This window comes from Dickeya sp. Secpp 1600 (genome assembly GCF_003049805.1).
Classification (GTDB): Bacteria; Pseudomonadota; Gammaproteobacteria; order Enterobacterales; family Enterobacteriaceae; genus Dickeya; species Dickeya fangzhongdai.
In genome coordinates this window covers 4,264,316-4,495,001 of sequence record NZ_CP023484.1, presented here as the reverse complement: position 1 = coordinate 4,495,001, position 230,686 = coordinate 4,264,316, and the positions used below count along the sequence as shown (strand labels likewise).

The window sequence follows — 230,686 nt, the reverse complement described above, 5'->3', positions numbered from 1 at the left end:
CGCCGCGTTAAGCGCCAGGATGTTGGTCTGGAAGGCGATGCCGTCCATGATGCTGATGATATCGTTGATCTTGTTGGAGCTGTCGGCGATGTGCTGGATGCGTTCGATCATCTGGCTAAAGTTGCTGGCATTTTTTTCCGCCAGCGCCGCCACGGAGTTGGTCAGTGTCATGGCTTTGCCGGTGTTGGCGGTGTTTTCCTGCACCGACGCGGTGATCTGCTCCATGCTGGCGGCGGTTTGTTCGACGGATGACGCCTGCGCTTCGGTACGGGCGGCGAAATCCCGGTTGGCGGCGGAGATTTGTTCCGCGCCAGCCGCCACGGAACCGGCCGAGTCTCTGACATCCAGCACGATTTTGCGGAATGCCTGCTGCATGTCTTTCAGCGAAACCATCAGCCCGCCCATCTCGGTATTGTGCTGAGGAGGAATATCCAGCGTCAGCACGCCTCGTTCCATCATGCCGAAATAGGTTCTGACTTTCTGCATCGGCGTCAGCACCACGGTGCGAATGAATTTCAGAGTGAACAGACTGATGAACAGCACCACTATCAGCGTGGAAATCAGGATAGTTAATGTCTGCTGATAGAAGCCGTCCGCATGCGCGATTTCTTCATGCCCGATACCTTTGGCGAAGGTGACAAACTGCGTCAGCTTCTGGCGGAAGGTCGCGCCTTTTTCCAGCGCATCGGGCACCAGGGTGGTGTAGAACCGATCAACGTTTCGGTCGCGCAGCGCCGTGAGCATAGGAGCGACGGCGTTGTTCATGTAGTCATTGAAGGCGTCGTCGATTTCACCGCGCAGCGCCCGGCCTTGCGACGTCAGCGCCGGAATACCGCGCAGTTCCGACATGGTGCTGTTGGCGGAAGCGATGTAGCCGTTCAGCCGTTCAAGACCGGCCTGAATGGTGGCGTCATCCTTTTTGCTCTCAATGGCCAGCGCGACGTTAATGCCGGCCAGCCTGGCATTCAGCATTTCCGAATAGGCGGAATAAAGCGGGATAAGCTGTTCTCCCTCGATGCTGCTGACCTTGCGGATAGACAGGTTGCTTTGCATGGAGGAATACAGACTGAACGTGCAAACAGAAAGTAATAGCAGCACAAATACGGCGATAACGCAGTAAAGCCCATTTTTTATTTTGATTTTTTCTAACATTCCCTATCTCCTTTAAACGACGGGTTTTCCCTGCCTGCCGCTATGGTTTCTTATGTCTTGATGACATGAAGTCAATATCGGTAAGGCGACTATTAAGCTGTGTTTTTCATCAGACGTGGCGTGCCGGCCCGATAGGGGGGACAGCCTAATAGTTTTATAACGAATGGTTGTTGATGTAGGTCAGGCTGTGCCCCGCAATGATTCGCGTCCCCTGTGCTGGTAATCTCCGCCAATTGTCTGCTTTGTCGTAAACCTCACATCACTTTTTCCTTATAAATCAATTTATCAGCGCTGGCCTGCGTTTTGCACCGCATGAGGGATATCAACAAACGCGGCGAGGGTGAGATGAAGGGAAGTGAGATTCTGGCGTTGTTCGACGAGCCAGCCTGTGAACATAACCACAAGCAAAAGTCGGGGTGCAGCGCGCCCAAACCCGGCGCCACCGCAGGCGGCTGCGCGTTTGACGGCGCGCAGATCACGTTGCTGCCGCTGGCGGACGTCGCCCATCTGGTGCACGGGCCGATTGGCTGCACCGGCAGTTCCTGGGATAACCGCGGCAGCCAAAGCTCCGGCCCGACGCTCAACCGGCTTGGTTTCACCACCGATCTCAGCGAGCAGGACGTGATCATGGGGCGCGGCGAACGGCGGCTGTTCCATGCGGTGCGGCATATCGTCAACCGCTACCGCCCGGCGGCGGTGTTTATCTACAACACCTGCGTACCGGCGATGGAGGGCGACGACATTGAAGCGGTATGTCTGGCGGCATCGGAGGCGGTGGGCGTGCCGGTGATCGCCATCGACGCCGCCGGTTTTTACGGCAGCAAGAATTTCGGCAACCGGCTGGCGGGCGAGGTGATGGTGAAAAAGGTGATGGGTCAGCGGGAACCGGCGCCCTGGCCGCAGGACACCCCATTCGCTCCCGAACACCGGCACGATATCGGCCTGATTGGCGAGTTCAACATCGCCGGCGAGTTCTGGAACGTGCTGCCGCTGCTGGACGAACTGGGTATCCGGGTGCTGGGCAGTCTGTCCGGCGATGCCCGCTTCGCTGAAATCCAGACGATGCACCGGGCCGAAGCGAACATGCTGGTGTGCTCGCGGGCGCTGATCAATGTCGCCCGGCAGTTGGAGCAGCGCTACGGCATTCCGTGGTTTGAAGGCAGCTTCTACGGTGTGCGGGCGATGTCCGACGCGCTGCGGCAACTGGCGGCGATGACCGGCGATGCGGACCTGATAACCCGCACCGACGTGCTGATAGCCCGCGAAGAGGCCGCCGTGACGCAGGCGCTGGCGCCGTACCGCGAACGTCTGCAGGGACGCAAAGTCCTGCTGTACACCGGCGGCGTCAAATCCTGGTCGGTGGTGTCGGCGTTGCAGGATCTGGGCATCACCGTAGTCGCCACCGGCACCCGTAAATCCACCGAGGAGGACAAGCAGCGCATCCGCGAGCTGATGGGCGACGACGCGCTGATGCTGGAAGAAGGCAACGCCCGCACGCTGCTGGATGTGGTTTACCGTTACGGCGCGGACATGATGATCGCCGGCGGGCGCAACATGTATACCGCGTACAAGGCGCGGCTGCCGTTTCTGGATATCAATCAGGAGCGCGAGCACGCTTTCGCCGGGTATCGCGGGCTGGTGGCGCTGGCGCAGCAGCTGTGCCTGACGCTCGATAGCCCCATCTGGCGGCAAACTCATCAACGGGCCCCGTGGCACTAAGGAGCAGCGATGGCACAGGTGATTCGCAGTAAAAAACCGCTGGCGACCAGCCCGATTAAAAGCGGTCAGCCGCTGGGGGCGATTCTGGCCGCTCAGGGCATCGAACACAGCATTCCGCTGGTACATGGCGCGCAGGGGTGCAGCGCGTTCGCCAAGGTGTTTTTCATCCAGCATTTTCACGAGCCGATTCCGTTGCAGTCCACCGCGATGGACCCGACCACCACCATCATGGGAGCGGACGACAACATCTTTACCGCGCTCGCCACGCTGTGCCAGCGCAATACGCCGAAAGCGATCGTGCTGGTCAGCACCGGGCTGTCCGAGGCGCAGGGCAGCGATATGGCGCGGGCGGTGCGGCAGTTCCGCGACGACTATCCGCGCTTTAAATCGGTGGCGATCCTGACGGTCAACACGCCGGATTTCTACGGATCGCTGGAGAATGGCTTCAGCGCGGTGGTGGAGAGCATTATCCAGCAGTGGGTGCCGGAAAAACCGCCGGTGGGGATGCGCAACCGGCGCGTCAACCTGCTGCTGAGTCATCTGCTCAATCCCGGCGATGTCGAGCTGATCCGCAGCTACGTCGAGGCGTTTGGGCTGCAACCGGTGATCCTACCGGATCTGTCGCAATCGCTGGACGGGCATCTCGCCGGCGGCGATTTTCAGGCGGTGACGCAGGGCGGCACGCCGCTGCGCGGTATCGAGCAGATGGGGCAAAGCCTGAGCACCATCACCATTGGGGCGTCATTCCAGCGCGCCGCCAGTTTGCTGGCGATGCGCAGCCGCGGTCAGTCGCTCAGCCTGCCGCATCTGATGACGCTGGAGAACATGGACTGCTTTATCCAGCATCTGCAACAGCTGGCCGGGCGCGAGGTCCCGGCGTGGATCGACCGTCAGCGCGGCCAGTTGCAGGACGCGATGATCGACTGCCATATGTGGCTGCAAGGTCGGCGGATGGCGCTGGCGGCGGAGGGCGATCTGCTGGCGGGCTGGTGCGACTTCGCTCTCAGTCAGGGCATCACGCCGGGCCCGGTGGTGGCGCCGGTCAACCAGCAAAGTCTGGCGGCGTTGCCGGTGGAACAGGTGGTGATCGGCGATCTGGAGGATTTGCAGGATCTCCTGTGCGACAACCCGGCCGACCTGCTGCTGTCCAATTCCCATGCCGTCGATCTGGCGGAACAGTTCGGCATGCCGTTGATCCGCGCCGGATTTCCAATCTTCGATAAGATCGGCGAGTTCCGCCGCCCGCGTCAGGGCTATGCCGGTATGCGCGACACCCTGTTCGAACTGGCGAACCTGATGCTGGCGGGCCATCACCACCAGCCGGTTTACCACTCGCCGCTCAAGCAGCAGTTTGCGCCGCCGCGGCGTCAGGAGGCGGACCATGCAGCATGTTAACCGGCATCTCAGCGCCATCAGCGCCGGCGTCTGGTCAATGAAAGTGGCGTTCGCCAGTTCTGATTATCACCATGTCGATCAACACTTTGGCGCCACGCCCCGGCTGGTGATCTACGGCGTGAAAGAAGATCAGGTCACGCTGTTGAAAGTGGTGGACTTCAACGTGCGCTACGGTCATCAGGAGGACAAACTCACCTGCCGCATCGACGCGCTGGAGGACTGCGTCACGTTGTATTGCGTGGCGATTGGCGATGCCGTATTCCGCCAGCTATTGCAGGTGGGGGTACGGGCGGTGCGCGTACCGACCGATACGCCGATCGCTCAACTGTTGCAGCAGATCCAGCAATGCTGGCATGACGGCGAGCCGCGCGTCACCCGCCGCCAGCGCGACCCTCACCGTTTCGAACGGCTGATCGCCGAACAGGAATGGAGCGAGGAGGATGATGTGTTGTGAGTGATGGTTGTGTAAGCTTCTGGGGACTCACGCGGTTGCCGCGTGACAAGGCTCGTCATGAGCCTTGCCCCTGAAGGGCCAACGTATGGCGTTGTTCAACACGCGATCGTGTTGTCCTGCAACTCGAATTATTTCGGGCATAGCTTTTCCTATTTCTTGACTGGTGAATCCGACCGTTGAACGCCGTGACCGAGGCGGTTAGCGGGTATCTGCGCGTATTCACATGCACGTCCCTGTTCCAGCCGTTTAGTGTCACCTCTCTGACAAAACCGACATAAACCGCGACATTGGTCGCGGTTTTGTTATCGGCTATCGCCACTATCTCGTTGATCTGCATTTGTTTCTGTGACTGGCATCACATTTGCTCTGACTCTGTTTACTCAGACCATGCAACGCGGGTGAGCGCCGGGCGGCTGGGTGCCCGGCGCTCACCCATTCAGTAGGGAGCAGAGCAGATGTGGAACTATTCCGAGAAAGTGAAAGACCATTTTTTTAATCCCCGCAATGCCCGGGTGGTGGCGGAGGCCAACGCCGTGGGCGATGTCGGTTCGCTCAGCTGCGGCGATGCCCTGCGGCTGATGCTGCGCGTCGATCCGGACAGCGAAACCATCCTTGACGCCGGCTTTCAGACTTTCGGCTGCGGCAGCGCCATCGCGTCGTCTTCGGCGCTGACGGAGCTGATCATCGGCCGCACCCTGCGGGAAGCGGAACAGGTCACCAACCAGCAGATCGCCGACTATCTCGACGGCCTGCCGCCGGAAAAAATGCATTGCTCGGTGATGGGACAGGAAGCGCTGCGGGTGGCGATCGCCAACTACCGTGGCGAAACGCTGGAGGACGATCACGAGGAAGGGGCGCTGATCTGTAAGTGCTTTGCGGTGGATGAAGGGCAGATCCGCCGTGCGGTGGTGGCCAACGGCCTGACGACGCTGCAGGACGTGATCAACTACACCAAAGCGGGCGGCGGTTGCAGCGCCTGTCATGAAAAGATCGAACTGGCGTTGGCGCAGATCCTGAGCGAGCACGAGGCGACGCCGGCGGCGGCGACGATCGTAGTGAAGGATGCGCGCTGGCAACAGGTGGCGGAGGCGGTGGCGGAGCTGCGGCCGCACATTCAGGCCGACGGCGGCGATATGTCGCTGGTGAATGTCAGCGAGCGTCAGGTCACTGTCAGCCTGTCCGGCAGTTGCAGCGGTTGCATGATGACCGACATGACGCTGGCCTGGCTGCAACAGAAGCTGGTGGAACGCACCGGGCAGTATATGGACGTGGTGGCGGCATAACCGTCAGGCAGACAGGCATGAGGAAAACAACCATGAACAACGTTTATCCGGACAAAAAAAGCGCTCCAGACAAAAAAATCTATCTGGACAACAATGCCACCACCCGGCTTGACCCGATGGTGCTGGAAGCGATGCTGCCGTTTCTGACTGAACACTACGGCAACCCGTCGTCGATTCACGATTTCGGCACGCCGTGCCGCGGCGCGCTGGAACGGGCGCGCCAGCAGGTCGCCAGCCTGCTGGGGGCGCGTTATGACAGCGAGATCCTGTTTACCTCCTGCGCCACCGAAGCCACCTCCACCGCGATTTATTCCGCGGTGAATCTGGCGCCGGAACGGCGCGAAATCATCACCACCGCGGTGGAGCATCCGGCCACGCTGGAGGTGTGCGAGCATCTGGCGCGGCAGGGCTATACCATCCATCGGCTGGCGGTGTCGCCGCAGGGCGAGCTGGATCTGGCGGCATACCGTCGTTTGCTGAGCGATCGCGTCGCGCTGGTCAGCGTGATGTGGGCCAACAATGAAACCGGGGTGCTGTTCCCGGTGCCGGAGATGGCGGCGCTGGCGCATGAGCACGGCGTATTGTTCCACTGCGACGCGGTGCAGGCGGTGGGCAAGATTCCGATCGTGCTCTCCGCTACCGATATCGACATGCTCTCGTGTTCGGCGCACAAGATCCACGGCCCGAAGGGCGTGGGCTGCTTGTATCTGCGTCGCAACACCCGCTTTCGTCCGCTGCTGCGCGGCGGGCATCAGGAACGCGGCCGCCGCGCCGGTACGGAAAATATCGCCGGTATTGTCGGCATGGGCAGCGCCTGCGAACTGGCGGAGGTGCATTTGCCGATGATGACGGCGGCCGTGGCGCCGCTGCGCGACACCTTGCAGCACGAACTGGCCCGCCGCATTCCCAGCGTGATGGTGATGGGCGACGGGCAGCCGCGCACCCCCAATACCCTCAATATGGCGTTCGAATTCATCGAAGGGGAAGCGATCCTGTTGCTGATGAACCATGTCGGCATCGCCGCGTCCAGCGGCAGCGCCTGCACCTCCGGCTCGCTGGAGCCGTCGCATGTGATGCGGGCGATGGACATTCCCTATACCGCCGCCCACGGCAGCATCCGTTTCTCGCTGTCGCGCTATACCCGCGAAAAAGAGATCGACTCTGTGATTGAACAACTGCCGCCGATTATCGCCAGGCTGAGAACGCTGTCGCCTTACTGGCAGCAGGACAAACCGGCGGCGCTGGCCGGGACGGCGTTCGCGCCGACCTACGGTTAAGGAGCGCCGACGATGGAGCAGGTGATCATCAACGACACCACGCTGCGCGACGGCGAGCAGAGCCCCGGTGTGGCATTTCGCGCCAGCGAAAAGCTGGCGATTGCCGAGGCGCTGGCGGAGGCGGGGGTGCCGGAGCTGGAGGTCGGCACGCCGGCGATGGGGGCGGAAGAACGTTCACGTATGGCGCTGGTCAGACGGCGGCTGCCGGGCATCGTGATGATGGCCTGGTGCCGGATGAACGAGGACGAAATTCGTCAGAGCGCCGATCTGGGCATGGACTGGGTGGATATTTCGGTGCCGTCGTCCGATCGGCTGCGGCAGCAGAAACTGCGCCAGCCGCTGTCCGTGCTGCTGCCCCGGCTGGCGGCGTTGATTACGCTGGCGCGTCAGTGCGGGCTGCGGGTGAGCATCGGGTGTGAAGACGCCTCGCGTGCCGGCGACGATGTGTTGCGCCAGCTGGCGCAGACGGCGCAGGCCGCAGGTGCGGAGCGGCTGCGTTTCGCCGATACGCTGGGGGTGCTGGATCCGTTCGCCACCTATGACCGGATTCAGGCGCTGCGCCAGTGCTGGCCCGGCGAGATTGAGATGCACGCCCATAACGATCTGGGGCTGGCGACCGCCAACACGCTGGCGGCGGTACGGGCGGGGGCCACCCACGTCAACACCACGGTGCTGGGGCTGGGCGAACGGGCGGGCAACGCGGCGCTGGAATCAGTGGCGCTGGGGTTGCAGCGCTGCCTCGGACGCTCAAGCGGCATCCGCTTCGCGCAGTTGCCGTCGTTATGCCATCTGGTGGCGAACGCCGCGCAGCGCGCCATTGATGTACAGCAACCGCTGGTGGGGGAGCAGGTGTTCACCCATGAGTCCGGGGTGCATGTGGCGGCGTTGCTGCACGATCGGGAAAGCTATCAAGGCATCGATCCGCATCTGATGGGGCGGGAGTTCCGGCTGGTGCTGGGCAAGCATTCCGGCCGCCAGGCGGTGGGCGGTGTGTTCGCCCGTCTGGGCTACGGGCTGGATGCGCAGCAGGTCGACGCGTTGCTTGATGCGGTGCGGGTGTTTGCGGAAAACGGGAAACGCAACCCGCGGGATACCGAATTGCGCCAGATCTATCAGGATCTGTTTGGCGACGATCGGGCGTTGCGCTGCCAGGGGGGATAAGGCGATGGAGTGGTTCTACCGTTTGCCGGGAGTGCAGGCGTTACAGGGCGCCGACGCTTTTTTTGCCTTTTTTGAGGTGCCGTACGACGCCGATCGGTTGAGCCGATGTCAGGTGCCGGTGCTGCGCGAGTTTCACCGTCGGCTGATGACGGCAGTGCCGCTGCGCAACGCGCTGGACGATGCGCCGAACGCTGACTGGCAGTTAGCGCGGCGGCTGCTGGCGGAGAGCTATCAACACTGGGCGAAGGGAGGCCGCGATGACGCCGAGGTTTGAATGCGGCGATGCCGTGCGGGTAGTGCGCGCGCTGCGCAACGACGGCACGTTCGCCGGGCGCGCGCGCGGCGAACTGCTGGTGCGGCGCGGCAGTGTCGGGTATGTGCGCGAGTGGGGGGTATTCCTGCAGGATCAGATAGTCTATCAGGTACATTTTCTCGATCGGGATCGGGTGGTCGGCTGTCGAGAGTCAGAGCTGATCGACGCGGATCAGCCCTGGCTGGCGGGTGATTTTCAGTACGGCGATCGGGTGTGCAGCATGCAGCCGCTGGCGATCAATGGCGACATCGTTGTGACGATGGGCCAGCAGGGCGAGGTGCTGGCGACGGCGCAGGGCGAACGGGGAGACAGCTGCATCGTCCTGTTCGGCGAGCGGCAGTTTCAGGTGCCGATATCGGCGTTGCATAGCCTGGAGGTGGACGAATGACGCCACCGGCCTGGCAGCGCTTCAGTCGCCTGCGGCTGGCGCAGACCCGTTGGCATTGTCTGCCGGAGCAACTGCCTGAGCCGGATCGGCCGCGCTTTGAGCGCCAGTTGCAGCGTCAGTTGGCGCTGGAGCACGCGGTGGTGACGGCGGCTCGTCGGCAATCGCTGGCGGCGACAGGCGCGCAGTTGCAGCAGGTGGCGCAGCAACTGGCGGAGGAACTGACCCGCACCGGCTTTTCCGCCGACGAGCAACAGGCTATCGTGTTGCACCACGCCTTGATGGAACTGCAACTGGCGAGCGTTGGCGCGCAGGCCGGCGAGCCGGAACAGGCCGAGATTCGGCGCTGGTATCGACAACACGCCGGGCGTTTTTGTCGCCCGGAGCAGCGGCTGACCCGCCACCTGTTGTTGACCGTCGACGATAATCGCCCGGCAGTCGGGCAGCAGATGGCCGAGCTGTTGCGTCAGCTGCGCGCCGACCCGGAGCGTTTCGAATCGCTGGCGCGGCGGCATTCTCACTGCCCAACCGCGCTGGACGGCGGGCTGATGGGCTGGGTCAGCCGGGGTTTGCTGTTTCCGGCGCTGGACCGCTGCCTGTTTGCGCTGACGGCGGGGGCGCTGAGCGAGCCGGTGGAAACCGAACTGGGCCTGCATCTGCTGCGCTGCGAGGCGATTCGCCCGGCCGCGCCGCTGCCTGAGGCGGAGGCGCTGGCTAAAGCGGGCGATTATCTGCGGGCGCAGCGTCAGCGTCAGCACCAGCGCCAATGGTTGCAGATGTTGTTGCCGTGCTGACGGCATAACGCCGCTCGTGCTCCAGCAGCCACTGCTTGGTCGCCAGCCCGCCTGCGTAACCGGTCAGCGCGCCGGAGGTGGCGATCACCCGGTGGCAGGGCACGATGATGGAAATCTGGTTTTTGGACGACGCCATGCCTACCGCCCGCGACCCGTTGGGATTGCCGACGGCGGCGGCGATTTGCTGGTAAGTACGGGTAACGCCGTAGCCGATGTCCAGCAGCCGGGCGTAGACCTGCCGGCGGAACGGCGTGGCGTCCTGATGCAGCGGCAGGTCGAAGGTGGTGCGCTGACCGGCGAAATACGCCTGCAACTGCTGGCAGCAGGCTTGCGTGACGGCGTCCGGCCGGGTGGGTTTTTGCTCATTGCTGAATAGCACGCTGGTCACGCAGCCGTCTGCCGCGGTGACGTCGGCGTAGCGCCAGGGAAAGCTGTCTGGGCAGTCCAGTTGTTGCGTCGCCATTTTCACACGATTTTCCTCCACAGGATGTTTTTTCACCACAGGTTGCATGTTTACAGCGTGTTCCACAGATGAAGGGTCAGATAGCTTTTCCACGGCGCCGCGCGTTGCGGGTCGATCTCCCCCAACTGACGCAAGGCGTTGCGGATCCCCAGATCGCCGCCCAGCCAGATATCGGGATCGTTGAGCGCTCGCAGTTTCAGATAATCGAGCGTCCAGCGACCGATGCCTTTCACCTCGGTGAGTCGATCGATGTCGCTGATGTCGTGGCGGCAGAACCAGTCAGCGACATTCGCCAGCGTGGTTTTTTTCGACCGCATGCTGCGCAGTTGCTCAACAATTTCTGGGGTGATGCGGTCCGGCGTTGGGAAGTAACGCTGGCCGTCTTCCTCGATGGCGCAGAGCGACACCAGTTGGTTTAGCAGCGTGGTCGCGGCACTGACGCTCACCTGTTGCCCGCAAACGGCGCGGATGGCGGCTTCAAACGGCGAGAACACGCCGGGAATGCGGATGCCGGAGGCGATCGGCAATGTCGGATAAGCCTGACGCAACTGATCCTCGATCGCGTCGATATTGACGTTAAGATCGAACATGTTGCGGATCCGCTCCAGCACCTGGGACAACAGCGTCAGGCGGCTTAGCGCGATCGTCACGTCAAACCCGCCGGTCGCCGGACGTATCTGAAACGATCCCTTCTCGCCGTTGAGGATAAAGCGGCGGCCGTAAGTCGCGCCGTCGATCCATTCCACGCCGTCGATCAACCGCCGGGACTGAAAAGCCAGAAAATAATCCCAATGGTAGCGGCCGCCGACCGGGAGGCGCAGCCTGATGTGTTCCGCCTTATCCCGGCTGTCCGGTGGCGACAACATCATCCGTTTGGGCGTAGTTTTCAGGTACTTGTCGATAAGCTGATAAAACCCGCTCAGGCCGTTAAACCCGCACGAGGCGGCGATGTCGGTGATGCTGAGGCTGGAACTCTGGAACAGCTTCTTGGCGAAAAAAATCTTCGCGATGTTCTGGTATTCCTTCACCGAACAGCCGTAATGCTCGCGGAACAGCCGGTTCAGGTAGCGGCTGGAGAGATGGTGGGCCGCGGCAATCTGCTCCACCTTCGACAGCAGATGTTCGCCGCTATCGATGGCGGCGGCGATGCGCACCGGCAGTTGTTGCTTGCGGTCCAGTTCGGCGAAACGCGGCGCGTATTCCGGCTTGCAGCGCAGACAGGGGCGAAAACCGGCCTGAATCGCCTCGGTGCGGGTGCGGTAGTAAACGACGTTTTTCTCCAGCGGCAACGGCGCCGGGCAGATGGGGCGGCAGAAGATACCGGTGGATTTGACGGCGACGAAAAAGGTGCCGTCAAAACGCGGATCGCGGCTGATTCTCGCCTGTTGCCATGTGGTCAGCACGGTATCGTTCATGTGGTTCTCCCCTGAATTCCGGCCTTCAGTAAACCGCAAAAGCGTTCCCCAATCTTCCGCGTTTCGGAACAGGATAGTGGTCTTGGTGAGGAAATGTGATTTTCGTCACAAAAAAAACGTGACGGATGTTTTTTGATTTTAAAAATCAAATAATTAGTGTTTTTGCGCAGGATGTACCCGACCTTTTCTCCGAGGTGCGGGAAAGGCCGGGTGGATATTGGGCGGGGAACCGAATGCGCGTTACAGGATGGCGGGCTTGATTTGCGCCAGCCAACTGTTGAGGCGCTGTTCCGTCAGGTCGTGCTGGTTGTCCTGATCCAGCACCAGGCCGACAAAGCGGTCTTCCTGCAATGCGGCGGACGTATTGAATTCGTAGCCGTCGCTCGGCCAGTCGCCCACCACGCGCGCGCCCAGATCGGTCATCACGTCGTAGAGCGGTTTCAGCCCGCTGGCGAAATTATCCGGGTAGCCCTGCTGATCCCCCAGCCCGAACAGCGCGACGATTTTGCCTTTCAGGTCGGTGCCGGCCAGCTCATCGGCAAATTCCAGCCAGGACGGATTTTCACAACCGGCGTCGATACCGGGTAGCTGGCCGTCGCCCAGCGTCGGGGTGCCCAGCAGCAGTACCGGGTAGGACAGAAAGGTTTCCAGCGAGGTGCGGTTGATGTTGACCGGCGCGTCCGCCGCCTCGCCCAGTTTCTGATGAATCAGTTTGGCGATCTTGCGGGTTTTGCCGGTATCGGTGCCAAAGAAAATGCCAATGTTCGCCATAGCGTTGCTCCTGATTACGTGATGAAAAAAACAGGTGATGAAAACAAAAACAGCCCTCCGTGAAGGATGCATCAGGCCGTTCATTCATTTGCCATTTGCGAATCCCGTGCCAGTTTTAGCCGGCATGCAATATGGATTTTTCTGCACATTGATGGCGCACCGCTGCACTTTTATTGTGCTTTTTTTGTACTGGCGAGCTGGCGGTTTTTCACGGTCAGGGCGCATGGAAACAGGGATGGGCGCTTTTGGGCGGTAAAACAGGGATCCGGATCAATGTTTAGTCGGCTTAATCAATAAAAGGTGCAGTGTTTGCATGGTTATTCTCCGTTATTCGCCAGCCGGACGGGGTGTTGCAGCCTGCGACAAATTGTCGACAAGCCGACATCCCCGCCGCCAAACCGTAAGGGAGTCACCCCATGTCCATGCATTTGATGACGGAATCTTTTCCGCTGGGCGAAATCGCCAGCCATTTGTCCCGGCAGCATCCGTCGCTGTTTTCCACCGTGGTGGAACAGTCGTCGGTGGCGATCTCCCTGACTGACCCGCACGCCCATATTGTGTACACCAACCCGGCGTTTTGCCGCCTGACCGGCTACAGCCTGCCGCAATTGCTCGGGCAGAATCACCGCATTCTCGCCAGCCAGCAGACCCCGACCGAGGTGTATCAGACGCTGTGGCAGACGTTGCTGCAGGGGCGCGCCTGGCGCGGTCAGCTGATTAACCGCCGCCGCGACGGCAGCCTGTATCTGGCGGAAATCGACATCACGCCGATTTTCAATTCCCACGGCGAGGTGGAGCACTACCTCGGCATGCATAAAGACATCAGCGCCGGTTATGCGCTGGAACAGCGGCTGCGCAACCACATGACCATGATCACCGCGGTGCTGAACAATATCCCGGCGGCAGTGGTAGTCGTGGACGAGCAGGATCGGGTGATCATGGATAACCTGGCCTACAAGACGCTGTGCGCCGACTGCGGCGGCCGCGAACTGCTGGCGGTGCTGGATTACCCGGCCAATAAGGCGGCGTTGCAGCAGGGAACGGCGCTGCCGGTCACCATTCGCGGCGCGGTGCGCTGGCTGACGCTCGGCTACTGGGCGTTGCCCGGCGTCAATGAGGAAGCCAGCCGCTATTTCACCGACACCGCGCTGCCGCGCACGCTGATCGTCATCAGCGACTGCACCGAACAGCAGCAGCAACAACAGCAGGGACGGCTCGATCGTCTCAAACAGCAGATGACCAACGGCAAGCTGCTGGCGGCGATCCGCGAGTCGTTGGATGCGGCGCTGATTCAGCTCAATTGCCCGCTCAACATGCTGGCGGCCGCCCGCCGGCTCAACGGCGCGGACCGCAGCAACGTGGCGCTGGAATCCGCCTGGCGCGAAGGCGAAGAGGCGGTGGCGCGGTTGCAGGCCTGCCGCCCGTCGCTGGATTTCGAACCGGCGGCGGACTGGCCGATCGGCGTGCTGGCCGAGGATCTGGCCGCGCTGTATCACACCCGTTTTACCGACGGCGACCAGCTGCGCTGCGAACTGGACACGCCGCAGCTGACCGGGTTCGGGCAACGTACCCAGATTCTGGCCTGTCTTAGCCTGTGGCTGGACCGTACGCTGGCGCTGGCGGGAGAAATCCGGCCTTTCGCGCTTTCGGTGCATCTGTTCGCCCGTCAGGACGGCGACTGGCTGGCGCTGTATCTGGAAGACAATGTACCGCTGGAGCAGGTGCGCTACGTCAGCACCCAGACCGCGCTCACCACGCCGGGCAAGGGCATGGAACTGCGTTTGATCCAGACGTTGGTGGCGCATCATCAGGGGGCGATAGACCTGACGTCCCATCCGGGCGGCGGCACCTGTCTGGTCCTGCGCTTCCCCCTATCTGCTGCACTCACGGCACACTCGGCTTCACTAACCAGACTCCCCACTTCACTGACAGGAGGCTCAAAATGACACAGGCACCCGATACGGGGAACGTCGTATGGCGTTTTGATTTGTCTCAGCAGTTTACCGCGGTGCAGCGCATTAGCGCGGCGCTGAGCCGGGCCACCGACATCGGGCAGGCGTTACAGGCGGTGTTGCGGGTGCTGCATGATGATGCCTTCATGCAGCACGGCATGATTTGCCTGTATGACCCGCAGCGCGGCGGGCTGAGAGTGGAAGCGCTGTACTGCGAGGATCAGCGGGTCCTGTCCAGCAGCAGCCAGGTGTGCTACCGGCCGGGCGAAGGGCTGGTGGGCACGGTGATGACCCAGCGTCAGCCGCTGACGCTGCTGCGCGTGGCGGACGATCAGCGTTTTCTCGACCGGCTTAATCTGTATGACTACGAGCTGCCGTTTATCGGCGTGCCGTTGTTGGGCATCGAACAACAGCCGATCGGCGTGCTGGCGGCCCAGCCGATGGCGCGTTACGAGGAACGCCTGCCGGCCAGCACCCGTTTTCTGGAAACGGTGGCCAGCCTGATCGTGCAGACGGTGCGGCTGATGCGCGCCCCCCGGCGCGACGGCGAATCACCGTCGGCGGCGAGCCGCCCGGCCGCCTGTAAAACGCCGCGGCCGTTCGGCTTTGACAACATGGTGGGGAAAAGCGCGGCGATGCGCCAGACGATGGAGATCATCCGTCAGGTGTCGCGCTGGGACACCACGGTGCTGGTGCGCGGCGAGAGCGGCACCGGTAAAGAGCTGGTGGCGAACGCCATCCACTACAATTCGCCGCGCGCGGCGGCGCCGTTCGTGAAATTCAACTGCGCGGCGCTGCCGGATAACCTGCTGGAAAGCGAACTGTTCGGCCATGAAAAAGGCGCTTTCACCGGCGCGGTGCGTCAGCGTAAGGGGCGCTTTGAACTGGCGGACGGCGGCACGCTGTTTCTGGATGAAATCGGCGAGAGCAGCGCCTCGTTTCAGGCCAAGCTGCTGCGTATCCTGCAGGAAGGGGAGATGGAGCGGGTGGGCGGCGACGAAACCCTGCGCGTCAATGTGCGGATTATCGCCGCCACCAACCGCCATCTGGAGGAGGAGGTGCGCGCCGGCCATTTCCGCGAAGATCTCTACTACCGGCTGAACGTGATGCCGGTGTCGCTGCCGCCGCTGCGGGAACGGCAGGAGGATATCGTCGAGCTGGCGCAGTTTCTGGTGAAGAAGATCGCCGCGCATCAGGGCCGGGCGCTGCGCATCAGCGACGGCGCCATCCGCCTGCTGATGGGGTACAACTGGCCGGGCAATGTGCGCGAGCTGGAAAATTGTCTGGAGCGGGCGGCGGTGATGACCGACACCGGGTTGATCGACCGCGACGTTATCCTGTTTAACCACCACGACGCGGCGCCGATGATGAACAAACCGACGCCGCCGGCCGCCGCCGAAGAGGGCTGGCTCGATCAGAATCTGGATGAACGCCAGCGGCTGATCGCCGCGCTGGAGAAAACCGGCTGGGTCCAGGCCAAGGCGGCGCGGCTGTTGGGGATGACGCCTCGGCAGGTGGCCTATCGCATCCAGATTATGGACATCAACATGCACCGTCTGTAACCGGACGACGGGATTGTGGCATGTGGCACATTGTCGGCCGAATGCCGCAATCCCGACAAACCGCTTTGGCAGTTTTTCTTATTATCACGTTGTTTTTTCAATAATAAATTTTTTGGCTATACGGTATGGCGCTTGCACTCTCCGGATATGATTCCATCCTTTGATAGGCCATAACCATGACATCCTGCCCTTCCGCATCCGGTTGCCGTTCCGACCAGACCGACCGTTTTACCCCCTTGCAAGCCAGCAAAGTGGCGCATCACCCCTGCTACTCGGTGAGCGGGCACCATCACTACGCCCGCATGCATCTGGCGGTGGCGCCCGCCTGTAACCTGCAATGCCATTACTGCAACCGCAAGTACGATTGCAGCAACGAATCCCGCCCCGGCGTGGTGTCCGAACTGCTGACGCCGGAGCAGGCGGTGGCGAAAGCGCATCAGGTGGCGGCGGCTATTCCCCAACTGTCGGTGGTCGGCATCGCCGGGCCGGGCGACCCGCTGGCGAATCTCGCCCGCACCTTTCGCACCCTGACGCTGCTGCGCGAACAGTTGCCGGATCTCAAGCTGTGCCTGTCCACCAACGGCCTGATGCTGCCGGAGGCGGTGGATCGGCTGCTGGATGTCGGCGTCGATCACGTTACGGTGACGGTCAACGCGCTCGATCCGGATATCGCGGCGCGGATCTACGCCTGGCTGTGGCTGGACGGCGATCGCTATACCGGGCGCGAGGCGGGGGCGATCCTGCTGGAACGCCAGCAGGAGGGGATCCGGCGGCTGACGGAGAACGGCGTGCTGGTGAAGATCAACTCGGTGCTGATCCCCGGCATCAACGATCGGCATTTGTTTGAGGTCAGCCAGCAGGCGCGGCGCTGGGGGGCGTTTTTGCACAACATCATGCCGCTGATCGCCCGGCCGGAACACGGCACGGTATTCGGCCTCAACGGTCAGCCGGAACCGGACGCCGAGGCGCTGGCGGCGGCGCGGACGCAGTGCGGCGCGGCGATGCCGCAAATGGCGCACTGCCAGCAGTGCCGGGCCGACGCTATCGGCATGCTGGGCGAAGACCGCAGCCAGCAGTTTCGGCTGTCGTCGCTGCCTGCCGAGCCACAGCCTTACCTGCCGTTGCTGCACCAGCGCGCGCAGGTGCACGCCAGTATCGCCTCGCGCGGCGAGTCCGAGGAGCCGGACGCCTGTCTGGTGGCGGTGGCGTCGTCCGGCGGCGAGGTGATCGACTGCCATTTCGGCCATGCCGATCGCTTTCAAATCTACAGCCTGTCGGCCGCGGGGGTGATTCTGGTCAACGAGCGTTTTGCGCCCAAATACTGCCGCGGCGGCGATGACTGCGAACCGACCGACAGCGAGGATCGCATGGCGGCGATGCTGGCGTTGCTGGCGGACGTGGAGGCGGTGTTCTGCGCCCGCATCGGCTACGCGCCGTGGCAGAAGCTGGAACAGCAGGGTATCCAGCCCTGTGTGGAAGGCGCCTGGCAGAATATCGCCGAGGTGCTGGGCCGCTGGTGGCGGCAACGTCAGCAAGCGCAACCCGTCGGGGAACGCGCGCAGGGAGCGGCCTGATGGCCGGGGCGGAGTACTGGCTGCGGCGGCTGCTGGCGTTGCATGACGCCGGCGCGGCCTGCTTCCCCCGGCAAATGGGGTTGGATAACGCCGCCTGGCTGGCGCTGCGACAGCGGCTGAACGGGCCCGCGCCGGGGGAGAACGCCGCGCGGGATCAACGCCAGTCGCTGATGAGCGAACTGCAACAAACCCGGCGGGAAGAACGGGCGCAACTGGCCGACTGGCTGTACGGCTATCTGGCGGCGGACGGCGCGCCGATGCATCAGATCATCGCCAGCGCTTCGCTGGGCTTCAATCACCTGTGGCAGGATCTGGGGCTGGATTCCCGCGCCGAGCTGCGTCTGCTGATGAGCGACTGCTTCCCTGAACTGGTGGCGCTGAACCACCAAAACATGCGCTGGAAAAAATTCTTCTACCGTCAGCGTTGCCTGCATCAGGACGGTGAACTGGTGTGCCGCTCCCCCAGTTGCGACGACTGCTGCGAATGGGCGCTGTGCTTTGCGCCGGAATAATTTCATCCGACGACGCCCTGCAATGAGGCGTAAATGATGCATTTATACTACGACTGGTCCTGCGGATGGTTTCCTGCCGTTTCCACTTTTATTCTCTTTCGTTCCTCCCGCGTTTAAAAATATATTTATTTTAAATATCTTTCTTACTTATCATTTTCGAGCCGCCGGTTAAATAAAAAGGCGGAATGGCCGATATAGCAGGCATCTCTGCTGCGATAAAAGGAGGCGGATAACAATTAATTAAAATGAGAACGAATCAATAGCCATAAAACCAATAATCAATCGCATGTACGAGAGGTATTAAATGAGTTTTATTTGTAACGTCAGGGTTAAAATTATGATGCTGGCTATCCTGATCATATTTACCTTGTTATGGGGCGGGGTGTCAGTTTTCTCTCTGTATTCACTGAATAGTCTGACCGGCGAGATTGGTCTGACGAATGTGCAGCAAACCAACGGCGATATTATTAATGGCGCCAGCGATAGTTACTACAAAGTTAAATTATCGATGGACGAAGCCGTTATTGCTGGAAATAACAGTGAGCGCGCTCGCACATTGCTCAACGACGCCACCGCGGACGTGGATTTTCTGAAAGGCGGACTGGCGCAGTTCAAAGTGACCGACCACGCCAATATCAGCAGCAATACCATTGATGATATTTACAATAGTTCCTATCAACTGTTCAGCGAAGCGATTGTGCCGATGCTGGATGCGGCCAAACAGAATAACCACGATGTCTATGACAAACTCGTCAGGGAGAAATACAACCCGCTGCGGGTAAAATTCACCGCCGCCATCAACGAATATAATCAGATTATTAAAAATCTGAAAACAGAAGCGCAGGCCCGCATTTCAGCCTGGGTATACTGGTGTAAGGTTACGCTGATCGTCGCCATGATTGTTGGGTTGTGCGTGGTGATATTAACCGACCGCTATCTCGCTATTCAGATGGGCCGCCCGCTGGAGAGGGTGAAAGCGCATCTGCAAATCCTGTCGAACGGACAACTGGATTCGACAATCGGCGAGATGGGACGCAATGAGATTGGGCAGTTAATTCCGTTTGTTCACACCATGCAGAATAACTGGATAAAGACGGTGACCGATATTCGCCGCAGCGCCAGCGAGATTTATCACGGCAGCAGCGAGATCGCCGCCGGCAACAGTGATCTGTCCTCCCGTACCGAAGAGCAGGCCGCCGCCCTGAGTGAAACCGCCGCCAGCATGGAACAACTGAGCGCGGTGGTGAAACAGAACGCGGATAACGCCCATCAGGCCAGCTCGCTGGCGCGGGATGCGTCAAAAGCGGCCAACAACGGCGGCGACGTGGTGAAAGCGGTAAGCAACAGCATGCAGAACATCACCCACAGTTCGCAGAAAATCGTCGACATCATCAATGTGATTGACAGTATTGCCTTCCAGACCAATATTCTGGCGCTGAATGCGGCGGTGGAAGCGGCGCGCGCCGGAGAAGCCGGTCGCGGGTTCGCAGTGGTGGCGAGCGAGGTCAGAAATCTGGCCCAGCGCAGCGCTCAGGCGGCGAAAGAAATCAAAACCTTGATCGACGAGTCGGTAGACAACGTCAAGAATGGCTACGAGCAGGTGTCGCTGGCCAGCAAATCGATGGAGGATATTCTGAAGTCGGTCACCAATGTGACGGATATCATGGGAGAAATCGCCTCGGCGTCCAGCGAACAGAGCAAGGGGATTTCCCAGGTGGGAACCGCCATCACGCAGATGGACAGCGTGACGCAGCAGAACGCAGCGCTGGTTGAACAGTCTTCGGCAACCTCGTCTTCGCTGGAAGAACAGGCGCATCAACTGAACGAGATTGTCTCGGTATTCAAACTGCCGGGCGTGGCCGACGCAACGGCGGCGCGTCGGGAACTCAAATCGGCCGGGAAGGTAGCCGCGCTGGCGAACCTGAGCCCGGCATCCCGACAGGAGAAGGCCGGCGACGACTGGACGTCGTTCTAATCCCGGCGGCGTCGGCTTCACACGGCACCTTTGGTACGAATCTTACAGCGGCGGCGACCTGCGGGTTGTCGCCGCTTTTTTGCCTCAGCGACGTGTTAAGCCATTGATGTGTTGAGCCGTAGATGTGCTAAACCATTGATGTGCTAAACCGTAGTAGTAGATGTGCTGTTGTCTGGCGAAAAACCAGAGCCAGCGTGCATGGCGCCGATTACCGGCAATAGCGCCGAAACAGTTTGGCTAATTGGGCGCCCATCGGCGACAACATGGTGTCCTTACGCTGAATCAGATAGAAGGTGGCTTTGGGCAGCGGCTGGTCCAGTTCCAGTACCCGCAGGCGTTCGCCGAGGATCGGGTCGCGGATGACATCCCGTGACAGGATGCTGACGAAGTCGGTTTTGGCGACCAGACTGACGCTGGACATCAGGGTTTCACAGGTGACGCTGACCCGGGGCGTGACCGGCAGCGTGGCGAACAGGTCAAACAGCTGTTTGTAGTAGCTGCCGCGCGGGGTGGGCATGGTCCACTCGTAGTCCAGTAAATCCTCCAGCGAATGCGCTCGTTGAATCGGGTGGTCACGCCGCACCACCACGCAGTATTCCTTTTCCATCAGTTTTTCGTATAACAGTTCGTTATCATAGGACGAGCCTGAGTAGGTATTGACGGTGAAATCCAGTTCTCCCTGCCGCAGCTCGTGGATCATCGCCACCAGTTGCCCTTCGGTGATGCGCAGTTTGACCTGCGGATAAAGCCGGTGAAAAAGGCTGACGATCTCCGGCATCACCGTGTGGGCGATGCTGGCGCCGACCCCGATATTGACCCGTCCGCTGGCCTGCCCAAGCCGCTGCTGGATGTCTTCGCGCGCCACGCGCAACTCTTCCATAATCAGGCTGGCGTGGCGGAAATAGGCTTCGCCGCAGTCGGTCAGCGCCATCCCCTGGCGGTGGCGCAGAAACAGGCGTGCGCCCAGACAGGCTTCCAGCTCCTGAATGGATTTGGTCAGCGCCGGTTGCGACAGATTCAACTGCCGCGACGCGGCCCGAATGCTGCCGTGGCGCGCCACTTCTACGAATGATTGCAACTGATGCAGCTTTACGTTCTGAGTCATCTGGTTCTCTGATCGCCGTTCTGGTGATAACTATGATTTATCACGCCAAAGATCCTGACATCTTATTCACACTGGTGGGTTTGTGTACATTTTTTTCAATTACGTGACAGCCCGTTGCACGGGCGTCGTCGATCAGGACACCACCAGAGAAAACAGGCTTATGCACTCAGACGTTCTTTATTCCGATTTGTCACAACGCGTGGAAAAACTCATTCCGTGGCTGCGGGAAACGCGCCGCGATTTGCATAAATATGCGGAATCCGGTTGGCTGGAGTTTCGTACCGCCACGCGGGTCGCCGAAGCGCTGCACCAACTGGGTTATCCGCTGAAGCTCGGGCGGGAGGTGATCAACGCCGACGCCCGCATGGGGCTGCCGCCGGACGAGGTATTGCAGGCGCAGGAGCAACGGGCGCTGGCGCAGGGGGCGCTGCCGCAGTGGCTGCCCTATTTCTCCGGTGGTTTTACCGGCATCGTGGCGACGCTGGACACCGGACGCCCCGGCCCGGTCATCGGCTATCGCGTCGATATGGACGCGCTCGATCTTAACGAACAACTGGCGGACGATCACCGCCCGTTCCGCGACGGGTTCGCTTCCTGCAACGCCGGCATGATGCATGCCTGCGGTCATGACGGCCACACCACTATCGGGCTGGGACTGGCGCAGGTATTGATGGCGATGCGCGAGCACCTGTGCGGCACCATCAAAATTCTGTTCCAGCCGGCGGAGGAGGGCACCCGCGGCGGCAAATCAATGGCGGAAGCGGGCGTGGTGGATGACGTGGACTACTTCACCGCCATTCATATCGGCACCGGCATTCCGAATGGGCATCTGGTGTGCGGCAACGACACGTTCATGGCGACCACCAAACTGGACGTCAACTACCGCGGCGTGGCCTCTCACGCTGGCGGCCGACCGGAAGAGGGCCGCAACGCCCTGCTGGCGGCGGCGCAGGCCACGCTGGGGCTGCATGCCATTCCTCGCCACAGCGGCGGCAGTTCGCGTATCAACGTCGGCGTGTTGCAGGCCGGTACCGGGCGCAACGTAGTGCCGTCGCACGCCGCGATGAAAGTGGAAACCCGCGGCGCCACCAACGAGGTCAACGAGTTTATTTATCAGCAGGCGCTGAAGGTGATCGACGGCGCCGCCGCCATGCACGGCGTTGAGGTGGATATCGCGTTGATGGGCGCGGCGCAGTGCAGCCAGCCCAGCCCGGAATGGGTGGCGTTCATTCGCCGTCAGGCGGAGCAGGTGCGGGAACTGACTCATATCATCGACCGCAAAGACGGCGCGGCCGGTTCTGAAGACGCCACCTACCTGATGGAGCGGGTGAAAGCGCACGGCGGTCTGGCGTCTTACGCGGTGTTCGGCACCGAACTCAGCGCCGGGCATCACAACGAGAAATTCGATTTTGATGAAAGCGTGATGGCGGTGGCGGTGAAAACGCTGGCGCTGCTGGCGCTCAATATCCGCGAGTTTGGGGAGGCGCAATGACCCAGACAATCGTCGGATTTGTTAACGACACGCTGGCGGCACGCGCGCAACAGCTGGCCGCCATCGCGGATGATATCTGGGATCACCCGGAAACCCGCTTTACCGAGCATTACTCGGCCGAACGGCTGGCCAGTGCGCTGGAGGCGGAGGGCTTTTGCGTGCAGCGCGGCATCGCCGGCATCGATACCGCGTTTGTCGCCAGTTTTGGCAGCGGTCAGCCGGTGGTAGCGCTGCTGGGCGAGTTCGACGCGCTGGCCGGGTTGAGCCAGCAGGCCGGTTGTGCTTCGCCGTCGCCGCTGACAGCGGGCGGCAACGGCCACGGTTGCGGCCACAATCTGCTCGGCACCGCCGGGCTGGGTGGGGTGCTGGCGGTGAAAGCCTGGCTGGAGCAACACCCGCAGGCCGGTACCGTTCGTTTTTACGGCTGCCCGGGAGAAGAGGGCGGTTCCGGCAAAACCTTCATGGCGCGCGAGGGCGTGTTCGATGACGTGGACGCGGCGCTGACCTGGCACCCGGAAACCTTCAGCGGCATGTTCTGTACCCCGACGCTGGCCAACATTCAGGCCGCCTTTCGTTTCAAAGGCGTGGCGGCGCATGCGGCGGCCGCGCCGCATCTGGGGCGCAGCGCGCTGGATGCGGTAACGCTGATGAACACCGGCGCTAATTTCCTGCGTGAGCACATCATTCCTGAAGCGCGGCTGCATTACGCCGTGACCGACACCGGCGGCCATTCGCCCAATGTGGTGCAGGCGGACGCCGAAGTGCTGTATCTGGTGCGCGCGCCGCAGATCGATCAGGCGCAGGCCATCTATGAGCGGGTGGTGAATATCGCCCGCGGCGCGGCGCTGATGACCGACACCACCCTGACGGTGCGCTTCGACAAGGCCTGTTCCAACTATGTGCCTAACCGGACGCTGGAACAGGCGATGTACGGTTTTGTCGCGGCGTTTGGCGTGCCGGCGTACAGCGGGCAGGAGCAGGAGTACGCCGCCGAGATAGCCCGGACGCTGAGCGCCGAGGATATCGCCAGCAATCTGGCGACCATCGCCCGCACCGGCGGCGCGGCCGGTCAGGCGTTCAGCCGCACGCTGAAAGGCCAGTCGCTGACCTCGCAGGTCGCGCCCTATGCGCCGACCGAATCGTTGCTATCCGGTTCCACCGATGTGGGGGATGTCAGTTGGCTGGTGCCGACCGCCCAGTGCTTCAGCCCCTGCTACGCGCTCGGCACGCCGCTGCATACCTGGCAGGCGGTGGCGCAGGGCCGCACTTCGCTGGCGCACAAGGGCATGCTGCTGGCGGCGAAAGTGATGTCCGCCACCGCGCTGGCGCTGTTGACCGACAGCGCGTTGTTGCAAGCCTGTCGGCAGGAATGGCGGCAGCAACGGCAGGAAACGCCGTACCGCTGCCCGATCCCGGCCGGTATCCAGCCGTCGCCGTTGCAAGGCTAATGCTCCCGGTTTGTTGACCGTAGTCCGGCAATCGTTTGCTGTCGTTGCGTCGTTCCCGCAACCGCCGCAAACGTCGGAGAAACCGAGCAGGGGAAGGTCGCTATTACCCGACGGCAGGGTTTGGGGGCGAGTCAACGATGTGTTCAGAGAGATACACGTGAATCACCGCCCGATACCTGACCGTGTTTTACCTATAAATCACAACAAAACAACCACATAAAAATTCAGTACAGAGGGGAAAACCATGAGTGTGACAGCGGAAAGCAGCCAGCCGCAGCCGGGCGGGCTATTTCAGTGGGTAGAGCGGGTGGGGAACAAAATCCCCAATCCGTTTCTGTTGTTCGTATACCTGATCGCCGCGCTGATGGCGGCCAGCGCGCTGTTTTCCTGGTTTGGCATCACCGCCACCAACCCGGCCAACGGCGAGGTGGTGCGGGTGAAAAACCTGCTCAGCGTAGAAGGGTTGCAATGGATTTTGCCCAACGTCATCAGGAATTTCAGCGCCTTTACCCCGCTGGGCGCCATTCTGGCGCTGGTGTTGGGAGCCGGGCTGGCGGAGCGCGTCGGCCTGCTGCAAACGCTGATGTACAAGATGGCCTCGCGCGTCAGCGCCCGCTACGCCAGCTACATGGTGCTGTTTATCGCTTTTTTCAGCCACATTTCGTCGGATGCCGCGCTGGTGGTGATGCCGCCGCTGGGGGCGCTGATTTTTCTGGCGGTCGGCCGTCACCCGGTGGCCGGTCTGCTGGCGGCGATCGCCGGCGTCGGTTCCGGTTTTACCGCCAACCTGCTGATCGTCACCACCGATGTGCTGTTGTCCGGGTTGAGTACCGAATCGGCCAAGGTCATCAATCCGGCGGTACATGTCAGCGTGATTGATAACTGGTTTTTCATGGCGGCGTCGGTGGTCGTGCTGACCATTACCGGGGCATTGCTGACGGACAAATTCATCGAGCCGCGTCTGCCGCCTTATCAGGGCGAACGCCACGAGCATCTGTCCCGGCTGACGCCGGAGCAAAATCGCGGCCTGCGCGCCAGCGGTATCGCCGCGCTGGCGTTCATCGCTATCGTGGCGTTGCTGGTGGTGCCGGAATGGGGGCCGCTACGCGATCCGGTCAAGCATACCGTGATGCCGTCGCCGTTTATTCAGGGCATCGTGCCGTTGATCATTGCGTTTTTCTTTGTGGTGTCGATTCCTTACGGCATGGTTACCGGCCAAATCAAATCCCAGAACGACCTGCCGCAGTTGATGGTCGACCCGATGAAGGGCATGGCCGGTTTCATCGTCATGGTGTTTCCGCTGTCGCAGTTCGTGGCGTTTTTCAACTGGAGCAACATGGGCAAGTTCATCGCCATCGGGCTGACCGACTTGCTGGAATCGCTGGGCATGACCGGGATACCGGCGTTTGTCGGGCTGATCTTTCTGTCGGCGTTCCTGTGCATGTTTATCGCCAGCGGTTCGGCCATCTGGTCGATTCTGGCGCCGATTTTCGTGCCGATGTTCATGCTGCTGGGTTTTCATCCGGCCTTTGCCCAGATTGTGTTCCGGGTGGCGGATTCGTCGGTGATCCCGCTGGCGCCGGTGTCGCCGTTCATTCCGCTATTCCTCGGATTTCTGCAGCGCTATAACAAAGAGGCGCGGCTGGGCACCTATTACTCGCTGGTGTTGCCGTATCCGCTGGTGTTTTTTACCGTCTGGCTGGCGCTGTTGCTGGTGTGGTATCTGCTGGGGCTGCCGATCGGACCAGGTGTTTATCCGCATTTATAATCGCCATACGGCATAACGTTGGCTGTAACCAGAGTTGGCTGTAACCAAAGTTGCCTGTAACCATAACTGACGGTCAACCGGCGGTGCTATCCGCCGGTTTTTATTTGTTATCAATGTATTAGGATTTTCTTTTTGGTTTTTGTCATTTTTTAATCTAAATCGTTTGCTATTTAATTTTGAGCGATGTAGAGTGGCGGCCATGAACAGAAAAGATACCGACACCAAACCGACTCTGAGTGATGACGCCCTCCGGCTGGACGGCCAACTCTGCTTTGCGCTCTACTCGGCGAATCTGGCGATGAACAAGTTGTATCGCCGCTTGCTGACCGAGTTGAACCTCACCTATCCCCAGTATCTGGTGATGCTGGTGCTGTGGGAGCGCGACGGAATAACGGTATCTGAACTGGGTGAACGTCTGTTCCTGGATTCCGCCACCCTGACGCCGCTGCTCAAGCGCCTGCAAACCGCCGGGCTGGTGACGCGCCGCCGCGGTACTGAAGACGAACGTCAGGTGCTGATTGAGCTGACCGATGACGGTCGTGGATTGCAGAATAAGGCGAAGGCGGTGCCGGAAGGCGTGTTCTGCGCGGCGGAATGTAATATCGAGCAGTTACGCGCCATCAAGACGGATCTGGAAACGCTGCGCGCCAGTCTCATCAGACATATTTGATGATGGAGGTAGCGGGACGCGCGGTTGTTGATTATGTTTTTTTATATCCAATTAAGTAGTGTGCGATTTAATTTTTATCGATTTAAATCGCCAACCCAATCCACTCAAAAGGAGTCACACCATGTCTATTGAAAAAGTTCTCTATGTTGCTCATGCCCAGGCTAACGGCGGTCGTGACGGACGTGCGGTCTCTTCCGACCAGCAGCTGGACGTCAAACTGACTACCCCGCGCGAGCTGGGCGGCGCCGGCGGCGAAGGCACCAATCCGGAGCAGCTGTTTGCTGCCGGTTACTCCGCCTGTTTCCTGGGGGCGCTGAAGTTCGTCGGCGCACGCGACAAAGTGTCGATTCCGGCGGCGACCACCATCAATGGCAGCGTGGGGATCGGCGCGATTCCGAACGGTTTCGGCATCGAAGTCGAATTGAAAATCTCTCTGCCGGGTCTGGACCGTGCGGTAGCGGAAGACCTGGTACAGAAAGCGCACATCGTTTGCCCGTACTCCAACGCGACGCGCGGCAACATCGATGTAACACTGACCGTTATCTGAGTCAGTGAGAAGTAAGTGTAAATAAATAAAAAATAAACTCTTTTTCACTTAACACCAGGGTAATTCATCATGAGAAAATGTCTTGTCGCGGCCTTGCTGGCCGCTGTAACGGGAAACGCCTCCGCCGCGGATAACAACGCGCCGTATGCCGAACGTCATGTGCAGGCGTTTCTGGATAAACTGAACGCGGGCGGCGGCAAGCCGATCGAACAGCTGTCGCCGGCGGAAGCGCGCGAAGTGCTGGTGGCGGCGCAGGCGGGCGCGAAACTGCCGGCGGCCGACGTCACCCAGAAAACCATTACCGTCGACGGTCAGAAAATCCCGCTGATCATCGTCAAGCCGGCGGGCAGCACCGGGGTTTTGCCGGTGTTCATGTTCTTCCACGGCGGCGGTTGGATTCTGGGGGATTACCAGACGCATGAGCGTTTCGTGCGGGATCTGGTGGTGCAGTCCGGCGCGGCGGCGGTGTTCGTCGATTATTCTCCATCGCCGGAAGTGCATTATCCGGTGGCGATTCGTCAGGCGTATGCCGCGACCCGCTGGGTGGCGGAGCATGGTAAAGACATCGGCGTTGATGGTTCACGACTGGCGCTGGCGGGCAACAGCGTGGGCGGCAACATGGTGGCGGCGGTGGCGCAGCAGGCCAAACAGGCGGGTACGCCGCGTATTCGTTATCAGGTGTTGTTCTGGCCGGTGACCGACGCCAACTTCAACACGGCGTCTTACCAGCAGTTCCAGAATGGCTACTTCCTGAGCCGCAACATGATGAAATGGTTCTGGGACGCCTACACCACCGACAGCAAACAGCGTCGCGATATTCTGGCCTCGCCGCTGCAGGCGACTCGCGAACAACTGACCGGCTTGCCGCCGGCGTTGATTCAAACCGCCGAACTGGATGTGTTGCGCGACGAAGGTGAAGCCTACGGCCGTAAACTGGATGCCGCCGGGGTGGATGTCACCGTCACACGCTATAACGGCATGATCCATGACTTCGGTCTGCTCAATGCGCTGAGCGACGTGCCGGCTACCCGCGCCGCGCTGTTGCAGGCGTCCACCGAACTGCGTGAACGACTGAAATAACCCTCTATCTCCCCGGCGTCAGCCGGGGAATCGGGACACAATCTATAGCACCTTGTTTAAAGCTAGAGCACCTTGTTTAAAAAGCTGGCGGTGCGCGGATGGGCCGGATGGTTCAGCACCTGATGCGCGTCGCCGCTTTCCACGATTTTGCCGTCCACCATAAACACCACCCGATCCGCCACTTCGCGCGCGAAGCCGATCTCATGGGTAACGATCACCATCGTGACGCCCGATCGCGCCAGATCCTTGATCACGTCCAGCACTTCGCCCACCAGTTCCGGATCCAGCGCCGAGGTCGGTTCGTCAAACAGCATCACTTTGGGGTTGAGCGCCAGCGCGCGGGCGATGGCGATGCGTTGTTGCTGCCCGCCGGACAGGTGGCGCGGGTAAGCGTTCGCCTTGTGGCGTAATCCGACCCGGTCCAGCAGCGCCAGCGCCACGCTCTGCGCCTGCGCGCGGCGATACAACCGATGTACCCGCGGCGCTTCGATAATGTTCTCCAGCACCGTCAGGTGCGGGAACAGGTTGAAGTTCTGGAATACGTAGCCGACGCCGAGGCGCTGGCGCAGGATCTCCCGTTCTTTCAGTTCGTACAGCGTATCGCCTTCGCGGCGGTAGCCGATGTAATCGCCGTCGATGCGGATGGTGCCTTCGTCCACCCGCTCCAGATGGTTGATGGCGCGCAGCAAGGTGGATTTGCCGGAACCGGACGGCCCGATAATCACCGTGACCGAACCGGGCGGCAGCGTCAGGCTGATGTTATCCAGCGCCCGGTGCGCGCCGAACCACTTGCCGACCCCCTGAATATCGATCCGGCCTTGTTCGGTCACGGCGCGTGGCGCGGTACGTGGGATGGAATAGAGATCAATGGCTTCAGACATGGTGCTTCTCCCTGAAAATCAGTGTCGGCGGCGCGCGCTCAGGCGCCGGAATAGCCGCTGCAGCGGATGAGGCGTTATTTCCCGCACCGCGCCGCGGGCGACGTAGCGCTCCACGAAATATTGCAGCACCGACAGCACGCTGGTGATCACCAGATACCAGACGGTGGCGACCATCAGTAGCGGAATCACCTGCTGGGTGCGGTTGTAAATCACCTGCACGGTGTAAAACAGCTCCGGCAGCGCCAGCACGTACACCACCGAGGTGCCTTTGGCCAGGCTGATGATTTCGTTGAAACCGGTCGGCAGAATCGAACGCAGCGCTTGCGGCAGAATAATCCGCCAGGTGCGGCGGTAGCCCGGCAGGCCGAGCGCGGCAGCGGCTTCAAATTGTCCGGCGTCGACGCCGAGGATGCCGCCGCGGATGATTTCGGCGGTATAGGCCGATTGCACCAGCGTCAGCCCCAGCACCGCCACGGAGAACGGGCCGAGCACATCAATGGTCGGATAGCGGAAAAACTCGATGGACGTGAAGGGGATGCCCAGCGCCAGCGCGTCGTACAGGTACGAAAAGTTGTAGAGGATAATCAGCACCAGAATCAGCGGCAGCGATCGGAACAGCCAGATGTACAGCCAGGCCAGCGTGCTGAGTAACGTGGACGACGACAGCCGCGCCAGCGCCAGCCCGGTGCCGGCGATAATGCTGAACAGGGTGCCGAGCAGCGTCAGCAGCAGCGTGCGCCCCAGCCCTTCCAGAATCACCGGGTTAAAGAAATAGCTGGCGAACACCGACCATTCCCAGCGGCTGTTGAGCGCCACCGACTCGGCGATGCCGGCGAAAATAAACAGCGAAAACAGCGCGCCTGCGATACGCAGCGGATAACGCGCCGGCACCACGCGCAACGGAGCGGCAGGGATATCGGCCGGGTTCTGGGACAGTGAAGGATGGATGGATTGCGTCATGAGCTTATACCTTTACCCGTTCCTGTTGCGCCGCCCGGTTAGGCACCGGGCCATACAAGGGTTTGCGAAACGGCAAGCGGCCATCGTGCGGCGGCAGGCTGTAGTATTCCGGGTCGACCTGGGTATCGAACTGCGGCTGATAGCCTTCGCTCAGGTACAGGCCGACCGCTTCCGGCTGACGGAAACCGGTGGTCAGGAATAAATCCCGGTAGCCCAGCCGACGGGCGTGCTGTTCCAACTCATGCAGCACCCGTTTGGCCAGCCCCTGACGGCGCAGGGTTCTGTCGGTCCAGATCCGTTTGAGTTCAGCGGTGGTGGCGTCGTAGCGCTTGAACGCGCCGGTGGCGATCGGCCGCTCATCACGCAGCAGCACAATGAAGATGCCGTCCGGCTGCAGATAGAGTCCTTCCGGTTCCGGATCCCGATGGGCGAAGTAATCGCCGTAGCGCTGGCGGTATTCGGCGAACAGGCCGTCCAGTACCGGTGCAATGCGGGCGTCTTCCGGGTAGGTGATAATAAAGCGTTCGTCAGACATGGTGTCCTCCCTGTTCAGCCGGATACGGGTTACAGCGGCGTGTCGCCCAGGCCCGGCGGGTTGATCTCCGAACGGCTGATGCGTTCTACGCTTTCTCCCCAGCGGTTCAGCACCCGGTCGTATTCGCCGCTCTGAATCACGCCGTTGAGCGCGGTATTGAGGGCAGTCACCAGCCCGTTGCCTTTGCGGGTGGTCACCGCGATGTGCGCCACCTGCGGCCAGCCGCCGTTGACCGTGCCCACCAGCCGGGTTTGGCCGTTCAGCGCCGCTTTGTACGCGCCGGTGACGTTCGGGCCGAACGTGGCGTCGGCGCGGCCGGACTGAATGCTCAGGTTGGCGGCGGCGGCATCGGTGACGTAGACCGGCTGAAACGGCGGCAGGCCGGCGGCGTGGTTTTGCTTGTCCCAGTCGAGCAGGATAGCCTCCTGATTGGTGCCGGAGCCGACGATGATCCGCAGCCCGGCGATGTCTTTAGCGCTTTGGATCGATTGGATCTTGCTGCTGGATTTCACGTAGAAGCCCAGTGTATCGGCGCGGTAGGTAGCAAAGTCAAAACGCGCTTTGCGCGCTTTGGTCACCGTGACGTTGGTGATGGCGACATCGTACTTGCCGGAAGCGACGCCCAGCGGCCAGTCTTCCCACGACGTCGACACCAGCTTCAGCTCCAGCCCGAGGCTGTCGGCTACCAGCCGGGCGATGTCCGGCTCGCTGCCGATGACGCTTTTGTTGTCGTCCGCCAGAAAGGCCAGCGGCGGCGAGGAACCCAATGCCGCGACCGCGACGGTGAGTTTGCCCGGTTCGACAAAGGTAAATCCGGCCGGAATCTGGGCGATGGCCTGCGGGTTTTTGGGCGCATGGATCGGTTGCTGATTAGCCTGGAGGTCGATGCCGGCGGCGTGTGCGCTGCCGAGCAACAGCCAGCCGCCGAACAGCGTGGCGGCCAGACGGTAAAACGGACGAACGGTGAGAGTCTGCATAGCGTATTCCTTGAACATAAAAAATCGACGGTCGGCGCGAGCCGGGTTATTCGTCCAGACCGCGTGGATTGATGTCGGAGCGTGTGACTTTTTCGTCATTCTCGCCCCAGCGATCCAGCACCTGCGCGTATTGCCCACCGGCGATGACGCCGTTGAGCGCGGTGCTGATTGGCTGCGCCAGCCCGTTGCCTTTGCGGGTGGTGACCGCCACCGGCGCCACGGTGGGGCCGATGCCCACCATCCGCGTCTGGCCGGTCAACGCCGCTTTGTAGGCCCCGATGGAATGCGGGCCGAAAAAGGCGTCCACCCGGCCGGACTGAATACTCAGGTTGGCGGCGGCATCGTCGGTCACGTAAATCGGCTGTACCGGCGGCAAGCCCTGAGCGCGATTCTGGCGATCCCAGCCCAGCAGGATGTTTTCCTGATTGGTGCCGGAACCGACGATCACTTTCAGCCCCGCCACGTCCGCCGGCCCGCGAATCGCCTGAATCCGGCTGGTGGATTTGACGTAAAAACCCAGCGTATCCACGCGGTAGGTGGCGAAATCGAATCGCTCCTTGCGCGCTTTGGTCACCGCGATATTGATGATGGCGGCGTCATAGCGGCCTGAGGCGATACCCAGCGGCCAGTCTTCCCAGGCAGTCGGCACCAGCTTGAGCTTCAGCCCCAGCGCGTCGGCAAGCAGCCGGGCGATGTCCGGATCGCTGCCGATGCGCGTCTTGTTGTCCTCCGCCAGCAGCGCCAGCGGCGGGGAACTGTGGTTGGAGATCGCCACCGTCAGCGTGCCGGGTTCGGCAAAGGTAAACCCGGCCGGGATCTCGGCGATGGCCTGCGGGTTGCCAGGCGCGCGCACCGGCAACTGGTTGGCCTTCAGGTCGATGCGGCCGACGGTGGCGGGTTCGGCGTGCCCACCGGCGCTGAACAGCAGTGCGGCAAGCAGCAGCGGCGTGGCGTGGCGCGCGTTCACTGTGCCGTTTCCTCTGCCGGTTGGCGGGTGGCGGCGTAGCGATTGGTCGGATAATCCAACGCCAGGCTTTCCCGCAGCGTGTAGCCGGGGTATTCCCGGCGGAACAGGCCGCGCTGTTGCAGCAATGGCACCACCTGATCGACAAAGCGGGTGAAGTTGTCCGGCGTGGCGCTCTGGATAATGAAGCCATCGGCGGCGCGCTGTTCAAACCACAGTTGCAACCCGTCCGCCACCTGTTGCGGCGTGCCGCTGAATAGCGGACGCGGGGTGGTGGCTTCCAGCGCCGCCTGACGCAGCGTCAGTCCGCGCTCGCGGGCGTTGCGCTTGATTTCATCGGTGGTGCTGCGAAAACTGTTCTGGCCCAGCGCGCCGATATTCGGGAAGGGTTCATCCAGCGGGTGCTGCGAGAAGTCGTAGTGTTCGAAGTAGCGGCCGAGGTAATTCAGCGCGTCTTCTATGGTCACCAGCGCGGCGGTGTCCTGATACTGGCGTTCCACGTCTTCCGCGCTGTCGCCTACCAGTACGCTGACGCCCTGAAAGATGTGCAACTGGTCTTCGCGTCGCCCTTGTTCCACCAGCTGTTGCTTAACGTCGCGGTAAAACGCCTGCGCTTCCGCCAGCGTGTGCTGGTGGGTGAAGATGGCATCGGCGTGGCTGGCGGCCAGTTTCTTGCCGTCATCCGACGCGCCGGCCTGGAAGATAATCGGGCGGCCCTGCGGCGTGCGGCCGATATTCAGCGGTCCGGCGACCGAGAAAAATTCCCCCTGATGATTCAGGGGGTGCAGTTTCTGCGGGTCGAAGAAGCGGCCGCTGGCCTTGTCGCGGATAAACGCGTCGTCTTCCCAGGAGTCCCACAGTCCTTTCACCACCTGCAAAAATTCATCGGCGATGCGATAGCGCAGAGCGTGTTCCGGGTGCTGGGCGCGCGAGAAGTTTTTCGCCGATCCTTCCAGCGGCGAGGTCACCACGTTCCAGCCGGCGCGACCGTGGCTCAAATGGTCGAGGCTGGCGAACTGCCGCGCGGTGGTGAACGGCTCGCTATAGGAGGTGGACAGGGTGCCGACCAGGCCGATGTGATGGGTTGACGCCGCCAGCGCCGACAGCAGCGTCAGCGGTTCGAACCGGTTGAGAAAGTGGGGAATGGACTTCTCGTTGATGTACAGGCCGTCAGCCACGAAGGCGAAGTCGAATTTCCCCTGTTCGGCTTTTTTCACGGTATCCAGCACAAAACCGAAGTTGATGCTGGCGTCCGGCACCACATTGTTGTGCCGCCAGGCCGACATGTTTCCGGCCGCGCCCTGCAATATCACGCCCAGCCTCAGCTGACGCTGGTCAGGACTCGTCTTTTGTCGGGAAATCGTTTTTTCACTCATCAGCATGCTCCCTACAGCGAAATTTGGCGAAAAGAAACCCGTCTCCGGCACGGATAAAGCGCTGGAGAAACCTCATGTTCATGTGGTTAATGGAGAGTTAAGAAAATTGAAAAATACTATTGATGAGAGGCTACAGGATGTAAAACAACAAAATTGAATATGACAAAGCAAAAAAACGTCTCAGGGGGTTTTGTGATTTGTTTATTCAGGAATTGAAATTGACGCTTATGGCGTACGCCTATTTTTCGAACGCGAGCAGAATAAAAATTAAGTTAGGAAAGTATGCAGTTCACTACGCTGATTATTGTGATTCTCATTTTATTTATAGTGCGGATTTGTACTAACCAAACCCTGTTTTGTTATTTATGGATTTTTCCAGGCTATGAAAATATGCGGGAAATTTAGGCTGGATCACAGAAGGGAAATATATGAGTTATCGTCTTGGCTTATTGGATCAAAGCCCGATTGCGGAGGGGATGACCGCCGCCGATGCGCTGGCCCGGACCGTCGAGCTGGCCGGCCTCGCCGAAGCGTCGGGGTATTCCCGTTTCTGGGTGTCTGAGCACCACAACTCCGATGCACTGGCGGGATCGTCGCCGGAAGTGTTGATTGCCTGGCTGCTGGCCCATACCCGCCATATCCGGATTGGTTCCGGCGGGGTGATGTTGCAGCACTACAGCCCCTATAAGGTGGCGGAGAATTTCCATGTTCTGTCGTCGCTGGCGCCGGATCGGGTCGATCTGGGCGTCGGCAAAGCGCCGGGCGGTTTTCCCCTGTCGACCCGTGCGCTGCAACAGGAGGTTGACCCGGCGCGTCAGGTGTCGTTCGCCGATAAACTGCGGCAATTGCATGAACTGCTGGAACCGGGAGCGACACAGGATGCCGACTTGCGCGCTACGCCGTCGCCACCGGCGCCGCCCACGCGTTTTCTGCTGGGCGCCAGTGCGGAAAGCGCGCGTCTGGCGGCGTCGCTGGGCTGGAATTTTGTGTTCGCCGGGTTTATCCAGCCCAGTGAAGCCCTGTTGACGGAAGCATTGTCGACCTGGCGCGAGTACCAGCCCGAGCAGGCGCAGGCGCTGTTGTCGCTATCGGTGATCGTGGCGGATAGCCATGACGAGGCGAAAGCGCTGGCGGGCGAGCGGTATAACTACAAGGTGTATATCGGGGACCGGGCGCCGCTGAACGTGCTGTCGCAGGAACAGGCGGATACGCTGGTGCAGCAGTCCGGCAGCGCGCAGTTTCGTATCGAGAAGCAGGCGCAGAACATCCTGTATGGCACGGCGGCGGAGGTCCACCGCCAGTTGCAGCACTATCACCAGCGCTTTGGCGTCAGCGAGTTCATTATTCATACCCCGGTTAACGACCCGGCAGCGCGGCTGACGTCAATCAGAGGGTTGGCCGCCGGGCTCAAGGCGCAGGATTGACGGTAGCCGTCGACATTTCCCGTCTGGGGCTGTCCTGCCGGATGGCAAGCAGCATTTCCAGCAGGCTTGGGTAATCAGCCAGACCGGAAAAGTCAAAGGGGTGGGTCCCGTCGCGATTGGGCAGCAGGTGACATTGCAATTCCCGTTCGTAGTAACGCGGGTATTGCGCTTTTTCAATCGCCGACAGCGCCCGGTAGTTTTTCAGAACCTCGGTAAAAAAGCGTATTTGCCACTGAGGATGGCGGTAGTTCAAGCGGGCCTGCGTGACGACGTGCTGTCGCCAGGCTTGATCCTGGGCGTAGGCTTCACTCCAGGCGGCCCGGCGTTCATTCAGGGTAAACACACCGCTTTCATCGTAGACAATCAGCGATAGTTGCTGGTAAGTCAGGCCGTTGAACGGGTTTGCGCCGTAGTCGTTGACAAAGGCGGAGGCCTGCCGGGCGCGCGCCAGCCGTTCAGGGGCATCGTCAGCGGGTTGCCCGGAGCGGTCATCCTGATAACTATCGTCGTTGTCTATACCGGTGAGCTGGTCGAGCAGCGCACGGGCTTTTTGATGCAATTCCTGACGGCTCAACGCTTCCGCCCGGGCGCTGGCGCGCCTGGCGGCATCATGTAATTGCCGTTCGAGCAGGGAAGAAAAAAATATATTGATATCTGGCATACGCGTTCTCTCCAGAAATGAGCCAGCAACCTGCTTCTCAAAAGCCTGCATAAAAGAAGAATGAAATAGTGGTTGTGGTGTTGTCGAGTAATAACGCTATGTGAAATTAACGGCTTTATTTTTAATTCATGACATCAACAGTGATTGATGCGCCATTAGATGTCGATTTAATTTGCCAGAATGCCAGCGTGTGCTCAATCAGATTTTATATCTACCGCATCTTATTCATTTCACTCGCCAGATATTACCGATAAACCCACGTGATGGCGAGCGTTCTAAAATGACAGTTATTCCACAGCGATATTATGACGCTGCGCAATAGATGGTAATGATTGGAGAAAAACTAAAATACGGAGAGTTGTTGCGCTGAATAACCATCTTGCCTGACAGATGGAAACCGGGAAGGCGTTGGCGTGGCCTCGGCCGCGTCGGTGTCATCCTGAGAACGGCGCCGAGGGCGGGAAAAGGGCGCGGGCGGCATTGCCGCGCTGTATCGCCAGCCGGGGGATGCGCAGTAACGGATTGTCGATATTATAAACAAACGAAACTAAAGGCACGAAAAAGCACTTGCCATAGTGGGCGAACCGGTCCATAATCAGCGCCATTCCAAACGCCTTAAAGTGTTAAAGCCTTTTTAATCAGTTGGTTACAAAGAATTAGATGCTTCAAGGCGCTTTGAATAACCATCCTACGCGGGAATAGCTCAGTTGGTAGAGCACGACCTTGCCAAGGTCGGGGTCGCGAGTTCGAGTCTCGTTTCCCGCTCCAAGTTTTCTCTCTGTTTTTTCTTATTTTCTTATCGTTTCCCAAACAGCCTCAGTCATAAGCCACTGCTATTTGGCGCTATCTCGATTTCATATATTATCGTCGCATGAGTTTTTCATAGACGACGAACATGACATCCATTCTGCTGTTGGACTCCCGTGCGGATGAGCTACGGGACGTGCTGCGTGAAGCGGCGCCGGACTTACCGTTGCTGATTGGCTCAGGTGAGGTTGCTCAGGCTGCGACCTGTGATATCTGGGTGGGCGAGCCGGATAAGGCTGCCCAGTTGCTGGCTCAGGGGGCGAAACCTCGTTGGTTACAATCGACCTGGGCCGGCTATAAACCTTTACTGGCAGCGGGGTTGCCGCGTGATTATCGGCTGAGCAGGGCTGTCGGGGTGTTTGGGCAGCCTATTGCTGAATACGTGCTGGCCTACTTGTTGCAACATGAGCTTCATTTATCACAACGGTTGCGGAGTCAGCAAAGCGGCGAGTGGAAAAAGATATTGCCGGGGTCGCTGTTCGGGCGTCGGGTGCTGATTGTCGGCGCGGGGGATATTGGCCGGGAGGTGGCGGCTTTTTTGCAGCCTTTTGGCGTGGAACTGTTCGGGGTTGCTTATTCACCGCGAGAGATGCCGATGTTTGCACGGGTAGAAGGGTTGTCATCGCTTGAGCAAGCGGTAGCGTCTGCGGATTACGTCATCAACATTTTGCCGGATACGCCGGCGACAACGGATATCTATCACGCCGGCGTGTTTGCTGCGATGAAGTCTTCGGCGTTGTTTATCAACGTTGGTCGTGGCACCGCGGTGGTGGATACGGATTTGTGCGCGGCCTTGCACGAAGGGCAGATTGCCGGGGCGGTGCTGGATGTGTTTCGGCAGGAGCCTCTGCCGGGCGATCATCCGTTCTGGCGGACGCCGAACCTCACCATCACGGCGCATGTCGCCGGGCCGCTGGTACCCGCTCGGCTGGGGAAACTGTTTCTGGACAACCTGCCGCGCTTCCGACAAGGACAGACGTTAGCGGGAGAGGTGGATTTCGATAGAAGTTACTGATGGTAAGGCAGGAAATCAGGCATCCTTGCCGCCGGAAAAGGGGATGACTATACGTGCTCTCTATGCAGAAGCTTTTTGTAAAGATTGACGTAGTCATTCACCATTTTTTCAGCCGTGAATAACTCATGGAATCGTTTTTGGGCGTTTTGGCCCATTTCCTGCGCTTTTTCCGGGTTAATCCACAGATATTCCATCGCTTCACGCAGTTTTGCCGGATCCGATGGCGGCACGACAATTCCGGTTTGGCCATCAATGTTAATAAAAGATGTGCCTGTGCCAATCTCACAAGAAATCAGCGGTTTACCATACATTGCCCCTTCCAGCAGGGTGATTCCAAATGCCTCTGTTCGTAATTGAGACGGAAAAACAATGCCGGAGCACAGCTCAAGTAATGTGTTCTTATCGTTGTCAGGCAGTGCGCCAAGAAAATAGACATTTTCAATGTTTTTTCTTGAGACTTGCTCTTTTAGCTGTTTTTCCTGAGGCCCGGACCCAATAATAACAATGTTTATTTCCGGATTATTTTCTATGGCAGCTAAAAGTGTGCCCAGTCCTTTGTAATACCTTAGATTTCCGATAAAAAGCAGAAAGCGTTCAGGTAGGATTTTCTGCCATTTCAGCTTATTGTCATTATCAATAACCTGATGAGCACGGGAATCAAGCCCAATGGGAATCACCGAGGTTTTATGGCTGAATTTTTGCAGCGTCTCACTTGTTGCCAGATAGTTTGGCGACGTTGCCACAATTGATGTCACCGACTCCAAAAAATTGTACATCAGCGGCTTATACAATTTCAGCAGATACTTTTGTTTCAGGATATCAGAGTGATAGCTGACGACTGTCGGCTTTTTAATTTTGCAGATAAAATGCAGCATATCAGCAAAAGGATAAGGGAAATGGTAGTGAATGATATCTGCGGATTCTGCCAGCTTTTTGAATTTTCTTATAGAGGATAGGGAAAACGGGGTCGAAGATATTTCGAAAAGTTTATGGTCACAGGTAACGTTATGGTGGTGAAACTTTTCTATACCGCTGTCTTTACCAGGAGCAATATATTCAACCGTTGAGTTAACGTCATGATGAGCCGCACCCTCACAAAGCTGAAATATAACCTGCTCAATTCCACCATAAGTATAGGGATAGTAAGTTTTATAAAAATGCAGAACGTTAATCATGTTTTTCCCAGAAGATAACGAGCCGCCTCATAAAGAGACGGCTCTTTCGCTTTATTCTGTTGACAGCTTGATATAAAGCTCAGCCTGAGACTGAAGAGTATATTTCTTCTCTCCAGATGATGGTTTTTTGGGCTTGGCAGGAATAAAACGTGTTGTTTTGGTTGCCAGTTCCAAATAGTTACCGATATCGAATCGAGAATAGTTGCTGTAGTCTGGAATCAGACGGAATAATTCATCAAATGCAAATGACGAAGAACACAGCACTTGTTTGGATACGTCCATACAAATGGAGGCGATACCGGAACCATCCTGGCCGTTTTCCACATATGGCAACCAAACGTAGTCAACCGATCCTGCAAGGTTGATAAAATCTTCGTTATCGTATTCACCCATGAAGAAGACGCGGTCCGCGACTTTATCGCAATGAATCTGATGCTGAAGTGATGAAATGTAATGGTTAACCAGTTCGTTATTCTTGATCGTCTGAGGGTGCTGTCTGCCAAAGATCATTAATTTATAACCTTTCGGCATGCAGGATAACGTCTTGATCGCCATTGAGTGGCCTTTGTATTCATTCACAAAGCCAAACATACCGATGATTTTATCATTCTCACGGAATTTATATTTTACTCTAATCGCCTTCAGGAGATCCGGCGATGTTTCATGTGATTCATCAACGATTTTCAACGGATGTACATGAACGTTATCGTAATTAAAGAATAATTCAATTTGCTCCTTCGCTCTTAAGGTATGAGCGATAATATTGATTCTTCTTTTGATAAGGTTCTTGATAATGGTCGCGTTCAGGCGGGTCGATACATTACGTCTGAGTTCGGCGAAATACATTCTGATGGCTGTTTTGACGCGCAGCTTGAGAGCCTGTTTAATGGCTTCACGCTGTGACGCGCTATCGCTAACCAGTCTTGGGCTATGCAGCGTCACACTGGTGTGCGGGTTGGCGGAAACCAGTTTTAATGTGCGCTTGATGATATCGGACGGGATAGTGCCATAGAGTCCGGCTTCAAACTGAATATTCACACCGTCAAACTGTTTGAGTTTTTCACACAGATCGTCGATATGTTTGTCGGCTTTCTTTCTGATATCAGGGTTAACAGACTGAGTTAACAACAAGTTTAAGCTGAGACACTCAACATGAACGCCAGCATCTGTCATGGAGTCCATTAAAATCTTTGTAAAATAAGCATTGCCACAGCTTTCGGAGAAGCTGGAAATTATAGCTATTTTTTTCATTTTCTTATCCTGGAAACATTGTTCTCATACCAAGAAATTGTATCTGAGATTTGCAGGTTTAAATCAAACTCTGGCTGAAAGCCTGAATCATTCAAGCGTTTTATTGATACACTTCTTTTCGGAATTCCGATCGGAGCATTCGCGTCCCACACTGCCGTTATCTTGTTATCATAATAACGGGCAATCGCGTTAACGATATCTCCCATTGACGTTTCTACGCCGCTGGCAATATTGACCACACCGCTCAGGTTATTCATGACGTGTAGTGCTGCCAGACCAGCCTGCTTATTGTATAAGAAATCTCGTGTCGTTTCAGGTCTACCCCATACTGTCAGTTGATTATCACCGCGTTGCAAACTGTTGTATGTTTTATCGATCAATGAAGGAATGACGTGTCCATTGATTGGATCAAACTTATCGTTTGCGCCAAACAGGTTGGTGAACAGGGCATAACAATAATCAACATTATGATACTGGTTCAATATTTTGAGATAGGCCAGGGCATGCCGTTTGGACATGGCATACCCATACTCGCCTCCATGAGGCTCGCCCAACATCAAGTCGTCTTCATCCAATGGTAGCTGAACATACGGGAAAGGATAAGAGGCGACGGTACCAGCAAAGAAGATTTTTTTTACGTTAAACTTATGGCAAGCCAGAATAACGTTCTGGTTGATAATGGTATTGTTGGATATCGATTTTAGCTGGTTATCCAGATTTCCTTTCAAACCGAATACAAGCGATGCCAGATGGAAAACATAATCAGGTTGGTGCTGATTAAAATAATCATCAACACTTTCCTGACTCAGGCAGTTCATCTCATTTCTATTCGGTGTGAGTACATTATCATAACCATTTTTCGCCAGCGCATCGATTAAGCCATATCCTAAGACACCGCCTGCACCAGTGATTAAAATCTTGCTCTTCCTTTCCATTTATTCACCATTATAGATAATTATCTATCTCAGAGAGTGCCAGTTCTGTAATAGTTCCGTTCTGTAGTAAGAAGAACTTATTACAGTATTTTTTGATAATATCTTTGGAATGAGAGGCCAGTACCAGGACAGATGTATTGTTGATCATCTCTTCCAGTTTTTTCCCCATTTTTTCTCTGAAATAGGTATCGCCAACGGTCAGCCATTCATCCATCAGCAGAACACTGGGTTTCAGGATAGAGATGATGGAGAAGGCAAGGCGTAACAGCATACCGCTGGAATAGGTTCTGACGGGGAGATTGATATAATCACCGAGTTCACTGAATTCGATAATGTAATCGATATGCTTGGAGATTTCTTTTCTTCTCAAACCAAGCAGGATTCCTCGTATAAAAATATTCTGGTATCCCGTTGCCTCACTGTCCATTCCCATTGCCATATCGATGAGGGAGACAACTTCCCCCTCAATATTGATAGCGCCGGAAGAAGGGTGATAGACACCGGCCAGAACACGTAACAGCGTAGTTTTCCCTGCGCCGTTATGCCCTATCAGCGCGACCCGTTCGCCTTCATGTATATCAAAGGAGACATTATTCAGGGCCTTAACCGTGACATAACTTGTGCTATCGTTGAATCCACCCCCGACGGTACGCTTGAAAAGCATCTTTTTCAGGCTTCGCTGGGATGATGAATATATCGGAAACTCAACGCTGACGTTTACCGCCTCAATTATTTTCTTCATATATTAAAGCCAGTACGCAATCTTGGTTTTAGTCTTATTGAGAGTTATCATTGACAGTATAAACAGAACAACAGTTATCGCGGTCGCGATAATTATTGAGTTCTGGTCTGGCAAATGACCAAGCATGGGCTCACGGATAATGTTAAAGAAATGAACTAATGGATTGAATTGTACCCAATAAAGCCATTGTTCATTCAGCTGATCTGTTTTCCACATGATTGGAGTAAAGTAGAAACTGACGAGCAGAATATTTTGAATAATCATCTGCATATCTCTGAATCGGGTACATATGATACCTAAGATCAGAGAGCTTGAGACTAATGCCACTGATAGCAATACAAACCCTATAATGGATAGCAGGGCGGTAACAGTCCATCCTGGGCCGACAAAGGTAATAACAAAGATAATAATAATGAAGTTATGAAGGAAAACAATAATGTTTCTACTTAATATTCTTAACATTATTGATGTGAAAGATATTTTCGACTGACGGATTATATAATCAAACTGAATAAAACCATTGCTGGCTTCTGTCAGTTGGGTAGATATATATGTCCAGAATACCTGACCAATACAGAAAAAAGGAAGGTAATCTTGTACATCCAACTTAAAGAGAGTTGACCACAATAAGCTCAACATCCCTACCAGAATAGCAGTACTGATCGTTACCCAAAAAGGGCCTAGTGTTGAACGTTTATATCTCTGCTTTATATCATACCAGGATAAAACGACCCACGACTCTGGGTTTTTTAACGCTGATTTTAAGTCATTTAACATGTAGGAAATGCCCAAATTAATAAAAGAGCTGATTAACACAGCTCTTTTAATTTGTTGTATCGAGTTATTCTACGCTTACGCTTACATCGTAACCGTTGGATTTCAGCAAAGCGAATTGCTTGGCTTTTTCCAGGTCATAAGCGACCATTTCATCGATCATTTCTTCCAGTGTTGTTTCCGGTACCCAGCCCAGTTTGTTTTTGGCTTTGCTCGGGTCACCCAGCAGCGTATCTACTTCAGCAGGGCGGAAGTAACGCGGGTCGACAGCCACGATCACATCGCCTACTTTCAGTGCCGGCGCATTATTACCGGTGATTTTGGATACTACTGCTTTTTCGTTGACGCCAGTACCGGTGAATTCCAGTTCGATACCCAGTTTGGCCGCAGACATTCTGATGAAATCACGTACGCTATACTGAACGCCGGTCGCGATGACGAAGTCTTCCGGTTTTTCCTGCTGCAGCATCATCCACTGCATTCTGACGTAGTCACGAGCATGACCCCAGTCGCGCAGAGAATCGAGGTTGCCCATGTAAATGCATTTTTCCAGGCCCTGTGCAATGTTGGACAGGCCGCGTGTGATTTTACGAGTCACAAACGTTTCGCCGCGACGCGGAGATTCATGGTTGAAGAGGATACCGTTACAGGCGTACATGCCATAGGATTCTCTGTAGTTTACTGTAATCCAGTAAGCGTACATTTTAGCTACGGCGTACGGGCTTCTCGGGTAGAACGGCGTGGTTTCTTTCTGCGGGATTTCCTGCACCAGACCATACAGTTCGGAGGTGGATGCCTGATAGAAACGGGTTTTTTCGGCCAGGCCCAGGAAACGGATGGATTCCAGCAGGCGAAGCGTACCGATAGCATCAACATCCGCCGTGTATTCCGGGGATTCGAAGCTGACTGCAACGTGTGACTGGGCGCCCAGGTTGTAAATTTCGTCAGGCTGAACTTCAGCAATAATACGAGTCAGGTTGGAGGTATCAGTCAGATCGCCATAATGAAGGTTGAATTTTACATTCTCTTCATGGGGATCCTGATACAAATGGTCAACACGCTGTGTATTAAAGAGTGATGAACGGCGCTTAATACCGTGAACTTCGTAACCTTTTTCCAAAAGGAACTCAGCAAGATAAGAACCATCCTGCCCTGTTACACCGGAAATCAAAGCAACTTTCTTCATCTATAATTCTCCAATATTATTTTACTGTCTTGATATTAAGATTTAATAATTTTATCTAGCTTCTCAACTTCGGCACGCAGTAACTCGCTGCTGTTGTTGGTCTCTACATTCAGTCTCAGAAGCGGTTCGGTGTTGGAAACTCGGACATTGAACCTAAAATCCTCGTATTCAATACTCACTCCATCAACATATTCTGCGCGCTTGGCATTACCTATATAGGCTTCTTCAATCCGGGACAGAACTTCTTTTGAATTCTCAACGCGATAATTTATTTCTCCGCTGCACGGGAATAAATTTACTCTTTCATTCAGGGTTTCTGAAAGCGTGGTTTTTTTAATACACAGTAACTCTGCAACCAACAACCAGGGGATCATACCGCTATCGCAGTAGGCGAAATCTCTGAAGTAGTGGTGTGCGCTCATTTCACCGCCATAAATAGCGTTTTCGCTACGCATCCGTTCTTTGATGAACGCATGGCCGGTTTTTGACATGACGGGAACGCCGCCGGCTTTCTTAACGATATCAATCGTATTCCAGGTCAGGCGTGGGTCATGGATGATTTTTGCGCCAGATTCTTTCTGCAGAAAGGCTTCGGCGAGCAAGCCGACAATGTAGTAACCCTCGATAAACTTGGCATGGTTATCATAAAGGAAGCAGCGATCAAAATCTCCGTCGAACGCAACGCCCATATCCGCATTGTGCTTGAGCATGGCATCAGAGGTATCTTTGCGGCATTCAGGCAGCAGAGGGTTAGGGATACCATTAGGGAAATTACCATCCGCCTGATGGTGTACCTTGATAAATTCAACCGGGGCGTTGGCTTGTTTGAATCGTTTCTCGATCTCATCGATAACGTGACCAGCGGCGCCGTTGCCAGAGTTGATGACCAGCTTGAGCGGTTGCGTGAAATTGTTGAGATCGATGTAGCTCATTAGATGGTCGACATACGCATTCAGTATGTTGATCTTCTTATAAGAACCGCGCTTTTGCGGATCAACCGCAGGGAAATTGTTTTCTTCCGCAAGCCGCTGAATATCTCGTAACCCAGTGTCGCCGCTGATCGGCTTTGCATTATCCCGGACTAACTTCATGCCGTTGTAATTCATCGGGTTATGACTGGCTGTGACCTCAATGCCGCCATCGAGGTTCAGGTGGAAAGTGGTGAAATACACTTCTTCCGTGCCGCTTAATCCGATATCCAGCACATCGGTGCCAGAGTCCATCAACCCGTTTGCCAGCGCCATTTTTAGGGATTCGCTGGTTAGACGAACATCGCCGCCTACGACTACCGTTTTGGGTGAAAGGAATTGCCCGTAGGCTCGGCCGATGCGATAAGCGATATCCTCATTCAACTCTTTGCCTAATTCGCCGCGAATATCGTAGGCTTTGAAACACGTTAATGCTGACATATATCCCTTCTGAAATTTTGATTATCAGTTTATTTCAATAAAATCATCATCACCCAAATAGGAACCAGATTGGATTTCCAGCATTTCCAGCGGGATCTTCCCAGGATTCTCAAGCTTATGCATAGCGCCAATTGGGATAAAAGTGGATTGATTTTCAGTTAATAACTGGGTTTTGTCCTGAATGGTCACCTTGGCTGTACCAGACAGAATGACCCAATGCTCGGTGCGGTGATAATGCATCTGCAATGGGAATGATTCGCCGGGTTTTACGGTAATGCGGTTAACATTAAATCTGTCAGTGCGTACAATCAGGTCGCAGCGTCCCCAGGGCCAGTAAGTTTCCCGGTGACGGCGGTATTCGCGGCGGCATTTTTCTTTCAGGAATTCAACCACCCGTTTTACATCCTGAACCTGATCTTTCTGGACCACCAGCACTGCATCCTTGGTATTTACAATTACCAGGTTATCAACGCCGATTGCGGCAACCAACTGATCATCGGTATTGATATAACAGTTCTTGGTGTTATGCAGGAAGGTATCGCCTTTCAGGGAGTTGCCGTCGTCATCTTTGTCATTGACTTCCCATAGCGCCGACCAGGAGCCGACATCGCTCCATCCTGCGTCCAAAGGAACAACAACGGCGTCTTCCGTTTTTTCCATTACAGCGTAATCGATGGACTCATCCGGGCAGGTAATAAAGTGCTCGGTCTGGACATTAATAAAGTCCCCTTGCTGACTAACGCCATCAATAGATAATTGGCACGCTTTCAAAATATCGGGGCGGAATTTTTCCAGTTCCTGCAAATAACGCTTGGCACGGAACATGAACATACCGCTATTCCAGTAATATTCGCCCGATTGCAAATATTCCTCTGCAATCTCAAGGCTTGGTTTTTCAACAAACCGTAAAACCTTATGAGGCGCAAATTCGTCACCGGGTAATTTTTCGCCGCGCTGAATATATCCGTAGCCGGTCTCAGGGCCGGTAGGGACGATACCAAACGTGACCAAACTTCCTTTCTGGGCGTAAGCGATGGCTTTTTTGATGGAGGAGTGAAAGGCGGCTTTATTTTCAATGATGTGGTCGGCGGCCAGCACCAGGAGGAGAGGGTCTTCTCCCTGCCTGATCGCATTCAGTGCGGCTAACGCGATCGCCGGAGCGGTATTACGCCCCGCAGGTTCCAGAATGATATTGTTGGATAGCTGGTTAATTTGTCTCAACTGTTCTGCAACCAGGAAGCGATGTTCTTCGTTACAGATAACTACAGGCGCTCGTGTTTCAATACCACTCAGACGGTTAACCGTTTCCTGCAGCATGGAATTCTGACCGTGGAGACAAATGAACTGCTTGGGATAAAGTTCACGTGAAAGCGGCCACAGGCGACTACCTGTACCACCAGCCATGATTACGGGGAGTAACATCTTGTAATAACCTTGATTGTTTTCCGTTCGAAAAAGGGTTTTTCGAATCGCTTGGGGATATATTAATTCAGACAAGCTACCGCCCTTGGCTCACAGTTGCCAAAGCTCTGAATTGTATGGGTTTTATATATATCAAGCAGATGCGCCTGCATCGTCTATGTTCAGTACCTATCTTTTACTGCGCCGATTTTACAGGTTAAGTCACTATTTTACAGCAATGACAGACTTTTTTTAGTGGTGATTTTCCTATTTGCTATTTTCGATAATAAGAATCTTTATCGTTTACTACCTTATATAGTAGAGTGTTCTGAAATAGGACAGCGCTTCCTTACTTCAAAAGTAAGGCTGGATAAGTTTTTGCGTCATCGGCAGAGTACGGAGGTGCTGCGATGGCTGGCGGATAAAATCATTTATCGGGTGTCTGCGCGGCGCAAAGAAAATTGTTTTCCCCCCTTGTCAGAATGGGCGGATTGGTTCATAATGCTGCCCTCTTTGCGATACAGCTTTTAAAACACAGTTAAATCAATAAGTTAGCTGTGATGCAATAAAAGTAGCGCAAAATGTGATCACGTTAGTTTGCGTTTGGCGGAAAAGCGTCGATACTTAAGCGTTGCGTGTGCGGGAATAGCTCAGTTGGTAGAGCACGACCTTGCCAAGGTCGGGGTCGCGAGTTCGAGTCTCGTTTCCCGCTCCAGTTTTACACTTCTTCATCTCTTCATTTTCATACAACTTTTCTGCATATGTTCATACTTTTCTGAACAGACTTATCCACAGCCTGAAAATGGGTTGCGTGCGTCTGTCTGGAAATGTCATGAAAAAGACGTCATTTCAAGATATTGAAATAAAAAGATAAATTTATGATAAAAAACGCTATCCAGATCACTTGTACTTTTTGTGATGATTGATTGACAACGCTTTTTTAAAATTATCCACAGATGGATGGTTCAGGATCGTCAAACAATCGCAACGCAAAATTTCAGGCGTCTCTCGGCAAACCTTTCTCTATCGCGCGGATTAACCGCTTTTTTTGCGGCGGCTGAACATCAATAGGCTGAACGTCGATAGATTGCTGGCTGCGTCGGGTTAGCTGTTGGTCGATGGCCCAATGAATATGTTCATCCAGCAGGGCACTTTCTCCCAGCCTGCTCTGCAGCGCCAGGATGATCTTATCTTCGTAGGGCGCGTTGCCCAGTGCGACGGCGATATTACGCAGCCAGCGTTCGTGGCCGATGCGCCGGATAGCGGAACCTTCAGTTACCCGCAAAAAACGGGTTTCATCCCAACTAAACAGCGCCAGTAATTCTGGTGTATGCAAGGCCGCCCGCGGGCTGAAATCGGGTTCGTCGGTAAGTTGTGAGAAGCGATTCCAGGGGCAAATCAACTGGCAATCGTCACAGCCGTAGATGCGGTTTCCCATCAATGGACGCAGAGGCTCCGGAATTGCGCCTTCCAGCTCAATGGTCAGGTAGGAAATACAGCGGCGGGCATCAATAGTGTAAGGCTCGACGATTGCGCCGGTAGGGCAGGTCGTCATGCAGGCTACGCATTTACCACACTGCTCTTCAACCGGCTGGTCTACCGGCAAAGGCAGGTCAATAAGCAGTTCCCCCAGAAAGAACCAGGAACCCGCTTCCCGGTTCAACACCAGTGAGTGCTTGCCAACCCATCCAAGCCCAGCTTTAGCGGCCAGTGGCCGTTCCATGATCGGTGCGGAATCGACAAAGGGACGAAACTGTAATTCGCCGCAATGCTCCTGAATTCGGTCGCCCAGCTTTTTCAGCCGTTGGCGCAGTAACTTATGATAGTCGCGCCCCAGAGCGTAGCGGCTGACATACCCGAGATGCGGGTTTTTCAGCGTGCTGGCAAATGCGGCTTTGGTCGGCAGATAATTCATGCGCACGCTGATGACGCGTAACGTTCCGGGCAGCAGTTCATGCGGGCGGGCCCGCATCATGCCGTGGCGCGCCATCCATTCCATTTCGCCGTGATACTGATTGTCGAGCCACGCCTGAAGGCGGGGTTCTTCATGAGACAAATCCGTGTCGCAAATCCCCACTTGCTGAAAACCCAATTCAAGCCCCCATTGCTTGATGAGCTGTGCGAGTTCGTTGAGATCGTAGGGGTATGTCATGCGTAACCATCAAGAAGAAATCGGGCGTCTGATTTTATCACATTGTCCCGGCATCGTTCGCGGCGAGTCGGTGGTAGCGCAATTAACAAATAGACATAATTATTAATATTTTCCCACAAGGTGTCGATAACTTGAGCGAATTGGCGGTTTTCGTCATGACTCTGGGAGGAGATGAAGTGGAAACAGTAGCGCTTTCAGCCTATCGGCTGGTGAATCAGGATCTGAATTTGCGTATTGACCCCAATCAGCCACAGGAGACGACGCTGGCGTATGTGACGCGCGCGGAGAAACCGATGGTTGAATACGTCCAAATCAGCAATGAGGGACGCCAGCTGGCAGAGGGCGATATTGTGGACTCGCCGGCGCGGTATTATTTTTCTTCGCAGATCGATAATGGGGTGTCGGCGGCGCTGGCCGATCAGCCGGAGCAGGTTTCGCAAGCCATATACCGCCTGATTGACGACAACTTCGTGAATGCGGCTGAGCTGGACGACGAGCAGCGTCAGCTGGCGCTGGAGCTTGGTTTGTCGCAGGCCGGCTATTTCGCCGAGCGCTATCTGAGCGGCAATAAGAAAACGGCGTTTATGGAAAGCATGAACCTGCTGGCATCGGTAGTGAAAACACGCCAGGTCGATGACAACGGCAACATTTCTTATCTTACCTTGCCTGAGCGTGTTCCCGGCACGAACGAGTATAAAGTGGATGTCGCCGAACTGATGAAGGAAAAAGATCCTGGCCGCTATCAGGCATATCTGGGTGCGCTGGAAAGCGGTGGCGACTGGTTTACGCCTTATCTCGATTTTGTGAAGCAATTTCCCCAGCACCCCGAATGGATTAGTGAATATCAGGAGAATGCCGGGAAATTGTTCCAGTCGATTGCCGGCGACCAGGTAGCGAACCGTTTTGCCTCGGCGGATCTATCTTCGTCGACGACATTGATTAACGATGTGCGTGAAACGTTGCTGATGAGCTACGACGAACAAACCGTGCAGACGCATGTACAAGCATTAAGGCAGTTTGTCGACGTGCTGGAAGGATCGCTACGCTGAATTGCGTTCAGCGTATTGTTATCCTTATTCCGTTTCTCCGCATATGGCGCTTCCCGGCAGAGCTTGCTAAGTTGAGGCGCACTATCCTGCTACCGACGGAGGGATGACATGCATCAAGACCATCGCGTGTATCAGCCCGGCGGATCATTACCCGACCTGCCTCATACTGTTTTTTTACCCGACTGGCTGCGTCGTGAGGAGCCTTATGCCGCGCGTTATGTCGGCGTCTCATTAAATACGCTGATGCAGCGTGCGGGCGATGCCGCTTTTCGCATAGCGCAACAGCGATACCCTACCGCCCGGCACTGGCTGATTCTGTGTGGGCAGGGCAACAACGGCGGCGACGGGTATGTGGTCGCCGCTCTGGCGCGCGGCGCAGGAATTGCGGTCACGGTGGTTGCGGGGAGCGGCGATCGGCCGCTGCCGGCAGAAGCGCATCTGGCGCGTCAGGCATGGTTCGATGCCGGGGGCAGCGAGCAGCATGTCGATGCGCCGTGGCCTGATGATGTCGACCTGATCATTGACGGCCTGCTGGGAACCGGGCTGTCGTCCGCTCCCCGCGCGCCTTATGACGCCCTGATCGCTCAGGCCAACCGCCATCCGGCACCGATCGTCGCGCTGGATATTCCTTCCGGATTGAATGCGCAAACCGGCGTCTGCGCAGGGGCTGCGATCCATGCCGCTCACACGGTGACGTTTATTGCGCTGAAGCCCGGTTTATTAACCGGCCAGGCACGGGATGTCGTCGGACAGCTTCATTACCATGATTTAGGGCTTGGCGACTGGCTGGCGCAACAATCGGCGCCGATCGCGCGTTTGACCGCGGCGTCGCTAACACAATGGCTGAAACCACGGCGTGCGGGCGCGCATAAAGGCGAGCACGGCCGTTTGTTGATTATCGGCGGCGACGAAGGCACCGGCGGTGCGATTTTCATGGCGGGAGAAGCGGCGTTACGCAGTGGCGCAGGGCTAGTGCGAGTGCTTACTCACAAAAGCTATCTGGCCGCCTTGCTGGTGGCTCGCCCGGAACTGATGGTACAGGAGCTGACCACCGATTCGGTCAAGGCTGGTGTCGAATGGGCGGATGTAGTGGTGATCGGGCCGGGGCTGGGGCAGCGCGAATGGGGAAAAAACGCACTGCGAATCGCAGAAAATTGTAACAAATCCATGTTATGGGATGCCGATGCGCTCAACCTGCTGGCAATCAGCCCGCATAAACGTCAGAATCGCGTTTTAACGCCTCATCCCGGCGAAGCCGCCCGTCTGTTGAACTGCCGGATTGCCGATATTGAAAGTGATCGCTTACTTGCTGCACAACGCCTGGTGAAACGCTATGGCGGCGTGGTAGTGCTAAAAGGCGCCGGTACGGTGCTGGCTGGCGAGCAGGGCGAATTGGCGATCGCCGATGTGGGAAATCCCGGCATGGCGACCGGCGGTATGGGGGACGTGCTGGCAGGCATGATTGGGGCGATGCTGGCGCAAGGGCTGTCGTTGTACGACGCCGCCTGCGCCGGTTGTGTAGCCCACGGAGCGGCAGCGGACTGGCTGGCGCAGCGGCAGGGCACACGCGGGATGTTGGCAACCGATTTGATGGCGGTATTGCCGCAGTATGTAAATCCTGAGCGGATATCCTTAGAAAACACAGAATGAAGACGCTTTTGTTACCTTTGCCGGACGAGGCAGCCACGATTGCGCTGGGAGCGGCGTTAGCCCGAGCCTGCGAGCGCGCCACCATTATTTATCTGCTGGGCGATCTGGGGGCGGGTAAAACCACGCTGAGCCGCGGATTTCTGCAGGCGTTGGGGCATCAGGGCAATGTGAAAAGCCCGACCTATACGCTGGTAGAGCCCTATGCGCTGCTGCCGCGTCCGGTGTATCACTTCGACCTTTATCGACTGGCGGATCCTGAAGAACTGGAGTTCATGGGCATTCGTGACTATTTGTCGCAGGACGCCCTCTGCCTGATTGAATGGCCGCAACAAGGCGCAGGCTTCTTGCCGCAAGCCGATGTTGAATTACATCTTGGCTATCAGGGGGCGGGCCGACAGGCGGAGATCAAGGCCCGTACGCCGCAGGGCGAGCAGATCGTAGCGGCGCTGGCCGCCTGGCCGGAGCAGGAAGCGCCATGACTGTGCGGTTGATGAAGGCCCTGCTGGGGCTACTGCTGATGTTGTCATGGCCGCTGTGGGCGAGCAGCCTGACCGATATCCGGGTGAATAACGCCGCCGGCGAGGCGGTCGTTACGCTGAGTTTTAGCGGTCAGCCGGTGTATGAATACTTTTCGCTGAATAATCCAAACCGGGTGGTTATCGATATCAGCCAGTCCGGCATGATGAAAGGGCTGCCGCTAGCGTTTAACGGCCAGAATCTGATTGCCCGCATTCGCACCAGCAACGCCAAAGACCCGAAAAGCCTGCGTCTGGTGCTGGACCTGACCCAGAAGGTGCAGGTTCGGGCCGTGAAAGAAGGCAATGGCGCCGTCTTTACCCTGACTGGCGAGCGCAAAACGGTGGCCCGCAAACCTGTGGCCCAGCCCGTACAACCATCGGCGCAGGCCGGGCGTAATCCTCTGGTTCCCCAGACATCGGCCACGGCGGTAGCGGCTGCGCCGACCCGGGTATCGGGACGGGCGGGCAGCGGCGAGAAAATCATTGTCGCGATTGACGCCGGCCACGGCGGTGAGGATCCGGGCGCCACCGGGCCGGGCGGGCTACATGAAAAAAATGTCACCATCTCGATAGCCCGTAAACTTCGCGCCATTATGAGCGCCGATCCGGAGTTTAAACCGGTGCTGACCCGCGACGGCGACTATTTTATTTCGGTGATGGGGCGCTCCGACGTGGCGCGCAAGCAAGGGGCTAACCTGCTGGTATCGATTCACGCGGACGCGGCGCCTAACCGCGGTGCGACCGGCGCATCAGTATGGGTACTGTCCAACCGGCGCGCCAACAGTGAAATGGCCAACTGGCTGGAACAGCATGAAAAACAGTCCGAATTGCTGGGGGGCGCGGGCGATCTGCTGGCCAACAGCGCGGCCGATCCGTACCTGAGTCAGGCGGTGCTGGATCTGCAGTTCGGGCATTCACAGCGGGTGGGGTATGATGTGGCGGTGAAGGTGCTGCGCGAACTGCAGCGTGTCGGCAGCCTGCATAAGCGCCGGCCGGAACACGCCAGCCTGGGCGTATTACGTTCACCGGATATTCCGTCGTTGCTGGTGGAAACCGGGTTCATTTCTAATCCGAGCGAGGAACGGCTGCTGGGCAGCAACGAGTATCAGGAAAAGATTGCCAACGCCATCTATCAAGGGCTGCGCAGCTATTTCCAGACTCATCCGTTACAAAATATCCCAAAGCAGGAAAACCGTCCGCTCGGCTCGCAGACGGTGAAAAACGCAGCAGCCCCTGAGCCGGCTCAGATCGCAACAGGAGCAACGGTACGCCATACTGTCGCGACCGGCGAAACATTATCGGGGATCGCCGCGCATTATGGCGTCAGTATGAACGCCATTCGTGAAGCAAACCGCCTGAAAAAAGACGTGGTCTGGGTGGGGCAACGGCTGAGGATCCCGTCCGGCGCCTCACCGGCGGTCAAGACGGCTTCGGCGACGAAGAGCAAACCCGTTGCGGCCGCGTTGTCTTCGAGCGTGAAGAAAAGCGCAACCGTGATAAAACACAAAGTGACGCGGGGCGATACGCTGAGTGCCATCGCCAGCCGGTATGGCGTGAGTATGAAAGCGATCCAGCAGGCGAACAACATGTCTTCCGGAACCGTGCAGTTGGGGCAAACGCTGATTATCCCTTCTGCCTGATCAGGGTGATAAAACGAGGAGAGTCCATGCCGATTCAGGTGCTGCCGCCCCAGTTGGCGAACCAGATCGCTGCCGGCGAGGTGGTGGAGCGGCCTGCTTCCGTCGTCAAGGAACTGGTTGAAAACAGCCTGGATGCCGGAGCGACGCGGATCGATATCGAAATCGAACGCGGCGGCGCGAAGCTGATTCGCATTCGGGATAACGGCTGTGGCATCGGTAAGGCGGATCTGGCGCTGGCGCTGGCTCGTCACGCCACCAGCAAGATCGCCACGCTTGACGATTTGGAAGCGATCGTCAGCCTGGGATTTCGCGGCGAAGCGCTGGCCAGTATCAGTTCGGTCTCTCGCCTGACGCTGACTTCCCGTACCGACGCGCAGGCGGAAGCGTGGCAGGCCTACGCCGAAGGGCGAGAGATGGCGGTGACCGTCAAACCGGCGGCGCACCCGGTTGGCACGACGCTGGAAGTCCTTGATCTGTTTTACAACACCCCGGCCAGACGCAAGTTTCTGCGTACCGAAAAAACGGAATTCATGCACATCGATGAAGTGGTGCGCCGCATTGCGCTGGCGCGCTTCGATGTGGCGATCACGTTGCATCACAACGGTAAGCTGATCCGGCAATATCGCGCGGTGTCGGAGCCCGCCCAGCGCGAGAGGCGGCTTGGCAGCATCTGTGGCGCGGCGTTTCTGCAGCATGCGCTGGCGATTTCCTGGCAACATGGCGATCTGAAAATTCACGGCTGGGTGGCGGATCCGGCTGGATCGCGCCAGTTGCCGGAAATGCAGTATTGCTACGTCAATCAGCGCATGATGCGTGACCGCTTAATCAATCATGCGATTCGTCAGGCGTATCAGGATCAGTTGCGCGATGAACAGCAACCGGCTTATGTGCTGTATCTGGAGGTCGACCCTCATCAGGTGGATGTCAATGTGCATCCGGCCAAGCATGAGGTTCGCTTCCATCAGGCCCGGCTGGTACACGACTTTATCTATCAGGCGGTGATAACGGTATTACAGCAGGCGGCATCGCCGGGGTTGACCGGCGTCGGCGATACGCAGACGCCGGCGACGACATGGCAGCCGGAAAACCGGACTGCCGCCGGTGAAAACCAGTTTGCCCGGCCGGCAGAACCAACGCCGGAGACGCCGAGAGCGGTATCGTCGGGTAGCGCGGGGCGTCACGTAGAGAGTCACCATGCTCGTGAGCGCCAGCCTGCCCGGACCGAGACGGCCGGTTATCAAAAGAAACAGGGCGAGCTGTACCAGCAGTTGCTGCATACTGAGTCATCGCGGCAGCAAACGGTCGCCCGAGAGATGTCGCCGGTCAGGGATGTGCCTGCGGCGCAGCGCGATGTGACGGTAAAGGCGGCGGTAGTTGGCGAAGCGCCGCTGGAGAGCCATGCGTTAGGGCTGGGGCGTGTGTTGACGGTGTATCCGCCCAGCTATGCGCTGGTGGAATATCAGCAAGGTCTGGCGTTGTTGTCGTTGACTGTGGCGGAACGTTACCTCAGGCAGGCGCAGTTGACGCCGTTGGACGCCGGCGAGGGATTACGACCGCAGCCGTTGCTGATTCCGCAACGGCTGACGCTGAACCCGTCCGAGCTGGCGGTCATGCAGCAGCAACAGCCGCTATTGACCCGTATGGGAATCGAGGTGGAACTGGCGCCGCCGCGCGCTACGCTGCGGGCGGTACCTTTACCATTGAGACAACAAAATTTACAAAACTTGATTTCTGACCTGCTAGGCTATCTTGCTGATTCTCATGACGCGAAGCCTGATGCGGTGGCGGCGTGGATAGCCGGGCGACTTGGCAGCGAGCGTGAAAACTGGACGCTTGCTCAGGCCGTACAGCTGTTGTCCGATGTAGAGCGTTTATGTCCTCTGCACGTGAAAACGCCGCCGTCAGAATTGTTATATGTGATGGATATTGAATCCGCCATCAAGGCGTTGAAGAAGCATGAATGAGTTTAAAACGGCGCAGCATCCGCCAGCTATTTTTATCATGGGGCCGACGGCGTCCGGGAAAACCGCGCTGGCGATGGCATTGTGCGAGCAACTTCCCGTTGAGTTGATTAGCGTGGATTCGGCGCTGATTTATCGCGGTATGGATATCGGTACCGCCAAGCCTGGTCCGGAAGAGCTGGCGCGAGCCCCGCATCGCCTGCTTGATATCCTTGATCCGGCCGAGGCCTATTCCGCCGCGGATTTTCGGCGCGATGCGCTGCAGGCGATGGCGGAGATCACCGCCGCCGGGCGCATTCCGCTGCTGGTGGGCGGTACCATGCTGTATTTCAAGGCGCTGCTGGAAGGGTTGTCGCCGCTGCCGTCGGCGGATGCGCAGGTACGGCGGGAAATCGAAGAACGCGCACGGACCGAGGGATGGGAAGCGTTGCATCGTCAGTTGAGTGCCATCGATCCGGTGTCGGCGGCTCGGATTCATCCAAATGATCCGCAGAGACTGTCTCGGGCACTGGAAGTTTTTTTCGTTTCAGGTAACACTTTAACCGAGTTGACAAAGACATCCGGTGAAGCGTTGCCCTATCGTGTTCATCAGTTTGCGATTGCTCCGGCAACGCGCGAGTTGCTGCATGAACGGATAGCGTTGCGTTTCCGTCAGATGTTGGAATCAGGTTTTGAAACAGAGGCTCGGGCGCTGTTCGCCCGGCCGGATTTGAATCCTGCGTTGCCGTCAATCCGTTGTGTCGGATATCGCCAGATGTGGTCATATTTGTCGGGCGAGATCGATTACGATGAGATGGTGTATCGTGGCATCTGCGCCACCCGGCAGCTGGCGAAGCGCCAGATGACCTGGTTGCGTGGCTGGGAAGAAGTTTGCTGGCTTGACAGCGACCAGCCCGGAGAGGCGTTACGCAAGGTGATTCAGGTTGTTAGTGCATAGGTTAGACGATTGTGTACAATTGCCTGTGTCTACAATTGACTGATTCTCGGCACAAATTTTTATAACGTTATTTTAGGGCCGCAGGGTTCTTTGTTACAAATAACAAGCAAATAAGGAAAATATAGAATGGCTAAGGGGCAATCTTTGCAAGATCCGTTCTTGAACGCTTTGCGTCGTGAACGTGTTCCGGTTTCGATTTATTTGGTTAATGGCATCAAGCTGCAAGGCCAGATTGAGTCTTTCGATCAGTTTGTGATTCTGCTGAAAAACACGGTTAGTCAGATGGTGTACAAACATGCCATTTCTACGGTAGTTCCGTCTCGCCCGGTGTCGCATCATAGCAATAATCCCGGCTCAAATAACTACCATGCCAATAACCAGTCTGCGCAGCAACAGCCGCAGCAGGAAAGTGATGACGCTGAATAACGCGTCCTTACCAGTTTACCACGGCGGGAAAAGCGCTGATTGCAGCGACTTTCACTGCCGTGGTCGCTTTTTTCTGAGAGGGTGCCCGGTTGTTTGACCGTTATGAAGCCGGTGAACAGGCCATACTAGTTCATATTTACTTTTCGCAAGAGAAAGATACTGAGGATCTGCTGGAGTTTGAATCTCTGGTGTCTTCAGCCGGAATAGACGCGTTGCAGGTGATTACCGGCAGCCGTAAGGCGCCGCACTCCAAATATTTTGTCGGCGAAGGCAAGGCGGAGGAGATCGCGCAGGCGGTCAAAGCGACCGGCGCCTTTGTCGTGTTGTTCAATCATGCGTTGACGCCCGCGCAGGAGCGTAATCTGGAACGGCTGTGCGAATGCCGGGTTATCGACCGCACCGGGTTGATTCTGGATATCTTCGCTCAGCGCGCCCGCACCCATGAGGGTAAGCTGCAGGTTGAGCTGGCGCAGTTGCGCCATCTGGCGACGCGTCTGGTGCGCGGCTGGACCCACCTTGAAAGACAGAAGGGCGGGATTGGTTTGCGCGGGCCGGGTGAAACCCAGTTGGAAACCGACCGGCGTTTGCTGCGTAATCGTATCAGTCAGATCTTGTCCCGCCTTGAAAGGGTGGAAAAGCAGCGTGAACAGGGGCGTCGGGCGCGAACCCGAGCCGAAGTGCCGACGGTTTCGCTGGTGGGGTACACCAACGCCGGGAAATCGACCCTGTTTAACCGCATGACATCGGCGGATGTGTATGCCGCCGACCAACTGTTTGCCACGCTGGATCCGACCTTGCGACGCATCAATGTGGATGACGTCGGGGATACCGTACTGGCGGATACCGTCGGCTTTATCCGTGAGTTGCCGCATGACCTGGTGGCGGCGTTTAAAGCGACGCTGCAGGAAACCCGGGAAGCGACCTTGCTGTTGCATGTGGTTGATGCTTCTGACGCTCGCATCGATGAAAACATTGATGCCGTGAATGAGGTATTGGCTGAAATCGAAGCGGACGATATTCCGTTTCTGCTGATCATGAACAAGATCGACCGGTTGGAAAACATTGAACCGCGTATCGACCGTGATGAAGAGAACCGACCGATCAGGGTATGGCTTTCTGCCCAGACCGGAGAAGGGATTCCATTATTATTCCAGGCGTTGACTGAACGGCTTTCCGGAGAAATTGCGCATTATTCTCTGCATCTTCCTCCGCAGGCCGGGCGTCTGCGAAGTCGTTTCTACCAGCTTCAGGCAATAGAAAAAGAATGGATTGAGGAAGACGGCAGCGTAGGGTTGGTGGTCAGAATGCCCATTATCGACTGGCGGCGCCTGTGCAAGCAGGAGCAGAAATTGCAGGATTATATTGTCTGAGCGACACAGACAGTCTCATAACTCTGGGACATTGACCCCGAAAAATACCTATCATAATGAATGGAGCTAAACATGGCGTGGAATCAGCCCGGTAACAACGGACAGGACCGCGACCCGTGGGGGAGCAGCAATAACAATAGCGGCAACTCTGGCGGAAACAATAAAGGTGGACGGGATCAGGGACCGCCTGACCTCGACGATATCTTCCGTAAGTTGAGCAAAAAGCTCGGCGAACTGGGTGGCAAGTCGTCTGGTTCCGGTACCGGTTCTCAGGGCGGTGGCGGTAACGGCGGCCGTATTCTGGGGCTGGTTGTGGCGGCTGCCGTGGTGGTCTGGGGCGTCAGCGGTTTCTATACCATCAAGGAAGCCGAGCGCGGCGTGGTCACCCGTTTTGGCAAATTCAGCCATCTGGTTGGTCCGGGCTTGAACTGGAAACCGACCTTTGTTGATTCGGTGCGAGCCGTAAACGTTGAGTCCGTCCGCGAACTGGCGACGTCCGGCGTTATGTTGACGTCCGACGAAAATGTGGTGCGGGTGGAGATGAACGTCCAGTACCGCGTTACCCAGCCGGACAAGTATCTGTTTAGCGTCACCAATGCCGATGACAGCCTGCGTCAGGCCACCGACAGCGCGCTGCGCGGGGTGATCGGCAAATACACCATGGATAAAATCCTGACCGAAGGGCGCACCATTGTGCGTACGGATACCCAGCGCGTGCTGGAAGAAACCGTGCGTCCTTATGACATGGGTATTACCCTGCTGGACGTGAACTTCCAGACCGCTCGTCCGCCGGAGGAAGTCAAAGCCGCGTTCGACGATGCGATCGCCGCTCGTGAAAACGAGCAGCAGTACATTCGTGAGGCGGAAGCTTACGCCAACGAAGTCCAGCCGCGCGCCAATGGTCAGGCGCAGCGTATTCTGGAGGAATCCCGCGCCTATAAAGACCGCACTGTGCTGGAAGCGCAGGGTGAAGTGTCCCGCTTCTCGCGTCTGTTGCCGGAGTATAAAGCCGCGCCGGAAATTACCCGCGAGCGTCTCTACATAGAGACGATGGAGCGCGTGCTGAGCCACACCAACAAGGTTCTGGTGAGCGACAAGATCAACAATCTGATGGTCCTGCCGCTTGATCAAATTATGCGTGGTCAGGGGGGCGTTTCGACCAGTTCGCCGACGAGCGGCAACGCCGCCAATCCGGCGCCGTTGCGTCTGCCGTCAACCTCATCAAACAGTAGTGGTGTCGGCTATGCGCCGCGTTCTTCCGGCAACAACGGCAACATTATGGATCAACGCCGCGCCAACGCGCAGCGCGACGAGAACATTCGCGTAGGGAGAGAATAATCAATGCGTAAGTCAGTCCTCTTTATTCTTGTCCTGTTACTGCTGGTGGTCTATGCCTCGCTGTTTGTGGTGCAGGAAGGTCAGCGCGGTATCGTGATGCGCTTTGGCAAAGTCCTGCGCGACAACGAAAACAAGCCGCTGGTGTATTTGCCCGGTCTGCATGTGAAGATTCCGTTCCTTGAGTCGGTAAAAATGCTGGATGCCCGCATCCAGACCATGGAAAACCAGGCCGATCGCTTCATTACCAAAGAGCAGAAAGACCTGATTGTCGATTCTTATATCAAATGGCGTATCAGCGATTTCAGCCGTTATTACCTGGCTACCGGCGGTGGCGATGTGTCTCAGGCGGAAGTCCTGCTGAAACGTAAGTTCAGCGACCGTCTGCGTTCCGAGATCGGTCGTCTGGATGTGAAAGGCATCGTGACCGATTCCCGCGGCCAGTTGATGTCCGATGTGCGTGAAGCGCTGAACGCCGGTACCGGCGAGACTACGGAAGCGGATAACGCCATTGCCTCGGCGGCGGCGCGTGTGGAACGCGAGACTTCCAGCGGTGGTCCGCGGATCAACCCTAACAGTATGGCGGCGCTCGGGATCGAGGTGATCGACGTGCGTATCAAGCAGATCAACCTGCCAACCGAAGTATCGGACGCGATCTACCAGCGTATGCGCGCCGAGCGTGAAGCGGTTGCTCGCCGTCATCGCTCTCAGGGTCAGGAGCAGGCCGAGAAAATCAAGGCGGCGGCCGATTATGAGGTCACTCGTACGCTGGCGGAAGCTGAGCGTCAGGGTCGAATCCTGCGCGGTGAAGGGGATGCCGACGCGGCTAAACTGTTCGCCGGTGCGTTTAGTCAGGATCCGGCTTTTTATGGTTTTATTCGTAGCCTGCGAGCCTATGAGAATAGCTTTAACAGCACCAATCAGGATGTGCTGGTGCTGAGTCCCGACAGTGATTTCTTCCGTTATATGAAATCGCCCGAGAAAAGCCTCTCTACTCGTTAAGGTTATTTACCGCCACTATCAAGCCCGTGTTTACGGGCTTTTTTCTGTCTGGAGTTTTTTATGAATGTGAGCATCTGGCTGGCGCTGGGGTTGGTGCTAATCATGGAAGGGTTGGGGCCGTTGCTGTTTCCACGTATCTGGCGGCGGATGATCCTGACCATGGCACAGTTGCCCGATAATGTTTTGCGCCGGTTTGGCGGGGGTATTGTGGTTGCCGGCTGTGTGATCTACTACATGTTGCGTAGTCGGGCAGGCGGCTGAAATTTCCGCTAAAAATGTGCGCAAACGTGTGCTAAAAGTACTGAAAGCCGCAAGATGAGATGCTAGAATCCTTTTTTAACCAATCTGGTGATTCTTGAGATGGGTAAGAACGTTGTCGTACTGGGCACCCAATGGGGTGACGAAGGTAAAGGCAAGGTCGTAGACCTGCTGACTGAACGGGCCAAATATGTTGTGCGCTACCAGGGTGGTCACAATGCTGGTCACACGCTGGTTATCAACGGTGAAAAAACCGTTCTCCATTTAATTCCCTCAGGTATTCTGCGCGAAAATGTCATCAGCATCATCGGTAACGGTGTGGTGCTGGCGCCGGATGCGCTTCTGAAAGAAATGACCGCACTCGAAGCACGTGGCGTGCCGGTGCGTGAGCGTCTGTTGCTTTCCGAAGCCTGCCCGCTGATTCTGCCTTACCATGTCGCGCTGGATAATGCCCGTGAAAAAGCGCGCGGCGCTAAAGCGATCGGCACCACCGGTCGTGGTATCGGCCCTGCGTATGAAGACAAGGTTGCGCGTCGCGGTCTGCGCGTCGGTGATCTGTTTGACCGGGAAAACTTTGCCGTCAAGCTGAAAGAAATTATGGAATACCATAACTTCCAGCTGGTGCATTACTACAAAGCAGATGCGGTGGATTACCAGAAAACGCTGGACGACGTGTTGGCGGTTGCCGACATCCTGACCGCGATGGTCGTGGATGTTTCCGATCTGCTGCACAAAGCGCATCAGCGTGGCGATCTGGTGATGTTCGAAGGCGCGCAGGGCACGCTGCTGGACATCGACCACGGTACTTATCCGTATGTAACCTCTTCCAACACCACCGCCGGCGGTGTGGCGACCGGTTCCGGTCTGGGGCCGCGTTATGTGGATTACGTGCTGGGTATCGTTAAAGCCTATTCGACCCGCGTTGGCGCTGGTCCGTTCCCGACCGAGCTGTTCGATGACGTTGGCGAGCACCTGTCGCAGAAGGGCAACGAGTTCGGCGCAACGACTGGCCGTCGCCGTCGTACCGGCTGGCTGGATGCGGTCGCGGTGCGCCGCGCGGTGCAGATTAACTCTCTGTCCGGTTTCTGCCTGACCAAGCTGGACGTTCTGGATGGCTTGAAAGAAGTGAAAATCTGCGTCGGCTACCGTATGCCGGATGGCAGCGAGGTGGATGTGACCCCGCTGGCTGCTGAAGGCTGGGAAGGCATTGAGCCGATTTATGAAACGCTGCCGGGTTGGTCTGAAAGCACCTTTGGCGTGAAAGAGTACAGCAAATTGCCGCAGGCTGCGCTGAACTACATTAAACGCATCGAAGAAGTGACCGGTGTGCCGGTGGATATCATTTCCACAGGCCCGGACCGTGAAGAAACCATGATTCTGCGCGATCCTTTCGACGCGTAATCACAATGGTGACTGCATGAAAAAGGACGGGCTTGCCCGTCCTTTTTGCTATCCGCTTGCCGGCAAACATGTTGCCGGCGATGTACGCAGCCTGCGATAAACCCGTTAGTCTTCGTCGTTCGTCGCCTGCGCTTTGGCGTTCAGCGCATCCAGCAGTTTGTTGTGAATATTGCCGAAGCCGCCGTTGCTCATGACCAGAATATGATCGCCAGGTTGAGCGGTTTTGCTGATCATCTCCACCAGCGTGTCGATATCCGCGCTCCAGTAGGCTGGCTGAACGCAGGCGTCAGCCACTTCAGCCACCTGCCAGGGAATATGTTGGGGCTGGAACAGGAAGACACCGTCAGCGCGGCCCAGTGCCGGTGCTAACTCGTTTTTGCAATGACCCATTTTCATGGTGTTGGAGCGAGGCTCCAGCACGGCGAGAATCCGCGCGGTGCCTCCCACCTTGCTGCGTAGTGCGGCCAGCGTGGCGAGGATCGCGGTCGGGTGATGGGCAAAATCGTCATAGACCGACACGCCGTGCGCGGTGCCGCGTAGTTCCAGCCGGCGACGGGCGTTAATGAAACCGCCCAGCGCGCGGCAGGCTTCTTCCGGCGGGACGCCGACATGGCGCGCCGCGGCGATCGCCATCAGGCCGTTATGCATGTTGTGTTCGCCCACCAGATTCCAGGTGACTTCCCCGACCAGTTGGTCGTTGAGGTACACCTGAAACACGCTGGCGTCGGTGGTGACCTTTTTCGCTTTCCAAATGCCTTCCTCACCCACCAGTTCCTGTTCGCTCCAGCATCCCATGCCCATCACCTGTTTCAAATGCAGGTCGTGAGACGGAACGATGATGCGGCCCTTGCCCGGAACCAGACGCACCAGATGGTGGAACTGTTTCTGGATGGCCTTGAGGTCGTCGAAGATATCCGCGTGGTCAAATTCCAGATTATTCAGAATTAGCGTGCGCGGGCTGTAGTGCACAAACTTGGAACGCTTGTCGAAGAAGGCGCAGTCATACTCGTCCGCTTCCACCACGAAGAACGGGCTTTCGCCCAGACGGGCGGAGACGGTGAAGTTGCCCGGCACGCCGCCGATGACGAATCCCGGCTGGTAGCCGCAGTCTTCCAGAATCCAGGTCACCATGCCGGCGGTGGTGGTTTTGCCGTGGGTGCCGGCGACGGCGATAACCCAGCGTTCGCGCAGCACGTGATCATGAAGCCATTGCGGACCGGACATATAAGGGATATTTTGTTCCAGCACCGCCTCAACGCAGGGATTGCCACGGGTCATGGCATTGCCAATGATGACCAGATCCGGAGCCGGGTCCAACTGCGCAGGGTCGTATCCCTGGATAAGGGTAATCCCTTGTTCTTCCAGTAAGGTACTCATTGGCGGATAGACGTTAGCATCCGAACCGGTTACCTGATGTCCTTGTGATCGGGCCAGCAACGCCAGTCCTCCCATGAAGGTGCCACAGATTCCTAAAATATGAATACGCATACGTTTTCCATCTATATTCAGAGAGTCTGCCGTCCATTCTAACGCCTGGAATACGTCATAAGAAATGGATTTGCTAGGTACTCGCTTTCTCTTTGGGCTACACTGCAGACGCAAACGCTGGCGGTACAAAAATGAAACCGCTTTTCATTCGTAGATTCTGGAATAGTGTTATGAAAACGTTAGGCGAATTTATCGTCGAAAAACAGCACGATTTCTCTCACGCCACTGGTGAGCTGACTGCGCTGCTGTCGGCCATCAAACTGGGTGCGAAGATTATCCACCGCGACATCAACAAAGCTGGTCTGGTGGATATTCTGGGCACCAGCGGCGTTTCCAACGTTCAGGGCGAAGTGCAGATGAAGCTCGATCTGTACGCCAATGAAAAGCTGAAAGCGGCGCTGAAAGCACGTGGCGAGGTGGCTGGGATTGCTTCCGAAGAAGAAGACGAGATCGTTATCTTCGACGGTGAGCGCGCCGAAAACGCCAAATACGTGGTATTGATGGACCCGCTGGACGGTTCCTCCAATATCGACGTAAACGTCTCTGTCGGAACCATTTTCTCTATTTACCGCCGCATCACCCCGCTGGGTATGCCGGTGCGCGAAGAGGATTTCCTCCAGCCCGGCCACAAGCAGGTGGCTGCCGGTTATATCGTGTACGGCTCTTCCACCATGCTGGTGTACACCACCGGTCATGGCGTGCATGCCTTCACTTATGACCCGTCGCTGGGGGTATTCTGCCTGTCTCACGAACGTGTGTGTTTCCCGGAGAAAGGCAACATGTACTCCATCAATGAGGGGAACTACATTAAATTCCCGCAGGGTGTGAAGAAGTACATCAAATACTGCCAGGAGCAGGATGAGGCGACTCAGCGCCCGTATACCACCCGTTATATCGGTTCGCTGGTGGCGGATTTCCACCGTAACCTGTTGAAAGGCGGTATTTATCTCTATCCGAGCACGGCCAGCTATCCGGAAGGGAAACTGCGTTTGCTGTACGAATGCAACCCGATGGCGTTCCTGGCGGAACAGGCGGGCGGCAAAGCCAGCGATGGTAAAAACCGTATTCTGGACATCACACCGAAGAAACTGCATCAGCGTGCGCCGTTCTTCGTCGGCAACACGTCGATGGTGGAAGATCTGGAAGGGTTCCTGCGCGACTATCCGGACGCGTAAATTCACGCCAGCAGTTTAATTCAGGCCCGCCAATGCGGGCCTGAGTCGTTTATGGCGTTGATAGCATCAGGAAAGGACGTGGTGTGAAACACTGAGCCTGATTTACTGCGGCCTGTCGAGTTGCTGCTCGAACCAGCTTTCCAGAATAATCACGGCGGAGGCGGCGTCCACACTGCCTTTGTCCAGCGCCCGAAACCCGCCGCGCTCGAACAGGTCTGCCCGCGCTTCTACGGTACTGAGCCGCTCGTCGTGCAGCTCAACCTTGACGCTGAAACGGCCATGCAGGCGCTGGGAAAACTTGCGCGCCCGGGCGGTCAGTGGTTGCTCGGTGCCGTCCATGTTCAGCGGTAAGCCGACGATAACCAGCGCGGGCTGCCACTCGTTGAGCAGTTTTTCCACTTTCTGCCAGTCGGGCACGCCGTCCTGCGCTTTCAGCGACGTCAGCGGGCGAGCGGTGCCGGTGATCTCCTGACCGATGGCGACGCCGATGCTGCGGGTGCCGAAGTCGAAAGCCAGCAAAGTACGATTTCCCATCAGGCGTGCCCCGCTTCGGCGGCGATATTATGAATGTCCACGCCCAGTTTTTTAGCGGCAGCGCGCCAGCGCTCGGCAATCGGGGTGTGGAACAGCAGATGATGGTCCGCCTGCACCGTCAGCCAGGCATTTTCCAGCAGTTCGTTTTCCAACTGACCGCTTTCCCAGGCGGAATAACCCAGCGCCACCAGCGTATTGCGCGGTTGCTCCGGCGTGCCCAACGTTTCCAGCACATCTTTTGAGGTGGTGATCATGGTTTCGTCGGAAATGCTGATGCTGGACGCGAAGCCAGGAAGCGGCGTATGCAGGATAAAACCACGATCGTCCGCCAGCGGGCCGCCGGAAAAGACCGGTTTGTCGAGGCGAATCGCCGTATCCCGCGGGTTAGGCGTGATTTTCAGCTTTTTGAGGATATTTTCGACGGTGAACTGTTCCATTGGCTTGTTGATGATAAGGCCCATGGCGCCGTCCTCATTGTGCTCGCAGATGTAAATCACCGTCCGCCTGAACACGGGGTCCAGCAGAGAGGGCATCGCAATCAGAAAATGGTGCTGTAAATTCATCGTCTTATTATCGCTTCTCTGTCGGAGTAGATGTTTCCGGTTCGCCGCCGGGCAGCGAACCGGGCAGGGATACATCACCGACCGGGATACGGTCCGTGTATCGTTAACGCTGAGCCAGCCGGCGCTCAATGGCGTCCATCAGCATGCCGGTAATAGAGACATCTGGATAAGCCGCTTCAATTTCACGCACGCAGGTCGGGCTGGTGACGTTGATTTCAGTCAGGCGGTCGCCGATGATGTCCAGTCCGACGAAGATCAGTCCCTTCTGTTTCAGCACCGGCGCTACGGTACGGGCAATCTGCCAGTCGCTTTCGCTGAGCGGGCGGGCTTCGCCGCGGCCGCCGGCCGCCAGGTTGCCGCGGGTTTCACCGCTTTTCGGGATACGGGCCAGACAGTAGGGCACCGGCTCGCCGTCCACCACCAGCACGCGCTTGTCGCCGTCTTTGATGGCGGGCAGGTAATTCTGCGCCATGCAGTAACGACTGCCGTGTTCGGTCAGGGTTTCGATGATCACTGATACGTTGGCATCTTCCGGTTTCAGGCGGAAAATCGACGCGCCGCCCATGCCGTCGAGCGGCTTGAGGATCACGTCGGTATGTTGCTGATGGAACGCACGCAGTCGGTCGGCGTTGCGGGTCACCAACGTGTCCGGCGTTAGTTGTGGGAACCAGGCGGTGAACAGTTTCTCGTTGCAGTCGCGCAGGCTCTGCGGTTTATTGACGATTAGCGTCCCTTTCTCTTCCGCACGCTCCAGAATATAGGTGGCGTAGATGAATTCGGTGTCGAACGGCGGGTCTTTACGCATCAGCACCGCGTCCAGTTCATGCAGGGCGATGTCCTGCGTCGCGCCGAAGTCGTACCAGCCGTTGTAGTCGTACTGAACGCTCAGAATACGGGTCGTAGCGCGAGCTTCACCCGCATGCAGGTAGAGATCGCCCATTTCCATATAGTGCAGTTCCCAGCCGCGACGCTGCGCTTCCTGCAACATTGCAAAGCTGGTGTCTTTCTTGATATTGATGGACGAAATTGGGTCCATCACGATACCGAGTTTAATCATTGTTATCTCCTTTACCCCAGATCGCCGAATCGTACCTGCAGCGCGGTGATTGCGGTGAGCGCGGTGGTTTCTGTTCGCAGAACGCGAGGCCCCAGCAGAATATCAGTAAAACCCTGGGTTGCGGTCATGGCGATTTCGTCCGCCGACAACCCGCCTTCCGGGCCAATCAGCAGCCGGATGCGCGATACCGGCAACGGCAGCGTGTTGATACTGTTCGCCGCCCGCGGATGCAGATTCAGTTTTAACCCATTGTCCGGTTCCGCGCACCAGCTTTCCAGCGTCTGGACGGGGCGAATTTCCGGCACGCGGTTTCTGCCGCATTGTTCACAGGCGGCAATGGCGATTTTCTGCCACTGAGTGATTTTCTTCTCCAGCCGTTCGCCGTCCAGTTTGATGCCGCAGCGTTCGGAGAGCAGCGGGGTGATGACATTTACCCCCAGCTCAATGGATTTTTGGATGGTGAACTCCATTTTCTCGCCGCGCGACATCACCTGGCCCAGGTGCAGGTGCAACGGCGATTCCCGATCTTCGGTCTGCCCGGCGGCATAACGGACCCGCACGCTTTTTTTCCCTGCCTGCAAAATCTCGGCGTCAAATACCTGATTGCTGTCGTCGAACAGCTGCAGCGCCTGTCCGGCGTTCATGCGCAGCACTCGGCCCACATGGTTGGCGGCGTCTTCGCTCAGGTCCGTCTCTCCCCCCTGCGGGGCAAGCGTATCGGGATGAAAAATACGCGGTATTCGCATGAATAATCTGGCCTTACGTGGTTATCAGTCGGATGGGCGAATGGCCCGACGGACGTCAGCCACCGTGCGGCGACGGTGGCGACAGCGGCAGGCAATCATTATAAGAGACAAGCCGTTATAGTAGGGAGCGGCGTCAGGGCTGGCAAGCCTGTTGCACGTACGGGTTGTGGTTGCCCTGTACGGCGGCGATGCGTTTTTCGCGGGTGCACTCCCACGCGGTGACCGGATACTGCTTGTTCCAGGCGTCAAACAACTGGGTTTGCTGGCGGGACAGGTTCAGGTTGTAACGGTCGCGCATATAGAAGTAGGTGCGGGCGATCGCGCCGCGGGCGCGTTCGGGCGGCTCCGCCAACTGATTTTTAAAATCAATCTTCATCTCGCACTGGCCGTACTGGCGTTCGCCGCCATTCCACTGGCTGTACATAAAGTTGCCGCGATCGCCGTTCACTTCGCCAATCGCCGGCTGCAGGTTGTGTAAGTCGGTTTCTATCTGGCGGTAAACATCGTCTTTGGTGCAGTTTTTGCGGCCGCCGTCCTGCCAGCATTGGCGCTGATGACCAAACTGCCACGCCGGCACCACGTGTTCCCACTCAATGCGGCTGGCGCGGTTGGCGTCTTTACGCACCTGATAACCGCAGGAAGCCAGGTCCGGCGTCCCTTTTTTGCCCTGCCAGTTGATCTTACAGCCGCAATAGAAGGTACCGGGCGCATCCTGATGGATTTTGGCGGCGGCGGCCTTGGCCTGCGTAAAATTGTTGATGTTCTGACCGGCGGCGGCCAGCGTCGTCAGGCCCGCGCCTAACACAGCGAAAATGACAAGATTGCGAAGCATATTCCAGAATCACCAGCAGGGTTGAAAGTGGGCAGCGTACCTGAAGAACACCATGCAGGCAAACGCAAAAAAGGCAGCATGAAACGCTGGATTTATGGTTTAAACAGAGTTTGTTACGAGGGCGCGTAACCGCTCGCCGCAAGACCGGCAGCGGTATTCCGACTCGCCCCGAACGACCCGGTTATGGCGGCGCAGCGTCAGTTCATGCCGGCGGCAGGCGCACTGATAAGGGAAGGTTTTGCCCTGCACCGAGGCGAGCGCAAACTGGTGGGTCCGGCGGGCGGGCACGTTCAGTACGTTTTCCATCATCCAGCGCCATTCCCGGCCATGCGGCGCGGTTTTGCCGAAACGGGCGTATACCAGCAGATGCGCCAGCTCATGCGGGACGACTTCATCAATAAACGCCTGCTGGTTTTCCTGCAGCAATACCGGATTAAGGCGGATTTCCCACGTTTTTAGCCAGGCGCTGCCGGCGGTGGAGCCGCGTTGCTGATAATTGATGACGGGTTCGGGGTAATCACAGCCCAATACCGTGTTGGCCTGCTGAAGTTTTTCCCGCAAACAGCGCATCACCGCTTGCTGCAGGGCGATAGGGAGTCGTGGCGTGTTCATGCTGGCAGCTTACGGTCTGGGCGGGCCGGATGCAATAATGCCCGCGGCGGCTCTACAATAAAAAACGGCGAAGCAGAGGCTTCGCCGTTTGGCATGACAGCGCGGGTCGATTATTTCAGACCGGCGGCGTCACGCAGTTTTTCTGCCACGTCGGTTTTTTCCCACGGGAATTCCGCACGGCCGAAGTGGCCGTAAGCCGCGGTTTGCTGGTAGATCGGGTGCAGCAGGTCCAGCATCTGGATCAGGCCGTACGGGCGCAGATCGAAGAACTGGCGGACCAAATCGACCAGACGGTCGCTGGACACTTTCTCGGTGCCGAAGGTTTCCACCATGATGGAGGTCGGCTCCGCTACGCCGATAGCGTAGGACACCTGAATTTCACAACGATCCGCCAGACCGGCGGCAACGATGTTTTTCGCCACATAACGGGCGGCGTAGGCAGCGGAACGGTCCACTTTGGACGGGTCCTTGCCGGAGAACGCGCCACCGCCGTGACGTGCTGCGCCGCCGTAGGTATCGACGATGATTTTACGACCGGTCAGGCCGCAGTCGCCCATCGGGCCGCCGATCACGAAACGGCCGGTCGGGTTGATGAAGTATTTGGTATTGGCGGAGAGCCATTCAGACGGCAGAACCGGCTTGATGATCTCTTCCATCACCGCTTCCTGCAGATCTTTCTGCGCGATGGATTCCGAATGCTGGGTAGACAGCACCACCGCATCGATACCGACGATCTTGCCGTTGTCGTATGCGAAGGTCACCTGGCTTTTGGCGTCCGGGCGCAGCCACGGCAGGGTGCCGTTTTTACGCACTTCGGACTGACGCTGTACCAGACGGTGCGCGTAAGTGATCGGCGCCGGCATCAGCACGTCGGTTTCGTTGGTCGCGTAACCGAACATCAGGCCCTGGTCGCCCGCGCCTTGTTCCAGCGGGTCTTTACGGTCAACGCCCTGATTAATATCCGGAGATTGTTTGCCAATCGCGCTCAGTACGGCGCAGGAGTTGGCGTCAAAACCCATCTCGGAGTTGACATAACCAATTTCGCGGACGGTGCGGCGCGTGATTTCTTCGATATCAACCCAGGCGCTGGTGGTAATTTCGCCACCAACTAACACCATACCGGTTTTTACGTAAGTTTCGCAGGCAACCCGCGCTTTGGGGTCCTGCTCCAGAATCGCGTCAAGGACGGCGTCGGAAATCTGGTCAGCGATTTTATCAGGATGTCCTTCGGAGACCGACTCGGACGTAAAAAGGTGTTTAGCCATGAGTTTCTTTACCTTATAAGCTAAAGCCGTTAAGCAATATATACCCGTCGTACTTCAAGTTGCAGGTGTGTTGGCCTTCCTGCAACTCGAATTATTTGGGGTATTAAGTTAATCAGTATAGATGGATTAACATCTGGACGGCTATTCTAGGTCACACTGTAGCCCCATGCCAGCAGTTTTTATGCCGCACGGGCCGGTTGAAGATGTTCATCGGCATCTTTTGCAGAAATGATAGGGTTTTTTACCATTTTCATTTTGCTTTTCCGGGGCCGGATAGGTATAAACGGCGGGCGGTTTTGTTGTCCGTAATTCGGGCGATTCCGGCGCGCTGCGCGACGCTTATCCAGGGTGATGCGCGAGCGTTGGCGACGGGGTTCGGCCCGATACTGTTTGACCATTTTCCTGATGGTTTTTCGTGATAGCCTGACCGCATCATCTGCGGCGAGCGTGGAGGTGATAGGATTAATGATCCGTTGTTTATTGAGTGAGTTGCGCCCGCTGCGCTTTTCTTCTGACGCCATCGCGTCACTGACTCAATCCTTTCCGACATTTGCCCGAAGTTGCCTGTCCCGCAGCGCAACGCAGGACTCCCGAGCTGGCTAACCTGCTTTTTTCTCCGCGCCAGTGAATGCGTTTGCATTCTTCCTGGTGATGTTTTCCCTGGTTTTCACCGACCCGAACCTCGGAGTCTGACATCGTGTTTTACACTAATAAGAGTCATAAAACGGCGGCATACTACTGCCCGTCGGGTTTTTCACTGCCGACGTCGCGCGCTTTTGCCGTGCCGCCGGTGTTTGTTGCGGGAAAAAATGTGATTATTCATCAAGAAGTGGAAGAAGGGGATCGCCATGTCTGACGATATGATTCAACCGTACTCGTCAGCGGCGGGTAAACACGATCATCTGCGCTCCATGCAGGAGGTAGCCATGAATGACCGCGACGCCAGCGAGATGCTGAGAACCTATAATATTGCCTGGTGGGGCAATAACTATTACGACGTCAACGAGCTGGGACACATCAGCGTGTGCCCGGATCCGGATGTGCCGGAAGCGCGCGTTGACCTGGCCAAGCTGGTGAAAACCCGTCAACAGGGCAACCAGCGTCTGCCGGCGCTATTCTGCTTCCCGCAGATTCTGCAGCACCGTCTGCGCTCCATCAACGCGGCGTTTAAACGCGCGCGTGAGTCCTTCGGCTATGAAGGCGGCTATTTCCTGGTATATCCCATCAAAGTTAACCAGCATCGCCGCGTGATTGAATCGCTGATCAATTCCGGCGAGCCGCTGGGACTGGAGGCGGGTTCCAAAGCCGAACTGATGGCGGTGCTGGGCCACGCCGGTATGACCCGCTCCGTAATCGTCTGCAACGGCTATAAAGATCGCGAGTACATCCGTCTGGCGCTGATCGGCGAAAAGCTGGGCCACAAGGTGTATCTGGTCATCGAAAAGATGTCGGAAATCAACATGGTGCTGGAAGAAGCCGAGCGGCTGAACGTGGTGCCGCGTTTGGGCGTGCGCGCTCGTCTGGCATCGCAGGGCTCCGGCAAATGGCAGTCGAGCGGCGGCGAAAAATCCAAGTTCGGCCTGGCGGCGACGCAGGTGCTGCAACTGGTGGAACTGCTGCGCAAGGCCAATCGCCTCGACAGCCTGCAACTGCTGCACTTCCATCTCGGCTCACAGTTGGCGAACATCCGCGATATCGCGACCGGCGTGCGTGAATCGGCGCGTTTCTACGTCGAACTGCACAAGCTGGGCGTCAACATCCAATGCTTTGACGTGGGCGGCGGTCTGGGCGTCGATTATGAAGGAACCCGTTCGCAGTCCGATTGTTCGGTCAACTACGGCCTGAACGAATACGCCAACAACGTCATTTGGGGTATCGGCGACGCCTGTAACGAATACGGCCTGCCGCACCCGACGGTGATCACCGAATCCGGACGCGCCGTCACCGCGCATCACACCGTACTGGTGTCCAACATCATCGGGGTGGAACGCAACGAATTCAGCGAACCGGTAGCGCCGGATGAAGACGCGCCGCGCGCGCTGGAAAGCCTGTGGAATACCTGGCAGGAAATCAAGGAGCCGGGCAACCGTCGCTCTTTACGCGAGTGGCTGCACGACAGCCAGATGGATCTGCACGACATTCACACTCAATACACCCACGGCATGCTGGATTTGACCCAACGCGCGCAGGCGGAGCAGCTGTATCTCAATATCTGTCAGCAGATTCAGCAGCAGCTTGATCCGAGCAACCGCGCTCACCGGCCGATTATCGATGAACTGCAGGAACGTATGGCGGACAAGCTGTACGTTAACTTCTCGCTGTTCCAGTCGATGCCGGATGCCTGGGGGATCGACCAGTTATTCCCGGTGCTGCCGCTGGAAGGGCTGGACAAGCCGCCGCAGCGTCGCGCGGTGCTGCTGGATATCACCTGTGATTCCGATGGCGCCATCGACCACTATGTCGACGGCGACGGCGTCGCCACCACCATGCCGATGCCGCCGTATGACCCGGAAAACCCGCCGCTGCTGGGCTTTTTCATGGTCGGCGCTTATCAGGAAATTCTCGGCAACATGCATAACCTGTTCGGCGACACCTCCACCGTGGACGTGTTCGTATTCCAGGACGGCACCGTCGAACTGGAAGAGTCGGACGAAGGCAACACCGTGGCCGATATGCTGGAATATGTGCAGTTGGACCCGGACGTGCTGATGTCCCGCTTCCGCGATCAGGTCAAGGAAACCGATCTGGCGCCGGAACTACAAGCACAATTCCTTGAAGAATTTGAAACCGGCTTGTACGGTTATACGTATCTGGAAGACGAATAATATTTCGTACGGAAAGGTTGAGTACTGACGAGGTACTCAACCTTTTTCTTTTTCAGGGTGGCAGAATAGCCGGTTCTGATTGCTCTGCGGAATCGGGTTCCAGTTAGTATGTTGTTGCATACGGCTTATAAATACTTTGATGATAACGTTGTGGCGCAATACCGATACTGAATGTGGTATGGCATTGCGCTTTTCATATTTGATGACAGGAAAGGGTATATGTCTGATCTGAATCGTCAGCGGCTATTTTTTACCAGCTGCTTTTCCTATGCGTTGACCGGTGCGCTGGTTATCGTGACCGGTATGGTCATGGGTGATATCGCCCAGTACTTCAATGTTCCGATAGCCAATATGAGCAATACCTTTACGTTTCTGAACGCCGGTATTTTGCTGTCCATTTTCCTCAATGTGTGGCTGATGGATATTTTCCCGCTGAAAAAACAGTTGGTCTTCGGTTTTGTCCTGATCGTGCTGTCGATCATCGGGCTGTTCGTGGGTAAATCGCTGGCTGTCTTTTCCGTCTGTATGTTTACGCTGGGCGTGGTCAGCGGCATTACCATGTCGATCGGCACCTTCCTGATTACGCAACTGTATTCCGGCCGCCAGCGTGGCGCCCGCCTGCTGTTCACCGATTCGTTTTTCAGTATGGCCGGCATGATTTTCCCGATTGTGGCCGCGGCATTATTGTCCCGCCATTTCGGCTGGTACTGGATTTACGCCTGTATCGGGCTGCTGTACGTGGCGATTCTGGTGCTGACGCTGTTGTCTGACTTCCCCGCCATCGGCACGGATAAAACCAGCGCTCAGAAAACGGCTGTCGAGACGGAAAAATGGGGCATGGGCGTGGTATTTCTGTCGATCGCCGCGCTGTGCTACATCCTGGGACAACTGGCGTTTATCCAGTGGGTGCCGGAATATGTGACCAAATCCTTTGGCATGAGCATCGGCGATGCCGGCGAACTGGTCAGCAGTTTCTGGACGTCATACATGATCGGCATGTGGGTGTTTAGCTTTGTGCTCAAGTTCTTTGATTTGCAGCGCGTCGTTACCGTACTGGCTATTCTGGCCGCCGGGGCGATGTACCTGTTCGTGAGCAGCGATCAGCCCCAACTGCTGAAATACTTCATCTTCGGCCTGGGCTTTATTTCCAGCGCTATCTACACCACGCTGATTACGCTGGGTTCCCAGCAGACTAAAGTGCCGTCGCCGAAACTGGTGAACTTCATTCTGACCTGCGGAACGGTCGGGACCATGCTGACCTTTATCGTCACCGGGCCGATCGTACAACACTTTGGCGTGCATGCCGCACTGGTGACCGCCAACGGCCTGTATTTTGTGGTGTTCGTGATGTGCTTCCTGCTGGGGCTGGTGACCCGTCACCGCCTGCACGGGCATGAGGCCGCCGCGCATTAATCGGGGATAAACTCCGGCCAGTAACACCAAAAGGCATCCCTGGGGATGCCTTTTTTTATCAATCTTTCTGATGGATGCCGCGTGATTGTTTAGCGGACGCGATCGCCCCGAGCCAGACGAACCGCCGCCCCGGTGAGTGCTGCGATTATATCCGTGCAAAATTATACCGCCCAAATGTAATGAAAAATCGCGGGCGTAAACAGGCAAAGCTGCTACATCGTGTGAGCTGGAACGAATAAAACCGCCCTGATAAAGCGAAAAGCCTGCTATCCGGCCTGCATGTCAGCAGATCCGTGCGTTTTTTCCGCTTGCTGTTCCATGTGCAATCGGCTGGGTTTTCATGTACATTTGTGGATATCTTTTCTTTGCCTTTTTGAGCTAACACATTGATTAATATGTTTTATGTTCGACAGGCAACTGTTCAATCCGATCTGGAGTAAAGCATGTCCTCTCGTAAAGAACTTGCCAATGCTATCCGTGCGTTGAGTATGGATGGCGTGCAGAAGGCCAAATCTGGTCATCCGGGCGCACCGATGGGTATGGCGGATATCGCCGAAGTCCTGTGGCGTGACCATTTGAACCACAATCCGGCCAACCCGCACTGGGCCAACCGTGACCGCTTCGTGCTGTCCAACGGCCACGCATCCATGCTGATCTACAGCCTGCTGCACCTGACCGGTTACGATCTGCCGATTGAAGAACTGAAAAACTTCCGTCAGCTGCACTCCAGAACGCCGGGTCACCCGGAAGTGGGTTATACGCCGGGCGTGGAAACCACCACCGGCCCGTTGGGCCAGGGGATCGCCAACGCAGTCGGTATGGCGATTGCCGAGCGCACGCTGGCGGCGCAGTTCAACCGTCCGGGTCATGACATCGTTGACCACCACACCTATGTGTTCCTGGGTGACGGTTGCATGATGGAAGGGATTTCCCATGAAGTCTGTTCGCTGGCCGGGACCCTGAAACTGGGCAAACTGGTCGCCTTCTACGATGACAACGGCATTTCCATCGACGGCCACATCGAAGGCTGGTTTACCGATGACACCGCCGCCCGTTTCGAATCCTACGGCTGGCATGTGGTGCGCGGTGTTGACGGCCACGACGCCGACGCTATCCAGCGCGCCATCAAAGAAGCGCAGAGCGTGACCGACAAACCGTCGCTGCTGCTGTGCAAGACCGTGATCGGTTTCGGTTCGCCGAACAAGGCCGGCACCCACGATTCCCACGGTGCGCCGCTGGGCGACGCCGAAGTGGCCGCCACCCGCGAACAGCTGGGCTGGAAATACGGTCCGTTTGAAATCCCGGCTGATATCTACGCCGCCTGGGATGCCCGCCAAGCCGGTCAGAGCAAAGAAGCGGCCTGGCAACAGGCGTTCAACGCTTACGCCAGCGCTTATCCGGAACTGGCTGCCGAATTCACCCGTCGCGTTAGCGGCGAACTGCCGGCTAGCTGGCAGGCGGAGTCGGCTAAGGTGATCGAACAACTGCAGGCCAATCCGGCCAAGATCGCCAGCCGTAAAGCCTCGCAAAACGCGCTGGAAGCCTATGGCAAGCTGTTGCCGGAATTCCTGGGCGGTTCCGCCGACCTGGCGCCGAGCAACCTGACCATTTGGTCCGGTTCCAAAGCGTTGAATGAAGACCCGGCGGGCAACTACATCCACTACGGCGTGCGCGAATTCGGCATGACCGCTATCGCCAACGGTATCTCGCTGCACGGCGGCTTCGTGCCGTACACCGCGACCTTCCTGATGTTCGTTGAATATGCCCGTAACGCGGTGCGTATGGCGGCGCTGATGAAAGTGCGCAGCATCTATGTCTACACCCACGACTCTATCGGTCTGGGCGAAGACGGCCCGACCCACCAGCCGGTGGAACAGCTAGCCAGCCTGCGCGTGACGCCGAACATGAGCACCTGGCGCCCGGCGGATCAGGTAGAAACCGCGGTGGCCTGGAAATACGCCATTGAGCGCAAAGACGGCCCGACGGCGCTGATCCTGTCTCGTCAGAACCTGGCGCAGCAGGATCGTACCGCTCAGCAGTTGGCGGACGTCGCCAAAGGCGCCTATGTGCTGAAAGACAGCGGCGGCCAGCCGCAGCTGATTCTGATCGCGACCGGTTCTGAAGTGGAACTGGCGGTTGCCGCCTGGCAGAAACTGACCGACGAAGGCGTTAAGGCGCGCGTGGTGTCCATGCCGTCTACCGATGCGTTCGACAAACAGGATGCGGCCTACCGTGAAGCGGTACTGCCGTCTGCTGTGGCTGCCCGTGTGGCGATCGAAGCCGGCATCGCTGACTACTGGTACAAATATGTCGGTCTGAATGGCGCGATTGTCGGTATGGAAAGCTTTGGCGAATCCGCGCCGGCAGAAAAACTGTTCGACGTATTTGGCTTCACCACCGACAACGTGGTTGCGAAGGCGAAAGCATTGCTGAAATAAGCACATCGCTTTGTTAGCCTCTCATGCAAGGCCGGGATCGTCTCCCGGCCTTTTTTGATCCCGTCAGCTTTTTGGTAGCAAACCGTGCGGTAATTTTTTGACGCAGATCACTCTTCTGGCATCCACCCTGTCGCCATATTTCCTTTGACCGGCAATTCGTTTATGCTAGCTGAAGCGTTTCAGTTGTTGGTGTGACAGCATTTGGCCGTCGGGATCCCAATCGGATCCGGTTCGCAGCCCACCGCGCGCAACAAGCGGTTTATTCCTGACGACGTACTGATTATTCTATGATGCGCGATGCTTTTATCACTACACAGGGAATTTCATGACAATCCGTATTGCGATAAACGGTTTTGGTCGCATAGGTCGTAGCGTACTGCGCGCGTTGTATGAGTCCGGTCGGCGGGCCGAGATTGCGGTAGTGGCGATTAACGAACTGGCCAACGCCGAAGGGATTGCCCACCTGCTTAAATACGACAGCAGTCATGGCCGCTTTTCGTGGGATGTGCGTCAGGAATGCGATCGTTTGTCGGTAGGGGATGACACTATCCGCCTGTTGCATGAGCCGGACCTTCGTTCCCTGCCGTGGGGGGAGCTTGGCGTCGATATCGTGCTGGATTGCAGCGGGGTATATGGCAGTCGCGCCGATGGCGAAGCCCATCTGACGGCGGGGGCGAAGAAAGTGTTGTTCTCCCACCCCGGCGCGCCGGATCTCGACGCCACCATCGTGTACGGCGTCAACCATCCGGATTTGCAGCCGGTTCACCGTCTGGTGTCCAACGCGTCCTGCACCACCAACTGTATTATTCCGATTATCAAGCTGCTGGACGATGCGTACGGCATCGAGAGCGGCACCGTCACCACGATCCATGCATCGATGAACGACCAGCCGGTGATTGACGCTTATCACCATGACCTGAGGCGCACCCGTGCGGCCAGCCAGTCGATCATCCCGGTGGACACCAAACTGGCGGTGGGCATTACCCGTTTCTTTCCGAAATTTGAAGACCGTTTTGAGGCGATTTCGGTGCGGGTGCCGACCATCAATGTGACGGCCATTGACCTGAGCGTCAGTGTGAAAAACGCGGTAAACGTAAGTGAAATCAATACGCTGTTTCGTCAATCAGCGCAGAATACATTTCGTGGTATAGTTGACTATACCGATTTGCCGTTGGTTTCCGTGGATTTCAACCATGACCCGCATAGCGCGATTGTGGATGGAACGCAAACCCGGGTCAGCGGAGGGCATCTGATCAAGACGCTGGTCTGGTGCGATAACGAATGGGGCTTTGCCAACCGGATGTTGGATACAACTCGGGCGATGGCGGCCTGCGGTTTCTGATAGGCGGCGCCGGGAGACCGACGCCTCACTCAAGCAACTTTAAAGAGAATCAACAAGAGGATTCACCATGGCTGTAATTAAGATGACCGACCTGGATCTGGCTGGCAAACGCGTGCTGATCCGTGCGGATCTGAACGTGCCGGTTAAAGATGGCAAAGTGACGTCTGACGCCCGTATCCGCGCTTCCCTGCCGACCATTGAAATCGCCCTGAAGCAGGGTGCCCGCGTGATGGTGACATCCCACCTGGGCCGTCCGACCGAAGGTGAGTACAACGAAGAATTCTCCCTGCTGCCGGTCGTGAACTACCTGAAAGATCGCCTGTCTTCACCGGTGCGTCTGGCGAAAGACTACCTGGACGGCGTTGACGTAGCGGAAGGCGAACTGGTTGTGCTGGAAAACGTCCGCTTCAACAAAGGCGAGAAGAAAGACGACGAAGTCCTGTCCAAAAAATACGCCGCGCTGTGCGACGTGTTCGTGATGGATGCGTTCGGTACCGCGCACCGCGCCCAGGCTTCTACCCACGGCGTGGGCAAATTCGCGCCGATCGCCTGTGCCGGTCCGCTGCTGTCCGACGAACTGGAAGCGCTGGGCAAAGCGCTGGGCAACCCGGCCCGTCCGATGGTCGCTATCGTGGGCGGTTCTAAAGTTTCCACTAAACTGACCGTGCTGGACTCGCTGTCCAAAATCGCTGACCAGCTGATCGTCGGCGGCGGTATCGCCAATACCTTCGTGGCCGCTCAGGGCCATAACGTCGGTAAATCGCTGTATGAAGCAGAACTGATTCCGGAAGCGAAGAAACTGCTGGAAACCTGTGATATTCCGGTACCGAGCGACGTTCGCGTTGCTACGGAATTCTCCGAAACTGCCACGGCGACATTGAAATCCGTTGCCGCCATTAAAGATGATGAACAGATTCTGGACCTGGGCGATGTGTCCGCAGAGCGTCTGGCTGAAATTCTGAAAAACGCCAAAACTATTCTGTGGAATGGCCCGGTCGGCGTATTCGAATTCCCGAACTTCCGTAAAGGTACGGAAATCATCGCCAATGCCATCGCCAACAGCGACGCGTTCTCCATCGCTGGCGGCGGCGATACGCTGGCGGCGATCGATCTGTTCGGCATTGCCGACAAGATCTCCTATATTTCTACCGGTGGCGGCGCTTTCCTGGAGTTCGTGGAAGGTAAAAAACTGCCGGCGGTGGTAATGCTGGAAGAGCGCGCTCGTCAGTAAGCGGTTTTAATCCGTTATCCGAAGCGGGAAACACGCCCGCTTCCGGTTGCCCGGTCAGCGGCCGGGCAACCAGCAAGTAAATCGTGCAGTAAAGCGTAATGATGCCGGCACAATCGCGGTTATGTCGGTAAGTAGCAACAGACAAATCTCTAACCCTCCACGGCCAACGAAACAGGACACGTGACATGTCTAAAATCTTTGATTTCGTAAAACCTGGTGTCATCACGGGTGATGACGTTCAGAAAGTATTCGCAATTGCCAAAGAAAACCACTTTGCATTGCCGGCGGTTAACTGTGTCGGTACCGACTCTATTAACGCCGTTCTGGAAGCCGCAGCCAAAGTGCGCGCGCCGGTAATCGTTCAGTTCTCCAACGGCGGCGCTGTATTTACCGCTGGTAAAGGTTTGAAAGCTGAAGGTCAGCAGGCGGCAATTCTGGGTGCGATTTCTGGCGCTCACCATGTACATCAGTTGGCTGAGCATTATGGCGTGCCGGTGATTCTGCACACTGACCATTGCGCGAAGAAACTGCTGCCGTGGCTGGACGGCCTGCTGGACGCCGGCGAGAAGCACTATGCCGCCACGGGTAAACCGCTGTTCTCTTCCCACATGATCGACCTGTCTGAAGAATCTCTGGAAGAAAACATCGAGATTTGCAGCAAGTATCTGGCGCGTATGGCCAAACTGGACATGACGCTGGAAATCGAACTGGGTTGCACCGGCGGCGAAGAAGACGGCGTGGACAACAGCCATCTGGACAACTCCGCGCTGTATACCCAGCCGGAAGACGTGGCTTACGCCTACGAAAAACTGAACGCCATCAGCCCGCGTTTCACCATCGCGGCGTCCTTCGGCAACGTACACGGCGTGTACAAGCCGGGTAACGTTCAGCTGACGCCGAAAATCCTGCGCAACTCTCAGGAATTCGTGTCCAAAAAATTCAACCTGCCGCACAACAGCCTGGATTTCGTATTCCACGGCGGTTCCGGTTCTTCTGCGGAAGAAATCGCCGAAGCGGTCAGCTACGGTGTGGTGAAGATGAACATCGACACCGACACCCAGTGGGCGACCTGGGAAGGCATCCTGAACTACTACAAGAAAAACGAAGGCTATCTGCAGGGCCAGCTGGGCAACCCGGAAGGCAGCGACAAGCCGAACAAGAAATACTATGACCCGCGTGTCTGGCTGCGTGCCGGTCAGGCGAGCATGGTAGCTCGTCTGGAAAAAGCGTTTAAAGAACTGAACGCGATCGACGTGCTGTAATTTTCTCAGTATGGTTTGACTAAGGCTCCTACGGGAGCCTTAATTTTATCTGCGCACAGATGACGCTAATAACGCTAACAGGAGCGAACAGATGGAAGAACTCAACGTAGCCGAAAGCATGGGTCGCCTGCAGTCATGGCTGGTAAACAACCAACATATCTTGCTGCAGTACGCGGTAAATATTGTCGCTTCGCTGGTGATCCTGTGCATCGGGATGCTTATCGCCCGCATTATGTCGAACACGATAAACCGGCTGATGGTGGCTCGCGGCATCGACGTCACGGTGGCGGATTTTCTGTCCGCGCTGGTGCGCTACGGTATCATCGCTTTTACGTTGATCGCGGCGTTAAGCCGGGTCGGGGTGCAGACCGCATCGGTCATTGCCGTACTGGGCGCCGCCGGCCTGGCGGTCGGTCTGGCGTTGCAAGGCTCGCTGTCGAACTTTGCCGCCGGGGTGCTGCTGGTGGTGTTCCGGCCGTTTCGTACCGGCGAATCGGTGGATCTGGGCGGAGTCGCCGGTACGGTGACGCAGGTGCAGATTTTCTCCACCACGCTGCTGACCGCCGACGGTAAAGTCATCGTGGTGCCGAACGGCAAGATTATCGCCGGCAATATCACCAACAGTTCCCGTGAGCCGGATCGCCGCACCGAAATTATTGTCGGCGTGGCGTATGACGCGGATATCGATGTGGTGAAAAAGGTGCTGGGCGACATTGTGGCGGCGGATACGCGCATCCAGCAGGATAAGGGCGTCACCATTCGTTTAAATGAAATGGGCGCTTCCTCGCTCAATTTCGTCGTGCGGGTATGGACCACCAACGGCGATGCGGCGGCGGTGTACTGGGACCTGCTGGAAAGCTTCAAACGCGCGTTGGATGAACACCGTATCGGTATTCCCTACCCGCAGATGGACGTGCACCTGCATCAGACCGCTTCTTCGGCGCAGACGGGCTCCCAGGGCGCGCCTACGCTGTAACAACACGCCTCCGGTCGGCACCTGATGACGGTGCGGAGGCGGTTTCCTCTATTGCATCACATAAAATGCTGTTTCATGATGGTCCCCGTCCCGTCAGAGGTTGATGTCCTGACGGGCGTTATGATGAGGAAGATCAGACGTGATAAATGAACATAGCATTGATGAAGAGGGGAAGGCGGAAAAGCCGCTGGGTAGCCAAAGCCTGTTTCGCGGTTTGCAGTTGATCGAAATACTGAGCGATTACCCCAACGGGTGCCCGCTGGCGCGGATTGCCGAGTTGTCCGGCATGAACAAAAGCACCGTCCACCGTTTGTTGCAAGGGCTGGCCGGGTGCGGTTATGTCGCGCCGGCACGGCAGCCGGGCAGCTATCGTCTGACCACCAAGTTCATCGCTATCGGGCAGAAGGCGCTTTCGTCGCTGAATGTGTTGCACGTGGCGGCGCCGCACCTTGAAGAACTCAACCTGACGGTGGGCGAGACCGTCAATTTTTCAACCCGTGAAGACGACCACGCCATCCTGATTTACAAGCTGGAACCCACCACCGGCATGATGCGTACCCGTGCTTATATCGGCCAGCATATGTCTCTGCACAGTTCGGCGATGGGCAAGATTTTCATGGCCTATGGCGCAGATGACTACCCGGCCGAATACTGGCATACCCATCAGGACAGCATTCGTCCGCTGACCGACAATACCATCATCGAACTACCCGACATGGAGCGGGAACTGGCGGAGATTCGTCGCCAGGGGCTGGCAATGGATCGGGAAGAGAATGAACTGGGCGTCTCCTGTATTTCCGCGCCGGTGTTTGATATTCAGCACCGGGTGGTTTATGCCGTTTCCATTTCGCTGTCGATGGCGCGTTTGCAGCAGATTGGCATTGATGCGCTGGTCGCGCCGTTGCAGGAAACCGCCCGGAACATTTCCCACGAGCTGGGCTTTACGCCGTCGGCGTAAGCGTCTTCGTTCGGTTTTCATCCGGTTACGTCATTCTTAACCGGTATTCGGACATTCGCCTATATTGAATGGAGCCTGCCCGCGGTAGGCTTTGTCATTCACTCACATGCAAAGGGGATAACGTGAAGCTGAAAGTTCTGGCACTGACCACTCTGCTTGGTATTGGTCTGTCGTCGATGACGGTTCAGGCCGGCAATGAATTACCCAGCGGGCCGCACATCGTGACTTCCGGCACCGCCAGCGTCGATGCGACGCCGGATATCGCCCGGCTGGCGATAGAAGTCAGCGTTTCATCCAAGGATGTGGCCGACGCCAAAAAGCAGGTGGATGAGCGGGTCGCGCAATATTTTGCTTTTCTTGATAAAAGCGGTATCGATAAAAAAGATATTAACGCCGCCAACCTGCGCACGCAGCCGGAGTACGACTACCTGAAAAACGGCGGTTCGGTGCTGAAAGGCTACCGGGCGGTGCGCCAGGTGGAGGTGACATTACGCCAGTTGGACAAACTCAACGAACTGCTGGACGGCGCGCTCAAGTCCGGTCTTAACGAGATTCGGGCGGTGGATCTGGGCGTCGCCAATCCGGACGCCTACCGCGAGCAGGCGCGCAAAAAAGCGATAGAACAGGCAACGCAGCAGGCGCAGTCGCTGGCTAGCGGGTTTAACGCCGCGCTGGGGCCTGTTTACAGCATCCGCTATCACGTCGCCAATTATCAGCCGGTGCCGGTCGCCCGCATGTTTAAAACGGCCGACATGGTGGCGCAAAGCGAAGTCTCTCAGACCTACGAACAACAGACTATTCACTTTGACGATCAGGTGGATGTGGTGTTTGAACTGCAACGCGCCCCCTGAGCCGGGCGCGGCGCAGCCCTAAAATAGACTGAATAGGGCTGCGGTTTTTAACGTCAGGACTGGCGCAGAACCTGACGCCCATGCGTGAGCAGGGCGTCGGTGACCTGCCGCATCATCCGGCTTTCCGGTGCAAAACGATGCCAGTACAGCATGCGGCGCTGGAACAGTCCCGGCGTCAGGTCGATCAGCTCGCCATTGGCCAGTTCTCTCTCGATTTGCAAATGGGGGATCATACAGCAGGTGGTGCCCTGACGAGCGAGCTGAACGAAGGCTTCGGACGAGTTAACGATGTGGCAGGGTACGCTGCCGGGCGGCAGATCGAAGTTCTGCTGCAAAAACGCCTGATGCATGTCATCCAGATGGTCGAACGCCACCACCGGCGCGCGCAGCAACGCGGAGCGGGTCACGCCGTTCGGGAAGTAACGGTTGGCGAATCCCGGCGACGCGACGAACAGGTAGTCCAGCGCGCCCAGTTTATCCACCAGACAGCTTGGCAACGGCTGAGGCTGAATACTCACCGCGCCCACCACTTCACCCCGGCGCAGGCGCTCCTGGGTGCGGGTTTCATCTTCCACCTGCAGATTCAGCCGGATCGGCGAATCCACCAGCACCGGTTGCAGCGCGGGCAGCAGCCAGGTCGCCAGGCTGTCGGCGTTGACCGCCAGCGACAGCAACAGCGGCGTTTCGCTGCTATTTTCGTTGCCCAGCCACTCTTCTTCCAGCAATTCCACCTGATGCAACAGCGCCAGTAGCTTCTGCCCTTGCTCGGTCGGACGCGGCGGAATCGTTCTCACCAGCAGCGGCTGGCCGAATAGGTTCTCCAGCTGTTTGATGCGCTGCGAGACGGCGGACTGTGTAATACAGAGTTTTTGTGCGGCGCGTTCAAAGCCTCGCTCACGGATCACGGCGTCCAGCGCCTGAAGGGTGCGATAGTCCGGGCGTTTCATGAAGGTGAAGATTCCTTTGCGTAAAAACCATTTCGGCAATATGCCACATTTTTGTGATGCACCGCCGAAAAAAATCGCCTGACTCTGCGCGCGAAGACTGAAATATTGCCGCGCTCAGGGTACAAGCCTCTGCTTTTGAGCATGCCATGCCCTATAATACGCACACGTTTTCGTAGCTACAGGCACAAGCACACCATGACGCAGGATGAACTGAAAAAAGCCGTTGGCTGGGCCGCACTCGACTATGTTCGCCCCGGTACTATTGTTGGCGTGGGCACCGGCTCCACCGCCGCCCACTTTATTGATGCGCTGGGTTCGATCAAGCATCAGATCGAAGGCGCAGTTTCCAGCTCGGACGCTTCCACCGCCAAGCTTAAAAGTTTGGGTATCCCGGTCTTTGACTGCAATGACGTCGATGTGCTCGATGTCTACGTGGATGGCGCGGATGAAATCAACCCGCACATGCAGATGATCAAGGGCGGCGGCGCGGCGCTGACCCGGGAAAAAATCGTGGCGGCGATCGCTCGTCAGTTTGTGTGTATTGTCGATGCGTCCAAACAGGTGGATGTGCTGGGACGTTTTCCGCTGCCGGTGGAAGTGATCCCGATGGCGCGCGCCTACGTGGCCCGCGAACTGGTCAAGCTGGGCGGGCAGCCGGTATACCGCGACGGGGTGATTACCGACAACGGCAACATCATTCTGGATGTGCATAACATGGATCTGTCCGATGCGGTGGCGATGGAAAACCGTATCAATGGGCTGGCCGGCGTGGTGACGGTAGGATTGTTCGCCAATCGCGGCGCGGATGTCGCGCTGGTAGGCTCATCCGACGGGGTGAAAACGGTTCGCCTGAAATAACTCGTTGTTGTTTCTTGCCCACATCCGGTGACGCTAACGGCGGCCGGATTTTTTTATCTAAAAAATCCGGCTATTCTTAACGGCTCATTTTTGGTACTTAATATCAGTTTTTCTTATTTCGCATCATCCCTGTGTGGTCCGGCTGGTGGTTGGCAGTATTTTTTGCCATGAAACCGTCTGAGCGAGGTGGCGCGAAAAAATGGGCAGGCAATCGTTTGTATTGCCGCTTGCGTATTTTTTGTTATGTTTGCAGAGACCGGTTTGCAAACCGTCATATCTGAAGTCTGAAAATAAGGTCGGGAAATGGCAAAGGTATCACTGGAAAAAGACAAGATTAAGTTTCTGCTGCTGGAGGGTGTACACCCGAATGCGCTGGAGAATCTGCGCGCTGCAGGTTACACCAATATTGAATACCATAAGGGGGCGCTTGACCCGGAAGCGCTGAAAGCATCGATTCGCGATGCGCACTTTGTGGGGATTCGATCGCGCACGCATCTGACGGAAGAGGTTTTCGCCGCTGCCGAGAAACTGGTGGCCGTTGGTTGTTTCTGCATCGGCACCAATCAGGTTGAACTGCCGGCCGCGACCAAACGCGGTATTCCGGTCTTCAACGCGCCTTTTTCCAATACCCGTTCCGTGGCCGAACTGGTGATCGGCGAATTGCTGCTGCTGCTGCGCGGCATTCCGACCGCCAACGCCAAAGCTCACCGTGGTATCTGGCACAAACAGGCGGTTGGCTGCTTTGAAGCGCGTGGTAAGAAACTGGGCATTATTGGTTACGGTCACATCGGTACCCAACTGGGTATTCTGGCCGAAAGCCTGGGGATGCACGTTTATTTCTACGATATCGAAAGCAAATTGCCGCTGGGCAACGCCCAACAGGTACGTCATTTGTCCGATCTGCTGAACATGAGCGATGTGGTCAGCCTGCATGTGCCGGAAACCGACAGCACCCAGAATATGATCGGCGCCGAGGAACTGGCGCTGATGAAGCCGGGTTCTATCCTGATCAACGCATCGCGCGGCACCGTGGTGGACATTCCGGCGCTGAGCAATGCGCTTGCCAGCAAGCACCTCTCCGGCGCGGCTATCGACGTGTTCCCGCAGGAACCGGCGACCAATAGCGATCCGTTCCTGTCGCCGCTGTGCGAGTTCGATAACGTGCTTCTGACGCCGCACATCGGCGGCTCTACTGAAGAAGCACAGGAGAACATTGGTGATGAAGTCGCCGGTAAGCTGGTGAAGTATTCCGACAATGGCTCCACGTTGTCTGCCGTCAACTTCCCGGAAGTGTCGCTGCCGACGCACAGCGACCGCGCCAGCCGTCTGCTGCACATTCATGAAAACCGCCCGGGTATCATGACGCAGATTAACCACATTTTTGCCGAGCAGGGCATCAACATTGCGGCGCAGTATCTGCAGACCAGCCCGGAAATCGGTTATGTGGTTATCGATGTGGAAACCGACGGCGCCGACACCGCGCTGCAACTGATGAAATCCATCCCTGGCACCATTCGCGCCCGTTTGCTGTACTAAGTGCGAGTGCCGGCCGGTTGTAACCGATAATTCGGCTTGATGAGGAAGCCAGCCCACCGGGCTGGCTTTTTTTACGCTGGTTTGGCGCTACAGCGTGATCACGACCTTGCCGCGCATATGACCGGCCAGTACGGCATCGTGCGCTTGTTTCAGCGTTGTCGTCGTCAGTCCGTTAAACGTCTGACTGAGGGTGCCCTGCAATTCGCCGCTATCCACCCGTTGCGCCACCTCGCGCAGGATTTCTCCCTGACGCGCGATGTCCGGCGTAGTGAACATGCTGCGGGTAAACATGAATTCCCAGTGCAGCGCCGCGCTTTTCAGCTTAAGTTGGTTCTGGTCCAACGGCCGGGTGTTTTCCACGATGGTGCAGATGTGCCCCATCGGTGCGATTAACCGGCTGATGGCATCCCAATGGCCGTCGGTGTCATTCAGGCAGAAAATGTAATCGACCTGCTCAATATTCTGCTTTTTCAATTCATCCACCAGATGGCGATAATCCACTACCAGATGCGCGCCCCGGTCGCGGCACCATTGTGCGGAGTCGGGACGGGAAGCGGTAGCAATGATCGTCGCTTCGCTGCGCTGCGCCGCCAGAGAAATAGCCAGCGAACCGACGCCGCCGGCGCCGCCGATAATCAGCAGCGTTTTACCTTTAGCCGCGTCCTGAATTTTCAGATGCTCGAATAATCCTTCCCAGGCGGTTAGGGCCGTCAACGGCAGGGCGGCTGCTTCAGCCCAGTCCAGCGTGGCGGGTTTATGCGCGGCTATACGCGCATCGACCAGTTGGTGCGTGCTGTTGCTGCCGGGGCGGGTGATATCGCCCGCATACCAGACTTCGTCCCCAGGTTGAAAACCGCTTACCGCTGAGCCGGCTTTGATCACCACGCCGCTGGCGTCCCACCCAAGAATGCGCGGATGTTGCAGGCCGTCCCGACGCAACCCGGCATGAACTTTGGTATCTACCGGGTTAACCGATACCGCTTTTACGGCTACCAGCAGGTCGTGCTCGCCGGGTTGCGGTAATTCGGCGGTGATTTCTACGAAGTTCTCGGGTTGTCTGGGGTCAACGGCTATTGCTTTTACTGTCATGATGCGTTTTTCCATTGTTACGTGTTGGACTGCATAACAGTGTAGAACCTGTCGATAGTGCTGATAAGATGGACAATTACTAACGAAGTGTTCGGCTATGAAGAACAATTATGTTCAAACAATTACAGGATATGGCGCTATTTACGCTGGTGGCGGAATGCGGCAGTTTTACCGAAGCCGCCAGACAGGCGGGCATGGCCAAGTCGAGCCTTAGCCTGCGCATCAGCCAGTTGGAGCAGTCGCTGGGGCTACGGCTGTTTAACCGCACCACCCGCAAGCTCAACCTGACTTTTGCCGGCGAACGCTATCTGGTGCATTGCCGGGAGATGCGGCAAGCCAGCGAACGCGCCGAGATGGCGATGCAGCATTTGCGCGATAACCCCAGCGGGCGTTTGCGGATCACCAGTCCGGCCGGCTTGGGGGCCACCCTGCTGGCGCGCCTGACCGCGGAGTTTCAGTCGCGCTTTCCGGCGGTCTCGCTGGATATCATTGTTGCCGACCGGGTAATCGATCTGGTGGAGGAAGGGTTTGACGCCGCGCTGCGCACCGGCAAGCCGCAGGATTCTTCGCTGATTGGCCGCTCGCTGGGGCGGGTTCCGCATTATCTGGTCGCGTCGGCCGGGTATCTGGCTGGCTCCGCGCCGATCGCGCATCCGCGTGAATTGCAGTCGCACCGGTGTATTGCACATCGAGCCTGGCCGGAGTGGGGATTTCACCATGAAGCGGAGTATTTCCTCTGGCGGCTGCCGCAGTCGCATATTACCGATAATTTGCTGTATGCCCGAGCCTGCGCGCTGGCCGGCGGCGGCATTACGTTGTTGCCGGAGTTCCTGTGCCGAGAGCAGTTGGACCGTGGCGAGCTGGTCTGCCTGTTGCCTGGGTGGCGGGCGGATACCAACGATCTGTATCTGATTTATCCCGGACGCAAACTGAATTCGCCCGCCCTGAACTGCTTTATTGATTTTGCCCTGAGTTTTGAGGCATTGTGTGATTATTCTGCTCGTTAAGCTGTATCTCGTTCTCCACGGAGCCGGAGATTTGATCACGCGTGATTACACGCTGCCCGTCCGCCTCGTCAGAGAACGTTATTGCTTGCCTTAATGGCTTCAAACCTGGTGGTTTTAAACCTCAGCGGTTTGAAACCGTGAAACCTTAATAACTTCATAGCTTCAAATCTTGCATCTTCTGGCTGCAAACGCGGTTTTTCCGGTTTATGTCCCTGCCACGCATGAATAACTCGGCCAGAAAAAGGAACCTGACCGTTTCTGTTGACCACTTATCAGCAGAGCATGCTACAGTCATCACGGTTTTTCTTTTTTAAAGAAACAACAATGCAATTAAATTAAAATGTTGTTTTGTTTTCCTGCTCCTGTGTGACGTCTGTTGCCTTTTTAGGCGCTTACGTGCAGTGGTCGGTGTTTGTCAGGAAAGAGTGAATGGCGCAAAGCTATACGTGCTTCTGCTGTTGACGCGGCGGAAGTGATCAGCATCCTGTAGTGAAAGTGAGAAATCGGAATGGCAGAACAAAAAGGGAATATCTCTTCCATAAATAACATTCGTCTTGTGACGCTCTTTATCACGCTGTTAACTATTATTCTGATTCTGTTTGCCCTCTCAATTGGTACTGCCAGTTATTTTCTCAAACAGAGTAATGCCTCTCTGGGGCGGGCTAATCTGGTGTCCGAGATCCGTGCCGGGATCAGCAGCAGCATGGACAATTTCCGTGTTTCCCGCCAGTTGCTGGTGCAGGCTGTAGCCGCATCGCGTATTGGTGATAAGGATTCCTACAATCAGGCTTTCAATGAAGGCATGGAACGCATCAAAAGCTCTCAGAAACGCTTTGATGACTATATGGCTCGCACCGATAAGTCGGATGAAGAGAAGGCGCTGGATGCTGACCTGACCACCAATTACACCGCCTATCGGGACAAAGTAATGGTGCCGATGGTGGAGTTTGTGCGTAACGGCGAATTCGAAAGCACCATTGAGCTGGAAACCTCGCTGGCGCGCCAGCTGGATACCAGTTATGCCGTGCAGGTACGAAAGGAAGTGAAATACCTGACGGACCATGCGAACAATATTAATACGCTGGCTTCTGATAATGCTCGTCTGGGGAATATCCTGATGGGCGTGTCGTTCATTCTGTCTATTCTGCTGGCAGCGTTGACTTATCTGGTGATCCGCCGGGCGATTCTGGTGCCGGTCAATGTGCTGATTACCCGTATCCAGAAAATTGCGCAGGGTGACCTGACGCAGCCGGCCGAAAATCTGGGGCGTAACGAAATCGGTATTCTGGGCCAAAACCTGCAGCATATGCAGGAGTCGTTGACCAACACCGTGACGGTGGTTCGTGAAGGCGCTGACTCTATTTATCAGGGCGCTTCCGAAATCAGCGCCGGCAACGTCGATCTTTCTTCCCGCACGGAACAGCAGGCGGCGGCGCTGGAGCAGACGGCGGCCAGCATGGAAGAGTTGACCTCCACGGTGAAACAGAACTCGGATAACGCCAACCATGCCAGCCAGCTGGCGCGCAACGCCTCCGGTAAGGCGGAGCAGGGCGGCAATATCGTTCAGGATGTGGTGAAGACGATGGGGGATATTTCGTCCAGCTCGAAGAAAATCTCTGAAATCACCAGTGTTATCAATAGCATTGCTTTCCAGACCAACATTCTGGCGCTGAACGCCGCCGTAGAGGCTGCACGCGCTGGCGAGCAGGGCCGGGGCTTCGCGGTGGTTGCCGGAGAGGTGCGTAGTCTGGCGCAACGTAGTGCGCAGGCGGCGAAAGAAATCGAATCTCTGATTGGCGAATCCGGCAGGCTGGTGGATACCGGTTCGGAACTGGTTGCCAGAGCCGGGAGTACGATGGAAGAGATTGTGAAAGCGGTAGTCAGCGTGACGGATATCATGGGGGAAATTGCTTCAGCGTCTGATGAGCAAAGCCGGGGCATCGGTCAGGTGAATCAGGCCGTGCTGGAGATGGAAGGCACAACCCAGCAGAATGCCGCGCTGGTGCAGGAGGCTTCGGCCGCCGCCGTCTCGCTGGAATCACAGGCTGAACGTTTGACTCAGGCGGTGGCGGTCTTCAAGCTGAGACACCACAAGGAAAACGAGCCGGTCCGCGCCTCGTTGCCATCCCGGCCGGTCGCTCAGCCGGTGCCGGCGGTAGCCGCTCTTGGTGCGGGCAGATCAGGCCGTAACGACCAGAACTGGGAAACGTTCTGATTGCAGTGATGTGTGGCGGTCATCAGCAGGCCACACATCTGATGGAATCAAATGCGATCGAATGAAAATGGTCAAAACAGTTACCACCTCTCAGGAGGTGGTTTAACGCTGACAATGATAAAGCCCGCCGGTTGGCGGGCTTTTGCTGTCACGGCGTCTTGACCGTGACAGGTGGCAGACGGACTGTCACGCCATTTTCTTGTACTTGATACGATGCGGCTCCAGCGCTTCCGCACCCAGAGTACGTTTCTTGTACTCTTCGTATTCTGTGAAGTTGCCTTCAAAGAATTCCACCTTACCTTCATCCTGATAGTCGATGATGTGGGTGGCGATACGGTCCAGGAACCAGCGGTCATGGGAAATCACCATGGCGCAACCGGGGAATTCCAGCAGGGCGTTTTCCAGCGCGCGCAGGGTTTCGATATCCAGGTCGTTGGTCGGTTCGTCAAGCAGCAGCATGTTGCCGCCAACCTGCAGTAGTTTTGCCAGGTGTACGCGACCACGTTCGCCGCCGGAGAGTTCCCCGATACGTTTGCCCTGATCGACGCCTTTGAAGTTGAAACGGCCGACATAGGCGCGGCTCGGAATCTCGAAATTGCCGATACGCATGATGTCCTGACCGCCGGAGACTTCTTCCCATACGGTCTTGCTGCCGTCCATCTTGTCGCGGAACTGATCCACCGACGCCAGTTGCACCGTTTCGCCCAGCGAGATCGTGCCGGAGTCCGGTTGTTCCTGAGCGGACAACATACGGAACAGGGTCGATTTACCGGCGCCGTTGGGGCCGATAATCCCGACGATGGAGCCTTTCGGGATGGCGAACGACAGGTTATCAATCAGCACCCGGTCACCGTAGGATTTGGTGAGGTTCTGCACTTCCAGCACTTTGTCGCCAAGGCGCGGGCCAGGCGGAATGAACAGTTCGCTGGTTTCGTTGCGTTTCTGGTATTCGACGCTGTTGAGTTCGTCGAAACGAGCCAGACGCGCTTTGCCTTTGGCCTGACGGCCTTTCGGATTCTGACGCACCCACTCCAGCTCTTTCTCGATGGATTTGCGACGAGCGGCTTCGGTGGAGGCTTCCTGTGCCAGACGCTGGTCTTTCTGTTCCAGCCAGGACGAGTAGTTGCCTTCCCACGGAATCCCTTCGCCGCGGTCCAGCTCCAGAATCCAGCCGGCAACGTTATCGAGGAAGTAACGGTCATGGGTGATGGCAACTACGGTGCCTTCGTAGTCGTGCAGGAAACGCTCCAGCCAGGCGACCGATTCCGCATCCAGGTGGTTGGTGGGTTCGTCGAGCAGCAGCATGTCCGGTTTTTCCAGCAACAGGCGGCAGATTGCGACGCGACGGCGTTCGCCCCCGGAGAGGTTGGCGATTTTCGCTTCCCACGGCGGCAGGCGCAGCGCATCGGCGGCCCGCTCAAGCTGGTTATCAAGGTTGTGGCCGTCGTGGGCCTGAATAATCGATTCCAGCTCGCCCTGTTCTTTCGCCAGCTTGTCGAAGTCGGCATCCGGGTCGGCATAGGCGGCATAGACTTCGTCCAGACGGGTCAGTGCGCGTTTCACTTCGCTGACAGCCTCTTCAACCGCTTCACGGACGGTATGTTCCAGATTTAACTGGGGTTCCTGAGGCAGATAGCCGATTTTGATCCCCGGCTGTGGGCGGGCTTCGCCTTCGATGTCTTTATCAATCCCCGCCATGATGCGCAGCAGGGTGGATTTACCCGCCCCGTTCAGACCCAGCACGCCGATTTTGGCGCCCGGGAAAAAACTGAGGGAAATATTTTTCAGGATATGACGCTTCGGCGGAACAACCTTGCCGACGCGGTGCATGGTGTAAACGTATTGAGCCACGTTGCTCTGAGCCTCTTTCTGTCCAGTTTAGCGTTATGCCATTAAAGCATGGCGCCTGTAGGGGCATGATACCGGAAGCGCGCTGACGCCCCGCCGGCAAAAGGAATTTACTGTTGACGGAGTTTAGCTGTTTTCGCCGCATGATCCCAGCCATCCCGTCATCGTGTTGTTGACTCTGCGAGGTAGCTTCCACCCATGATGGAACCATTGGGACGAATATCAGCCGAAACTGCGGGCGCTCTGGTAAAAGGATGTTAACGCTGCGAATTTCGTTCTGTTTTAAGCTGCTTTCGGCGTATCGTTGCCGGGCAGGATATGCCACACTGATTTAGTTTGAAAAAACCAACGTTAGTCAATGCAATGCAGCCGTCACGGGTATGAACGATGGCCGTGAACATTAATGACGGCGTTCGGCGGTAATGGCGGAAACGATAACGAGTGAGGTCAGGGCAGTTATGTTCAAATTAGGGTATTGGCGATATGTGGCCGCCGCACTGTGTCTCATTGGGGTATCGTGCCAGGCGTTGGCGGATTCTCTGGATGAGCAGCGGCAGCGTTATCAGCAAATAAAGTCCGCGTGGGATAATAACCAGATGGATGTGGTTTCCCAATTAATGCCGACGCTACGTGATTACCCGCTTTACCCTTATCTGGAATACCGAGCGCTGACGCAGGATTTATCGACGGTCAGCGAGGCGCAGGTCAAACAGTTTATGGCTTCGCACCCGACACTGCCTGCGGTGCGTACGCTCAATAACAGCTTTATCAATGAACTGGCTCGTCGTCAGGACTGGAATGGGCTGCTGGTGTTCAGCCCGGAGCAACCCAAGCCGGTCGCCTCTCTCTGCAACTATCTGTATGCCAAAGTCATGGTGGGGCAACCGCAAGGCGTCTGGGAGCAGACCCGCGAAATCTGGCTGACCGGTCGTTCATTGCCGCCGACCTGTGACAAGCTATTCTCTGCCTGGCAGCAGCAAGGCGGATTGACGTCGTTAATGGTTCTTGAACGGATGCGACTGGCGATGGATGCGGGCAGCGCAGGTCTGGTGAATCATCTTTCCAGACAATTGCCGGCAGATTACAAGACCATCACCGATGCGTTGCTGAGATTGCAAAGCAATCCTAAAACGATCGAGCGCTTCGCCCGCTCTGTCGGCCCGACGGATTTTACCCGGAGAGCGGTATTATCGGCGTTCAGCCGCATTGCCCGTCAGGATCCGGATGAGGCGCGGGCATTGCTGCCGCAGTTGATTCGCCTGCAGAAAATGCGCCCGCAGGAACGCCAGAGCATGGAAGATGACATCGCCTGGCGTCTGATGGGCAGCGATACCACCGAGGAGCAGGCGCTCTGGCGTGATGCCGTAATTCTGCGCAGCGCCTCGGCGCCGCTGCTGGAACGACGCGTCCGTATGGCGTTGGGTCAGGGGGATCGGCCCGGGCTGAAGCAGTGGATGGCGCGCTTGCCGGCCGACGTGCAGCAAAAGGATGAGTGGCGCTACTGGCGAGCGATACTGCTGATCGAACAAGGGCAAAAGCAGGAAGGTGAGAACCAACTGCGCGAATTGATGACGATTCGCGGTTTTTACCCGATGGCCGCCGCGCAGAAGCTCAATGTGAACTATCCGCTGACCATTATGATTGCCGCCAAACCGGAGCGCTCGATTGGGCAGTTACCGGAAGTGGCGCGGGTACGCGAGCTGATGTTCTGGGGACTGGAAAGTCTGGCTCGTTCCGAATGGGCGGGACTAGTGGCTAGCCGGGATCGTCCGCAGCAGGAAGCGCTGGCGCGTCTTGCGTTCGAACAGCATTGGTATGACCTGAGTGTTCAGGCCACGATTGTGGCGAAACTCTGGGACAATCTGGAGGAACGCTTCCCGCTGGCATGGAATGACGATTTCCGCCGGGCGACGCAAGGTAAGGGCATCAGCCAGAGTTATGCCATGGCGATTGCCCGTCAGGAAAGCGCCTGGAACCCGCAAGCGCATTCCGCCGTGGGGGCGGCCGGCCTGATGCAACTGATGCCCGCCACCGCGCAGCACACTGCCGAAATGTTTAATATCGCCAGCTATACCAACAGCAGTCAGTTACTGGATCCGCAGATGAATATCCAGCTTGGCACCAGCTATCTGGATTATGTTTATCAATCGTTCGGTCAGAACCGCATTCTGGCATCCGCTGCCTACAACGCCGGGCCATCGCGGGTGAGTAACTGGTTGAAAGACAGCGACGGTCGGATCGACGCCATCGCGTTTGTGGAAAGTATTCCGTTTTCCGAGACGCGGGGATACGTCAAAAATGTACTGGCCTACGACGTTTTCTACCGTAGCCTGATGCAACAGCGCCCGACGACGTTGCTGATGGACAACGAGTGGCAGCGGCGTTACTGACCGTTAGCGGGGATTGCACGATATACGCATTCCCCGCCTTACGCAGGTGAAGAAAAGTCTCATCATGCTGGCAGTCGTTACCTCACGCCCGTCTCGTTAAGGCGGGCGTTTATCCTATTTGTTACGCTTTTTTTCATCATGAAGAGTATGTTATGCTGATGTACTAGTTAAATAGTATGGCGGCCGTTATGACATCACCTTCACTTCATGATCCGGTATTTTCCGAACAAGACGATGAAAACTGGCAGGCGTTTGTCAGCCTGTTCCAACAGGCGATGGCGGAAGGGCTGGAGCAACCGCTGCTGCAACTGCTGTTAACGCCGGATGAGCGAACCGCGCTGGGAACTCGGGTACGTATTATTCAGGAATTGATGCGCGGCGAGATGAGCCAGCGTGAGCTGAAAAATGAGTTGGGTGCGGGCATTGCGACCATCACCCGAGGTTCCAACAGCCTCAAATCCGCCCCGGCCAGGCTGAAAGTCTGGCTGGAGGAGCAATTGCTACCGGAGAAGAAGGGCTAGCGTTCGGGAAGCAATCAAACGGACGGCGCATGAATCGGGTGCTGATAAACCGGATTATGAAACGGCACTAGCGCCAGCAGCAACGCCTGATAATACACGCTGGTTCTGGACAGTTTGCCATCCGTGAATACGCCAATCGCGCCACCCTGACGTTTGATATCCTGAATGCCGGTCAGACGGGCCATTTCATCACCCAGTTCGCGGCCTTCGCCAATTCCCTGCAGAATGCTTTCCGGCAATACCAGACTGGCTGAACGGGATTCGCCGCGGATGACTGCATTTTCAATCACCATCCAGGCGAACGTCATGCTTTCTTCAATGCCGGCTTCCACGCCTACCCAGAAATCAGCTTCCGGACGGACCTGCCGCGCTCTCATCACCCGATTCCTGGCGCCCGTTCGGGTTTCGACGGAACCTAACGGTTGACTGGGAACTCCACTATCTACATCAACCCCTTCGATGCGGCAATTATCCACACCAAAAACGTCGGCAAATGCTAAAGTGATGGCGTTAATCTTGGCCGGGTTGGTCGTAGAAGCGACAACATGGTACATAATGTTTCCCTACCTTGTAGTTAATTTGACGCAGTATAACGGAAAAAAATCATGTTACAGGTATATCTTGTTCGCCATGGTGAAACAGAGTGGAACGTGGCGCGACGCATTCAGGGGCAGTCGGACAGTCCGCTGACCTCGGGTGGCGAGCATCAGGCCCGGCTGGTTGCTGCAAGGGTCAGGAAACTGGGGATTACCCATATTTTTACCAGCGATCTGGGGCGGACCCGCCGCACTGCCGACATTATCTCGCAGGCTTGCGGCGACTGCCCGGTGATCATGGAGCCGGCTTTGAGAGAGCTGAACATGGGCGTGCTGGAGGAAAGGCTGATTGATTCGCTGAGCCTTGAAGAAGAGCGCTGGCGTAAACAGTTGGTGGATGGCACCCGCGATGGCCGTATCCCCAACGGCGAGTCCATGTCGGAATTGGCTCTGCGTATGCAGAGCGTGCTGGCAAAGTGCCTGGCGTTGCCGGAAGGCAGCCGCCCACTGCTGGTGAGTCACGGTATTGCGCTGGGCTGCCTGCTGAGTACGTTGTTGGGATTACCGGCCTGGGCGGAGCGCCGCTTGCGGCTGCGCAACTGTTCATTGTCTCGTGTTGATTATCAACAGAGCCCCTGGCTGGCGCCTGGATGGATAGTAGAAACCGCCGGAGACGTCTCCCATCTTGACGCTCCGGCGTTGGATGAATTGCAGCGTTAACGCTGAATTGGAATCAGGTATTCGCAGCGGATGATTTTGGGCGGTTCAGCTTCTTTGTGGCCTTTGGGGTAAAAGCGTTCAGCATCAAAACCTTTGCGGCGTGTCAGTTTATAAGTCGGCAGGCAGGTGTCGTAGAGGGTGATGATGAAATCCTGCAAATCATCCGCCGGGCCTTCATAAATAAACATGGCATAGTCGCCGCTCGGTAATACCACCGGTTCGCCGGGATGCACGCCCTCCGGAACATGGTGTGGTTCCAGCGCGGTGGTATACAGCACTTCATGTTCATCATCCTTCTCCTTGCTTGGGCGAGAATGATGCAGACCGTACAGCACCGGCGGGACCTGTTTCACTTCTCCCAAATACTGCCGCCAGAAATGGACGCGTATTTCGGTACGAAAACAGGTAATTTGCTCCAGATTACAGGTATAGCTCTGGGTCAGACCAACCAACTGCGTTTCCGGCAAGGTGACGAAGTGCGGTTGCGGCATGGTAAAAGCGCCGAGACGAATCGGTGGGTGGATACCGAAAGTATTCCAGTCATCCGCCCGACGATAGGATGCCGGCGTCTGGGCAAACTGCTTTTTGAACGCCCGGGTGAACGTCTGTTGTGAATCGAAACGGTACTGCAAGGCGATATCAAGAATCGGGCGACTGGTCAGACACAGTGCGACAGCCGCTTTGGTGAGCCGACGGGCACGAATGTATGAACCGATGGCATGACCCGTTACGTCCTTGAACATTCTCTGCAAATGCCACTTGGAATAGCCGGCCTTGGCTGCGACATTATCCAGCGATAAAGGCTGGTCAAGATGACCCTCCAGCCAGTTGAGCAGGTCACGTATGATACTGGCTTGATCCATAGATCGTCCTCATAGAACACACCGAGAGCTAAGCGTATAAGCCCGGCATAATAGCAACTTTTTCCCTGGGGCACTTACCAAGATTTTTGTGCCTGATGAATAAAGAATCTGATTAACATAGGCTGCTAAAGAAATCTATCCGACAAACGGTCTTTGAACCACAGAAACTACGCCATGGCGGCGACAAAGTGAGAGAAAGGCAATGATGAAAAGACGAATTGTGTTGATGGCTGCGGTCCTGCTCTGCGGTGCAACGTCAGTCTGGGCTGAGGAAATCGGATCGGTGGATACGGTCTTTAAGCTGCTGGGACCAGACCACAAAATCATCGTGGAAGCGTTTGACGATCCGGATGTGGCAAACGTGACCTGTTATCTGAGCAGAGCTAAAACCGGCGGCATCAAAGGGGGGCTTGGCCTGGCGGAGGATACATCGGATGCCGCCATTTCCTGTCAGCAAGTGGGGCCGATTACCCTGAGCGATAAGATCACCAGCAGCAAGGGAAAAGGCAGCGTGGTGTTTCAGCAGCGCACGTCGCTGATTTTCAAGAAACTGCAGGTGGTGCGTTTTTACGATGCAAAACGCAATGCGCTGGTTTACCTGACCTATTCCGATCGTATAGTGGAAGGGTCGCCGAAAAACGCGCTCAGCGCGGTGCCGATTCTGCCCTGGAGCAAGTAACGGCGATCTATCCCGGAAATAAACAACATCTCAGAAATAAAAAAGCCGGGGCAGACCCGGCTTTCTACATATTGGATATTGGCGCGTGATGACCGCGCCGGGAATCAGTCTTCCAGATCGCCGCAGAAGCGATAACCTTCGCCGTGAATGGTGGCGATGATTTCCGGCGTATCGGCAGTGGATTCGAAATGTTTGCGGATACGGCGGATGGTGACGTCTACCGTACGGTCATGCGGCTTCAGCTCGCGGCCGGTCATTTTCTTCAGCAGTTCGGCGCGGGACTGGATTTTTCCCGGGTTCTCGCAGAAGTGCAGCATAGCGCGGAATTCGCTGCGCGGCAGTTTGTACTGCTCGCCGTTCGGGCTGACCAGCGAACGACTGTTGATATCCAGCTCCCAACCATTGAAGCGGTAGCTTTCCACCAGACGACGCTCTTCGGTGCCGCCGCCCAGATTCATGGTGCGGGACAGCAGATTGCGTGCGCGGATGGTCAGTTCACGCGGGTTGAACGGCTTGGTGATGTAGTCGTCTGCGCCGATTTCCAGGCCTAGAATCTTGTCGACTTCGTTATCGCGCCCGGTCAGGAACATCAACGCCACGCTTGCCTGCTCGCGCAGTTCACGCGCCAGCAACAAGCCATTTTTGCCCGGCAGGTTAATATCCATAATGACCAGATTGATGTCATGTTCGGACAGGATGTTATGCATCTCGGCGCCGTCGGTGGCTTCGTGAACAACGTATCCCTCGGCCTCAAAAATGCTTTTGAGGGTGTTACGAGTTACCAACTCGTCTTCGACAATAAGAATGTGGGGGGTCTGCATGTTTGCTACCTAAAATTGCCAACTAATATAGAGATTCGAAAGTACAGAAGTCCTGGTTCTCTCGGGCGCTTTGGGAAATCGTGTTCACCGTTTTTTCGCCGACTGACTCAAGTACGTAAATACGTTTTGAAGCACTTGTTTCCACCCGACGCGAGCCTGATAACAGGTGGCGATGAGGTTTTGCAACAGAGCCTATTGTGGCGCACAGTTTAACCTTATTAACAGCAACATAACAGTGAGCACTGATTTCGCCGACTGGCAAATCTACGGTTCCATTGACATATATCAAATTTCATTGTAGCACGTTAGCAATTTGTGGAAAACGCACCACGAATACCGCTATCTATCACAATTTAACATTTTTATATTCACCACGGCATAATAAATGCTGATAGCTGAAGCGTTTCCATTTCCGTCGCGTCATTCGGCGGCGCGTCAATGCGGCTACGATTTCAGGCCATCTGGCGGGATGCGTCAAATCCCGGTAGGGACTTATTTTCCAGCGTAAATCATCGCTACATTTTATTCGTCAGCGCACCTGCCAGGTGCGTGCTGGGAGGTTGTGTGCAGTTTTATATCATTTTGGTGGCGCCCGCCCGGGCCGAAAACGTCGGTGCGGCGGCGCGCGCCATGAAAACCATGGGGTTTGGCCGGTTGCGGATTGTCGACAGCACTGCGCATCTTGAGCCGGCGGCGCGTTGGGTGGCGCATGGCTCCGGCGATATTCTTGATGGGGTCGACGTTTTCCCGACGCTGGCCGACGCGCTGGCGGATGTTGAGTTCACGGTAGCGACCACCGCCCGCAGCCGCGCCCGTTTTCATTACTACTGTGAGCCAGCGCAGTTGCTGAGCGTGCTGGAGGAAAAGCGGCAATGGGTCAGTTCTGCAGCGCTGGTGTTTGGCCGCGAAGATTCCGGGCTGACCAATGAGGAACTGGCGCTGGCGGACATCCTGACCGGCGTGCCGATGGCGGCGGATTATCCGTCATTGAATCTGGGGCAGGCGGTGATGGTGTATTGTTATCAACTAGCGTCGTTGATGCAGGTGACCGCGGCCGAGCCGACGCAGGCTGAGTCCGGACAACTGGCGGCGTTGCGCGAGCGGTTTGCGCGTTTGCTGGTTCGGGTCGGCGCGCAGCAGGACGAAAAACTGCGCGACTGGCTGCAACAGCGGCTCGGATTACTGGAGCAACGTGACAGCGCTATGCTGCATAGGCTGCTGCATGATGTGGAAAAAGCGCTATCGGCAGAAGATCAGGGAAAATGAGGATTCTCTGGCGAATCATCACGACTGGCCGCTTTTTCTGAATCATTGTTTGGGTTTTTTGTTTTTCCATAGTGACTTTATCCGCCGTCACCGGCGTAAAGTGGAGGGAGGAATGAAGAAATCCGTTGACTTAGCAGGGCGATTGCCCTAACTAATAGGGCAGATAATTTTTCGCTCTACGAGAACGTTACGCAATGCATCACATCAGCCTGGTTACCACCACCATTATTATTACCACCGGTACGACGAGTAACGGTGCGGGCTGACGCGTACAGATGAATCCAGAAAAAGCCCGCACTTCACAGTGCGGGCTTTTTTTTTACCGTTATCGCGGGCTTATTGCTGCCCGCCAACCTTATAAGGCCGTTGCAAATGGCTTTCAAAAACGCTCCCGGCGTTTTTGGCAACTGAAAATTCAGGAGAACAGACAAAAATGCGAGTGTTGAAATTTGGCGGGACCTCGGTAGCCAACGCAGAACGATTTGCGCGTGTTGCCGATATCATCGAAAGCAATGCACGTCAGGGACAGGTCGCTACGGTGCTGTCGGCACCGGCGAAGATCACCAATCACTTGGTGGCCATGATTGAAAAAACCGTGGCTAAACAGGATATCCAGCCAAATATCACCGAAGCGGAAGTCATTTTTGCCGATTTGCTGCAGGGACTGGCGCAATCCCAGCCTGGTTTTGCCTATGACCGGCTGAAAGCGCGGGTGGACGAAGAGTTTTCCCAGCTCAAACAGGTGCTGCATGGCATCGCTTTGCTGGGGCAGTGCCCGGACAGCGTTAACGCCGCTATCATTTGTCGTGGTGAAAAGCTGTCCATCGCCATCATGGAAGCCGTATTTCAGGCGCGCGGCTATCAGGTATCGATCATCGACCCGGTGCGCAGCCTGCTGGCGCAGGGCCATTATCTGGAATCCACGGTAGATATCGCTGAATCCACCCGCCGCATTGATGAGCAGGCGATCCCCGCTGACCATGTGATCCTGATGGCGGGCTTTACCGCCGGCAATGATAAAGGCGAACTGGTGGTGCTTGGCCGCAACGGCTCTGACTATTCGGCGGCGGTGCTGGCCGCGTGTCTGCGGGCCGACTGTTGTGAGATCTGGACTGACGTCGACGGCGTGTACACCTGTGACCCGCGTCAGGTGCCGGATGCGCGGTTGCTGAAGTCGATGTCCTATCAGGAAGCGATGGAATTGTCCTACTTCGGCGCCAAAGTTCTCCACCCCCGCACTATCGCCCCCATCGCCCAGTTCCAGATTCCCTGCCTTATCAAGAATACCGAAAATCCCCAGGCGCCCGGCACGCTGATCGGTCTGGAAAGCAACGATAACCAGTATCCGGTCAAAGGCATCACCAACCTGAACAATATGGCGATGATCAACGTTTCCGGCCCTGGTATGAAAGGGATGGTCGGGATGGCGGCGCGCGTGTTCGCCGCCATGTCCCGCGCCGGTATCTCGGTGGTGCTTATCACCCAGTCCTCTTCCGAGTACAGCATCAGTTTCTGCGTGTCTCAGAGTGAGTTGCCGCGCGCGCGCAAAACGCTGGAAGACGAATTCTATCTGGAACTGAAAGAAGGCGTACTGGAGCCGCTGGACGTGGTGCAACGGCTGGCGATCATTTCCGTGGTGGGCGACGGTATGCGTACGCTGCGCGGCCTGTCGGCCCGTCTGTTCACCGCGCTGGCCAGCGCCAACATCAATATCGTAGCGATTGCCCAGGGCTCGTCCGAGCGCTCGATTTCGGTGGTGGTGAACAATGACGTAGCGACCACCGGCGTGCGGGTGGCGCATCAGATGCTGTTCAACACCAATCAGGCGCTGGACGTGTTCGTGATTGGCGTCGGCGGCGTCGGCGGCGCATTGCTGGAGCAGATTCAGCGCCAGCAGCCGTGGCTGAAACAAAAACACATCGACGTGCGGGTATGCGGCATCGCCAATTCCAAAGCGATGCTGACCAACGTGCACGGTATTCCAATGGATCGCTGGCGCGACGAGCTGGCGCGGGCGCGTGAACCGTTTAGCCCGGCTGCGCTCAGCCGTCTGGTGAAAGAGTATCACTTGCTGAACCCGGTCATCATCGACTGTACCTCCAGTCAGGCGGTTGCCGATCAATACGCCGATTTCCTGGCGAACGGCTTCCATGTCGTCACGCCTAACAAGAAAGCCAACACGGGCACGCTGCGTTATTACCACCAGTTGCGTCAGGCGGCGGCCAAATCCCGTCGCAAGTTCCTGTACGACACCAACGTCGGCGCCGGTCTGCCGGTGATCGAGAACCTGCAGAACCTGCTGAACGCCGGCGATGAGCTGATTCGCTTCAACGGTATTCTGTCCGGTTCGCTGTCCTTTATCTTCGGCAAGCTGGATGAAGGCATGTCGCTGTCCGCCGCCACGCTGCTGGCGAAAGAAAAAGGCTTTACCGAGCCGGATCCGCGCGACGATCTGTCCGGTATGGACGTGGCGCGCAAGTTGTTGATTCTGGCGCGTGAAGCGGGTTATGAACTGGAGCTTGAAGACATTCGGGTCGATTCCGTGCTGCCGCCGGAATACGCGCAGGGCGATGTCGCCAGCTTCCTGGCGCGCCTGCCGGAGCTGGACGCCGAATTCGCCCGTCGGGTTGAAGCGGCGCGGGCGGAAGGTAAAGTGTTACGCTACGTCGGTAAGATCGACGACGGCAAGTGCCAGGTGACGATCAGCGCGGTGGGCGGCAACGATCCGCTGTTCAAGGTGAAGGACGGCGAGAACGCGCTGGCGTTTTACAGCCGTTATTACCAGCCGCTGCCGCTGGTGTTGCGGGGTTACGGGGCGGGCAATGATGTGACGGCGGCCGGGGTGTTTGCAGACCTGTTGCGTACGCTGTCGTGGAAGGTGGGAGTGTGAGAATGGTGAAGATTTATGCCCCGGCATCCATCGGGAATGTGAGCGTGGGGTTTGACGTGCTGGGCGCGGCGGTATCGCCGGTGGACGGCACCCTGCTGGGCGATTGCGTAACCGTGCGGGAAGCCGAACTGTTCAGCCTGCACAACGAAGGGCGTTTTGTCAGCAAGCTGCCGGACAACCCGAAAGAAAACATCGTTTATCAGTGCTGGGAACGTTTCTGTCAGGAAATCGGCAAGACCGTGCCGGTGGCCATGACGCTGGAAAAAAACATGCCGATCGGTTCCGGGCTGGGGTCCAGCGCCTGTTCGGTGGTAGCCGGCCTGATGGCGATGAACGAATTCTGCGGCAAACCGCTGGACGACACCCGCCTGCTGACGCTGATGGGCGAACTGGAAGGGCGCATTTCCGGCAGCGTGCATTACGACAACGTGGCGCCGTGCTTCCTGGGCGGTATTCAACTGATGGTGGAAGAGATGGGCATCGTCAGTCAGCCGGTGCCGGGATTTGACGACTGGTTGTGGGTGATGGCCTATCCGGGCATCAAGGTGTCCACGGCTGAAGCGCGGGCGATCCTGCCGGCGCAGTATCGTCGTCAAGATTGCATCAGCCACGGCCGCTATCTGGCGGGCTTTATCCACGCCTGCCATACCGGCCAGGCGGCGCTGGCGGCGACCCTGATGAAAGATGTCATCGCCGAGCCTTACCGCACGCGTCTGTTGCCCGGCTTTGCCGAAGCGCGTCAGGCGGCCAACGAGTTGGGCGCGCTGGCCTGCGGTATTTCCGGTTCCGGGCCGACGCTGTTCTCCGTGTGCAACAACATGGGCTCGGCAGAGCGTCTGGCAAGCTGGCTGCGGGAAAACTATCTGCAGAACGACGAAGGTTTTGTTCATATTTGCCGTCTGGATACCGCAGGCGCGCGACAATTGGGATAACGCATGAAACTGTACAATCTGAAAGATCACAATGAACAGGTGAATTTCGCCGAAGCGATCCGCAAAGGGCTGGGGAGCAATCAGGGCCTGTTTTTCCCGCTGGAGCTGCCGGAATTCGACCGCACGGCGATTGATGAACTGCTGGAACAGGATTTTGTCACCCGCAGCAGCCGCATTCTGTCGGCGTTCATTGGCGATGAGATGTCCGATGAAACCGTCTACCAGCGCGTTAAAGCGGCTTTCCGCTTCCCGGCGCCGGTAGTGCCGGTGAGCGAAGACATCGCCGCGCTGGAGCTGTTTCACGGCCCGACGCTGGCATTCAAGGACTTCGGCGGCCGCCTGATGGCGCAGATGCTGGCGGAAGTCGCGGGCGATCAGCAGATCACGATCCTGACCGCCACCTCGGGCGATACCGGCGCGGCGGTTGCGCATGCGTTCTACGGCCTGAAGAACGTGCGGGTGGTGATCCTGTATCCGAACGGCAAGATCAGTCCGTTGCAGGAAAAACTGTTCTGTACGCTGGGCGGCAACATTCACACTATCGCCGTCGACAGCGATTTCGATGCCTGTCAGGCGCTGGTGAAGCAGGCGTTTGATGATGAAGAGCTGAAACGTGCGATAGGGCTGAATTCCGCCAACTCCATCAACATCAGCCGTCTGCTGGCGCAGATCAGCTACTATTTCGAAGCGGTGGCGCAGTTGCCGCAGGAAGCTCGCAATCAACTGGTGATATCGGTACCGAGCGGCAACTTCGGCGACCTGACCGCCGGCCTGCTGGCGAAATCGCTGGGCCTGCCGGTGAAACGCTTTATCGCCGCCACCAACGCCAACGACACGGTGCCGCGTTTTCTGCAAAGCGGCGCCTGGCAGCCGAATCCGACCGTGGCGACGTTGTCCAATGCGATGGACGTGAGCCAGCCGAACAACTGGCCGCGTGTGGAAGAGCTGTTCCGCCGCAAGAACTGGCAACTGAAAGAGCTGGCGTTCGGCGCGGTGAGCGATGAGACCACCAAAGCCACCATGCTGGAACTGGCGGCGCTGGGCTACACGTCCGAGCCGCACGCGGCGATCGCTTACCGTCTGCTGCGCGATCAGTTGCAGCCGGGCGAATACGGCCTGTTCCTGGGCACCGCCCATCCGGCGAAGTTCAAGGAGAGCGTCGAGGCGATTCTCGCTAAGACATTGCCGCTGCCGGCGGCGCTGGCCGAACGCGCCGATTTGGCGCTGCTGTCGCACCACTTCGCGCCGGACTTCGCGCAGCTGCGTCAATTCCTGATGGAACTGCCGCGCTAATTCTGCAACGTATTACTCCTGCAACGTATTACTTCTGCACGTATTACGGCCGGAAAGGGGGAAACCGCTTTCCGGCCGTGTTCGTTTATGGAGCGGATAACCCGTTTTGTCAGGCGTCGCGTTCGCGGCGCTTGAAGATCAGTTCGTCTGCCGAGGAATTGGCGGCGTCAAAGTAATAGCCTTCGCTGTCAAAGTTTTTCAGTTGCTCCGGCGTGGTCAGGCGGTTCTGAATGATGAAGCGGCTCATCAGGCCGCGCGCTTTCTTGGCGTAGAAGCTGATCACCTTAAACTTGCCATTCTTCTCATCGAGAAAGACCGGTTTTATCAGCCGCGCCTTGAGTCTGGCCGGTTTGACGGATTTGAAGTATTCGTCGGACGCCAGATTGATCAGAATATTGTCGTTCTGCGCTTTCAGCGCCTGATTGAGCGTGTCGGTGATGGTATCGCCCCAGAACTGATACAGGTCGTTGCCCGCGTCGTTTTTCAGCCGGATACCCATTTCCAGCCGGTAAGGCTGCATCAGGTCCAGCGGCCGCAGCACGCCGTACAGGCCGGACAGAATACGCAGATGCTGCTGGGCGAAATCGAAATCCGCCTCGTTGAAATCCTCCGCCGCCAGCCCGGTGTAGACATCGCCTTTGAACGCCAGCAACGCCTGACGCGCGTTATCCAGCGAAAATTCCGGGTGCCATTCCTGAAAACGGGCTGCATTCAGGTCCGCCAGCTTATCGCTGATACCCATCAGCGAGGCGATATTCGCCGGGGTCAGCTGTTTGCAATGCCGCATCAACTGCTGGGAATACTCCAGCAGAGCGGGTTGCGTGTAGCGTTGCGTGGGCAGCGGGCTGGTGTAATCCAGCGTTTTGGCAGGTGAAAGGGTGATCAGCATAAACGTATCCCGTTGGTGTCTTGAATGGCCTTACTGTAGCAAAAGCCGGTAAAAAAGGGGCGATGGCTGTGACAGGCGTGATAAATCAGCGTGGTTTAGGCTCTCGTGTGATTTTTCATCAAAAACAGGGGTAAAAGAAAAATGAATGATGTTTATTCTATTGATTTTTAATTGAAAAAAGGTGTTGTTTCCTGCGTGCGGTTTTTTTCTGGTCCGCTTGCGCGGGCTTGGGCGCGTGTTATTATCAGGCTCTGGCGACAGTTCCTGCCACCAGTTCATGCACAAACAATGAGAAAGGCCAACATGACGGATAAACTGACTTCCCTACGCCAATTCACCACTGTGGTGGCGGATACCGGCGATATCGCGGCAATGAAGCTTTACCAGCCGCAGGACGCCACCACCAACCCTTCCCTGATTCTGAATGCCGCGCAAATCCCGGAATACCGTGCGCTGATTGATGACGCTGTGGCCTGGGCCCGCGCGCAGAGCGACAAACGCGAGCAGCAGGTTGTCGATGCGACGGACAAACTGGCGGTTAATATCGGTCTGGAAATTCTCAAGTTGATTCCGGGGCGCATCTCCACCGAAGTGGACGCCCGTCTTTCCTATGACACCGCAGCCAGCGTCGCCAAAGCGAAACGCCTGATCAAGCTGTACAACGATGCCGGCATCAGCAACGACCGTATCCTGATCAAACTGGCGTCCACCTGGCAGGGGATCTGCGCCGCCGAGCAGCTGGAAAAAGAAGGCATCAACTGTAACCTGACCCTGCTGTTCTCGTTTGCTCAGGCGCGTGCCTGCGCCGAAGCGGGCGTGTTCCTGATTTCCCCGTTTGTGGGCCGTATTCTGGACTGGTACAAAGCCAACAGCGACAAGAAAGAGTTTGCGCCGCACGAAGATCCGGGCGTCATCTCCGTTACCGACATCTATAAATATTACAAACAGCACGGTTATGAAACGGTAGTGATGGGCGCCAGCTTCCGCAATGTCGGCGAGATTCTGGAACTGGCTGGTTGCGATCGCCTGACCATTGCGCCGGCGCTGCTCAAAGAACTGGCGGAAAGCCAGGGCGACGTGGCACACAAACTGTCTTACAGCGGTGAGGTGAAAGCGCGTCCGGCCAGACTGACCGAGTCCGAATTCTACTGGCAGCACAATCAGGATCCGATGGCGGTGGACAAACTGGCCGACGGTATCCGTAAGTTTGCGGTAGACCAGGAAAAACTGGAAAAAATGATCGCCGCGCTGTTGTAAGACGCGACGTCTTTTTCGTGTGGAAAACGGTCAGCTGGCGCTGGCCGTTTTTGTTTCTGCGTCGCCTTGCAGAGGCCGGGCGAGCGGGGTGGTGATCGTGCAGTTGCGGGTTCTTTTCGCCAGATACAGGTTAACGTCGGCGCGGCGGATGATTTCATCCAGCCCTTCATCCGGCGACTCGACGGTCACCAGCCCGATGCTGACGGTAATTCCCGGCGACATGGATGTTGAGGCATGGCCGAGCTCATGGATTCCCTCTCTGACGCGCTCCGCTACGCGCACCGCATTTTCCTGCGAGATGTTGGGCAATATGACGGCAAACTCGTCGCCGCCCAGACGGCAGAGGATGTCATGACGGCGAAACGAATGTCGAATAACGTCCGCCACCGCTTTCAGCGCTTCGTCGCCCGCCGCGTGTCCCAGCGTGTCGTTGACCTGCTTGAAGTGATCGATATCAATCAGCATGGCGCACAGCGGCTTGTTTTCATGACGCGCCGCTTTCAACGCGCGGTTGGCTGACTGGTAAAACGCATCCCGGCGCAGAAAGCCGGTCAGATCGTCGTAACGGGCGGTGGTCGGCAGCTCAATCAGATATTTTTTTGCGACCAGCGACAGCAGGCTGCCCATGACGGCAACCATCAGGCTGATGCAGGCCAGCGTGATGACTTCCGCCGAGGTGGTGGCAATGTTGCCAAAGCCGGGCGAGGAGCCCAGCGTGGTGACGCGTATGCGTAAGCCGATCAGTTTGTCGGTGGGCGAGAGAATCGGCATGACGGTGGTGAGCTGCTCCTTTTCCGGCGGGTTACCGGCGGACGGCAGCAGATTCTGGCATACCCGAATGATCGCCATGTCGTTGAGGGAAAGATTCAGTTCTGACAGGCGGTTGATGCATTCGTGGCCGACGTCGCGGGTGTTGAACGCCATAATGCGCACCCGGGAAAACATCGAGTTACCGACCTTGTAGAAATGGTCGCTTTCAGCGATTTCGCCGCTGGTGTTATAGGACTCGTACAGACGGATGATGCTGTCGAAATTGCGTTTTTCCTCCTGCCAGTCTTTCTGGCGGGAGTTCAGCAACAACAGGCTGGTTAGAGCAACCGAGAACAGGCCAAACAAAACAAAAGCGGAAACCGGATTGGCAAGCAATCTGACAATGTGATTTTTAATAAAATTCATTCACTTTTCCTGCATTTCCCGATGATGCGCCGTTGCCCGGCAATCGGTCTTACTTACCGAGTCTGCTCCGCTCGGAGATTTCGCTTACCGGGTTGAACCGAATGGTGCCCGGAATTCGCACAGTCGTGATTAACGTTGTGGTTTCCGTTCACTTTCCTTGTTCAATCTGGCTGCGACAATCACGCTGGCTGAGGTAGACTCTTAATTATTGTTATTGTCAGAAACATTAATCGATGAGCGAGAATTAACTCGTTGAATCGTTAGATATTGTGCACGGTCATAACGTATTTTCTTGTGGAACCGCGCAGATTTCGAACATTGTCGCATTAGCGAGCGGATTTTTGAACGGATTTAACGCTTCGGATTATTAATCAGACTGATAGAATAAATTTTTTGATAAACAAGAGGTGCTTATGAACAGTCTATGTGTTGGTTTGGTATCCATTTCTGATCGCGCATCCAGCGGTGTCTATCAGGATGAAGGCATTCCGGCTCTGCAGGCATGGCTGGCGGAAGCACTGACCACCCCCTTCGACGTGCAAACTCGCTTGGTGCCGGATGAACAGCCGCTGATTGAGCAGACGCTGTGTGAACTGGTGGATGAGTGCGGTTGCCATCTGGTGCTGACCACCGGCGGCACCGGCCCGGCGCGTCGGGATGTGACGCCGGACGCCACGCTGGCGGTGGCCGATCGGGAAATGCCGGGATTCGGCGAGCAGATGCGGCAGATCAGCCTGCGGTTTGTTCCCACCGCCATTCTGTCGCGTCAGGTTGGCGTGATCCGTAAACAGGCGCTGATCCTCAACCTGCCGGGGCAGCCGAAATCCATCCGCGAGACCCTGACCGGCCTGAAAGATGCGTCCGGCCAGGTCATCGTACCGGGGATTTTCGCCAGTGTTCCCTACTGCATCCAACTGCTGGAAGGACCTTATATCGAAACCAATCCGGACGTAGTAGCAGCTTTTCGCCCCAAGAGTGCGATACGCGATATAAAAAGCTGAAGTTAACGCAATTTGTTGATAACCATCGCTCGGTGCTGGTGTGCCAAAAATCTGCCGCTATAGTAAGGTTTCATTTACACAGCGATTTGAAATTATTTTCTTATTGTACTGGCATTGTGCGGTGATTTATGGCTGGCGAACAACACCGTCGATTGAATCGACACGATTATCAAACCCTTTCATTGGCGGCGCTGGGCGGCGCGCTGGAGTTTTACGACTTCATCATCTTCGTTTTTTTTGCCGCTGTTATCGGCGATCTGTTTTTTCCGTCGGATATTCCTGAATGGCTGCGGCAGGTTCAAACCTTTGGCATCTTTGCCGCCGGCTATCTGGCTCGCCCGCTGGGCGGTATCGTGATGGCGCATTTTGGCGATCGGGTCGGTCGCAAAAAAATGTTCAGCCTGAGCATTTTACTGATGGCCCTGCCCACGCTGGGAATGGGGATGCTGCCGACCTATGCTTCCATCGGCATCGCGGCGCCTTTGCTGCTGCTGTTGATGCGGGTGCTGCAGGGCGCGGCGATCGGCGGTGAAGTGCCGGGTGCCTGGGTGTTTGTCGCGGAACACGTTCCCCGCTCTCGTATCGGCATCGCCTGTGGCACGCTGACCGCCGGGCTGACGCTGGGGATTTTGTTCGGTTCGATGATCGCCACGCTGCTTAATACCTTGCTGCCGCCCGCGCAGATCGTCGCCGGCGGCTGGCGTATCCCATTCTTTATCGGCGGTATCTTCGGACTTATCGCGTTGTATTTGCGCCGCTGGCTGCAGGAAACGCCGATTTTCCGCGAGATGCAGGCGCACAAAGCGCTGGCGGACGAACTGCCGCTCAAGACAATCGTGTTACGTCATAAGAAAGCGATACTGGTCAGCATGTTGCTGACCTGGATGTTGTCCGCTGGAATTGTGGTAGTGATTCTGATGGCGCCGGTGTATTTGCAAAAATTGCATGGTATCCCGGCGGCGTTGACGTTACAGGCCAACAGTCTGGCCACCGTTGCGTTAATGGTCGGCTGTATCGTCGCCGGGCTGGCGGCGGACCGGATTGGCGTGGGGCGCACCTTCATCATCGGCAGTCTGTTGTTTGCGACGTGCAGCTGGCTGTTTTACTCCCATGCCGCACAGAGCCATAGCCTGCTGTTTATCAGCTATGCGCTGGCGGGATTGAGCGTCGGGGTGGTGGGCGCGGTGCCTTACGTGATGGTGCGGGCGTTCCCGGCGGCGGTGCGTTTCTCCGGCATTTCCTTCTCGTATAACGTGGCATACGCCATTTTTGGCGGCATGACGCCCATTTTCGTTACGCTGATGATGAAGTGGACGCCGCTGGCGCCGGCCTTCTATGTGCTGGCGTTGTGCGCGTTGGGGCTGGTGCTGGGCGTTTATCTGCAAAGCCAGACTCACCGCGAGGTGGAAGCACAGGCTGAGCAGGTCGGTTCTCCGGCCGGAGTGTAGACTCGCGCGGGCATCCGGACAAAAAAAGAGAGGCGCCTGATGCACCTCTCTTTTTGCGTTGATTTGCGTTGGTGCCGCTCTACACGGTTTTCCGTCAGTGCGCGCCGCGAGCGCCAATCGGCAGTACGGTACGGCCGTACTGTTCGTTGAGCACTTCGGCCATCGCCAGGTAGATAGCGCTGGCGCCGCAGATAATGCCTTCATAACCGGCGAAGGTCAGCAGCGCGTGGTTGCCGGTGATGTTGCCGATCGCCAGCAGGGCGAACAGCACGGTCAGGCTGGCGAACACGAACTGCAGTGCGCGGTTGGCGCCCAGGGTGCCGAAGAACATGAACAGGGTGAAGATGCCCCACAGCGCCAGGAACACGCCGAGGAACTGCGCGTCGGCCGCTTCCGCCAGGCCCATTTTCGGCAGCATGATGATGGCGACCAGCGTCAGCCAGAACGCGCCGTAGGAGGTAAAGGCAGTCACGCCAAAGGTATTGCCTTTCTTATACTCCAGCAGACCGGCCAGGATCTGGGCGATGCCGCCGTAGAAGATTCCCATGCTCAGAATAATGGAAGTCAGTGGGAAAAAGCCTGCGTTGTGCAGGTTTAACAGAATGGTGGTCATCCCGAAGCCCATCAGTCCCAGTGGGCCCGGATTCGCCAACGTTTTCGCGTGCATACATCCTCTGCAATAACAAAATGGTCAATGTGTTGTTGTGTCTCAAGGTTTGCCCGGCGGGCGTTCCCATGAGGTAAACGGAGCGTCGCCGGTACCCGCTGTCAGGCCGGGTCAATCCCTTTTCTGCGGCGAGCGCGGCATCATAGCGGGCGGGAATGGGCGATACAACCAGATAGGATGCGAATACTTTGATCAAAAACCGGGAAGATGCAGTTTTTTTTGGTTAGTGCCCCTTGATGCAGGAATTGTCGTCCCCATCTTAGAGTCATCAAAGCGGTTTGACCGAAAAGACAAAGACGATTTCGGGGTGTTGAAAAGCAACATTTCGCCCGCATAGTAGGTTAAACCACCACACCGGATATGACTTTTAAGTGGAGATGTTTAGATGGGTAAGATTATTGGTATCGACTTGGGTACAACCAACTCTTGTGTAGCGATTATGGACGGTACGCAGGTTAAGGTACTGGAAAACAGCGAAGGCGATCGCACCACGCCTTCCATTATTGCCTATACGCAAGATGGTGAAACTCTGGTTGGCCAACCGGCTAAACGTCAGGCGGTGACTAACCCGAAAAATACGCTGTTCGCCATCAAGCGTCTGATTGGTCGTCGTTTCCAGGATGAAGAAGTACAGCGCGACACCAACATCATGCCGTACAAAATCCTGCCGGCCGACAACGGCGACGCCTGGGTGGAAGTGAAAGACCAGAAACTGGCTCCGCCGCAGATTTCCGCTGAAGTCCTGAAAAAAATGAAGAAGACGGCGGAAGATTATCTGGGTGAAACCATCACCGAAGCGGTCATCACCGTACCGGCATACTTCAACGACGCCCAGCGTCAGGCGACCAAAGACGCCGGCCGTATCGCCGGTCTGGAAGTCAAACGTATCATCAACGAACCGACGGCGGCTGCGCTGGCTTACGGCCTGGACAAAGGCGTCGGCAACCGCACTATCGCTGTATACGACCTGGGCGGCGGTACGTTCGATATCTCCATCATTGAAATCGATGATGTCGACGGCGAGAAAACCTTCGAAGTACTGGCGACCAACGGTGATACTCACCTGGGCGGCGAAGACTTCGACAGCCGTATGATCAACTACCTGGTCGACGAATTCAAAAAAGAGCAGGGCTTTGACCTGCGCAACGACCCGCTGGCGATGCAGCGTCTGAAAGAAGCGGCGGAAAAAGCGAAGATCGAACTGTCTTCCGCTCAGCAGACCGATGTTAACCTGCCGTACATCACGGCGGACGCCACCGGCCCGAAACACCTGAACATCAAGGTAACTCGCGCCAAACTGGAATCGCTGGTCGAAGATCTGGTAACCCGTTCCCTGGAGCCGCTGAAAGTGGCGTTGCAGGATGCCGGGCTGTCGGTTTCCGAAATCCACGACGTGATTCTGGTCGGCGGCCAGACCCGTATGCCGCTGGTGCAGAAGAAAGTCGCCGATTTCTTCGGTAAAGAACCGCGTAAAGACGTGAACCCGGACGAAGCGGTGGCGATTGGCGCCGCGGTGCAGGGCGGCGTGCTGGCTGGCGACGTGAAAGACGTGCTGCTGCTGGACGTTACTCCGCTGTCTCTGGGTATCGAAACCATGGGCGGCGTGATGACTCCGCTGATTACCAAGAACACTACTATCCCGACCAAGCACAGTCAGGTGTTCTCGACGGCGGAAGACAACCAGTCCGCGGTGACGATCCACGTATTGCAGGGTGAGCGTAAGCGCGCCCACGATAACAAATCGTTGGGACAGTTCAACCTGGACGGTATTCAGCCGGCGCCGCGCGGTATGCCGCAGATCGAAGTCACCTTCGACATCGATGCCGACGGTATCCTGCATGTTTCCGCTAAAGACAAGAACAGCGGTCGCGAGCAGAACATCACCATCAAGGCGTCTTCCGGCCTGAACGAAGACGAAATCCAGAAGATGGTGCGTGAAGCTGAAGCCAACGCCGAAGCGGATCGTAAGTTTGAAGAGCTGGTGCAGGCGCGCAACCAGGGCGACCACCTGCTGCACAGCACCCGCAAACAGCTGGAAGAAACCGGCGACAAACTGGCCGCTGCCGACAAGACCGCTATCGAAGAGGCGCTGAAAGCGCTGGAAACCGCGCTGAAAGGCGAAGACAAGGCGGACATCGAAGCGAAGATCCAGAAGCTGGCGGAAGCGTCTACCAAACTGCTGGAAGCCGCTCAGCAGCAACAGGCTCAGGCCGGTGCTGCCGGCGCCGACAATGCAGCCCGTCAGGATGATGATGTCGTTGACGCCGAGTTCGAAGAAGTCAAAGACAAGAAATAATCGCCCTTAAGCGGGCGCAGTAGCGGTAGCTCATACTGTTGCTGGCAACCAGCACGGGCGTCGGGGAAACTCTGCGCCCGTGCACGCATGTTGAGGGCAGGAAAAAAGAATGGCGAAGCAAGACTACTACGAGATTCTGGGCGTTGCGAAAGACGCGGATGAGCGCGAAATCAAAAAGGCTTACAAACGGCTGGCGATGAAATATCACCCGGATCGCAATCCGGGCGACAAAGACGCCGAGGCCAAATTCAAGGAAGTCAAAGAAGCCTATGAGATTTTGACCGATGCTCAGAAACGCGCGGCCTACGATCAGTATGGACATGCCGCGTTTGAGCAGGGCGGTATGGGCGGCGGTGGCGGCGCAGGTGGTTTCGGCGGCGCTGATTTCGGCGATATTTTCGGCGATGTTTTCGGTGATATCTTTGGCGGCGGTCGCCGTCAGCGTGCGAGTCGCGGCTCTGATTTACGCTACACCATGGAGCTGACGCTGGAAGAAGCGGTACGCGGCGTCACCAAAGAGATCCGTATCCCGACGCTGCAGGAATGCGACGTTTGTCATGGCAGCGGCGCCAGACCGGGCAGCAACGCGGTGACCTGTCCAACCTGTCACGGCAACGGACAGGTGCAGATGCGTCAGGGGTTCTTCACCGTGCAGCAGACCTGTCCGCACTGTCATGGCCGCGGCAAGATCATCAAAGATCCTTGCACGAAGTGTCATGGTCACGGGCGTGTTGAGAAAAGCAAAACGCTGTCGGTCAAGATTCCGGCCGGCGTGGACACTGGCGATCGCATCCGCCTGGCGGGTGAAGGGGAGGCGGGGGAATTTGGCGCCCCGGCCGGCGATCTGTACGTACAAGTGCAGGTGCGCGAGCACCCGATCTTCCAGCGCGAAGACAACAACCTCTACTGCGAAGTGCCGATCAACTTCGCTATGGCGGCGTTGGGCGGTGAAATTGAAGTGCCGACGCTGGACGGGCGCGTGATGCTGAAAGTACCGGCGGAAACGCAAACCGGCAAACTGTTCCGCATGCGCGGCAAGGGCGTGAAATCGGTACGCGGCGGCATTCAGGGCGATCTGCTGTGCCGGGTGGTGGTGGAAACCCCGGTCAATTTGAGCGATCGTCAAAAACAGCTGTTGCAGGAATTGCAGGAGAGCTTTGGCGGCCCGACTGGCGAAAGCAACAGTCCGCGCTCCAAAAGTTTCTTCGACGGCGTGAAGAAATTCTTTGACGACCTGACGCGCTGATCCTGATTACCACCGTGACGCGGTGATAAAAACCGGCCGGTTTATCCTGGCCGGTTTTTTTATTGCCGCCATCCACCGATTCGGTTTTTTCGAGTATTAATCCAGTTTAAAACTGCTTTTAACGATGAGTGGTGTGGCTTAACCTTGCTATCCATTATCGGGCAGTGATGAGTGATGCCCGCCGATGTTTTGTAAGGGAGAAGAAACGTGATAAAGCTGTTCCGCTATCTGACCGGGCTGGAAGCGGCCGCCGGCATGATTTTGATTGCCGCGACTCTGCTGGCGCTGCTGGTCGCCAACATACCGGCCACATTGCCGTGGTATCAGTCCTTTCTGGAGATACCGGTGGTGATGGGCATTGGCGCGCTGGAAATTAACAAGCCGCTGCTGTTGTGGATCAATGACGGCCTGATGGCGCTGTTTTTCCTGCAGGTCGGTCTGGAAGTGAAACGCGAACTGGTGGTCGGCGCGCTGGCGAGCCGGCGGCAGGCGATACTGCCGGTGGTGGCGGCCTTTGGCGGGATGCTGGTTCCCGCGCTGTTTTTCCTGTTGTTTAACGCCGCTGAAGCGGAAACCCGTTCAGGCTGGGCGATTCCTACCGCGACGGATATCGCTTTTGCGGTCGGCATTCTGGTCCTGCTGGGTAAACGAGTGCCGGCAGGGTTGAAGGTGTTCCTGCTGGCGCTGGCGATCATTGACGATCTGGGGGCGATCGTGATTATCGCGCTGTTCTATACCCAGCAATTGCACTGGCTGGCGCTGTCGGGCGCGCTGGCGGCGATCGCTTTACTGGCGTACATGAATCACCAGCAGGTGATGAAAACGTCTGCTTATCTGCTGGTCGGGATTGTGTTGTGGGTCTGCATTCTGAAATCCGGCGTGCATGCCACGCTGGCCGGCGTGATTGTCGGTTTCTTTATTCCGCTGCGCGCTCCGGCGGGCCACCCCTCGCCCGCCAGTACGCTGGAACATGGGCTGGCAAGCTGGATCGCGTTTCTGGTGATCCCGCTGTTTGCCTTTGCCAATGCCGGCATTACGCTGCAGGGCGTCGCCGTTGAACACTTGCTGTCGCCATTGACGCTGGGCATCGCCAGCGGGTTATTGCTGGGTAAACCGATTGGCGTGTCATTGTTTAGCTGGCTGGTGATCCGCTTTGGGCTGGGCAGGTTGCCGGGCGGCGTGGATTTCCGTCAGGTGATGGCGGTATCGGTGCTGTGCGGCATCGGGTTCACCATGTCTATCTTCATTACGTTGCTGGCGTTTGGCGAGGTGGCCGCGCAGGACATCCTGTACGCCAAACTGGCGATCTTGCTGACGTCGCTTACGACGGCGGTGCTGGGCTACCTGACGTTGCGTTCGGTATTGCCTGCCGCGCAACGCTAAGGCGTGCATGAGAGAGAAGGGGAACGATCGTATGTCGCACATCAACTTCAATCATCTCTATTATTTCTGGCAGGTGTGCAAGACCGGTTCGGTGGCGGGCGCCGCCGAACGGTTGTTCCTGACGCCGCAGACCATTACCGGGCAGATCAAGTCGCTGGAAGAACGTTTGCAGGGCAAGTTATTCAAACGTAAAGGGCGCGGTCTGGAGCCGACCGAACTGGGGCAACTGGTGTTCCGCTATGCGGACAAGATGTTTGCGTTGAGCCAGGAAATGCTGGATATCGTGAATTACCGCAAGGAGTCCAGCCTGCTGTTTGATGTCGGCGTTGCGGATGCCTTGTCCAAACGGCTGGTGAGCCGGGTGCTGGAAACGGTGGTGAATGAACAGACGCCGATTCACCTGCGCTGTTTCGAGTCCACCCATGAGATGCTGATCGAGCAGTTGAGTCAGCATAAGCTGGACATGATTCTGTCGGATTGCCCGGTCGATTCCGGCCAGCAGGCGGGGCTGTTTTCCCGCAAGCTCGGCGAGTGCGGCGTGAGTTTTTACTGTCGCCGACCGGAGCCGAGTCTGCCTTTCCCCGACTGTCTGTCGCAGCGTAAGCTATTGATCCCGGCGCGCCGCACCATGCTGGGCCGCAAGTTACTCAACTGGTTCAGCGAGCAGAATCTGCCGGTGGACATTATGGGCGAGTTTGATGACGCGGCGCTGATGACCGCTTTCGGTATGAACCATGACGCGGTTTTCGTCGCGCCGTCGCTGCATGTCCGCGAGATGGCCGCACAAGACGACATTATGGAAATCGGTCGCCTCGACAACATTCAGGACGAGTATTACGTCATTTTCGCGGAACGTATGATTCAGCATCCGGCGGTGCAGCGCGTCTGCAATGCGGATTTCTCTTCCCTGTTTTGCGAATGAAACAATTTCACTTTCGAGCAGGCACAAAAAAACCGGCCTGAGCCGGTTTTTTCAGCGATTCATCACGTAAACGTGATTATTGCATCGCGTTGATCTGCGCAGTCAGATTGGATTTATGACGAGCAGCTTTGTTTTTGTGGATCAGACCTTTGCTGGCCTGACGATCCACGATCGGTTGCATGTCATTAAATGCTTTCTGTGCAGCTTCTTTATCGCCACCGGCGATGGCCGCATACACTTTCTTGATGAAAGTACGCATCATGGAGCGACGGCTTGCATTGTGCTTGCGGCGCTTCTCAGACTGTACGGCGCGTTTCTTAGCTGATTTGATATTAGCCAAGGTCCAACTCCCAAATATATTCTATCGAGGACAATTCAAAGGCCGAGGAATATGCCCTTTTAGCCTTCTTTTGTCAATGGATTTGTGCAAATAAGCGCCGTTTGTACGCCAGCGCTTGTTACGTTGTGATGGCGCGGGATTTTAACAGCTTAAGCGTCGGGAATACAGCCTTTCGCGTCATAAATTCACCGTTTGCCGCCTTTGTGGCGTCAAGCGTTTGATTACGGGTTAAAAGCCGCACGCCCGGCGATGCGCCCGATTTTCGGTATATGAAAAATTCTCATCGAAGCGGGATGCTGAAATCCGCCGGGCCGGCACAAAAGGCATGAATCGCGGGTTAACCTTGCTCGCTGTACAAGGTATAATCCGCCGATTTCCACTGTTTTGAGCCAGTTATGCAGCTAATTCGCGGTATACACAATCTTCAGGCCTGCCATTACGGCTGTGTGCTAACTATTGGTAACTTTGACGGTGTCCACCGCGGACATCAGGCATTGCTTGAACGCCTGAAGCAGGAAGGGCAGGCACGCGGGTTGCCGGTGATGGTGATGATTTTCGAACCTCAGCCGCTGGAGCTGTTTGCCGCTGAGAAAGCGCCGGCACGGCTGACCCGCCTGCGCGACAAGGTGAAATATCTGGCGCAGGCCGGCGTGGATTACCTGCTGTGCGTGACGTTTGACGCCAGCTTTGCCGCTAACCATGCCAATACCTTTATCTCCAGTCTGCTGGTGGAAAAACTGGGGGTGAAGTTTCTGGTGGTGGGGGATGACTTCCGCTTCGGGGCTGGCCGGGAGGGGGATTTCCTGTTATTACAGAAAGCCGGCGCCGAACAGAATTTCGAGGTGATCAGCACCACCACTTTCTGCAGCAGCGGCAAGCGGGTGAGCAGCACCGCGGTGCGCGAAGCGCTGGCGCAGGACGATCTGATCCTGGCGGAGGAATTGCTGGGACACCCGTTCAGTATTTCTGGTCGGGTGGTGCACGGCAACGAGCTGGGTCGCACCATCGGTTTTCCAACGGCCAACCTGCCTCTCAAGCGCCAGGTATCGCCGGTCAGCGGCGTGTATGCGGTTCAGGTGTATGGATTGGGCGACGCGCCGTTACCCGGCGTGGCCAATATCGGCACCCGCCCGACCGTGACCGGAGACAAACGTCAGCAGTTGGAAGTGCATCTGCTGGATGTAACGCTGGATCTGTATGGCCGACATATAGATGTGGTGATGTGTAAAAAATTACGTAGTGAGCAGCGGTTTGCTTCGCTGGATGCGCTGAAGCAGCAAATCGCCAACGATGTGGTGGCCGCCCGTGAGTTCTTCGGGTTGAAGGCGCCGGTCTAATTTTTCTCTAGCCGAAAACGAAATCGAGAAGCGAATGAGTGACTATAAAACTACCCTGAATTTGCCGGAAACAGGGTTCCCGATGCGTGGCGATTTGGCCAAGCGCGAACCTGACATGCTGAAACGTTGGTATGAGCAGGATTTGTACGGGATTATTCGTGGCGCCAAGAAGGGTAAAAAAACCTTTATCCTTCACGATGGCCCGCCGTATGCGAACGGCAACATTCACATTGGTCACTCGGTTAACAAGATTCTCAAAGACATTATTATCAAGTCCAAAGGGCTGTCCGGCTATGATTCGCCGTACGTGCCGGGCTGGGACTGTCACGGTCTGCCGATCGAACTGAAAGTAGAACAACTGGTGGGCAAGCCGGGCGAGAAGGTGAGCGCCGCGCAGTTCCGCGAAGAGTGCCGCAAGTATGCCGCCGAGCAGGTTGCCGGGCAGAAGAAAGACTTTATCCGTCTGGGCGTGCTGGGCGACTGGGATCGTCCGTACCTGACGATGGATTTCAAAACCGAAGCCAACATTATTCGTGCGCTGGGCCGCATCATCGAAAACGGCCATCTGCACAAGGGCGCCAAGCCGGTGCACTGGTGCGCCGACTGCGGTTCCGCGCTGGCGGAAGCGGAAGTGGAGTATTACGACAAAACTTCTCCGGCGATTGATGTGGCGTTCAACGCGGTCGATCGCGCGGCGGTGCTGGCGAAATTCGGCCTGACCGACGATGCGGTAAACGGCGATGTCGCGCTGGTCATCTGGACCACCACCCCCTGGACGTTGCCGGCCAACCGCGCCATTGCCCTGAACGCCGAGATTGACTACGTGCTGATTCAGGTGGCCGGCAAAGCCATCATTGTTGCCGAAGGGCTGGCCGACGCGGTCGCTAAACGCATTGCCGGGAGCGACGTCAGCGCCCGTCTGGGTCACACCGTCAAAGGCAGCGATCTGGAACTGCTGCGCTTCCGTCATCCGTTCATGGGTTTCGACGTGCCCGCCATCCTGGGCGATCACGTTACGCTGGACGCGGGTACCGGTGCGGTACATACCGCCGGCGGCCACGGCCCTGACGACTATGTCATCAGCCAGAAATACCAGTTGGAAATCGCCAACCCGGTCGGGCCGAACGGTTGCTACCTGCCGGGCACGTTCCCGGGGCTGGATGGCCTGTTCGTGTTCAAAGCCAACGACAAGATTGTCGAGCTGCTGCGTGAGCGCGGCGCGCTGCTGCATGATGAAAAACTGCAGCACAGCTACCCTTGCTGCTGGCGCCACAAGTCGCCGATCCTGTTCCGCGCCACGCCGCAGTGGTTTGTGAGCATGGATCAGAATGGTCTGCGTAAGCAGTCGCTGTCCGAAATCAAGGGCGTGCAGTGGATCCCGGACTGGGGTCAGGCGCGCATTGAATCCATGGTGGCGAACCGTCCTGACTGGTGTATCTCCCGTCAGCGTACCTGGGGCGTGCCGATGTCGCTGTTCGTTCACAAAGAGACGCAGGCGCTGCATCCACGCACGACCGAATTGATCGAAGCGGTGGCAAAACGCGTCGAACAGGACGGCATTCAGGCATGGTGGGATTTGAACCCGGCTGACCTGCTGGGCGCGGACGCCGCCGATTATGAAAAAGTGCCGGATACGCTGGATGTCTGGTTCGATTCCGGATCGACCCACGCTTCGGTGGTGGATGTGCGTCCGGAATTCAGCGGCCATGCGGCGGATATGTATCTGGAAGGTTCCGACCAGCATCGCGGCTGGTTCATGTCCTCGCTGATGATTTCTACCGCTATCAAAGGCAAGGCGCCGTACCGTCAGGTACTGACCCACGGCTTCACCGTGGACGGTCAGGGCCGCAAGATGTCGAAATCCATCGGCAACACCGTTAGCCCGCAGGACGTGATGGATAAGCTGGGCGCCGATATTCTGCGTTTGTGGATCGGTTCTACCGATTATTCCGGCGAGATCGCGGTGTCCGACGAGATCCTCAAGCGTTCCGCCGACGCCTATCGCCGTATCCGTAACACCGCGCGTTTCCTGCTGGCCAACCTGAATGGCTTCGATCCGGCGCAGCATACGGTGAAACCGGAAGACATGGTGGTGCTGGATCGCTGGGCGGTGGGCTGCGCCAAAGCCGCGCAGGACGAAATTGTCGAAGCCTATGAGAGCTACGATTTCCACCGTGTGGTGCAGCGTTTGATGCAGTTCTGCTCCATCGAGATGGGGTCATTCTATCTGGATATCATCAAGGACCGCCAGTACACCGCGAAGCACGACAGCGTGGCGCGCCGTAGTTGCCAGACCGCGCTGTTCCATATTGCCGAAGCGCTGGTACGCTGGATGGCGCCGATCCTCTCCTTTACTGCGGATGAGATCTGGGCTTATCTGCCGGGCGAGCGCGCGCAGTTTGTCTTCACCGAAGAGTGGTATGACGGTTTGTTCGGGCTGGCCGATAGCGAGCCGATGAACGATGCCTTCTGGGCCGACATGCTGAACGTGCGCGGCGAAGTGAACAAGGTGATCGAGCAGGCGCGTAACGACAAGCGCATCGGCGGTTCATTGGAAGCCGCGGTGACGTTATATGCCGACGACGCACTGTTTACGCAGCTCAACAGCCTGCAAGGCGAACTGCACTTTGCCTTGTTAACCTCCAAAGCGCGTCTGGAACATTACGAAAATGCGCCGGCGGATGCCCAGCAGAGTGAATTACCCGGCCTGAAAGTTGTCCTTAGTAAGGCCGACGGGGAGAAATGCCCGCGTTGTTGGCACTATGAAACGGATATCGGCAGCGATGCCGCGCATCCAGAGGTGTGTGGTCGCTGTGCGACCAATGTTGGCGGCAATGGCGAAGAGCGTAAATTTGTCTGATGAGTAAATCTATTGGAGCAACGGGTCTGCGCTGGCTGTGGCTGGCCGCACTAGTACTGGTGGTCGATTTGGGCAGCAAACAGTGGGTGATGACCCACTTTCAGCTGGGCGAATCGGTATCGCTGGTGCCATTCTTCAATTTTACCTACGCCCATAACTATGGCGCGGCGTTCAGCTTCCTGGCGGACAAAGGCGGCTGGCAGCGCTGGCTGTTTGCCGTGATCGCGTTGGTGATTATTGTGGCGCTGCTAGCGATGATGCATCGTTCCAGCGCCAGCCAGAAGCTGAATAATATTGCGTATTCGCTGATTATCGGCGGCGCGATCGGCAATCTGGCCGATCGACTGGTACATGGTTATGTGATCGATTTTCTGGATTTTTATGTCGGCAACTGGCATTACCCGACGTTTAATCTGGCGGATAGCGCGATTGTGGTCGGCGCACTGCTGATTGTGTTGGAGGGGTTTCTGGCTTCTCCGCAAAAAAAGCAGGCGGAAGGTAAATAACGCATGACGGAATTCGTGACAAACGGCGGTGAAGTGCTGGTGCATTTTACGCTGATGCTGGAAGACGGTTCCGTGGCGGAAGCGACGCGCGAAAGCGGCAAGCCGGCGATGTTCCGGCTGGGCGACGGCAGTCTGTCGGCAGCGCTGGAGGCCCAGTTGCTGGACCTGCGGGTCGGCGACCGGCGCCAGTTTAGTCTGCCGCCGGAGTCGGCGTTCGGTCCCTCGAATCCGGACCTGATCCAGTTCTTTTTGCGTCGCGACTTTGCGCAGACCGGGGTGCCCGAAGTGGGCACCATCATGCTGTTCAGCGGCATGGCCGGTAACGATATGCCGGGCATTATCCGCGACGTGACGGAAGAGTCGGTAACGGTGGATTTCAACCATCCGCTGGCCGGGCACACCATCACGTTTGATGTGGAAGTACTGGAGATTCATCCCCCTTCAGACGGAGGCAACGCATGAAAATCCTGCTGGCTAATCCCCGTGGATTTTGCGCTGGCGTCGATCGCGCCATCAGCATTGTCGAGCGGGCGCTGGAAGTCTACGGCGCGCCGATTTACGTCCGTCATGAAGTGGTGCATAACCGCTATGTGGTGGAAGGGCTGCGCGAGCGCGGCGCCATCTTCATCGAGCAAATCGAAGACGTGCCGGATGGCGCTATTCTGATTTTTTCCGCGCATGGCGTATCGCAGGCGGTGAGGGCGGAAGCCAAAAGCCGGGAACTGACCGTTTTCGACGCTACCTGTCCGCTGGTGACCAAAGTGCATATGGAAGTGGCGCGCGCCAGCCGCAAGGGAACGGAAGCGATCCTGATCGGCCATGCCGGGCATCCCGAAGTGGAAGGCACCATGGGCCAGTACAACAACCCGAACGGCGGTATGTATCTGGTGGAAGGTCCCGAGGATGTCTGGGCGCTGCGGGTGAAAGACGAATCCAACCTTTGCTTCATGACCCAGACCACCTTGTCGGTAGATGATACCTCAGCGGTGATCGATGCGCTGCGGGCGCGTTTCCCGCAGATTGTCGGGCCGCGCAAGGACGATATTTGCTACGCCACCACCAACCGTCAGGAAGCGGTGCGTAATCTGGCGGCGGAAGCCAGCGTGGTGCTGGTGGTCGGCTCGAAAAATTCCTCCAACTCCAATCGCCTGGCCGAGCTGGCGCAGCGCGTCGGTAAACCGTCTTATCTGATTGACTCCGCTGATGATATTCAGGAAGAGTGGCTGAAGAATGTCGTCTGTGTCGGGGTTACGGCTGGCGCTTCCGCGCCGGACGTGCTGGTCCAGCAGGTGATCAAACGCCTGCAGAACATGGGCGGACAGATCGCGATGGAGATGCAGGGGCGCGAAGAGAACATCGTGTTTGAAGTGCCGAAGGAACTGCGTATGGACGTTCGTGAAGTGGAATAACACGTTCGCCTTATCATTATGAGAAGATGCCAGACGATGAAAATCGCCTGGCATTTTTTTGGGAGCAAGCTCATGAACCGAATCCCCATTATTCTGGATACCGACCCGGGCATTGACGATGCCGTTGCTATCGCCGCCGCCTTGTTCGCGCCTGAACTGGAGCTGAAGCTCGTCACCACGGTGGCGGGAAATGTGGATGTGGAAAAAACCACCCGCAATGCGCTGCAACTGCTGCATTTTTGGGGTTCGACGGTGCCGGTCGCACAAGGCGCGGCGACGCCGCTGACGCGCGCGTTGCGTGATGCGGCCTACGTCCACGGCGAGTCCGGGATGGCGGGGTACGACTTTGTGGCGCATGACCGGGTAGCGCTGGAAAAGCCCGCCGTGCAGGCGATGTATGAATGCCTGATCAGCAGCGCCGAGCCGGTAACGCTGGTCACCATTGGGCCGCTCACCAATGTCGCACTGCTGCTGACCCAATACCCGCAATGTAAAAACAACATCAAGCGTCTGGTGATGATGGGCGGTTCGTCAGGACGCGGTAACTTTACGCCGAATGCGGAATTCAATATCGCGATTGACCCGGAAGCGGCAGGGCGGGTATTCGACAGCGGAATCGACATTGTGATGTGCGGTCTGGACGTCACCAATAACGCGGTGCTGGCGCCGGATTATCTGGAAACGTTGCCGGGGCTTAACCAAACGGGCGCCATGCTTCATGCGTTGTTCAGTCACTACCGCAGCGGCAGCATGGCGACCGGTTTGCGTATGCATGATCTATGCGCTATTGCTTATCTGGTGAAACCGGCGTTGTTTACTCTGGAACACTGTTTTGTGGCGGTGGAAACCCGGGGCGAGTACACCGCGGGCACCACAGTGGTGGATCTTCAACATCGGCTGAATCGCCCGGCCAACGCACAGGTGGCGTTAGCGCTGGATGTGGACGGTTTCCGCGTCTGGGTGGCGCAGGTGTTGGCGCTGGCGCCTTAAGCAGCCTCGCGTAACGATGCGCCGTCGGCTAGCGTCATGAATAGGCGCTGGCGATATGAATACTTGCGGGGTTTAGTCTACTCGCCGGCGGCGGATAACCGCGGCGGCCGGGAGGCTCTGGCTAATCGATAGCTTTTACTGATATCCCCGCTGTTTTGTCATAAATTTCTAATTATTGGTGTTTTCGGCTGGCAGCCCTTGGCCGGGCTGGTTAACCTGATAACGTTTTCTCATTTATCAACAAATAAAGAGTACGAATATGCGTGATGCACAAATCCGCGTCGCCATCGCGGGAGCGGGTGGCCGCATGGGACGGCAGTTGATTCAGGCTGCGTTGCAGATGGATGGCGTAGTGCTGGGCGCTGCGCTGGAACGTGAAGGTTCGTCGCTGCTGGGCAGCGATGCGGGAGAACTGGCCGGCGCAGGTAAAACGGATGTCACCGTACAAAGCAGCCTTGAGGCGGTCGTTGACGATTTCGATGTATTTATCGATTTCACCCGTCCGGAAGGCACGCTGAGCCACCTGGCTTTTTGTCGTCAGCACGGTAAAGGGATGGTGATTGGCACCACGGGGTTTGACGATCAGGGCAAAGCCGCGATCCAGCAGGCCGCCGCCGACATTGGGATTGTATTTGCCGCCAACTTTAGCGTTGGGGTGAACGTGTTGCTCAAGCTGCTGGAAAAAGCGGCCAAAGTGATGGGCGACTACACGGACATTGAAATCATTGAAGCGCACCACCGCCACAAAGTCGATGCGCCGTCGGGCACCGCGCTGGCGATGGGCGAAGCGATCGCCGGGGCGCTGGGCCGCGATCTGAAGCAATGCGCGGTTTATGCACGTGAAGGCTATACCGGCGAACGTGAGCCGAAAAGCATCGGTTTTGCCACCATTCGGGCCGGCGATATCGTGGGCGAACATACCGCTATGTTTGCGGATGTCGGTGAGCGTATAGAGATAACGCACAAGGCTTCCAGCCGAATGACGTTTGCAAATGGCGCAGTCAGGTCCGCATTGTGGGTAAGCTCTCGTAATCATGGTCTTTTTGATATGAGAGATGTGCTTGGGCTTGATGATTTATAACGGGAAAATATTTTCCTTTTTTTAATCTATTGATTTTAATGGCGCTAAAATTAGCGCCATTATTTTTATGTAAAAATATTATCTTGGTCTTTAATTTTTATCAAAACCGATTTTTATCGGTGTTATCTGTCTTTTTCTCAGGTGTGTGTTAGCCATTTACGATTCCAGTTGCCGTTTTTGGCGTGATTTTAATCATTTCATTACTCATTGGCGCTGGCAACCGTTTACTTCCGATAGTTGATGTGTGTTTTTGCGGGTATTACCGCATATTGCCTCCTGAAGCCATAAAATAGTGAAAAAAAATCCGGTTTGGCTAGACAACGGTCAGGGGCCTCATTAAAATGCGCGCAATTTGCCAAAAATTTGCCTTACAGGTGGTTTTTGCATTGATTTAGTACGTCAAATCTGAATTAATATGCAAATAACATGATTTTTTATTCCTTGGAGGGTGTTTTGATTAAGTCAGCGCTATTGGTTCTGGAAGACGGAACCCAATTCCACGGTCGGGCCATTGGGGCAGAGGGAACGGCAGTGGGGGAAGTGGTTTTCAATACGTCAATGACCGGTTATCAAGAAATCCTCACTGATCCTTCCTATTCCCGCCAGATTGTCACTCTTACTTATCCCCATATCGGTAATGTCGGCGCCAATAAAGCCGATGAAGAATCCCCCGCCGTTCATGCTCAGGGCCTGGTCATCCGCGATTTACCCCTGATTGCCAGCAACTACCGCAGCGAAGAAAGCCTGTCTGATTACCTCAAGCGCAACAACATCGTGGCGATTGCGGATATCGATACCCGCAAACTGACGCGACTGCTGCGTGAAAAAGGCGCGCAGAACGGCTGCATCATCGCGGGCGATGCGCCGGATGCGGCGCTGGCGCTGGAAAAGGCCAAAGCCTTCCCCGGCCTGAAAGGTATGGATCTGGCGAAAGAAGTCACCACCCGTTCCAGCTATAGCTGGCTACAGGGCAGCTGGACGCTGGAAGGCGAGCTGCCGGCGGCGAAAGAAGAGAGTGAACTGCCGTACCACGTGGTGGCGTACGATTATGGCGTGAAGCGCAATATCCTGCGTATGCTGGTGGATCGCGGCTGCCGCCTGACCGTCGTGCCGGCGCAAACCCCGGCGGAAGACGTGCTGAAACTGAATCCGGACGGCATTTTCCTGTCCAACGGCCCCGGCGACCCGGAGCCGTGCGATTACGCCATCAACGCGATCAAAGCCTTCCTGGAAACCGAGATTCCGGTGTTCGGCATCTGTCTGGGCCACCAGTTGCTGGCGCTGGCCAGCGGCGCGAAAACCATCAAAATGAAATTCGGCCACCACGGCGGCAACCATCCGGTCAAAGATCTGGACGGCAATCGGGTGATGATCACCGCACAAAACCACGGGTTTGCGGTAGACGAAACGTCTTTGCCCACCACGCTGCGCGCGACGCACAAATCGCTGTTCGACGGTTCGCTGCAGGGCATTCACCGCACCGATAAAGCGGCGTTCAGCTTCCAGGGACACCCGGAAGCCAGCCCCGGCCCGCATGACGCCGCGCCGCTGTTCGATCACTTCATCGAGCTGATTGAGTCTTACCGTAGCCATACCAAATAATCAGAACCCGTTTAGTCACGCTGCGATAAAAGTACAAGGCGAAAACGCCGACGCGGCGGTGAGTAAACGGGTTCGCAGGAGCGAAAAATGCCAAAACGTACAGACATAAAAAGTATCCTGATTCTCGGTGCCGGCCCGATCGTGATCGGTCAGGCGTGCGAGTTTGACTACTCCGGCGCTCAGGCGTGTAAAGCGCTGCGCGAAGAAGGCTACCGCGTGATTCTGGTGAACTCCAACCCGGCCACTATCATGACCGACCCGGAGATGGCCGACGCCACCTATATTGAACCGATCCACTGGGAAGTGGTGCGCAAAATCATCGAAAAAGAGCGTCCGGATGCGGTGCTGCCGACGATGGGCGGCCAGACGGCGCTGAACTGCGCGCTGGAGCTGGAACGTCAGGGCGTGCTGGAAGAATTCGGCGTGACCATGATCGGCGCTACCGCCGATGCCATCGATAAAGCGGAAGATCGTCGCCGTTTCGACATCGCAATGAAGAAAATCGGCCTGGAAACCGCTCGTTCCGGCATCGCGCACACGATGGAAGAAGCGCTGGCGGTGGCGGCGGACGTGGGCTATCCCTGCATTATCCGCCCGTCCTTCACTATGGGCGGCACCGGCGGCGGCATCGCTTACAACCGTGAAGAGTTCGAAGAGATTTGCACCCGCGGTCTGGATCTGTCGCCGACCAAGGAACTGCTGATCGACGAATCGCTGATCGGCTGGAAAGAGTATGAAATGGAAGTGGTGCGGGATAAAAACGATAACTGCATCATCGTCTGCTCCATCGAAAACCTCGACGCGATGGGGATCCACACCGGTGACTCCATCACCGTGGCGCCGGCGCAAACCCTGACCGACAAGGAATATCAGATCATGCGTAACGCCTCGATGGCGGTACTGCGTGAAATCGGGGTGGAAACCGGCGGTTCCAACGTGCAGTTCGCGGTTAATCCGAAAACCGGCCGTCTGATCGTCATCGAAATGAACCCGCGCGTGTCCCGCTCTTCGGCGCTGGCCTCCAAAGCCACCGGCTTCCCGATCGCCAAGATCGCCGCCAAGCTGGCAGTCGGCTATACGCTGGATGAGCTGATGAACGACATCACCGGCGGCCGCACCCCGGCGTCGTTCGAGCCGTCCATCGACTACGTGGTCACCAAGATCCCGCGCTTCAACTTTGAAAAATTCGCCGGCGCCAACGATCGCCTGACCACGCAGATGAAATCCGTGGGTGAAGTGATGGCGATTGGCCGCACCCAGCAGGAATCGCTGCAGAAAGCGCTGCGCGGTCTGGAAGTGGGCGCCACCGGCTTCGATCCGAAAGTGGATCTGGACGACCCGGAAGCGCTGACCAAAATCCGCCGCGAGCTGAAAGACGCCGGCGGCGACCGTATCTGGTATCTGGCGGATGCGTTCCGCGCCGGGATGTCGGTTGACGGCGTATTCAACCTGACCAACATCGACCGTTGGTTCCTGGTGCAAATCGAAGAGCTGGTGCGTCTGGAAGAGCAGGTAGCCGAGCAGGGCGCCAACGGTCTGACGAAGGAATTCCTGCGTCTGCTGAAACGCAAAGGCTTTGCCGACGCCCGTCTGGCGAAGCTGGCCGGCGTGTCTGAAGGTGAAATCCGCAAGCTGCGTTACAAATACGACCTGCACCCGGTCTACAAGCGCGTGGACACCTGCGCCGCCGAGTTCGCCACCGATACCGCCTACATGTACTCCACCTATGACGAGGAGTGCGAAGCCAATCCGAATCAGGATCGCGACAAGATCATGGTGCTGGGCGGCGGTCCGAATCGTATCGGCCAGGGCATCGAGTTCGATTACTGCTGCGTGCACGCGGCGCTGGCGCTGCGCGAAGACGGCTATGAAACCATCATGGTCAACTGCAACCCGGAAACCGTATCTACCGACTACGACACCTCCGATCGCCTGTATTTCGAGCCGGTAACGCTGGAAGACGTACTGGAGATCGTGCGTATCGAACAGCCGAAAGGCGTCATCGTGCAGTACGGCGGCCAGACCCCGCTGAAACTGGCGCGCCAGCTTGAAGCCGCCGGCGTGCCGGTAATCGGCACCAGCCCGGACGCCATCGACCGCGCGGAAGACCGCGAGCGCTTCCAGCAGGCGGTCAACCGTCTTGGCCTGAAGCAGCCGGCTAACGCCACCGTCAGCACCATCGATCAGGCGGTGGAAAAAGTGGTCGGCATCGGCTATCCGCTGGTGGTGCGTCCGTCTTATGTACTGGGCGGCCGCGCGATGGAAATCGTTTACGACGAAGTCGATTTGCGCCGTTACTTCCAGACCGCGGTCAGCGTGTCCAACGATGCGCCGGTACTGCTGGACCGTTTCCTGGACGACGCGGTGGAAGTGGACGTTGATGCTATCTGCGACGGCGAGCGCGTGCTGATTGGCGGCATCATGGAACATATCGAGCAGGCTGGCGTACATTCCGGCGACTCCGCCTGTTCGCTGCCGGCCTACACCCTGAGCAAAGACATTCAGGACGTGATGCGCCGTCAGGTAGAAAAACTGGCGTTCGAACTCTCCGTGCGCGGCCTGATGAACGTGCAGTTCGCGGTGAAGAACAACGAAGTGTACCTGATTGAGGTTAACCCGCGCGCCGCCCGTACCGTACCGTTCGTTTCCAAGGCGACCGGCGTGCCGCTGGCGAAAGTGGCGGCCCGCGTGATGGTTGGGCAGACGCTGGCGCAGCAGGGCGTCACCAAAGAGGTGATCCCGCCGTACTACTCCGTCAAGGAAGTGGTGCTGCCGTTCAACAAGTTCCCAGGCGTAGACCCGATCCTCGGGCCGGAAATGCGCTCCACCGGCGAGGTGATGGGCGTGGGCCGTACCTTCGCCGAAGCGTTTGCCAAAGCGATGCTGGGCAGCAACTCGCCGATGAAGAAAACCGGCCGTGCGTTGCTGTCGGTGCGCGAAGGCGACAAGGCGCGCGTGGTGGATCTGGCGGCTAAACTGCTCAAGCACGGTTTTGAACTGGACGCGACCCACGGCACCGCCGTGGTGCTGGGCGAAGCCGGTATCAACCCGCGTCTGGTGAACAAGGTGCATGAAGGCCGTCCGCACATTCAGGATCGCATCAAGAATGGCGAATACACCTACATCGTCAACACCACGGCCGGCCGTCAGGCGATTGAGGATTCCAAACTGATTCGCCGCAGCGCGCTGCAGTATAAGGTGCACTACGACACCACCATGAACGGCGGTTTCGCCACGGCGATGTCGCTGAATGCCGACCCGACCGAGCAGGTGATTTCCGTTCAGGAAATGCATGCCCGTATTCAGGGGTAACGGTACAAAAAAACCGTGCCGGTTCCGGCACGGTTATGTGAAAGATAAAACCGGTCAATTGCGTCTGACCGGTTTTTTTTCGTCTGTATACAGGGGCGCGTTTAGCTTAAGGCGACTTTGATACCGAGGGTGATCAACACGCCGCCAAGCAGTTTGTCGATCAGCTTCTGGGCTTTGGTCAGGCCGCGACGTACCGGCTCGCTCTGGATCAGGATAACCAGCAGCGGCCACCAAATCAGCGTCAGTCCCCAGATGATCCCGGCGTACCACAGTTTTTCGCCAAAGCTGGAATTCAGGCTCAACACCTGGGTAAACACCGCCAGGAAAAACAGCGTGGCTTTCGGGTTCAGCAGGTTGCAGAGGTAGCCCTGAATAAAGGCTTTCCACAGCCCGACGCGCTGCGGCGCCAGACCGGACAGGTCCAGCTTGTTGCCGCCGCGCGAGCGCAGCGCCTGAATGCCCAGCCAGATCAGGTAGGCGGCGCCGACGTATTTCAGCAGGCTGAACAGCCAGGGCGTGGTGGTGATGACCACCGCCAGCCCGGCGACGCAGTAGGCCATGTGGGTGGCGACGCCGGCAATGACGCCGACAGCGGTCATCATGGCGGCCAGACGCGGGTAGCGGACCGCATTTTTGATCACCAAAAAGAAGTCCGGACCGGGAGAGATCATCCCCAGCGCGGCGATGGTCGCAACGAATAAAGAGGTTTCAAGCATGATGGATTCAGAATGACAATCAAGGAACCGACGGAAAAAGGTGGGCATAATACCGCCGGTGGCATTTTTTCGCACTATCAATCATCGATTTGAAATGTTAATAAACTTATAAAAACCGCGCTTATAGTGGTTGTATTCGGGCAGGGGACGGGAAAGTAAATGGTAAATGAAACCACACAGCAGCGGGATATCACCCGGTTGTGTATTCAGTGCGCGCTGTTGCTGTTGCAGCATGGCGCGGAAAGTATGTTGGTCGAGCAGCTGTCGTCGCGGCTCGGCGTTGCGCTGGGGATGGACAGTGTGGAAAGCTCGATTTCGGCTAACGCGATTGTGCTGACCACCATCATGCAGGGGCATTGCCTGACATCCACCCGTAAAAATGTGGATCGCGGCATCAATATGCACGTGGTGACCGAGGTGCAGCATGTGGTGATCATGGCTGAACATAAGCTGCTGGATGTGGACGGGGTGGCAAAGCGTTTTAGTCATATCAAACCGTTGCGTTATCCGCGCTGGCTGATGGTGACGATCGTGGCGCTGTCGTGCGGCTGCTTCAGCCGTCTGAACGGCGGCGGCTGGGATGCGTTTCTGGTCACGCTGATTGCCAGCGGCATGGCGATGTATGTACGGCAGGTGCTGACCGGCCGGCATCTCAATCCGTTGATTAACTTCTGTATTACCGCTTTTGTGGCGACGTCGGCGTCCGGGTTGCTGATGCGAGTTCCTGGGCTGGAGCACAGCTCCTCCGTGGCGATGGCCGCCAGCGTGTTGCTGCTGGTGCCCGGCTTCCCGTTGATTAATGCGGTGGCGGATATGTTCAAAGGCCATGTCAACACCGGGCTGGCGCGCTGGACGATGGCCAGCCTGCTGACGCTGGCGACCTGTATTGGCGTGGTAACGGCAATGGCGGTATGGGGGCTGCACGGATGGGCATTGAACTGATTTGGGCGCTGATTCAGGACATGGTGCTGGCCGCGGTGCCGGCGGTGGGGTTCGCCATGGTATTTAACGTGCCGGTGAAGGCATTGCCTTACTGCGCGTTGCTGGGCGGGCTGGGGCACAGCGCGCGTTTTCTGATGATTCACTTCGGTATTCCCATCGAATGGGCGACCTTCGTGGCATCGATCATGGTGGGCATCATCGGTATTCGCTGGTCCCGCTGGTTTCTGGCGCACCCCAAAGTGTTTACCGTCGCGGCCGTAATCCCGATGTTCCCCGGTATTTCAGCCTATACCGCGATGATTTCGGTGGTGCAGCTTTCCCATCAGGGGTACAGCGAAGCGTTGATGCAAACGCTGATCACTAACTTCCTGAAGGCCAGTTTTATCGTCGGCGCGCTCTCTATCGGGCTGTCGTTGCCGGGGATCTGGATTTATCGCAAACGGCCGGGGGTATAAGGATTCGGTGTTCTCTTAAATATTGGGCGGCGACCCGGTAATCATATCGACGCATGAACGGGCTTTCCGTATAGTGGCACCAATTTTGTAGCCTGCAGGGTTTTACCATGGTGATTAGTTTGATTGCCGCACTGGCAGTGGATCGTGTGATCGGTATGGAGAACGCCATGCCGTGGCATTTGCCGGCCGATCTGGCGTGGTTTAAGCGCAATACACTCAGCAAACCCGTGATTATGGGGCGCAACACGTTCCGCTCCATCGGTCGTCCGCTGCCGGGACGGCTGAATATTGTGGTGAGCAGTCAACCGGGCGACGATGACCGTGTGACCTGGGTGGCTTCGCTGGACGCGGCCCTGGCGGCGGCTGGCGACGTGGACGAGGTGATGGTGATCGGCGGCGGCAGTATCTATCAGCAGATGCTGTCGCAGGCTAGCCGTCTCTATCTGACCCACATTGACGCCGAGGTGGAAGGCGATACCCATTTTCCGGATTACGAGCCGGACGAGTGGGTTTCCACCTTCAGCGAGTTCCATGACGCGGACGAACAAAACTCCCACAGCTATTGCTTCGAGATCCTCGAACGCCGCTGATTGCCGCTGCTTTTCCGATATCAAACCCGCTCATCGAGCGGGTTTTTCTTTTGTTATCCTAATGTATCCACATGTAACTAATTGGTCACAATCATTGCGTAGTATCTGCTTTGGTTTTTTATCATCGCCTCAGCACCGGACGGTAACGGCGCTGGAACCAGAACGAAAGCAAGAGGACGTAGTCGAACATGACCGACAAGATTGAGCACCTGAGCACTGATGAGCTGAATGTCGACCGCCTGAGCAATCCTGCCCGCCGCAAACTGCTGGGCAATGCGGGGGCGCTGGGACTGGCCGGTTTCCTCGGCGGCGGTATCTGGTCTTTTCCGGCAACGGGGCTGGCGGAAGGTCAGCCGACGGGTAGCAAACTGTTGGGTTTCAAGGGCATTGCCGCCTCTGCCGATGATCATATCGCCATTGCCCCCGGCTACCGGGCCGAGGTGCTGATTTCCTGGGGCGACCCGCTGGTGGACGGCGCGCCGGCGTTTCATGCCGAAGGCAAGAACAGCGCCATCGATCAGGAAAAGCAGTTTGGCGACAACAACGACGGCATGAGTTTTTTCCCGATTGATGACCGTCACGGCGTGATGGCTATCAACAACGAATATGTGAACGAGCCATACCTGTTTGCGCACGGCGGCGCCAAAGCAGCCAGCCTGGAAGATGTGCGTAAATCTCAGGCGGCGCACGGCGTGTCGGTCGTGGCGGTGAAACGCGTAGCCGATTCGGCGCGCTGGGAAGTGGAACGCCCCTCACGTTATAACCGTCGTATTACCGCCAATACGGTTATGACCTTCAGCGGCCCGGCGGCGGGTCATGCGTTGCTGAAAACGGCGGCGGATCCGCAGGGTATGAACGTGCTGGGCACCTTCGGTAACTGCGCCAACGGCAAAACGCCGTGGGGCACCTATCTGACTTGTGAAGAGAATTTCGATACCTATTTCGGCACCCGGCAGGCTGATTACCACACCACGCCGGAACAGAAGCGCTATACGCTGAAAGTGCATGAACCGGAACGCAACTGGGTGGATTTTGACGAGCGTTTCGATGTGGCGAAGCACCCCAATGAATTTAACCGGCATGGCTGGATTGTGGAAATCGACCCGCTGAATCCGGCATCGACCCCGGTAAAACGTACCGCGCTGGGGCGTTTCAAGCATGAGAACGCCGCGGTGACGGTGGCGAAGAATGGGCATCTGGTGGTGTACATGGGGGATGATGAGCGCGGCGAGTTCATCTACAAATACGTTTCCAACGGCAAGGTGGATCACGCTAATCCCTCGGCCAACGCACGTCTGCTGGATGACGGCGTACTGTATGTGGCGCAGTTTGACGGCGATGCGGGCGGCACGCCGCTTAAAGGCAAAGGACGCTGGGTAGCGCTGGAGTTCGGCAAGAACGGGCTAACGCCGGAAAACGGGTTCCGCGATCAGGCGGAGGTGTTGGTTTTTGCCCGCAAAGCCGCCTCGCAAGTGAACGCGACGCGGATGGATCGCCCGGAGTGGATTGCGGTCAACCCGCATGACGGCCGCGCCTATTGTACCCTGACCAATAACAGCAAGCGCGGCGAGGAAGGTATGCCGATCAATGCGGCCAATCCGCGGCCGAATAACGTCTACGGCCAGATCATTCGCTGGAACGAAAACGGCGATGCGACGGCGGACGTATTCGACTGGGACATGTACGCGCTGTGCGGTAATCCGGTGGCGCATCCGGATGGCATTAATCGCGGTACGCCGAACATCACGGCGGAAAACAGTTTCAACAGCCCGGATGGATTGGGGTTCGATCACGACGGGCGTCTGTGGATCCTGACCGACGGCAATTACAGCAACAAGGGCGATTTTGCCGGGCAGGGGAATAACCAGATGCTGGCGGGCGACCCGACCAGCGGCGAGATCCGTCGGTTTATGGTCGGCCCGAAATCCTGCGAAATGACCGGCATTGCGTTCACGTCCGACTACCGTACGATGTTCGTCAATGTGCAGCATCCCGGAGAAAAAGGGGATTCGCATTTCCCGAATAACAGTGTGCGGCCCCGTTCCTCAGTCATCATGATCACCCGTGAAGACGGCGGCGTGATCGGGGCGTAACGGCGCGAGATACACGCGAGAGGCAATATGACCGGCGGCAGAACCGCCGGTTACATCAGATGGCGAAGGCTTCCGTATCCGGCGCCATCAGCGACGGTTGGGTGAAGTAGCGTTGGTCTTCCCAGCGCAGGCAGGTGAGAACGCCGCCCCAGCAACAGCCGGTATCCAGCGCGTAGATGCCTGCCGGCGTGCCTTTGCCTTCCAGCGACGCCCAGTGGCCGAACGCAATCGCGTATTCGGCCGCTACCGGTCCCGGCAGGTCAAACCAGGGTTTCAGCAACGACGGCGCCTGTGTCGGCGGCTCCTTGCACAGCATGTCGAGCTGACCGCCGGAGAAGCAGTAACGCATGCGGGTAAATACGTTGGTGCTGAACCGCAAACGCGCCAGCCCGCTCAGTTCCGGACTCCAGTGGTTCGGCATGTCGCCGTACATCGCGTCCAGAAACAGCGGGTAACTGTCGCTGCTGAGGATCGCTTCCACTTCCCGCGCGCACATTTTCGCGGTGTCCAGATCCCACTGCGGCGTGATGCCGGCATGAGACATCACCAGTTTGCGCTCGTCGTCCACCTGTAACAGCGGCTGACGACGCAGCCAGTTGATCAGGTCGTCCGCATCCGGCGCCGACAATAGCGCGTCCAGACGATCTTTGGGTTTGTTGCGGCTGATGCCGGCGTACACCGCCAGCAGATGCAAATCGTGGTTGCCGAGCACCATGCGCACCGCATCGCCCAGCGAACGGACATAGCGCAGCACGTCCAGCGAATCGGGGCCGCGGGCGACCAGATCGCCGGTCAGCCATAACGTGTCATACTCGGGGTCAAAGGCGACTTGCGCCAGCAGCGCTTTAAGTTCGACGGCGCAGCCGTGAACGTCGCCAACAAGATAGGTAGCCATAGTCTTTCAGTGTATCAGTGAGGGAATGGCCAGGCGGAATACCGTAATGGGGACCTGAAATGTTTCACCTTGATGGTCAATCATCTGGTAATGGCCTTCCATGGTGCCCATCGGCGTTTCCAGAATGGCGCCGCTGGTGTACTGGAATTCATTGCCCGGTTGAATCACGGGCTGCAGGCCGATCACGCCTTCGCCCTGTACTTCGGTTTGTTTGCCGTTGCCGTTGGTAATCATCCAGTAACGGCTGAGCAGTTTGACGTCATGACGACCCAGATTGCGGATAGTGATGGTGTAAGCGAACACGAAGCGCCCTTCCTCTGGCTGGGACTGCGCTTCTACATAGAAGCTCTGAACCTGTATACACACTCGGGGCGCGTTCATCATGACGACAACTCCAGCTTATTCCTGCGATGTGGGGTGCGCGGTCAGCCATTCGGCCAGACGGCAGTATTGCGCAATAGTGACGTTTTCCGCCCGGGCGTTCGGGTCCACTTCCAGCGCGGTCAATTGCTCCGGCGTGAACAAGTTGCCCAGACTGTTGCGCAGCGTTTTACGTCGCTGATTAAAGGCTTCCGTGGTAATCCGGCTCAACATACGGGTATCCACCACCGGATAAGGCGACGTGGTATGCGGCACCAGACGAACCACTGCGGAATCCACTTTCGGGGCCGGTTTGAAAGCCGTCGGCGGCACTTCAAGCACCGGAATCACCTGACAATAGTACTGCGCCATCACGCTTATACGGCCATAAGCCTTGCTGTCCGGCCCCGCCACCAGCCGGTTTACCACCTCTTTCTGCAACATGAAGTGCATGTCGCGAATAGCCTGAGTATAGCCGAACAGGTGGAACATCAGCGGTGTCGAAATATTATACGGCAGGTTACCAAAAACCCGCAGCGGTTGTCCCGCCTGTTGTGCCAGCGCGGCGAAATCCACCGTCATCGCATCCTGCTGGATGATGGTCAGCTTGTCCCTGAGCGTCGGGTGAACCTCCAGCCGGGCGGCCAGATCGCGGTCCAGTTCCACCACGGTAAAGCGGTCGATACGCTCGCCGACCGGAATGGTGAGCGCCCCCAGACCGGGGCCGATTTCCACCATTGCCTGACCCGGCTGCGGGTGGATGGCGGAAACAATACTGTCGATCACAAACTGATCGTTGAGAAAATTTTGGCCGAAACGCTTACGGGCGAAGTGGCCTTGATGGACGCGATTATTCATTACGGTTAGCAATCATGTGGATAGCGAGATTTAATGCGGTGCGGAAGCTGCCCGGATCGGCCTGACCGCTGGCGGCAAGCTCCAGTGCGGTGCCGTGGTCGACGGAAGTACGGATAAACGGCAGCCCCAGCGTGATGTTGACGGCCCGGCCGAAGCCCTGATATTTCAGCACCGGCAGGCCCTGATCGTGATACATCGCCAGTACGGCGTCGGCGTGTTCGAGATACTTGGGTTGGAACAAGGTGTCGGCCGGCAGCGGGCCGACCAACTGGATACCGGACTGACGCAGTTCATCCAGCGCCGGAATAATGACATCCAGTTCTTCACGTCCCATGTGGCCGCCTTCGCCGGCGTGCGGATTCAGGCCGCAGACGTAGATGACCGGTTGGGCGAGGCCGAACTTGCGCTGCAAGTCCTGATGCAGAATGGTGATCACTTCATGCAGGCTGTCGCGGGTGATGGCGTCCGCGACGTCTTTCAACGGCAGATGCGTGGTCGCCAGCGCGACGCGCAGCTCCTCGGTCGCCAGCATCATCACCACACGCCGGCAGTGGCTGCGCTCGGCAAAAAACTCGGTGTGGCCGGAAAACGGAATCCCTGACTCGTTGATGATGCCTTTGTGCACCGGCCCGGTGATCAGTGCGGCGAAGTCGCCGTTCAGGCAACCGTCGCAGGCGCGGGTCAGCGTGTCCAGCACATAGCGGCTGTTCGCCACGTTCAGTTGCCCCGGCACCACGGTGGCGTCGGCGGCGACCGGCAGCAGCGTCAGCGTCCCGGCGGCCTGCGCCTGCGCACTCTGGTGCGGCTGGTATTCACGTAACGTCAGCGGCAGTTTCAGCGCCAGCGCGCGGCTCAACAGCAGCTCTGCGTCAGCGCACACCACCAGTTCCACCGGCCAGTTTTGCTGGGCCAGCGCCACCACCAGGTCAGGACCAATCCCGGCGGGTTCGCCGGGGGTGATCACTACTCGCTGCACCAGCGCTTCAGTCGGCATCAGTTCTGCCCATTCAGGATTTTCACGTAAGCCGCGGCGCGTTTTTCCTGCATCCAGGTTTGCGCTTCCTCGGCGAATTTACGGTTAAACAGCATGCGATAGGCGCGATCTTTCTGGGCGGCGTCGGTCTTGTCCACCTGACGGGTATCCAGCAACTGAATCAGATGCCAGCCGAAGGAGGAATGCACCGGCGCGCTGATTTCGCCTTTCTTCAATTGGGTCAACGCGTCACGGAATGAGGGGTCATACATGTCCGGCGATGACCAGCCCAGATCGCCGCCCTGATTGGCGGTGCCCGGATCCTGCGACAGCTGTTTGGCGGCGTTGGCAAAGCTTAACTTGCCGCTTTTGATCTGGCTTGCGATGTCTTCCAGTCTGGCTCTGGCCTGCGCATCGTTCATTACTACCGAGGTACGCAGCAGAATATGACGGGCGTGTACTTCGGTCACCGATACGGACTGATCGCCGCCGCGGGTGTCGTTGACGCGCAGAATATGGAAACCGACGCCGGAGCGGATCGGCCCGATAACCTGGCCTTTCTGCGGATTGGTCAGACGTTCGGCGAACAGCGACGGCAATTCCTGCGGACGGCCCCAGCCCATTTGTCCGCCTTTCAGCGCCTGTGGATCGGCGGAGTAGGTGATGGCCAGTTTGCCGAAGTCGGCGCCCTGCGAGGCTTCTTTCACCAGACGGTTAGCCAGGCTTTCCGCTTTGTCGACCTGATCCTGCGTCGGGTTTTCCGGCAGCGGGATCAGAATCTGGCTCAGGTTAACCTCGGGGCCGCTCGCTCCCTGGCTGGCAATCTGCTGGGCCAGCGAATCCACTTCCTGCGGCAGCACGGTGACGCGACGGCGCACTTCGCTGTTGCGCACTTCGGCAATGACCATGTCTTTGCGAATCTGGTTGCGGTAGGTATCAAAGCTGACGCCTTCGGCCGCCAGACGGCTACGCAACTGGTCCACGCTCATGCGGTTCTGCGCGGCGATGTTGGCGATGGAACGATCCAGTTGCTCGTCGGTTACCTGAACGCCCATCTTCTGCGCCATCTGCAGGATGATGTTATCCATGATCAAGCGCTCCAGAATCTGGTGACGGAGCGTGGCGTCGTCCGGCAACTGTTGACCGGCTTCTTGCGCGTTCAGCTTGACGGACTGCAGCAGGCTATTGATATCGCTTTCCAGAACCACACTGTTGTCGACGACCGCGGCGATCTTGTTGACCTCCTGCGGCGCCGCAAACGCCATGTTGGCACTCAGTGCCAGCCCCAGAACAAGCGCTCTCCAGTTCTTCATACCTTTCCCGTTAATTTTATCCGCCAGGGCGGGTTAAATGTTTAATCGCTACCGGTCATTAGACGTTTATTGCCGCCAGAGTTCCCGGCGTTACCTCATCAGAACGCGCGCTGGTAAGGCAAAATACCGTTTTTCAGCATTTTTTCCGTACCCAGACCGTAATTGCTGCTCAGGCCGCGCAGTTCAAAGCTGAAGCCAATCTTGTTGTCGTAAACGCTTTGATTGGTGTTGCTATCCCACTTGGTGATTTTGCGCTCATAGCCGACGTTCACCGCCCAGCAGCAGGTATTGTATTGCAGGCCCAGCAACTGGTCGGCCGGTTGGTTGGCCTTGGTATCGTAGTAGTAAGCGCCCACGATAGCCCAGCGATCCGTCAACGGCCAACTGGCGGTGGCGCCAATCTGGGAAATGCCTTGCTGGAAGCCAGGGTTGGTCACGGTCGGCAACATAGCCTGAATATATTTCGAGCTGGCGAAACGGTAGTTCAACTGGAACATACGTTCGCCGCCGCCACGGTATTCCAGCACGGCGTCGCCGAGCGTGAAATCTTTCAGGCGTTGGTCATACTGCGCGCCGCCCCGGATACCCCAGTTGTCGGCGAACTTCCAGTAAGAGTCCCCCGCCCAGCTCAGGCTGCCGCGGTCATCGTTCTGGTCAATGGTGGACGCAGTCCCGGTACGCGGACGTTCAAAGTAATAAATCTGCCCCAGCGAGGCGTTGAAACGTTCTTCCAGCGTGCTGTCGTACAAACGGGTGGTGACGCCGGTCGAGACCTGATTGGCGGACGCGATGCGATCCAGACCGCTGAAGGTGCGATCGCGGAACAGGCCGGCGTAATCCGCCTGCAGCAGCGTGGAGTCATAAGCGCGGATCGTAGACTGGTCGCGGTATGGCACATACAGGTATTGCGCCCGCGGCTCCAGCGTTTGGGTGTAGCCTTTGGCCCAATCCATGTTGCGTTCAAACACCATCTTGCCGTCGGTTTTGAACTGCGGCATCACACGGTTGACGTTGTCTTTCAGTCGTTGCGATTCTAATCGTTGCTCTGCTGAATTATTGGGGTTGTTTCTATAAGTATCCAGATTTTCCTGCTGATAGTGGGTGGCCATCAGCTTGGTTTCGGTATTCAGGCTGGCCCAGCCGTTGGAAAGCGGCAACGACAGCGTCGGCTCAATGTGGAGCCGCGTGGCGTCCGGCATGTTCGGGTTGACGTTGGTAAATTTCGCCGCCTGACCGTAAAGGTATAAATCGAAGGGGCCGATATCATTCTTGGCAAAGTTGATATCCAACTGCGGCATGGCACGGTACACGTCCCGATTAGCCAGGTTGCTGAAGATCTGATACTGGCGGGTCGACAGCGTGGCGTCCCAGTTGCGGGTGGCGTAACCCAGGCTGAACTTCTGGGTGGCGTAACCGTCGGTGGTGTTACCGTAGACCGAGTCCAGGTCGGTGAAATAGTTCTGATCGCTGACCTTGGTGTAGTCGACGTTGATACGCCAGACCTGATCGACAACGCCGCTGTGCATCCAGTGGAACAGCCAACGGTTGTAATTATCATCAGCCGCGTAGCCTGACTTTCCAGACAGCACATCGCTTTTATACTGTCTGTCGTTTTGCAGCCAGTCGAATTCGACCACGCTGAAACCGAAGCGGGACAGATTACGGAACTCGTTCTGCCACTGAATGCCGCGGTTGGTCTGCACATGCGGCGTGATGGTGGCATCGTAGTTGGGGGCGATGTTCCAGTAGTAAGGGGTGATCAGTTCAAAGCCATTACGGTTACCGTATTTGGCATTGGGGATCAGGAAACCGGAACGGCGCTTATCGCCGATAGGCAGTTGCATGTAAGGGCTGTAGAACACGGGTACGCCGGCGATGTGGAAGCGGGCGTTCCAGATTTCAGCCACTTCTTCCTGCCGGTCCTGGATCACTTCCGAACCGACTACACTCCAGCTATCATCACCGGGCAAACAGGATGTAAACGAGCCGTTATCCAGAATAGTGTAACGGTTATTTTCACGCTGCTTCATCTTGTCGGCATCGCCGCGCCCCTGACGGCCCACCATCAGATAGTCGCCGTTTTCCACGTCGGTATCTTTGGTGTTGAGATTGGACCAGGCTCGCGGACCTTTCAGGATGACCTGGTTGTCATCGTAATGCACGTTGCCGATGGCGGTGACGGTGCGGATAGGGTCGGCCTGACCGGGCTGCGGCTTCTGATGCAGCTGTACCTGATCGGCGGTGAGCACGCGGTTGCCCTGCTCGACGTTGACGTTACCCGTAAAAACGGCGCTATCCGGGTAATTAGCCTGTGACTGATCGGCTTTGATGTGCACCGGCAACTGGCTGGTGTCGCCATTAACCAGCGGACGATTATATACGGGGACGCCCGACATACACTGAGAGGCGAGATCGGCCAGCGCGTGCTGGCTGTACAGCGCCGACCAAATTAATGAGGCCAGCAGGGTTGGAAAACTTTTTTTCATACGCGGTATCTGGTGTTCCGTCATCAAGGGCATCATGCCGGCAAACGGTCAGAGACTATATCAGCCACCGGCGTGGCGCCAGTGCAAAATCCCCGCCATTTTCTATGCGTTGCCGTTAGGAGCAAAGATAAATGACGGGTATGATAAAGCAATTTTTGGCCGACGGCATGGGGATTTGAGGAGTATATGCGGTATTGGGGAAAGTTGCTGGGGCTAGCGCTGGGGATTGCGTCCAGCGCCGGTGTCGGCGGGTTGATAATCGGACTGTTGTTGGGTCATTTGCTTGACAGAGCCCGTGCATCCCGTCAGCGCGACTTTTTTTCCGCGCAAGCCACCCGCCAGGCGCTGTTTTGTCTGACAACCTTTCAGGCGATGGGGCATCTGGCCAAGTCGAAAGGCCGGGTGACGGAGTCCGATATCCGTATCGCCACCACCATGATGGACCGGCTGGAACTGCATGGCGAGGCGCGCAATGCCGCGCAACAGGCGTTTCGCGAAGGCAAAGCCAGCCAGTTTCCGGTACGCGGCAAACTGCGCAAACTGCGTGACGCCTGTATCGGCCGCTTTGATTTGATCCGGATGTTTCTGGAGATTCAGCTGCAGGTGGCGTTTGTGGACGGCGCGCTGCACCCTAGCGAGCGGCGGTTGCTGTATCTGTTCGCCGATGAACTGGGCGTGACCCGCGAACAGTTCGAGTTGTTTATGCGTAATATGGAACGCGGCAACCACCAGTCATCAAAACAGAACAACAGCAGCGGTTACCAGTCGCGGCAGGGCAACAATTATCAATCACGACAGGGCAGCCATCAGTCGCGGCAGAACAGTAATTATCAGTCCCGACAAAACAGCAATCAGTCATCGCGTCAGGGCAACAAATCTTACCAGCGGCGAAACCAGTCGTATGGCGGACAGTCTTACGGCCAGCGGCCGCCTGTGTCGTCGCACGGGCCGACGGTTGAGAGCGCCTGCCGCACGCTGGGAGTGCGCAGCAGCGATGACGCCGCCACGGTGAAACGGGCTTACCGTAAACTAATGAGCGAACACCACCCCGATAAGATGATGGGCAAGGGCCTGTCGCCGCGCATGATTGAAATGGCCAAGCGCAAAGCGCAGGATATTCAGGCCGCCTATGAGTTTCTCAAAATCAACAAGTTTTCCCGCTGATCCTCTTCCCTTTGTCCTCTGACCGTCTCCTGTTAGCACTTGTTTGGCAGGAATCGTCGTTTTCTGTGAACCCGATTTAGCGCCCGGGCACGTGCGCTAGAAATCCGCTTCGCAGCGAAAATGCATCGGCGTGTTAAAAGCCGGATGGGTGATCGCCAGTTCCTGCGCGTGCAGCAGCAAGCGGGGCGCCATGGATTTTGCCTGCGGGTGGGCGTAGAAGCCGTCGCCGAGAATCGGGTGGCCCAGCGCCAGCATGTGGACGCGTAACTGGTGTGAGCGGCCGGTGATCGGCATCAGCTTCACGCGGGTGGTGCCGTCGCCGTCCCGTGATAACACGGCATAACCGGTCTGAGCGGGTTTACCCTGTTCAAAACAGACTTTTTGTTTTGGGCGGTTCGGCCAGTCGCAAATCAGCGGCAAATCCACCAGCCCGTCATCCGACGCCAGATGGCCCCAGACGCGGGCGATGTAGGATTTCTTCGGTTCCCGTTCGCGGAACTGGCGTTTCAATTCCCGTTCCGCCGCTTTGGTCAGCGCCACCACCATCACGCCGCTGGTTGCCATGTCCAGACGATGGACGGATTCGGCTGCGGGAAAGTCGGCCTGAATGCGGGTCATGATGCTGTCCTTGTGTTCCTCGGCGCGGCCGGGAACGGAGAGCAATCCGCTGGGTTTGTTCACCACCATGATGTGCTGATCCTGATACAGGATGTGCAGCCAGGGATCGCGGGGCGGGTTGTAGGGTTCCATGAATGGCTCCGGCATCGCGGCAAGAAGATCTTGCCGCGAAGTATATAGACAACCGATGGGGCTTACTGGTGCGCCACCACCACCAGACGGATGGCATCCAGACGCCAGTTGGCCTGCTGCAGGTTGAGCAGCACCTGTTCGCGCTGTTCTGCCAGCGCCTCCAGTTCGTCGTCACGGATGTTCGGGTTGACCGCCTTGAGCGCTTCCAGCCGCTCCTGTTCGCGGCGCAGCTGCGTTTCGGCGTTGCGCTGCGCTTCGGCGATCAGCGCTTGCGCCTGCGCTTCCACCAACGGTTGGGCTTTCTGCAGCATGTCATGCACATCGTCCTGCACCGCATTCACCAGTTTGCTGGAAGTGTGGCGATTGACCGAACTCAGTTGGCGGTTGAAGCTCTCGAATTCCACCTGCGCCGCCAGATTGGTGCCTTTGCGGTCCAGCAGCACGCGAATCGGCGTTGGCGGCAGGAAGCGAGTCAACTGCAATTTCTTCGGCGCCTGCGCTTCCACCACGTATACCAGTTCCGCCAGCAGGGTGCCGACCGGCAGCGCCTTGTTTTTCAGCAGCGACACGGCGCAACTGCCGGTGTCGCCGGACAGGATCAGATCCAGACCGTTGCGGATCAGCGGGTGTTCCCAACTGACGAACTGCGCGTCCTCGCGGGACAGCGCCTGATCGCGGTCGAAGGTGATGGTGCAACCGTCCTGCGGCAGGCCGGGGAAATCCGGCACCAGCATATGATCGGACGGCGTTAGCACGATCAGGTTATCGCTGCGGTCGTCCTGATGAATACCGATGATGTCGAACAGGTTGAGGGCGAAATTCACCAGATTGACGTCGTTATCCTGCTCGGCGATCGCTTCGGCCAGCGCCTGCGCTTGTTCGCCGCCGTTGGAATGCATCTCCAGCAGGCGGTCGCGGCCTTGTTCCAGTTGGGTCTTCAGCGCGTCATGCTGCTGGCGACAGGTGTGGATGAACTCGTCCAGCCCCGTCTGTTCGGACGGTTTGGCGAGCAGGTTGATTAATTGCTCGTAGTGGCTGTCGTAAATCGAGCGGCCGGTCGGGCAGGTGTGCTCGAACGCATCCAGCCCTTCGTGGTACCAGCGTACCAGCAGCGCCTGAGCGGTGTTTTCCAGATAGGGCACCAGAATCTGGATATCGCGGCTCTGGCCGATACGATCCAGTCGACCGATGCGCTGTTCCAGCAGATCCGGGTTGAATGGCAGATCAAACATGATCAGGTGACTGGCGAACTGGAAGTTGCGGCCTTCGGAACCGATCTCGGAACAGATCAGCACCTGCGCGCCTTCCTCTTCGGAAGCGAAGTACGCAGCGGCGCGGTCGCGCTCCAGAATCGACAGCCCTTCGTGGAACACCGCGGCGCGGATGGCTTCGCGGGTGCGCAGCACCTGCTCCAGCTGCGGCGCGGTGGCTGCTTTGGCGCAGATCACCAGCACCTTCTCGTCGCGGTGGCTGGTCAGAAAATCCAGCATCCATTCGACGCGCGGATCGAAACTCCACCAGGTGGCGTTGTCGTCTTCAAATTGCTGATAGATCTGCTCCGGATAGAGCATGTCGCGCGCGCAATCTTCAGCGGATTTGCGGGCATTCATGATGCCGGACACGCGGATCGCCGTCTGGTACTGCGTCGGCAACGGCAGCTTGATCTGATGCAGTTCGCGTTTCGGGAAGCCTTTCACCCCCTGACGGGTGTTGCGGAACAGCACGCGGCTGGTGCCGTGGCGGTCCATCAGCATGGTGATCAGTTCCTGACGCGCCGCGGCGCTGTCGTCGCTGCCGCTGGCGATGGACTTCAGCAGCGGCTCGATATCCTGCTCGCCCAGCATGTCGCCGAGCGCGTTGCGATCGCTGTCGTTGATGCTGTTGCCGCTCAGCAACAGGGTGACCGCGTCGGCCACCGGGCGGTATTGCTGTTGTTCGGCGATAAACTCGTGGTAGTCATGGAAACGGTTCGGATCGAGCAGCCGCAGACGGGCAAAGTGGCTCTCCTGACCCAATTGTTCCGGCGTCGCGGTCAGCAACAGCACCGCGGGGATGGCGCGCGCCAGACGCTCGACCGCCTTGTATCCGGCGCTGGGCGCGGCTTCGCTCCATACCAAATGGTGCGCTTCGTCCACCACCAGCAGGTCCCAGTCGGCGTCCAGCAGTTGTTCGAAACGGGACGGGTTGCGGCGTACAAAATCCAGCGAACAGATGATCAACTGCTCGGTTTCAAACGGGTTGTCGCTGTCAAGGCGGGCTTCGGCGTAGCGCTCGTCGTCGAACAGCGAGAACAGCAGGTTGAAGCGGCGCAGCATCTCCACCAGCCACTGATGCTGTAATGTTTCCGGCACCACGATCAGCACGCGTTCCGCCCGGCCCGCCAGCAACTGCTGGTGGATAATCATGCCGGCTTCAATGGTTTTGCCCAGCCCCACTTCGTCCGCCAACAGCACGCGCGGCGCATGGCGCTGGCCCACTTCGCGGGCGATGTGCAACTGGTGCGGAATCAGGCTGGCGCGCATGCCGCGCAGTCCGCCCCACGGCTGCAACGCCTGTTCGAGCTGGTGACGGTGCGCGCGGTAACGCAGCGCAAAGCGATCCATTCGGTCGATTTGACCGGCGAACAGCCGATCCTGCGGCTTATTGAACGTCAGCTTGCTGTCGAGGAACACTTCCCGCAGTTCGGCGGGTTCATCGGTGTCCAGCCGCTGGCCGATATAGGTGCGCAGACCATTCTCGTCACGCACGTCCTCCACCCGTAACTGCCAGCTTTCGTGGCTGGTGACGGTATCGCCGGGATTGAACATGACACGGGTAATGGGGGCGTCATTTCTTGAATAGAGACGGTTTTCGCCACTGGCCGGAAACAGCAGAGTGACCATGCGGGCATCCATCGCCACTACCGTACCCAATCCTAAATCGCTTTCTGTATCGCTGATCCAGCGTTGACCAAGTGTAAAAGGCATAAATTCTAAGCTCGATACTCGTCGTTGTCGGAGAATGTCTGAACAGAGGGCCGCCGACCCCTGCGTCCGGCAATACCTGACCCGCCCTGCGCGACAGTGGTGATGTCGGGCACAGCCTGTGATGCGGGTGTGGGGAACGCCCCGGGTATTCCGGTTATAACCGTCATACTTCAAGTTGCAGGTGCGTTGGCTTCCTTGGCTCATCCCGGTCACTTACTTGAGTAAGCTTCCGGGGATTCGCTGCGTCGCCGCCTTCCTGCAACCCGAATTATTTAGGGTATATTTAATTGACCGCTGTCTAACAGACAGACGTGGACTCACGCCTGATATTTTTGAAAGGGCGCTATGGTACTGGATGGTAGCCTGTTCGTCACCTGTCAGGCACCATCGGATTGTTAAAATAGCCCCATCTGTCCGGTAATCAGTGTAGCAAAATCATCGTGAATGAAAGGCAGTATCGCATCGGCCACCGGTTGTAACTGCTTTTCCACGTAGTGACTGTAATCCAACGGCGAGCGGCGATTCTCCAGCGGTTCCGGACCATTCACCGTGATGACGTAGCTTATCCAGCCGCCGCTTTGGTATTGCAACGGCCGGTCATGCTGGCGGTTGTAGTCGTCGGCCATTCTGGCGGCGCGAACCTGCGGCGGCACGTTGCGCTGGTAGTCGCTCAGTTTGTGACGCAGACGTTTGCGGTACACCAGCAGGTCGTCGTGTTCGCCGTTCAGCGTCTTCGCCACGTACTCCCGCACCCATTCCTGATACGGTTCGTGGTGGAAGATGCGCTGGTAAAGTTGTTGCTGGAATTGCTGCGCCAGCGGCGTCCAGTCGGAACGCACCGTTTCCAGCCCTTTGAACACCATCTGCTCGCCTTGCCCGGTAATGGTCATGCCGGCGTAGCGTTTTTTGCTGCCCAGTTCGGCGCCGCGGATGGTGGGCATCAGAAAACGGTGAAAATGGGTTTCGTACTCCATCTCCAGCGCGCTGTTCAGCCCGTGCTGCTGGTGGAGGTGCTGTTGCCACCAGTCGTTGATATAGGCCACCAGTTCACGGCCGATAGCATCCGCCTCATCTTCGCGGTGAGCGCGCTTAAGCCAGACGAAGGTAGAGTCGGTATCGCCGTAAATCACCTGATAGCCTTTGGCTTCAATCAGAGAGCGAGTCTGGCGCATGATCTCATGGCCGCGCAGGGTGATGGAGGAGGCGAGACGCGGATCGAAAAAGCGGCAGCCGCTGGATCCCAGCACGCCGTAAAATGCATTCATGATGATTTTCAGCGCCTGCGACAACGGTTTGTTGTTTTCCTGCTTGGCGAGGTCGCGCTCATGCCAGATGCCTTCCACGATGGCGGGCAGACAATGGTGCCGGCGGGAGAACCAGGCGCCGCGAAAGCCTTCCACCGCATGTTGCTCATCCGGCTGCTGTAAACCGGTTACCAGACCGACCGGGTCGATCAGAAAAGTGCGGATGATCGAGGGATACAGGCTTTTGTAGTCCAGCACCAGCACCGAATCGTACAGACCGGGGCGGGAATCCATCACGTAGCCGCCGGGGCTGGCTTCCGGCGGCACTTCGCCGAGATTGGGCGCCACAAACCCGGCCCGGTGCATACGCGGCAGGTACAGGTGGGTAAACGCCGCCACTGAACCGCCGCTGCGGTCCGCCGCCAGCCCGGTCACGCTGGCGCGCTCCAGCAGAAAAGGCATCAGATGGGTTTTCTCGAAAATGCGCGTTACCAGTTCGCAGTCTTTCAGGTTGTAGCGCGCCAGCGCGGGCTTGTCTTGCTGAAAGCGTTGTTCAATCTCTTCCAGCCGCTGATAGGGATTGTCGCTGGCCTTGCCTTCGCCCAGCAGCGATTGGGAAACAAATTCCAGGCTGAACGAGGCAAAGTTCCAGGTGGCGGATTTTAGCGCTTCGATACCGTCCACGATCAGCCGGCCCGGCGCGCCGGCGAAGAAGTGCCCTTGCCGGTAGCCGTGTTCGCGCCATTCCAGCTCCTGGCCGCCGCGCCCGAACCGTAGCGGAATGCGGTAGCGCTCGGCGTGCTGTTGCAGCACCCGCAGGTCAAACTGCACCAGATTCCAGCCGATGATCACATCCGGGTCGTGGGTTTGCAGCCACTGGTTGAGTTTTTCCAGCAGTTGCGGGCGGCTGGCGACGTATTCCAGCGTCAGATCGCCGGCATCGTCGACGTTGCCGTTCTCCGGCCCCAGCATAAATACCTGACGCTGGCCGCAGCCTTCCAGACCGATGCAGTACAGCTCGCCGTGACGGCTGGTTTCGATATCCAGCGACACGGTTTTCAGCGGCGGGCGATAGTCGGGCGCCGGCTTCAGCCTGACCTGGTCGATCAAACCATCGGCGCTTTCTTCGCCGCTGAACCAGACCGGGGCGGTAATAAAGCGCTCCATCAGAAACCGTTCCGGCGGGCGGATATCCGCCTCGTACACCGGAATCCCCGCTTCCTGCAGTTTCTTTTCCAGACGCAGCAATTGGCGATATTGCAGGCAGTAGAGCCCGAGTTGCGGTTCGTGGTGGAAGTTTTTCAGCGCCAGCGGCCGCAGTTGCCAGTTCCTTTCACCGCTCAGTAGCTGGGTAATCTGTGCCTGATGCCGCATCGGCACAAACACCACGGCCTGCTGCGGCGATAGCCTGACCCGGCAGGGGCCGTTATCGGTCGCCAGCCAGCATTCGACCTGAACCCCGGCTGGCGTGTCCTGCCAGTGGCGGGTCAATACGAATCCCTGACGCGGTGGTGAAAGGGTCATGGCGTGTAGTCAGATGGATAAATGAAATAATGCAGTAAATTATGTATATGCATACAGTATTTGTCCAGCGCTATTCCCCTGCATCGTGATGGCTGGCCTGGCGCGTTGCGTCATTGTTAAAAACGTTTATTTATTTAACCTGAGCGTATTCCATTCAGAATAAAACAACTCAGAATAAAACGACGAAAACGAAATTATTCCAGAAATAATCGCTGAAACCGGCAGGCCGAAAAAGGATAAACAGAGAATAATACATTTATGGGGAAATACATGAGCACCAATATGGCATGTTTTGCTATTGGTTGATTTATCTGTGAAAAATTACGCCGTTTTCGCACTAATAAAAAGCATGGCGGTGACGAATTGGTGCATGAGCGTTAACGGTTAATCAGCTGAGCTGGAAATTATTCATATCTTTTTCTTTTACGTTTTGATTATTAATACATTAATTATTTTTGTGTATTTGGCATATTTATTGCTGCCTCTTCCCCGGTGAACAGCCTGGATATCCTGTCACACAGATCTTCTTTTTATCACCCTGTATACAGCGTCATTTCATAGCTGAAATGTGATGTTTATTTTTGAAGAGGCGATCATGAAGAACAAATTTTTCAGATTTACTGTCGCAGCGGTAGCCGTATCGTCTTCACTGGCTTCAGTGGGGGCGTGGGCGGATGACATCAAGATTGGCGTGGTATTGCCCCTGAGCGGTGCATTGAGCGGTTACGGTCAGCCGTCCCTGAAAGGACTGGAGCTGATTAACGGTATCGAAACCAAACTGAAGAATGGCGACACCATCAAGCTGGTGGTGATTGACGACAAGAGCGACAAAGTGGAAGCGGCCAACGCCATGCAGCGACTGGTGTCCAGCGATAAGGTGGACGCGGTGATCGGCGAGGTAACCTCCACCAATACTATGGCGATGACCAAGATGGCGGAAGATACCAAAACGCCGATCGTCTCGCCGACCGCCACCAACGACCGGGTGACCAAAGGCAAAGAGTACGTCAGCCGCGTCTGCTTCTCCGACAGTTTTCAGGGCGTAGTGGGCGCCAACCTGGCGACGCGCGATCTGAAAGCGAAGAAAGCCGCCATCATGTTCGATAGCAGTAATGACTATTCGGTCGGGCTGGCCAAATCGTTCCGCACCCAGTTCCTGAAAAACGGCGGCACCATTCCGATTGAAGTACAGGCGCCCGGCGGCAGTAAGGATTTCAAAGCCCAGCTCTCCACCATCAAATCTCACAATGTGGACGTGATCTATATGCCGATTTACTACACCGAAGGCGCGCTGATCGCGGTGCAGGCCAAACAGCTCGGGCTGAAGGTGCCGGTGGTCGGCGGCGATGGTCTGGCGGCGGACCCGGTGTTCTTCAAAATGGGACAGGACGCGGTGGAAGGGTGGATGACCACCGACTACTACTCGCCGAACGCCAAAGAGCAGACGCCGGAAGGGGAAAAGTTCATCAAAGCCTGGACCGCCAAATACAAGGAACCGACCCACACCTGGGGAGCGATGACGGCGGATGCCTACAAGATGATCGTCAACGCCATGAACACCTGTAGCGATCCGCACGATCGCGTTTGCGTCAACAAGGCGATCCGCGCCACCAGCAACTTCACCGGCATCACCGGCACCCTGACCCTGAAAGACGGCGACGCCATTCGTCCGGCGGTGATCAACGAGGTGAAAGGCGGCGAGATGGTGTTTAAAACGGTGATCAATCCGTAATCGGCGGTGCCCGCGGCCGACATGCCGCTATCAACGCGCAGGACGCGGGTTCACAGGAGCCGATGGACAAGCCCGATAATGCAGAAAGCGGATGCCCTATTTTTTCCGCGCCGCTGCGTGACTCGCCGCTGGTCTGGTCTACCACACTTCACGGCTGGCGCCCTGCCGCGCGGAACCCTCGCCGCCAGCGGCATCCGCGAATAAAAAGGCGGGGCGCCGCCTAACAGTAAAGGATGACATGATGGATCTTGCCGTTTTCTTACAGCAAGTGGTCAATGGCATGAGCCTTGGCAGCATGTACGCGCTGATCGCTATCGGCTACACCATGGTGTACGGCGTGCTGCGGCTGATCAACTTTGCTCATGCCGATATCATGATGGTCGGGGCTTTTATGGCCCTGCTCGGTTTTACTTCCCTCGGGCTGCCTTTCGGGGCCGCCGTGATTCTCGCCATTCTCATCGCCGCGCTGCTGGGGATCGCCATCGATCAAATCGCTTACCGCCCGCTGCGGCAGGCGTCGAAGATCTCGATGTTGATCACCGCCATCGGCGTCAGCTTTTTTCTGGAGAATCTGTTCAATGTGGTGTTCGGCGGTAGCCCGCGCTACTTCGAGTCGCCGCCGTTCTTTAATCAGACCATCAATCTCGGGCCGATCGTCGTCACCAATGTGGCCTGGATCGTACCGTTGATGACGCTGGCGCTGCTGGCGGTGATCCTGTGCATTCTGTATCGCACCCGGCAGGGGATGGCGATCCGCGCGGTGGCGTTTGACGTCAACACCGTGCGGCTGATGGGTATCGACGCCAATCAGATCATCGCCTTCGTGTTCGCCCTCGGCAGCGCGCTGGCGGCGCTGGGCGGCGTGTTCTACGCCATCAGTTATCCCTCAATCGATCCGCTGATGGGGGTATTGATCGGTTTGAAAGCCTTCGCGGCGGCGGTGCTGGGCGGCATCGGCAGCGTCACCGGCGCAGTGATCGGCGGTTTTATCCTTGGGTTCACCGAAGTGGTGGCGGTGGCGATGTTTCCGGAACTGGGCGGCTATAAAGACGCCTTTGCCTTCATGTTTTTGATTCTGGTGCTGCTGTTCCGACCGGTGGGCATCATGGGCGACGAACGACTGGAAAGGAGCCGTTTCTGATGAGAATGCCGCGGACTTCCCCGACGATGTGGCTGGGGTACCTTGCTGTGTTTGCGCTGGCTTTGCTGGCGCTGACCGGGTTGGATACGCTGTTCGACGACTATATCGTGCGCATCTTCTGTAACATCTTCATTTTTATGATTCTGGCGGTCAGCTATAACCTGATTAACGGCGTGACCGGGCAATTGTCTCTGGAGCCTAACGGTTTTGTGGCGATCGGCGCTTACATTACCGCGCTGCTGTTGCTGAGCGCAGACGCCAAAATCAACATGTTCGAGATGACGGCGCCCAGCCCGCTGATTCTGGCGGTGCATGCGTCGTTTCTGCCGGCGCTGATCATCAGCGGCGTATGCGCGGCGGCGGTGGCGGTGTGCCTGTCGTTTCCGGTATTTCGCGTGCGCGGCGATTATCTGGCGATCGTCACGCTGGGGTTCGGCTTCATCATCAAGATTTTCGCTATCAACAATCCACAATTCACCAACGGCGCCATCGGCCTGAACGAGATCCCGCAGGTCAGTCACATTCTGTACTGGTGCGGTTTCATTGCGCTGGCGGCGGTGTTGTTCATCCTGCAGGTGGTGTACTCCAAATACGGCCGCGCCATGAAAGCGGTGCGTGACGATGAAGACGCCGCCATTGCGATGGGCATCAATACCTTTCGCATCAAGACCTGCGCTTTCGCCACCAGCGCCTTTTTTGAGGGGATCGGCGGCGGGCTGCTGGCGTCGCTGTTGACCATCATCTCGCCGGATCTGTTCGACTTCATGCTGACCTTCCAGTTGCTGATCATCATCGTACTCGGCGGGCTGGGCAGCACCACCGGCGCCATGCTCGGCACGATCATTGTGATCGGCAGCGGCGAGTGGCTGCGCTTCCTCGATCAACCGCTAACGCTGTTCGGCCAGGATCTGGGCGCACATCCGGGGCTGCGCATGGTGGTGTTCTCGCTGGTGCTGCTGGTGATCATGCTGTTTGCCCGTGAAGGGCTGCTGGGCAAGCAGGAAGTCTGGGATATCCGCAGGAGAAGCGCGAATGGAAAATAACCCGTTATTGCGCGTTGAGGGCGTCACCATGCAATTTGGCGGCCTGCGCGCCATCGATAGCGTCAGTTTTACTATCAACCCGGCGGAGATCTTTGGGCTGATCGGCCCCAACGGCGCCGGTAAAACCACGATGTTCAACGTGATTACCGCCAACTATAAACCGACCGGCGGCGCCGTCTGGCTGGACGGGCAGACGCTGGCCGGGCTGAAACCCAATCAGGTGGTCAACCGCGGTATCGCCCGTACTTTCCAGAATATCCGCCTGTTTCCGTCGATGACGGTGCTGGAGAACGTACTGATCGGTCTCGATCGCTTTATCCCGTACTCGTTTCTGGAGGCGGCGCTGCGTATCGGCCGCTTTTTCCGCGCCGAGCGACAGGCGCGGGAAACCGGCATGGCGTTGCTGGAATACATCGGCATCGCCGAACACGCGCATTCGCTGGCCACCAACCTCAGCTACGGCAACCAGCGCAAGGTGGAGATTGCCCGCGCGCTGGCGACCTCGCCCAAGCTCTTACTGCTGGACGAACCGGCGGCCGGCATGAACCCACGAGAGACGGCCGAGCTGGCGCAGCTGATTTTCCGCATGCGCGCCGACTACGGCCTGACGGTGCTGCTGATCGAGCACGATATGTCGTTCGTCAACACACTGTGCGAACGGGTGATGGTGCTGGATTACGGCAAACCGCTATTTAGCGGCACGCCGCAGGACGCAGTGAATCACCCCGAGGTGATCGCCGCCTATCTGGGGGACATCGATTATGCTTAAAGCCAGCGATCTGCAGGTGTTTTACGGGCTGATTCAGGGGCTAAAAGGCATCGATCTTGAGGTTAACAACAGCGAAATCGTCACCCTGATCGGCAGTAACGGTGCTGGGAAAACCTCGACCCTTAACGGCATCATTAATCTGGTGAAATCCACCGGGACGGTCGGTTTCCTCAACGAGGATATTTCCCACAGCCCAACGCATCAGATCGTGCGTAAAGGGCTGGCGCTGGTGCCGGAAGGGCGCAAGGTGTTCACCAATCTGACCATTGAGGAAAACCTGCGCATGGGCGCCTACAACAACCCGGTCAATTTCGCCTATCTGCGCGACAAAATGTATGCGCTGTTCCCGCGTCTCAAAGAGCGGCGCAGCCAGATGGCGGGCACCATGAGCGGCGGCGAACAGCAGATGCTGGCGATCGCCCGCGCGCTGATGAGCGAACCGGTGTTGCTGATGCTGGACGAGCCAAGCCTGGGGCTGGCACCGAAGGTGGTAGGCGAATTATTTTCAACCATCAAGCAGTTGCAGAGGGAAGGCATCACCATCCTGCTGGTAGAACAGAACGCCACCGCCGCATTGAAAATCGCCGATCGCGCCTATGTGCTGGAAAACGGACGTATTGCATTGCACGGCCCGGCGCAGGACATTCTCGCCAATCCAGAGGTGAAAAGGATGTATTTGGGGGGATAGATGATGGTGTGCCGATGACGCTTACACGGGACCCTGCTTTGCATAAAGCGGGGAAACCTGGATTAATGCGTCGTCGATAGGGCAATTTTTATTGATTAGACTTATGGATAGATAAGATAAATTAAATTATTATAATTGCCTTATTGCTTTGCTTATGCTTTACACCATCAATTATATTGAATTAAAGGGAATTTTATGGCCAATATCATTTATCTGAAAATAGAAGGCAAAAACCAGGGGCTGATTTCTTCAGGATGTGGATCTTATGACTCAATGGGGAACAAATGGCAAAAAGGTCATGAGAATGAAATTTTTGTCTATGAGTTAAACAATGCGGCAGAGCGCATCGATAATGTTGCATATCAACCTGTTGAAATTAGAAAACCAATCGATAAATCGACGCCGCTATTGCTGAGCGCGTTAAACGAAAATGAATACTTAACTTGTACCTTCATTTTCTACCGAACCTCAGAAAATGGAGGGATGGAGCAATATTTTTCAATGAAACTGACTGATGCAAAAGTAAAAAATATCAGAATGCATTATCCCAGTTCGATAACACACAACGAATATCAACCAGAAGAATTTATCTCTTTTACTTATAAAAACATGCTGTGCGAACATATCAAAGCCGGAACCAGTGCATATTGTATATGGGAAAGTCAGTCGTTTTAATTAGCGGATTATTCCTGTGTTATTATCTGGCACCATCGTGTGGTATTAGGTGCCAGATAATTAATTTTAAATTTAGTGTTTTTAGCTTTTCACAGCTTGCGGATTTTCTTCAAGATATTTTTTAAGATCAATGATGCTTTTCTTTTCAGAATAAAACTGTAGCTTTTCAATTGTATTGCTTACATCGGTTATTGTTTTTCTTTCTTTATCTAATTCAAGTAAGAAATAGTTTTGCGATGTTCTGTCGCGCAATGCTACGGTATAAACAAAACCAATGAACGTTTTTCCTTTAACTTCAATTTTTCCTACCGCATCGAGACTCAGGCAGGTTACTGTTTCAAAAAACCCCCGACCGATAGAAATTTTTATATCTGAGATGTTTTTATTATCTGAAGACCATCCAATGAAACAGAGTGGTTCAATGTTGTTGTAATATCCTTCTGCAGGTACGATAGTGCCTATGTATTTCCCGTTTTCGCTGATGTCGAAAGTCTGATCTTTCTGTATTTTTATACGGCTGATTTCTGATGATTTCCCCTTTTTTATTAAATTATTCAATATGCTACTATCATCATTTTGAGTTAGTCTAATAGTAGAGTATGAATTCAATGGAATTATCAATATGAGTATTGTCAACAGAGCTTTCATTCTTTCTTTTCCATCATTTTTTTAAGATTTTTTCTGATTGCAGAAATACTTTTTAATCGATGCATAAGATTGTAATGAAATTATCATTGTGAATATCACTAATGTTGCTCTCACTCTTGTCTTTCCTTGAAATTTTCAAGATATTTTCGTAGCGTTGCAATGCTTTTTTTCTCACCATTATTTTGTAGAGTATCAACAATTGTACTTTTATCTATGATTGTTCTTTTCTCTTTATCTAACTCTAGCACGAAATAGTTTTTCGCTCGTCTATCTCTCAAACCAACTGTGTAAACAAATCCTATATATGTTTTTTCTCTAACTTCTATTTTTCCAACAGCATCAAGGTTTAGACAGATTGAGTTTTCAAAATCACCCTGGCCAATAGATTGAACGATATTACTAATGTCTTTTTTGTCTACAGACCAACCAATAAAACAAATCGGGTTGTATTTTTTATAATATCCTTTAGCAGGAATTAATGTACCTATATATTCCTCATTTTCAATGATGTTAAAAGATTGACCCTTATGTATTTTTATCTGGTCTATTTCCAAGAGCTGAGATTTTAGAGATACTAATGATAATAGATTATTGCTATCAATCGGCATTAATGTAATTGATGCATACGCTTGAAGTGATATTGATAATATCATTATTACCAGTAATTTCTTCATGCTATTTCTCATCGATTTTCTTTATATCTCTTCTGAGATCAGCTATACTCTTTTTTTCTGAGTCATTTTGAAATTTTTCAATAAGTTGACTTTTATCTTCTATAGTTGTTTTTTCTTTATTCAGTTCGATGAGAAAGTAGTTTTGAGCATACCTGTCTCTCAACCCTACAGTGTATACAAAACCAATAAAGGCTCTTCCTTTTTCCTCTATTTTTCCTATTGCATCAAGTTTTGAACAGAGGGAAAGCTCAAAATACCCTTGCCCTATTGATGGGATAATTTTTGATATTGTTTTTTTATCAGTTGACCAGCCAATAAAGCATAATGGATCATAATTATTATGAAACCCTTTTGCAGGTATTATTGTTCCGATGTATTTTCCATCATCAGTAATATCAAACTGTTGATTGTCTTGAATGCTTATCTCAATAATTCCCTTGCTATTTCCTTCTTTTATTATTTCACTTGATAAAGTTTTATCTTCATTTTTTATTAAATTAATAGTTGCATTCGAATGGAACGAAACCAGTAGTGCCATTAATAGTGAAGCTAATGCTATTTTCTTCATATAATATTACCTATTAGTTAATCTTTGATAATTATTTGCTATTTTAACATCGTAGTGCTTTTCTGCGTAGGACACACCATTATAAGATCGTGCAAATTTTACCCAGTCTTTATGCCTTAATGCAGAAAGTAGAATAGGGGTATTTTTTACATGATTAATGAAAGCGAACACCTGACCGTCAATACTTCTCATTGCAGAAACGAAACTTTCGATATCATCAAAGCCTGCGGTTCTATAATTCTCCCCCATAATCTGGAATGCCCCCCATGAGGCTGACATCCACGCTGCTCGTCGATCCAGTATCATTGCTGTTTCAAGTCGTTCATATTGTTGGCTTTCTAAACCATAGGATGTATAACGAGAACCCGATATATCCGGATGTGACCGGTCGTATCTACCTTGTGTCAGACGACGAAAGTAGTGTCGTTCATAAAGTATCTTGGGTTTTCCCGGACTGAGAAACGCGCTATTTAGCGCGGTTTCGGTCATCACAACCGCTTTAATTGCCGCCACTTCACAGTTCAGCTCTCTGGCTGCATTCAGGTAGAACTCTTCGGAAACGCTGTCGCCAGAATTGTCAGAGAAAGAGGGCTGAGAGGTTGCCGGGCGTCGGGTGTGAAGATGGTTTAATTTTCTCAGTGTGGGTCCGTGCGGGGAGACGATGCCGTCAGGCGTACCCATTCCTAATATCTGGCGTTGAAATTGAGTAATCGCGGTTTGTGTTCTGATGCCGACAATACCATCAACGCTCAGTGTTCCGTTTGACCGGCTATTTAGCAACTGTTGAACGGTTTTTACGTCTTCAGCCCTGTTAACCTGCCCCTTGCCAACAGGAAAAGCAATCCTGGCTTCTTCCATGAATCAATCCATTTATTTTCTTAAAGTGATGCTTTTATAACAACAAAATGGCGCAGCTTCAAGGAAGTGGCCGTCCGGTAATGATGAACCTCGCGTCAGTTGCGTTTTTACTACTATCTGCCATATTCCCGCCGTTTCCTGCTATCATCCCGTTATCTTTGTTCATAAAAAAGCAGAAATGTAGAGATTTATGGAAGCCTGGCTGGAGCATCTGATCACTCAATCGTTAGCGTATTCGCTGACGGCGGTACTGCTGGTGGCGTTTCTGGAGTCGCTGGCGTTGGTGGGGCTGTTGTTGCCCGGCACGCTGATGATGGCGTCGCTGGGCGCATTGATCGGCAGCGGCAATATGGGGCTTTACCCGGCCTGGGGCATGGGCATTATCGGTTGCCTGCTGGGAGACTGGATTTCCTATTTCATTGGCTGGCGTTTCAAGGATCGGCTGCATAACTGGTCTTTCCTGCAAAAGCACCGCGCTTACCTGTATCGCACCGAAAAAATGCTGCATCAGCACAATATGGCGACCATTCTGATTGGGCGGTTTTTTGGCCCGACTCGTCCGCTGATCCCGATGGTGGCGGGAATGCTGGAGTTGTCGCCCCGGCGCTTTGCGTTGCCGAACATCATCGGCTGTCTCACCTGGCCGCCGGTTTATCTGATGCCCGGCATTTTGGCCGGAGTGGCGATCGATATCCCCAAGCAGGCCGACAGCGGCAGTTTTAAATGGCTGCTGTTAATCACGGCTATCCTGCTGTGGGGAGCGGGCTGGTTGGTGTGGCGTCTGTGGCGTGCGCGTCGTGGCGCAAAAGCCGAATCAACCGGTTGGTTGACGCCTGCCCGTTTGTACTGGATGGCGCCGCTGGTTTCGGTTATCGCCGCTGCCAGTCTGTGGCAGTTGTGGCAGCATCCGTTGATGCCGGTGTACCGTCGCCTGCTGTGGCAAATTCTGATTGGTTGAATCCGGGTCGAGGGCCATACCAGGAATCGGTATGGCCCCTGCGGCTCAGCGGTAAAACTCCGCGACCTGATCAAAGATACGCATCTCTTCGCCGTGGCGGGTCACCTGCAATACATCTTCCAGCTTTTCTACCTGACTGATCATCTGCGGTAGGCGCTGATCGTCTTTCACCAGCAGCCAGATGCGGCTCTGCTCGTTGCCCGGCAGCGGCATACACATGATGCCTTCCACGTTGAAAGCGCGACGGGCGAACAGCCCGCACACGTGCGACATCACGCCCGGATGGTTGCGTACCGATAGTTCCAGCGTGACCTGTGCGGTAATGGATGGGGTCTGCATGATTTAATCTCCAATCATCTCAATGTTGGCGGCACCCGGCGGTACCATCGGGAACACTTTTTCGTTGATATCGATAGCGGCGTGGATCAACGTCGGGCCGGGTCGTTGCAGTGCGTCGCGCAGGGCGGCTTGCGGATTATCCGCCGCGTTCAGATCGCAAGTGGCGAAGCCGAATCCGGCGGCAATCGCCAGAAAATTAGTCTGATAGCGGTAGTCGGACGCCACAAAATTCTGCTGGTAGAACAGATCCTGCTGCTGGTGCACCAGCCCCAGCGACTGATTGTTCATCAGCACGATTTTGACGTTCAGGTTCTCTTCCACGGCGGTAGCCATTTCCTGAATGTTCATCATCAGACTGCCGTCGCCGGAAAAACAGACCACGGTTCGCTGTGGTTCCGCCAGCGCGGCGCCGATAGCTGCGGGCACGCCAAAACCCATCGTGCCGAAACCGCCGGAGGTCAGCCACTGGCGTGAGCGTCGCAGCGGATACGCCTGCGCCACCCACATCTGATGCTGACCGACGTCGGTAGTAATGATGGCCTGATCGTCCAGTTGCTCGGCCACGGCGCGGATCAACCCGTAGTGACTGAGCGGGTCGTCGGCGTTTGGCATGCTGAATGGGAATTCACATTGCAGCGCGCGCACCTGAGCGAGCCAGTCGGCGCGTGGTTGACGGTCAACCAGCGGCAGCAACTGATCCAGCGCCTGCGCCACATCGGCGTGGAGCGCCACGTGCGGCTGACGGATCTTGCCGAACTCCGCCGGATCGATATCGATATGGACAACGCGGGCATCCGGGCAGAACTCTTCCGCTTTGCCGATGGCGCGATCGTCAAAGCGGGCGCCCAGTACGATCAGTAAGTCCGATTGTTGCAGGATCATATTGGTGTAACGGGCGGCGTGCATGCCGAGCATGCCAAGCGACAGCGGATGATCCACCGGCATGGCGCCCAGCGCCATCAGCGTCATGGTGGTGGGCAGCCCGGCGCGTTCCGCCAGGTCGATAGCCTGCTGATGTGCGCCGGCGCTGATGATGCCGCCGCCCAGATACAGGATCGGTCGCTTGGCCTGATTGATCATCGCGGCGGCGGCGCGAATGGCATCCTGATCCACTGCTGGCGCAGGGGTCAGTTCGGCCGGCGCGGGCAGCTCCGCCAGTTCGATGGTGGCCGTTTGCACGTCTTTGGGGATGTCTACCCAGACCGGGCCGGGGCGACCAGACTGCGCCAGCCGGAAGGCGTCATTGATGACCTGCGGCAGTTCGCTGATGTCACGCACCAGATAGTTGTGTTTGGTGACCGGGATCGAGATGCCGTAAGTGTCTACTTCCTGAAAGGCATCGGTGCCGATCATGCTGGACGGCACCTGGCCGGTGATGCACACCAACGGAATGGAGTCGAGTTTGGCGTCGGCGATGGCGGTGAGCAGGTTGGTGGCGCCGGGACCGCTGGACGCCATGCAAACTGCTGCCTTACCGCTGGCACGCGCCATACCCTGCGCGATGAATCCGGCCCCTTGTTCATGGCGGGCGAGTACGTGGCGAATGGTACGGCTTTTTCCCAACGCATCGTACAGCGGCAGCGCCGCGCCGCCCGGAATACCACTCACTGTGGTGATGCCTTGCTGCTCCAGCAGACGGATGATCAGCTCAGCTCCTGTATAACGCATAGTCATATCCTTTATCAGAGCCGGTGTCAGGAGGAGCGGGGAGGGTGGAAAAAAGAAACCCCGCTCGGCTTGCGCCGGCGGGGTTTGGGAATCTAGGCTTGATTCGGAACCCGTTACGGCGCGCTGCCGACCACGACCACCACGCGCACGACGACGACCGCGTCAAGCAGCGCGGTGTTGTTTAGTAGTGCGAAAGTAGAGGCGGCGTGTTTCACGGAGAACCTTATATTCGTTTGGGTTAATCAGCGTCTTCATCTAACCATGAGTGCGGAAAATCAGACAAGGCTCCGTTACGCTGAAAAAGCAAAATCGTGCGGAAGATCACATTTTTTTGGTAAGGGTTTCACTTTGTCATTTCAGACCGAACTGTCATCCCAGACCGAGCACCCGCGCCGCATCCGGATGGCTAGCCAGTTCGTTGGTCGGGCCGTCATGATAGATGCGGCCGTCCACCACCAGCACGCTGCGCGGCGCAATACGCGCGGCGTCTTCCAACTGGTGAGACACCATCAGCAGCGTCAACTGGCGATCCCGGCAGATCTCGTCCACCAGCGATAACATCTCCTGACGCAGCGCCGGGTCGAGCGCCGAGAACGGCTCGTCCAGCAGCAGGATCGGCTGCCGGCGGATCAGGCAGCGTGCCAGCGCCGCCCGTTGCCGTTGACCGCCGGAAACCTGCGACGGCAGGCGCTCCAGCAGCTCCGACAGTCCCATTCGGCTGGCGATATCGCGCAGCGTATCTCGCTGTTCCGCATTCAGTTTCAGCCCGGGGTGCAGGCCGAGCGCGATATTCTGCGCCAGCGTCAGATGGGGAAACAGGTTGTTTTCCTGAAACAGGATCGACACCGGGCGTTTTGCCGGCGGCGTGGCGCGGTGATCCTGTCCATTAAGCTGCAAGCGGCCGCCGTCGGCCGGCAGAAAACCGGCGATCAGGCTGAGCAAGGTACTTTTTCCCGCGCCGCTTGGGCCCAGAATGGCGATACGCTCGCCGGGCTGCGCCTGTAAATCGAAGCGCATCGGCAGGTGTTGGTAGAGATAGGTCAACTTATCGAGCGCGATCATTAAGGCCTGCCAGTTTTTCAATCAGGGTAAACAGCATAAAACACAACATCAGCAGTAAAAGCGCCGTCACCGCGCCGTCGGCGCTGCGATAAGCGCCAATCTGCTGATAGAGATAAAACGGCAGGGTGCGAAACTGTTCGTTGCCGAACAGGGCGATGATGCCGAAATCGCCCACCGAGAGCACGCTGGCAAAGGCCAGCGCCTGGGCGATGGGCGCGCGCAGCGCCTTTAGTTCCACCACTCTGAGACGGTGCCAGCCGCGGATATCCAACGACTGGCACAACAGACTATAACGCGACGCCGTGTCATACATCGGGTTTTCCAGCACTTTCATCGCATAGGGGATTGCCAGCAGCGCGTTGGTCAACACCACCAGTCCGTAGGGAGAAGCCGGTAATCCGATGGTGCGGTTAAACAGCAGGAAAAAACCGGACGCCAGCACAATCCCCGGCATCGCCAGAATCAGCATCCCGCTTATATCCAGCAACTGGGCGGAGAGCCCCCGCCGGCGCAGTTTCAGTTCCCGGCTGCTCCACAGCAGCATCAACGTCAGCACCACGCTAAGCGCGCCGGCGGCCAGCGCGATGCGCAGCGACGTCCAGAGCGTTTGCCATAACGCGGGCTGACGCAAGACATCCGGCAGCGAACGGTTCAGGCCGTCCGCCACCACCGCCAGCAGCGGCGGCAACAGCAATAGCAACGCTGCCGCAATCAGCAGCGTATCGGTAACGCGGCTGAACCCGCTGTCCTGCGGATCGCGCCAGCGCAGGCGGCTACTGGCTCCCACCGCCAGCAGCCGGCTCAGCCGCTGACTGAACAACACCAGCCCAAGACAGCACGCCATCTGCAACAGCGCCAGCAGCGCGGCGCGCGCCGGGTCATAATCGAAGCTCAACGCCTGATAGATCGCCAGTTCGATGGTGGTGGCCTGCGGGCCGCCGCCCAGCGCCAGTACGGTGGCGAAGCTGGCGAAACACAGCATGAAAATCAGCGCGCCGGCGGGCAACAACTGACGGCGCAGCCACGGCCACTCCACCAGCCGGAAAAAGTGCCAGCCGCGCAGGCCGAGCTGGGCCGCCAACTGGCGCTGCTCAGTGGCGATGCCTTCCAGCGCCTGCACAAACAGCCGGGTCGCCAGCGGCAGATTAAAAAAGACGTGGGCCAGCAGAATGCCCCGCAAACCATAAGGCGAAAAACGGTATTCGATACCGAATTGCATCAGCAGGCGCGCCAGCCAGCCTTCGCGGCCGTAGACGCTGAGGATGCCGAATACCGCCACCAGCACCGGCAGCACCAGCGTCATCGCGCACAGGCGCAGCAGCAGGCGATGGCCGGGAAAGCGGCGGCGGTACAACGCCCGCGCCAGAAACAGCGCGGGTAGCGTGGAAAGCAGCGCCGACAGCAGCGCCTGCCAGAAGCTGAAGCGAATGACATGCCACAGGTAGCTGTCATCCCACAGCGATCGCCAGGGCGTGCCGGGCGCGTCCAGCCACAGCGCGGCGAATGCCAGCGCCGCGGTGCCGGTCAGCAGCGCGGCCGCCAGCAGCCCCGGCCACAGCCAGCCGGGAATCAGCGGCTGACGGCGCGTTGCCATGCCTGTACCCAATTCGCGCGCTGCTCGGCCACCTGTTGCGAGGTGAACTCCAGCGCGGTAGCCGGCAACGACAGGGTGTTATAGCCCGCGGGCAGCTCGGTTTTGACAACCGGATACATCCAGTTGGTGGTCGGGATGATCTGCTGGAAGGTCGGGCTGACCATAAACTGCAGGAAGCGCGCTGCCAGTTGCGGATTTTTGCTGCCGGCCAATTGCGCGGCTACTTCGACCTGTAGATAGTGGCCTTCGCTGAAATTGGCCGCCGCGTAGCTGTCTTTCTTCTCGGCGATGAGGTGGTAAGCCGGGGAGGTGGTGTAGCTCAACACCAGATCGGCTTCGCCTTTCAGGAACAGGCCGTAGGCTTCGCTCCAGCCTTTGGTGACGGTGACGGTTTTGGCCGCCAGTTTCTGCCAGGCTTGCGGCGCCTTGTCGCCATAGACTTTCTGCATCCACAGCAACAGGCCCAGACCCGGCGTGCTGGTGCGCGGATCTTCATAGATCACTTTCCACGGCTGCTCGCTTTCCACCAGTTCGCGCAGGCTCTTGGGCGGGTTTTTCAGTTTGTCCTTGTTGTAGACGAAGGCGAAATAGCCATAGTCGAAGGGCAGGAAGGTGTCATTATGCCAGCCGCCGGGCACCGTCAACTCGCTGGTGTTGACACCATGCGGGGCGAACAGGCCGGTCTGCGCTGCCGCCTGTACCAGATTGTTATCCAGCCCCAGCACCACATCCGCCGGGGTATTTTTGCCTTCCATACGCAGGCGGTTGAGCAGAGCGACGCCATCTTCCAGCGCCACGAATTTCAGCTCGCAGTTGCACTCTTTTTCAAACGCGGTTTTGACGCCCGGACCGGGGCCCCATTCCGAGGCGAACGAGTCGTAGGTATAGACCGTCAGGGTCGGTTTGGCGAACACAGGGGCGGACAGCAGTAACAGGCAGGACAGTAATTTCTTTAACACTTTGCGCTCCAATTGTTGAAGGCGGCAAAGGTCTTTGAGCAAGCGGGATGCAGTCTCAAATCCCTTCGCCGGTATTAACCGGATCAGGTTCGACGGGTATTTTCTCAGCGATGCAACGCCTATGCGCGTTGACCGCACCCCGTTGAGAACGGCGGTATTGTAAAGTGTTTGTCACATCAGGAAAAGCGCCATGACCGGCGATGAGCAGTCATGGCGTCGGGTTCGGCGGCGCAAACCAGGCGGATTTGAAATCGAACCAGCCCAGCGTGTTCATGCGTAGCCCCCGCATGCTGGCCTGCCCCTGCAACCGCAACCAGTGGTGGAACAACGGGTGGAGTTGCTGGCGGCTGACCAGCGACTGGCACCATTCCGCCAGCGACAGCTCGCTCTGACGCCACTGACGCGCGGTGTGTTCCAGCTCGTCATCGCCCAGACAGTGCCGCAGCAGCGGCAGCTCGTACAGCATCGCGAACAGCGAAAATTCCAGCGGTAGATAAAAGTTGGCGCTGCCAAGCCAGAGATCGCTGGCGTCGTCGCCCTGACACCAGGCATCGAACTCCAGGCAGCGTAGCGTCAGCGTGACGCCGTGCGACGCCAGCAGGCGGCTCATGATGCTGCTTATCACCGCGTATTCGGGATGGTCACGGTAGCAGATGAGGGTGAGGTGGGTCAGGCCAACCGGTTTTTCCCGTACCGCCCGCGGTGGGCTGTGATGCCAGCGCGGCAGCAGGCCATAGGCGGGGGACCAGTCGCTCTGGTACGGGCTATCGGCCAGGCCAAGCATCGCCACCGGGCTTAACACCTGACACAGCCAGTGACGGATCTCCGGATCCGCCATCTGCGGCGAACGGCGGTCGAACAGCAGGAAATAGCAGCCTTCTTCCAGCCGGTTCTCCAGTTCATTGTCCGTGGTGTCGTCTCCCTGCAATGTAACCGTACAGGCGGGAATGATCGGCGCGTCCGGCAGCACCCAGATACTGACTTCGTCAATCAGCGCCCGGTAGCCGAAGTAGTCGTCAAACGCGGCGATTTTCAACTGGTTGGGCGAGTTGCGCACCACCTGATACGGCCCGGTGCCGATGGGCTGGCGCATAAAGTCCGGCAGCGTTTGCCACTCTTTGGGCAAGATCATCGCCGGTACGCTGCCGAGCAGCCACGGCAGCCAGTCATCCGGCATGCTGAGCCGGATATCCAGTACGAACGGCGTAGGGGAGGAGATGTCGCTCAGGTGTGAGAACAGCGGCAGCGCCGTCAGCCGGGACAGCGAGGCGATCACGTCCTCCATGGTCAGCTCCCGACCGTGGTGAAAACGGATGGCCGGGCGCAGATAGAAACGCCAGTGCAGCGGCGACAGCGCCTGCCAGTGGTGAGCGATATCCGGCAACAGTTCCCCATTTTCCTCATTTAGGCTGGTCAGCCCGCTGAAAATCTGACGGGCGATGTGGGTTTCCGAACGCCGCAACGCGCTGCCGGGCAACAGATTATGCATCGGCCGGTAGTACAGGATACGCAGCAGATGGCGCCCTTGCCGCACGCTACGCCCGAGGTGGGACAGCAACATCTGGCGCACGGTTTCCTTGTCGCCCACCAGTTGCACCAACTGATCGATGCGGTCCTGCTCCAGCAGGTCTTCGGCGCGCTGCTGTTGCAGGGCTAACCCCGTGTAGAGAAAGCCGAGGCGCGAGCGTTTGCCGCGCCCGGCTTCCGCCTGCCAGGTGAGCCAACCCTGTTGTTGCATGGCGTTCAGCAGAGAGCGGATATGACGGCGGGAGCAGTTGAGCAGCAGCGCCAGTTCCTGCAGCGTGGTGTCGGTATCCTGACCTTGCAGGCATTGCCATAACCGGATGAATTGTTGTTGCAGGCGTGGCGAGGACATAAAAGAGGAACTCCGTGGCTCAAGCTCATCAATATATTTTTCCCTATATTACGCGGATACTTTCAGTCAGTGAATGGTTCAGTACGTGAACCGCCGCGAAGGGGAGGCAATATGTGCCGGTTATTCCGCTTTTATCATCACTGGCTCTGCCGGGGATGCCGCCGGGGATGGGGCGCACTCACCGCCGCCCAGCGGATGGCGTTGCTGCTGCAGGTTACCCAATGGCAGATCCGGGACATGGATGAGGAAGACTATCGTCGCTGGTTGTAAGGCCGGCGGCGACATCGAATGAGAGTGAGAACAGCGGCGGGAAACCGCCGCAGTGTTCTGAGTAATGGTGCTGTTCACCAGCCAGCGGAGTATTCCGCTGGCTTTTTTTATGGCGGAGCGTTATTCCACCGGTTTCAAGCGGGCGACAAAGTGGCGTAATACCGGCGGTTCGTAGGTAAAGGTCAGGCCTTTGATGCTGCCGGCTCTTTCCTTCAGCGCGATCAGCGAGTCGGCGATGTAATCCATGTGGTCGTTGGTATACACCCGACGCGGGATGGTCAGGCGCAGCAGTTCCAGCGGCGACGGTTTCTGCTCGCCGGTGTCCGGATCCCGCCCCAGCAACAATGAGCCGATTTCCACGCTGCGGATACCCGCTTCCAGATAGAGCTCGTTATTCAGCGCCTGCGCCGGGAACTGTTCCGCCGGGATATGCGGCAACAGCTTTTTGGCATCGACAAACACCGCGTGCCCGCCTACCGGGTATTGAATCGGGATACCGCCGGCGCGCAGGCGCTCGCCGAGGTAGGTCACCTGACCAATGCGGTAGGTCAGATAGTCCTCGTTCATGCCTTCTTCCAGCCCGATGGCTAACGCTTCCATGTCGCGCCCGGCCAGGCCGCCATAGGTGACGAAGCCTTCCATCGGCACGCAGCGAATACGCACCTCATTGAACAGCTCTTCGTCACTGCGAAAACAGCATAGGCCGCCGATGTTCACCATCGGATCCTTTTTCGCCGACATGGTGAGCATGTCGCCGTACTGATACATCTCGTGGACGATCTCTTTGATCGAACGGTTTTCATAGCCGGCTTCGCGCTGTTTGATAAACCAGGCGTTTTCGCAGAACCGGGCCGAGTCGATCACTACCGGGATCCCGTGCTGCTGCGCGATGCGATACACCGCGCGCATGTTGCCCATCGAGATCGGCTGGCCGCCGGAGCTGTTACAGGTGACGGTGGTAATGATCGCCACCACGTTGTCCGCGCCGTGCTGTTCAATGGTGGTTTGCAGCAGGTCAAGGTCGAAATCGCCCTTCCAGTCGTAATAGGTGGTGGTATCGAAGGCTTTTGGCGTCACCACGTTGATGGCGCGCGCGCCGTTCAGTTCCACGTGGGCGGCGGTGGTATCGAAATGGAAGTTGGAAATAAACACCGGTTTCTTGCCGCCGCCGGCGCGCTGTTTTTTGGCGATCAGACACGGGAACAGGATTTGCTCCGCGCCGCGCCCCTGATGGGTCGGAATGGTGAACGGATAACCCAGCAGCGCCTTCACCTGATCACACAGGTGGTAGTAGTTGCGCGACCCGGCGTAGGCCTCGTCGCCCATCATCAGCCCCGCCCACTGGCGGTCGCTCATGGCGCCGGTGCCGGAGTCGGTCAGCAGGTCGATATAAACATCTTCGCTGCGCAGCAGAAACGGGTTGTAGCCTGCTTCCTGCAGGGCGCGTTCCCGTTCGTCGCGGGTGGTCATACGGATGTTTTCTACCATTTTGATGCGAAAAGGCTCAGGAATGCGTTTCATGCGATATCTCCATGACGCCCGTCGGCAGACGTAACCGCCGCGGTATGACGTCAAAAATAAATTGAAATAAAAGGGAAAAATCAGAGCAAAGCTGAATCAGGCATGAAACGGGCGTGGGAAATCGTTGGTGAGACGGTGGTCGATGTTGAACCAGGGGCGACAATCGCCGGAGAGGCTCAGGCGATAACACCGGATAACGCGTGTCATGAGGTCTCCTTATCTCGTGAGTAACGAATAATCAGAATAGGCGAAAAGCGGCGGACAAAACCGTGATCCCGCAGGCAATCCGGAGGTGGCTGGCGATGATTGGTATGAGAATAGAAATTGAGTCAATAATGTTTCTCATTATCGTGAGTAAATGATAAAACTGTGCGGGGTTTGAGGCCGTTATCGGCACAAGTCATTAACAGGCGGCACGTTGCCGGAGAGTCACAAGCAGAGAGGTAGAGGCGAGTTATGGCTGGGGTAAAGGAATATAAAGTGTTTGATGTTACGTTGGCCCACAAGACATTGCTTACCCCATCGCTGATGCGTTGTGTATTCAGCGGCGAAGCGGTGAAGAAGATGAAAATCTGCTCGCCGGATCAACGAATTAAAGTATTGCTGCCCGCCGAGGACGGCACGCCGCCGCGTCTGCCGGATGTCGGCGAGTGGTACAAGCTGGTGCAGGCAATGCCCAAAGCGCAACGCCCGATTCCCCGCACCTACACGCTGCGCAGTCTGGATACCGTCGCCGGAGAAATGGTGGTGGAGTTCGTGGTGCACGGCACCGAAGGCCCGGCTTCAGCCTGGGCGATGAGCGCGCAGCCCGGCGAAGAATTGCAGGTAGTGGCGCCGCGCGGCGATTTTGCCGGCGATAACGGCGGCTATGAATGGGTACTGTCGGAAAATACCCGTCAGGTGCTGCTGATGGGGGATGAAACCGCGCTGCCGGCGATCAAAGGCATTCTGGAACAGTTATCGCAACTGGATAACCCGCCGCAGGTGCAGGCTTTTATCGAAGTACCGTTGCAGGCGGATTGCATCGACTATCGCCATCTGGCGTTCGCCGAAGTGGTGTGGCTACCGCGCGAAGGTACCGACGCGAGCTATGGCGAGCGCTTGCTGGACGCGGCGCGTCAGTCGGTACGTCTGCCGGAAAACACTCACGCTGGCGCGGTAACGGTGGCTGAGATTCCGGATGGTGAAATCATGTGGGAGCGGGCAAATGTCCAGCAAGGTCAGTTCTTCGGCTGGGTAGCGGCCGAATCGTCAGCGGTGAAAGCACTGCGCCGTTACCTGTTGGGAGAAAAAGGCATGACGCAGGAGTCCATCACTTTTATGGCTTACTGGAGCTGCGGTCCGCGTTCCCACTGAGGTTGTTGACAAACAACCGTGTTGTTTTGTTGCTGGCGAATTTATGCAAGATCAGTGAGAAGTTTCGTGCGTGATAACGACGGTTGTTCCTTTGCAACGTCATCGCACGCACGACAAGGAGAGGCTCAGACGCCGCCTCTCCTTGACCACTGGCTGGGGGCTAAACTGCGCCGCTACCGCGGTCCCTTCGGCGTTCGCCTTCGCTGTTCGGGCCGCCCGTGACGCGCTCCCGGCGCGGCACGGGCTTTCGCGACGTCCTGTCGCTCACCCGGCGAAGTCGCCCACCTCAGCACAGTTTTTGACGCCGAAAACCTCTTTACCTTGCACTTACGCGGTTTGTCTGTAATCAAAAGCCCACCGAAGTGGGCTTTGTGCTCGTTGTCAGGCAGGCAGCCAAACGGCGAAGCCGAATTAACGCAGGAATGCCGGTTGTTGCTGCTCGTAGCGGGAGATGGCCGCTTCGTGCTGCAGCGTCAGGCCGATGCTGTCCAACCCGTTGATCATGCAGTGACGGCGGAAGCTGTCGATATCGAACGAGTAGGTTTTGTCGCCCGCGTTCACCTGCTGCGCTTCCAGATCCACCGTGAAGGTGATGCCTTCTTGGCTCGCCACCAGTTTGAACAGGGAGTCGATATCGGATTCGCTCAGTTTGACCGGCAACAGCTGATTGTTGAATGAGTTGCCGTAAAAAATGTCGGCGAAGCTGGGGGCGATCACCACCCTGAAACCGTAATCGGTCAGCGCCCACGGCGCGTGCTCGCGGGAAGAACCGCAGCCGAAGTTCTCGCGCGCCAGCAGGATGCTGGCGCCTTTGTAGCGCGGCTGGTTCAGCACGAAATCCGGGTTGGGCTGCTGGCCCGCGTCATCCAGAAAACGCCAGTCGTGAAACAGATGCTGACCGAAACCGGTGCGGGTCACCTTTTGCAGAAACTGCTTCGGGATAATCGCGTCGGTATCGACGTTGGCGGCATCCAGCGGCACCACCAAACCAGTGTGTTGGGTAAATTTAGCCATGGATTGCCTCTCTTAATTCAGTTCACGAATGTCTGCGAAACGACCGGTAACCGCCGCCGCCGCCGCCATAGCCGGGCTAACCAGATGGGTGCGGCCGCCGCGGCCCTGACGCCCTTCAAAGTTGCGGTTACTGGTGGAGGCGCAACGCTCGCCCGGATTCAGGCGGTCGTTGTTCATCGCCAGACACATGGAGCAGCCGGGCAGACGCCATTCGAAGCCGGCATCCAGAAAGATTTTATCCAGACCTTCTTCTTCCGCCTGCGCCTTGACCGGACCGGAGCCGGGGACGACATACGCCTGCACGCCGGCGGCCACTTTACGGCCTTTGGCGATGGCGGCGGCAGCGCGCAGATCTTCGATACGAGAGTTGGTGCAGGAACCGATGAATACTTTGTCGATCGCCACTTCCGTCAGTTTCACGCCCGGCTGCAGGCCCATATAAGCCAGCGCTTTTTCCGCCGAGGCGCGCTCCACCGGGTCGCTAAAGGATTCCGGCGCCGGGATGATTTGATCGACGGCGATCACCTGACCGGGGTTGGTGCCCCAGGTCACCTGCGGGGCGATATCGGCGGCGTTCAGCGTCACTACTGCGTCGTAATGCGCGTCGGCATCGGAGCGCAGGGTTTTCCAGTATTCCACCGCCGCGTCCCAGTCGCTGCCGGTGGGCGCGAACTGGCGGCCTTCCAGGTAAGCGAAGGTGGTGTCGTCCGGCGCTACCAGACCGGCTTTGGCGCCCATTTCGATCGCCATGTTGCACAGGGTCATGCGGCCTTCCATGCTCAGCGCTTCAATCGCCTTGCCGGTGAATTCCACCACATGGCCGGTGCCGCCGGCGCTGCCGGTTTTACCGATGATCGCCAGCACGATGTCTTTGGCGGTGATGCCGGTGGCGGCGTCGCCGGCGACATCGATCTTCATGGTTTTGGCACGGCCCTGTTTCAGGGTTTGCGTCGCCAGCACATGCTCTACTTCCGAGGTGCCGATGCCGAACGCCAGCGAGCCGAACGCGCCGTGGGTGGCGGTGTGGGAGTCGCCGCAGACGATGGTCATGCCCGGCAGCGTCATGCCTTGCTCCGGCCCGATAACGTGCACGATGCCCTGAAACGGGTGATTCAGGTCGTACAGCTGCACGCCGAACTCGGCGCAGTTCTTGATCAGTTCCTGCATCTGGATGCGGGCCATCTCGCCGCTGGCGTTGATGTCGCGGGTCTGGGTGGACACGTTGTGATCCATGGTGGCGAAGGTTTTGCCCGGTTGACGGACTTTGCGGCCCATGGCGCGCAGGCCGTCGAACGCCTGCGGCGAAGTCACTTCATGCACCAGATGACGGTCGATATACAGCAACGGGGTTTCATTCGGCGCCTCGTGCACCAGGTGCGCGTCGAACAGTTTCTGATATAAGGTCTTACCCATGATTAGGCCCCTTCTGCTACAAATCGGGCGATGGCGTCGCCCATTTCATCGGTGGTGACGGCGTTGCCGCCGCTGACCAGATCGCCGGTACGGTAACCTTCCGCCAGCGCCTGATTGACCGCCTGCTCAATGGCGGTGGCGGCGTCATCAGCCCCCAGGCTGTAGCGCAGCAGCAGCGCGGCGGACAGGATTTGGGCGATCGGGTTGGCGATGTTCTTGCCGGCGATATCCGGCGCGGAACCGCCTGCCGGCTCGTACAGGCCGAAACCTTGTTCATTCAGGCTGGCGGACGGCAACATGCCCATCGAACCGGTGATCATCGCGCACTCGTCGGACAGGATGTCGCCGAACAGGTTGGAGCACAGCAGTACGTCAAACTGAGACGGATCCTTGATCAACTGCATGGTGGCGTTGTCGATGTACAGATGGTTCAGACGGACATCCGGGTAGTCGCGGGCGATCTCGCTGACGATTTCGCGCCACAGGATCGAGCTTTGCAGTACGTTGGCCTTGTCGATGGAGGTGACGATGCTGCGGCGTTTGCGCGCGGACTCAAAAGCGATGCGGGCAATACGCTCGATTTCGAAACGGTGATACACCTCGGTGTCGAAGGCGCGTTCGTACATGCCGCTGCCTTCGCGGCCTTTCGGCTGACCAAAGTAGATGCCGCCGGTCAGTTCACGCACGCACAGGATGTCAAAGCCGTTGGCGGCGATGTCGCTACGCAGCGGACAGAAGGCTTCCAGCCCCTGATACAGGCGCGCCGGGCGCAGGTTGCTGAACAGACGGAAGTGTTTGCGCAGCGGCAGCAGCGCTCCACGCTCCGGTTGTTCCGCCGGCGGCAGGTGTTCCCATTTCGGGCCGCCGACCGAACCGAACAGAATGGCGTCCGCCTGCTCGCAACCTTCAACCGTGCCCTGCGGCAGCGGCGTGCCCTGACGGTCGATGGCGATGCCGCCCACGTCGTACTCGCTGGTGGTGATGCGCAGACCAAAACGCTGGCGAACCGCATCCAATACTTTATACGCCTGAGCCATTACTTCCGGGCCGATGCCGTCACCGGGTAAGACGGCAATATGGTAACTCTTGCTCATCACACTGTTTCCTGACTGTTGTGTTTGTTGTGTTGCTGCAAACGCTGCACTTCTTTTTCAACCAGTTGCGCGCGTTTGATGTTGTTTAATACGTTAACCATCGCGTTGGCGGAGGATTCCACGATATCAGTCGCCAGACCCACGCCGTGGAAACGGCGTCCCTGATATTCCACCACGATGTCCACCTGACCGAGCGCTTCTTTACCCTGTCCCTTGGCGGACAACTGGTATTTGACCAGCGTAATCGGGTAGCCGGTGATACGGTTGATGGCCTGGTACACGGCGTCTACCGGGCCGTTGCCGGTGGCGGCTTCGGACAGTGTCTCTTCGCCGCATGACAATTTGACGGACGCGGTCGCCATCACGCTGGAGCCGGACTGAACGCTGAAGTAGTCCAGACGATAGAACTCGGTGCTTTCCTGCTGACTATTAATGAACGCCAGCGCTTCCAGGTCATAATCGAACACCTGGCCTTTCTTGTCGGCCAACTTGAGGAAGTCGGCGTACAGGGTATCCAGATTGTAGTCGCCTTCTTTATAGCCCATCTCTTCCATGCGGTGTTTGACCGCGGCGCGACCGGAACGGGAAGTCAGGTTCAACTGCACTTCTTTCAGGCCGATGGATTCCGGCGTCATGATTTCGTAGTTTTCGCGGTTCTTCAGCACGCCGTCCTGATGGATGCCGGAAGAGTGAGCGAAGGCGTTGGAACCCACCACCGCCTTGTTGGCCGGGATCGGCATGTTGCAGATCTGGCTGACTGTCTGGCTGGTGCGGTAGATTTCCTGATGATTGATGCCGGTGTGCAGGTTCATCAACTGGCTGCGCACTTTGATCGCCATAATCACTTCTTCCAGCGAGCAGTTGCCGGCGCGTTCGCCGATACCGTTCAGCGTGCCTTCCACCTGACGTGCGCCTGCGTGCACCGCCGCCATAGCGTTGCCCACCGCCAGACCGAGATCGTCGTGGGTGTGCACGGAAATGATGGCTTTATCGATGTTGGGAACGCGCTGATACAAGGAAGCGATGATGTTGCCGAATTCGTGGGGCAGGGTGTAACCGACGGTGTCCGGGATGTTGATGGTGCGGGCGCCGGCGTTGATCGCGGCTTCCACTACCCGGCTCAAATCTTCGATCGGGGTGCGGCCGGCGTCTTCGCAGGAGAACTCCACGTCGTCGGTGTAGTTGCGGGCGCGTTTGATCATGTAGGTCGCGCGTTCAATCACCTCATCCAGCGTGCTGCGCAGCTTGGTGGCGATATGCATCGGCGAGGTGGCGATAAAGGTGTGGATGCGGAATGCCTCGGCGACGCGCAAGGATTCGGCGGCGACATCGATATCTTTCTCGACGCAGCGGGCGAGGGCGCAGACGCGGCTATTCTTGATATTGCGGGCGATGGTCTGTACGGATTCGAAATCGCCGGGGGAGGACACCGGAAAACCCACTTCCATCACGTCGACGCCCATTCTTTCCAGCGCCAGCGCGATCTGGAGTTTTTCCTTCACACTCAGGCTGGCCTGCAGCGCTTGCTCACCGTCACGCAACGTCGTATCGAAAATAATAACTTGTTGGTTCATCGGTCTGGTTCCTTTGTTCTGTTTGCTTGGGCGCCCGGCGAGTAAAAAAAAACCCGCGCAACGGCGCGGGTTTTTTATATGAGGTGTGACGTGAAATCAGCTCTGGATTTCGCCCACCGGCATACCGCGCACGTGAGATGCGTTTAGTAGTAGGCCTAGTAGCTGAGCGAAGTTAAACATGCTGTTTCGTTGTCCAAATCGATTAAAAATTCATTTCTGCTTTTATTGGTACTTGATTCCCGCATTGATGTCAACCTCGGGATCGCATACGGTAGCCGTATCCGGTGTGTTTTACCCGTCACATTCCCGGCTGAAAAGCGGCGGAAAGCGCTTTGAGGCTGTTGATGGGCGCGGTAGACTGCCTGCCCAATTTTTACGCCCATTTTTGAGATTGCCAGGCCCGCACGCGCATGAAGACGAATTCACTCTCGCACTACCATCTGGTTCACCGTATTCAGCAGCAAATTGCTCAGCGCCCTAACGCGCTGGCGTTTCGCGAATGGGCGCCTGAACAGGAACAGCAGCTCGACTGGCATCAGGTAGGCGAGCGTATCCGCCGCATTGCCTGCGGCCTGCTGGGGCTGGGCGTTGATGTTCAGGAACGGGTGGCGATCTTTTCCGACAACGCCATCACCTGGTCGCTGGCGGATCTGGCGTTGCTGCACCTGCGGGCGATTACCGTACCGCTGTATGCCACCAGCGCGGCGGCGCAGGCGTCGTTCATTCTGAATGACGCGGATATCCGTACCGTTTTTGTCGGCGGTCAGGCGCAGTTTGATCTGCTGATGTCGCTGCGCGACAGCTGTCCGCAACTGCGCACCATTATTCTGCTGGATGAGCAGATTCGCCGTCGCGGTTGCGACATCGCGGTATCGCTGGAGGAATTTGAAGCGCAGGCGGAGTTGTCGGTGTGGGAGCCGGTGCTGCGCCAACGGGTGGCCGATCGGGATTTGAGCGATCTGTTTACGTTGATCTACACCTCCGGCACCACCGGCGAGCCCAAAGGGGTGATGCTGGATTATGCCAACATGGCGACCCAACTGGTGCTGCATGATGGGCGGCTGCAGACGAGCGAACAGGACGTATCGCTGTGCTTTTTACCGTTGTCGCATGTCTTCGAACGCGCCTGGAGCTTCTTCATCATGCATCGCGGCGCGCAGAACGTGTACCTGCGCGACACCGATCAGGTCCGTGCGGCGATGGCGGCGGTCAGCCCTACCGTTATGTGCGCGGTGCCGCGTTTCTACGAGAAAGTGTTCAGCGCCATCCATGAGAAAGTGGCGCAGGCGCCGTGGCACCGGCGCACGTTGTTTCACTGGGGGATCGCCCAGGGCCATAAATGGTTTTTACGCCGGCAGGATGGGAAACGCGCCGGAGTGTGGAACGCGCTGACGTATCGTCTTGCCGATCGGCTGGTGCTGTCGCGTCTGCGCCAGTTGCTGGGAGGAAAGGTCCGTTTTCTGCCGGCGGCGGGTGCGCGTCTGGATGACAATATCATCGCCTTTTTCCAGGCGATGGGCGTCCGTATCGTTTATGGTTACGGCCTGACGGAGACCTGCGCCACCGTGTCCTGCTGGGAAGCCGACCACTACCGGTTGGGGTCGGTCGGGACGCCGCTGCCGGGCATCGATGTGCGCATCGGCGAACAAAATGAAATTCAGGTGCGCGGCGCCACCGTGATGCGCGGCTACTATCGCCGCCCACAGGATACGGAAGCCGCCTTTACGCCGGATGGCTGGTTCAAAACCGGCGATGTGGGCGAGGTGGACGCCAATGGCAACCTGTTCATCACCGAACGCCTTAAGGATCTGATGAAAACCTCGGGCGGCAAATACATTGCGCCGCAACATCTGGAAGGCGCGCTGGGACAGGATCGCTTCATTGAACAGGTGGCGGTGATCGCCGACGCCCGCAAGTACGTCTCCGCGCTAATCGTCCCTTGCTTTGAGGCGCTGGAGGAGTATGCCCGCTCGATCAATCTGGGGTATCAGGATCGATTGGAGCTGTTGCGCCACAACCATATCCTGTCGCTGTTTGAACAGCGATTGCGCGATGTGCAAAAAGAGTTCGCGCGTTTTGAACAGGTGAAGAAATTTACCCTGCTGCCTGCGCCGTTTAGTCAGGAAGAGGGCGAACTGACCCCGACATTAAAACTCCGCCGCAAGGTCATTCATCAGCGTTATCAGCTGGAAATCGAGGCCATGTACGCCGACTAGCAGACGTATTGGTGGCAAATCATCGCGCTGCATCGCAATTTTATCGTCAATATTTCACTCTGTAATGCCTGACCACGGCGGGATATTTTTTAACGCTGTGGTCACTCCCCAGCGTTTTATCTCTTTGCTCTCTCTTTTAACAGTTGATTTACCATAATCGCGTCACTCCCAGCGGCAGCGCGGCGTTTGCCTGCTTCATAATCCGGCGTTATGTTAATAAGTTATATGTAAAAACCCGGGCGGTGTTGGGCGATGAGGCCGGCGTGTGATTGGAAACCGAATCCACGCTTTGCGTCTTCATTCACCAGACGCCGTCTCAATGAGCACGGGGTGTTCCCTGTCAATACAGAAGCGACCCGCTATCTGAACAATTCGCATCTGAACAATAAAATAAGAGGCAAACCCATGGAGATGTTGTCAGGCGCCGAGATGGTGATTCGATCGCTGATCGATCAGGGCGTAAAACATGTGTTCGGCTATCCGGGCGGCGCGGTGCTGGATATTTATGATGCGCTACACACCGTCGGCGGCATAGAACACATTCTGGTGCGCCACGAGCAGGGCGCGGTGCATATGGCCGACGGCTACGCCAGAGCGACCGGCGAAGTGGGCGTGGTGCTGGTCACCTCCGGCCCGGGCGCCACCAACGCCATTACCGGCATCGCCACGGCGTATATGGATTCCATTCCGCTGGTGGTGATTTCCGGTCAGGTCGCCACCTCGCTGATTGGCTATGACGCCTTTCAGGAGTGCGACATGGTGGGGATTTCTCGCCCGGTGGTGAAGCACAGCTATCTGGTCAAACAGACCGAAGACATTCCCACCGTGCTGAAAAAAGCCTTCTATCTCGCGTCTACCGGCCGCCCCGGCCCGGTGGTGGTGGATTTGCCGAAAGACATTCTCAACCCGGCCAAAAAACTGCCTTATGCCTATCCCGATCAGGTCAGCCTGCGCTCCTACAACCCGACGGTACAGGGCCATAAAGGCCAAATCAAACGCGCGTTGCAGACGTTGCTGGCCGCCGAGCGTCCGGTGATTTACAGCGGCGGCGGCGTGATCAACGCCAATTGCCATCAGGAACTGCGCGAACTGGCGGAAAAACTCAACCTGCCGGTGGCAAGCTCGCTGATGGGGCTGGGCGGTTTTCCGGGCACGCATCGCCAGAGTCTCGGTATGCTCGGCATGCACGGCACGTATGAAGCCAATATGGCGATGCACAACGCCGACGTGATTTTTGCCGTCGGGGTGCGTTTTGACGACCGAACTACCAATAACCTGACCAAGTACTGCCCGAACGCCACCATTTTGCATATCGATATCGACCCGGCGTCCATTTCCAAAACCGTGGCGGCGGATATCCCGATCGTCGGCGATGCCCGTCAGGTGCTTGGCCTGATGCTGGAACTGCTGGCGCAGGGGGAAGCGCAACAACAATTCGACGCGATGCGCGACTGGTGGCTGCGCATCGAACAGTGGCGCGCGCGTCAGTGCCTGAAATACAACACCGACGGCGACGCCATCAAACCGCAGGCGGTGATCGAAACCCTGCATCGTCTGACGGAAGGCAAGGCTTACGTGGCATCCGACGTGGGGCAGCACCAGATGTTCGCCGCGCTGTACTACCCGTTTGATTTGCCGCGCCGCTGGGTCAATTCCGGCGGCCTGGGCACTATGGGCTTCGGCCTGCCCGCCGCGCTCGGCATCAAGCTGGCGTTGCCGCAGGAAACGGTCATCTGCGTCACCGGCGACGGCAGTATCCAGATGAATATTCAGGAGTTGTCCACGGCGTTGCAGTATGACCTGCCGATTGTGGTAGTCAGCCTCAACAACCGCTTCCTCGGTATGGTGAAACAGTGGCAGGACATGATCTACTCCGGCCGTCACTCCAGTTCCTACATGGAATCCCTGCCGGATTTCGTCAAACTGGCGGAGGCTTACGGTCACGTCGGCATCACCATCGATACTCCGGATGAGCTGGAGCCGAAGCTGAAAGCGGCGCTGGAACAGAAAAACCGTCTGGTGTTCGTGGATGTGCGGGTGGACAGCAGCGAGCATGTCTATCCGATGCAGATCCGCGGCGGCGGGATGGATGAGATGTGGTTAAGCAAAACGGAGAGGACCTGATCATGCGTCGTATTTTGTCGGTATTGCTGGAGAACGAATCGGGTGCTCTGTCGCGCGTGATTGGCCTGTTTTCTCAACGCGGTTACAACATTGAAAGTCTGACCGTCGCCCCGACGGACGACCCAACCCTGTCGCGGATGACCATCCAGACGGTGGGCGACGAAAAAGTGCTGGAACAGATTGAAAAGCAACTGCACAAGCTGGTGGACGTGTTGCGGGTCAGCGAGCTGGGGCAAGGGGCCTACGTTGAACGCGAGCTGATGCTGGTCAAGCTGCAGGCTACCGGTTACGGCCGTGAAGAAGTTAAGCGCAGCGCGGAAATCTTCCGCGGGCAGATCGTCGATGTCACCGCATCGCTGTATACCGTGCAACTGGCGGGAACCAGTGAGAAGCTGGATGCGTTTCTCAATAGCGTGCGCGAAGTGGCGGAAATTGTTGAAGTCGCGCGCTCCGGCATCGTGGGCGTATCGCGCGGCGATCGCGTCATGCGCTGACGCCGTGCTGAAATTCGGCCATTTGTCTGATGGTTTGCTGATTTTCATACAGCAATACTGGCTTTTCTGATGGTAATATCTGGCCCGGCCATGACGCCGGGCTTTTCTGATCCTGATTGAAGTAAATAATAAAAGCGGTTGCCCGTCAGTGTTTTCTGCGCTTAGATCGGTATCATATCCACGGTTAATTCATGGTTATCGTTTCATTCTTTATTTTTTGTCCGGCTTATTAAGGGGTTGCCAGTGAAACTGGATGAAATCGCGCGTCTTGCTGGGGTTTCGCGTACAACGGCCAGTTACGTTATTAATGGTAAGGCGAAACAATATCGCGTCAGCGATAAGACCGTTGAGAAAGTGATGGCGGTAGTCAGGGAGCACAACTACCATCCGAACGCTGTCGCAGCCGGTCTGCGCGCCGGACGCACCCGTTCCATCGGGCTGGTTATTCCGGACCTGGAGAACACCAGTTATACCCGTATCGCCAATTATCTGGAGCGTCAGGCTCGTCAGCGCGGCTATCAATTGCTGATTGCGTGTTCTGAAGATCAACCCGATAACGAGATGCGCTGCATCGAGCATCTGCTGCAACGTCAGGTGGATGCGATTATCGTCTCAACGGCGCTGCCGCCGGAACATCCGTTTTACCAGCGCTGGGCTAATGATCCCCTGCCGGTGATCGCGCTCGATCGGGCGTTGGATCGCGAGCATTTCACCAGCGTGGTCGGCGCGGATATGGAAGACGCGGAGATGCTGGCGCAGGAGCTGCGCAAGGTGCCGGCGGAATCGGTGATGTACCTCGGCGCGCTACCGGAGTTGTCGGTCAGTTTCCTGCGCGAGCAGGGATTCCGACGCGCCTGGGAGGAAGATCCGCGTCAGGTGAATTACATCTATGCCAACAGCTATGAACGCAGCGCGGCGGCGGCGGTGTTTGAGGAATACCTGAAAACCAACCCGATGCCGCAGGCGTTGTTTACGACCTCGTTCCCGCTGCTGCAAGGGGTGATGGACGTGACGCTCAGACAGAGCGGACGCCTGCCGAACAATCTGGCTATCGCCACATTCGGCGATAATGAATTGCTGGATTTCCTGGAATGCCAGGTGTTGGCGGTGGCGCAGCGTCATCGTGAAGTGGCGGAGCGGGTGCTGGAGCTGGTGCTGGCGAGTCTGGATGAGCCGCGTAAACCGAAACCGGGTTTATACCGTATTCGTCGTAATCTCTATCGCCGCGGTTTTCTAAGCCGCCTCTGATCGTAAGCCGTTGCGGATCGCAAGTCGTTTCTGATCGGTAAGTCGTTTCTGAACGATAGCATGCGGCGCTGGAATAATTTTCTGTTCCACGCCGCATCGGATAATTCTTATTTTTTCCCCGCTTTTCTCTTCTTTTATATTTATACCCAAAATAATTCGAGTTGCAGGAAGACGGCAAGTGAGTGAATCGTGATGAGCTTACTCAGGTAAGTGATTCGGGTGAGCGAACGCAGCCAACACACCAGCAACGTGGAGTAGGACGGATATATTCCACAGCCGCTTGTTGCGCTGGATTAATGGCTGACAATTTGCGGACGAGCCGGAACGCCGACCCGGAACAGGCGACGGCAATATTCCAGAAAATAACCGTACGCCACGCCCATGAACATGGAAATTACCGCGTTGCTGGCAACCGCCTTCATGATTTGCGACGGCTCGGCGCCAATCGTCAGCAGAATGGCGGCATAAACCGGCGATTGAAAACTGACATAGGCAAACAGATCCGCCATATTTTTTCCCCAGCGTAAATCCGCGTTCAGGCGTAACGCCAGGGCGACGATGCGATCGCGATAAAGGCCGTAGGGCCAGGCAATGACGATATTGACCGGAATCGACAGCAGTCGGGAAGAGAGCGACTGCTGGAAGGTCATGCCGGACAGCAGGATTTCAATCGCCATGCCGGTCAGGAAGCAATACACCACCATAGCAACGGTATCGGCAACGATGCCACGCACGCGGGAAACGGGGGAAAACATATTGTATGGCTCCATGGTGAAGGATAATAACGTTGCTTGTGGTGTATTTTATTGGTGTTTAGTTTTGCTTTATTGCTTTATTTGTAGTCTACATAACTATTTATCGCGTTTTAACTAGCTTAAAAAACTTATTTTTGCTTGTTTTTTGTTCAGTGGCGCAACTTTATGGTTGCAAATCGTCTTTTTCATTCGATTATCATGAGTTGGGTATTTAATTTTATATAAAACAACCAATTAATGAGATGCTGGCGACAGCAGGAAAAGCCGACCGGAAACGGCGTGGTTTGGAATGAAAAAGTTGCGGAACGGTAAAGTGCAAGTGAATGTGAACAATACTGGAAATAAATCCAGTTATTCTTTCTGACACTGATGAAACAGCGGGTTAATGTTTCAGACATGAATAGATAACCTGAGTTGAAGTAACCGACAGTGTGGTTCAGGTCAAAAAAATGGGATCCCGCGTCCAATAAATTCATTTTTCCCGTCATATTTTGTGCAGGCAGGAAAAATGACTTTTAAAAGTGCTTAAAAATCAGTCGATAAAAATATTTCGATATCGTATGAAGATTTAAGAAATACGTATCGAACTGTGACAGACAAAATAATATTGCACCGAATGAAAAATCCTATATCTTTATGCGCCTCCCCGAGAGCCATTAATTTTCCTTAAATAATCACAGCGTTAATCCTCATTATTTCTTCGTGGTGGTTTTTTTGCGGTTTTTTCACTCTCTGATTCGGCGGGAAATAATGCCCGGGCGCATCCGTGCTGGCTTGACAAGCTTTTCATCCCCTCCGTAAACTCTCAAGAGTGGGGATTTGTGGGGCAAAGTGGTGAAAAAGGTCATGAAGGGTTAAATACTGTCATGTTTCGTGGGGCGACACTGGTCAACCTCGACAGTAAAGGACGGCTTGCCGTTCCCACCCGTTACCGGGACTTACTGAACGAGGAAGCTCAAGGGCAAATGGTATGCACCATTGACCTTCATCAGCCCTGCCTGCTGCTTTACCTGCTACCCGAATGGGAAATTATCGAACAGAAACTTTCTCGCCTGTCGAGTATGAACCCCGCTGAACGCCGTGTTCAGCGCCTGCTACTCGGGCATGCCAGCGAATGCCAGATGGATAACGCCGGAAGGATACTGATTGCATCTACGCTGCGGCAGCATGCGGGTCTTACGAAAGAAGTGATGCTGGTCGGCCAGTTCAACAAGTTTGAACTGTGGGATGAACAGACCTGGTATCGACAAGTCAAGGAAGATATTGACGCTGAGCAGTCAACTCAGGAGCCCTTATCTGAGCGGCTGCAGGACTTATCACTATAGTCATGGCAGAAACGTTTAAACACACCACCGTGTTGCTGGATGAAGCCGTCAACGGCCTGAACATTCGCAGCAACGGTATCTACATTGACGGTACGTTTGGCCGGGGTGGCCATTCCCGTCTCATTCTGTCCCGCCTTGGGCCGGAAGGCCGTTTGTTGGCCATCGATCGCGATCCGCAAGCTGTCGCGGTCGCCAATACCATTGATGATGCGCGTTTTTCCATCATTCACGGACCTTTTTCCGAACTGGCTGAGTATGTCGACGAGCGCGGGCTGACCGGCAAAATCGACGGCATCCTGCTGGATTTGGGCGTCTCTTCGCCTCAGCTCGACGATCCCGAACGGGGATTCTCGTTTATGCGCGACGGGCCGCTGGACATGCGCATGGACCCCACTCGGGGCCTGTCAGCGGCGGAATGGCTGATGAAAGCGGAAGCGGAAGACATCGCCTGGGTGCTGAAAACCTTCGGCGAAGAGCGTTTCGCCAAGCGTATCGCGCGCGCCATTGTGGAGCGTAACCGCGTCGAACCGTTGACCCGTACCAAAGCGCTGGCGGAATTGATCGCCGCCGCCAGCCCGATTCGCGAGAAGCACAAGCATCCGGCGACCCGTTCCTTCCAGGCCATTCGTATCTATATCAACAGCGAACTGGAAGAGATCGAGCGGGCGTTGGACGGCGCATTGCAGGTGCTGGCGCCGGAAGGACGTTTGTCGGTGATCAGCTTCCATTCGCTGGAAGACCGGATTGTGAAACGCTTTATCCGCCAGCACAGCCGGGGGCCGCAGGTGCCCGCTGGTCTGCCGCTGACGGAAGAACAACTGCGTAGCCAGGGCGGCCAGACGCTCAAGGCGGCGGGCAAGATGATGCCGCCTGATGACGAAGTGGCGGAAAATCCGCGCGCGCGCAGTTCGGTGTTGCGCTTTGCCGAGAGACTGCCGTCGTGATCGGGAACGAGCGCCATTCGCTGGGCGGCGTGATTGGCGACGATCTGCTGCGACACGGAAAACTGCCGCTGTTGCTGCTGATAGCGGTGTTGGTGTCCGCCATTCTGGTGGTGACCACCGCGCACCGCACGCGCCTGCTGACGGCGGAGCGTGAGCGTCTGTTGCTGGAACGTGATGCGCTGGATATCGAGTGGCGCAACCTGATTCTGGAAGAGAATGCCCTGGGCGATCACAGCCGCGTCGAGCAGATCGCCACCGAGAAACTGCATATGGTGCACGTTGATCCTTCACAGGAAAATATTGTGGTTAAACAACAATGAATTGACAGGTATCGCCTAAATTATGAGAGCAGCGCGACCGGGAAAATTGAAGCGTCAGGAAGAACATGCCAGCTTTGTCAGCTGGCGTTTTGCGTTGCTTTGCGGCGGTATTCTGTTGTGCATGGTCGGGTTGATGTTGCGTGCGGCGTACCTGCAGGTGATCGCGCCCGACAAGCTGGTGCGTGAAGGCGACATGCGTTCCCTGCGCGTGCAGGAGATTCCGACCGCTCGCGGCATGATCAGCGATCGCGCCGGTCGCCCGCTGGCGGTGAGCGTGCCGGTTAACGCGGTCTGGGCCGACCCGAAAGACGTCAACGATCATGGCGGCATTTCACTGGATACCCGCTGGAAGGCGCTGGCGGATGCGCTGGGAATCCCGCTGGACCAAATCGCTTCTAAGGTGAACGCCAACCCGAACGGCCGTTTTGTCTATCTTGCCCGCCAGGTGAACCCGGCGATCGGCGAATACATCCACAAACTGAAATTGCCGGGCATCAATTTGCGGCAGGAATCTCGTCGTTACTATCCTTCCGGTCAGGTAACGTCGCATCTGATTGGTTTTACCAATATTGACGGCCAGGGGATTGAAGGCATCGAGAAGAGCTTCGATCGCTGGCTGACCGGCCGCCCCGGCGAGCGTACCGTGCGTAAAGACCGCTTTGGGCGGGTCATCGAAGACATTTCCTCGGTGGACAGTCAGGCGGCGCACAACCTGATGCTCAGTATCGATGAGCGCCTGCAGGCGCTGGTGTACCGCGAGCTGAACAACGCGGTGGCGTTCAATAAGGCCGAATCGGGCACCGCCGTACTGGTGGATGTGAACACCGGCGAAGTGCTGGCGATGGCCAACAGTCCCTCCTACAACCCGAATAACCTGACCGGCACGCCGACCGACGTGATTCGTAACCGCGCCATCACCGATATTTTCGAACCCGGTTCGACCGTGAAACCGATGGTGGTGATGACGGCGCTACAGCGCAACGTGGTCAAGGAAAATGCGGTGCTCAACACGTTGCCGTATTACATCAACGGCCATGAAATCAAGGACGTGGCGCGTTATAGCGAATTGACCCTGACCGGCGTGCTGCAGAAGTCCAGTAACGTCGGCGTATCGCATCTGGCGCTGGCGATGCCGGCTTCCGCGTTGGTGGACACTTACTCCCGTTTTGGTCTGGGCAAAGCCACCAATCTGGGGCTGGTGGGGGAAAGTCTGGGTCTGTACCCCAATCGCCAACGCTGGTCGGATATCGAGCGCGCGACGTTTTCGTTTGGCTACGGCCTGATGGTGACCCCGCTGCAACTGGCGCGTGTCTACGCCACCATCGGCAGCTTCGGCATTTATCGCCCGCTATCCATCACCAAAGTCGATCCGCCGGTGCCGGGCGAGCGCGTCTTTTCCGAACAGATTGTCCGTACCGTGGTGCACATGATGGAGAGCGTGGCGCTGCCTGGAGGCGGCGGCACCAAGGCGGCGGTGAAAGGCTATCGCATCGCGATTAAAACCGGTACGGCGAAAAAGGTCGGCCCGGACGGCAAGTACATCAACAAATATATCGCCTATACCGCCGGGGTGGCGCCGGCCAGTAACCCGCGCTTTGCGCTGGTAGTGGTCATTAACGACCCGCAGGCGGGGAAATACTACGGTGGCGCGGTGTCGGCGCCGGTATTCGGGGCGATCATGGGCGGCGTACTGCGCACCATGAATATCGAACCGGATGCGTTGCCGACGGGTGAAAAAAGCGAGTTTGTAATCAACAGAAAAGAGGGTTCAGGTGACAGATCGTAACTTGCGCGATGTCCTGGCTCCGTGGGTGACCGATGCCCCGGAGCGCGCGCTGCGGGAAATGACATTAGACAGCCGCGTGGCGGCTGCCGGGGATCTGTTTGTGGCGATAGTCGGCCACAAGACGGATGGGCGGCACTATATTCCGCAGGCTATTGCGCAGGGCGTCGCGGCGGTTGTCGCACAGGCGGATGATGCCACGCCCGATGGCACCCTGACTGAAATGCACGGCGTACCGGTGATTTATCTGGGTAACCTGAACCAGCGTTTATCCGCGCTGGCAGGGCGCTTTTATCGCCAGCCATCGGCCTCGTTGCAACTGATCGGCGTCACCGGCACCAACGGCAAGACCACCACCACCCAGTTGCTGGCGCAGTGGAGTCAGGCGCTGGGCAAAACCAGCGCGGTGATGGGCACCGTCGGCAACGGCTTGCTGGGGCATGTGGTGCCGTCGGAAAACACTACCGGTTCGGCGGTGGATGTGCAGCAGATTCTGAGTCAGTTGGTGGAGCAAGGGGCGGATTTCGCTGCAATGGAAGTGTCTTCGCATGGGCTGGTGCAGCACCGGGTGGAGGCGCTGTCGTTCGCCGCCGCGGTATTTACCAACCTGAGTCGCGATCATCTTGATTATCACGGCGACATGGCGAATTACGAAGCGGCCAAATGGCGGCTGTTCGCCGAGCATCAGGTCGGGCAGAAAATCATTAACGCCGATGACGACGTTGGCCGTCGTTGGTTAAGCCGCCTGCCGGAAGCGGTGGCGGTGAGCGTGGCGGGCAAGATCGATGCCGGCCGGGCGCACTGGCTGAAAGCCACCCGTATCGATTATCACGACAGCGGTTTCACCGTGCAATTCGACTCCAGCTGGGGCGCCGGTGAGATCAATAGCCGCCTGATGGGCGAGTTCAACGTCAGTAACCTGTTGCTGGCGCTGGCGACGCTGTTGTCGCTGGGCTATTCGCTGGAACAGCTGGTGAAGACCGGCTCTGCGCTGCAGCCGGTCTGCGGTCGAATGGAAGTTTTTCTTGCCGGCGGCCGGCCGACGGTGGTGGTGGATTACGCCCATACTCCGGACGCGCTGGAAAAAGCGCTGGCGGCGGCGCGTTTGCACTGCCGGGGCGTACTGTGGTGCGTATTCGGTTGCGGTGGCGATCGCGACAGAGGTAAGCGCCCACTAATGGGCGCGATTGCGGAACAGCTGGCGGATCGGGTGATTGTTACCGACGATAACCCGCGCAGCGAAGACCCGCAGGCGATTGTGACCGATATCCTGAGCGGATTGCTGGATGCGGGCCGGGTGCAGGTGATTGCCGGTCGGGCGGAAGCCGTCACCAGCGCGGTGATGCAGGCTGGCGCCGATGATGTGGTGCTGGTCGCAGGCAAAGGACACGAAGACTATCAGTTGGTAGGAAATGAGCGGTTGGATTATTCGGATCGCATTACTGTCGCGCGTCTGCTGGGGGTTATCGTATGATCAGCGTTTCGTTGCGGCAGTTGGCTGATGTGCTGGGCGCCCGGTTGGTGGGGGAAGACCTGATTATCAGCGAGGTGTCCACGGATACCCGTAAACTCACCGACGGCTGTCTGTTCGTCGCGTTGCGCGGGGAAAAATTTGACGCTCATGATTACGCGGCGGATGCCGTTAATCATGGGGCGGCCGCGTTATTGGTAAGTAAGCGCTTACCAATAGAAGTGCCGCAACTGGTGGTGGATGATACGCGTCTGGCGCTGGGTTCGATGGCGGGCTGGGTGCGGCAGCAAAGCCGGGCGCGCGTAGTGGCGCTGACCGGTTCATCGGGAAAAACCTCCGTCAAGGAAATGACCGCGGCGATTTTGCGTCAGTGCGGCAACGTGCTGTATACCGCCGGTAATTTCAACAACGATATCGGCGTGCCGCTGACGCTGTTCCGCCTGACGCCGGAGCATGATTACGCGGTGATTGAGCTGGGCGCCAACCATATCGGCGAGATTGCTTACACCACGGCGATGGTGCGCCCGGAAGCGGCGCTGGTGAATAACCTGGCCGCCGCTCATCTGGAAGGATTTGGTTCGCTCGAAGGCGTGGCGCAGGCTAAAGGCGAAATCTTTAGCGGCTTGCCGGCTCAGGGCGTGGCGATCCTCAATGCCGACAGCCACGATGAGGCGCGCTGGCACGATGCGCTGACCGGGAAAACCCTGTGGCGCTTTTCGCCGCAGGCGCGCGCGGGCGTCGATTTTTACGCCAGCGATGTCAGCATCAGCGAGCGTGGGACCGATTTCGTGCTGCATACGCCGGCAGGCAATATCGCGGTGACCCTGCCGCTGCCGGGGCGGCATAACATCGCCAACGCGCTGGCGGCGGCGGCGCTGTCGCTGGCGGTGGGCGCCTCGCTGGCTGCGGTGAAGGCCGGACTGGCGCAATTGCAGGCTGTGCCGGGGCGGTTGTTCCCGATTGCGCTGGCGCCTGGAAAATTGCTGCTGGACGACAGTTACAACGCCAACGTCGGGTCAATGACCGCGGCGGCGCAGGTGCTGGCGGAGATGCCGGGCTACCGGGTGATGGTGGTCGGCGATATGGCCGAACTGGGCCAGAATGCGCAGGCGTGTCACCGTCAGGTGGGCGAGGCGGCTCGCAAGGCAAACATTGAGAAAGTATTGAGCGTAGGCGTGCTGAGCGCGCTTATCGGCGACGCCAGCGGCGCAGGCGAGCATTTTGACAATAAAACTGCGTTGATCGCCCGTTTGCGGGCGTTGGTGGCACAGCACAATACCATTACCGTTTTAATTAAAGGTTCACGCAGCGCTGCGATGGAACAGGTAGTACACGCATTACAGGAGAATGCCACATGTTAGTTTGGCTGGCCGAGCATCTGGTCAAGTTTTATTCCGGCTTTAACGTCTTTTCATATTTGACGTTCCGGGCCATTGTCAGCCTGCTGACGGCGTTAATCATTTCCCTGTGGATGGGACCGCATCTGATCGCCTGGCTGCAACGCCTGCAAATCGGTCAGGTGGTGCGTAACGAAGGGCCGGAGTCCCATTTCAGCAAGCGCGGCACGCCGACTATGGGCGGGGTGATGATTCTGGCGTCGATCATTATTTCGGTGCTGTTGTGGGTCAACCTGGCTAACCCGTATGTCTGGTGCGTGCTGCTGGTGCTGGTGGGTTACGGCATCGTCGGGTTTGTGGATGACTACCGCAAGGTGGTGCGTAAGGACACCCGCGGGCTGATTGCCCGCTGGAAGTACTTCTGGCAGTCGGTACTGGCGCTGGCAGTCGCGTTTTCCATGTACGCGATTGGCAAGGATACGCCGGCGACGCAGCTGGTGGTGCCGTTCTTTAAGGACGTGATGCCGCAACTGGGCCTGATGTACATCGTGCTGGCCTACTTCGTGATTGTCGGCACCAGCAACGCCGTCAACCTCACCGATGGTCTGGACGGGTTGGCCATCATGCCGACGGTGTTTGTGGCGGTCGGTTTCGCGCTGGTGGCCTGGGCGACCGGCAACATGAATTTCGCCAGCTACCTGCACATTCCGTATATCCGGCATGCCAGCGAGCTGGTGGTGGTGTGTACCGCGATTGTCGGCGCCGGTCTCGGTTTTCTGTGGTTTAACACCTATCCGGCGCAGGTGTTTATGGGTGATGTCGGATCGCTGGCGCTGGGCGGCGCGCTGGGCACCATCGCGGTGCTGCTGCGTCAGGAGTTCCTGTTGGTAATCATGGGCGGGGTGTTTGTGGTGGAAACCCTGTCCGTGATTTTGCAGGTGGGTTCCTTCAAGCTGCGCGGCCAGCGGATTTTCCGTATGGCGCCGATCCACCATCACTACGAACTTAAGGGGTGGCCGGAGCCGCGGGTGATCGTGCGGTTCTGGATTATTTCGCTGATGCTGATGCTCATCGGTCTGGTAACGCTCAAGGTACGGTAAAAAATGGACTATCAGGGTAGAAAGGTTGTCATTATCGGGTTAGGGCTGACAGGGCTCTCCTGTGTTGATTTTTTCCTTGCACGCGGGGTGGTGCCGCGCGTGGTGGATACCCGTATTAGTCCGCCGGGCCTGGATAAACTGCCTGAGTCCGTTGAGCGTCATCTGGGTAGCCTTAATGATGAGTGGCTGCTGTCTGCCGATTTGATCGTCGCCAGTCCGGGTATTGCGCTGGCGACGCCGATCCTGTGCGAGGCGGCGGAAGCCGGCATTGAAATTATCGGCGATATCGAACTGTTCTGTCGCGAAGCGCAGGCGCCGATCGTCGCTATCACCGGGTCCAACGGTAAAAGCACCGTTACCACGCTGGTGGGTGAAATGGCGCGTGCGGCCGGTTGGGCCGTCGGCGTAGGCGGCAACATCGGCGTACCGGCGCTGGAGCTGCTCAAGCAGGAAAGCCAGCTGTATGTGCTGGAGCTGTCGAGCTTCCAGTTGGAAACCACTTACAGCCTGCACGCCGCCGCCGCCACGATCCTCAACGTTACCGAGGATCACACCAACCGTTACCCGTTGGGGCTGCAGCAGTACCGCGCCGCCAAATTGCGCATTTATGAAAACGCCAAAGTCTGCATTGTGAACGCGGACGACGCCCTGACCATGCCGGTGCGCGGCGCCGACGCGCGTTGCCTGAGTTTCGGCGTGGATGTGGGCGATTACCACCTGAACCGGCAGCAGGGTGAAACCTGGCTGCGGGTGAAAGGCGAGCGGGTGCTGAATACCCGCGAAATCAAACTGGTCGGTCAGCACAACTACACCAATGCGCTGGCTGCGCTGGCGCTGGCGGACGCTGTGGGCATTCCCCGCTCGTCGGCCCTGATCGCGCTGACTACCTTTACCGGCCTGCCGCACCGTTTCCAACTGGTGCTGGCGCGTCATGACGTGCGCTGGATCAATGATTCCAAGGCTACCAATGTCGGCAGCACCGAGGCGGCGCTGAGCGGGCTGCATGTCGATGGCACGCTGCATCTGCTGCTGGGTGGCGACGGAAAATCGGCGGATTTCTCTCCGTTATTGCATTACCTGCAGGGCGACCGCATTCGTCTGTACTGCTTTGGCCGTGATGGCGGGCAACTGGCGGCGCTGCGTCCGGAAATCGCCGAGCAGACCGAAACTATGGAGCAGGCGATGCGTCTTATCGCCGGCCGCACCCAGCCGGGTGACATGGTGTTGCTGTCGCCAGCTTGCGCCAGTCTCGATCAGTTCCGCAGTTTCGAACAGCGCGGCGATGAGTTCGCCCGCCTGGCGGAGGAACTGGGATAATGCGTTTTATCGGGGCCGGCATGGTCGAACGTCTGAAAAGCTGGGTGATGGGGACGCGTGAAAGCGACAACCTCAGCACCGTGCTGTACGACCGGACGCTGCTGTGGTTGACCCTGGGGCTGGCGGTGATCGGCTTTGTGATGGTGACCTCGGCGTCGATGCCGGTCGGGCAGCGGCTGGCCAGCGATCCCTTTTTATTCGCCAAGCGCGATGCGCTGTATCTGGGGCTGGCGTTTGGTTTGTCGCTGGTCACCATGCGGGTACCGATGGAGGTTTGGCAGCGTTACAGCGTGGTATTGCTGCTGGCGTCGATGGTGATGCTGCTGATCGTGCTGGTGGTGGGCAGCTCGGTCAACGGGGCGTCACGCTGGATTTCCCTTGGCCCGCTACGTATTCAGCCGGCTGAGTTATCGAAGTTGTCGTTGTTCTGCTACCTCTCCAGCTACATGGTGCGCAAAGTCGAAGAGGTACGGAATAACTTCTGGGGATTTTGCAAGCCGATGGGCGTGATGGTGGTGCTGGCGGTGCTGCTGCTGGCTCAGCCGGACCTCGGTACGGTGGTGGTGCTGTTCATCACCACGCTGGCGATGTTGTTTCTGGCCGGAGCCAAACTGTGGCAGTTCCTGGCGATCATCGGTTGTGGCATCTTCGCCGTCGCGCTGTTGATTATCGCGGAGCCGTATCGCGTACGCCGCGTGACGTCGTTCTGGAATCCGTGGGACGACCCGTTCGGCAGCGGTTATCAGTTGACCCAGTCGTTGATGGCGTTTGGCCGCGGCGAACTGTGGGGGCAGGGGCTCGGCAATTCCATCCAGAAACTGGAATATTTGCCGGAAGCGCATACCGACTTCATTTTCTCCATTCTGGGGGAGGAACTGGGCTATATCGGTGTGGTTTTGGCGTTGTTAATGATATTCTTCGTCGCTTTTCGGGCGATGTCGATAGGGCGGCGGGCGCTGGAAATCGATCAGCGTTTTTCGGGCTTTCTGGCCTGCTCCATCGGTATCTGGTTCAGTTTTCAGACGCTGGTGAATGTCGGCGCGGCCGCGGGCATGTTGCCGACCAAAGGGCTGACATTGCCGCTGATCAGCTACGGCGGTTCCAGTCTGCTGATTATGTCGACGGCTATCGTGTTGTTGTTGCGAATTGATTATGAAACGCGCCTGACCAAAGCGCAGGCGTTTACGAGGGGTGCCCGATGAGTGGCGAAGGCAAGCGTTTGATGGTGATGGCCGGCGGTACCGGCGGGCATGTGTTTCCCGGTCTGGCGGTGGCGCATCATCTGATGGCGCAGGGCTGGCAGGTGCGCTGGCTGGGCACGGCCGACCGGATGGAAGCGGATCTGGTGCCGAAACACGGCATCGACATCGACTTTATCCGTATTTCCGGTCTGCGCGGCAAAGGACTGGCGGCATTGGTGCTGGCGCCGGTGCGTATCTTCCGGGCGGTGCGGCAGGCGCAGGCGATTATGCGCCGCTATCAGCCGGACGTTGTGTTGGGGATGGGCGGTTATGTGTCCGGCCCCGGCGGTCTGGCTGCCTGGCTGTGCGGCATCCCGGTGGTTTTGCACGAGCAAAATGGTATCGCCGGGTTGACCAACCGCTGGCTGTCGCGCATCGCCAAAAAAGTATTACAGGCATTCCCGGGGGCGTTTCCTCACGCGGATGTGGTGGGAAATCCGGTGCGTACCGATGTGCTGGCGCTGCCGTCGCCGACGGAGCGACTGGCTGAGCGCAGCGGCCCGGTGCGGGTACTGGTGGTTGGTGGAAGCCAGGGGGCGCGGGTGCTGAATCAAACCCTGCCCGGCGTAGCGGCGCGGATGCATGACGCCGTTACCATCTGGCACCAAACCGGCAAAGGCGCTCAGGCGGAAGTACAGGCTGCTTATGCGCAAGCCGGTCAGCCGCAGCACCGGATTACCGAGTTTATCGACGACATGGCGGCGGCGTATGCCTGGGCCGATGTGGTGGTGTGCCGCTCCGGTGCGCTAACCGTCAGCGAGATTGCCGCGGCCGGGTTGCCGGCGTTGTTTGTGCCGTTCCAGCATAAGGATCGGCAGCAGTACTGGAATGCGTTGCCGCTGGAACAGGCGGGCGCCGCAAAGATTATCGAACAGGCCGACCTCAGCGTGGACGCGATAAGCGAGGTGTTGTCGACCTGGGATCGCGCCACGTTACGCGATATGGCGCAAAAAGCCCGAACCGTGGCGATTCCCGATGCGACGGAACGGGTGGCGGCCGAAGTCGCGGCGGCGGCGATGCAGCGGGCGGCTCACGCTGTCCGGAATTAATGATAATGGCCGGCAATAGCCGGCGTTGATGTAGGTTGCGATAGAAGATAGTGAATACTCAAGAACTGGCGAAACTGCGTTCAATCGTGCCCGAGATGCACCGCGTCCGGCACATCCATTTTGTTGGCATCGGTGGTGCCGGCATGGGCGGTATCGCCGAAGTCCTGGCTAACGAGGGCTATCAGATCAGCGGTTCTGATCTGGCGCCCAACGCTGTGACTCAACAGTTGACCGATCTGGGCGCCCAGATCTATTTCCACCATCGCCCGGAAAATGTGAACGAAGCGAGCGTGGTGGTGGTATCCAGCGCGATTACGGCGGATAACCCGGAGATTATCGCGGCACATGAGGCCCGTATTCCGGTGATTCGCCGGGCAGAGATGCTGGCAGAATTGATGCGCTTTCGTCATGGCATCGCCATTGCCGGAACGCATGGCAAGACCACGACCACGGCGATGGTGACCAGTATCTATGCGGAAGCGGGGCTGGACCCGACGTTCGTCAACGGCGGGCTGGTCAAAGCCGCGGGGACGCACGCCCGGTTAGGGTCGAGCCGTTACCTGATTGCGGAAGCGGACGAGAGCGATGCGTCGTTCCTGCATTTGCAGCCGATGGTGGCGATTGTGACCAACATCGAAGCCGACCATATGGACACGTATCAGGGCGATTTTGAGAACCTCAAGCAGACGTTCATCAACTTCCTGCATAACCTGCCGTTTTACGGCCATGCGGTGATGTGCCTGGATGATGCGGTGATTCGGGAACTGTTGCCGAAAGTGGGGCGTCACATCACCACTTATGGTTTCAGCGACGATGCGGATGTGCGGTTGGCTGACTACCGGCAGGTTGGGGCGCAGGGGCTGTTTACGCTGGCGCGTCAGGGTAAACCGCTGCTGAATGTGACGCTGAATGCGCCGGGCCGCCACAATGCGCTGAATGCGGCGGCGGCGGTAGCGGTGGCGACGGAAGAAGGCATTGATGACGACGCGATTCTGCGAGCGCTGGCGCGCTTTCAGGGAACGGGGCGTCGGTTTGATTTTCTGGGCGAATTCCCGCTACAGCCGGTTAACGGCAAAAGCGGCAGCGCCATGCTGGTGGATGATTACGGGCATCACCCGACGGAAGTGGACGCCACCATCAAGGCGGCGCGCGCCGGCTGGCCGGATAAACGCCTGGTGATGATTTTTCAGCCGCACCGCTATACCCGCACGCGGGATCTGTACGATGACTTCGCGCACGTACTGTCCCAGGTGGATGTGCTGCTGATGCTGGATGTGTATCCGGCCGGCGAAGCGCCGATTCCGGGAGCGGACAGCCGGTCGCTGTGTCGCACCATTCGCGGACGCGGCAAAATCGACCCGATCATGGTGCCGGATGTGGAGACGCTGCCTGAACTGCTGGCGCAGGCGCTGCAGGGCGATGATCTGGTGCTGGTTCAGGGCGCCGGCAACATTGGCAAACTGGCGCGTCGGCTGGCGGAAAATCGTCTGCAGGCGAAGACCAAAGACTGAGAACAGGATGACTGAGCACGTGATGGTAGTGATGAAACGCACCCACGCTGACCACGACGAAACCGGCCGATGGCCGGCTGAGGTTCGGTGCGCCGACGTTTCGCGCTCAGTCCAGACAGACAACGGTTACCGCCGCGTATCTGTTGTGGAGTTGGCTGATTAGTATGTCGCAGGCGGCGTTGAATACACGCGGACGTGAGCAGGAAAAGGGCGCACGACGCAGCAATGGCAGTCAGCTGGCGGGGATTTTTTTCCTGCTGATGGTGGCCGGCACCATCTTGTGGGGAAGCTGGATGGTGCTGGGCTGGATGAAAGATGCCAGTCGTCTGCCGCTGTCCAGACTGGTGGTGACCGGCGAGCGACACTACACCACCAATGACGATATTCGCCAGGCGATTTTGTCGCTGGGCTCGCCGGGGACGTTCATGACGCAGGATGTGAATGTCATCCAGCAGCAGATCGAGCGCCTGCCCTGGATTAAACAGGCCAGCGTACGTAAGCAGTGGCCGGACGAATTAAAGATTCATCTGGTTGAATACGTTCCGTTTGCGCGCTGGAATGACCAGCTCATGGTTGACAGCGAGGGTAACACCTTCAGCGTGCCGGCTGAGCGCATCGGCAACAAAAAAATGCCGATGTTGTACGGTCCGGAGGGCGGTGAAGAAGACGTGCTGGAGGGGTATCGCGAGATGAACCAGATACTGGCGGCAGGCAAGTTCACGGTGAAGATGGTGGCGATGACCGCGCGCCATTCATGGCAGGTTGGGCTGGACGATGATATCCGCCTCGATCTGGGACGTGATGACCGAAGTCGGCGTCTGGCGCGTTTTCTGGAGATCTATCCGTTGTTGCAGCGGCAGGCCCAGAATGAAAACAAGCGGGTTAACTACGTGGATTTGCGCTATGAAACCGGCGCAGCGGTAGGTTGGAGCCCGGCATTTATTGATCAGCAAAAAGACATTGATCAGCAAAAGAACGGTAATCAGCAACAAAATCAGGCACAGGCTAAACAGCAATGATCAAGTCGACGGACAGAAAACTGGTAGTTGGGCTGGAAATCGGTACAGCAAAGGTGGCTGCGCTGGTAGGTGAAGTTCTGCCAGATGGCATGATCAATATCATCGGTGTGGGAAGCTGCCCGTCACGGGGCATGGATAAAGGCGGCGTTAACGATCTGGAATCGGTGGTCAAGTGCGTTCAGCGCGCCATCGATCAGGCCGAACTGATGGCTGATTGCCAGATTTCATCCGTGTATCTGGCGTTGTCCGGTAAGCACATCAGCTGCCAGAACGAGATCGGCATGGTGCCTATCTCCGAAGAAGAAGTCACGCAGGACGATGTCGAAAGCGTGGTGCATACGGCCAAATCTGTCCGGGTCCGTGATGAGCACCGTATTCTGCATGTGATCCCGCAGGAATACGCCATTGATTATCAGGAAGGGATTAAAAACCCGGTCGGGCTGTCTGGCGTGCGGATGCAGGCCAAGGTGCACCTGATCACCTGTCATAACGACATGGCGAAGAACATTGTTAAAGCGGTGGAGCGTTGCGGTCTGAAGGTGGATCAGCTGATTTTCGCCGGGCTGGCATCGAGTTATGCGGTGCTGACCGAAGACGAGCGCGAACTGGGCGTGTGCGTAGTGGATATCGGCGGCGGCACCATGGATATGGCGGTGTATACCGGCGGCGCGCTGCGTCACACAAAAGTGATTCCTTATGCTGGTAACGTAGTCACCAGCGATATAGCCTATGCGTTTGGCACGCCGCCCACGGATGCGGAAGCGATCAAGGTACGTTACGGTTGCGCGCTCGGTTCCATCGTCAGCAAAGATGAAACCGTGGAAGTGCCGAGCGTCGGTGGTCGTCCGCCGCGTAGTCTGCAGCGTCAGACGCTGGCGGAGGTGATTGAACCTCGCTATACCGAGTTATTGAATCTGGTGAATGACGAGCTGTTGCAGTTGCAGGAACAGCTGCGCCAGCAGGGCGTGAAGCATCATCTGGCGGCCGGCATCGTGCTGACCGGCGGTGCGGCGCAAATTGACGGTCTGGCGGCCTGCGCGCAGCGCGTGTTCCACACGCAGGTGCGCATCGGCCAGCCGCTGAATATCACCGGATTAACGGATTATGCGCAGGAGCCCTATTACTCGACAGCAGTGGGGCTGCTGCATTACGGCAAAGAGTCTCATCTGAGTGGCGAACACGAGGTTGAGAAACGCGCCTCAGTCAGTAACTGGTTTAAACGCCTGAACAGCTGGCTGAGAAAAGAATTTTGACGGTTATCAAAAGAGATCATTTAGCACGACTTTTTTGATCTTGAAGTAACACAGGCACAAGACGGAGAGAAACTATGTTTGAACCAATGGAGTTAACCAACGACGCGGTGATTAAAGTCATCGGCGTCGGTGGTGGCGGCGGCAACGCTGTCGAACACATGGTGCGTGAACGCATCGAAGGTGTTGAATTCTTTGCGGTTAACACCGATGCTCAGGCACTGCGCAAAACGGCGGTCGGCCAGACCATCCAGATCGGCAGCGGTATCACCAAGGGTCTGGGCGCTGGCGCCAACCCGGAAGTGGGCCGCAATTCCGCCGAGGAAGATCGCGAAGCACTGCGTTCTGCGCTGGAAGGTGCGGACATGGTGTTCATCGCAGCCGGTATGGGCGGCGGCACCGGCACCGGCGCTGCGCCGGTGGTGGCGGAAGTCGCCAAGGATCTGGGTATCCTGACGGTTGCCGTAGTGACCAAGCCGTTCAATTTTGAAGGCAAAAAACGCATGGCGTTTGCCGAGCAGGGGATCGCGGAGCTGTCCAAGCACGTTGATTCGCTGATCACCATCCCCAACGATAAGCTGTTGAAAGTGCTGGGGCGCGGTATCTCCCTGCTGGACGCGTTCGGCGCGGCTAACGACGTGTTGAAAGGCGCGGTGCAGGGTATTGCCGAGCTGATTACCCGTCCGGGTCTGATGAACGTCGACTTTGCCGACGTGCGCACCGTGATGTCCGAAATGGGTTACGCCATGATGGGTTCCGGCGTGGCTCGCGGTGAAGACCGTGCGGAAGAGGCGGCGGAAATGGCTATCTCCAGCCCGCTGCTGGAAGATATCGACCTTTCCGGCGCGCGCGGCGTGCTGGTTAACATTACCGCTGGTTTCGATCTGCGTCTGGATGAATTTGAGACTGTTGGTAATACCATTCGCGCGTTTGCATCCGATAATGCGACGGTAGTGATTGGTACATCACTGGATCCGGATATGAACGACGAACTGCGGGTGACCGTGGTCGCCACCGGCATCGGCATGGACAAACGTCCGGAAATTACGCTGGTTACCAACAAGCAAAGCAGCCAGCCGGTTATGGACCACCGCTATCAGCAACATGGCATGGCGCCGCTGACGCAGGAAAAACCTGCAGCCAAAGTGGTGAACGACCAGAGCGTGCAGACCAATAAAGAGCCGGACTATCTCGATATTCCTGCTTTCCTGCGTAAGCAGGCTGACTAAGGTTAGGTTGGAATCTCCGCTCTTTGTGCTAAACTGTGCCGCCGGCCTTGGTGTAAGCTAAGGCCGTAGGTTCAGATGAATGCGAGATAATACGATGATCAAACAACGTACATTAAAACGTATCGTACAGGCGACAGGGGTCGGTCTTCATACCGGCAAAAAAGTCACCCTGACTATGCGTCCTGCACCGGCGAACACCGGGGTCATCTATCGTCGTACTGACTTGAATCCACCGGTTGATTTTCCGGCTGATGCCAAATCCGTGCGTGATACCATGCTCTGTACTTGCCTGGTTAATGAGCATGACGTGCGCATTTCGACGGTGGAGCATCTGAATGCGGCCCTGGCGGGATTAGGCATCGATAACATTGTTGTTGACGTAGATGCGCCTGAAATTCCGATCATGGACGGCAGCGCCAGTCCATTTGTCTACCTGCTGCTGGATGCTGGTATCGAAGAACTGAACTGTGCCAAGAAGTTTGTTCGTATCAAACAGCCTGTACGCGTAGAAGACGGTGACAAGTGGGCAGAATTGAAGCCGTTCAACGGTTTTAGCCTTGATTTCACCATCGACTTTAATCACCCGGTGATTGATGCCGGTTCACAGCGCTTCAAGCTGGATTTCTCCGCTGATGCGTTCGTGCGCCAGATCAGCCGCGCGCGTACCTTTGGGTTTATGCGCGATATCGAGTATCTGCAATCCCGCGGTCTGTGCCTGGGCGGCAGTCTCGATAGTGCGATCGTGGTGGATGATTACCGTGTGCTGAACGAAGACGGTCTGCGCTTTGACGATGAGTTCGTGCGCCACAAAATGCTGGACGCGATTGGCGACCTGTTCATGTGCGGTCACAACATCATTGGCGCGTTCACGGCGTTCAAATCCGGCCACGCGTTGAACAACAAACTGCTGCAGGCTGTGCTGGCTAAACAGGAAGCGTGGGAATTCGTGACCTTTGAAGATGAAGCGGAAATGCCGCTGGCTTTCAAAGCGCCGTCGACCGTTCTGGCCTGATCCGCAATACATGACATCATGACGACTGGTTTTCGCTGGTATTCTCTCCGGCCAGTGAAGCCAGTCGTTTTAATATTTTCTGTAGTCGTTCCGGACTTTGCTCCGCCAGCCCCTTTAATATTTCCGCACTCTGCGCACTGAGAATTCGTGTTGTTGTCACAGCGGTTTCATCTGTCGGTGCAATAGCATGGGTTTTCTCGTTTTCATGCATTTTTGCGGCCAGCGCTGGATTAATCCTGATGTCGATTGCCGCCAATGATGGTAGTATTTGTGCGCGCAGAGCGGAAAGCAGGGCAGGTTGTTCATAACGTAACCGCATTAGCCAGTTGGCGCCGGCGGTTTCCAGTACCAGCAGACCATGACGATAGTTAGCCACTCGGCAGTACGAACGCAGCGCTGTTGGCAGCAGGGCGTGCACCGCCCGATTGAGTTTCAGCAGTGCGAGCGCACGTTGTTGAATATCATGCAGCGGGCCAGACCCGGCTTGCGATGCGCCATCAAAAAATGACTCCAGTGATTGTGGACGGTTATCACGCATAACGCAGGCTCCGACGGAAAGAAACTTGTGATTGGTATTTTAAATCGTTGGCGACAATTTGGCAGACGTTATTTCTGGCCTCACCTGCTGCTGGGGATGGTCGCGGCGACGCTCGGCCTGCCTGCCAACTTCACCGAATCACGCGATGCCTCTACTGCACCCAATTCCGCATCGGCGATCAGTCGTCCGAACGTATCTTATTTCAATCTCACCGATCTGGCGGCCTTAAAAGATTCCCGCCGCCGTTCGCCATTCAGTAATGATTTCTGGCATCAGCATGCCATCCGTACGGTGATTCGTCACCTGTCGTTTGCTTTTACACCACCTGTTACCGTGGTTGAGGCGACGGAGGCTTCCCGGTTACATCATCAGGTATTGCTGGAAACGCTGAATGCGCTGCTGACGCGCGAGGCGACACCGCACGTTTCCGCCAGCGCCGATCTGGCACCGACTCATTTTTCACCTTCCCATCATACCGGCCTGTGGCTGGCGCAGGTTCAGGGTATTCGCGCCGGGCCGCGCGTCTGACTTTGATCGTGTGCTGCTCTATGGCAAGTAGCCGTAGATTCCTTTTCTGATGTCGTGCCAGCATCGATGGACTGGCATTGTTGAGATTAAAATTACTATGTTAATCAAGTTATTGACCAAAGTTTTCGGTAGCCGTAATGACCGTGCGTTGCGCCGTATGCGCAAAATTGTGGATGTGATCAATCGCTTCGAACCGGACATGGAGAAACTCTCCGATGATGAGCTGAAGGCGAAAACTCAGGCATTTCGTGACCGTATCAAGAAGGGCGAAACGCTGGAGTCGCTGCTGCCGGAAGCCTTCGCTGTGGTGCGTGAAGCCAGTAAGCGTGTTTTTGGCATGCGCCACTTCGACGTGCAGCTGATCGGCGGTATGGTGCTGAATGAGCGTTGCATCGCGGAAATGCGTACCGGTGAAGGTAAAACCCTGACCGCAACCCTGCCGGCGTACCTCAATGCTCTGACTGGTCGGGGCGTGCATGTAGTGACCGTCAACGACTATCTGGCCCAGCGTGACGCCGAAAATAACCGCCCGCTGTTTGAATTCCTGGGGCTGACCGTCGGCATCAACCTGCCGGGTATGCCGGCGCCGGCCAAGCGTGAAGCCTACGCTGCCGATATTACCTACGGCACTAACAACGAATACGGTTTCGACTACCTGCGCGACAACATGGCGTTCAGCCCGGAAGAGCGCGTGCAGCGCGAACTGTATTACGCGTTGGTGGACGAAGTGGACTCCATCCTGATCGATGAAGCGCGTACCCCGCTGATTATCTCTGGTCCGGCGGAAGACAGTTCCGAACTTTATATGCGGGTAAACAAAATCATCCCGCACCTGATCCGTCAGGAGAAAGAGGATTCTGACACTTTCCAGGGCGAAGGCCATTTCTCGGTGGATGAGAAAGCCCGTCAGGTTAACCTGACCGAACGCGGTCTGGTTAAAATCGAAGAGTTGCTGGTGAAAGGCGGCATCATGGAAGAAGGCGAGTCGCTGTATTCGCCGGCCAACATTATGCTGATGCACCACGTGACGGCGGCATTGCGCGCTCATGTGCTGTTTACCCGCGACGTCGACTACATTGTGAAAGACGATGAAGTCATTATCGTTGACGAGCATACCGGCCGTACCATGCAGGGGCGCCGCTGGTCCGATGGTTTGCACCAGGCGGTGGAAGCCAAGGAAAACGTCAAGATCAATAACGAGAACCAGACGCTGGCCTCGATCACTTTCCAGAACTACTTCCGTATCTATGAGAAGCTGGCCGGGATGACCGGTACGGCAGACACCGAAGCGTTCGAGTTCAGCTCGATTTATAAGCTGGACACCATCGTCGTGCCGACCAACCGCCCAATGATCCGTAAGGATCTGCCGGATTTGGTATACATGACCGAGCAGGAAAAAATCGGCGCCATCATTGAAGATATCAGAGAGCGTACCGCCAAGGGGCAGCCGGTGCTGGTGGGGACCATTTCCATCGAAAAATCCGAAGTGGTATCGCATGCGCTGACTAAAGCCGGCATCAAACACAACGTACTGAACGCCAAATTCCATGCGATGGAAGCGGATATCGTGGCGCAGGCCGGGCGCTCGGGGGCGGTGACCATCGCCACCAACATGGCGGGCCGTGGTACCGATATCGTGCTGGGCGGCAGCTGGCAGGCAGAAGTGGCGCAACAGGAAAATCCGGACGAAGCCCAAATCGCCGCCATTAAAGCTGAATGGCAACAACGTCATGATGAGGTGTTGGCTGCAGGCGGTCTGCACATTATCGGCACCGAACGTCATGAATCCCGCCGTATCGACAACCAGTTGCGTGGTCGTTCCGGCCGTCAGGGCGACCCGGGTTCTTCCCGTTTCTACCTGTCGATGGAAGATGCGCTGATGCGTATTTTTGCGTCGGATCGCGTTTCCAACATGATGCGTAAACTGGGGATGAAGGAAGGCGAAGCGATTGAGCATCCGTGGGTGACCAAGGCGATTGCCAATGCGCAACGCAAGGTGGAAAACCGCAACTTCGACATTCGTAAACAGCTGCTTGAGTACGATGATGTGGCCAATGACCAGCGTCGCGCTATCTATACTCAGCGCAACGAACTGTTGGATGCATCTGATATCAGCGAAACCATCAATAGCATTCGTGAAGACGTGTTCAAGGTCACCATCGATGCCCATATTCCGCCGCAGTCGCTGGAGGAGATGTGGGATATTCCGGGGCTGGAACAGCGTCTGAAAAATGACTTTGACCTCGAACTGCCGATCGCCGAATGGCTGGACAAGGAGCCTGATCTGCATGAAGAGACGCTGCGGGAACGTATCTACGCGCAGGCGGTGGAAGTGTATGGCCGTAAGGAAGAAGTGGTCGGCAGCGATGTCATGCGCAACTTCGAGAAGGGCGTGATGCTGCAGACGCTGGATTCGCTGTGGAAAGAACACCTGGCGGCGATGGACTATCTGCGTCAGGGGATTCATCTGCGCGGGTATGCGCAGAAAGATCCGAAGCAGGAATACAAGCGCGAGTCGTTCGCCATGTTTGCTGCTATGCTGGAAGGCCTCAAATACGAAGTGATCAGCACCCTGAGTAAGGTTCAGGTGCGGATGCCGGAAGAAATCGAAGCGCTGGAACAGCAGCGCCGTGAAGAAGCCGAGCGTCTGGCCCGCCAGCAGCAATTGAGCCATCAGGATGAAGCGGCTACCGGTTCACCTTATGCCGATCGCAAGATCGGTCGTAATGACCCATGCCCGTGCGGCTCCGGCAAGAAATACAAGCAGTGCCACGGTCGCCTGCAGAAATAAGGCCGGTAACGTAGCGATATATCAAATAAAAGGCGGTCATTGACCGCCTTTTCACTGGTTGAAAGGATAATGATGCAAAAAACTTTATCTGTGGCGGTGGGGATTATTCGGAATCCGCAGCGAGAGTTCTTCATCGCCTGTCGCCCGGCAGGGGTGCACATGGCCGGCAAATGGGAGTTTCCCGGCGGCAAGGTCGAAGAAGGTGAAACGCCGGAGCAGGCGCTGGTGCGAGAACTGCATGAAGAAGCGGGGATTGAGGTGATCAATCCAAAACCGCTGGACAGCAAAACGTTTTCGGCAGGCGAACGCCTGATTACACTGCATTTCTTCCTGGTGGAGCAATGGCGCGGCGAGCCGTATGGTCGTGAAGGCCAACCCTCGCGCTGGCTGACGGCTGACGAACTGGATGAAGCAGAATTTCCGCCCGCCAACGCCGAGATGATTCGTCGCCTGAAGGCGGGCATCGCCTAAATTCCAGCCGGGGTTTGCCGTACTGCCGGCGATTCATGCGCTGAAGCCGGCATGAATCGCGGTGCGGAATGGCAATAAGCGAATACCGAAATTAGTAGCAATACCGGAATTAGTAGCAATACCGGGTTAGTGCTGCGGCTCGCTCCAGACGTCGCTGTCGGATACATCTTCCGCACTGGGAATGTATTTTTCCTCGTCGGCCCATTCCCCTAAATCGATCAACTGGCAACGTTTGCTGCAAAACGGCCGATAAGGGCTATTTTCGCTCCATTCCACCGGTTTGGTGCAGGTGGGGCATTTTACAACGGTCATCTCGTTATCCTCGGCACGGTTATCTCCAGAAAACAGTTCTCGCTTAGCAACAAGCCAGTTCGAATGCCAGTCGCGCAGGTGTTTGCCCATCGCTATCCAGCGGCAGGAAACGGATAGCGTAACGGGTCTTGTGACCGGATATTTGCGGATAGATCTGATGCTCAAGACCAATCCGTAAACGTAACAGGTCGGCGTCGGTCGCATTATCCTGATAGAAACCGTTAAGGCTGATTTGTTCCTTGAAGGCGCCCGCATGGCGGATCAATTCCAGTATGCTGTCGAGCGAGCGTTTCAACGGCGAGACACTGTCCAGCCAGATGCTGGTTTGCCACTGTTTTTGTTCTGGCAACTGGTGTAACCAGATATGCAGTGTGGGCAGGTCAAAACTGCAACATCCGCCCGGCAGGCTCAGGCGTTGCCGAACCATACCGATCAACTTGTCTTCACGCAACCCTTGCCCCATGCGCGGAGCGGCAATCAGTTCGCCCGACAGGTTTCGTAACTTCTGACGCAGCGTGTTAATGCGCTCAATGTCCGCTTCCGGCAGTTCGCCCCACTGCGCCAGTTTTTGTTGCTGACGTTCCAGCTCTTTCAGTAGGTCGGGGCGGGCGTCCCCGCGTTCGAGAATATCCAGCAATTCCGCCACCGCGCGGAAGAAGGTCAGGGCAACGCCAATATCCTTCAACGCGTGGTTGTCGTACATCTGTTGCAGCAGAAACTCCAGGCGTAGCCAGGTACGCATTTTTTCATTCAGCGGATATTCAAAAAGAACTGTTGAGGAAACGTCACTCATTATGGGTCGTCCTGTCAGTTGCGGATGTAGCCAGCGCCAGATAATGCTGATGCAGAGCGGCAATCCGCGGAGCGAGTACGCTCGGATTGCTATTATTATCGATAATATCATCGGCGCAGGCTAACCGCTGTTCACGGCTGGCCTGCGACGCCAGAATGTTTTGCGCCTGAGCGCGGGAAACGCCATCCCGGGCCATGGTGCGTTGCAATTGCGTCTCCAGGGGAACATCCACCACCAGAATACGCTGCGCCTGCTCCTGAAGCTGATTTTCCACCAGCAGGGGAACCACCCATAACGCGTAAGGGGTGGTGACGGCCGCCAACTGACGCCGGGTCTCCTGATGGATCAGCGGATGCAACAAGGCGTTGAGCCAGCGTTTGTCCTCCGGGCTGGAAAAAATGCGTTCTCGCAGGGCGCTTCGGTTCAGCGCGCCGTCAGGCTGTAATATCTCCAGGCCAAAATGTTCAACAATGGCTGCCAGCGCGGGCTGCCCGGGAGAAACCACCTGGCGGGCGATTACGTCCGCATCGACAATGCTGGCGCCTAGCGCTGCAAAGCCCTGAGCAACCGTACTTTTTCCGCTGCCTATGCCGCCTGTCAGCGCGACGATGTATGCCATGGTAATCAACTGGAAATGGCTGGGTAAATTTATCGGATTCTAGCCCAAATCGAGGGAAAATCGCAGTCTTGCCGCCGGATTATTCGGGCGTATGATCATTATGAATTGGCGCTTATCGCCCGTTCCTTCCTTGACCATCATTCTCACTTCATCAGGTCGTTTACCATGCGTATTGAAGAAGATATCAAGTTGGGTTTTAAAGATGTGCTTATCCGCCCCAAACGCTCTACGTTGAAAAGCCGAGCAGACGTGGAGCTGACGCGTGAGTTTACCTTTTTGCATGCCGGCGGCGACTGGTCCGGCGTCCCGATTATTGCAGCCAACATGGATACGGTGGGTACGTTCCAGATGGCGCGGGTACTGGCGTCATTTGAGCTGCTGACCGCCGTACACAAGCACTATTCGGTAGCCGAGTGGCGGCAGTTTATCGAGAGTACGCCCGTTGCTGTATTACGTCATGTGATGGTATCGAGCGGCACGTCTGACGGTGATTTCGAGAAAATGACGCAGATTCTGGCGTTATCGCCGGCTCTGAAATTTATCTGCATTGATGTGGCTAACGGGTATTCGGAGCATTTCGTCAATTTTGTGCAGAAGGCACGCGAAGTCTTTCCGGACAAAGTGATTTGTGCCGGTAACGTGGTAACCGGGGAGATGGTGGAAGAGCTGTTATTGTCAGGGGCGGACATTGTCAAAGTAGGTATTGGTCCCGGTTCCGTCTGTACTACGCGGGTGAAAACCGGCGTTGGTTATCCGCAGTTATCGGCGGTTATCGAGTGCGCTGATGCCGCGCATGGTCTGGGCGGGCAGATTGTCAGCGATGGCGGCTGTAGCGTGCCGGGCGATGTCGCCAAAGCCTTTGGCGGCGGTGCAGACTTGGTGATGCTGGGTGGGTTACTGGCGGCCCATGAAGAGAGCGGCGGCGATATCATTGAGGAGGATGGCCGCAAAATGATGCTGTTTTACGGCATGAGTTCCGCTTCGGCGATGGAGCGACATGTCGGCGGCGTTGCCGATTATCGTGCCGCGGAAGGCAAGACGGTACGTTTGCCGTTGCGCGGTCCGGTAGAACATACCGTGCGCGATATTCTCGGCGGACTTCGCTCCGCCTGCACTTACGTGGGCGCAGCGCGGCTGAAAGAACTGACCAAACGAACTACTTTCATTCGGGTTGCCGAGCAGGAAAACCGGGTGTTTAACGGCTGATCCCCTGCTGATATACCCCAAATATTCGAGTTGCAGGAAAGCCAGCGCACCGGCGACCTAAAGTATGACGAGTAAAGCATGGTGAGTATATGTACTGGCGAGCTCAGGCGCCCGCCAGTACATTCCCTAACTGGAAAATCGGCAGATACATGGCGATAACCAGTGTTCCCACCAGCCCGCCGACGATGACCAGCAACAGCGGTTCCAGCGTTTGCGTCAGTGTATCCGCAAATTGCCGGGTATGATTCTCATACCAGCCTGCCAGTCGGGCGAACAGCTGATCCAGCGCGCCGGTTTCCTCCCCGACGCTGATGAGTTGATGGCAAGGAGCCGGATAGAGCCAGGGCTCATCATGGATAGCTTGTCCGAGCGGAATGCCCTGCTCAAGCTGGCTTTTGATCTCAGCGAGCGATTGCCGATAAACCGGGTTATTCAGCGTCGCGGCGGCGCTCAGGCCGGAAGGCAGCGTTAATCCCGCCTGCTGCGTCATCGCCAGAGTATGAAAGATTTGGCTCAGGCAATGGCCTCGTACCAGTGTGGATAGCAGCGGTAGCCTCAACAATAACCGCTGCTCCCGTTTTTGCCATTCTGCTTTTTGTCGGCGTATCTGCCGGTAGCTCAGCAATATCGCCACGGGAAGAGTGACGAGCAGCGTACCGTGACGACTCAGCGTATCCGATAATCCCAGCATCATGCGGGTCAGCCAGGGGAGCGGCGCATTAAAGGAGGCGTACAATTCGGCGAATTCCGGTAATACCAGCGTTAACATCAGCAGCGCAACGAGCAGCCCTACTGTTATCACAAAGGCCGGATAGCGCAGGGCTTTGACCACTTTTCCGGTTAGTTGGCGCTGGTTTTCCTGATAGTTTGCCAGCCGGTCGCAACAGTCATCCAGTTTACCGGTCAGTTCGCCGACAGCCACCAGCGAGCTGCACATCACAGGAAAAACGGCGGGATAATCGGCTAATACTTCTGATAACGCTCGCCCCTGAGACACCTGCAGGCGAATTTCCTGCAACAGGCAGCGCCAGCCTGCTTTTTCGTGCTGGCGGCCCAGCAGGTCCAATGCCTCCAGCAATGGCAGCCCGGCCTGCAGCAATGTCGCCAGTTGCCGGATGATGACTGATAGCTGAGGGCCGCGCCAGTAACGCGGCGTTAGGTATTGCCCGGTTTTGAGGCGCAACGGCTGGTAGCCAAGCTCCAGCAGATACTGGTAAATCTCATCCCGGTTAGTGCCGATGCGTTCACCGGCGCAGAATTCGCCATTGCTGCGAAGCGCTTGCCAGTAATAGAGTTTTTGTACCGCCATCATTCGCCCTTATTCAATACGATCGCCCACTACCCGATAGACTTCCTCCAGAGAGGTAATGCCTTCGTGGACCAGCGACAGCCCGGCGGATAGCAGTCCGGTTTCTCGTTGCAGAGGCTGTGCCTGACCGCTATCGGACCATGATGCTGAACCAGCCAATGCCTGCTGAAGCGCTGGCGTGACTGGCAGCAGTTCATAAAGCGCCGCCCGGCCGTAGTAACCGGAGAAACAGTGTTCGCACCCTGTCGCTCGCCATTGCCGTAACGGGCCTTGCCACAGATTATCGGGCAAGGTTGCGGCATCCCCGGCTAACTGACGGCAATGCGGGCACAGTCGCCTGACCAGCCGCTGGGCTATCACCAGCTTGAGCGCGGCAGCCAGCAGATAACCGGGAATCCCCAGGTGCCCCAGGCGGACCAGCGTGTCGGCGGCGGAATTGGTATGCAGGGTCGACAGTACCAGATGGCCGGTTTGCGCCGCTTTGACGGCAATTTCTGCGGTTTCGGCATCGCGGATTTCGCCAATCATGATCACGTCCGGATCCTGACGCAGCAGGGCGCGCAGTACCCGGGCGAAATCCAGCTGGCTTTGGGCATGGATAGCGGTTTGATTGATGCCGGCCAGCGGAATTTCAACGGGATCCTCTACGCTGCAAATATTGCGGCTGACGTCATTCAGCCAGCGAATGGCGCTGTACAGTGTGAACGTCTTGCCGCTGCCGGTAGGGCCGGTAACCAGAATCAGCCCTTGCGGCAAACTCAGCGTCCGTTTGAATTGCTGCAACGCGCGGGCAGGCAGACCCAGCGCATCCAGTTCCAGAGCTTGCTGTTGTGTCTGCAGTACTCTCAGCACCACTTTCTCACCGCCCTGAACCGGCAACGTGGCGATGCGCAGCGAGTAGGCGTACTGATCCAGCCGCAGGCTGAACTGGCCGTCCTGCGGCAAACGCCGCTCGGCGATATTGAGTTTTCCCATGATTTTGAGCCGGGCGATTAGCCGTCCGGCCAAAGAATCCGGTGCCGGCGGGATTTCATGCAAGACCCCGTCAATACGTAATCTGACGCGATAACCGGCAGGCAACGGTTCGAAATGGATATCAGAGGCACGCCGCTGGATCGCCAGTTTCAGCGTCTGATTGATGAACTGGACCACCGGTGCATCATCGGGTTCGTCGAGCGTTGTTGCATCGGCCTGATAAGGCGCGATGGTTTCTTCGGCCTGTGGCGACGTGAGCTGTTGTTCCAGTCGTGCGGCAGGCCATTGTTCGACCAGAACTCGCCGGTGACTGGCGAAACGTAGCGCGGCGACCAGTTCCTCCGCCACCAGACCTGACACGGCGATAGAAACCACCTGCTCATCCATATCCAGCAGCAGGGCATGGTAGCGCCGACAAAGTAATTGCAGTTCATGCTGTAACGCGTTGTGAGTCATGATGATCATCCGCCTGTAGCGTCAAAACGAAAGACGTCTTCACATGCCTGACGCAGGCTATCTGCGTTGGCGCCGGTCTGGCAGGCTCTCGTCCAACGGGAGGCGCCGTTCTGCGCATCCAACGTCGGCGTCATGACGATGCTCAGCCCCTGCAGGGTCGACTGGCCGGTCAGGGTAATGATGCCCTGATTGACCGTGACCGCGCTGACATAACGCGATGTGGTTGGCGTTGGAATTCCCTGGCTGCCCGCGCTGCACCCATCCAGTCCCGCGTTACTGAGGCCGCAGAGATCTACGGCGGTTTTATAAGCGCTCATGGTTTGCAGCATGTCGGTCATGGCGGCTTTTTGCAGATAGCCCTGATACGCCGGGATCCCCAGCGCGCTCAGGATGGCGATGATGACAATGACCACCATCAGTTCAATCAGTGAAAATCCTTGTTGTGTCATGTTATTGGTTCCCTGGTGTGGCTGGTGGCGGCAGGATAACGGCAAGGGGCATGGCTGGCGACGGCCATGTTTTCAATCAGGAATCCGCTACGAAAACCAGGAGTGCAACGATTGGTAATTGCAGAAAACAGGCGTGCTCGCTCGCAAAATGATGGGGTAAAGCGAAAGATGTATTAGCGAAAAAGCCAGAGAGGAAGCAGGATAGCCACCAACCCGGAGATGCCGGGCTGATGGAGTAGAGCAATGATGGAGCAAGAAGAACTAACTGAAACGCATCGACAGATCGAGTGCCTGCACATGCTTGGTCAGCGCGCCTACCGAGATATAGTCAACGCCGGTGGCGGCGTAATCCGGCAGCGTTTGCAGCGTCACGTTGCCGGACACTTCCAGCAGCGCACGGCCATGCGTCAACGTTACCGCTTCGCGGATGCCTTCCAGCGTGAAGTTGTCCAGCATGATGATATCCGCGCCGGCGCTCAGCGCTTGCTGCAGTTCATCCAGCGTTTCCACTTCGACTTCTACCGGCACATCGCTACGCAACAGGAAGGCTTGCTCGACGGCCTGTTTGATGGAGCCGGCGGCGATAATGTGGTTTTCCTTGATCAGAAACGCATCCGACAGGCCGAGGCGGTGGTTGCTACCGCCGCCGCACAGTACCGCGTATTTGAGCGCTGTGCGCAGGCCGGGCAACGTTTTACGAGTGTCCAGCAATCGGGTAGGGGTACCTGCCAACTGCGCTACATAGCGGCTGACTTCGGTTGCCACTCCGGACAGTGTTTGCAGGAAATTCAGGGCGGTACGTTCACCGGTCAGCAGTATGCGGGATGGTCCGTGCAGACGGCACAGCGGCTGGTTTTCCGTCAGGACATCGCCGTCGCGGACCAGCCAGTTAATGGCAATGTGGCCTCCCAACTGACGAAACACCTCGTCCAGCCAGCGCTGCCCGCAGAAAACGCCGGCTTCGCGGGTAATGATCACCGCGTTGGCCTGCGTTTCCGCTGGCAACAGCTGTGCGGTGATATCGTGCTCCGGGTTGACTTCGCCACCCAGGTCTTCACGCAATGCCAGACTTACGCTGACGGGAATATCCTGCTCGATGCGGCTGAACAGTTCAGCCTGACGCTGTTCCTGACTATAACGACGTGTTGTCATCATTTTACTCCGACGGAAATCCGGAATTCGTGCCACCCGCTGGTTAGTAGGCGGTGTTTACATTAAATGTCTATATGATTCAGTGTATTGCTTTTATCTTTTTGGTATCCCGGCCGTGACCGGGATACGCAATGGTGGAGGATCAGAAGTTGTAACCGGCCACCAGATAATAGCCCCATCCAGTGGAGCGGACATTAAACGGACCACGGCCGAAATCCAGCTCGGTGCCATCGGCCCACTGGCCGCCATTATGGAAGTAACGGGCGACTACCGAGTAGTGCCAGTGATCATAATTCAGCGCCAGAATATGGCTGGAGGCAATCGCATTGCTGGTGCGGGACGGGCCGGCGTTATTAGCCAGATCGGAACCGAAGTCGAAGTTGGTGAAGCCGATATAAGTCAGCTTGCCGCCCCACAATGAGGTAATCGGGTAGAAGTATTTGATTTTGAAGCGGTAGCCATCCCAGCGATCTTCATTCGGCGCGCCGTAGTTCTGCCACTGGTACTTGGCATAGATATTGGCGGACAGCGACAGGTCTGTTCCGGTATTGATATCGGTTCCCAGACCTACGTACCAGGTGCTCTGGCGTGAGTCGTTATTTTGCCCTTGATCGTAAATAATGTTGTTGGCGACGTACCACTCTTTGAACGGCCCGAAGCCCAGTTGGGTGTTGGTCAGCTTATCAATGGAAAAGCGTGGTTCGATCTCCATGAACAGCGGAGAGCCTTTATCCCATATGCCGCGATCTGGCGTGTTGCCGGCGCCAAAAACTTTCGGCACGTCGACATAGCCATAGAAATCAAACCAGTCCTTATGGGCGAAAGCTTCATATTCCAGATACAAATCATTGTTTAACTGAGGTCCGAAACGGGTGTGATAGCTGCCCACCACATTGACGCTCTGGTGCCACCAGTCGGAGAGATATTGCGGGGAATTCCCCTCGGCAAGGGTGGGTAAACTGTATGACAGTGTGCTGATTGCACAGGCGGCAAGGATTTTTTTCATGGCGATTCTCTGTATTGCCTGAACCGTTGTCGGCCGCCTGGCATGCATGCCGGGTCAGCGGATAGCGATTCGGACCGTGATAACAAAACTGTGAAACATAAGTGCTGAAAAACTTTCCGGCGATGCGCAGTGACGAAAACGTTTGCCTGTTATGGCGCGCACGTCGGGTGCCTGTCGGAAAGAAGGGGCGCAGCATACCAGAAGAAGAGAAGAACATCATGATTTGTGTGCGTATCCTGACATGGTGTCGGCGGATGAGCCGGAATGGTTTTTTTAACACGTCAGGAACATGATGGATGCGGTAAGATGGTCGCATGATGAGCGCGATCAGTCGGTTAGATTACGTAACGCCTTGTCCGGATTGGACCGGATATAAACAGGCTGGATGGGCGACGAGAGTTTGCTGAATGGCAGGTCAGATTAAAGGAGCGTTGATGAAAGTGGAACATGGCTGGCTAACAGACGTCAGGCGCGTTCTGTCGCCGCATCAGGACGACCGTCCGGAAGGAGAGTCGCCTTCTCTGCTGGTGATTCACAACATCAGCCTGCCTCCGGGTGAATTCGGCGGGCCTTATATCGATCAACTATTTACCGGTACGCTGGATGGGGGAGAACACCCCTATTTTGCCTCGATATGCCATCTGCGAGTGTCGGCGCACTGCCTGATCCGCCGCGACGGCGAAATCGTACAGTACGTGGCGTTCGGTCAGCGAGCCTGGCATGCCGGGGTGTCGCAGTTTGAAGGGCGGGAGCGTTGTAACGATTTCGCCATCGGCATTGAACTGGAAGGCACCGATACGCTGCCGTTTACCACGGAACAGTATGCCCGGCTGGCGGAAGTGACCCGTCTGTTGAGCGCAACCTATGGCATTACGCCAGCACACATTACCGGACATAGCGATATCGCGCCGGGACGCAAGGCCGACCCCGGTCCCATGTTCGACTGGGCGCGGTATCAACGGTTATGGCAGACACAGCCGGAACAAGGGGAGTAACCACTGATGACGTTGTTTAGCCTATTGCTGGTTCTGGGGTGGGAGCGGTTGTTTAAACGTGGCGACCATTGGCAACTGGATCACCATCTGGAACGGGTGTTCCGTCATCTTTCCGCGCCATCGCTGGTACAGACCTTGCTGCTGACGATCGTTGGAATGGCGATAGTGCTGGCGGCGCAGTGGCTGCTTAGCGGATGGCTGTTTGGCTTGCCGCTGTTGCTCTTATGGATTGCGGTTGGGTTGCTGTGCATCGGCGCCGGGGAAACGCGGCAGCACTATCATCGTTATATTCAGGCCGCCCAGCGTGGCGAAGCGAATGCCTGCCGGGAAATGGCTGAGGAACTGGCGCTGATTCACGGCCTGCCGCTGGATGCCAGCGAACGTGAACGGCTAAGGGAATTGCAGAACGCGTTGCTGTGGCTGAATTTCCGCTTTTATCTGGCGCCGTTGTTCTGGTTTGTGGCTGCCGGCCCTTATGGCCCGGTGGCGTTGGTCGGTTACGCGGTGTTGCGCGCACGTCAGTGCTGCCTGGCCCGGCATCACACGCCGCTGGAGCGGGCAAATTCCGGCGTCGATACTTTATTGCATTGGCTGGACTGGATCCCGGTGCGGTTGGCCGGCGCGGCTTATGCGCTGTTGGGGCATGGCGAGAAGGCGCTGCCGGCCTGGTTTGCCGCCATGACGGACGTGCGTTCCTCCCAATACTGGGTACTGACGCAACTGGCGCAATTTTCACTGGAGCGGGAGACGCATAGCGATCCGATTTCCACCCCGAGGGCGGCGGTGTCGCTGGCGAAGAAGGTAACGCTGGTGCTGGTTGTCGTCGTAGCGTTGCTGACTATTTACGGTACGTTGGTATAACGCGAGGCGAGATGAAAACATCATGGCCGCCGACGCGGCCATGATAGTTGCGTCGCGGATTAGCGACGCTTTTTGAAACGATAACCGATGCCCAGCACTGCCAGCCAGACCGGGATCAGCAAGACGGAGATCTGGATTCCCGGCGTCAGATACATGATCACCAGGATGCCGGCCATAAAAGCCAGGCACAGGTAGTTGCCGAACGGGAACCACAGCGCTTTGAAGCGGGTCTGTACCCCTTCGCGCTCTTTACTGGCGCGGAATTTCAGGTGCGCCAGACTGATCATCGCCCAGTTGATGACCAGCGCGGACACCACCAACGCCATCAGCAGTTCAAACGCTTTGCCGGGCAACACATAGTTGATCAGCACACACAGCGCGGTTGCCAGCGCAGAAATACCAATCGCCACCACCGGCACGCCGCGACGGTCGACTTTCAGCAGCGATTGCGGGCCGTTCCCCTGTTTAGCCAAACCGTACAGCATGCGGCTGTTGCAGTAGACGCAGCTGTTGTAAACCGACAGCGCCGCCGTCAGCACCACGATATTCAGGATATTGGCGACCAGCTCACTATTCAGCGCATGGAAAATCATCACGAACGGACTACCGCCTTCCACCACTTTACCCCACGGATAGAGCGACAGCAGAACGGTCAGTGAACCGATATAGAAAATCAGGATGCGATAAATAACCTGGTTGGTGGCACGGGGAATGCTTTCTTCCGGTTTGTCCGCTTCTGCGGCGGTAATACCCACCAGTTCCAGCCCGCCGAAAGAGAACATAATCACCGCCATCGCCATAACCAGACCGACGACACCGTTGGGGAAGAAACCGCCTTGCGCCCAGAGATTGGTGATGGTGGCTTCCGGTCCGCCATGACCGCTCACCAGCAGCCAACCGCCGAACGCGATCATGCCGACAATCGCCACTACCTTGATAATCGCAAACCAGAACTCCAGTTCGCCGTACATTTTCACATTGGCGAGGTTAATGGCGTTAATCAGCACAAAGAACACCGCGGCGGAAACCCAGGTGGGAATGTCCGGCCACCAGTATTGAACGTAGATGCCGACGGCGCTCAGTTCCGCCATCGCCACCAGCACATAGAGCACCCAGTAGTTCCAGCCAGAAGCGAAACCCGCGAAGTTACCCCAGTATTTATAGGCAAAGTGGCTGAACGACCCGGCAACCGGCTCTTCCACCACCATTTCGCCCAACTGGCGCATGATGAAAAACGCGATCAGACCGCCGATTGCATACCCCAGCAGGACGGACGGCCCGGCCATCTTGATCGTTTGCGCGATACCAAGAAACAGCCCGGTACCGACCGCACCCCCCAGAGCAATCAACTGTATGTGACGGTTTTTGAGGCCGCGTTGCAGCGTACCGTCTTGTTGATCTTGCATACTTTTACCCTCTGCCGATGAAAAGACAAACCGTTCACCGACGGTGTGGCGCGGGCTGGTGTTTGTCTTTTTACGTATGTGTAATTTTATATTTACGACGCTGACAAACCTAAATCGCCGCCAACGCTATCGCGCGTCAGAGAATAGTGATACGCGCAGAGAATTGCACTGATTTCTTGCGAGATACGACATAAAAGTGTGATGTCATGATCACCGTCATCTGTACGGTATGAGGTTGCTATTTTATCGTGGCGAGGACAGGAACCGGCGAGGTTGCCTTATCCATGTCATACAGTTGCGATATGTTAGGGATATTGCTGAATAAGACGATGACAGGTCATCATCGTTTTGATTTTTTATTCTTTTATTTCGCATAAAAATGCAAAATGTTGCGGGTTGAACGGTTCAGCTTTGCCTGATTAGGGTTTCAAAAAAGTTAAAACGTCCGGGCTTCAAGAATGGTCATACCACTGACCGATTCGTGCTTTTGCCGCAAGATTATGGGCATTTGTTAAAAAGTGAGGTGATTGGTGATTTCGCACAACGTCCGTATGGACAGAAGGTGAATACTTTGTTACTTTGTGCGTCACGTTTTTAAAATTGGTATTACCAATTGACTCCGCGCTTTTTCGCCGGGAAGAATCTACATGGCCTACAGCAAGATCCGTCAGCCCAAACTGTCAGATGTGATTGAACAGCAACTGGAGTTTCTGATCCTTGAGGGAACCTTGCGCCCTGGTGAGAAACTGCCGCCGGAACGCGAACTGGCAAAACAGTTTGATGTTTCCCGTCCCTCGCTGCGCGAGGCGATTCAACGGTTGGAAGCTAAAGGTTTGCTGTTGCGCCGTCAGGGCGGTGGCACCTTTGTGCAGAACAACCTCTGGCAGAGCGTTAGCGATCCGCTGGCGGAACTGTTGAGTAATCACCCCGAATCTCAGTTCGACCTCCTCGAAACCCGTCATGCCCTTGAAGGGATAGCTGCTTACTACGCGGCGTTACGCGGCACTGAAGAAGATCTGCAGCGCATCCGCGATTGCCATGCCCAGATTGAAACCGCGCGCGAAGCCAGTGATCTGGAAGGGGAGTCCGAGGCCGTCATGCACTATCAGGTGGCGGTGACCGAGGCCACGCATAACGTCGTGCTGTTGCACCTGTTACGCTGTATGGGACCGATGCTCGAACAGAACGTCAGACAGAATTTTGAGTTGCTTTATCTGAGTCGTGAAGTCCTGACGCAGGTGAGTAGCCATCGTGCCAGGATTTTTGAGGCGATTGTCGCCCGCGAGCCGGAAAAGGCGCGCGAAGCATCACATCGCCATCTGGCATTTATTGAGGAAGTACTGCTGGAACTTAACCGGGAACATAGTCGGCGGGAACGCTCGTTGCGCCGGCTCCAGCAACGCAAGGATTAGACCGCCAGGTGGCGGTCGTGTGCGGTAACAAGACGAAGGGCCTGTCTTCCTGCGCTTTCTCCGGCAGGAACAGAACGCAGGAAGACAGGCTCCAGACAAATCCACTGATTAGAAACAGATAAGGAATACACCATGTCAGAACGTTTGAACAATGACGTGGATCCGATCGAAACGCGTGACTGGCTGCAGGCGATCGAATCGGTTATCCGTGAAGAAGGTGTTGAGCGCGCTCAGTTCCTGATTGATCAGGTACTGTCCGAAGCACGCAAAGGTGGTGTGAAAGTGGCTGCGGGCAGCGCTGGCAGCAACTACGTTAACACCATCGCGGTTGAAGATGAGCCCGCATATCCGGGTAACCTTGATCTGGAAAGCCGTATTCGTTCCACCATCCGTTGGAACGCGATCATGACAGTTCTGCGTGCATCTAAAAAGGATCTGGAGCTGGGCGGTCACATGGCGTCTTTCCAGTCTTCCGCCACCTTCTATGAAGTGTGCTTCAACCATTTCTTCCGTGCCCGTAACGCACAGGATGGCGGTGATTTGGTGTTCTTCCAGGGACATATTTCTCCAGGGGTTTACGCGCGTGCGTTCCTGGAAGGTCGTCTGACCGAAGATCAGATGAACAATTTCCGTCAGGAAGTTCACGGTAACGGCTTGTCCTCCTATCCGCATCCGAAGCTGATGCCGGAATTCTGGCAGTTCCCGACCGTATCAATGGGGTTGGGTCCAATCAATGCCATCTATCAGGCTAAGTTCCTGAAGTATCTTAATAATCGTGGTCTGAAAGACACCACGAAACAAACGGTTTACGCTTTCCTGGGCGACGGTGAAATGGATGAGCCGGAATCCAAAGGCGCCATCACCATCGCGACCCGCGAAAAACTGGACAACCTGGTATTCGTCATCAACTGTAACCTGCAGCGTCTGGATGGTCCGGTCACCGGTAACGGCAAGATCATCAACGAGCTGGAAGGCATCTTCGGTGGCGCAGGCTGGGAAGTAATCAAGGTTATCTGGGGTGGTCGTTGGGACGAACTGCTGCGTAAAGACACCAGTGGTAAGCTGATTCAACTGATGAACGAAACCGTTGACGGCGACTACCAGACCTTCAAATCCAAAAACGGCGCTTACGTGCGTGAGCACTTCTTCGGCAAATACCCGGAAACCGCCGCACTGGTCAAAGACTGGACCGACGATCAGATTTGGGCGCTCAACCGTGGCGGCCACGATCCGAAGAAAGTCTTCGCTGCACTGAAAAAAGCGCAGGAAACCAAAGGCAAGCCGGTGGTTATCCTGGCTCATACCATCAAAGGTTACGGTATGGGCGATGCAGCCGAAGGCAAGAACATTGCTCACCAGGTCAAGAAAATCAACATGGACGGCGTGCGCTACTTCCGTGACCGTTTCAATGTGCCGGTGTCTGACGCCGATATCGAAAACCTGCCGTTCATTACCTTCAACAAAGATTCCGAAGAGTACAAATACCTGCACGAACGTCGTCAGGCGCTGGAAGGCTACCTGCCGTCCCGTCAGCCGAAGTTTGATGAAAAACTGGATCTGCCGACGCTGGAAGATTTCGGTCCTCTGCTGGAAGAGCAGACCAAAGAAATCTCTACCACCATCGCGTTTGTTCGTGCTCTGAACGTGATGCTGAAGAACCAGTCGATCAAAGACCGTTTGGTTCCGATCATCGCCGACGAAGCGCGTACCTTCGGTATGGAAGGTCTATTCCGCCAGATCGGTATCTACAGCCCGAACGGCCAGCAGTACACCCCGCAGGACCGTGAACTGGTTGCTTACTACAAGGAAGACCAGAAAGGTCAGATCCTGCAGGAAGGCATCAACGAACTGGGCGCAGGCGCTTCCTGGCTGGCGGCGGCAACGTCTTACAGCACCAATAACCTGCCGATGATCCCGTTCTACATTTACTACTCCATGTTCGGGTTCCAGCGTATCGGCGACCTGTGCTGGGCAGCGGGCGACCAGCAGGCGCGCGGCTTCCTGATCGGCGGGACCTCCGGTCGTACCACGCTGAACGGCGAAGGTCTGCAGCATGAAGACGGTCATAGCCACATTCAGTCGCTGACCATCCCGAACTGTATTTCCTACGACCCGGCTTTCGCTTACGAAGTTGCGGTAATCATGCATGACGGTCTGGTCCGTATGTATGGCGAAGCGCAGGAAAACGTTTACTACTACATCACGACGCTGAACGAAAACTACCACATGCCGGCTATGCCGCAGGGCGCCGAAGAAGGCATCCGCAAAGGTATCTACAAGCTGGAAACCGTGGCGGGCAGCAAAGGCAAAGTTCAGTTGCTGGGTTCCGGTTCTATCCTGCGTCACGTGCGCGAAGCCTCGCAGATTCTGGCGAAGGATTACGGCATCGGTTCCGATGTGTACAGCGTTACCTCCTTCACGGAACTGGCCCGCGACGGTCAGGACTGCGAACGTTGGAACATGCTGCACCCGACCGAAGCTCCGCGCGTACCGTACATCGCTCAGGTGATGAACGATGCACCGGCGGTCGCGTCTACCGACTACATGAAACTGTTTGCCGAGCAGGTTCGCACCTACGTTCCGGCCAGCGATTATCGCGTACTGGGCACCGATGGCTTCGGTCGTTCCGACAGCCGTGAGAACCTGCGTCACCACTTCGAAGTGGACGCGTCCTACGTGGTCGTGGCTGCGCTGGGCGAACTGGCTAAACGCGGTGAAGTTGAAAAATCCGTGGTGGCTGAAGCCATCAAGAAATTCAACATCGACCCTGAAAAAGTTAACCCGCGCGTAGCATAAGAGGGAAAGAGTAATGGCTATCGAAATCAACGTACCGGATATCGGTGCAGATGAAGTTGAAGTCACCGAAGTGCTGGTCAAAGTGGGTGACAAAGTGGAAGCCGAGCAGTCGCTGATTACCGTTGAAGGCGACAAAGCGTCCATGGAAGTGCCCTCACCGCAAGCCGGTGTGGTTAAAGAGATTAAAGTAGCGGTGGGTGACAAGGTCGCAACCGGCAAACTGATCATGGTCTTTGAAGCAGAAGGTGCGGCGGCTGCCGCACCGGCTCCGGCTGCTGCTGCGCCAGCACCTGCCGCGGCTCCGGCCGCCGCCAGCGCAGCCAAAGAAGTCGAAGTGCCGGACATCGGCGGTGACGAAGTTGAAGTGACCGACGTGATGGTAAAAGTCGGCGACACCGTGGCGGCAGAACAGTCGCTGATCACCGTGGAAGGCGATAAAGCCTCGATGGAAGTCCCGGCGCCGTTCGCCGGTACGGTGAAAGAAATTCGCATCAAGACCGGCGACAAGGTGAAAACCGGTTCGCTGATCATGGTGTTTGAGGTGGCCGGCGCTGCGCCTGCCGCTGCCCCGGCTCCGGCTGCCAGCGCCCCGGCGGCTGCTCCGGCAGTGAGCAGCGGCGCTAAAGACGTCAACGTGCCGGATATCGGCGGCGATGAAGTCGAAGTGACCGAAGTGCTGGTGAAAGTCGGCGATAAAGTGGCTGCCGAGCAGTCGCTGATCACCGTGGAAGGCGACAAGGCTTCCATGGAAGTGCCGGCGCCGTTCGCGGGCACCGTCAAAGAAATCAAGGTCAGCACCGGCAGCAAGGTGAAAACCGGTACGCTGATCATGGTGTTCGAAGTAGAAGGCGCCGCTCCTGCTGCCGCTGCTCCGGCCGCTGCCGCACCGGCACCGGCTGCCAGCGCGCCGACCGCCGCTCCTGCTGCTGCGAAAGCCGACAGCAAAGGCGAGTTCGCCGAGAACGACGCTTACATTCACGCTACTCCGGTTATCCGTCGTCTGGCGCGTGAGTTCGGCGTCAATCTGGCGAAAGTCAAAGGTACCGGCCGTAAAGGTCGTATCCTGCGCGAAGACGTTCAGGCTTACGTGAAAGAAGCGGTGAAACGTGCTGAGTCCGCACCGGCGGCTGGCGCTACCGGTGGTTCTCTGCCGGGTCTGTTGCCGTGGCCGAAAGTCGATTTCAGCAAGTTTGGCGAAGTCGAAGAAGTGGAACTGGGCCGTATCCAGAAGATTTCTGGCGCGAACCTGAGCCGTAACTGGGTCATGATCCCGCACGTTACGCACTTCGACAAAACCGACATCACCGATCTGGAAGCGTTCCGCAAACAGCAGAACGCAGAAGCTGAGAAGCGCAAACTGGACGTGAAGTTCACTCCGGTTGTGTTCATCATGAAAGCTGTTGCCGCTGCGCTTGAGCAGATGCCGCGTTTCAACAGTTCGCTGTCTGAAGATGCTCAACGTCTGACGCTGAAGAAATACATCAACATCGGTGTGGCGGTTGATACGCCGAATGGTCTGGTGGTTCCGGTGTTCAAAGACGTGAACAAGAAAGGCATCGTCGAGCTGTCTCGTGAACTGACGGTTATCTCCAAGAAAGCCCGTGACGGTAAGCTGACCGCAGGTGAAATGCAGGGCGGATGCTTCACCATCTCCAGCATCGGCGGCCTCGGTACCACTCACTTCGCGCCGATCGTCAACGCGCCGGAAGTGGCTATCCTGGGTGTGTCCAAGTCCGCGATGGAACCGGTCTGGAATGGTAAAGAGTTCACTCCGCGTCTGATGATGCCGATCTCTCTGTCCTTCGACCACCGTGTCATTGACGGTGCTGATGGTGCACGCTTCATTACCATCATCAACAATACGTTGTCTGACATCCGCCGTCTGGTGATGTAATCGAAAAGCCGGCCTGACGGCCGGCTTTTTTCTGATAAGCTGTTATTTGTTGCAGCTATCAGTGATTAAGGACAAATCGTTAGTCGCTTGTTGTTTCAAAATTGTTAACGATTTTGTAAACTACCGCGGCAAAGACACGTCCCGGTGGAAGAGGGCGTTAAGACTCACAATAATGACGTCACAGACCCGCCGGAAATTAATTAAGAGGTCATGATGAGTACTGAAATTAAAGCTCAGGTGGTGGTACTTGGCGCGGGCCCCGCAGGTTACTCCGCGGCGTTCCGTTGTGCAGACTTGGGTCTGGACACCGTGCTGGTCGAGCGCTACTCCACGCTGGGCGGCGTATGTCTGAACGTAGGCTGTATCCCTTCCAAAGCACTGCTGCACGTTGCGAAAGTTATCGAAGAAGCCAAAGCGCTGGCTGAGCACGGCATCGTGTTCGGCGAACCGCAGACCGATATTGATAAGATTCGTACCTGGAAAGAAAAAGTCATCAATCAGCTGACCGGCGGTCTGGCTGGTATGGCCAAAGGCCGTAAAGTCAAAGTGGTCAACGGCTTTGGTAAATTCACCGGCCCGAACACCCTGGTGGTGGAAGGCGAAAACGGCAGCACCACGGTGAACTTCGACAACGCTATCATCGCGGCCGGTTCTCGTCCGATTCAGTTGCCGTTCATTCCGCATGACGACGCGCGCGTATGGGATTCCACCGATGCGCTGGAGTTGAAGAGCGTTCCCGGACGTCTGCTGGTAATGGGCGGCGGTATCATCGGTCTGGAAATGGGCACCGTGTATCATGCGCTGGGCTCTCAGATCGACGTGGTTGAAATGTTCGACCAGGTGATCCCGGCTGCCGATAAAGACATCGTTAAAGTCTTCACCAAACGCATCAGCAAGAAATTCAACCTGATGCTGGAAACCAAAGTGACCGCGGTAGAAGCCAAAGAAGACGGTATCTACGTGTCGATGGAAGGCAAGAAAGCGCCGGCTGAACCTCAGCGTTATGACGCGGTGCTGGTTGCTATCGGCCGCGTACCGAACGGCAAACTGCTGGATGCCGGCCAGGCTGGCGTGGAAGTTGACGATCGCGGCTTCATCCGTGTCGACAAGCAGATGCGCACCAACGTGCCGCACATCTATGCTATCGGCGACATCGTCGGTCAGCCGATGCTGGCGCACAAAGGCGTGCACGAAGGCCACGTGGCGGCTGAAGTCATCGCGGGCAAGAAACACTACTTCGATCCGAAGGTGATCCCGTCCATCGCTTACACCGAGCCGGAAGTGGCTTGGGTCGGTCTGACCGAGAAAGAAGCGAAGGAAAAAGGCATCAGCTATGAAACCGCGGTATTCCCGTGGGCGGCATCCGGCCGTGCGATTGCCTCTGATTGCTCCGACGGTATGACCAAGCTGATTTTCGACAAAGAAACGCACCGTGTGATCGGTGGCGCGATTGTCGGCACCAACGGCGGCGAGCTGCTGGGTGAAATCGGCCTGGCGATCGAGATGGGTTGCGATGCGGAAGATATCGCACTGACGATCCATGCACACCCGACCCTGCACGAATCCGTGGGTCTGGCCGCTGAAGTGTTCGAAGGCAGCATCACCGACCTGCCGAACCCGAAAGCGAAGAAGAAATAATCCGTTTCCCCGTCGCGATAGCGGCGGGGCGCGATGCTTCTTGCCATTTCAATGTCTATCCGGCACATGTTGCCGGATTTTTTTTTACCTGCCTCCCAGAATTCCGATCTCTTCCTGCCAGAGTTATCTGCTTCATTTACAATCCAAATCACCGAAAAGAAACGATGTTTTATTTTTGGAGAATAATAATGAAAAGACGCGGATTACGTCGTACCCTCTGTGTTCTGATGTGCTGTCTGGCGAGCGCCCCGCTTATGGCAAATGATCATTCCTATACAACGGCGTCGGTAACCGATGACGCGCTGCCCACGTTCTACCCGCAACTGAAACAGCAACTGACCTATCCCGACTCGTGGCTGTCCGGGCGTTATGCGCATTTCGGCGAATGGCGGCAACATGCCCGCCAGGTGGTGCGCTCGCTGCTGCTGACGCCGGATTCCCACCGCGCTTTTGAGCCGCAGGTTGTCGACAGTCAGGATCGCGACACGTATGTGGCGCAGAAGGTTGCCTTCAACCTTACCGATGAAAGCCGGGTGCCCGGATTACTGCTGACGCCGAAAACGCCGGGGCCGCATCCGGCGGTGTTGCTGCTGCATGATCACGGCGCGAAATTCGATATCGGTAAGGAAAAAATGATCCGGCCGTGGGGCGACGACACCCGTTTAGCCTCCGCTAACGCCTGGGCTGACCGTTACTTCACCGGTCGGTTTGTCGGCGATGAACTGACAAAACGGGGCTATGTGGTGCTGGCGGTGGATGCGCTGGGGTGGGGCGATCGCGGGCCGCTCAAGTACGAACAGCAGCAGGCGCTGGCCAGTAATTTCTTCAATCTGGGGCGCTCGCTGGCGGGCTCGCTGGCGTATGAAGACATGCGTTCGCTGGATTTTCTGGCTTCGCTGCGTTCGGTCGACCCGAAGCGGGTCGGGGTGGTGGGGTTCTCTATGGGCGCTTACCGCGCCTGGCAACTGGCGGCGTTGTCGGATAAGGCCGCCGCGACGGCGGCCATTTCCTGGATCGGCACCTATGACGGATTGATGGTGCCGGGCAACAACGTGCTGCGCGGTCAGTCTTCTTTCTACATGTTGCATCCGGGGCTGCCGGCCCGTCTTGATTTCCCGGATGTCGCCAGTATTGCCGCGCCGCGGCCGATGCTGTTCTTCAACGGCGGCAAAGACACTTTGTTCCCGCAGCAGGCGGTGCAGGCGGCGTACGACCGTATGCATCAGGTGTGGCAGTCGCAACATGCCGACGAGCGGCTGGAAACCCGTATCTGGCCCGAATTGGGCCATGTGTTCTATCAGGAGCAGCAGGAAGCGGTGTTCCAGTGGCTGGATCGCTGGCTGGCATCGCCGCCGGGAAATGCGGCGCGCTAGCCTGGTGGCATCGCGGCGAGGTACCGGCGGCTGTTATGACAGCAGCCGAACCAGTGCCGCCAGTGAGCCGGGCGTACGCAACTGACAATGCTGGAGCACGTTGTCGGCCGGTAACTGCGGCAGCAGGCTCAACGTCTGACGCAGTTTGGCGGCGACATCGGTTTTTACGGCCGCGGTTTGCCGCCAGGTGACTCTGGCGTTAAGACGCGAGCCGTCTTTCAACCACAGACTGACGTCGTGAAAACGGGCGTCGGGATTCTGCTCATCCGGCGGGGCGCTGGGGTCTGCCTGACGCGATACCTTGTCAGCCAGTGCGGCAATGCGGGGATCGACCGGGCCTTCGGTAAAACGATCCAATCGCAGCTCGCCTTCCAGCAGCGCGGCGGCAATCACGTATTCGAGGCTGAATCGTCCTTCGACGCCGGTAGCGGCCTGCCGGATAAACGGCGCGGCGTCACCGCCCGGCGGAAACGTCACCGTGATGCGATCAACGGCGGCGGACACGTCGTCTGAGGGTTGTCCGGGGCGTTGCAGTCCTTGTTTTGGCAATCCTTGTGCCTGCAACCCCTGTTCTTGCCGGTATTGTTCCCGCAGGATAAACGCCGCTTCCGCTGCGCTGTGGGTGCCGCCGCAGGTAGGGTAGCGCTTGAAGGTCAGCCCGGGAGCAACAAGGCGCCACGGTTTGCCCCAATCGGTTATCAACGCGTCGCTGTGATGCTGACCGTCGCCATGAGCCGCGAGAAACGCCTCCAGCACGGTATCGTGGTTGCCGTGGAACCCGGCCAATGCCAACTGGGCGGCGCTTAACCCGGCCCGCGCCGCCAGCCCGGCGTGCAGCGGTTTCATGGCGGAGCCGAATTGCGCGCGCAGCCCGGCGGCTTGTGAGGCGGCCAGCCCCAGCGCATTGGCGGTCTGGTCGGTCGTGGCGCCTGTCAGGCGACAAATCGCCGCGGCCGCGGCGACGGCGCCCAGCGTAGCGGTGTTGTGATAACCCTGGCTGTAATGGCGCGGGCCGGCGGCCAGCCCCAGTCGACCGGCGGTTTCTACGCCAATGACATAGGCAACGAGAAATCGTTCTTCCGTGATTGCCGGCTGCTCGCCGGCCAGCGCCAGCAGGGCCGGCAGGATAACCGTGCCGGGGTGGCCGCGAAAGCCGGAATGGAAATCGTCAAAATCCAGCGCGTGACCGGCGTAGCCCAGCAGCAGGCTGCGGGTCTGGCTGTCGTGGCCGGGATAGACCGATTTCAATGGCGCGAGCCCGCTGTCCGCTACCGCGCCATGCCAGACCGGCAGCGCGCAGGCGATAAAATCCGTCACCCCGTCGCGGGCGAGGTCGATGACGGCGTTATCCGGCTGGGTGGCGACGATCAGGCGCGCCAGTTGGGTGGTGATGCTGGAATGGGCGGACATGGCGATATTGGTTCGTGTTATTGAGCGGTGGACATGATGACAGACAATGCCGCGAATGACGCGCGAAGCCTAGTGATTTTTCATTTCCGGGCGGGTCGGGTGGCCAGTCGAAGATGCTAAACGCGATTTTTCAACTGCCCCGGCGTTAGTCCGTAGACGCGCCGCAGGGCGGTGGCGAAATTGGCCGGGCTGGTGTAACCGGCAAGGCTGGCGGCCTGGGCGATACCGACGCCTTCCCGCTGCATCGCCAGCACCGCGCGCTGCAGGCGGCAGTTGCGCAGGTATTCAAACACCGTCATATCAAAGGTCTGGCGGAAATAGCGTTGCAGCGAGCTTTCGCTCATATTGACGCTTTTGGCGATATCGGCGATGGCAAGATGATCGGCCTCGCCGCTTTCCAGCATCTCCTTCACCTGCTGCATCCGCTGGCGGTGGCGCAGCGGCAGTCCCGACATCTGTTTATTCATCGACGCCTGCTCGGTGAGCGAACTGAACGCTTCGATAATCAGCGTCATGCACTGGGTTTCCAGATACAGGCGTTGCAGCGGCGTCCGACAGTCGCCGGCGTTAAGGATCTGCCAGGCGGCGGCCAGCGCCTGACGCGACGGCATCCAGCGATGAGTGGCCAGGTGAGTCTGCGTGAAATCATAGATGGCTTGCCAATCGTCGACGCTGTCCATCAGGTTGCCGTACAGCCATTCCCGGCTAAAGGTCAGAGAAACGGTGCGCTCATAGTCGTCACGTTTGCCGTAGCGGCTAAATAGCGTGGGTTCGGTCAGCGAAACCAGCGAGGCCGGCTGGCGTTCGCCCAAATGCAGCCGCCGTTCGCCATAGCTGATATGCGCGTTGCCGTTCACGACAACCGCCAGCTTCAGCGCGCCGTTCAGCGTGGTCTGGGTTTGCATGCTATGCAGGTTGATCACGTCGGCGGTGTGCAGAATCAAATCGCGGTGCAGCGGCGTGACGTTGAAATGGCCGAACAGCAGCGGCGTTTCATCAATCATCTGAGGGCCGAGGAAACGGTAATGGTTGGAGACCAGGCTGGACATCTGCATAATCTGGTTCTTATAAATGGATGCTGATGACGGAACATGATTACGCATGATTTCCCCTTGCTCTGTCTGGTTATTTCAGGCCATTTTGCCGCTTTCGCAAAGCAATTTGCGGTTTATACAAACCCCATCCCGAACAACAAATGTAACAATGATCGCGCCTGAATGGTAATGCAAATACTTCTCAGTAGCACCTTTCGTTGCTGACTTTAATTTATACAGGGCGACTTTGATGATAACACTACGACCACGCCATTATCTGGCGACGCTGATCGGGTTAAGTTGCGCGACTTTCCCGAGCCTGAACTGGGCGGCAGACACAGTAACCTCTGCGACAACAGCAACTACCGCGACAACAGTAACCTCTGCGACAACAGCGACCAATAAAACCGCGGCCAATACGGCATCAGCTAATACCACATCAGCCAGTACCGCCTTGGCCGGCGATACCGGTCAGACGCAGAGCGATACGATGGTAGTGACGGCGGCGGAGCAGACGCGTCAGGCGCCGGGGGTATCGGTGATTACCGCCGAGGATATCGCCAAACATCCTCCTGCCAACGATCTGTCCGACATTATCCGCACCCAACCGGGGGTTAACCTGACCGGCAACTCCACCAGCGGGCAGCGCGGCAACAACCGCCAGATCGATATCCGCGGCATGGGGCCGGATAATACCCTGATTCTGGTGGACGGCAAGCCGATTTCCAGCCGCAATGCCGTGCGCTACGGCTGGCGCGGCGAACGCGATAGCCGCGGCGATACCAACTGGGTGCCGTCCGACATGGTGGAGCGCATTGAAGTGCTGCGCGGCCCGGCGGCGGCGCGCTACGGCTCTGGCGCGATGGGCGGGGTGATCAATATCATCACCAAACAACCGAGCGAGGAGTGGCACGGTAGCTGGAATACCTATTTCAATGCGCCGGTGCATAAAGCGGAAGGCGCCACCAAACGCACCGATTTCAGCCTGTCCGGCGGGTTGAGCGACAATCTGAGCCTGCGGTTGTACGGCAACCTCAACAAAACGCAGGCGGACGCCGCCGACATCAACGAGCCTTATAAATCGGCGCGAACCGGCAGCTACGCCAATTCGGTGCCGTCTGGCCGCGAAGGGGTGCGCAACAAAGATATCAACGGCGTATTGCGCTGGGATATCACCAAACAGCAGTCGCTGGAGTTTGAAGTCGGCTCCAGCCGTCAGGGCAATATCTATGCCGGCGATACCCAAAACACCAACACCAACAGCTATGTCGCCAGCAATTACGGCAAAGAGACTAACCGCATGTACCGGCAGACCTATGCCGTGACGCATCGCGGCTTCTGGGACAGCGGCGTGAGCTCCACGTCTTATCTGCAATACGAGCGCACCCATAACACCCGCATCAGCGAAGGGCTGGCGGGCGGCACCGAGGGGATTTTCTCTTCCCCCGACGACTACACCACCGTCAAGCTGGGCACCCTGACTGCCCATAGCGAGGTGAATATCCCGTTTGAGGCGTACTTCAGCCAGACTGCTACCCTGGGCATCGAAGCGTC

At 57.0% G+C, this 230,686-nt stretch carries 199 protein-coding genes, 2 tRNA genes, 1 riboswitch and 1 other annotated feature (2 of these 203 cut by a window edge); of the genes, 120 read left to right on the top strand and 81 right to left on the bottom strand.

The features are described from left to right. Positions 1-1,152, bottom strand: partial view of a methyl-accepting chemotaxis protein gene (locus CPA59_RS20005; protein ID WP_038920346.1) — the 5' portion only. The gene continues 441 nt to the left of window position 1, outside the view; only the first 1,152 of its 1,593 coding nucleotides appear in the window; the start codon lies at positions 1,150-1,152; its stop codon lies off the left edge, out of view. Between the two features lie 345 nt (positions 1,153-1,497). On the opposite strand from CPA59_RS20005, the gene nifE reads away from it, so the two are divergent. The 9 genes from nifE (at position 1,498) to nifM (ending at position 9,933) form a co-directional block, all read left to right on the top strand. After that, the gene (nifE, locus tag CPA59_RS20000; protein ID WP_107760548.1) at positions 1,498-2,871 is read left to right on the top strand and encodes a nitrogenase iron-molybdenum cofactor biosynthesis protein NifE; all 1,374 of its coding nucleotides are present in this window, start codon (positions 1,498-1,500) and stop codon (positions 2,869-2,871) included. 9 nt (positions 2,872-2,880) lie between these two features. Beyond that, entirely contained in the window at positions 2,881-4,266 is a 1,386-nt protein-coding gene (nifN, locus tag CPA59_RS19995) for a nitrogenase iron-molybdenum cofactor biosynthesis protein NifN (RefSeq protein WP_038920344.1), read from the top strand. Then, positions 4,253-4,720, top strand: coding sequence for a NifB/NifX family molybdenum-iron cluster-binding protein (locus CPA59_RS19990; protein WP_107760546.1), 468 nt, complete (start codon positions 4,253-4,255; stop codon positions 4,718-4,720). Before nifN ends, CPA59_RS19990 begins: the two co-directional genes overlap by 14 nt. Positions 4,721-5,175: 455 nt before the next feature. Further along, complete coding sequence (nifU, locus tag CPA59_RS19985; RefSeq protein WP_038665294.1) at positions 5,176-6,003, top strand: Fe-S cluster assembly protein NifU; 828 nt, start codon at positions 5,176-5,178, stop codon at positions 6,001-6,003. A gap of 32 nt (positions 6,004-6,035) precedes the next feature. Beyond that, positions 6,036-7,280 (top strand): cysteine desulfurase NifS, encoded by a 1,245-nt coding sequence (nifS, locus tag CPA59_RS19980; protein WP_107760544.1) that lies wholly within the window; start codon positions 6,036-6,038, stop codon positions 7,278-7,280. A gap of 12 nt (positions 7,281-7,292) precedes the next feature. Continuing rightward, entirely contained in the window at positions 7,293-8,441 is a 1,149-nt protein-coding gene (gene nifV, locus CPA59_RS19975; RefSeq protein ID WP_107760541.1) for a homocitrate synthase, read from the top strand. 4 nt (positions 8,442-8,445) lie between these two features. Then, the gene (locus tag CPA59_RS19970; RefSeq protein WP_049854738.1) at positions 8,446-8,715 is read left to right on the top strand and encodes a nitrogenase-stabilizing/protective protein NifW; all 270 of its coding nucleotides are present in this window, start codon (positions 8,446-8,448) and stop codon (positions 8,713-8,715) included. After that, positions 8,699-9,142: a nitrogen fixation protein NifZ gene (locus CPA59_RS19965; RefSeq protein ID WP_107760539.1), complete on the top strand. Its 444-nt coding sequence runs from the start codon at positions 8,699-8,701 to the stop codon at positions 9,140-9,142. The genes CPA59_RS19970 and CPA59_RS19965 overlap by 17 nt, the downstream gene beginning before the upstream one ends. Continuing rightward, on the top strand, positions 9,139-9,933 hold the full coding sequence (gene nifM, locus CPA59_RS19960) for a nitrogen fixation protein NifM (RefSeq protein WP_107760537.1): 795 nt from the start codon (positions 9,139-9,141) through the stop codon (positions 9,931-9,933). Before CPA59_RS19965 ends, nifM begins: the two co-directional genes overlap by 4 nt. On the opposite strand, the gene CPA59_RS19955 is transcribed toward nifM, so the two are convergent. The 3 genes from CPA59_RS19955 to CPA59_RS19945 form a co-directional block, all read right to left on the bottom strand. After that, positions 9,854-10,396, bottom strand: coding sequence for a methylated-DNA--[protein]-cysteine S-methyltransferase (locus CPA59_RS19955; protein WP_107760907.1), 543 nt, complete (start codon positions 10,394-10,396; stop codon positions 9,854-9,856). The genes nifM and CPA59_RS19955 overlap by 80 nt on opposite strands. Before the next feature lie 50 nt (positions 10,397-10,446). Continuing rightward, complete coding sequence (locus CPA59_RS19950; RefSeq protein ID WP_038920336.1) at positions 10,447-11,811, bottom strand: DNA-3-methyladenine glycosylase 2 family protein; 1,365 nt, start codon at positions 11,809-11,811, stop codon at positions 10,447-10,449. 240 nt (positions 11,812-12,051) lie between these two features. After that, positions 12,052-12,582, bottom strand: coding sequence for a flavodoxin (locus CPA59_RS19945; protein WP_107760535.1), 531 nt, complete (start codon positions 12,580-12,582; stop codon positions 12,052-12,054). 416 nt (positions 12,583-12,998) lie between these two features. Here CPA59_RS19945 and nifL point away from each other — a divergent pair, with 416 nt between their 5' ends. The 5 genes from nifL (at position 12,999) to CPA59_RS19920 (ending at position 20,157) form a co-directional block, all read left to right on the top strand. Then, entirely contained in the window at positions 12,999-14,528 is a 1,530-nt protein-coding gene (gene nifL, locus CPA59_RS19940) for a nitrogen fixation negative regulator NifL (protein WP_038920334.1), read from the top strand. Continuing rightward, positions 14,525-16,096 carry a nif-specific transcriptional activator NifA gene (gene nifA / locus CPA59_RS19935; RefSeq protein ID WP_107760533.1) on the top strand — a complete coding sequence of 524 codons (1,572 nt, stop codon included), beginning with the start codon at positions 14,525-14,527 and terminating at the stop codon, positions 16,094-16,096. The genes nifL and nifA overlap by 4 nt, the downstream gene beginning before the upstream one ends. Positions 16,097-16,272: 176 nt before the next feature. Further along, positions 16,273-17,670, top strand: a complete 1,398-nt coding sequence (gene nifB, locus CPA59_RS19930) for a nitrogenase cofactor biosynthesis protein NifB (RefSeq protein ID WP_049854731.1) — start codon at positions 16,273-16,275, stop codon at positions 17,668-17,670. After that, the gene (locus tag CPA59_RS19925) at positions 17,670-18,182 is read left to right on the top strand and encodes a nitrogen fixation protein NifQ (RefSeq protein ID WP_038920332.1); all 513 of its coding nucleotides are present in this window, start codon (positions 17,670-17,672) and stop codon (positions 18,180-18,182) included. The genes nifB and CPA59_RS19925 overlap by 1 nt, the downstream gene beginning before the upstream one ends. 304 nt (positions 18,183-18,486) lie before the next feature. After that, positions 18,487-20,157 carry a methyl-accepting chemotaxis protein gene (locus tag CPA59_RS19920; RefSeq protein WP_107760531.1) on the top strand — a complete coding sequence of 557 codons (1,671 nt, stop codon included), beginning with the start codon at positions 18,487-18,489 and terminating at the stop codon, positions 20,155-20,157. 208 nt (positions 20,158-20,365) lie between these two features. On the opposite strand, the gene CPA59_RS19915 is transcribed toward CPA59_RS19920, so the two are convergent. Continuing rightward, positions 20,366-21,262 carry a LysR family transcriptional regulator gene (locus CPA59_RS19915; RefSeq protein WP_049854729.1) on the bottom strand — a complete coding sequence of 299 codons (897 nt, stop codon included), beginning with the start codon at positions 21,260-21,262 and terminating at the stop codon, positions 20,366-20,368. Between the two features lie 160 nt (positions 21,263-21,422). Between CPA59_RS19915 and CPA59_RS19910 the strand changes: the two genes are divergently transcribed. From CPA59_RS19910 to CPA59_RS19885, 6 genes are all read left to right on the top strand, one after another. After that, on the top strand, positions 21,423-22,754 hold the full coding sequence (locus CPA59_RS19910; RefSeq protein ID WP_039693265.1) for a M20 family metallo-hydrolase: 1,332 nt from the start codon (positions 21,423-21,425) through the stop codon (positions 22,752-22,754). After that, positions 22,751-24,202, top strand: a complete 1,452-nt coding sequence (locus tag CPA59_RS19905) for a M20 family metallopeptidase (protein WP_107760529.1) — start codon at positions 22,751-22,753, stop codon at positions 24,200-24,202. The genes CPA59_RS19910 and CPA59_RS19905 overlap by 4 nt, the downstream gene beginning before the upstream one ends. Positions 24,203-24,446: 244 nt before the next feature. Further along, complete coding sequence (gene abgT, locus CPA59_RS19900) at positions 24,447-25,970, top strand: p-aminobenzoyl-glutamate transporter (protein WP_100850196.1); 1,524 nt, start codon at positions 24,447-24,449, stop codon at positions 25,968-25,970. Between the two features lie 199 nt (positions 25,971-26,169). Beyond that, positions 26,170-26,640 (top strand): MarR family winged helix-turn-helix transcriptional regulator, encoded by a 471-nt coding sequence (locus CPA59_RS19895; protein WP_049854725.1) that lies wholly within the window; start codon positions 26,170-26,172, stop codon positions 26,638-26,640. A 121-nt stretch (positions 26,641-26,761) separates the two neighbouring features. Further along, on the top strand, positions 26,762-27,187 hold the full coding sequence (locus tag CPA59_RS19890) for an organic hydroperoxide resistance protein (RefSeq protein ID WP_038665340.1): 426 nt from the start codon (positions 26,762-26,764) through the stop codon (positions 27,185-27,187). Between the two features lie 69 nt (positions 27,188-27,256). Continuing rightward, positions 27,257-28,267, top strand: a complete 1,011-nt coding sequence (locus CPA59_RS19885) for an alpha/beta hydrolase (RefSeq protein ID WP_038920327.1) — start codon at positions 27,257-27,259, stop codon at positions 28,265-28,267. Between the two features lie 62 nt (positions 28,268-28,329). On the opposite strand, the gene CPA59_RS19880 is transcribed toward CPA59_RS19885, so the two are convergent. The 6 genes from CPA59_RS19880 to CPA59_RS19855 are packed head-to-tail and all read right to left on the bottom strand — an operon-like array spanning position 28,330 to position 33,960. Continuing rightward, positions 28,330-29,148: an amino acid ABC transporter ATP-binding protein gene (locus CPA59_RS19880; RefSeq protein WP_039693163.1), complete on the bottom strand. Its 819-nt coding sequence runs from the start codon at positions 29,146-29,148 to the stop codon at positions 28,330-28,332. A gap of 18 nt (positions 29,149-29,166) precedes the next feature. Continuing rightward, the gene (locus CPA59_RS19875; protein ID WP_038920325.1) at positions 29,167-30,108 is read right to left on the bottom strand and encodes an amino acid ABC transporter permease; all 942 of its coding nucleotides are present in this window, start codon (positions 30,106-30,108) and stop codon (positions 29,167-29,169) included. Positions 30,109-30,112: 4 nt separating this feature from the next. Further along, a complete protein-coding gene (locus CPA59_RS19870; RefSeq protein WP_038920324.1) occupies positions 30,113-30,643 on the bottom strand; it encodes a GNAT family N-acetyltransferase in 531 nt (176 codons plus the stop codon). A gap of 29 nt (positions 30,644-30,672) precedes the next feature. Further along, positions 30,673-31,620 (bottom strand): ABC transporter substrate-binding protein, encoded by a 948-nt coding sequence (locus tag CPA59_RS19865; protein ID WP_107760527.1) that lies wholly within the window; start codon positions 31,618-31,620, stop codon positions 30,673-30,675. Between the two features lie 46 nt (positions 31,621-31,666). After that, complete coding sequence (locus CPA59_RS19860; RefSeq protein ID WP_107760525.1) at positions 31,667-32,587, bottom strand: ABC transporter substrate-binding protein; 921 nt, start codon at positions 32,585-32,587, stop codon at positions 31,667-31,669. Further along, positions 32,584-33,960, bottom strand: coding sequence for an LLM class flavin-dependent oxidoreductase (locus tag CPA59_RS19855; protein ID WP_107760523.1), 1,377 nt, complete (start codon positions 33,958-33,960; stop codon positions 32,584-32,586). Before CPA59_RS19855 ends, CPA59_RS19860 begins: the two co-directional genes overlap by 4 nt. Before the next feature lie 428 nt (positions 33,961-34,388). On the opposite strand from CPA59_RS19855, the gene CPA59_RS19850 reads away from it, so the two are divergent. Further along, the gene (locus CPA59_RS19850) at positions 34,389-35,384 is read left to right on the top strand and encodes an LLM class flavin-dependent oxidoreductase (protein WP_107760521.1); all 996 of its coding nucleotides are present in this window, start codon (positions 34,389-34,391) and stop codon (positions 35,382-35,384) included. On the opposite strand, the gene CPA59_RS19845 is transcribed toward CPA59_RS19850, so the two are convergent. Beyond that, positions 35,368-36,045, bottom strand: coding sequence for a hypothetical protein (locus CPA59_RS19845; protein ID WP_038920320.1), 678 nt, complete (start codon positions 36,043-36,045; stop codon positions 35,368-35,370). The genes CPA59_RS19850 and CPA59_RS19845 overlap by 17 nt on opposite strands. Positions 36,046-36,479: 434 nt before the next feature. Further along, complete coding sequence (locus tag CPA59_RS22945; protein ID WP_157987360.1) at positions 36,480-36,650, bottom strand: hypothetical protein; 171 nt, start codon at positions 36,648-36,650, stop codon at positions 36,480-36,482. Positions 36,651-36,737: 87 nt separating this feature from the next. On the opposite strand from CPA59_RS22945, the gene CPA59_RS19840 reads away from it, so the two are divergent. Beyond that, a tRNA-Gly gene (locus CPA59_RS19840) sits at positions 36,738-36,813 on the top strand. Positions 36,814-36,940: 127 nt separating this feature from the next. Continuing rightward, the gene (locus tag CPA59_RS19835) at positions 36,941-37,867 is read left to right on the top strand and encodes a D-2-hydroxyacid dehydrogenase (protein ID WP_107760519.1); all 927 of its coding nucleotides are present in this window, start codon (positions 36,941-36,943) and stop codon (positions 37,865-37,867) included. Between the two features lie 47 nt (positions 37,868-37,914). On the opposite strand, the gene CPA59_RS19830 is transcribed toward CPA59_RS19835, so the two are convergent. From CPA59_RS19830 to CPA59_RS19795, 8 genes are all read right to left on the bottom strand, one after another. Then, the gene (locus CPA59_RS19830; RefSeq protein WP_038920317.1) at positions 37,915-39,042 is read right to left on the bottom strand and encodes a glycosyltransferase; all 1,128 of its coding nucleotides are present in this window, start codon (positions 39,040-39,042) and stop codon (positions 37,915-37,917) included. A gap of 51 nt (positions 39,043-39,093) precedes the next feature. Next, positions 39,094-40,293 carry a hypothetical protein gene (locus CPA59_RS19825; protein ID WP_038920316.1) on the bottom strand — a complete coding sequence of 400 codons (1,200 nt, stop codon included), beginning with the start codon at positions 40,291-40,293 and terminating at the stop codon, positions 39,094-39,096. Continuing rightward, a complete protein-coding gene (locus CPA59_RS19820; protein ID WP_038665376.1) occupies positions 40,290-41,228 on the bottom strand; it encodes a GDP-L-fucose synthase in 939 nt (312 codons plus the stop codon). The genes CPA59_RS19825 and CPA59_RS19820 overlap by 4 nt, the downstream gene beginning before the upstream one ends. Positions 41,229-41,238: 10 nt before the next feature. Next, positions 41,239-41,970, bottom strand: a complete 732-nt coding sequence (locus CPA59_RS19815) for an ABC transporter ATP-binding protein (RefSeq protein ID WP_038920315.1) — start codon at positions 41,968-41,970, stop codon at positions 41,239-41,241. Between the two features lie 3 nt (positions 41,971-41,973). Then, positions 41,974-42,747, bottom strand: coding sequence for an ABC transporter permease (locus tag CPA59_RS19810; RefSeq protein WP_038921132.1), 774 nt, complete (start codon positions 42,745-42,747; stop codon positions 41,974-41,976). A gap of 64 nt (positions 42,748-42,811) precedes the next feature. Further along, positions 42,812-43,930 (bottom strand): GDP-mannose 4,6-dehydratase, encoded by a 1,119-nt coding sequence (gene gmd, locus CPA59_RS19805; protein WP_038665385.1) that lies wholly within the window; start codon positions 43,928-43,930, stop codon positions 42,812-42,814. A 35-nt stretch (positions 43,931-43,965) separates the two neighbouring features. After that, positions 43,966-45,339 (bottom strand): phosphomannomutase CpsG, encoded by a 1,374-nt coding sequence (locus tag CPA59_RS19800; RefSeq protein ID WP_107760517.1) that lies wholly within the window; start codon positions 45,337-45,339, stop codon positions 43,966-43,968. Positions 45,340-45,363: 24 nt separating this feature from the next. After that, positions 45,364-46,761, bottom strand: coding sequence for a mannose-1-phosphate guanylyltransferase/mannose-6-phosphate isomerase (locus CPA59_RS19795; protein WP_038665391.1), 1,398 nt, complete (start codon positions 46,759-46,761; stop codon positions 45,364-45,366). A gap of 618 nt (positions 46,762-47,379) precedes the next feature. Between CPA59_RS19795 and CPA59_RS19790 the strand changes: the two genes are divergently transcribed. Next, positions 47,380-47,455, top strand: a tRNA-Gly gene (locus CPA59_RS19790). A gap of 282 nt (positions 47,456-47,737) precedes the next feature. Here the strand turns inward: CPA59_RS19790 and queG are convergent. Beyond that, complete coding sequence (gene queG, locus CPA59_RS19785) at positions 47,738-48,892, bottom strand: tRNA epoxyqueuosine(34) reductase QueG (RefSeq protein ID WP_107760515.1); 1,155 nt, start codon at positions 48,890-48,892, stop codon at positions 47,738-47,740. Positions 48,893-49,047: 155 nt separating this feature from the next. On the opposite strand from queG, the gene CPA59_RS19780 reads away from it, so the two are divergent. From CPA59_RS19780 to CPA59_RS19725, 12 genes are all read left to right on the top strand, one after another. Then, a complete protein-coding gene (locus CPA59_RS19780; protein ID WP_255412249.1) occupies positions 49,048-49,941 on the top strand; it encodes a hypothetical protein in 894 nt (297 codons plus the stop codon). Between the two features lie 108 nt (positions 49,942-50,049). Continuing rightward, the gene (nnr, locus tag CPA59_RS19775) at positions 50,050-51,591 is read left to right on the top strand and encodes a bifunctional ADP-dependent NAD(P)H-hydrate dehydratase/NAD(P)H-hydrate epimerase (RefSeq protein WP_107760512.1); all 1,542 of its coding nucleotides are present in this window, start codon (positions 50,050-50,052) and stop codon (positions 51,589-51,591) included. After that, on the top strand, positions 51,588-52,070 hold the full coding sequence (tsaE, locus tag CPA59_RS19770; RefSeq protein ID WP_038920311.1) for a tRNA (adenosine(37)-N6)-threonylcarbamoyltransferase complex ATPase subunit type 1 TsaE: 483 nt from the start codon (positions 51,588-51,590) through the stop codon (positions 52,068-52,070). Before nnr ends, tsaE begins: the two co-directional genes overlap by 4 nt. Further along, complete coding sequence (gene amiB, locus CPA59_RS19765) at positions 52,067-53,749, top strand: N-acetylmuramoyl-L-alanine amidase AmiB (protein ID WP_049854715.1); 1,683 nt, start codon at positions 52,067-52,069, stop codon at positions 53,747-53,749. The genes tsaE and amiB overlap by 4 nt, the downstream gene beginning before the upstream one ends. A 26-nt stretch (positions 53,750-53,775) precedes the next feature. Further along, positions 53,776-55,713, top strand: a complete 1,938-nt coding sequence (gene mutL, locus CPA59_RS19760; protein WP_107760509.1) for a DNA mismatch repair endonuclease MutL — start codon at positions 53,776-53,778, stop codon at positions 55,711-55,713. After that, entirely contained in the window at positions 55,706-56,647 is a 942-nt protein-coding gene (gene miaA / locus CPA59_RS19755) for a tRNA (adenosine(37)-N6)-dimethylallyltransferase MiaA (RefSeq protein ID WP_107760507.1), read from the top strand. Before mutL ends, miaA begins: the two co-directional genes overlap by 8 nt. Before the next feature lie 126 nt (positions 56,648-56,773). After that, on the top strand, positions 56,774-57,073 hold the full coding sequence (gene hfq / locus CPA59_RS19750; protein WP_033567471.1) for an RNA chaperone Hfq: 300 nt from the start codon (positions 56,774-56,776) through the stop codon (positions 57,071-57,073). 89 nt (positions 57,074-57,162) lie between these two features. Continuing rightward, the gene (gene hflX, locus CPA59_RS19745) at positions 57,163-58,443 is read left to right on the top strand and encodes a ribosome rescue GTPase HflX (protein WP_038920306.1); all 1,281 of its coding nucleotides are present in this window, start codon (positions 57,163-57,165) and stop codon (positions 58,441-58,443) included. Between the two features lie 72 nt (positions 58,444-58,515). After that, the gene (gene hflK, locus CPA59_RS19740; RefSeq protein ID WP_107760505.1) at positions 58,516-59,781 is read left to right on the top strand and encodes an FtsH protease activity modulator HflK; all 1,266 of its coding nucleotides are present in this window, start codon (positions 58,516-58,518) and stop codon (positions 59,779-59,781) included. 3 nt (positions 59,782-59,784) lie between these two features. Continuing rightward, on the top strand, positions 59,785-60,780 hold the full coding sequence (hflC, locus tag CPA59_RS19735; RefSeq protein WP_038665419.1) for a protease modulator HflC: 996 nt from the start codon (positions 59,785-59,787) through the stop codon (positions 60,778-60,780). 60 nt (positions 60,781-60,840) lie between these two features. Further along, positions 60,841-61,041, top strand: coding sequence for a DUF2065 domain-containing protein (locus CPA59_RS19730; protein WP_033567467.1), 201 nt, complete (start codon positions 60,841-60,843; stop codon positions 61,039-61,041). A 99-nt stretch (positions 61,042-61,140) separates the two neighbouring features. After that, the gene (locus CPA59_RS19725; protein WP_038920304.1) at positions 61,141-62,439 is read left to right on the top strand and encodes an adenylosuccinate synthase; all 1,299 of its coding nucleotides are present in this window, start codon (positions 61,141-61,143) and stop codon (positions 62,437-62,439) included. 105 nt (positions 62,440-62,544) lie between these two features. On the opposite strand, the gene mpl is transcribed toward CPA59_RS19725, so the two are convergent. Beyond that, on the bottom strand, positions 62,545-63,927 hold the full coding sequence (mpl, locus tag CPA59_RS19720; RefSeq protein WP_038920303.1) for a UDP-N-acetylmuramate:L-alanyl-gamma-D-glutamyl-meso-diaminopimelate ligase: 1,383 nt from the start codon (positions 63,925-63,927) through the stop codon (positions 62,545-62,547). Positions 63,928-64,097: 170 nt separating this feature from the next. Here mpl and fbp point away from each other — a divergent pair, with 170 nt between their 5' ends. After that, positions 64,098-65,102, top strand: coding sequence for a class 1 fructose-bisphosphatase (gene fbp / locus CPA59_RS19715; protein ID WP_038665429.1), 1,005 nt, complete (start codon positions 64,098-64,100; stop codon positions 65,100-65,102). A gap of 102 nt (positions 65,103-65,204) precedes the next feature. On the opposite strand, the gene ruvX is transcribed toward fbp, so the two are convergent. The 8 genes from ruvX to CPA59_RS19670 all read right to left on the bottom strand — a co-directional run bounded on the left by ruvX (position 65,205) and on the right by CPA59_RS19670 (position 71,232). Continuing rightward, a complete protein-coding gene (gene ruvX, locus CPA59_RS19710) occupies positions 65,205-65,636 on the bottom strand; it encodes a Holliday junction resolvase RuvX (RefSeq protein WP_038920302.1) in 432 nt (143 codons plus the stop codon). Beyond that, positions 65,636-66,199, bottom strand: a complete 564-nt coding sequence (locus CPA59_RS19705) for a YqgE/AlgH family protein (RefSeq protein WP_038665434.1) — start codon at positions 66,197-66,199, stop codon at positions 65,636-65,638. The genes ruvX and CPA59_RS19705 overlap by 1 nt, the downstream gene beginning before the upstream one ends. Before the next feature lie 103 nt (positions 66,200-66,302). Further along, positions 66,303-67,256 carry a glutathione synthase gene (gene gshB / locus CPA59_RS19700; RefSeq protein WP_107760503.1) on the bottom strand — a complete coding sequence of 318 codons (954 nt, stop codon included), beginning with the start codon at positions 67,254-67,256 and terminating at the stop codon, positions 66,303-66,305. A gap of 11 nt (positions 67,257-67,267) precedes the next feature. Beyond that, the gene (rsmE, locus tag CPA59_RS19695; RefSeq protein ID WP_038920300.1) at positions 67,268-68,002 is read right to left on the bottom strand and encodes a 16S rRNA (uracil(1498)-N(3))-methyltransferase; all 735 of its coding nucleotides are present in this window, start codon (positions 68,000-68,002) and stop codon (positions 67,268-67,270) included. A gap of 133 nt (positions 68,003-68,135) precedes the next feature. Then, entirely contained in the window at positions 68,136-68,834 is a 699-nt protein-coding gene (gene endA, locus CPA59_RS19690) for a deoxyribonuclease I (RefSeq protein WP_038920299.1), read from the bottom strand. 99 nt (positions 68,835-68,933) lie between these two features. Further along, a complete protein-coding gene (locus CPA59_RS19685; protein ID WP_038920298.1) occupies positions 68,934-69,446 on the bottom strand; it encodes a SprT family zinc-dependent metalloprotease in 513 nt (170 codons plus the stop codon). Between the two features lie 110 nt (positions 69,447-69,556). Then, positions 69,557-70,711: a methionine adenosyltransferase gene (metK, locus tag CPA59_RS19680; protein ID WP_038665452.1), complete on the bottom strand. Its 1,155-nt coding sequence runs from the start codon at positions 70,709-70,711 to the stop codon at positions 69,557-69,559. A gap of 179 nt (positions 70,712-70,890) precedes the next feature. Further along, positions 70,891-71,232: a hypothetical protein gene (locus CPA59_RS19670; RefSeq protein WP_038665453.1), complete on the bottom strand. Its 342-nt coding sequence runs from the start codon at positions 71,230-71,232 to the stop codon at positions 70,891-70,893. A 176-nt stretch (positions 71,233-71,408) separates the two neighbouring features. On the opposite strand from CPA59_RS19670, the gene CPA59_RS22940 reads away from it, so the two are divergent. The 10 genes from CPA59_RS22940 to CPA59_RS19625 all read left to right on the top strand — a co-directional run bounded on the left by CPA59_RS22940 (position 71,409) and on the right by CPA59_RS19625 (position 84,007). After that, the gene (locus CPA59_RS22940; RefSeq protein WP_157987325.1) at positions 71,409-71,567 is read left to right on the top strand and encodes a hypothetical protein; all 159 of its coding nucleotides are present in this window, start codon (positions 71,409-71,411) and stop codon (positions 71,565-71,567) included. Beyond that, positions 71,560-73,536 carry a biosynthetic arginine decarboxylase gene (gene speA / locus CPA59_RS19665; RefSeq protein ID WP_038665455.1) on the top strand — a complete coding sequence of 659 codons (1,977 nt, stop codon included), beginning with the start codon at positions 71,560-71,562 and terminating at the stop codon, positions 73,534-73,536. The genes CPA59_RS22940 and speA overlap by 8 nt, the downstream gene beginning before the upstream one ends. Positions 73,537-73,755: 219 nt before the next feature. Beyond that, positions 73,756-74,949: an MFS transporter TsgA gene (gene tsgA / locus CPA59_RS19660; protein WP_038920297.1), complete on the top strand. Its 1,194-nt coding sequence runs from the start codon at positions 73,756-73,758 to the stop codon at positions 74,947-74,949. Between the two features lie 443 nt (positions 74,950-75,392). Beyond that, positions 75,393-77,387, top strand: coding sequence for a transketolase (gene tkt / locus CPA59_RS19655; RefSeq protein WP_049854706.1), 1,995 nt, complete (start codon positions 75,393-75,395; stop codon positions 77,385-77,387). Positions 77,388-77,712: 325 nt separating this feature from the next. After that, positions 77,713-78,729 (top strand): erythrose-4-phosphate dehydrogenase, encoded by a 1,017-nt coding sequence (epd, locus tag CPA59_RS19650; protein ID WP_107760501.1) that lies wholly within the window; start codon positions 77,713-77,715, stop codon positions 78,727-78,729. Between the two features lie 67 nt (positions 78,730-78,796). Then, entirely contained in the window at positions 78,797-79,960 is a 1,164-nt protein-coding gene (pgk, locus tag CPA59_RS19645) for a phosphoglycerate kinase (protein ID WP_038920293.1), read from the top strand. 185 nt (positions 79,961-80,145) lie between these two features. Next, positions 80,146-81,222, top strand: coding sequence for a class II fructose-bisphosphate aldolase (gene fbaA / locus CPA59_RS19640; protein WP_024107364.1), 1,077 nt, complete (start codon positions 80,146-80,148; stop codon positions 81,220-81,222). A gap of 91 nt (positions 81,223-81,313) precedes the next feature. After that, complete coding sequence (mscS, locus tag CPA59_RS19635) at positions 81,314-82,198, top strand: small-conductance mechanosensitive channel MscS (protein WP_107760499.1); 885 nt, start codon at positions 81,314-81,316, stop codon at positions 82,196-82,198. Positions 82,199-82,355: 157 nt separating this feature from the next. Beyond that, positions 82,356-83,156, top strand: a complete 801-nt coding sequence (locus CPA59_RS19630) for an IclR family transcriptional regulator (RefSeq protein ID WP_167389581.1) — start codon at positions 82,356-82,358, stop codon at positions 83,154-83,156. Positions 83,157-83,278: 122 nt separating this feature from the next. Next, entirely contained in the window at positions 83,279-84,007 is a 729-nt protein-coding gene (locus CPA59_RS19625) for an oxidative stress defense protein (protein ID WP_038920291.1), read from the top strand. A gap of 53 nt (positions 84,008-84,060) precedes the next feature. Here the strand turns inward: CPA59_RS19625 and CPA59_RS19620 are convergent, their stop codons facing one another. Continuing rightward, complete coding sequence (locus CPA59_RS19620; RefSeq protein ID WP_038665480.1) at positions 84,061-84,954, bottom strand: LysR family transcriptional regulator ArgP; 894 nt, start codon at positions 84,952-84,954, stop codon at positions 84,061-84,063. A gap of 195 nt (positions 84,955-85,149) precedes the next feature. Between CPA59_RS19620 and rpiA the strand changes: the two genes are divergently transcribed. Both rpiA and serA read left to right on the top strand, forming a co-directional pair. After that, positions 85,150-85,812 (top strand): ribose-5-phosphate isomerase RpiA, encoded by a 663-nt coding sequence (gene rpiA / locus CPA59_RS19615; protein WP_049854705.1) that lies wholly within the window; start codon positions 85,150-85,152, stop codon positions 85,810-85,812. Positions 85,813-86,115: 303 nt separating this feature from the next. Continuing rightward, a complete protein-coding gene (serA, locus tag CPA59_RS19610; protein ID WP_038920288.1) occupies positions 86,116-87,348 on the top strand; it encodes a phosphoglycerate dehydrogenase in 1,233 nt (410 codons plus the stop codon). Positions 87,349-87,435: 87 nt separating this feature from the next. Here the strand turns inward: serA and CPA59_RS19605 are convergent, their stop codons facing one another. After that, complete coding sequence (locus CPA59_RS19605) at positions 87,436-88,437, bottom strand: zinc-binding alcohol dehydrogenase family protein (protein WP_107760903.1); 1,002 nt, start codon at positions 88,435-88,437, stop codon at positions 87,436-87,438. A 110-nt stretch (positions 88,438-88,547) separates the two neighbouring features. Here CPA59_RS19605 and CPA59_RS19600 point away from each other — a divergent pair, with 110 nt between their 5' ends. Together CPA59_RS19600 and CPA59_RS19595 are read left to right on the top strand one after the other, a co-directional pair. Beyond that, positions 88,548-89,444, top strand: coding sequence for a LysR family transcriptional regulator (locus tag CPA59_RS19600; protein ID WP_038920287.1), 897 nt, complete (start codon positions 88,548-88,550; stop codon positions 89,442-89,444). A gap of 508 nt (positions 89,445-89,952) precedes the next feature. After that, on the top strand, positions 89,953-91,659 hold the full coding sequence (locus CPA59_RS19595) for a methyl-accepting chemotaxis protein (protein WP_107760497.1): 1,707 nt from the start codon (positions 89,953-89,955) through the stop codon (positions 91,657-91,659). A gap of 186 nt (positions 91,660-91,845) precedes the next feature. On the opposite strand, the gene ettA is transcribed toward CPA59_RS19595, so the two are convergent. Next, the gene (ettA, locus tag CPA59_RS19590) at positions 91,846-93,510 is read right to left on the bottom strand and encodes an energy-dependent translational throttle protein EttA (RefSeq protein WP_038665495.1); all 1,665 of its coding nucleotides are present in this window, start codon (positions 93,508-93,510) and stop codon (positions 91,846-91,848) included. 455 nt (positions 93,511-93,965) lie between these two features. Between ettA and sltY the strand changes: the two genes are divergently transcribed. Continuing rightward, entirely contained in the window at positions 93,966-95,897 is a 1,932-nt protein-coding gene (sltY, locus tag CPA59_RS19585) for a murein transglycosylase (protein ID WP_100850177.1), read from the top strand. 188 nt (positions 95,898-96,085) lie between these two features. Beyond that, positions 96,086-96,418, top strand: a complete 333-nt coding sequence (trpR, locus tag CPA59_RS19580) for a trp operon repressor (protein ID WP_033567439.1) — start codon at positions 96,086-96,088, stop codon at positions 96,416-96,418. Positions 96,419-96,432: 14 nt separating this feature from the next. Here the strand turns inward: trpR and yjjX are convergent, their stop codons facing one another. Next, positions 96,433-96,972: an inosine/xanthosine triphosphatase gene (yjjX, locus tag CPA59_RS19575; RefSeq protein ID WP_038665502.1), complete on the bottom strand. Its 540-nt coding sequence runs from the start codon at positions 96,970-96,972 to the stop codon at positions 96,433-96,435. Between the two features lie 51 nt (positions 96,973-97,023). Here yjjX and gpmB point away from each other — a divergent pair, with 51 nt between their 5' ends. Beyond that, positions 97,024-97,674 carry a 2,3-diphosphoglycerate-dependent phosphoglycerate mutase GpmB gene (gpmB, locus tag CPA59_RS19570; RefSeq protein WP_038920284.1) on the top strand — a complete coding sequence of 217 codons (651 nt, stop codon included), beginning with the start codon at positions 97,024-97,026 and terminating at the stop codon, positions 97,672-97,674. On the opposite strand, the gene robA is transcribed toward gpmB, so the two are convergent. Next, the gene (gene robA, locus CPA59_RS19565; RefSeq protein WP_038920283.1) at positions 97,671-98,537 is read right to left on the bottom strand and encodes an MDR efflux pump AcrAB transcriptional activator RobA; all 867 of its coding nucleotides are present in this window, start codon (positions 98,535-98,537) and stop codon (positions 97,671-97,673) included. The two genes, gpmB and robA, sit on opposite strands and share 4 nt — an antisense overlap. 205 nt (positions 98,538-98,742) lie before the next feature. Here robA and creA point away from each other — a divergent pair, with 205 nt between their 5' ends. After that, positions 98,743-99,216, top strand: a complete 474-nt coding sequence (gene creA, locus CPA59_RS19560; RefSeq protein WP_107760495.1) for a protein CreA — start codon at positions 98,743-98,745, stop codon at positions 99,214-99,216. 104 nt (positions 99,217-99,320) lie between these two features. On the opposite strand, the gene arcA is transcribed toward creA, so the two are convergent. Next, positions 99,321-100,037, bottom strand: a complete 717-nt coding sequence (gene arcA / locus CPA59_RS19555; protein ID WP_012768295.1) for a two-component system response regulator ArcA — start codon at positions 100,035-100,037, stop codon at positions 99,321-99,323. A gap of 564 nt (positions 100,038-100,601) precedes the next feature. Between arcA and CPA59_RS19550 the strand changes: the two genes are divergently transcribed. The 4 genes from CPA59_RS19550 (at position 100,602) to thrC (ending at position 106,418) form a co-directional block, all read left to right on the top strand. Beyond that, positions 100,602-101,303, top strand: a complete 702-nt coding sequence (locus tag CPA59_RS19550; protein WP_038665508.1) for a tRNA/rRNA methyltransferase — start codon at positions 100,602-100,604, stop codon at positions 101,301-101,303. 201 nt (positions 101,304-101,504) lie between these two features. Then, positions 101,505-101,624 (top strand) — a sequence feature (Thr leader region). Positions 101,625-101,736: 112 nt separating this feature from the next. After that, positions 101,737-104,193 (top strand): bifunctional aspartate kinase/homoserine dehydrogenase I, encoded by a 2,457-nt coding sequence (thrA, locus tag CPA59_RS19545; protein WP_107760493.1) that lies wholly within the window; start codon positions 101,737-101,739, stop codon positions 104,191-104,193. Positions 104,194-104,195: 2 nt separating this feature from the next. Continuing rightward, positions 104,196-105,125, top strand: a complete 930-nt coding sequence (thrB, locus tag CPA59_RS19540; protein WP_039693202.1) for a homoserine kinase — start codon at positions 104,196-104,198, stop codon at positions 105,123-105,125. A gap of 3 nt (positions 105,126-105,128) precedes the next feature. Continuing rightward, positions 105,129-106,418 carry a threonine synthase gene (gene thrC / locus CPA59_RS19535; protein ID WP_038920279.1) on the top strand — a complete coding sequence of 430 codons (1,290 nt, stop codon included), beginning with the start codon at positions 105,129-105,131 and terminating at the stop codon, positions 106,416-106,418. 109 nt (positions 106,419-106,527) lie between these two features. On the opposite strand, the gene yaaA is transcribed toward thrC, so the two are convergent. After that, positions 106,528-107,307, bottom strand: a complete 780-nt coding sequence (gene yaaA / locus CPA59_RS19530; protein ID WP_107760491.1) for a peroxide stress protein YaaA — start codon at positions 107,305-107,307, stop codon at positions 106,528-106,530. A 303-nt stretch (positions 107,308-107,610) separates the two neighbouring features. On the opposite strand from yaaA, the gene tal reads away from it, so the two are divergent. After that, positions 107,611-108,564: a transaldolase gene (gene tal, locus CPA59_RS19525; RefSeq protein WP_038920277.1), complete on the top strand. Its 954-nt coding sequence runs from the start codon at positions 107,611-107,613 to the stop codon at positions 108,562-108,564. Positions 108,565-108,594: 30 nt separating this feature from the next. Here the strand turns inward: tal and CPA59_RS19520 are convergent, their stop codons facing one another. Then, complete coding sequence (locus CPA59_RS19520) at positions 108,595-109,740, bottom strand: GGDEF domain-containing protein (protein WP_038920276.1); 1,146 nt, start codon at positions 109,738-109,740, stop codon at positions 108,595-108,597. Positions 109,741-110,153: 413 nt separating this feature from the next. Between CPA59_RS19520 and mog the strand changes: the two genes are divergently transcribed. Together mog and CPA59_RS19510 are read left to right on the top strand one after the other, a co-directional pair. Further along, a complete protein-coding gene (gene mog, locus CPA59_RS19515) occupies positions 110,154-110,741 on the top strand; it encodes a molybdopterin adenylyltransferase (protein WP_038665531.1) in 588 nt (195 codons plus the stop codon). A 128-nt stretch (positions 110,742-110,869) separates the two neighbouring features. Further along, complete coding sequence (locus CPA59_RS19510; protein WP_049854701.1) at positions 110,870-112,189, top strand: MFS transporter; 1,320 nt, start codon at positions 110,870-110,872, stop codon at positions 112,187-112,189. Positions 112,190-112,283: 94 nt separating this feature from the next. Here CPA59_RS19510 and satP read toward each other — a convergent pair whose 3' ends face one another. Next, on the bottom strand, positions 112,284-112,856 hold the full coding sequence (gene satP, locus CPA59_RS19505) for an acetate uptake transporter (protein WP_022634932.1): 573 nt from the start codon (positions 112,854-112,856) through the stop codon (positions 112,284-112,286). Positions 112,857-113,241: 385 nt separating this feature from the next. On the opposite strand from satP, the gene dnaK reads away from it, so the two are divergent. From dnaK to nhaR, 4 genes are all read left to right on the top strand, one after another. Beyond that, the gene (gene dnaK, locus CPA59_RS19500) at positions 113,242-115,152 is read left to right on the top strand and encodes a molecular chaperone DnaK (protein WP_038920274.1); all 1,911 of its coding nucleotides are present in this window, start codon (positions 113,242-113,244) and stop codon (positions 115,150-115,152) included. Positions 115,153-115,261: 109 nt separating this feature from the next. Then, entirely contained in the window at positions 115,262-116,398 is a 1,137-nt protein-coding gene (gene dnaJ / locus CPA59_RS19495; protein WP_038920273.1) for a molecular chaperone DnaJ, read from the top strand. Between the two features lie 207 nt (positions 116,399-116,605). Continuing rightward, complete coding sequence (nhaA, locus tag CPA59_RS19490; protein WP_107760489.1) at positions 116,606-117,781, top strand: Na+/H+ antiporter NhaA; 1,176 nt, start codon at positions 116,606-116,608, stop codon at positions 117,779-117,781. Between the two features lie 31 nt (positions 117,782-117,812). Continuing rightward, the gene (gene nhaR / locus CPA59_RS19485; protein WP_107760487.1) at positions 117,813-118,703 is read left to right on the top strand and encodes a transcriptional activator NhaR; all 891 of its coding nucleotides are present in this window, start codon (positions 117,813-117,815) and stop codon (positions 118,701-118,703) included. Between the two features lie 76 nt (positions 118,704-118,779). Here the strand turns inward: nhaR and rpsT are convergent, their stop codons facing one another. Then, the gene (gene rpsT, locus CPA59_RS19480) at positions 118,780-119,043 is read right to left on the bottom strand and encodes a 30S ribosomal protein S20 (RefSeq protein ID WP_038665549.1); all 264 of its coding nucleotides are present in this window, start codon (positions 119,041-119,043) and stop codon (positions 118,780-118,782) included. 395 nt (positions 119,044-119,438) lie between these two features. Here rpsT and ribF point away from each other — a divergent pair, with 395 nt between their 5' ends. The 9 genes from ribF to carB all read left to right on the top strand — a co-directional run bounded on the left by ribF (position 119,439) and on the right by carB (position 132,140). Then, entirely contained in the window at positions 119,439-120,380 is a 942-nt protein-coding gene (ribF, locus tag CPA59_RS19470; RefSeq protein ID WP_038920270.1) for a bifunctional riboflavin kinase/FAD synthetase, read from the top strand. A gap of 34 nt (positions 120,381-120,414) precedes the next feature. Next, the gene (gene ileS, locus CPA59_RS19465; protein WP_049854699.1) at positions 120,415-123,240 is read left to right on the top strand and encodes an isoleucine--tRNA ligase; all 2,826 of its coding nucleotides are present in this window, start codon (positions 120,415-120,417) and stop codon (positions 123,238-123,240) included. Next, positions 123,240-123,746 carry a signal peptidase II gene (gene lspA / locus CPA59_RS19460; RefSeq protein ID WP_038920268.1) on the top strand — a complete coding sequence of 169 codons (507 nt, stop codon included), beginning with the start codon at positions 123,240-123,242 and terminating at the stop codon, positions 123,744-123,746. The genes ileS and lspA overlap by 1 nt, the downstream gene beginning before the upstream one ends. 3 nt (positions 123,747-123,749) lie before the next feature. Continuing rightward, the gene (fkpB, locus tag CPA59_RS19455) at positions 123,750-124,208 is read left to right on the top strand and encodes an FKBP-type peptidyl-prolyl cis-trans isomerase (protein ID WP_038920267.1); all 459 of its coding nucleotides are present in this window, start codon (positions 123,750-123,752) and stop codon (positions 124,206-124,208) included. After that, positions 124,205-125,155, top strand: coding sequence for a 4-hydroxy-3-methylbut-2-enyl diphosphate reductase (gene ispH / locus CPA59_RS19450; protein ID WP_038920266.1), 951 nt, complete (start codon positions 124,205-124,207; stop codon positions 125,153-125,155). Before fkpB ends, ispH begins: the two co-directional genes overlap by 4 nt. A gap of 72 nt (positions 125,156-125,227) precedes the next feature. Next, positions 125,228-126,145 carry a ribonucleoside hydrolase RihC gene (gene rihC / locus CPA59_RS19445; protein ID WP_107760901.1) on the top strand — a complete coding sequence of 306 codons (918 nt, stop codon included), beginning with the start codon at positions 125,228-125,230 and terminating at the stop codon, positions 126,143-126,145. A 259-nt stretch (positions 126,146-126,404) separates the two neighbouring features. After that, on the top strand, positions 126,405-127,226 hold the full coding sequence (gene dapB, locus CPA59_RS19440) for a 4-hydroxy-tetrahydrodipicolinate reductase (RefSeq protein ID WP_107760485.1): 822 nt from the start codon (positions 126,405-126,407) through the stop codon (positions 127,224-127,226). A 453-nt stretch (positions 127,227-127,679) separates the two neighbouring features. Then, positions 127,680-128,828: a glutamine-hydrolyzing carbamoyl-phosphate synthase small subunit gene (gene carA / locus CPA59_RS19435; protein WP_107760899.1), complete on the top strand. Its 1,149-nt coding sequence runs from the start codon at positions 127,680-127,682 to the stop codon at positions 128,826-128,828. 87 nt (positions 128,829-128,915) lie between these two features. After that, positions 128,916-132,140, top strand: coding sequence for a carbamoyl-phosphate synthase large subunit (gene carB, locus CPA59_RS19430; protein WP_107760483.1), 3,225 nt, complete (start codon positions 128,916-128,918; stop codon positions 132,138-132,140). 101 nt (positions 132,141-132,241) lie between these two features. Here carB and CPA59_RS19425 read toward each other — a convergent pair whose 3' ends face one another. Then, positions 132,242-132,856, bottom strand: coding sequence for a LysE family translocator (locus tag CPA59_RS19425; RefSeq protein WP_049854697.1), 615 nt, complete (start codon positions 132,854-132,856; stop codon positions 132,242-132,244). 159 nt (positions 132,857-133,015) lie between these two features. Here CPA59_RS19425 and CPA59_RS19420 point away from each other — a divergent pair, with 159 nt between their 5' ends. The 4 genes from CPA59_RS19420 (at position 133,016) to CPA59_RS19405 (ending at position 136,936) form a co-directional block, all read left to right on the top strand. Next, positions 133,016-133,798 carry a threonine/serine exporter ThrE family protein gene (locus tag CPA59_RS19420; protein WP_038665576.1) on the top strand — a complete coding sequence of 261 codons (783 nt, stop codon included), beginning with the start codon at positions 133,016-133,018 and terminating at the stop codon, positions 133,796-133,798. Next, the gene (locus CPA59_RS19415; RefSeq protein WP_024107322.1) at positions 133,783-134,253 is read left to right on the top strand and encodes a threonine/serine exporter; all 471 of its coding nucleotides are present in this window, start codon (positions 133,783-133,785) and stop codon (positions 134,251-134,253) included. Before CPA59_RS19420 ends, CPA59_RS19415 begins: the two co-directional genes overlap by 16 nt. 110 nt (positions 134,254-134,363) lie before the next feature. Continuing rightward, a complete protein-coding gene (gene folA / locus CPA59_RS19410) occupies positions 134,364-134,843 on the top strand; it encodes a type 3 dihydrofolate reductase (RefSeq protein ID WP_174213778.1) in 480 nt (159 codons plus the stop codon). 188 nt (positions 134,844-135,031) lie between these two features. Then, on the top strand, positions 135,032-136,936 hold the full coding sequence (locus CPA59_RS19405; protein ID WP_107760481.1) for a PhoX family phosphatase: 1,905 nt from the start codon (positions 135,032-135,034) through the stop codon (positions 136,934-136,936). 55 nt (positions 136,937-136,991) lie between these two features. On the opposite strand, the gene apaH is transcribed toward CPA59_RS19405, so the two are convergent. The 6 genes from apaH to lptD all read right to left on the bottom strand — a co-directional run bounded on the left by apaH (position 136,992) and on the right by lptD (position 143,857). Next, positions 136,992-137,831 carry a bis(5'-nucleosyl)-tetraphosphatase (symmetrical) ApaH gene (gene apaH, locus CPA59_RS19400; protein WP_038920261.1) on the bottom strand — a complete coding sequence of 280 codons (840 nt, stop codon included), beginning with the start codon at positions 137,829-137,831 and terminating at the stop codon, positions 136,992-136,994. A gap of 6 nt (positions 137,832-137,837) precedes the next feature. Then, on the bottom strand, positions 137,838-138,215 hold the full coding sequence (gene apaG / locus CPA59_RS19395; RefSeq protein WP_038665589.1) for a Co2+/Mg2+ efflux protein ApaG: 378 nt from the start codon (positions 138,213-138,215) through the stop codon (positions 137,838-137,840). A 15-nt stretch (positions 138,216-138,230) separates the two neighbouring features. Continuing rightward, on the bottom strand, positions 138,231-139,049 hold the full coding sequence (gene rsmA, locus CPA59_RS19390) for a 16S rRNA (adenine(1518)-N(6)/adenine(1519)-N(6))-dimethyltransferase RsmA (RefSeq protein WP_107760479.1): 819 nt from the start codon (positions 139,047-139,049) through the stop codon (positions 138,231-138,233). After that, positions 139,042-140,043, bottom strand: a complete 1,002-nt coding sequence (pdxA, locus tag CPA59_RS19385) for a 4-hydroxythreonine-4-phosphate dehydrogenase PdxA (RefSeq protein ID WP_100850166.1) — start codon at positions 140,041-140,043, stop codon at positions 139,042-139,044. Before pdxA ends, rsmA begins: the two co-directional genes overlap by 8 nt. Continuing rightward, positions 140,043-141,335, bottom strand: a complete 1,293-nt coding sequence (gene surA, locus CPA59_RS19380) for a peptidylprolyl isomerase SurA (protein WP_039693216.1) — start codon at positions 141,333-141,335, stop codon at positions 140,043-140,045. Before surA ends, pdxA begins: the two co-directional genes overlap by 1 nt. A 98-nt stretch (positions 141,336-141,433) precedes the next feature. Beyond that, entirely contained in the window at positions 141,434-143,857 is a 2,424-nt protein-coding gene (lptD, locus tag CPA59_RS19375; RefSeq protein ID WP_082170982.1) for an LPS assembly protein LptD, read from the bottom strand. Positions 143,858-144,007: 150 nt separating this feature from the next. Here lptD and djlA point away from each other — a divergent pair, with 150 nt between their 5' ends. Next, positions 144,008-144,985 (top strand): co-chaperone DjlA, encoded by a 978-nt coding sequence (gene djlA / locus CPA59_RS19370; protein ID WP_038665599.1) that lies wholly within the window; start codon positions 144,008-144,010, stop codon positions 144,983-144,985. 96 nt (positions 144,986-145,081) lie between these two features. Here the strand turns inward: djlA and rluA are convergent, their stop codons facing one another. The 3 genes from rluA to CPA59_RS19350 all read right to left on the bottom strand — a co-directional run bounded on the left by rluA (position 145,082) and on the right by CPA59_RS19350 (position 151,469). Further along, positions 145,082-145,735 (bottom strand): bifunctional tRNA pseudouridine(32) synthase/23S rRNA pseudouridine(746) synthase RluA, encoded by a 654-nt coding sequence (rluA, locus tag CPA59_RS19365; protein WP_100850165.1) that lies wholly within the window; start codon positions 145,733-145,735, stop codon positions 145,082-145,084. A 62-nt stretch (positions 145,736-145,797) separates the two neighbouring features. Next, positions 145,798-148,701 carry an RNA polymerase-associated protein RapA gene (rapA, locus tag CPA59_RS19360; RefSeq protein ID WP_107760477.1) on the bottom strand — a complete coding sequence of 968 codons (2,904 nt, stop codon included), beginning with the start codon at positions 148,699-148,701 and terminating at the stop codon, positions 145,798-145,800. 395 nt (positions 148,702-149,096) lie between these two features. Beyond that, positions 149,097-151,469 carry a DNA polymerase II gene (locus tag CPA59_RS19350; RefSeq protein WP_107760475.1) on the bottom strand — a complete coding sequence of 791 codons (2,373 nt, stop codon included), beginning with the start codon at positions 151,467-151,469 and terminating at the stop codon, positions 149,097-149,099. Positions 151,470-152,064: 595 nt separating this feature from the next. On the opposite strand from CPA59_RS19350, the gene CPA59_RS19345 reads away from it, so the two are divergent. From CPA59_RS19345 to CPA59_RS19320, 6 genes are all read left to right on the top strand, one after another. Next, positions 152,065-153,201, top strand: coding sequence for an ABC transporter substrate-binding protein (locus CPA59_RS19345; protein WP_038669270.1), 1,137 nt, complete (start codon positions 152,065-152,067; stop codon positions 153,199-153,201). 241 nt (positions 153,202-153,442) lie between these two features. Beyond that, positions 153,443-154,342, top strand: coding sequence for a branched-chain amino acid ABC transporter permease (locus CPA59_RS19340; RefSeq protein ID WP_038920254.1), 900 nt, complete (start codon positions 153,443-153,445; stop codon positions 154,340-154,342). Further along, on the top strand, positions 154,342-155,385 hold the full coding sequence (locus CPA59_RS19335; RefSeq protein WP_107760473.1) for a branched-chain amino acid ABC transporter permease: 1,044 nt from the start codon (positions 154,342-154,344) through the stop codon (positions 155,383-155,385). The genes CPA59_RS19340 and CPA59_RS19335 overlap by 1 nt, the downstream gene beginning before the upstream one ends. After that, positions 155,375-156,154, top strand: a complete 780-nt coding sequence (locus CPA59_RS19330; RefSeq protein WP_038920252.1) for an ABC transporter ATP-binding protein — start codon at positions 155,375-155,377, stop codon at positions 156,152-156,154. Before CPA59_RS19335 ends, CPA59_RS19330 begins: the two co-directional genes overlap by 11 nt. Beyond that, positions 156,147-156,842 (top strand): ABC transporter ATP-binding protein, encoded by a 696-nt coding sequence (locus CPA59_RS19325; protein ID WP_038665620.1) that lies wholly within the window; start codon positions 156,147-156,149, stop codon positions 156,840-156,842. The genes CPA59_RS19330 and CPA59_RS19325 overlap by 8 nt, the downstream gene beginning before the upstream one ends. 195 nt (positions 156,843-157,037) lie before the next feature. Then, positions 157,038-157,517: an Hcp family type VI secretion system effector gene (locus CPA59_RS19320; protein ID WP_038665623.1), complete on the top strand. Its 480-nt coding sequence runs from the start codon at positions 157,038-157,040 to the stop codon at positions 157,515-157,517. 81 nt (positions 157,518-157,598) lie between these two features. On the opposite strand, the gene CPA59_RS19315 is transcribed toward CPA59_RS19320, so the two are convergent. From CPA59_RS19315 to CPA59_RS19300, 4 genes are all read right to left on the bottom strand, one after another. Beyond that, entirely contained in the window at positions 157,599-158,165 is a 567-nt protein-coding gene (locus tag CPA59_RS19315; protein ID WP_107760471.1) for a hypothetical protein, read from the bottom strand. 110 nt (positions 158,166-158,275) lie between these two features. Continuing rightward, positions 158,276-158,839 carry a hypothetical protein gene (locus CPA59_RS19310; protein ID WP_107760469.1) on the bottom strand — a complete coding sequence of 188 codons (564 nt, stop codon included), beginning with the start codon at positions 158,837-158,839 and terminating at the stop codon, positions 158,276-158,278. A 1-nt stretch (position 158,840) separates the two neighbouring features. After that, a complete protein-coding gene (locus CPA59_RS19305) occupies positions 158,841-159,407 on the bottom strand; it encodes a hypothetical protein (protein WP_038920249.1) in 567 nt (188 codons plus the stop codon). Between the two features lie 6 nt (positions 159,408-159,413). Next, positions 159,414-160,265, bottom strand: coding sequence for an N-acetylmuramidase family protein (locus CPA59_RS19300; protein WP_107760467.1), 852 nt, complete (start codon positions 160,263-160,265; stop codon positions 159,414-159,416). A gap of 190 nt (positions 160,266-160,455) precedes the next feature. Between CPA59_RS19300 and CPA59_RS19295 the strand changes: the two genes are divergently transcribed. Beyond that, positions 160,456-161,223 carry a DedA family protein gene (locus CPA59_RS19295; protein WP_038920247.1) on the top strand — a complete coding sequence of 256 codons (768 nt, stop codon included), beginning with the start codon at positions 160,456-160,458 and terminating at the stop codon, positions 161,221-161,223. 45 nt (positions 161,224-161,268) lie between these two features. Here CPA59_RS19295 and ilvN (CPA59_RS19290) read toward each other — a convergent pair whose 3' ends face one another. From ilvN (CPA59_RS19290) to sgrR, 6 genes are all read right to left on the bottom strand, one after another. Next, entirely contained in the window at positions 161,269-161,562 is a 294-nt protein-coding gene (ilvN, locus tag CPA59_RS19290; protein WP_013319493.1) for an acetolactate synthase small subunit, read from the bottom strand. Between the two features lie 3 nt (positions 161,563-161,565). Further along, positions 161,566-163,230, bottom strand: coding sequence for an acetolactate synthase large subunit (gene ilvB / locus CPA59_RS19285; RefSeq protein ID WP_107760465.1), 1,665 nt, complete (start codon positions 163,228-163,230; stop codon positions 161,566-161,568). 369 nt (positions 163,231-163,599) lie between these two features. Next, positions 163,600-164,292: a thiamine ABC transporter ATP-binding protein ThiQ gene (thiQ, locus tag CPA59_RS19275; protein ID WP_100850156.1), complete on the bottom strand. Its 693-nt coding sequence runs from the start codon at positions 164,290-164,292 to the stop codon at positions 163,600-163,602. Continuing rightward, positions 164,276-165,886: a thiamine/thiamine pyrophosphate ABC transporter permease ThiP gene (gene thiP / locus CPA59_RS19270; RefSeq protein WP_107760461.1), complete on the bottom strand. Its 1,611-nt coding sequence runs from the start codon at positions 165,884-165,886 to the stop codon at positions 164,276-164,278. The genes thiQ and thiP overlap by 17 nt, the downstream gene beginning before the upstream one ends. Then, the gene (gene thiB / locus CPA59_RS19265) at positions 165,862-166,845 is read right to left on the bottom strand and encodes a thiamine ABC transporter substrate binding subunit (RefSeq protein WP_107760897.1); all 984 of its coding nucleotides are present in this window, start codon (positions 166,843-166,845) and stop codon (positions 165,862-165,864) included. Before thiB ends, thiP begins: the two co-directional genes overlap by 25 nt. Before the next feature lie 42 nt (positions 166,846-166,887). After that, positions 166,888-166,997: riboswitch (TPP riboswitch) on the bottom strand. Between the two features lie 56 nt (positions 166,998-167,053). After that, a complete protein-coding gene (gene sgrR, locus CPA59_RS19260; protein ID WP_107760459.1) occupies positions 167,054-168,721 on the bottom strand; it encodes an HTH-type transcriptional regulator SgrR in 1,668 nt (555 codons plus the stop codon). A 111-nt stretch (positions 168,722-168,832) separates the two neighbouring features. Between sgrR and sgrT the strand changes: the two genes are divergently transcribed. Next, positions 168,833-168,991, top strand: a complete 159-nt coding sequence (gene sgrT / locus CPA59_RS19255; RefSeq protein WP_038920241.1) for a glucose uptake inhibitor SgrT — start codon at positions 168,833-168,835, stop codon at positions 168,989-168,991. 120 nt (positions 168,992-169,111) lie between these two features. Here sgrT and tnaA read toward each other — a convergent pair whose 3' ends face one another. Beyond that, the gene (gene tnaA, locus CPA59_RS19250) at positions 169,112-170,512 is read right to left on the bottom strand and encodes a tryptophanase (RefSeq protein ID WP_049854682.1); all 1,401 of its coding nucleotides are present in this window, start codon (positions 170,510-170,512) and stop codon (positions 169,112-169,114) included. A 96-nt stretch (positions 170,513-170,608) separates the two neighbouring features. Beyond that, entirely contained in the window at positions 170,609-170,719 is a 111-nt protein-coding gene (gene tnaC / locus CPA59_RS19245) for a tryptophanase leader peptide (protein ID WP_071603989.1), read from the bottom strand. Between the two features lie 249 nt (positions 170,720-170,968). Here tnaC and CPA59_RS19240 point away from each other — a divergent pair, with 249 nt between their 5' ends. Next, positions 170,969-171,868: a siderophore-interacting protein gene (locus tag CPA59_RS19240; protein ID WP_107760457.1), complete on the top strand. Its 900-nt coding sequence runs from the start codon at positions 170,969-170,971 to the stop codon at positions 171,866-171,868. Between the two features lie 411 nt (positions 171,869-172,279). Here the strand turns inward: CPA59_RS19240 and leuD are convergent, their stop codons facing one another. The 5 genes from leuD to leuL form a co-directional block, all read right to left on the bottom strand. Continuing rightward, a complete protein-coding gene (gene leuD, locus CPA59_RS19230) occupies positions 172,280-172,882 on the bottom strand; it encodes a 3-isopropylmalate dehydratase small subunit (protein WP_107760455.1) in 603 nt (200 codons plus the stop codon). A gap of 12 nt (positions 172,883-172,894) precedes the next feature. Further along, positions 172,895-174,295, bottom strand: a complete 1,401-nt coding sequence (gene leuC, locus CPA59_RS19225; RefSeq protein ID WP_107760453.1) for a 3-isopropylmalate dehydratase large subunit — start codon at positions 174,293-174,295, stop codon at positions 172,895-172,897. A gap of 2 nt (positions 174,296-174,297) precedes the next feature. Then, the gene (gene leuB, locus CPA59_RS19220; protein WP_100850151.1) at positions 174,298-175,389 is read right to left on the bottom strand and encodes a 3-isopropylmalate dehydrogenase; all 1,092 of its coding nucleotides are present in this window, start codon (positions 175,387-175,389) and stop codon (positions 174,298-174,300) included. Next, a complete protein-coding gene (leuA, locus tag CPA59_RS19215) occupies positions 175,389-176,963 on the bottom strand; it encodes a 2-isopropylmalate synthase (protein ID WP_038920233.1) in 1,575 nt (524 codons plus the stop codon). The genes leuB and leuA overlap by 1 nt, the downstream gene beginning before the upstream one ends. 96 nt (positions 176,964-177,059) lie before the next feature. Continuing rightward, a complete protein-coding gene (gene leuL, locus CPA59_RS23355) occupies positions 177,060-177,143 on the bottom strand; it encodes a leu operon leader peptide (RefSeq protein ID WP_107760451.1) in 84 nt (27 codons plus the stop codon). A gap of 230 nt (positions 177,144-177,373) precedes the next feature. On the opposite strand from leuL, the gene CPA59_RS19205 reads away from it, so the two are divergent. The 4 genes from CPA59_RS19205 to cra all read left to right on the top strand — a co-directional run bounded on the left by CPA59_RS19205 (position 177,374) and on the right by cra (position 183,045). After that, on the top strand, positions 177,374-179,179 hold the full coding sequence (locus CPA59_RS19205) for a long-chain fatty acid--CoA ligase (protein ID WP_107760450.1): 1,806 nt from the start codon (positions 177,374-177,376) through the stop codon (positions 179,177-179,179). A gap of 405 nt (positions 179,180-179,584) precedes the next feature. After that, on the top strand, positions 179,585-181,303 hold the full coding sequence (gene ilvI, locus CPA59_RS19200) for an acetolactate synthase 3 large subunit (RefSeq protein ID WP_038920231.1): 1,719 nt from the start codon (positions 179,585-179,587) through the stop codon (positions 181,301-181,303). 2 nt (positions 181,304-181,305) lie between these two features. After that, entirely contained in the window at positions 181,306-181,797 is a 492-nt protein-coding gene (gene ilvN / locus CPA59_RS19195; protein WP_013319477.1) for an acetolactate synthase small subunit, read from the top strand. A gap of 243 nt (positions 181,798-182,040) precedes the next feature. Continuing rightward, positions 182,041-183,045, top strand: coding sequence for a catabolite repressor/activator (gene cra / locus CPA59_RS19190; RefSeq protein WP_038920230.1), 1,005 nt, complete (start codon positions 182,041-182,043; stop codon positions 183,043-183,045). A 293-nt stretch (positions 183,046-183,338) separates the two neighbouring features. Here cra and CPA59_RS19185 read toward each other — a convergent pair whose 3' ends face one another. Beyond that, positions 183,339-183,800, bottom strand: a complete 462-nt coding sequence (locus CPA59_RS19185) for an L-alanine exporter AlaE (RefSeq protein ID WP_038920229.1) — start codon at positions 183,798-183,800, stop codon at positions 183,339-183,341. Positions 183,801-184,666: 866 nt separating this feature from the next. On the opposite strand from CPA59_RS19185, the gene mraZ reads away from it, so the two are divergent. From mraZ to lpxC, 15 genes are all read left to right on the top strand, one after another. After that, complete coding sequence (gene mraZ, locus CPA59_RS19180) at positions 184,667-185,125, top strand: division/cell wall cluster transcriptional repressor MraZ (protein WP_012768364.1); 459 nt, start codon at positions 184,667-184,669, stop codon at positions 185,123-185,125. A gap of 2 nt (positions 185,126-185,127) precedes the next feature. Beyond that, complete coding sequence (gene rsmH, locus CPA59_RS19175; RefSeq protein ID WP_038665692.1) at positions 185,128-186,069, top strand: 16S rRNA (cytosine(1402)-N(4))-methyltransferase RsmH; 942 nt, start codon at positions 185,128-185,130, stop codon at positions 186,067-186,069. Then, a complete protein-coding gene (gene ftsL, locus CPA59_RS19170) occupies positions 186,066-186,389 on the top strand; it encodes a cell division protein FtsL (protein ID WP_013319471.1) in 324 nt (107 codons plus the stop codon). Before rsmH ends, ftsL begins: the two co-directional genes overlap by 4 nt. 22 nt (positions 186,390-186,411) lie before the next feature. After that, complete coding sequence (locus tag CPA59_RS19165; RefSeq protein ID WP_038665695.1) at positions 186,412-188,175, top strand: peptidoglycan glycosyltransferase FtsI; 1,764 nt, start codon at positions 186,412-186,414, stop codon at positions 188,173-188,175. Beyond that, positions 188,162-189,646 carry a UDP-N-acetylmuramoyl-L-alanyl-D-glutamate--2,6-diaminopimelate ligase gene (gene murE / locus CPA59_RS19160; RefSeq protein WP_049853548.1) on the top strand — a complete coding sequence of 495 codons (1,485 nt, stop codon included), beginning with the start codon at positions 188,162-188,164 and terminating at the stop codon, positions 189,644-189,646. Before CPA59_RS19165 ends, murE begins: the two co-directional genes overlap by 14 nt. Then, on the top strand, positions 189,643-191,004 hold the full coding sequence (gene murF, locus CPA59_RS19155; protein ID WP_038920227.1) for a UDP-N-acetylmuramoyl-tripeptide--D-alanyl-D-alanine ligase: 1,362 nt from the start codon (positions 189,643-189,645) through the stop codon (positions 191,002-191,004). The genes murE and murF overlap by 4 nt, the downstream gene beginning before the upstream one ends. Next, a complete protein-coding gene (gene mraY / locus CPA59_RS19150; RefSeq protein ID WP_038665704.1) occupies positions 190,998-192,080 on the top strand; it encodes a phospho-N-acetylmuramoyl-pentapeptide-transferase in 1,083 nt (360 codons plus the stop codon). Before murF ends, mraY begins: the two co-directional genes overlap by 7 nt. A gap of 3 nt (positions 192,081-192,083) precedes the next feature. Further along, positions 192,084-193,397, top strand: a complete 1,314-nt coding sequence (gene murD / locus CPA59_RS19145; protein ID WP_107760445.1) for a UDP-N-acetylmuramoyl-L-alanine--D-glutamate ligase — start codon at positions 192,084-192,086, stop codon at positions 193,395-193,397. Beyond that, positions 193,397-194,599, top strand: coding sequence for a cell division protein FtsW (gene ftsW / locus CPA59_RS19140; RefSeq protein WP_039691732.1), 1,203 nt, complete (start codon positions 193,397-193,399; stop codon positions 194,597-194,599). Before murD ends, ftsW begins: the two co-directional genes overlap by 1 nt. Then, positions 194,596-195,687 (top strand): undecaprenyldiphospho-muramoylpentapeptide beta-N-acetylglucosaminyltransferase, encoded by a 1,092-nt coding sequence (murG, locus tag CPA59_RS19135; RefSeq protein WP_107760444.1) that lies wholly within the window; start codon positions 194,596-194,598, stop codon positions 195,685-195,687. The genes ftsW and murG overlap by 4 nt, the downstream gene beginning before the upstream one ends. A 50-nt stretch (positions 195,688-195,737) precedes the next feature. Further along, positions 195,738-197,198 carry a UDP-N-acetylmuramate--L-alanine ligase gene (gene murC, locus CPA59_RS19130; RefSeq protein WP_039691729.1) on the top strand — a complete coding sequence of 487 codons (1,461 nt, stop codon included), beginning with the start codon at positions 195,738-195,740 and terminating at the stop codon, positions 197,196-197,198. A 164-nt stretch (positions 197,199-197,362) separates the two neighbouring features. After that, positions 197,363-198,217 carry a cell division protein FtsQ gene (gene ftsQ / locus CPA59_RS19125; RefSeq protein ID WP_038665718.1) on the top strand — a complete coding sequence of 285 codons (855 nt, stop codon included), beginning with the start codon at positions 197,363-197,365 and terminating at the stop codon, positions 198,215-198,217. Next, complete coding sequence (gene ftsA, locus CPA59_RS19120) at positions 198,214-199,470, top strand: cell division protein FtsA (protein WP_013319461.1); 1,257 nt, start codon at positions 198,214-198,216, stop codon at positions 199,468-199,470. Before ftsQ ends, ftsA begins: the two co-directional genes overlap by 4 nt. Positions 199,471-199,544: 74 nt before the next feature. Beyond that, positions 199,545-200,696 carry a cell division protein FtsZ gene (gene ftsZ / locus CPA59_RS19115; RefSeq protein ID WP_012886159.1) on the top strand — a complete coding sequence of 384 codons (1,152 nt, stop codon included), beginning with the start codon at positions 199,545-199,547 and terminating at the stop codon, positions 200,694-200,696. A gap of 94 nt (positions 200,697-200,790) precedes the next feature. Then, positions 200,791-201,708 carry a UDP-3-O-acyl-N-acetylglucosamine deacetylase gene (gene lpxC / locus CPA59_RS19110; protein WP_024107274.1) on the top strand — a complete coding sequence of 306 codons (918 nt, stop codon included), beginning with the start codon at positions 200,791-200,793 and terminating at the stop codon, positions 201,706-201,708. Positions 201,709-201,724: 16 nt separating this feature from the next. On the opposite strand, the gene CPA59_RS19105 is transcribed toward lpxC, so the two are convergent. After that, positions 201,725-202,246, bottom strand: a complete 522-nt coding sequence (locus CPA59_RS19105; RefSeq protein ID WP_038665723.1) for a DUF721 domain-containing protein — start codon at positions 202,244-202,246, stop codon at positions 201,725-201,727. Between the two features lie 27 nt (positions 202,247-202,273). Here CPA59_RS19105 and secM point away from each other — a divergent pair, with 27 nt between their 5' ends. The 3 genes from secM (at position 202,274) to mutT (ending at position 206,036) form a co-directional block, all read left to right on the top strand. Next, positions 202,274-202,774 carry a secA translation cis-regulator SecM gene (gene secM / locus CPA59_RS19100; protein WP_039691721.1) on the top strand — a complete coding sequence of 167 codons (501 nt, stop codon included), beginning with the start codon at positions 202,274-202,276 and terminating at the stop codon, positions 202,772-202,774. A 97-nt stretch (positions 202,775-202,871) separates the two neighbouring features. Beyond that, a complete protein-coding gene (secA, locus tag CPA59_RS19095; protein ID WP_107760442.1) occupies positions 202,872-205,565 on the top strand; it encodes a preprotein translocase subunit SecA in 2,694 nt (897 codons plus the stop codon). A gap of 69 nt (positions 205,566-205,634) precedes the next feature. Next, positions 205,635-206,036 carry an 8-oxo-dGTP diphosphatase MutT gene (mutT, locus tag CPA59_RS19090; protein WP_072093485.1) on the top strand — a complete coding sequence of 134 codons (402 nt, stop codon included), beginning with the start codon at positions 205,635-205,637 and terminating at the stop codon, positions 206,034-206,036. 126 nt (positions 206,037-206,162) lie between these two features. Here mutT and yacG read toward each other — a convergent pair whose 3' ends face one another. The 3 genes from yacG to coaE are packed head-to-tail and all read right to left on the bottom strand — an operon-like array spanning position 206,163 to position 207,760. Then, on the bottom strand, positions 206,163-206,348 hold the full coding sequence (gene yacG / locus CPA59_RS19085) for a DNA gyrase inhibitor YacG (protein WP_038920217.1): 186 nt from the start codon (positions 206,346-206,348) through the stop codon (positions 206,163-206,165). Positions 206,349-206,391: 43 nt separating this feature from the next. Beyond that, positions 206,392-207,141 (bottom strand): cell division protein ZapD, encoded by a 750-nt coding sequence (zapD, locus tag CPA59_RS19080; RefSeq protein WP_038665739.1) that lies wholly within the window; start codon positions 207,139-207,141, stop codon positions 206,392-206,394. Beyond that, a complete protein-coding gene (gene coaE, locus CPA59_RS19075) occupies positions 207,134-207,760 on the bottom strand; it encodes a dephospho-CoA kinase (RefSeq protein WP_038921121.1) in 627 nt (208 codons plus the stop codon). The genes zapD and coaE overlap by 8 nt, the downstream gene beginning before the upstream one ends. 165 nt (positions 207,761-207,925) lie before the next feature. Between coaE and CPA59_RS19070 the strand changes: the two genes are divergently transcribed. After that, positions 207,926-208,966 (top strand): GMP reductase, encoded by a 1,041-nt coding sequence (locus CPA59_RS19070; protein ID WP_107760440.1) that lies wholly within the window; start codon positions 207,926-207,928, stop codon positions 208,964-208,966. A gap of 103 nt (positions 208,967-209,069) precedes the next feature. Here CPA59_RS19070 and hofC read toward each other — a convergent pair whose 3' ends face one another. The 5 genes from hofC to CPA59_RS19045 all read right to left on the bottom strand — a co-directional run bounded on the left by hofC (position 209,070) and on the right by CPA59_RS19045 (position 214,313). After that, positions 209,070-210,275, bottom strand: a complete 1,206-nt coding sequence (gene hofC, locus CPA59_RS19065) for a protein transport protein HofC (RefSeq protein ID WP_107760895.1) — start codon at positions 210,273-210,275, stop codon at positions 209,070-209,072. Between the two features lie 9 nt (positions 210,276-210,284). Next, positions 210,285-211,706: a type II secretion system protein GspE gene (gene gspE, locus CPA59_RS19060; RefSeq protein WP_107760893.1), complete on the bottom strand. Its 1,422-nt coding sequence runs from the start codon at positions 211,704-211,706 to the stop codon at positions 210,285-210,287. 5 nt (positions 211,707-211,711) lie between these two features. Then, complete coding sequence (gene ppdD / locus CPA59_RS19055; protein WP_038665751.1) at positions 211,712-212,155, bottom strand: prepilin peptidase-dependent pilin; 444 nt, start codon at positions 212,153-212,155, stop codon at positions 211,712-211,714. Positions 212,156-212,416: 261 nt separating this feature from the next. Further along, positions 212,417-213,307, bottom strand: a complete 891-nt coding sequence (nadC, locus tag CPA59_RS19050) for a carboxylating nicotinate-nucleotide diphosphorylase (RefSeq protein WP_049853554.1) — start codon at positions 213,305-213,307, stop codon at positions 212,417-212,419. Positions 213,308-213,449: 142 nt separating this feature from the next. After that, a complete protein-coding gene (locus tag CPA59_RS19045; RefSeq protein ID WP_049853541.1) occupies positions 213,450-214,313 on the bottom strand; it encodes a nucleoside-specific channel-forming protein Tsx in 864 nt (287 codons plus the stop codon). Positions 214,314-214,747: 434 nt separating this feature from the next. On the opposite strand from CPA59_RS19045, the gene ampD reads away from it, so the two are divergent. Beyond that, complete coding sequence (ampD, locus tag CPA59_RS19040) at positions 214,748-215,308, top strand: 1,6-anhydro-N-acetylmuramyl-L-alanine amidase AmpD (RefSeq protein ID WP_107760439.1); 561 nt, start codon at positions 214,748-214,750, stop codon at positions 215,306-215,308. 6 nt (positions 215,309-215,314) lie between these two features. Further along, on the top strand, positions 215,315-216,169 hold the full coding sequence (gene ampE, locus CPA59_RS19035) for a beta-lactamase regulator AmpE (RefSeq protein ID WP_049853539.1): 855 nt from the start codon (positions 215,315-215,317) through the stop codon (positions 216,167-216,169). Between the two features lie 59 nt (positions 216,170-216,228). Here ampE and CPA59_RS19030 read toward each other — a convergent pair whose 3' ends face one another. Next, positions 216,229-217,575 carry an amino acid permease gene (locus CPA59_RS19030; protein WP_038665763.1) on the bottom strand — a complete coding sequence of 449 codons (1,347 nt, stop codon included), beginning with the start codon at positions 217,573-217,575 and terminating at the stop codon, positions 216,229-216,231. Between the two features lie 647 nt (positions 217,576-218,222). Here CPA59_RS19030 and pdhR point away from each other — a divergent pair. The 5 genes from pdhR to CPA59_RS19005 all read left to right on the top strand — a co-directional run bounded on the left by pdhR (position 218,223) and on the right by CPA59_RS19005 (position 226,688). Further along, entirely contained in the window at positions 218,223-218,987 is a 765-nt protein-coding gene (gene pdhR, locus CPA59_RS19025) for a pyruvate dehydrogenase complex transcriptional repressor PdhR (protein ID WP_038665766.1), read from the top strand. 132 nt (positions 218,988-219,119) lie between these two features. Beyond that, entirely contained in the window at positions 219,120-221,783 is a 2,664-nt protein-coding gene (aceE, locus tag CPA59_RS19020; protein WP_038665768.1) for a pyruvate dehydrogenase (acetyl-transferring), homodimeric type, read from the top strand. A gap of 13 nt (positions 221,784-221,796) precedes the next feature. After that, positions 221,797-223,677 (top strand): pyruvate dehydrogenase complex dihydrolipoyllysine-residue acetyltransferase, encoded by a 1,881-nt coding sequence (aceF, locus tag CPA59_RS19015; protein WP_038920211.1) that lies wholly within the window; start codon positions 221,797-221,799, stop codon positions 223,675-223,677. Between the two features lie 213 nt (positions 223,678-223,890). After that, complete coding sequence (gene lpdA / locus CPA59_RS19010) at positions 223,891-225,315, top strand: dihydrolipoyl dehydrogenase (RefSeq protein ID WP_038669278.1); 1,425 nt, start codon at positions 223,891-223,893, stop codon at positions 225,313-225,315. Positions 225,316-225,503: 188 nt separating this feature from the next. Further along, on the top strand, positions 225,504-226,688 hold the full coding sequence (locus CPA59_RS19005) for an alpha/beta fold hydrolase (protein ID WP_107760437.1): 1,185 nt from the start codon (positions 225,504-225,506) through the stop codon (positions 226,686-226,688). A 33-nt stretch (positions 226,689-226,721) separates the two neighbouring features. Here CPA59_RS19005 and CPA59_RS19000 read toward each other — a convergent pair whose 3' ends face one another. Together CPA59_RS19000 and CPA59_RS18995 are read right to left on the bottom strand one after the other, a co-directional pair. Beyond that, a complete protein-coding gene (locus CPA59_RS19000; RefSeq protein WP_107760435.1) occupies positions 226,722-228,098 on the bottom strand; it encodes an MmgE/PrpD family protein in 1,377 nt (458 codons plus the stop codon). Positions 228,099-228,214: 116 nt separating this feature from the next. Continuing rightward, positions 228,215-229,201 carry an AraC family transcriptional regulator gene (locus tag CPA59_RS18995; protein WP_038920207.1) on the bottom strand — a complete coding sequence of 329 codons (987 nt, stop codon included), beginning with the start codon at positions 229,199-229,201 and terminating at the stop codon, positions 228,215-228,217. 181 nt (positions 229,202-229,382) lie between these two features. On the opposite strand from CPA59_RS18995, the gene CPA59_RS18990 reads away from it, so the two are divergent. After that, on the top strand, positions 229,383-230,686 hold the 5' portion of the coding sequence (locus tag CPA59_RS18990; RefSeq protein WP_159077960.1) for a TonB-dependent siderophore receptor. 1,084 nt of this gene lie beyond the right edge of the window; only the first 1,304 of its 2,388 coding nucleotides appear in the window; its start codon is at positions 229,383-229,385; its stop codon lies beyond the right edge, outside the window.

Excerpts from the sequence above, each read along its gene's own strand:
- CPA59_RS19820 (WP_038665376.1), bottom strand. The coding sequence starts at position 41,228 with ATGGAAAGGAAGAGCAAGATTTTAATCACTGGTGCAGGCGGTGTCTTA.
- CPA59_RS19670 (WP_038665453.1), bottom strand. The coding sequence starts at position 71,232 with ATGGCGTCAGAAGAAAAGCGCAGCGGGCGCAACTCACTCAATAAACAA.
- serA (WP_038920288.1), top strand. The coding sequence starts at position 86,116 with ATGGCAAAGGTATCACTGGAAAAAGACAAGATTAAGTTTCTGCTGCTG.
- thiQ (WP_100850156.1), bottom strand. The coding sequence starts at position 164,292 with ATGATCGCGCTCGATAAGTTGACCTATCTCTACCAACACCTGCCGATG.
- ileS (WP_049854699.1), top strand. The coding sequence starts at position 120,415 with ATGAGTGACTATAAAACTACCCTGAATTTGCCGGAAACAGGGTTCCCG.
- CPA59_RS19905 (WP_107760529.1), top strand. The coding sequence starts at position 22,751 with ATGACCCAGACAATCGTCGGATTTGTTAACGACACGCTGGCGGCACGC.
- CPA59_RS19520 (WP_038920276.1), bottom strand. The coding sequence starts at position 109,740 with ATGAATTTTATTAAAAATCACATTGTCAGATTGCTTGCCAATCCGGTT.
- CPA59_RS19340 (WP_038920254.1), top strand. The coding sequence starts at position 153,443 with ATGGATCTTGCCGTTTTCTTACAGCAAGTGGTCAATGGCATGAGCCTT.
- CPA59_RS19305 (WP_038920249.1), bottom strand. The coding sequence starts at position 159,407 with ATGAAGAAAATAGCATTAGCTTCACTATTAATGGCACTACTGGTTTCG.
- CPA59_RS19045 (WP_049853541.1), bottom strand. The coding sequence starts at position 214,313 with ATGAAAAAAATCCTTGCCGCCTGTGCAATCAGCACACTGTCATACAGT.
- tal (WP_038920277.1), top strand. The coding sequence starts at position 107,611 with ATGACGGATAAACTGACTTCCCTACGCCAATTCACCACTGTGGTGGCG.
- nnr (WP_107760512.1), top strand. The coding sequence starts at position 50,050 with ATGCATCAAGACCATCGCGTGTATCAGCCCGGCGGATCATTACCCGAC.
- fkpB (WP_038920267.1), top strand. The coding sequence starts at position 123,750 with ATGACGGAATTCGTGACAAACGGCGGTGAAGTGCTGGTGCATTTTACG.
- CPA59_RS19830 (WP_038920317.1), bottom strand. The coding sequence starts at position 39,042 with ATGATTAACGTTCTGCATTTTTATAAAACTTACTATCCCTATACTTAT.
- hofC (WP_107760895.1), bottom strand. The coding sequence starts at position 210,275 with ATGGCGGTACAAAAACTCTATTACTGGCAAGCGCTTCGCAGCAATGGC.
- CPA59_RS19620 (WP_038665480.1), bottom strand. The coding sequence starts at position 84,954 with ATGAAACGCCCGGACTATCGCACCCTTCAGGCGCTGGACGCCGTGATC.
- thrA (WP_107760493.1), top strand. The coding sequence starts at position 101,737 with ATGCGAGTGTTGAAATTTGGCGGGACCTCGGTAGCCAACGCAGAACGA.
- nifU (WP_038665294.1), top strand. The coding sequence starts at position 5,176 with ATGTGGAACTATTCCGAGAAAGTGAAAGACCATTTTTTTAATCCCCGC.
- CPA59_RS19890 (WP_038665340.1), top strand. The coding sequence starts at position 26,762 with ATGTCTATTGAAAAAGTTCTCTATGTTGCTCATGCCCAGGCTAACGGC.
- CPA59_RS19030 (WP_038665763.1), bottom strand. The coding sequence starts at position 217,575 with ATGCAAGATCAACAAGACGGTACGCTGCAACGCGGCCTCAAAAACCGT.
- CPA59_RS19310 (WP_107760469.1), bottom strand. The coding sequence starts at position 158,839 with ATGAAGAAATTACTGGTAATAATGATATTATCAATATCACTTCAAGCG.
- nifA (WP_107760533.1), top strand. The coding sequence starts at position 14,525 with ATGACACAGGCACCCGATACGGGGAACGTCGTATGGCGTTTTGATTTG.
- CPA59_RS19850 (WP_107760521.1), top strand. The coding sequence starts at position 34,389 with ATGAGTTATCGTCTTGGCTTATTGGATCAAAGCCCGATTGCGGAGGGG.
- CPA59_RS19835 (WP_107760519.1), top strand. The coding sequence starts at position 36,941 with ATGACATCCATTCTGCTGTTGGACTCCCGTGCGGATGAGCTACGGGAC.
- nhaR (WP_107760487.1), top strand. The coding sequence starts at position 117,813 with ATGTCGCACATCAACTTCAATCATCTCTATTATTTCTGGCAGGTGTGC.
- tsaE (WP_038920311.1), top strand. The coding sequence starts at position 51,588 with ATGAAGACGCTTTTGTTACCTTTGCCGGACGAGGCAGCCACGATTGCG.
- trpR (WP_033567439.1), top strand. The coding sequence starts at position 96,086 with ATGACATCACCTTCACTTCATGATCCGGTATTTTCCGAACAAGACGAT.
- CPA59_RS19795 (WP_038665391.1), bottom strand. The coding sequence starts at position 46,761 with ATGTTACTCCCCGTAATCATGGCTGGTGGTACAGGTAGTCGCCTGTGG.
- CPA59_RS19815 (WP_038920315.1), bottom strand. The coding sequence starts at position 41,970 with ATGAAGAAAATAATTGAGGCGGTAAACGTCAGCGTTGAGTTTCCGATA.
- gshB (WP_107760503.1), bottom strand. The coding sequence starts at position 67,256 with ATGATTAAACTCGGTATCGTGATGGACCCAATTTCGTCCATCAATATC.
- sgrT (WP_038920241.1), top strand. The coding sequence starts at position 168,833 with ATGTGCCGGTTATTCCGCTTTTATCATCACTGGCTCTGCCGGGGATGC.
- yaaA (WP_107760491.1), bottom strand. The coding sequence starts at position 107,307 with ATGCTGATCACCCTTTCACCTGCCAAAACGCTGGATTACACCAGCCCG.
- CPA59_RS19605 (WP_107760903.1), bottom strand. The coding sequence starts at position 88,437 with ATGACAGTAAAAGCAATAGCCGTTGACCCCAGACAACCCGAGAACTTC.
- nifM (WP_107760537.1), top strand. The coding sequence starts at position 9,139 with ATGACGCCACCGGCCTGGCAGCGCTTCAGTCGCCTGCGGCTGGCGCAG.
- CPA59_RS19945 (WP_107760535.1), bottom strand. The coding sequence starts at position 12,582 with ATGGCGAACATTGGCATTTTCTTTGGCACCGATACCGGCAAAACCCGC.
- CPA59_RS22945 (WP_157987360.1), bottom strand. The coding sequence starts at position 36,650 with ATGGCGCTGATTATGGACCGGTTCGCCCACTATGGCAAGTGCTTTTTC.
- carB (WP_107760483.1), top strand. The coding sequence starts at position 128,916 with ATGCCAAAACGTACAGACATAAAAAGTATCCTGATTCTCGGTGCCGGC.
- secA (WP_107760442.1), top strand. The coding sequence starts at position 202,872 with ATGTTAATCAAGTTATTGACCAAAGTTTTCGGTAGCCGTAATGACCGT.
- abgT (WP_100850196.1), top strand. The coding sequence starts at position 24,447 with ATGAGTGTGACAGCGGAAAGCAGCCAGCCGCAGCCGGGCGGGCTATTT.
- CPA59_RS19105 (WP_038665723.1), bottom strand. The coding sequence starts at position 202,246 with ATGCGTGATAACCGTCCACAATCACTGGAGTCATTTTTTGATGGCGCA.
- CPA59_RS19800 (WP_107760517.1), bottom strand. The coding sequence starts at position 45,339 with ATGTCAGCATTAACGTGTTTCAAAGCCTACGATATTCGCGGCGAATTA.
- ilvI (WP_038920231.1), top strand. The coding sequence starts at position 179,585 with ATGGAGATGTTGTCAGGCGCCGAGATGGTGATTCGATCGCTGATCGAT.
- CPA59_RS19600 (WP_038920287.1), top strand. The coding sequence starts at position 88,548 with ATGTTCAAACAATTACAGGATATGGCGCTATTTACGCTGGTGGCGGAA.
- CPA59_RS19320 (WP_038665623.1), top strand. The coding sequence starts at position 157,038 with ATGGCCAATATCATTTATCTGAAAATAGAAGGCAAAAACCAGGGGCTG.
- sltY (WP_100850177.1), top strand. The coding sequence starts at position 93,966 with ATGTTCAAATTAGGGTATTGGCGATATGTGGCCGCCGCACTGTGTCTC.
- sgrR (WP_107760459.1), bottom strand. The coding sequence starts at position 168,721 with ATGTCCTCGCCACGCCTGCAACAACAATTCATCCGGTTATGGCAATGC.
- ruvX (WP_038920302.1), bottom strand. The coding sequence starts at position 65,636 with ATGGGAAATCGTACTTTGCTGGCTTTCGACTTCGGCACCCGCAGCATC.
- ftsA (WP_013319461.1), top strand. The coding sequence starts at position 198,214 with ATGATCAAGTCGACGGACAGAAAACTGGTAGTTGGGCTGGAAATCGGT.
- hfq (WP_033567471.1), top strand. The coding sequence starts at position 56,774 with ATGGCTAAGGGGCAATCTTTGCAAGATCCGTTCTTGAACGCTTTGCGT.
- rsmA (WP_107760479.1), bottom strand. The coding sequence starts at position 139,049 with ATGAATAATCGCGTCCATCAAGGCCACTTCGCCCGTAAGCGTTTCGGC.
- tnaA (WP_049854682.1), bottom strand. The coding sequence starts at position 170,512 with ATGAAACGCATTCCTGAGCCTTTTCGCATCAAAATGGTAGAAAACATC.
- pdxA (WP_100850166.1), bottom strand. The coding sequence starts at position 140,043 with ATGCCGACTGAAGCGCTGGTGCAGCGAGTAGTGATCACCCCCGGCGAA.
- speA (WP_038665455.1), top strand. The coding sequence starts at position 71,560 with ATGTCTGACGATATGATTCAACCGTACTCGTCAGCGGCGGGTAAACAC.
- CPA59_RS19725 (WP_038920304.1), top strand. The coding sequence starts at position 61,141 with ATGGGTAAGAACGTTGTCGTACTGGGCACCCAATGGGGTGACGAAGGT.
- leuB (WP_100850151.1), bottom strand. The coding sequence starts at position 175,389 with ATGAGCAAGAGTTACCATATTGCCGTCTTACCCGGTGACGGCATCGGC.
- rihC (WP_107760901.1), top strand. The coding sequence starts at position 125,228 with ATGAACCGAATCCCCATTATTCTGGATACCGACCCGGGCATTGACGAT.
- leuA (WP_038920233.1), bottom strand. The coding sequence starts at position 176,963 with ATGAACCAACAAGTTATTATTTTCGATACGACGTTGCGTGACGGTGAG.
- CPA59_RS19685 (WP_038920298.1), bottom strand. The coding sequence starts at position 69,446 with ATGAACACGCCACGACTCCCTATCGCCCTGCAGCAAGCGGTGATGCGC.
- CPA59_RS19845 (WP_038920320.1), bottom strand. The coding sequence starts at position 36,045 with ATGCCAGATATCAATATATTTTTTTCTTCCCTGCTCGAACGGCAATTA.
- CPA59_RS19165 (WP_038665695.1), top strand. The coding sequence starts at position 186,412 with ATGAGAGCAGCGCGACCGGGAAAATTGAAGCGTCAGGAAGAACATGCC.
- leuC (WP_107760453.1), bottom strand. The coding sequence starts at position 174,295 with ATGGGTAAGACCTTATATCAGAAACTGTTCGACGCGCACCTGGTGCAC.
- murG (WP_107760444.1), top strand. The coding sequence starts at position 194,596 with ATGAGTGGCGAAGGCAAGCGTTTGATGGTGATGGCCGGCGGTACCGGC.
- queG (WP_107760515.1), bottom strand. The coding sequence starts at position 48,892 with ATGACATACCCCTACGATCTCAACGAACTCGCACAGCTCATCAAGCAA.
- gpmB (WP_038920284.1), top strand. The coding sequence starts at position 97,024 with ATGTTACAGGTATATCTTGTTCGCCATGGTGAAACAGAGTGGAACGTG.
- CPA59_RS19325 (WP_038665620.1), top strand. The coding sequence starts at position 156,147 with ATGCTTAAAGCCAGCGATCTGCAGGTGTTTTACGGGCTGATTCAGGGG.
- ampD (WP_107760439.1), top strand. The coding sequence starts at position 214,748 with ATGAAAGTGGAACATGGCTGGCTAACAGACGTCAGGCGCGTTCTGTCG.
- murF (WP_038920227.1), top strand. The coding sequence starts at position 189,643 with ATGATCAGCGTTTCGTTGCGGCAGTTGGCTGATGTGCTGGGCGCCCGG.
- amiB (WP_049854715.1), top strand. The coding sequence starts at position 52,067 with ATGACTGTGCGGTTGATGAAGGCCCTGCTGGGGCTACTGCTGATGTTG.
- rluA (WP_100850165.1), bottom strand. The coding sequence starts at position 145,735 with ATGGAACCCTACAACCCGCCCCGCGATCCCTGGCTGCACATCCTGTAT.
- mog (WP_038665531.1), top strand. The coding sequence starts at position 110,154 with ATGAACAGTCTATGTGTTGGTTTGGTATCCATTTCTGATCGCGCATCC.
- CPA59_RS19185 (WP_038920229.1), bottom strand. The coding sequence starts at position 183,800 with ATGTTTTCCCCCGTTTCCCGCGTGCGTGGCATCGTTGCCGATACCGTT.
- CPA59_RS19925 (WP_038920332.1), top strand. The coding sequence starts at position 17,670 with ATGGCCGGGGCGGAGTACTGGCTGCGGCGGCTGCTGGCGTTGCATGAC.
- thrC (WP_038920279.1), top strand. The coding sequence starts at position 105,129 with ATGAAACTGTACAATCTGAAAGATCACAATGAACAGGTGAATTTCGCC.
- CPA59_RS19825 (WP_038920316.1), bottom strand. The coding sequence starts at position 40,293 with ATGAAAAAAATAGCTATAATTTCCAGCTTCTCCGAAAGCTGTGGCAAT.
- CPA59_RS19990 (WP_107760546.1), top strand. The coding sequence starts at position 4,253 with ATGCAGCATGTTAACCGGCATCTCAGCGCCATCAGCGCCGGCGTCTGG.
- nifN (WP_038920344.1), top strand. The coding sequence starts at position 2,881 with ATGGCACAGGTGATTCGCAGTAAAAAACCGCTGGCGACCAGCCCGATT.
- ilvN (WP_013319493.1), bottom strand. The coding sequence starts at position 161,562 with ATGCAGACCCCATCCATTACCGCACAGGTCACGCTGGAACTATCGGTA.
- pdhR (WP_038665766.1), top strand. The coding sequence starts at position 218,223 with ATGGCCTACAGCAAGATCCGTCAGCCCAAACTGTCAGATGTGATTGAA.
- CPA59_RS19335 (WP_107760473.1), top strand. The coding sequence starts at position 154,342 with ATGAGAATGCCGCGGACTTCCCCGACGATGTGGCTGGGGTACCTTGCT.
- endA (WP_038920299.1), bottom strand. The coding sequence starts at position 68,834 with ATGCTTCGCAATCTTGTCATTTTCGCTGTGTTAGGCGCGGGCCTGACG.
- satP (WP_022634932.1), bottom strand. The coding sequence starts at position 112,856 with ATGCACGCGAAAACGTTGGCGAATCCGGGCCCACTGGGACTGATGGGC.
- aceE (WP_038665768.1), top strand. The coding sequence starts at position 219,120 with ATGTCAGAACGTTTGAACAATGACGTGGATCCGATCGAAACGCGTGAC.
- CPA59_RS19240 (WP_107760457.1), top strand. The coding sequence starts at position 170,969 with ATGGCTGGGGTAAAGGAATATAAAGTGTTTGATGTTACGTTGGCCCAC.
- CPA59_RS19595 (WP_107760497.1), top strand. The coding sequence starts at position 89,953 with ATGGCAGAACAAAAAGGGAATATCTCTTCCATAAATAACATTCGTCTT.
- tkt (WP_049854706.1), top strand. The coding sequence starts at position 75,393 with ATGTCCTCTCGTAAAGAACTTGCCAATGCTATCCGTGCGTTGAGTATG.
- CPA59_RS19415 (WP_024107322.1), top strand. The coding sequence starts at position 133,783 with ATGGGCATTGAACTGATTTGGGCGCTGATTCAGGACATGGTGCTGGCC.
- CPA59_RS19870 (WP_038920324.1), bottom strand. The coding sequence starts at position 30,643 with ATGTCTGACGAACGCTTTATTATCACCTACCCGGAAGACGCCCGCATT.
- miaA (WP_107760507.1), top strand. The coding sequence starts at position 55,706 with ATGAATGAGTTTAAAACGGCGCAGCATCCGCCAGCTATTTTTATCATG.
- rpiA (WP_049854705.1), top strand. The coding sequence starts at position 85,150 with ATGACGCAGGATGAACTGAAAAAAGCCGTTGGCTGGGCCGCACTCGAC.
- tsgA (WP_038920297.1), top strand. The coding sequence starts at position 73,756 with ATGTCTGATCTGAATCGTCAGCGGCTATTTTTTACCAGCTGCTTTTCC.
- djlA (WP_038665599.1), top strand. The coding sequence starts at position 144,008 with ATGCGGTATTGGGGAAAGTTGCTGGGGCTAGCGCTGGGGATTGCGTCC.
- CPA59_RS19950 (WP_038920336.1), bottom strand. The coding sequence starts at position 11,811 with ATGAACGATACCGTGCTGACCACATGGCAACAGGCGAGAATCAGCCGC.
- CPA59_RS19425 (WP_049854697.1), bottom strand. The coding sequence starts at position 132,856 with ATGCTTGAAACCTCTTTATTCGTTGCGACCATCGCCGCGCTGGGGATG.
- epd (WP_107760501.1), top strand. The coding sequence starts at position 77,713 with ATGACAATCCGTATTGCGATAAACGGTTTTGGTCGCATAGGTCGTAGC.
- fbaA (WP_024107364.1), top strand. The coding sequence starts at position 80,146 with ATGTCTAAAATCTTTGATTTCGTAAAACCTGGTGTCATCACGGGTGAT.
- hflC (WP_038665419.1), top strand. The coding sequence starts at position 59,785 with ATGCGTAAGTCAGTCCTCTTTATTCTTGTCCTGTTACTGCTGGTGGTC.
- nifE (WP_107760548.1), top strand. The coding sequence starts at position 1,498 with ATGAAGGGAAGTGAGATTCTGGCGTTGTTCGACGAGCCAGCCTGTGAA.
- metK (WP_038665452.1), bottom strand. The coding sequence starts at position 70,711 with ATGGCTAAACACCTTTTTACGTCCGAGTCGGTCTCCGAAGGACATCCT.
- CPA59_RS19920 (WP_107760531.1), top strand. The coding sequence starts at position 18,487 with ATGAGTTTTATTTGTAACGTCAGGGTTAAAATTATGATGCTGGCTATC.
- CPA59_RS19895 (WP_049854725.1), top strand. The coding sequence starts at position 26,170 with ATGAACAGAAAAGATACCGACACCAAACCGACTCTGAGTGATGACGCC.
- gmd (WP_038665385.1), bottom strand. The coding sequence starts at position 43,930 with ATGAAGAAAGTTGCTTTGATTTCCGGTGTAACAGGGCAGGATGGTTCT.
- thrB (WP_039693202.1), top strand. The coding sequence starts at position 104,196 with ATGGTGAAGATTTATGCCCCGGCATCCATCGGGAATGTGAGCGTGGGG.
- mraY (WP_038665704.1), top strand. The coding sequence starts at position 190,998 with ATGTTAGTTTGGCTGGCCGAGCATCTGGTCAAGTTTTATTCCGGCTTT.
- creA (WP_107760495.1), top strand. The coding sequence starts at position 98,743 with ATGAAAAGACGAATTGTGTTGATGGCTGCGGTCCTGCTCTGCGGTGCA.
- gspE (WP_107760893.1), bottom strand. The coding sequence starts at position 211,706 with ATGACTCACAACGCGTTACAGCATGAACTGCAATTACTTTGTCGGCGC.
- coaE (WP_038921121.1), bottom strand. The coding sequence starts at position 207,760 with ATGGCATACATCGTCGCGCTGACAGGCGGCATAGGCAGCGGAAAAAGT.
- mutT (WP_072093485.1), top strand. The coding sequence starts at position 205,635 with ATGATGCAAAAAACTTTATCTGTGGCGGTGGGGATTATTCGGAATCCG.
- lspA (WP_038920268.1), top strand. The coding sequence starts at position 123,240 with ATGAGTAAATCTATTGGAGCAACGGGTCTGCGCTGGCTGTGGCTGGCC.
- arcA (WP_012768295.1), bottom strand. The coding sequence starts at position 100,037 with ATGCAGACCCCCCACATTCTTATTGTCGAAGACGAGTTGGTAACTCGT.
- hflK (WP_107760505.1), top strand. The coding sequence starts at position 58,516 with ATGGCGTGGAATCAGCCCGGTAACAACGGACAGGACCGCGACCCGTGG.
- CPA59_RS19295 (WP_038920247.1), top strand. The coding sequence starts at position 160,456 with ATGGAAGCCTGGCTGGAGCATCTGATCACTCAATCGTTAGCGTATTCG.
- CPA59_RS19345 (WP_038669270.1), top strand. The coding sequence starts at position 152,065 with ATGAAGAACAAATTTTTCAGATTTACTGTCGCAGCGGTAGCCGTATCG.
- rapA (WP_107760477.1), bottom strand. The coding sequence starts at position 148,701 with ATGCCTTTTACACTTGGTCAACGCTGGATCAGCGATACAGAAAGCGAT.
- CPA59_RS19315 (WP_107760471.1), bottom strand. The coding sequence starts at position 158,165 with ATGAAAGCTCTGTTGACAATACTCATATTGATAATTCCATTGAATTCA.
- rsmE (WP_038920300.1), bottom strand. The coding sequence starts at position 68,002 with ATGCGAATACCGCGTATTTTTCATCCCGATACGCTTGCCCCGCAGGGG.
- lpdA (WP_038669278.1), top strand. The coding sequence starts at position 223,891 with ATGAGTACTGAAATTAAAGCTCAGGTGGTGGTACTTGGCGCGGGCCCC.
- leuL (WP_107760451.1), bottom strand. The coding sequence starts at position 177,143 with ATGTTTAACTTCGCTCAGCTACTAGGCCTACTACTAAACGCATCTCAC.
- mpl (WP_038920303.1), bottom strand. The coding sequence starts at position 63,927 with ATGCGTATTCATATTTTAGGAATCTGTGGCACCTTCATGGGAGGACTG.
- CPA59_RS19005 (WP_107760437.1), top strand. The coding sequence starts at position 225,504 with ATGAAAAGACGCGGATTACGTCGTACCCTCTGTGTTCTGATGTGCTGT.
- CPA59_RS19855 (WP_107760523.1), bottom strand. The coding sequence starts at position 33,960 with ATGAGTGAAAAAACGATTTCCCGACAAAAGACGAGTCCTGACCAGCGT.
- rsmH (WP_038665692.1), top strand. The coding sequence starts at position 185,128 with ATGGCAGAAACGTTTAAACACACCACCGTGTTGCTGGATGAAGCCGTC.
- surA (WP_039693216.1), bottom strand. The coding sequence starts at position 141,335 with ATGAAGAACTGGAGAGCGCTTGTTCTGGGGCTGGCACTGAGTGCCAAC.
- pgk (WP_038920293.1), top strand. The coding sequence starts at position 78,797 with ATGGCTGTAATTAAGATGACCGACCTGGATCTGGCTGGCAAACGCGTG.
- CPA59_RS19915 (WP_049854729.1), bottom strand. The coding sequence starts at position 21,262 with ATGACTCAGAACGTAAAGCTGCATCAGTTGCAATCATTCGTAGAAGTG.
- CPA59_RS19420 (WP_038665576.1), top strand. The coding sequence starts at position 133,016 with ATGGTAAATGAAACCACACAGCAGCGGGATATCACCCGGTTGTGTATT.
- dapB (WP_107760485.1), top strand. The coding sequence starts at position 126,405 with ATGCGTGATGCACAAATCCGCGTCGCCATCGCGGGAGCGGGTGGCCGC.
- CPA59_RS19885 (WP_038920327.1), top strand. The coding sequence starts at position 27,257 with ATGAGAAAATGTCTTGTCGCGGCCTTGCTGGCCGCTGTAACGGGAAAC.
- ampE (WP_049853539.1), top strand. The coding sequence starts at position 215,315 with ATGACGTTGTTTAGCCTATTGCTGGTTCTGGGGTGGGAGCGGTTGTTT.
- CPA59_RS19955 (WP_107760907.1), bottom strand. The coding sequence starts at position 10,396 with ATGGCGACGCAACAACTGGACTGCCCAGACAGCTTTCCCTGGCGCTAC.
- CPA59_RS18995 (WP_038920207.1), bottom strand. The coding sequence starts at position 229,201 with ATGCGTAATCATGTTCCGTCATCAGCATCCATTTATAAGAACCAGATT.
- ilvB (WP_107760465.1), bottom strand. The coding sequence starts at position 163,230 with ATGCGTTATACAGGAGCTGAGCTGATCATCCGTCTGCTGGAGCAGCAA.
- nifB (WP_049854731.1), top strand. The coding sequence starts at position 16,273 with ATGACATCCTGCCCTTCCGCATCCGGTTGCCGTTCCGACCAGACCGAC.
- CPA59_RS19300 (WP_107760467.1), bottom strand. The coding sequence starts at position 160,265 with ATGGAAGAAGCCAGGATTGCTTTTCCTGTTGGCAAGGGGCAGGTTAAC.
- CPA59_RS19705 (WP_038665434.1), bottom strand. The coding sequence starts at position 66,199 with ATGAATTTACAGCACCATTTTCTGATTGCGATGCCCTCTCTGCTGGAC.
- lptD (WP_082170982.1), bottom strand. The coding sequence starts at position 143,857 with ATGATGCCCTTGATGACGGAACACCAGATACCGCGTATGAAAAAAAGT.
- CPA59_RS19810 (WP_038921132.1), bottom strand. The coding sequence starts at position 42,747 with ATGTTAAATGACTTAAAATCAGCGTTAAAAAACCCAGAGTCGTGGGTC.
- mscS (WP_107760499.1), top strand. The coding sequence starts at position 81,314 with ATGGAAGAACTCAACGTAGCCGAAAGCATGGGTCGCCTGCAGTCATGG.
- leuD (WP_107760455.1), bottom strand. The coding sequence starts at position 172,882 with ATGGCTAAATTTACCCAACACACTGGTTTGGTGGTGCCGCTGGATGCC.
- nifS (WP_107760544.1), top strand. The coding sequence starts at position 6,036 with ATGAACAACGTTTATCCGGACAAAAAAAGCGCTCCAGACAAAAAAATC.
- thiP (WP_107760461.1), bottom strand. The coding sequence starts at position 165,886 with ATGGCAACGCGCCGTCAGCCGCTGATTCCCGGCTGGCTGTGGCCGGGG.
- CPA59_RS19070 (WP_107760440.1), top strand. The coding sequence starts at position 207,926 with ATGCGTATTGAAGAAGATATCAAGTTGGGTTTTAAAGATGTGCTTATC.
- CPA59_RS19910 (WP_039693265.1), top strand. The coding sequence starts at position 21,423 with ATGCACTCAGACGTTCTTTATTCCGATTTGTCACAACGCGTGGAAAAA.
- ribF (WP_038920270.1), top strand. The coding sequence starts at position 119,439 with ATGCAGCTAATTCGCGGTATACACAATCTTCAGGCCTGCCATTACGGC.
- tnaC (WP_071603989.1), bottom strand. The coding sequence starts at position 170,719 with ATGACACGCGTTATCCGGTGTTATCGCCTGAGCCTCTCCGGCGATTGT.
- mraZ (WP_012768364.1), top strand. The coding sequence starts at position 184,667 with ATGTTTCGTGGGGCGACACTGGTCAACCTCGACAGTAAAGGACGGCTT.
- yacG (WP_038920217.1), bottom strand. The coding sequence starts at position 206,348 with ATGACCGTTGTAAAATGCCCCACCTGCACCAAACCGGTGGAATGGAGC.
- ftsW (WP_039691732.1), top strand. The coding sequence starts at position 193,397 with ATGCGTTTTATCGGGGCCGGCATGGTCGAACGTCTGAAAAGCTGGGTG.
- CPA59_RS19330 (WP_038920252.1), top strand. The coding sequence starts at position 155,375 with ATGGAAAATAACCCGTTATTGCGCGTTGAGGGCGTCACCATGCAATTT.
- dnaK (WP_038920274.1), top strand. The coding sequence starts at position 113,242 with ATGGGTAAGATTATTGGTATCGACTTGGGTACAACCAACTCTTGTGTA.
- mutL (WP_107760509.1), top strand. The coding sequence starts at position 53,776 with ATGCCGATTCAGGTGCTGCCGCCCCAGTTGGCGAACCAGATCGCTGCC.
- zapD (WP_038665739.1), bottom strand. The coding sequence starts at position 207,141 with ATGAGTGACGTTTCCTCAACAGTTCTTTTTGAATATCCGCTGAATGAA.
- CPA59_RS19970 (WP_049854738.1), top strand. The coding sequence starts at position 8,446 with ATGGAGTGGTTCTACCGTTTGCCGGGAGTGCAGGCGTTACAGGGCGCC.
- ilvN (WP_013319477.1), top strand. The coding sequence starts at position 181,306 with ATGCGTCGTATTTTGTCGGTATTGCTGGAGAACGAATCGGGTGCTCTG.
- CPA59_RS19405 (WP_107760481.1), top strand. The coding sequence starts at position 135,032 with ATGACCGACAAGATTGAGCACCTGAGCACTGATGAGCTGAATGTCGAC.
- apaG (WP_038665589.1), bottom strand. The coding sequence starts at position 138,215 with ATGATGAACGCGCCCCGAGTGTGTATACAGGTTCAGAGCTTCTATGTA.
- CPA59_RS19205 (WP_107760450.1), top strand. The coding sequence starts at position 177,374 with ATGAAGACGAATTCACTCTCGCACTACCATCTGGTTCACCGTATTCAG.
- ispH (WP_038920266.1), top strand. The coding sequence starts at position 124,205 with ATGAAAATCCTGCTGGCTAATCCCCGTGGATTTTGCGCTGGCGTCGAT.
- robA (WP_038920283.1), bottom strand. The coding sequence starts at position 98,537 with ATGGATCAAGCCAGTATCATACGTGACCTGCTCAACTGGCTGGAGGGT.
- aceF (WP_038920211.1), top strand. The coding sequence starts at position 221,797 with ATGGCTATCGAAATCAACGTACCGGATATCGGTGCAGATGAAGTTGAA.
- lpxC (WP_024107274.1), top strand. The coding sequence starts at position 200,791 with ATGATCAAACAACGTACATTAAAACGTATCGTACAGGCGACAGGGGTC.
- ftsQ (WP_038665718.1), top strand. The coding sequence starts at position 197,363 with ATGTCGCAGGCGGCGTTGAATACACGCGGACGTGAGCAGGAAAAGGGC.
- CPA59_RS19000 (WP_107760435.1), bottom strand. The coding sequence starts at position 228,098 with ATGTCCGCCCATTCCAGCATCACCACCCAACTGGCGCGCCTGATCGTC.
- fbp (WP_038665429.1), top strand. The coding sequence starts at position 64,098 with ATGAAAACGTTAGGCGAATTTATCGTCGAAAAACAGCACGATTTCTCT.
- nifL (WP_038920334.1), top strand. The coding sequence starts at position 12,999 with ATGTCCATGCATTTGATGACGGAATCTTTTCCGCTGGGCGAAATCGCC.
- CPA59_RS19865 (WP_107760527.1), bottom strand. The coding sequence starts at position 31,620 with ATGCAGACTCTCACCGTTCGTCCGTTTTACCGTCTGGCCGCCACGCTG.
- nadC (WP_049853554.1), bottom strand. The coding sequence starts at position 213,307 with ATGACAACACGTCGTTATAGTCAGGAACAGCGTCAGGCTGAACTGTTC.
- CPA59_RS19780 (WP_255412249.1), top strand. The coding sequence starts at position 49,048 with ATGACTCTGGGAGGAGATGAAGTGGAAACAGTAGCGCTTTCAGCCTAT.
- yjjX (WP_038665502.1), bottom strand. The coding sequence starts at position 96,972 with ATGTACCATGTTGTCGCTTCTACGACCAACCCGGCCAAGATTAACGCC.
- apaH (WP_038920261.1), bottom strand. The coding sequence starts at position 137,831 with ATGGCTACCTATCTTGTTGGCGACGTTCACGGCTGCGCCGTCGAACTT.
- nifV (WP_107760541.1), top strand. The coding sequence starts at position 7,293 with ATGGAGCAGGTGATCATCAACGACACCACGCTGCGCGACGGCGAGCAG.
- CPA59_RS19965 (WP_107760539.1), top strand. The coding sequence starts at position 8,699 with ATGACGCCGAGGTTTGAATGCGGCGATGCCGTGCGGGTAGTGCGCGCG.
- murD (WP_107760445.1), top strand. The coding sequence starts at position 192,084 with ATGGACTATCAGGGTAGAAAGGTTGTCATTATCGGGTTAGGGCTGACA.
- dnaJ (WP_038920273.1), top strand. The coding sequence starts at position 115,262 with ATGGCGAAGCAAGACTACTACGAGATTCTGGGCGTTGCGAAAGACGCG.
- CPA59_RS19875 (WP_038920325.1), bottom strand. The coding sequence starts at position 30,108 with ATGACGCAATCCATCCATCCTTCACTGTCCCAGAACCCGGCCGATATC.
- ppdD (WP_038665751.1), bottom strand. The coding sequence starts at position 212,155 with ATGACACAACAAGGATTTTCACTGATTGAACTGATGGTGGTCATTGTC.
- CPA59_RS19880 (WP_039693163.1), bottom strand. The coding sequence starts at position 29,148 with ATGTCTGAAGCCATTGATCTCTATTCCATCCCACGTACCGCGCCACGC.
- CPA59_RS19730 (WP_033567467.1), top strand. The coding sequence starts at position 60,841 with ATGAATGTGAGCATCTGGCTGGCGCTGGGGTTGGTGCTAATCATGGAA.
- CPA59_RS19510 (WP_049854701.1), top strand. The coding sequence starts at position 110,870 with ATGGCTGGCGAACAACACCGTCGATTGAATCGACACGATTATCAAACC.
- CPA59_RS19350 (WP_107760475.1), bottom strand. The coding sequence starts at position 151,469 with ATGACCCTTTCACCACCGCGTCAGGGATTCGTATTGACCCGCCACTGG.
- ftsZ (WP_012886159.1), top strand. The coding sequence starts at position 199,545 with ATGTTTGAACCAATGGAGTTAACCAACGACGCGGTGATTAAAGTCATC.